The organism is Streptomyces sp. ITFR-21 (assembly GCF_031844685.1).
Taxonomy (GTDB): Bacteria; Actinomycetota; Actinomycetes; order Streptomycetales; family Streptomycetaceae; genus Actinacidiphila.
Genome location: NZ_CP134606.1, coordinates 112,949 through 325,215 on the forward strand (window position 1 = coordinate 112,949; position 212,267 = coordinate 325,215).

Genomic DNA, 212,267 nt, shown 5'->3' on the forward strand with positions numbered 1-212,267 from the left:
CGGGCGAGACTCGCCACGGACACCGCTCGTGCACTGGTCGCTCTCGACGCGCACGACGAAGCGTTCACGGCACTGCTCTCGATCGAGGCGGCCGCGCCCGAGGATGCGGGCCGACCGTCGGTGCGTGCTCTGACCAGCGAACTCCTCACGCGCCGACCAGCGTTGCCAGGGCTTCGTGACTTCGCCGTCCGGACGCACGCCGTCTCCGTGTGACAAGGAGGCACCTTTCATGACCGGCTGACGACCGGCGTGGTCCGGACGACACGCCGGCTCGCGCTGCCGGCCGCCGCAGGGGGCAGTTCGGTGACGATCTCACGGACCTTGCTGGAGGTGAGGACCGCGGTGATCAGCGCTGTGGCCGGCCAGAGCGCGAGACCAGCGGTCAGCGTTGCGGAAGCGGCGAGGCCTGCGTGGTTGGCGGCGAGCAGCAGGGCGGCGGTGTGGAGGGCGCCGGCGGTGGCGGCGAGGTCGGCGTGGGGGGCGGAGCGGTGCAGGACGTGCTGGACGGTCCGGCGTACTGCGGTGGAGCAGATGACGAGTGTGGGACCGCCCAGGACGGCGGTGGCCAGTGCGACCCACCACATTGACGGATGCTCGGCGAGGAGGCCGACGGATGTGCCGAGGGCGATCAGCAGCATGGTGAACAAGCCGGCTGTGGTGATGCGCAGTTCTCCCGCGCGGGCCTCCTGGGGGGCGCCGTGCGGGCGGAAGGCACTGAGGAGCAGGCCTGCGAGCATGCCCAGCGCGAGTGGCCACGGACCGGGCATCGGGGTGGTCCAGGCGAGCTCGCCGGCGATGGCCGCGCCGGTCACCGTGCCCGCCCACAGCGCGGTGACGCGTGAGCGCGCACCGCGGCGGGGAGCCGCGGGGGTGTCCAGAACGGTGGGCGCCGGCGGCACACGATGCGCAGCAACGGTCGGCAGGGCGGCGAGCTCGGTGCGCAGCCGGGAGAGCCGCTTCAAGGTCTCGGCGGCCGTCGGGCGGGCAGCCGGGTCCTTGTCCAGGAGCTCTAGGACCAGGCGGTCAAGTTCGTGGGGGACGCCGGGGCGCAGGGCGGACGGGCGGACGGGGGTGTCGTGGACGTGCTGGTGGAGTAGTTGCCAGCCGGAGCCGGTGAAGGGGGCTGCGCCGGTGAGGAGTTCGTGGATCAGGCAGCCCAACGAGTACATGTCGCTGGCTGCGCCCAGGTCTGTGTCGCCGCGGGCCTGCTCGGGGGACATGTACGCGGGCGTGCCGATGACGGCGCCGGCGACGGTCAGGGTGTGGTGGCTGGTGATGCGGGTGAGACGGGCGATGCCGAAATCGCACAGCATCGCGGAGCCGTGATTGATGAGGATGTTGGACGGCTTGACGTCGCGGTGGACGATCCCGGCCTGGTGGGCGGCGTGCAGGGCGTGGCTGATCTGAGCGGTCCAGGTCAGGGTGTCCGTGAGGGGAAGCGGGCCGGTGATGAGCGCGTTCAGGGGCGGGCCGTCGACGAGGTCCATGGCGAGGAAAAGGGCCCGCCGACCGCCGAGGTCGGCGGCGCCGTGGTCCCGGACGGCGACGACGTGCGGGTGGGAGAGGTGCGCGGCGACACCTGCCTCCCGACGGAAGGCGGCTTCGCGGACGGTGTCGCCTTCCCCCAGGATGATGATCTTGAGAGCGACGTCGTGGCCGTGGTGGAGGTCTTCGGCGCGCCACACCTCGCCCATGCCTCCGCTGCCGAGGGCTTCCTCCAGCCGGTAGCGGCTGGCGATGGTCGTGCCGCGCATCGCTCCTCCTGCCCTGCGTTCTCGTTCGGTGTCCCGGGCCGGGCGCCCGCGACACCGCATGGGCGCGGGCGCGCCCATGCGGTGTCGCGGAGCATACGTAAACGCTGCGCAGCCGCCCGGTCGCGCCGGCCAGCCGGCTGCCCTCCCCCGGCGTTCTGAGCTTCGTCGAGGCTCCGGGCATCGTGGCCCGGACGTGCTCGGTTTCCGTCGCGGAACCGACGCGGGACAATGCGGATGCCATCAGCACCAAGCACGAGGGACGGGTCCGGTGAGCCGACGACCGCGCAACGGCGTAGCGCAAGAGCCGGTGGTGAACGGACTGCAGGCGAAGATCACCGACGATGAGACGGCCGGCCCGGACAGGTTCGCGCTTGAGTGCCCGGAGTGCGGTGAGCTGAGCCGGCATCGCTTCGTGCTGCTCGCGAGGAGGGCGTTCGAGGAGCATGCCGACGAGGCGCATCCGGCCGTGGAGAGCCCGCTGGATCAGATCCGTACCCTCGTCGACCTGGCCGAGTCCGAGCCGGGGACCTGGGAGTGCGAACTCGGCCCGGACACCTACCTGGTGCGCCAGCGTGGTGAGGGCCGGTACGAGGTGGAGGTGGTCGGACGCCGTGCTGTGATTGATGCCGAACTCGTCACGCTGGACGATGTACGGATCGTCATTGGTGGTCGTGCTCGGCTGGTGAGCCCCGCTCTGGCGACTGCCGCCACCATTCAGCTGCGCCACGGCACCCCTGCCGTCGCCGTACCTCTGGAGTGACTCGTCCGCGGCGCCGGAAAACGATGATCAGACCAGGAGAAAGGCGAATGGGGCCCGGCTGGTGCCGGGCCCCATTCTTCTCGTAGCGGGGACAGGATTTGAACCTGCGACCTCTGGGTTATGAGCCCAGCGAGCTACCGAGCTGCTCCACCCCGCGTCGGTGGTGCCACTCTACACAGTGGCCCGCGGGGCGGTGCGCCATGTGGCTGTCAGCCGCGGACGATGTTCTCGGCCTGGGGACCCTTCTGGCCCTGGGTGACGTCGAAGGTGACCGGCTCGCCCTCGTTCAGCTCCCGGTATCCGTTGCCGGAGATGTTGGAGTAGTGGGCGAAGACGTCCGGTCCGCCGCCGTCCTGGGCGATGAATCCGAAGCCCTTTTCGGCGTTGAACCACTTCACGGTGCCGCTGGCCATGCTGCTGTCCTTCGATATCGCCGGGACGCCCCGGCTGGTCTGTGGGCAGTGCCATCCGTTGCGGGACGGCACCTGGCGTCCGTTCTACCCCGCCGACAGCGCGGTTATCCGACTTTCGCGCCGGCCGCAGCGTGCCGCGCTGTGCCGGAGTCCGGCCCGCGGCGTCTGCTGCGCGCGGAGCGGGCCGCTACTGGCCCTTGGCGGCTTCCTTCAGCTTCGAGCCGGCGGAGACCTTGACGCTGTAGCCCGCAGGGATCTCGAGCGGCTCGCCGGTCTGGGGGTTGCGTGCCGTACGGGCGGCGCGGTGAGTGCGCTCGAAGCTGAGTGCCTGTTTTCGATCCTCGGTCCCGCGGGCGGGTGCTTCTGGGAAGATGGGGTCATGACTCCGGAGGAAGCCCGTCAGGTGGCGCGTCGGTTGCAGGACGACGTTTTGGTCGCCGAGGCCGAGTCGGTCGCCGAGGGCTGGCAGTTCCTGACAGTCGACGGGCTCGCGGTCGAGGATCAGCCCGGCATGGACCTGTATGACCAGGTCATCGCCGTGTTCCGGGAGGTTGTTGGGACCGGACGTCAAGGACGCCACTTTGGGACGTCGTCCGGTCTGACCTTCGGCATTCGCGGGGTGGACGCCGAAGACTGCGTCCGGACGTTGCGCGAGCGCCTGGACGCTCTCAACCCGCCCAGCTTCCCGGGCGGGCGGCAGTGGACGTTGCGCGAAGGCATGCGGTAGGAGTTGGTGAAGGCGGTATGCGCCGCCTTCAGTCCCGGTCGGCCTCGCGGGATGCTGGCTGGCCGGACCTCTTGGACTGCCTGCGGGTGATTCTCCTGGTCATGAGGGTGATCGCAGCCCAGGTGATCAGCGACTCGGAGTGCTGGATGAGGCGTTCGTAGTCCCGGGCGTGCCGGCGGGCGTGCATGACCCAGGCGTGCGAGCGTTCGACGACCCAGCGGCGGGGCAGGACGACGAATCCGGGGATGTTCTTCGGGCGGCTGACGGTCTTGATCGTCAGGTTCAGATAGGCCTTCGCCCAGGTCACGAGCTGTCCCGCGTAGGCGGAGTCGGCCCAGACGATGGTGATCTCGGGGTGCATCAGCCGCAGCCTGAACAGCACTTCCTTGGCCGCGTTGCGGTCGGTCATGTCGGCCGGGGTGACCATCACGAACAGCGGCAGGCCCTTGGTGTCCACGACCAGGTGCCGTTTGCGGCCGTTGATTTTCTTGCCGGCGTCGTAGCCGCGGGAGTCCTTCCCCACGGTGTCGGCGGCCTTGACCGACTGGGAGTCGATGACCGTGGCCACCGCCCCGGGTGCCCGGCCCATCTCGCGGCGGATCCGCTTGCGGAGCTGGTCACGGATCTGCCCGACGACGCCGGCAGCCGCCCAGCGGGCCATAAACCCGTAACACGTGCGCCAGGGCGGGAAGTCCTTGGGCAGTGCCCGCCACTTGCAGCCGGTATCGACCACGTAGCGGATCGCATCGACGATCTCCCGGCGAGGGTGCTTCTCCGGCCGCCCGCCGGTTCGGGTTTCGCAGGCCGGCACCGGCAGCAGCGGTTCGATCAGCGCCCACTCGTCATCCCAGGTGTCCGAGGGGTAGCAGCGTCGCCGCGGCAACAGTCTCCCTCCCCCCGGCCAGGTGTCCGGACCGCCGGGCCCGGGGGGAGGCCGACGGTCCGAACCGGTCATGCGTCGGTGAAGTCGGCGATGACGTCCAACGTCGACTCGACCGAGTTGAGCTGGGTGTTCAAGTGCTTGATCCACCGGCCCTTGGGCTGCAGGGCGGCGTGCGGGGCCACGGTCCCGGTGATGAAGCGGCGGATCTCGGTGAGCTTGCCGCGGATGACGGCGATCTCGTAAGACTGAAGCGCGGCGGAGTCGGCGGTGAACTGGTAGCCGTCCTTCATCGTCCAGATCAGCGGCGGCCAGCCACGTTCGGCGATGGTGTCCCGCAGGCAGGCCAGGCCCGCACGGGCCTGGTGGGGCGACAGCTCGCTGGATCTGACCAGCTGGGCGAAGGTCAGACCGGCCGGACGGGCTTCGAAGAGCACGAACCGGACGGTGTCGGCGTGTCGCTGGGCGGCCGCCGATCGGCGCTCAGAGGCGCGCGGCACGACGGTTACTCGCCTTGCAGAAGCCGGGCCAGCTCGCCGTCGACATCGACCTTCCCGGTGTCGACGGCGGTCTCGATCCAGTCCAGCGTCGCCCGCACCCTGGCGACATTCTCGTGGACCAGGACGCGCTCGTCGTCACCGAGCTGCCGGTCGCGCAGCCCCGGGACGACCCGGCCGGCCGCCGCGACGAACGCTGATGGGGCTCCTTGAAAATCCCCACCCCCTGCTCGGGGGTGACCCCGCACCTGCTCAGTGGAGCTCCCCACCCACAGGCCATCTGACCTGCGAACGGGCGCCGCAAGGGAGGGGCCGCCCGATAGCCAGCCAGGTCCAGGGGCGGGTCGGACTGTCCAGGGTGGCCGAAGGCCAGCACGGAGCGCCGCCGCAGGCGCCCTTGACCGGCCGGCACGGCCCGCACACTCCACGAGCGGGCGGCCCCGGCCGACAACGCGCGCCACGCTCGCTGAAACTCCCCACTCAGTTGAACGCCGGAGCGAGTGGGGCGACGAGTAGCCCTGGCCGTTTTCAGAGAGCCTCATCAACGCATGGCAGGCGGTGACCAGGTCCAGGAACTCCACCGACCGGTCGATGTTCTTCACCGCAGGCGCGACGGGGCTGGTGTCCTCGAAGTGCTCGCGGGCCTGCCGGCCCCGCTCGACCTGGGCATGGTTGACCTGGTGCCGGGCGGTGTCGTCCGACATCGCCCGGAACGCGACGTCCGGGCGCCGCAGCAGACCGGTGGTCACCGTCGCCGCGACATGGTCGTCCCGGGTCAGCTCCTCCACGACCCGGACCTTGTCCTCCTGCCTGACCTGGGCCACCACCGCAGGACGCCGCAGCAGGTCGCTGGTGACGGTGGCGGCGACCTCTTCGTCCCTGGCCAGGGTGTGGATCGCGCTGATCTTCTCCTGGGGCGTGACCGGGTGCTCGACCTGCTGGCCGACCCTCCGCTTGGCGCCGTCCGAGGTCCACCGGCCCTTGTCGCCCGGCGGGTCGAGGACTGCGGCGTACCGCTCTTCGTCGTCCGCAATCCCCGCCAAGACCTTGTGGACGTGGAAGGACACGTCCCTCTGCCGGTGTTCCTTCGGCCAGCGCGATGCCGTCCAGCGGGCGTCCCGCACCGCCGAGTACGGAAGGCCGATGTCATCGGCCAGGCGCAGGAGCGACGCTCTGACCGAGAACAGGCCGTCGGCCTGCTCCTGGCCGCCGCGGTCGCGCATCGGCTCGATCTCCAGCGCGTAGTCGCCGGTCAGGAACTTGCCACGGGTCTGGTTCTCCACCACGTCACGCAGTTCGGCCACGATCTGTGCATAGCGGCTGGCACTGACGCTGCCGACCTTGTCGGTGTCCATGATCTCTTCGGGCATGGCATTCACCACCCACGCGGGCCGGGGCAGGGCCCCTCGGCCGTGACAAGACTCGGCCCGCATCCGGTTCCGAGAGTCAGACCGAAAATACGGAGATCACAATGAACGACCGCAATTGACCGGATTCTGATCGAAAGAGGGATTCGCATGCGTTCGCGTTACGGTCACTGTGACCGATCGCCGAACGTTTCCTTCCGTGCCCGCCAGGCCCTCGTGACGCACCGTCGAGAGCAGTAGACGGCGTTCGAGCGCCGGTCCACCCCCGCGATCCAGCTGGCGCCGCACCCCGGGCACTCAACCCGGCCGGCGCCGGTCAACTCCGCCGCCACCCGCTTGCGCAAACGGGCCTCACGACGCCACTGCCTGGAACGACAGGCCGCCGAGCAGAACACCGCACGTGGCCGAGCATCCGGCCGCAACCGTCCACCACAGCCCTCACAGACCCGCTCCGCAGCCCGCCCAACGTCCTCGAACACCCAGCCAGCTTAGATCCCAAGGCTACGCAAAACCCGGGATCGAAAACAGGCACTGAGGAAGCCGGGGATGGTCACCTTCTCGTCTCCCTTGGCGACGATCTCGCCGACCGTCTCCGCGAGGGCGGTCAGGACGGCGTCGGCGTCCTTGCGGGTCACCTCGGTGCGTTCCGCCAGCGCAGCGACCAGTTCAGTACGGTTCATGCGGTTTTTCTCCGTATCTTTCGATCGTCCCGACCGCGTCGCGTTCCGGGACAGGTCGGTCAATCCTGTCATCGAGCACTGACAGTGCTCGACGTGGGCCGTGGGGACCAGGCACACGGCCGGGCGATCCCAGGGTGCTGACGGCGCGCGGAGCGGCCGCGACTCGGCTGGCTGGGGCCTGGTCGAGGCCGACTCTCGACGATGGGGAGATAGTGCCGAAGGCATCGAGGTCGATGCCGGCGGGCGGCGTGGTCGACGAGAACCGAGGACGATGACCTCATGACCGACACACCTCTCCACGACGTCGTATGGGACGTTCAGACCAGGCGCGGCACCGTGTGGATCTCCGTGGCGAGCGGCAGGGCTCAGGCCGCCGACGGCGTCGCCCTCGCACTGGGTGCCTTTGCAGCCCACCTGATGACGGTGGACCACGACCGAGATCTGGACGACCGCCGCGTCTTGGTGCAGGAACCCGACGGCCTCTCCGTCCGCCTCCTTGCGCAGCTCACGGAGGATGACCTGGAGCGGCACCTCAGGGCAGCCGGCTACGACACCCGACGCGACGAGGCGCCGTTGGCTGCGTTCTTTCCGCAGGTCGTTCACGATGCTCTGCCCCCAGCGCTCCAATCCGAGCTTCGACGCGTGGGCCCCCCGCGCCCGACGTACTCCCCTGGAGAATTGGTGTGACGCAGAAGGACAACTGCTCAGCTTGGCCTACCTCCTAAGCATGGGTCTGAGGCGGTCCTTCGTAAGATCGTCGGGCCCAGGGGTCTGGGTATGGCTGTCGGCTTGTCGCCGTTGGATGGCTCAAGTGACGTGGCCGCCGGGAGCCCCGCGACGACTCGACCGCCGTAGATGAATACACCCGACCAGGAGGCACACTGTGAACGTTTCCCCCGACCCGATCACGAATCTGGAAGAAGCAGCGCTGGAGCGGGAAAAGCTACTCGACTACTTCGCACGCGGACTGTGCTGCGCACTAGTGCGTTGTCCACGAACGTTCGCCGGGTGGTGGTGACACGCCGGTCGGTGTTGGCGGTGTCGGGTCCGGAGGGTTCATCCTCATTGGCGACGTGATCGCTGTTGAGGGTGAGGACGCAGATGGCAGAGCCGGTCAGGGCACGTCGGTTGACTGATCAGGAGGGGCAGCGGCTGCAGCAGATCGTTCGGCGGGGGCGGCATGAGTCGGTGAGGGTGCGCCGGGCGTTGATCATCATGGCCTCGGCATCGGGTACGCCTGTGTCGGCGATCGCCCGGCTCGTTGCGGCGCACGAGGACACCGTGCGGGACGTGATCCACGCGTTCAACGACAGGGGGCTGGCCGCGCTGGACCCTCGGTGGGCGGGAGGCCGTCCCCGCCTGATCAGCGATGAGGACCGCGAGTTCATCATCGCGACGGCCACCACCCGCCCGGTTGCGCTGGGACGTCCCTTCACGCACTGGAGCCTGCGCAAGCTCACCGACTACCTGGCCCGCAACCGGGCCCGGACGGTGCGGATCGGCCGCGAGCGGTTGCGGCAGATCCTGCGCGAGCAGGGGATCTCCTTCCAGCGCACCCGCACCTGGAAGGAGTCCACCGATCCCGACAAGGACACCAAACTCGACCGTATCGAGCACGTGACCAGTCGCTTCCCGGACCGGTGCTTCGCCTTCGACCAGTTCGGCCCGCTGTCGATCCGCCCCTGCCACGGCACCGGCTGGGCCCGGGAGAACAAGCCCGACCGGCTGCCGGCCACCTACCACCGCACCCACGGCATCCGGTACTTCCACGGCTGCTACTCCCTCGGCGACGACCAGCTGTGGGGCGTCGCCCGCCGCCGCAAGGGAGGCGACCACAGCCTGGCGGCGATCAAGTCCATCCGGGCCGCCCGACCCGACGGCGCCCCCATCTACGTGATCATGGACAACCTCTCGGCGAACAAGACCCCGGCCGTCCGGGCCTGGGCAAAGAAGAACAAGGTCGAGCTGTGCCTGACACCGACCAGCGCATCGTGGGCCAATCCGATCGAGGCCCAGTTCGGACCCTTACGCAACTTCGTCATGGGCAACTCGAACCATCCCAACCACACCGTGCTCGCCCGCAGACTCCAGGACTACCTGCGGTGGCGCAACGCCAATGCCCGCCACCCCGACGTCCTGGCCGCTCAACGCCGCGAACGCGCCAAGATCCGCAGCGAACGCCAGCAACGCTGGGGCCGCCCACGACCCAAAGCTGCCTAACGAACCCCGGCAACGTTCGTGGACAACGCACTAGCCCACCGCGACGACCCGAGCGAGGAAGCACTCACGAAAGCCAAAGCAGTCGCCGATGACTACCTGTCCGCCTATGAAGAGTGGATGGTGCAGCTCGCCGCACACAACGCGAGCAAGGGTCCGACGCACTGATCTACTGACTGGCCTTGGGCTGAGCGTGGCGGGTCAGTCCAGCGGTGAGGACGGCGTCGAGGTGTTCTTGGGGTAGGTCGTCCCACCGTTTGCGGAGATTGTTGAGCCACTGGCCGATCTTGAACTCCTCGCCGTCGACGGTGACGGTGTCGCGTTGGCGGATGTGGATGTGGCCTTCGCGGGCGCGGAAGATTTCGACGGCGGCAAGGCCGTGGTCGAGCTGCCGCTGCTGGCGAGCAGCACGGCCAGTGAGCTGCGGCGTGGCAGGTTCGGCCGGATCGAAGGGCGTGATGCCGAGTTCGGCGACGAGGCGGGCCTGTTCAGGGTGGAGGGTGTGGAAGGTCTGGCTCTGGGTGCGTACCCATTCGCCGATGGGTTCGTCGTTGTCGTCGAGGAAGTCCGGGGGCAGGTCGTCGAGGGCGATGCTGGCCTCGGCGTAGATGCGGGCGGCGTAGTAGAGGCGCTGCCAGCTGATCGGCCAGGGCGGGTTCCACCAGGGGTCGATCTCTGCGAGAGCGGCATCGGTCGGGTCCGGTTCGAGCCCTTCGTCGGCACGGGCCCGGGCGGTGCGCCGGCGGTTGGTCAGCCACCGCCCGAAGGCGAAGTCGCCGATCATCGCTTCGGTGGGCGCGGCGAGATGGCCGCGGCGCTCGGCGTAGCCGCGGGCGTGGAGCAGGCCGCGTTCTGCCGCCTGGGATCTCAGGTTCCAGATCATGCCGATCTGCTGGAGCGCCTTGACCTGGCGTGGCTTGAGGGTCCCGGCCGCGTATGCCTTGCGCATGCGGTTGACCCAGCGGCCGAGGGCGAACCCGTTCTCGTCGTCGTGGAGTTGGGGGACATCGAGGTGCCCGACGGTCTCGTAGTAAGCGGTGGCCGCTTCCAGGCCGCGGCGGAAGGAGGCATCGCGCGGGTAGAGGACGCGCAGCCGGAACGCCTGGGCGATGGTGTCGGCGGGGAAGGGCCGGTCGAAGACGACGTCGACCGGGGGCGCGTTGTCTTCCTCTTCGTCCTCGGGTGTGAGGGCCGCGGGCTGCTGCGGGACGGCGAGACGGTCGGCGATGCGGTCGTCGTGTGCGCGCAGGGCCTGCAGGACGCGCCAGAGCGGCTTGTACAGGTTGGAGCCGAGCAGATCGTCGGCGTCCTCACCGGGAGCGACGTAAACCGGAATGATCAAGGTGGCCTTTTTGCCCTGGCCCGGGTGCTGGCGCAGCGCGCGGCCGACGGCCTGCACCGTGTCGACGATGCTCTCTTTGGGGTCGGCGAAGACGACGGTGTCGATGCTGGGGATGTTGACGCCCTCGCCGAGCAGGCGGGCGTTCGCGATCACCGTGCGGAGGGCCGGAGCGAGGTCGCCGAAGGGCCGGCCGTCGAACCGGTGGAGGAGGTGCTGGCGGTATTCGGGGTCCTGGGTGCCGTCGATGGCGGCCGACCAGAGCTCGCCGGGGTCGGGGCATCCGGTGCCGGTGGGGTCGAGTGCGTAGAGGCGTGCGGCTGCCTCGGGGAGGGTGGCGGCGAAGTCGTGGGCGTCGGCAACCCGGTGGTGGAAGCTCACGACGCGGCGCAGGTCGAGCTCGGCCATGGCGCGCAGGACGGCGATCTGGAGGGCGGCCTGGCGCAGTTCGGCTTCGGTGGCCCGGTCGGAGATTCCCAGGCGGGTGCGGATGGTTTCCTCGTGGACTTCCATGACGACGACGCGGTAGTCGGCAAGGAGGCCGAGATCGATACCCTCGGCGAGCGGGAGGCGGTGGCAGGTCTCGCCGTACAGGGCGGGATCGTCCATCGACGCGACGAGGCTGGGGTCTTCGTCCTCGTCGGGTTCGCCCGCCGACCAGATCCGCGGAGTGGCGGTGAGGTACATCCGCTTGTGGGCGGGCACGAGAGCGTCGTCGTGTACGGCCGCCCATCGTTTGCCCAGGTCACCGCTGGTTCGGTGGGCTTCGTCAACGGCGATGAGCGACCACGGCGGCAAGTCGTAGTCGTGGTGGGCCTGTTGAACGCGGACCAGTGAGTGGTAGGTGGCGAAAACGGTGAGGCCCGGATTCTGGCGGACCGCTGCGCTCAGGGCGTACGGGTCAGTGGTGAACGCGACGGGCTCGGTGGCGGTGTGGGGGCGTTTGGAGCACAGGGCGAGCACCGGTCCGGTCATGCCGGCGGTGCGCCAGTCGTCGATGGTCTGAGCGAGCAGCTCCAGGGTGGGCAGCAGCACCAGGCGGGTGCCCTGGGGGGCGACGCGGGCGGCGGTGCGCGCGGCGACGTACGTCTTGCCGGTGCCGCAGGCCATCACGATGCTGGTCCGGGCCGAGAGCCGCAGGGCGGTATGAGCGGCGTGGACTGCCTGGGACTGGTGCTTGCGCAGCCGCACCCGCGGAGGCGGAGCGGTGGTGGCGGGTGCGGCCACGGTGACGGTCAGCCTTTCAGATGGGGCGGAGATCAGCCGAGGCTGAAGCGGATGTGGTCGATGCCGGTGAGCTCGACGCTCTGGAGGCTCTGGGCACGGGTGCCGCCGTCGGTGAAGTAGTCGTCGCGCAGCCCGTCGGCGACGATCTGGGCGAGCTCGTCGTCGCTGGCTCCGGCCGCCTTGGCCTCGTACAGCGCCGCCGCAGTGGCGGCGTCCAGGCGGCGGGACAGGCGCCGGTAGCGCGGATCGTTCGTGGTGCCCTTGGGTGACTTGAAGCCGAACTTGCCGCGGACGTCGACCTTGATGCCCTGGTGACTGACGGCGTCTTGGAGGCGCCGGGCCCGGACGAGGGGCTGCCAGAGGTTCTTCACCTCATTTTCGATGAGGGCGGCGGTCTGGGGCTTGGCGCTCTTGATCTCGTTGTCGCGGTAGCGCTCGACGGTGCGCTGGCTCTTGCCGATCTTCTCGGCGACCGCGCGGGCCGCTTCGGCGCGGGTGCCCTTCTCCTGCTTGAGGAGGAAACGGACCCGCGCGCCGAGGGTTTTGGGGATCGGCTGGGAGAAGGCGGTGTCGGCCGCCTCTTCCAGGCGGTCTTCGATCAGTCCCACAGGTCAGGTCCTTCGTTCTCAGGCCGCCCGCACGAGGCTGTGTAGATTCGCGCCGCGGCTGTCATTCCGGACCGCGGTGACCTGCTGCTTGTGCTTCAGTCTCATCAGGTGTCCCACGGTTTCCGTCTCAGGTCGGGGGCATTTCCTCACACGGCTTCGTCCTGCTGGCCACCATCGGACTTCCATGTCTGGTCGAACCAGGTGATGAAGTTCTTCACGGTTCCGATGTGAGCGATTCTCTCGTGGATGGCTCGCTGATCGTGACCGGGGAGGAAGTCGCCGCGGCCGATCGGCTTGCCGCATCCGCAGCTGCATTCACGGTTGCCCAGCGGGGAGTCGAAGTAGGTGATGGGATTCTGCTGGGCGCCGTTCGGGGCCGGCTTGCCGACGTAGTGATCGTGGACGGGGTCCCCGGGGCCGAGGATGCGGCCTTCGAAGGCCCGGCGCCCACCAGGGACGTCGACAACCCGGTCGATCTCCAAAGCCTGGCGGATGATCCCGCCGCCATTGACGACCGCGAACCGCTCTCGTTCGACGCGCGATCCGGGCATCACCCAGACTCCGCGGGCGACCTCGTATAGCTGCTGGTCGGACAGCCCGTCGCTCCAACCGATCTGCGCGCGCTGGAGGGCATCGCTGTTCGGGTCGACATCCTTCTTCTTGCCGAGGGTGATCTGAATCATCGCGCCTCCCTGCGAGGCCGCCACGTGGTCGGAAGAGCCGAGGCGACCTGTTCAGAATATACCAGGCATCCCCGTTATAACGGGGTCTCGCAAGTTCCCTCTAGAGGCAATCGGCACCCCGGAGCGGAGCGCCCGGGCCCGGGGCGCCCGTGCAGGGGAGAGCGAAGGAAGAGCGTTGACGGCGTGACGGCTGAACAGCACGGAGTCCACGCAGCACTGACCATGGTGTGACCCCAGCTCCTGAACGAGCTGATGCAAAAACTCTCTCGCTCTGGTTGATCATGACTGAGGGACTGAGCGGCCTGCGCTCACGGACTCGAATGGGTGTGCACTGCCCACAGCGTGGGGGCGCCGGGATACCGATCACGCACGCGCCGCGTGGCGTAGTGCAGGGCATGGGCGTTCCGCTCGCCCCGGGGCGGGATCGTTTCGTTGTCGGTGAGATGGACGTAGAAGTCCATCGCCAGGACGAAACCGGTGAAACTTTCCTGGAGAGCGTTCCAGAGAGGCCCCGGGTGGCGGACACTCGCAGCTGACGGGCCCATGCCAGTCCCAAGTGCGCCCGGCTATCGGATACTTCGGAGGGGGACGCGTGTCAGCATCGGGATCCGGATCGGCATCGGCCGGTCAAGGACGGCAGGAAGAACCGGGGTTAGGAAGTACGGGGGGTGTGGGAGGCAGGCCGCCGGCAGTTCCGCCCGTACCGCCTCCGTCACCCACGCCTCCGCCCACGCCGCCTATGCCACCAACGCCGCCCGGTGCTGGGGCCCCCAGCAGCACACGACGCCGAGTCGTGGTCGGCGTCGCCGTCGGGGCGGTCGTTGCCCTCCTGGCGACCCTTCTCACCGTCCTGTGGCCCGGCGGCGCGCAGTCCGACGGCCGGGCGCGGAAGGAGGCTGCCGCGCGGGCCGCCGCCGAGGCGGCCGAAGACGTCACCGCCGCTTCCGTCAACCTTGCCGCGAGTGGCGTCGTCGTCTACGAGGGGAGCTACTCGGGTTCCCTGCTCGGTGGGTCGCATACACGGATGCAGGTGACGTCCGGCGGCACCGTGCTGTCCGAGACGACCCTCGACGGGGTGACGGTCAAGACGCTGGCCGTCGATGGCAAGACCTTCGTCAAGGCAGACTCCGCCTTCTGGCAGCGCTACGGCCTCTCCTCCGACAAGTACACGTCGATGTACAAGAACGCTTGGGTCAAGTCACCGGCCCTCGGCGGGTACGACACCAGCGCCTCCCTGCGGTCGCTCGCCCCCGGCACCATCGCCCATGAGCTCCAACGGGACGCCGACAAGCGTTTGGTGAGCCCTGGCGGGCTCTCGACCATCGGCGGCGTCAAGGTCCGCGAATACGCGACGCCCACGCGGATCCTGTACATCACGGCCCAACCTCCGCTGCGGATCGTACGAATGGCGCCGGCGGAGGTGTCACGGCCGTCGTCCGGAGCGCCATCAGGGGTGCCATCCTTGCCGACCGGCGTACCTTCACTGCCCACCGGGTATCCGTCGCTGCCCAGCGAAATGCCCTCGCTGCCAAGCGACTTGTCCTCGTTGCTCAGCGATCTTCCGGCGGTGTCCCCCGTCTCACCGGCCGGCTACCACCCCGAAACCGGAACCGGAAACGAAATCGGCGGCGCTGCCCGACCCGGCTCCGCTCAGGTTAGCTCTGCCCGTGCAGCCGCCCTCGGCGACGCCGGCGTCTCCTACTCCCTCGACCTGCCAGCGCTCAACGACACCCAGCGCAAAAGCCTCCAGGGTGACGTCGAGAAGGCCGTAAAGGAGTTGGAGAAGTCCGTCGACCTGGGTGTCAGCTTCTCGGTCTCCGGCAACATCACGCTCAGCCCGTGCAGCACCAGCGGTTGCGTGGCGAACGCGACGATCACCAACTCGATCGTCTCCGGGGACGACACACGGCCGGCCGGGCCCGTCTCCGCTCAGGTCACTATCAGCGTCACTCTCGATGGGCGGCCGGTGGGCCAGTGCTCACAGGCAGTGTCCATGCCGCCCAACGGAAGCGCCAGTGTGAGTTGCCCCGGCAACTTCTACATTCCGCCGTCTCGCAATCCGAAGACGCACCTCGTGCGCGCGGAAGCACAGGCCATGGCGCGCGCGATGGTGCAGAAAGAAGTCAAACGCGTACTGGAGAAGGTCACTCAGGACTGGAAACGTCACAGCCCCGACTACGGTGTACCCGGCCTGTCGTCACCCTTCAAAGGCAGCACCGACCAGCCGAACAAGTTCAAGTACCGCAACCCCGGCCTCGCCCGTGCCAACGAACCGAAACCGTCCGCCGCCGACCTTGAGGCGGCCCAGGACGTGAAGAATCCGGCATCCGGTACGCGTGACCACATGTACCAGACGTGGAGCAAGTACGTGGCGAAGCAGGACGCTGCGAACAAGCCGGTGAAGCCTTGGACCGAATGGCGCAACAACTACGTGGAGAACCAGGGGAACCCCTACAAGGGTGAAGCCTTCGAGGGCGAGTTCGCCGAGGTGAACAAGCTGAAGGCGGAGGACGGTTGGCGTTTCGGAGACTCCGCGCAGCAGCTCACGTCCCGGGAGATGATGAACAAAATCACCGGCGTGGACCGGATGCCCGACATCGTGAACTTCGACAAGCAGGTCATGTACGAGATGAAGTTCGGTGGTTCGAAGGTCAAGGCGGACCAGGTGGCCAAGGACAAGGAACTCATCGGCCAGGGCTGGCGCGTCATCTATATCTTTTCCAGGCAGCCGTCGCGCGCGTCGCGCCTGATGCTGGACGAGGCAGGCATCCCCTGGAAGGTCTGGAAGGCGGTGGGTACCGCGGTCCCCTGACCGTGACAATAGCCCTGTATGTGACCGTGACCGCGGAACCGCGTGGTCCAGGAGAAAAAACAGAGGTCAGAGGGTGACGAATGTGAGCGAATACGGCAACCACACCGAGGCATACCTGGCCGAAGACCGCGCGAACATGACCGAGCCCGCGCGTGCGTTCCTCGACGCGTGGCTGTCCTCGATGGACACCGAACTCGACCGCTGGAGAACGGTTTTCCTCCCCGCCGGATTTCCCTACGACTTCACCCTCGGCTCCCTGGACGCCCTCGAACCAGTCGCCCTCGAACGGCTCCCGGACCAGGCGGCCGTTGCCGCCGAGCACAACGCCGACTTCACCTCCGGCGCGGTGCGCTACATCGGTGAGGTAGCGCGCCGCTCCGTGCCGTCACGCTGGGGTTATCAGGATCGCGGAGAGGACCACCCGAGCCCCTACAACCGTGTTCCGGTCCTACGCTCCAACACTCCCCTCGACTTTATGAGGGCCGTAGCACCGGAATTCAGGCTGCGGTTGCTGGCCCGGGACAGGGAACCCGGCATCCTCCGGAAGATCGTCACCCCGCTTCTGAGAGCCGTCGAGGAGGCTCGGGATGCTGGCCTCTAGCCTCGATCGTTCATGAGTCCTCGTCGGTTCACTGACGGGGACTCTTGCTTGCGAGCTGCGGAATTTCGAGGGCTGGGGCAGGTTGGCGGCCCGGCTGTCGCGTCGGGTGGGCGTCGGGGTTCCACGGCTCCCGGGATGTTGCTGTGGCTCGTCGGGACGGTCGGAGTTGCTGGTCAGCCGGGGTTCGGCAGGGCTGCGAGTCGCTGGATCGCGCGGGTGATCACATCTGTCCAGGGCCATTGGGCGGTGAGGCGGAGCCAGCGGCGGCGGCCGGTGGTGACCAGTTGGGCGGCGGCGGAGAACAGCCGCAGGCGGAGCTTCTTGGGTTCCCAGCGGCGGGTTTTGCTGGTCAGGGCGAGCATGGGCATCCAGGCGAGGAGGCCGAGTGCGAGGGAGACGATCTCCAGCCAGATCTGGTTCTGCGCGGTGTCGTGCAGAGGCAGGTTGCGCAGGCCGGTGTCGCGGGCGTTTCGGATCCGGTCCTCGCAGCGGGCCCGCCGGCGGTGACGTAGTTCCAGGTCGGCGAGCTGGCCGCCCTTGGTGTTGGTCGCGAAGCAGGTCAGCCGTAGTCCGTCGAGGTCGGTGAAGCGCAACTGGGCGCCGGGGTGGGGCCGTTCCTTGCGGACGATCAGCCGCATGCCCCTGGGCCACGTGCTCAGGTCGGGCATGTCGGTGATCTCCGCGACCCAGGCGCCGGGCCGCTCGGTGCCGTCGGCATCGTAGGCCGGTGTCCATGCCTTCTTCGGGATCTTCAGGACGGCTTGGTGGATGACGTCGGTGATGGTCATGCCGACGGAATACGACAGCCACCGGCCCCGGCGGGTGAGCCAGTCGAGGAAGGCGTGGGTGCCGCCGGCGGAGTCGGTGCGGATCAGTGTCTGCCGGCCCCGCCGCAGATGTTTGGGGAGTTGGGCCAGGGCGAGTTGGGTGGTCTCGATGTGATCGCTCGCGGTGTTGGAGCCGGCGTTGCCGGGCCGCAGCAGCGCGGCGACCGGCTCTCCGGAACCGTCCTGGCCGTGGTCGACGAACGCGACGAGCGGGTGGTGGCCGTAGGTCTTCTTCCAGGTCGCGGTGGCGTCCTGCTTCTCGGAGTGCGCAAGCACCAGCACGCCGTCGATATCCACGATCACCGATCCGTCGGCAGCGGGACCGTTCACACCGGCCAACTCCCAGACTCTCGCCCGTATGTCGGCCCGCGCCGACCGGATCGCGGTGAGGGCCTTCGGGCCGGCCGCGGCGAGGGCGTCGATGAGCCGGGAGACCGTGGGGTCGGACGCCACCGGGCCGAACACGGCCGGTTCGGCCCGCAGCATGGCGACATCGGCGAGGCAATCCCCGCCCAGAGCCGTCGCGAGTGCGACATCCAGCAGGACCTTGCCCGGATCATGCACCGCCCGCGGTTTGCGCCACGGCGCCATTGCCGCCGATATCGCGGTGTCCAGGCCGGATTTGCGGACCGTCTCGACCAGGAGCACCGCCCCGGCCTGCGAGACCGCCCCGCTGCCACCGCCCTCGACGCGAACACGCGGGTACAACCCGATACGCTTACTCACCTGGAGGGTGCTTCTTTCTTTGCAGCTGACAGGACCCTAGATAAGTCCCATCGTTGCAGGTCAGAAGCGCTCTCCGCTTATTTGATCAAGCATCGGACGACCCGCCTCACGAAAGCCCGAGGCTAGCGCGGGCCCTGGGGCGGATGGTGCAGCAGTCACGGAGATCACCACGGGACCAACGGCGGCCTACCATGCGTAACTCCGCAGATCGAGCCTTCTAGGCGGGGCACTTGGGGCGTCTGGGCGAGCTTGTCCCCGGCTTGCCGCTGGGTGAACGCGCCTGAGCGCGTGGTGACCATGGCGGGCATGCCGGGGCGCATCCGTCAGAGCTTCACGATCGATCACCGGCGGCCGGGTCGGCGCTTGTCCGGCGGCCGGGCAGGTCATGGCGTCGGCCCAGGTAGCTGATCATTCCGAGTGAGAAGCCGGTCTCCTCGGCGAGCTCACGGCAGGTGCGTCCGGCGGCCCGTTGCTCGCGGAGCCAGTCGAGATCGATCTGGCGCCAGCGGGTCGCTTTGCCCTCGCGGGTCATGCCGTACTCGCGGACCATGACCTTGATGGCCTCCTCGTTCACGTCGACGTGCTTCGCGATCCACTTGAGCGGGCGGTACTCCTCGAGGTAGAGGCGGGCGAACGTGTCCCTGGGGAGCGCGGCGCGAGCCCGGCGGATGGTCGCTCCTCTCTCCCACATCGCGGATGGCTTGGGGGGTGCCGGCTGCTCCTGCAGGACGAAGCGGACAGCGTCATGGCTGACGCCCAGGCGGCGGGCTGCTCCGGCTGTCGTGAGGGATTCGTCCCGGATGAGGCGGTGCAGCGTGTCGAGGTCGATGTCCCCAGGGTCGCAGCCGGGCAGTTCGAGACCGTCGATGATGTCCGTCGGCGGCTGCCAGGTGAGGGGCTCGTCATGGATGCCCTGCCGGGCGAGGAACTCGCCTGCATGCTCTCCAAGTTGGCTTACCAGCGCGGGGGTGAGGTCCGTTTCGAAGGTTCGCAGCATGGTCCGCAGCTCCGGTGTGGCGGGTGCGTAGGCGGCGGGCGCGAGGGTGGCCGGGAGGCCGCTGATCCGTTCGAACAGCAGTGCTCGGGCGAATTGGTGCCGCCGCACCCCGCCGGGGTCGAATTCGATGTCCCGGCAGAGCTGTTGGAAGGTGTCCAGGGGCAGCAGATCGCGGTAGTCGACCGCGCGGCGGCGGTCGTAGTCGATCGGTGATCCCTCCTGGTCGAGGTAGTCCGCCAGCACGGACAGGCCGATGCTGATGGCCTTGAAGTGCCCCTGCTTCGTGAGCCGGTGCGCCATGTGGGGGCCGAGCCTGTCTTCTGCCGGGGATCGAAGGAGCCGGGTCGCTGTGGTGAAGTCCTCTCTCGCGCCGCCGATGAGCAGGAGGTAGCACGACAGGGCCGGGCGGATGGTGCGAGACAGGGCCCCACTCGAAGGGCTCAGCCGCGCGGACCACGCCGGCCAGAGCTGCGTCGGGATCCTGGGGGCCCGCGCGGCACCTTGGGCTGAGGCCGAAGGGCCGGGCCTGCGGGGAAACCGGTCTGCGGTGCGGTAGCGCAGCTGGTCGCTGTGCTTGAGCCGGGGGGCCAGCGTCGCAAGGTGGACCGCGTCGAAGACCGGGCTGGTGTGGCGCCAGCGGTGCGGGACCTTGAGTGGCATGCTGCCATCGGCGTCACTGATCAGGTGGCGAAGGGCGGCTCCGGCGGCATGAGCATCGTCGTGCCCGAGGATGTGCAGGGCCGCGCTGACGGCGAGGGCGGCGGTCGCGGCCCGCCGTGGGGCCAGCCGGCCCGGCAGAGTCTCCTCGGCGGGGTCGAAGGGCCGCGGTGCTTCGGGCACGGGGTGCTGATGCGCCGCAAGGATCTCGGGCGGGACGAAGTCCACCAGCCGTTCCGGGACGCGGCGAAGGAGGACGCAGGCCAGGGCCCGAAGGTCACCGAACAGCGCAAGGCTGGGCTGGGGCTTGTCCTGGTAGACGCCGAAGTCGGCCTGCCCGGAGGCGATCACGTTCTCGATGATCTTCTGGGCCGCGATCACCGGTCCCTGCGCGGTGAGCTCGATGGCGCCGGCTTCCTCGAGCGGCTGACCGCACCGCACCGCCCGCGAGGAGTCGTCCTGGGCCGGGCTGTGGCAGTGCCCCGGAGTAAGCGGGTGCCGTGTGGTCGCTGGGAAGTGCCGTGACGTACGGCTGCAGCGCGGGCAGGTGTCGACCAGCAGCAGGTGGTGGTCGAGGCAGGCGAAGGACCAGCCGAGTCTCCATTTGAGCAGCCATCGGCCGCCGTTGTCGGCCAGGCAGGCCGGGCAGTAGCGGGAACCGCGGGCCCGTCCCCAGACATGCCGCGCCGCGACCCGGCGCCGCCCAGGATCGATCACGTGGACCCGCCGGTCGTAGTGGGCCAGGGTCATCGCGTGTATCTGCGCCGGGGCGACGCCGGCCGACCAGGCGGCTGTCGCCGCCTGGTCCTGATCGAGGAGGGTGACGAGGTGGCCCAGGATGCCCGAGCTCACCGGCCTGGACGGGCTGCGCGGCAGCAGGCCCATGGAGGCTAGTGCTGCCCCGCAGAAGTTCATGGAGGGGAGCCGGGGGCTGGTGACCGGCCAGTGGGTTGGTTGGATGAAAACCCGATGCACGGTATCGGCCGGATGGCCAGACTCGCCCGTATGGCAGCCGAGATCACTCGAATCAATCCTGATGAGCTCCATCCGACCCCGGGTTATCACCACATCACGGTGGTGGAAGCCGGCCGAACGGCGTTCCTGGCTGGGCAGTGCCCTCTTGATCGTTCCGGTGAGCTGGTGGGGCCGGGTGACCTCGACGCGCAGATCGATCAGGTGGCATCCAACGCCCTTGCTGCCCTGAGCGCGGTCGGTGTCCGGCCGGATCACGTCGTCCGTTCGGTGATCTATGTGGTCAGCGACGATGTCACGGTCCTGGGTTCTGCCTGGCGAGGCCTTACCCGTTCGCCGATCGGACCTGCGTTCACCACCGCGAGCACGCTGGTTGGAGTCGCGCAGCTCGGTTTTCCCGGGCAGCTGATCGAGGTCGATCTCACGGCGGCGCTGCCCTTGTGACCAAGGGGCGGCGGGTCGGGGGGTGGGGGTCAGTTCGCCTTGAGGGGGCTCCCGTCGTAGGTCCAGCGGAACGGGCGGGCGTGTTCGTTCCGCTGGATCATCCAGGTGTCCATCTTTCCGATCAGGTCGTCCCGGCTGGTGAAGTCGCCATAGCGCAGGACCGCGCGGGTCAGCGCGGAGAAGACGAGTTCGGCCTGGTTGAGCCAGGAGGCGTGGGGCGGGGTCCAGTGGACGTGCCAGCGCGGGTGGGCGGCGAGCCACTCCTTGGTGTGTTTGGCGGTGTGCGAGGAGCCGTTGTCGAGGACGACGTGGACGTCCTTGTCACGGGGCAGGAGCCGGTCGAGCCGGTTCAGGAACGCGGTGAAGGTCGCGGCGTTGTTGCGCTGGATCGTCTCGATCAGGGTCTGCCCGGTGGTGACGTCGAGGGCGGCGACGATCGAGGCGGTGCCGTGGCGGCGGTATTCGAACTCGCGGCGGGCCGCCCGGCCCGGTGCCGGTGGCTGGGAGGGATAGCGGCGTTCGCGGGCTTGGATGGCGGTCTTCTCGTCGATGGACAGCACGATCACCCCGCTCGGCGGGTCGCGGTAGAGGCCGCAGATGTCTGTGACGCGTTCCCAGAAGTCGGGGGTGTCGCGGCGGGTGAGCCAGCCGGTGACCTTGTGCGGTTTGAGGTCCAGGTCAGCCAGGATCCGGCCGACCTGGGACGCGGAGATCGGCGCGAATACGGTGCCCGCGACCCGGTCGGCGATCGCCGCGTGGGTCCAGCTCGCGGCCGGGCCAGCGGGGGCGCTGGTGGCCGCGGCGACCACGGCGACGCGCACCAGGTCGTCGTAGATGCGGGGGCGACCCGAGCGGGCGGCGTCCTTCAGGCCGTCCAGGCCCCGCTCGGCGAACCGGCCACGCCACTTGCGGACGGTGTTCACACTCACCGTCAGGCGGCGGGCGATCACCGCGTTGCCCGTCCCGTTGCCGGCCGCCAGCACTATCCGTGCCCGAAGTACCTGCCTGACCTGGGACTTCGGAGAAGATACTGTCCACTGCAACACTCCGCGCGTCTGTTCATCGATCACCACGGTCACTGCTGCCGCACACCGCCCCGCGTCCTCCGCCATGATCCGTGATCATGGCGGAGGACCGGCAAGGGCGGCAGGATAGGGCTGTGCCGAAGAATCTGCCCGAGTCCATGCAGAACCACCTGCGCGAGCGGCTGAACATCCGCGCCGGTGAACGCTGGGCGCAGCTGGCCAAGGTCCACGTCCGCTTCCGGGCCGGATTCGCCTATGTGGATGGCGAGTTGAAAGACGGCGAACGTCTTCCGCTGTGCCGCCTGCGCTTCACCGGAGTCCTGCACACCTGGGGCTTCGCGCTCTACCTCGCCAGCCGAGACGGCTACCAGGACAACGTGCTGCCAAGCGGGCTTCCCGCAGCCAGCCCCGAAGAATGCCTGGACTGCGCGTGCGGCCTCTACCTCGGCCCTTCAACGGTCTGACCCCTCCACGAACTTCTGCAGGGCAGCACTAGGACGTCGCCGGTGGTGGTGCCGAGCCGGTGGGCGATCGCCTCCCACCATGAGTCGAGTGCCTCGCCCGGATGCGGGGCCAGGCGGATCGGCAGGGTCCGCGCGTGCGTCACCGGCGAACCGCCTTGCGAGCAGTCCGTCGTGACCGCTGGCCCTTGAGGAGATCGCGTACGTCGTCCTGGGCGAGGTGGGCCGCCTGGTCGATCTTGACGCGGCTGAGCAGGTCCTCGTCGAGACGCTCGGCGCCGGTGCGCACGGCCCGCTGGCAGCCGCGGTTGATGAGCGTCATCAGCGAGCCGATGTGGCCGCTGGAGCGGATGAAGAGGTAGTCGAACAGATCGTCGGCGAGCATTCCCCGGTACTTGCCGCTGAGCGCCAGGCGCTTCTCCAGGGCCAGCAGCAGCTGCCGCCACTCGGCGCGGCCCTGGTCGCTCTTGAGCTCGAAGGACCGCATGTCCAGGCGGGTCGTGCGCCGGCCCGTCTGGGCCAGGACCGCGTTGTCGTAGGACTCGCCCTCGGAGAACAGGCCACGCGCGGCCAGGCCGACGCCGACGAACAGCAAGGTGACCGGGAACTCGTTCGCGATGTACTTGAAGTGGTTACTCACCTCAATACCGCCGGTCGCCCTCCACCGCAGGAAGTGCAGATCGTCGACGATCAAGAGCTTCACATCGCAGGAGAGCACGCAGTCCAGGGCGCGCTGGGCGAACTGCGCGGTGGTGCCGGTGGTGCGGCCGGGGTGGCCGAAGAACTCCAGCATCGCCCGGTTGAAGTCCTTCATCCCGGTGTTGCCGGTCAGGCCCACCCGGCAGACCGGGAGCCGTTCGTGCCCGCCGGCCGTGAACGCGCCGCCCTCGGCGATCTCCCGGCGGTGGAAGTCCCGGGCGAAAGCCAGCACCGCGGTGGTCTTGCCGAGCCCGGGAAAGGCGTCCACCGCGACGGCGCCCTTGGCCTTGTCGCCGTCCTGGGCGTTGCTGTCGACGATGTCCCACAAGTCCTCGTGCAGCTCGGCTAGCTGCGGGGTGCGCAACGGCCCGAGGTTCGCGTGCCAGACCCGCCGGGCCTGGTCGTACTCAGCCCGAGCCCGCTCACCCAGCGCCAAATACGCGCTGCGGGGCAGCAGTTCGGGCTGGACGCGCGCCTGTGCGTCCGCGAACGCCGCCCAGCCCTCCTTCCGGGACAGCGTCAGCGCGTCCAGACGGTGGGCGTCTGACGGCGTCCAGGTGCTCTCGCTGTTCACGCGTCCTCCAGGGCGTCGGTGTAGAAGTCGCCGTCGTCTTCCAGCTCGACCAGCTCGGCGTCCTCGGGCACGTCGTCGTCGCCCGTCTCCTGCACGGCCTCCGCAGCGGGCCGCGGCTGTGCCGTGTCAGGGAGTTCCATCAGGCGCCTCACGCTCGGCAGTATGGCCACGTGCTCTTCGGCCTCGGGCAGGTCCAGGGCGGCCTGTTCCCGTGCGAGCCGCAGCGCCATGCGGCGCTCCACCAGCGTGGTGCCCAGACCGAGGTTCCACCGCTCGAACAGGTCACGGACCGCGGCCTTGTCGTCCGGGAACCGGTCGCGGGCCGCGGCCAGGCGGCGCGCGAACTGCAGCGCCTCCTCGCTCACCGGCATGTCCCGGCCCGGTGCGTGCTCCCAGCCCAGCGCGTGCCAGCGCCAGTCGGCGGGATCGCGGAAGTAGACCGTATTGATGTCGTCCGGGTTCACCGCGATCGGCCACTTGCCGTCCCGCTCACCGCTGAGCAGACCGCGGTAGGGGTCCAGGGCGGCGCCGTTGTAGCGGCGCGCGTCCAGGTCGATGCCGTAGTGCTGGATCCTGCGCCGCTGAACCCGCAGGAACTCAAACGCCAGGTCAGAATCGCGCGGGACCTCGATGTAGCCGGCCCTGTTCAGGCCGTGCTCGAACATCGCCGCGGGCGACATCCGCAGCCCCGGCACGCCCGGGTCGACCAGAGAAGTGTGCGGCCTCACGTGATACACGCAGGCCACCCACTCGCGGATGATCGCCTCAAGTTCGTGGAGGAAGAAGAACGCCTCCCCCTCCGGGCGCTCGCCGCGCGAGTGCAGATCGGGCCCCTTGTAGCCGGGCAGGCCCTGCAGCAGGTCCTCGCGCAGGGTCAGAAAAAATCTCTCCAGCGGGCCCTTGTCCCGGCCCGTCCGCAGCCGGGCCGGCTGCACCGAGATCCCCAACCGGCGGCAGACGCTGGTCAGATGCTCCGAGACGAACACCTTGCCGTGGTCGACCAGCACCGTCTCCGGCACCAGCGCGGGCGACGCCGCCGAGCGCATCGGCCCCTGAAGCGCCGTGGCCTCCACCAGGACCGACCTAGGTATGCCGTGCTCGGGCCAGACCGCGTGCGCCGGCCAGTCAGCTCCCGCGGGCCGGGGCCGAAACGCCTGGTAGAGGGCGACGCTGGCATCGACGGCCTTCGTCGACACCGGAGTGATCCTGATCCCGCAAATGCAGCGGGTGTACCAGTCCATCGCGACGGTCAGCTCCGCCTGCAGCCACTGCAGCGTGACCGGGTCCAGCGCGAACACGTCCAGACGGTTGGTGTCCATCAGCAGGTACTCGCCCGGCCGGGTCGGCCGCAGCTTCCCGTAGACCCCGCCGGGCCGGGCGGCGATGTCCCGGTTCCGCTTCGTGCTCAGCCGGAACGTCGGATGACGCCGCTCGACATCTTCCAGAAGGCGGTAGGCCGTCGCCCGGCTGGGCAGGTCCTCCTCGTCAAATCCCCGGGCCAGCAGCCGTGCCCGGGTCCGCTCGATGACCATCTTGCGCGACGGCTTGGACTGGCCCGTGTGCTCGACCATCACCTCCAGTGCCGCCTCCGACCACGCCTCCGCGTTCCGGTGCCCGGACCGCGGCCCGCTGCGGGCCGGCACCAGTCCCGCCTCGCCGTCCTGGCGGAAGGCCGCCGCCCACCGCTTGACCGTGCGCGCGGCCACCCCCAGCTCGGCCGCCTTCGCCGCGTACCGGCTCTCCATCGGCTCACCCGCCGCGTAGACGGCACGGGGCTCCCCCACGGCCGCCAACTCCTCGCTGCCGCTGCGGAACCCGGTGAGCACCTCCCTCACGTGCGCGGCCCGCTCCAGCACCATCTCCCGCTCCCCGGCGTCCAGACGGGCCAGCACCACCGCCGCCGTCTCGTGCGGATCGTCAGAGGCAGGACCTGGCCCGTCCGGGATGATGCGGGCCCGGTCGGACAGCAGCAGTTCCTTGACGGCCAGCCGCAGCAGCCGGCCCCGGCCGTCCTTGAGGACCACTTCGCCGCCCGCCTGCGTGCTGGCGAGCTCGACCACCTCGACGATCTCGCCGTCGTAGGAGAAGCGACTCCCCACCCCCACACGCACCGCGGCCCCGCTCACCACGCCGTCCTCAGCACACTGCGGGCGCTCAGGGGAACGCTCAGATCGGTCAGCCACTGCTGCTTCCACAGCAGATGCAAGACAGCCGCCCGCACCAGCGGCGCCGGACGCTCCGGCAGGCAGGCGAACGCCTCGCCCAGCGTGTCCCCGCCCACGACCCGGTCACGGACGCCGTCGAGGATGACCGGATCGAACAACCGATCCGGCGGTGGCTCCTCGCCCACCGCCTCGCCGTCCATCTCCTCCGTCAGGGCCGGCTCGAATATCTCCTCGGGCGGGTCAGGCTCGAACAGCCAGTCGCGGCGGTAGCCGGCGAGGAACCGGACGTTGGCCAGCTCGGCGTCCGGCGGTTCACTCCACACCTCGTAGCGCCAGCCGCGGGACTCAACTGCCTCGCGGGTCCAGGCGAAGGTCAACGCGTGCTCCGGCCTGGCCACGCGGTGGCGCGGCTTGACGTCGACGACCAACGGGCCCATGGTGGTGGCCATCAAGTAGTCGGGGATGTGCCGACGCAGTGCGCCGTCCACGTCGGCCCTCAGCAAGAAGGGCTGGGCCACGATCGCCGTCACGTCCCGGTCGAAGTCGGCGTACAGCAGCCGTGCCAGCTCCAGCCGCGACTCGTAGATCACGTGATCCGACTGCGTACATGACCAGTACGAACCCGAGTAGTGCTTCTGCCCCATGTACCAGCGGAAGATCCGCCACGGCTCGGCCGCGTACAGCATCTCCAACGGCGCCGACTCCCAGGCGAGGCCCTCGCATACCTCGTCCTCGGCGAGCCGAACGCACACCTCTACGTCCACCATCCGCCCCCAGTGCCCGTGTAACTGACCTTGATCGCAGGACAGTTACACGGGCACTGGAGTACGAAGGATCACACGCACTTTCGATCACCCGAAAGGATGATCATTCCGAGCTGGGTATTCTCAGCAGCGCGTCATAAGTGCTATTCAGAGGTCATCGCTTGCGAGAACATGACGCGGATTCTGAGTACCTACAGGCTGGCGTCCTTGATCTCGTTGGCGATGTTCACGCCATCGGTGAGCAGGTCCACGGCCCACTCCATGGTCTGGGAGCCCTGGTGCTTGACGGAGCCGGGATTGATGCCGATCCGGAAGCCTCCGCGTACGGGCTGTCCGTCGGGACCGAGCAGCACCGGGATCGGGGAGAGGCCGTCGCAGGGGTAGACGACGCAGTCGGTGTTGACGGCGAGCGGCCAGAGGTTCGCGGTGGTGGCGAGGTGCCACATCTTGCGGTGCATGTTGGTGCGGGCCTTGGAGAGGATCATCGCGCGGATGTCGGGGCGCCAGGTCTTGCGGGACAGGGCCGGCCACGGCTCGCCGAAGATGTAGTCGAGGCCGAGGTTGGGGCGCTGGCGCAGCTTGCCGATGCCGGACTTGGCGGTGGACTTGATCGCGTTCAGCAAGGTCACCAGGGCGGGGTCGCCGTCCTTGTGGGCGGCCATGGCAGCAAGGAACTCTTCGTCGCCGAGATCGGCGGTGACGCCAAGGCCGGCCATCGTCGTCAGGTACGCGGCGCGCAGCCGTTCGTACCAAGGCTGGAGGTAGGGGCTGTGCACCTCGCGGACCCAGGCTTCCAGCGGGCGGACGTGAGCGCCGAGTTCGACGGCGTACTCGACGGTGGGGGTGGCGTACCAGGCAGGGCCTTCGGGCCTGAGGCCGCTGGAGGTGAAGGGGTTGGGCATGCGGGGGTCGATCTCGACGTGCGAGAGGTCCAAGTACCACGAGCCGGGGAGATCGGGGTCGAAGTCGGGGTTGCGGGGGCGGTGGACGGCGGGACCGGTGCCGACGTGAAGGCGGCGGCAGGCTGCGAGGAAGGCCATGGTCACGTCCAGGGCGACGACGTGGGACCGGGCCCGCTCTTCGCCGGTGACCAGGTCGACGGGCCGGACCCAGATGCACGCCTCCTCGTCCAGTGCCTCGCCGGCGGGGCGGGTGCCCTCGTCGGGGTAGTCGGCGGCGACCAGCGGGTGCTCGTCGGGCGCCTCGCACGGGGCAGGTTCGACGACGGTGTGGAGCGTGCCGGGGACCTTCCCGGAGACGTACCTGTTCTCCTGCGCGTTCCACACGGCCTTGGTGGGCGGGCGCAGGGCGGTCATGAGTTCTTCGCCGCTGACGGCCACGGTGCCACGCGGGGTGATGACCAGGTCGGCGTAGGAGCCGAGGAGCCGGGCGAGCTGCTTGGCAGACAGGTGCTCGGTGTCTCCCCAGGCGCGGGTCTCCAGGGCGCGCCAGGGAACGACGGCGAGTTGGACGCAGTAGCGGCGGCCGTCGAGGCGCTTGAAGATCCGCGGCCAGGGGCCGAACCCGCTCTTGGTCAGTTCCCACCCGCCGCGCGTGAGCTGCTTGACGATCTTGTGGTCGGCGGGGAGGCGGAGCCCTTCCTGGTCCTCCAGGTGGGCGGGCAGGTCGAAGTAGGCCACTGCGGAGGCGGTGAGGATGAGCAGCGGGTCCTGGTCGAAGCCGTTGTCGTGGAGTTTGCCGGCGCCGAGCCGGATCCGATTCTTGTCCAGGGCCCACGTGGCCAGGGCCTGGATCGTCCTGGCCGGGCACGGTACAGCGCGGCCGTCGACCAGGTAGGCGGTCAGAGCGGCGTCCTGGATGTCCAGGACGGCGATCGGGCCGTCAGCGTGCTCGGGCGCCACCGTCTTGACGGCCGGCTTCTTGGCGGGCTTGCGGCGTGATGCCGCAGCCGGGGCTGCTGCCGGCCGGCGCGCGGGCGCTTCCGCCCGGGGCGACGCGGCGGCCGGTGCCTGCGGCTGGGGCACGGCCGGTTCAGAAGTGCTGTCCGGCTCCGGCGGTTCGGGGGCCGTTGCCGGCTCGGGCGGCGCAGCCTCACGGTCGTCCGGCTGTGAGGGCACGGGCAGGGCGGCGGCGGGTGCTTCGGGGACAGAAGCGGGTTGGGGGACGGGGCGGGTGCCGCAGCGCGGCGCGCCGGCGCGTGCCGCGGCTTCCAGATAGAGATGGCGGGGCAGTCCGTCAACGAGGTACGGGGTGCTGCCTCCGCAGCGGACGCACGGCCCGACGACTCCTTCGGGCAGTTCGTCCCATGAGCCGGGTACGTCGAATTCCGTCTCGGCGGCCGGCAGCGGGAGCGCTGCGGAAAGCGCGAGCGCGGCGCCCCCGGCATCCTCGTCCTGAGGAGCGGCATTCCCTTCCACGGGGACGGCACCGGAGACCGCGGGCGAAGGGGTGGCCAGGGCCGCCCGCACGGTGAGTTGGGCAGCGAAGTGGGCCAGCAGCCGGGCGTAGAGCTGTCCGGTCTTGCCGCGTGGGGAGCGGGGAGGCTCCTTCTCCCAGGTCCACACCGTTTCCCGGGCGACCCCCAGGGCCTCGCCGAGCTGGCTCTTGGTCCAGCCCCACTCCTCGCGCAGCCGCGCCCGTTCCGGCACGGGCGGAAGCGGCGGAACCGGGCCCTCGTCGGGGAGCTGCGTGAGCAGGGACTCCACAGCCTTGTCCACGATCGTCCTCCACTCGCTGAATCTAACGCGAATCTAACGTACAGCCGACCGACGTCCGGGTCAATCCTTAACTCAATAATCACGTGTACTGTAGACGTTGCGTATCTCGATAAACGATCGTAATGTCATTGCCGACGGGCTGATTGGCGGTCCGCGACGAGGAAGGATCCCCCGTGTCCACGAAGGACTTCATCGCCTCGGCAGGCCGCGCGGTCGGCGCCGACGCTCCTGTTGGTGCCCGGGCGCGCGCCGAGCTCGCACGCTTCCTGGCTCTGGCCGCTGAGGATGACGGGCATCTGCCGGAGGAGCCCGAGGCGCGGCGGTGCGCCGTGCGCATCGCCGACGCTCTGGAGCAGGACCGGGCCGAGGAAGAAGCGGGAACCGCGTGGTCACGCCTGAATGAGCTGCACCGGCGCCAGCGCGAGACTGCGGTCCAGGTGGCCTCGGACCTGGCTGGGGCGCTGCGCGCGATGTACCCGGCGGCCTACGCCCTGGTGCTGGCCGAGGACGACGGCGGCAGCTTCAGGCCCGCGCGGCTGATCTCGGCCGGCGGCCGCACCGTTCGCGATCTCGTGACAGACACCTCACCGCTTCCTCCGATGCCCGCCCGCCTCCGGGACCGCTGGCCTGCCGGTGCGCTCGAAGGAGTGAACGGCCTGGTCGAGGTCGTGAGCACGCTCGCAGCGTGCGGACTCGGCTTCGATGACCTGCCGTCCGAGGTCCGTGGCGAGAACGACTGCCACCACAGCCACATCCCCGCCCTCCTCCTCGACGAGGGCTGCGAGTACGGCTGCTGAGCACCCCAGCACAGACGGGGCGGCCGCACGACGGCGCGGCGCCCCCGTTCCCCCCCGCCCGCCGCGCACCTTCGGGAGCAACTCATGGCCTCACCCCACCCGCACCCCCCCGTCCTCCACCTCGCCCGACCGGCACTCCGCGCCCGCACCGGCCCGCACTCCGCACCCCAGCCGGACAGCCTCCGCCCCGCGCACGCCGCTGTGGCGCGATGACGAGGCGGACCCGGTGTTCCTCGTCATCACCCCCGACCGCGTCGAACTGCGCACCCTGGACTGGTTCAGTGAGCACTGGTCCCGCGAGGCCGGCCACAGCAGGTTCCGCAAGCGCACCCCTTTGTTCTTCCGGCTTCTGGCACCCGGCACGGTCGATCCCCAGGTCTTCTCCGTCCACGGCGAAGAGCACCACGGCTACGGCTACGCCGACGGGCGCCGGTTCCTGCGCTGCTCCGCCGTCATCACCACGGCGCCATACCACCCCGCCGATCCGCCGAAGAACTACCGCTTTCGCTACTGGGAGTACGACCCACTCCCCGATGAGCCTCCTATCACCGATGTCGAGACGTACACCCTGCCCGCCTGATGGCGATCGTCCGGCCCAGCGGGCCCGTCTCGCCTACCAGGAGATCCCTGGCACACCCCTTGGACCCCTCTCCTCATCAACCGTTTTGCTCGAATCCTCACGTACGAAGGTAGGTATCACCGTGGGAAATGCTTCAAGGCCTGGCAGCGTCGTCGTCGGGGAAATCGACCATGATCCATTCGAAGTAGAAGGAGAGCGGTACTTCGTCCGAGAACTGGTCTGGAACGGCATTGACGATCGTTCATACGAGCTGGTGAGCGTTCGTGACGAAGTGCTGACCGCTGAGTCGTTCGACCGGTACCCCACTCAGGCACAGATCGCTGCGGTGCTCGAAGAGCACGGCGTCGACGTCGAACTGGAGCGGTGCAAGGTGTGCGGGGGAGAAATCCTGCGAGCCACCGCGCACCGGCACGACAACGGGTGGGTGGGCTCCTGCTGCTGGGACGAACGGTTGCGGATGACCGCCTGAGAGCAGCGAGTAGGCAGAAGGTCCAGCCGTCCCCACACCCCCGCCGGGGAGCGATGCGCGGCCAGCCCGCCGAACGTCATCAGCTCAACACCCAAAGGAGATCGAAGATCATGACCTTTCGCACGCCCCGTCCCCACCTTCCCTCCGAGCCTGGTGAACCCGCCGCGCCCGGCTCCCTGATCACTGTGGAGAACGGCACCGATATCCTCATGCGACGCAGCCTGGAGGACTACGCCCCCTCGGCCCAGGTGAACGTGCTGGAGGCCGCCCAGGCGCTGGAGGACTTCCGGCTCGGCGGCGGCCCCGGCGCTCTGGCCAGGGCTGAGGAGAACGCCGACCGGGCCATCACCGCCTTCCAGATCCGCACCGGCGAGCGGGACGTGGCCGCCTGGCAGGTCGCCGTGACCTACATCGTCGAACTGCTGGCCACGCGGTACAGCGCGGAGCGCCTGTCGGCGTTCGACCCGGCTCCGCCCGTGCCTTCCCTGTTCACCCCGGTCAGCCCGATGCGGCTGGAGAAGATCAGCTACGACGCGCACACCGGCATCCTCACCGCCGCGCGGCTGCTGGAGCGGTCGCGCCGCGAAGTCGACGAGATGGACGTCGCCCGGAGCCAGCACTCGATCCACGAGGCGGCCCGGCTCCTCCAGGACGAACTGCCCGGACTGTCACTGCCGTTGTGGGTTCTCATCTGCCGCTTCTGCGCGGAGGCGCACGCCCATACCGTTCGCGGCCGCGCTACGACCGACCCGGCCGTCACGTCCTGACGCCCGGGTCGGCATGCTCATCCACCGGGGCAGCGGCCGCAAGGCCGCCGCCCGTTCCTGAAGGAAGAAGGAGTCATCAGTGAGCGACAGCTCTTCTCCCACCGGTACGACGGGGACAGACGGAGTCCGCGTGCGGCAGCTCTGGCAGGACATGGCACCGGACATGGTTGCCCGCGAGCGGATGCTGCGCGTGGCTGAGATCGGCGACACGCACGCCGACTGCGTGGTCGAGCACGACACCCAGGGGACCGCCGGCCGCACGGCCCGCATCGCGCTGCGCCGCTTCGCCGGCAGCGCCTTCCGCCTCGTCGAGGAGGCCGTCGACGACGCGGACCAGATCGCCCACGCGCAGTTCCTGAAGGCAATGGCCGAGGTGCAGGGCGCGAACCCCTTGCCGGCCGCCTACGCCGCCGCGGCCCTGAGGGTGCACAAGGATCTGCTCCGCGAGGCCAACAGCGAACCGAACTGACGACGCTCGCCGCCGTGTCGCCCGCCGGACGGACACAACGCATCGCACGGGCCCGGCTCCGGGAAGGAGCCGGGCCCGTGTCTGTCTCGGGCGCGCTGCCGGGCGCAGATCGTGGAAGCCGGCCGGGGCCGGCCCTGGTTCACCTGGTGTAGATGCCCTCGTGCTCCCAGGCACGCAGGGTTTCGTAGTCCCGGGTCAGTTCGGTGAGGCTGGGGGCGGCGAGGTAGGCGTAGCCCGGCGAGGTCAGCAGGTCGGTGGTCGGCTCCAGGACCGTGCCGGGGTCGGCGGCCCGGGCGGCGAATACGACGCTCGGCAGTTCCGCGATCTTGGTGAGGGCCTCGGCGCTGGCGCATCCCCGGTGGTGGTTGACGAACTGGACGCAGCGCAGCGGCCGACCGCCGGAGACGGCGGCGTGGCTGTGCAGCGACTGCGGATCGGTCAAGGCGGTGACCGCCAGCGTGGTCTGGGACAGGCCCAGGTAGGCGTCCACCACATCCGGCGCGGTAGCTCCGCCCAGGCGGGCGCCCGTCTCGATCAATACCGGGCCCCGGGAGGTGAGCATGACCTCGGTGTGCGCCGGTGTCTCGGTGATGCCGAGGGCATCGAGCACCTTCCCCACGAAGGCGGTGAGCAGCCGCCCTTCGGCGCTCGCGGGGGCGACGGGCTCCTCGAAGTCGTAGACGGGCGTGGCCGCCGGGCCCACCCGCTTGGTGTAGCGCCAGATCTCCGCCGTGTGGTGGACGCCGGCCGCCGAGACCGTGGTGATGTAGTACTCGGTTCCGTGCACGCGTTCTTGGACGAGCACGGCACGGTTGGGTTCGCCGAAGGCGTTGGGTGCGCTGAGGATCGCGTGGCCGGCTCGGGCGGCTTGTTCCGGCGAGGCGCAGAACGTCACCCCGTCGGTGCCCGCGCTGGCGAGGGGTTTGACGACGGCTTCCGTCAGGCCCGACGCTGCGAACCAGTCCGCTGCCGCGCGGGCGGTTGTCACCACGGTGCTGTGCGGAGCCGCCAGGCCCGCGGCGCTGACGGCCTCGGCCATCAGGGCCTTGTCCCGGCGCGCCGGCAACAGGTGGGGCACGTTCGTGGGCAGGCCCAGGGTGCGCGAGAGCGTCTCCGCCAGGAGGACGCCGGACTCCGTGCCGGCCACAACGCGCGCGAGGTGATGGCCGTTGAGCCGGTGCGCCAGAGTCGTCACGTCCTCGGTGAAGCCCAGATCGCGCACGTAGTCCTGCGGGCGGAACGTCCGCAGGAGGAAGGGCCGCACGTCCGGGCGGCTTCGCACGTGGACGCACTCGACGCCCGCTCCGGCAAGACGCCGGGCAAGGGCGGCACCGGTGGAGTACCCGTCGACGATCACGACCTGCATGGGGTTGTTCCTCTCGCAGTGGGGTGTCGGGCACGGCAGTGCGTCGCCGCGCGGTGCGTGCTCGGGGCTCGGGATGGCGGAATCAGGCTGAGATGCGCAGGGAGCGGGACAGCGGCAGGCACGCGAGGGCGGCGACGGCTGCGCTGGCCGCGAGCAGACCCGCGACCAGGGGACGGCCGCCGGTGTTGAGGGCAATGGCGATCCCGAGCGGGGTGAGTGAGGCGATGGCGCCCGCTCCGCTCAGTGCCGCCTGGTAGCGGCCGATCGCGCCGGGCGGGGCGGCCGTCGCGAGGTAGGCACCGATCGCGACGCAGTAGCAGACCTCTCCGGGGACCGTGGCCACGGCTGCAACGGAGTAGCCGAGCGTGGTGTGCTGAAGGGCCGCCAGACCCATGGCGGCCCCCAGGACCAGGCTCCCGGCCGCGAGCACCGGGGCTACGGCGAAGCGGACGCGGTCGTCCCGGCCGACGAGAACGCGGGTCAGAGGAGGGCTGATCACCAGCACGGCGACGGTGTTGGCGATCATGGCGGTGCCGTACGCGGACGGGGGGAGGCCGTCGGCGTTCATCACCAGCGGGAGCACGCTGACCAGGCCGTAGGCGCACACCATCGTGGCGATCGAGGCGGTGACCATCCACCGCAGGGAGACGTCGGCCAGCAATTTCCGGTAAGAGCGCACTTCTTGTCCGTCGCGGGCTGCGGGGCGGCCGCTCAGGACGCGGCGTGCGAACACGGCCGCCGCCACGCAGGCGACGGCGTTGGCGACGAACAGCGCCTGGTAGCCGTGCTCGTGGGCCAGATAGCCGCCCACGCCGCCGCTGAGGGAGACGCCCACGTTCGACACCCAGTACATCCAGCCCTGGGCACGGGTACGGGCGCCCTCGCTCGTCACCCGCTCGTTGATCTCCGCGGACAGGGCGGGCCGCGACACGTCCATCGTGCAGCCGAGGCAGAACGCGAGCAGCAGCAGCGCCCGCAGGGTGCCGGCGGCGGCCAGGCCGGCGCAGGCGGCCGCGGCGAGCAGCAGACCGATCGAGCAGGCCGTCCTGGCTCCCAGCCGGTCGGTGACCGCACCGCTGGCCAGCTGCCCGACGCACCAGCCGATGCCGAACACCGTCAGTGCGGCGCCGGCCGCCGTCGTGCCGTGGGCGTCACCGATGTAGTAGCCCAGGAAGTCGTAGGCGAACCCGCATGCCTTGATCAGGAGAGTGGTGGCCAGGAGCGCGGTGATGATCGTCCGGGCGGACGGCGCGGAGGAGGAAGAAAGTGTGGCCGCGGGTTGCGCGGCGGTGACCGTCATGTCGAGGTGCCTGCCTGGTGATGGTGGGCGGCGGCCACAGCACTTCTCACCGGGCTGGTGAGCAGCACGCCGTGACGCGGGAACCGGGCACGTGCCCGCGTTCGGGATCAACGGTGTTGGTGCAGACACAGATCTTCGCTGTGCCCGTGACCGCGCCACCAGGCGCGGATTTTTCCGTCACCGGAATTACCTGAATATGCCGTTCAGGCGGCAGGTCCCCGGGCACAAGTCCCCGGACCGGTCCGGCGGACGAGCCGGGGGGCGACAATGGCCGCCATGTCGTTCTCTCTGGCCTGCTGCGTGCAGGCCACCGCCCGGCTGCTGGATGCGTGCGGGCCCCTGGTGCCGCTGCAGTTGGGCCTGAGCGCGCGGGACGTGCAGGTCGAGATGGGCGGGCCCACCCCGGAGGCCCGGGAGAGCCTGGTCCGGCTCGCCGGCGTGCTGGGAGCCGAGCTGATTCAGTCGCCGCCGGACGCGGCGACGGTGTGCTCGCTCACGGCAGATCTCGCCGAGGGCCCCGTCCTGGTCGCCGCCGCCTCTGCCTCCCGAGGCGGCGGCGAGGACCGCGCGACGTCCACCCGGCAGACTGCGGACCTGCTGCGCGCCGTGCTGCCGTGGCTCCACGGGCTGGACGAGCAGATTCTGGGCGCACCGGAGCTGTGGGTGAGCGACCAGGGCAGCGCCCTCACGGTCAGACTGCTGCTCACGGCCGCCGAGGGCGACGACCTGGACGAGCTGGGCGCGGCGGCCGGCCGGGGGCTGGAGCGGCTCCGGCTGTGGCACTCGGACAGCGGAGTGGACGGCACGGCCCGGCTTCCCGGCGGCCGGACCGTCCGGATCGCGGTCGTCCGCTCGTACTAGGCAGAGTTCGCACCGCACGAGATGAACCCCTCAACCTTGCGTTGCATATCTCGATAATTGCTTGTAGTGTAGTTCTCACCGGGTGGGCCTCTCCCCCGGCATCCAGGGCCCCGCAGCGGTGCTGCACACGCATCGGGCCCCGGCACCTCATCACCGCCGCCCCAGGGAGCTTTCGCATGCGCGGAACCGACATGCCCGTCACCCCCGAAGCCATCCGCAGCCGCGTCCTCGCCCACCACGCCGCCTGGCTGATCCGGGCCGAAGCCGAACGGGGCTGCGACGACCCGGAGATCCGCGAACTGACGGTTCTCCTGATCCGGGTCGAACGGGGAGAGGGCAGCCCGGAAGTCCGGGTGCGCTGCTCCTCCGACAGCCGCAGCGGCCACATGAAGACCGCCGTCATCACCGCTGGGCTGCGCATCGACGGCGACCACCTCCCCGCCCACTCCCCCATCGCCTACGGGCCCACCCGCAGCCTCGACGGCCGGCTGAAGGCCCACGAGTGGATCAAACAGCGGATCTGGCGCAAGGACCCCGCGCGCTCCCGCCTGGTCGTCGACGAGAGCGTGCCCGTCCGCTGGGAGACCGCCCCCCGCCCGTAGCCCGCCCTCCTCCTGCTCCTTCTCCTCCCCTCCTTCGGAAAGGACATCGCGTCATGAGCGACCGCCTCGAATGGGCACACGCCACCAGCGGAGCCCAACTCCTCTTCCCCGGCGAAGACATCGACGGAGCCGTCGTCGAACCGGGCGAGATCGCTGTGGCCGTGTGGACCGGCAGCAACGGCATCGCCCTCCACGGCCCGAGAGAGCAGCTGCGCGACCGGCTGCTCCAACTCGCCCTCGCCGTCCACGAAGCCCCGCCGGTGCCCTTCGCCGACGCGTGCATCGCGGAACGGACCGACCCCCGGCGCTGGCGGCCGGAACCGCTCAGCACCCCGCTGGCCCCCACCGATCCCGCGCCGGCCCTGTGCGGAAGCGTCACCCAGCCCATCGCCACCGACCCCCGGCTGGCCACCTGTCCCGACTGCATCAACCAGTGGAACGAGAGCCAGCCCCACACCCGCCTGAGCCTGGCCCACCCCATCCCCGGCCCGGCCTGACACCCCCTCCCCACTCCCCCGCCCGGCCGGGCCCGCCCCGCGCGGGCCCGGCCCCGCCCCGAACACAAGGACGTCCCCATGACCACCAGCACGGCCGCGGCCGACGCGCTCCTGGAGGCGCTGCTCACCGAGGCATCCCAATGGGCCTGCGACGACGCCGAGGACCAGCAGGTCCTCGACGCGATCGACGCGGCCGAAAACCCCGGCGACAAACTGACGCTCCTGCAGAACTCCAACCTCGTTCCCTCCCGTCTGTGCGACGCGATCGTTGAGGCGCTGACCGTGCTGGACCCCGCCGCCTACACGTCCCCGCCGCCCAGTGCCGGGCAGGACGTGGCGTTCCTCGCCCTGGCCACGGTGATGGTGCGCGCCACCGGTCCCACCGTGCCCGAGGCCCGCGCCCGGGTGGAGGCAGCCACGGGTGGGGAGATCGACCCGGCCGGTCCGCGCCCGGCCGGCGTACGCGTCAGCGCGTTGACCATCGAGCCGGACACCGTCCGCCTGGACCAGATCGGCGACACGGCGGTCGACGACGCCACGGCCGACGCGGACGCGGTCGGCGCTCCCGCCGCGCTGCTGCCGCCGGTGATCCGCGCCAGCCTCACCGACCTCGTCTCCTACTGCTGGACCAGCGAGGAGCGGGACTTCGCCGAGCAGGACCCGGACGGGCGGAAACGGCACATCCTCACCGCGCTGCGCCGGCTGCGCACCTACCTGGGCGGGGCGGGCGCATAGCCGCCCCCGTCCTTCCGCCTCCTCGTTCCTCATCCGCCCTCCGGCAGAAAGGCCCCCTTGTGATGGCCCTCACCGACCACAACGACGTCTTCTTCGGCTCCACCGACAACGGCTGGACGTTCGCCCTCCTGAACCGACCGGTCGCCGCCGCCCCCGGCATCCTTACCTCGGCCGGCTTCGGCCCCCGCGAGCACCTGGGCCGCACCGTCTACCTCCTGCCCCCGGGCACCGGCGGCACGGCCGCGCGGACCGGCGACGCGATCGGCCAGCTCCTGCCCCACACCCTGGACATCGTCGAACTCGCCTGGACCGCCCGCCTGCCGCAGTCCGCAGCAGCGCGGGACGACGCGCACATCACGGTGCGCGGCAGCACGGTGTCCGCCACCGCGGCCGGGCAGCGGGCGCACGCCGTCCTCACCGGGCTCGGGTTCACCGCCTCCGGCGACGGGACTCTGCGCCTGGCCGACGACCTGGACGAGCCCGAGACGGTCGGCCGGATCGTGCGCGCCGAAGCCCACCTCCTCGTCGAGGGCCTGAAGGTCCGCGTCGACCTCGGCATCGCCACCCCGGACGACCTTCCTCCCGCCCCTCATTCCTAACCAGGGCCCTGCCCCTCCCCGCCCCCTCTGGAGCACGACGTGTCCGACCCCCACCTCTTCCGCGTCCGCGACGCCTCGATCACCGTCGTCGACGCCAGCCCCGAGGACAACACCCCCAGCGACGTCTACGAGTTCGCCGTCTTCGGCATCAGCGTCCTCATCCGCCGCCGCGCCCGCTGGGGCGACGCCACCGACGTGCCGTACGTCCACATCGAGGACCAGAACGACGGGCCCGGCCTGCTGCTGGTCGAAGTGGACAACGGCGGCGAACACGAGCACATCCACCCCCTGACCCACGGAGCTTCGGCATGACTCTGTCCCCTGCCTACACCGCCGCCCGCCAGGCGGTCGATCCGGACGCCGACTACGTCGTCCACGTGCGCACCGCATCCGGCTGGGCTGCACCCGGCGATCCCGGCCAGCGCGACCTGCCCGGCCTGGACGTCCTGCTGGCCGCCCGGCGGGTGCTGCGCGCCCAGCCCGCAGGCAGCGTGTGGTGCACGCCGTCCGAGACGCTGAACCTCCGCACCGCAGACGGCCGGCTGTGGCTGCGCTTCGTGCCGGGCGCTGTCGCCGAGACCGACCTGTGCGAAACGCCCGGCTGCGCGGAGTTCCTCTCCGACTCCGGCCACTGCGCGCGATGTGCCGCCGCGCCCGCCTCCGTCGGCCGCGCTCCTACCGGGTTGTGGAAGGTGCTCGGGCTGGCCGACTCCGCCGTCCTGCCCGTCACACGCGACGACCTGACCACAACGGACCTGGTGAGCCTGGCCCGCGCCTGCGACACCCTCGGCCACCGCCACCACCCAGCCCGCGCCGGTACGCCGCTGCCACCGGAGGCGGGGCCGCTGCGCGAGCGCCTGGCGCTCGCCCTGGACGACCTTGATGAGGGCCGTCCCCACGCCCGGGACCTCGATTCCGTCTTCACCCGAGGCGAGTTGCTCACCCTCGCCGACACCGCGCTGGCCCTCTTCCGCACCCACGGGGACCCCGACGATCTCCTGGACCGTGCGGCGGTGCTGCTGCTGGCCCACCTCGCCTACGCGGCACTGCCGCACTGAGACCCGCAGGAACCGGCCGGCCGCAGCCTCCGAGACCGCCGGCCGGCCGGTGCGCTGTCACCGGCCCGCCGGCGCGCCCGCGCAGACCGACCGCGCCATCGCGTACGCGTCCCGGGCCACGATAATCAGTGCCCTTTCCCGGACCAGGTCGTCGTGGACGCCGGGGTCACCGGGCGGCAGCAGCTCCAACGCCCGGTCGATGGTGGCCAGGGCCTCGCCGAAGCACCGCATCTCCCGCAGGACGCCGGCCTCCCGGAACAGCGCGACGGCGTCGGTACGCCCGCGAAACGGCGGACGCGACAGAATGCTCAGCATGTGCTGGTGGCGCTCGGGCAGGCCGTCGCCGAGCCACAGCCCGTGCAGCAGCGTGTGGAGCACCTTCACGTCGTCGCCGGCGTCGGCCAGGACGTCGTCCATCACCTGCAGTCCCTGCGGCTTGGACTGGCCGAGCAGCGCGAACGCCAGCAGCGCGCGGGTGAAGACGTCCCACGGTCCCCGGTGCGCGCGCAGCGCCTCCTCCAGCGCGGCCCGGCGGAAGTCGTACCGCAGCGCGAGCCCCAGAAGATGGATGCGGGTCCGGGCGGTCAGCGCATCGCTGGCGGAGGCAGCACCGCCGGGAATCTCCTCGGCCAGCCGGCGGCCGTCGCGCCGCGCCTGCCAGGCCACGTCGGCGAGGAACGCCGCCGACTCCTGCCAGGTGGTCTGGGCAACGCGCATCCAGTGCTCGGCCCGTGCCGTGAACACGGTGTCGGGGGCGTCGCAGACGTCGACCTGGGCCAGCGTCAGAACGCCCGGACGCAGTTGCCGAAGGTGTACGGCTTCTTCCAGCAGGGGCCGTACGCCCGGCTCGCCCAGCAGCCGGCGCGCCCGCGCGAGCCGGGCGGGCCGGGCCGCCGGCGGATGCCGGACGAAGGCGAGGACGTCCCCGGGCAGGGTGGGCGATGTGGGCACAACGACGGTCATCGAGACGCTCCTGGGACGGATCCGGCAACAGGCGAGGGGGCGTTCGCCCCTCGCCTGCTACAGGTGCCGATCTGGGCTGCGGTGTGACACCCACGGCCGGCTTCTTCGAATCACCGCCCCGCAGCGACGTCGCCGGTGTCCTCTGACGTCGAACCTGGATCGTTTGCCAGTGATGTTGGACAACCGCTACGTTCCTGCCACTGATCTTGGACCGATGGGGTTGGGGGCAGGGTGGGGGCGCCGGCTCTTGCGTACGGCGATGCCGCGCTGTCGGCTTTTGAGCTGGACTTCTTCGAGTCGGGGCGTCGTGAACGACGGCCGTTGGGGCAGGTCTGGGGTACCCCGTTCGAGGCCGTGGAACCCGTCCGTGGTTTCCGCTGGGCCAAGGGCATGGAGAGCTTCGCGGGCTGGTACTACTGCGTGACCGCTCGGGACCATGTCGGCTACGAGTCGTGGTTGGAGAGGGATCGGCTGATCCTGATGGACCGCGATCCGCAGGTGGCGGCCATCGCCTCGCAGCCGTTCTGGCTGCACTGGCACGATGGGGTCCGTTCGCGGCGGCACGCGCCCGATTACTTCGTTCGGCTCGCTGACGGCCGCGGCCGCGTCGTGGACGTGCGGGCCGATGACCAGGTCGACAAGGCAGCCGCGGAGTCCTTCGCGGCGACAGAGGATGCCTGCCGGGCGGCAGGATGGGAATTCGTTCGGGTCGGGGTGCCGGATCCGGTGTTCATGGCGAACGTGCGGTGGCTCGCGCGCTACCGGCGGCGCCGGTGTCTGCGGTGGTTGATCGCGGCACGGCTGCTGGAGGTGTTCGAGAAGCCGACGCGTTTGCTGGACGGGGTGCTGGAGGCGGGCGACCGGCTGGCGGTGTTGCCGGTGCTGTTCCACCTGATGTGGTCGGGTGTTTTGACCGCTGACCTGCAGGGAGAGCTGCTGCACGACGATAGCTGGGTCTGGAAGGGACGGGTCCGGTGAACGCGATGCGGCGGCCGGCGGGTATCGAGATCGGGGCCTGGATCCGGCTCGACGGACATGTCCGCGGGGTCACGGCGGTGACCGCGACCACGGTGACTCTGGCTGGCGCCCACGGGGCCGAGGTGGTCGTTGAACTGGACGAACTGCTGAAGCGGGACGGCTTCGCCGTCATTGACGTCCCCGTGCGCCAGCCGCTTCCGGCGGCCTCGTTGTTGGATACGTTCCCGAAGCAGGTGATGGCCAAGGCCCTGTGGTGGGAGGGGCACATCCTTGAAGTCCTGCACGGGCTGCCGCCTGGCGCCGCTGCCGGGACGCCACCGAGGCCCGAGTACGGGCCGGGCCGCTCGCTGACCGCCCGGCAGCGGGCCAAGGCCGCCGAATTGACCGCCGCTGGCCACGAGGTGGCTGCTCAGACGGTCGCCAACTACCGGCGCCGCTACCAGGCCGAGGGGGTCGTGGGCCTGGCCGACCGGCGTCCGGTCCGCAAGAAGCGCGAGTTCGGGTCCGTGGATGAGACCGTGGTCGCGGCCATGCGGCAGGCCATCGCCGAAGCGACAGACGCTTCGACCCGGCGGGGGACGTTCCTGCTCTGGCGGACCGGTGAGATCCTCAAGGAGACGCCTGCCGGCCAGCTCATCAAGCTGCCCTCCGAGCGGACCCTCTACCGGCTGCTGGACAAGCTCACCCGGAACACCCACACCTTCAGCTCAGCCACAACTCGCAGGTCCCGGGCTCACGGGGCCAGCGGCGAATTCGGGGAACTGCCGGTTTTCGCGCCGGGCGAGGTGATGCAGATCGACTCCACCCCGCTCGATGTCCTGGTCCTCCTCGACAACGGGGTGGTGGGCAAAGTCGAGCTCCTGGCCATGATCGACGTCGCGACCCAGACGCTGACCGCGGCGGTGCTGCGGCCCACCACCAAGTCGGTCGACGCCAGCGTGCTGCTGGCCCGCACCGTCACCCCGGAGCCCATGCGGCCCGGGTGGGTGGACGCGCTGAAGATGTCCCGGTCGGTGCTGCCGCACCGGCGACTGCTGACGCTGGACGAACGGCTCGAACACGCGGCGGCCCGCCCCGTGATCGTCCCCGAGACGATCGTCTGCGACCACGGCAAAGTCTTCATCTCGCGGAACTTCAAGTCGTCCTGCCGCTTCCTGGAGATCGACTTCCTGCCCACCCACAAGGGCTCCCCGTTCGAGAAGGGGCACATCGAGAGGGTGCTCGGCTCGGTGGCCTCGCTGTTCGTCCAGTTTCTGCCCACCTACACCGGCCGCAGCCCCGAACACCGCGGTCGGAATCTGGACCATGGACGGGCATGGTCCCTGCTGGAGCTCCAGGACCTCCTGGACGAGTGGATCGTCGCGAAGTGGCAGAACCGCCCGCACGACGGGCTGCGCGACCCGTCCCATCCGGGCCGGCTGTTCACCCCGAACGAGAAGTACGCCGCGCTCGTGGAGGCCTGCGGCTATGTTCCGGTCGCCCTGGGCGGCGACGACTACATCGAGTTGCTGCCGGCCGAATGGCGAGCGGTCAACGACTACGGCATCAAGATCAAGAACCGCACCTACAACAGCGCTGACCTCGGCCCGATGCGGCGCCAGCACTCCGGCATCACGGCCAAGAGGGGCCTTTGGGAGATTCACCGCGATCCCTACGACGTCTCCCGGATCTGGCTGCGCAACCACCGTGGCCAGGGCGAGTGGGTCCCGGTCTTCTGGAAGCACCTGAAGCGGGTGCCGGTGCCCTTCGGCGAACTGGCCTGGGACCACGAGGCCCGCAAACTGCCCGGCGCCACCGAAGCCGAGATCGCCGACGCCGTCACCGCCCTGCTGACCCGGGCCCACGCCGGACCCGGACGACCGCCCAAGGGCAAGACGACCAAGCAGGACCGCAGAGTCGCAGCCCGCACCCGGGCCGCCCGCTCCTCGACGCCTCTGCCTGCGCCGGCTGCGGCACCGGAACCGGTCGACGAGCCCGCAGCCGCGCAGCGGTCCGAGTCGGAGGAGCTCGCTGAGGTCATCCCGCTCGGCCTGTTCGATCCGCTGGAAAACCCGTGGAGACGCTCGTGACGGAGACCGTGGACACGGAAGCCGCCCGGCATCTGACCACGCGAGAGGGCTGGCGCGCGTTCACCTCACAGCCGCCTTCGTCACCCGCGCTGCTGAGCGAGGACGAGTACGCGGCTCTCTCCGACGCCGACCTGGACCACTACAACGAGGACCGCCTGGACCATCACGCCCGCCTGCTCGTGGTGGCCACCTCCACGGTCCGACACACTGTGACCAGCGGACGTCGCCTGATTCTGCTCAACCGGCATGCGGTCAGTGCCCGCCGCGGCCTGATCATCTCAGGGCCGGCGGGGACCGGGAAGACCATCGCGATCACCCAACTCGGCCTGGCCCACGAACTTCAAGACTGGGCACGGCACCCGGATGTCGATGACCGCATCCCGGTCGTCTACGTCACCGTTCCGCCGGCCGCGACCCCCCGCATGATCGCGGCCGAGTTCGCCCGGTTCCTCGGGCTGCCAACGACCGGCAAGTTCAACATCACCGACATCACCGACATCATCGACTCGGTCGTCGGCGTCTGCACCACGGCCCGCACCGGACTCGTGCTGGTCGACGAACTGCACAACATATCCCTGACCACCCGCCACGGCGCCGAGGTCGCCGACACCCTCAAGTACTTCTCCGAACGCATCGCCGCCACGTTCATCTACGCCGGCATCGACATCGAGCACAGCAGCCTGCTCTCCGGCACCCGCGGAGCCCAGATCGCCGGACGCTTCACTCTGATCCCCACCCACCCCTTCCCTTACAACCACGAGTGGAAAGGGCTGGTCAGCACCATGGAGAGAACGCTACTGCTGCACCGCCACACACCGGGAACGCTGGTCGAACTCGACCGCTACCTGCACAAACGCACCGGCGGGATGATCGGAGCCCTGTCCCACCAGATCCGCGGCGCCGCGATCGACGCGATCCTCACCGGCGCCGAGCGGATCACCCGGGAAACCCTGGAAGCGATCCCGCTGGACGTCGCCGCGGAATCCCCCGAGCTCGTCACCAGCGCGAGGGAGAGCTGGTGAACAGCACCCACCGCAGCACGGTCCCGGTCAGGCAGCTGCCCATCCAGCCCCGCCCACGAGAGGGCGAGGGACGCACAGCATTCATCGAACGTCTGGCCACCGCGAACTTCCTCAAGCCCAGCTACCTGCGCGACTACCTGCGCGAGCTCGACCTTCCAAAGGCCAAGCCGTCCTGGGAACGTCTGGCCACGGTCACCGGCCGCGATCCCGCTCTGCTGATGGAGATCCTGGAACGGAAGCACTGCGTCGAATGCGGCAAGCCCATGCCGATCAAGGACTACCTCACCCCACGTCGGCGATGTTCCCAGGCCTGCCGGCAGAAGAGCTACCGCAGGCGCCACCCCAAGAACCCCAGCAGACCGGCGAAACGAGGCACTACCTGTCCGCACTGCGGCGGACAGTTCGTCCAACCCTCCGATGGTGGCGGACCGCGCCGATACTGCTCGGAAGCCTGCCGGCTAGTGCGTTGTCCACGAACGTTGCCGGGGTTCGTTAGGCAGCTTTGGGTCGTGGGCGGCCCCAGCGTTGCTGGCGTTCGCTGCGGATCTTGGCGCGTTCGCGGCGTTGAGCGGCCAGGACGTCGGGGTGGCGGGCATTGGCGTTGCGCCACCGCAGGTAGTCCTGGAGTCTGCGGGCGAGCACGGTGTGGTTGGGATGGTTCGAGTTGCCCATGACGAAGTTGCGTAAGGGTCCGAACTGGGCCTCGATCGGATTGGCCCACGATGCGCTGGTCGGTGTCAGGCACAGCTCGACCTTGTTCTTCTTTGCCCAGGCCCGGACGGCCGGGGTCTTGTTCGCCGAGAGGTTGTCCATGATCACGTAGATGGGGGCGCCGTCGGGTCGGGCGGCCCGGATGGACTTGATCGCCGCCAGGCTGTGGTCGCCTCCCTTGCGGCGGCGGGCGACGCCCCACAGCTGGTCGTCGCCGAGGGAGTAGCAGCCGTGGAAGTACCGGATGCCGTGGGTGCGGTGGTAGGTGGCCGGCAGCCGGTCGGGCTTGTTCTCCCGGGCCCAGCCGGTGCCGTGGCAGGGGCGGATCGACAGCGGGCCGAACTGGTCGAAGGCGAAGCACCGGTCCGGGAAGCGACTGGTCACGTGCTCGATACGGTCGAGTTTGGTGTCCTTGTCGGGATCGGTGGACTCCTTCCAGGTGCGGGTGCGCTGGAAGGAGATCCCCTGCTCGCGCAGGATCTGCCGCAACCGCTCGCGGCCGATCCGCACCGTCCGGGCCCGGTTGCGGGCCAGGTAGTCGGTGAGCTTGCGCAGGCTCCAGTGCGTGAAGGGACGTCCCAGCGCAACCGGGCGGGTGGTGGCCGTCGCGATGATGAACTCGCGGTCCTCATCGCTGATCAGGCGGGGACGGCCTCCCGCCCACCGAGGGTCCAGCGCGGCCAGCCCCCTGTCGTTGAACGCGTGGATCACGTCCCGCACGGTGTCCTCGTGCGCCGCAACGAGCCGGGCGATCGCCGACACAGGCGTACCCGATGCCGAGGCCATGATGATCAACGCCCGGCGCACCCTCACCGACTCATGCCGCCCCCGCCGAACGATCTGCTGCAGCCGCTGCCCCTCCTGATCAGTCAACCGACGTGCCCTGACCGGCTCTGCCATCTGCGTCCTCACCCTCAACAGCGATCACGTCGCCAATGAGGATGAACCCTCCGGACCCGACACCGCCAACACCGACCGGCGTGTCACCACCACCCGGCGAACGTTCGTGGACAACGCACTAGCTGCCCAACGCACGCGACGGCATCATCAAGCCGCCCCTCCCCCACCCGCTGTCCGCACCTGCCGCACATGCGAAACGCCGATCCTCTCCGGTCCCGCTCACAAGCTCTACTGCTCGAAGGACTGCAGCTACCGGGCCTACATGAACCGACGGCACGACCGTGGCCTGCCGCGATCAATCGCCGTCGCCCCGCCCCTCCAGCAGCCTGAAAACTGCGCAGTCTGCGGCATACCGCTTCCAGCGAAGTCTCAAAGGCGCCTGACGTGCTCAGCTTCCTGCAGGATGAAGCGCTACCGGGCAAGGAGGAAAGAACGGCTCGGGATCGCCTGACCAGTCCAACTTCGATGTCAAAGCGTCCAACTTCCTTGTCAGAGGACAGCCGGTCCACGTTCCCGTACGGAGAAGAACGCCCGCCTCAGGGGCAGGAGGCCGCCGTCCGAGTCGCCGGGCTCCCGCGCACTGTGACTGCACCGCCGGGAGGTAGTCCAGGTCGCAGGCGGTGAAGGCCCTGATGCCTGCCCGGCGTCGAGGAGGCAGTCGCGGGCGGCGGGCTTCGGCCCAGGCGGACTGGTCGAGGCCGCCCTCGACCGACTCCCAGTTCGCCGCGATGATGTTCCCGAGGGAAGGGGTGAACGCCCGTCGGGTCCTGATCGGTGCGGACCGGGCCGGCCCGCACCGAGGATGGTCACCGCGAGTCGACCATCCGGTATTCGATGGTCAGGACCTTGGGCTTGGCCTTCTGGCTCATCTGTGCCAGGCCCTGGCCCTGGAACTCGTCCGTGATCACGGTCCGCTTGCTGCGGTTGTAGACGGCCTCTTCGTCGTTGGGGCCGATCTGGAAACTGCTCATGTACTGGGGCTTGAGCATCCGCTCCTGGGTGTGGGCAGTCGGGAACCCGGCGACCACTCCCCCACCCGCCAGCTTCAGCGCGTACACCGTGGGATGCGCCGGCTCCTGGGAGAAGAACTTCTTCGTCAGGTAGGTGGACAACTTGCCCTCATTGCGTTCCCGGTAGACCTTGGTCGAGTCCTTCGAGGCGTCGGTGGCCGCGAACGCCTTCGCCGCCTTCTTCGTCCCGCCCGACTCGAAGAAGTCCTCATAGAGGCTGCCGAGTTCGGACGGGGCGAGCGACCCGACCTTCTGGGACGGCTGGGCCACCTGCGCGAAGCCGTACCGGTCCACAGCGATCTTCGGGAAAGGCTCGCCCTTGGGGGTGTAGAACGCCATCGTCAGCTTGTACGTGCCGGCGGCCTTGTCGAAAATCAGCAAGGACTCCTGGTGCTCCCCGTAGCTCGACGCGGCCCTGACGGCGAACCAGTCGGCCGAGCCTGCACGCGGGATGTAGTAGGTGCGGGCCTGGTAGAAGAAGGCGCCGCCGTATTCCTTCTGGCGTGTGGCCGACCAGGTGGACCACCGGCGCCGCGGCTGCATAGGGGATAGGGACACCTGCGGAGAGTGGCCGAGTCTTCGGCTTCACGTAATCACCGGCGCCCAGGGCCTCCCCGCCACGGGCACCCAACCCCGCTTGCAGGCCGCCAGCTCACTGCGATCTTCGAATCGCGCCGAGAGAAGGGCCTAGAGGCATCAGGCAAGACCACCGAGGGCCACAATGGCCCCTCTCGCGGCCGTTCAGACCACCGCCGGGCAGTCGGAGCCAGTGACCCGAGATAGGCCGCCACAGCGGAAACATGCAGGTCAGAGGCCCTTTTTGGTGCGGCCGAAATACCCTCAAAAGGAATAATTAGGACTGGGCGAGAGGAGCACTAGGCCAATTGTGCATATTGACAGGCGCTTCGCTATTCCCGAAGGTCAGCACACATGTGAGCTAGTGGAGCCGCGCATTGGCCTGCCCCTTGGCACTACAATCCGATAGCTCCTAATCGCGCTATTGCGACTACAACACGGTTGCCTTAATGGATAACCAAACTGCTTACCGAGCTGATGCCTAGTTGTCGACCAAGGAGCCTTGCACGACTACAACGCACAAGCTCCTGCGCAGGGCCATCTTGAAGGTCAAACATGCGGCAACGCATCAGTGCCACCCAACTGCCAGCAAGCAGACGAACCTCACCGCCACGCATAAGGCGAACCAGCGCGAAACCCACCTTAACCGGCAGTCTGCTCAACAGCTGGTGCTGCACAAGGCTAAGCGTGAGGATCCATAAAGCGCACATCTGATAGGAAGACGGTGTGCGTCTCAAACGGACTCCATCTAGGCCGCCTAATGAGCAATAGAGAGAGTCACTTTTAAGCAACACTCGCTTGCGCGCACGCAAGCGATCGTAGAGCCCAATCAACTTACTCGAAACTGGGCTGGGCAAAAAGCTGAACTTCGAGCCTCGCCAATGGCTGTGCAAATCGCCGCAAGACTGGTCCACCCAACGCCCGACAATAAGCCTAGTTAGATTTCGCCTTCTAAGGCACGTCTGCGCGCCTTTCGTGTGGCAAGGACCAGTGTCAACGAAAAGGCACCACATGATGATTGAAAGGTGATTAACCCATTGGCCAACCAGTCCGCACCCAGCATGGCTAGGCTGCAAGCGAGATAGCTCGACTGTCATCGAGCACGCACAACGCTTAGCCATTGTGACGACCTTTAGGCTAACCATTGTGCAACTAAAGCGCGCCGAAGTAAGCCACCCTAGTTGCCCCACTCCAGTGCAGTCTGTGGGTCCAGCTGACTGCGTCACAAGGGTTTGACAAGAAGGCCGACCGACTGGACACAACTGGCGCACGCACCTAGCGCTCGCATGCGACTGGTCCGATTGCACGTCAGTCGACCACACGACGCGCCATCGAGACGTGGTGCATGAAGCCATCCCTACATGCACGCAAGATGTGACGCACCCTTGTGAACCCAGGAGCGAGACACCAGCTCTGCAAGTAGCTGTGCAAGTAGCTGTGCAAGTAGGTTCGACTGCTTGTTTCCGCAGGTGAGGACCCTTTGGTTCAACGGCAGTCAGCCACTGCGCTACGCACTCGTTTGAGGCACGCGGGCCACCCACAAGGACTCCCGCAGCGATGCTCACCGTCTGCCAAAGAGCTCGTCGCCCATGCGCGCCGACAAGCTCGACGAGAGAGGTTTCTGCGTGGCTGCCTGCACTGGCGATGATCGTTGTGGCAACATGTTCCGCGACAGCCGCACCGGTCTGCTTCACGCCTTGCATGCTGCCCGCCTTCCCATGCTCGATCTACGCCCTGACCTGCGAGGAGTCTAATGCCGACAGACGTGCTCCCCTACAGCTTCGCTCTAGCTGAGTATGACAAGGATGAGCCTCTGGACATCCCGTGGGAGGACCTCTGGCACGTCTACGTCTTCGCCAACGACAAGGGTGGCAGCGGCAAGACCAGCGTGACGGCGAACTTCGCTCTCATGCTGATGCGCTACCTGAAGAAGAACGGGCAGGACCCCCGCATACTGGCTCTCGACATCAACGGCCAGGGAAACTTGGCCATCCATGAGTTCGGCGTCGACAAGAAGTACCTCGACGAGGGCGAGGCCCTCGTCGAGGCTCTCCGTAAGGGGACTCCGCTCCAGCCTGTGCCGGTGCGCCCCGGCCTTGACTTGATCGTCGGCGGCCCGAAGATCGAAGAGTTCGTAACGGACGTCTACCCGAGGCTGCGGTCCAAGTTCACCAAGAACGCAGACCTGAGGCTGCTTCAGTGCCTTCTGCCGATCGCCGGCGACTACGACTTCATTCTGATCGACCTCCCGCCCGAGAACCCGGTGATGCAGAGGCAGGGCCTGGCATGTGGCCGGTGGGTGGTCATGTCGACTAAGACGGATCGCGGTTCGCTCGACGGCACCAAAACGATCAAGAAGCACTTCGATGAAGCGCGCAGAGTGAACCCCCTTCTCACCATGCTGGGGGTCATCCTCTTCGCTACCGGTCGAAACTCCACCCAGATTCACAAGAAGGCTTCCGACTACCTTCGAGGGATCCTCAAGGCCGGCTACCACCGCTTTGAGCGTGTCATCGGGCACAGCGAACTTGTAGCTAGCCTCTCGAGGGATGACGAGCATCCACTGGTTGAGCTCTTCGACCAGTACACCGGCGGCGCCAAACTGCCCGACACGATCCAATCCGTGTATGACGACTACGAGACGCTCTGCAGGCAGATCCTCCAGCGCACGCAGGAGGTCCGCCAGATCATGGAGCGCCCGATTGAAGAGGAAGCTGAAGCCCGATGAGTGACGACGCTAAGGCCACCGAGACAGGCGAAGACGACTACGACGTGCCGAACGTTGCTGTGCTCTCCGGCCGGCGCGGCACCACGCGAACAGCGGAGCGTCGCGTCGAGCGTCAGGATCTGTCGGACGAGGAGCTGGCGGGAGGCGGCGTTGTTCGTGCAACGCCGCGGCCACGTGTATCCGAACCGATCGACGAGGAGCCGGGGGAAGAGGACGCCGCTGGCGACAAGCCCGTCACCATCAACGTCAGCACCGGCGTGGATCGGCGCTTGAAGGCGTACCGGATCAAGAGCAGCCTTACCAACCTTGAGGTCGTCTGGGAGGCGGTAGAGGCCGCCAACTCGGCCGGCTGGGACAAGGTCGTCGCCGCTGCTGTCCCAGCATCCAACGGTCGACGCTTCGGGGTCCGTGCAAGTCAGATCCGCTACGCGGGGGTGGGGAGCAACTCCGTGTACACGCGGATGACGCCCGAGGAGCGGAGTGAACTCCGACGCCTCGTTCGAGTCGCTAAGGTTCCCGACCGCTCGAAGCTGATCGCCATCAGTCTGAATTGGCACCTGCCCGGCGCTGCGGACAAGCCCGTCTGATGTAGAGCGGCAGCGGTCAGGGCGGACTGGTGAGCCTTGGCACCTCGGCGCCGCACCCACCACGACCGCGGGGCCCCACGTTGCGTTGGCCCTGGTGGACGACGCGAGGGCGAGATTGCCGGGTCAGCGGCCCGATGCCTGGACGAAGGAAAGCACCGGAGGAACACCACGGCTGGAGGTTGAGTGGACTCCTCCGGTGCTCTTTTCATCTCGGCCTGGGTTGAGGATGTGCAGGGTGAATCGGTAAGCCAGCGGCCTTACGAACTGTTCGGGGCCGCATCGACACGGCTCTCACCCACGCGTCAGACCGGGGTGGTCATGCTGCGGTCCATCACCTACGCCCAGGCAGCGGCGCTTTGCGCTGGACTGTCGAAGATCGTCTACGTCAAGGCCAGGTAGCCGCTTCTCGCCCTTGCCGCGATCGCCGCTCCCGAGGGCGAGGCCCCGTCACCATCGCCCTCGGCCTCACACGCAGGCACGGCCAGCCACAGCGCCGCGTCCAGCTCGCTTTGAGCCCGACCGAGTAGGGTAGTCTACCCGTTACCCAACGTGATCTTTTCCTTTAACGTTCGGCCATCGCGGTTAAAGGTTAGAAGCTCCGAGCCTCCAGCGGGAACGTGGGTGGCGCCAAGATCAACAGGTGATCAAACGCGGGTGTCCAGCTCGGGCATCTCCCACTTCGTATATGTCAGTCGACGCTCCGCACCATTGATCAAGTCGAGTACGTCCGTACTCAAGTAGGCGCGCGCGCCCCGTTCGACTTCCTTGACCTGCACGATTCCTGCCTCGGCCAGCTGTTCGAGCGCGCCGGATGCTGAGACGAAAGAGATCCCGAGAAGGGACTGCGCTGCCCTTGCCGTGACGATCGGGACGCCGGGAAGTTGTTCCATCAGCCTTACGACAGCGGCCCCCTTCCGTGGTTGCCCTCGCTTCCCGAGCGCCGCCCTGTGGGATGCCAGCTTCCTGTCCCAGCTCTTCCGCATCTGAACGAGTTCGTCGGTGAAGCGCCGGGCCTCCGCGACAGCATCGCGGGTCGCCGCGAGGAACACGCGGATCCAGGTGTCCCTGCCCTCCTCGGCGGCGGAGCTGTTCAGCGCCCCTACGTAGCGGTAGGCGTTCAGGCCCGCAATGTACTCCCGGGCATGCGCAAGGAGAGACATGGAGATCGGCAGGACATGTCCGACGGCCAGGCCCTGCCTCGCCAGCACCGTGTGGATCAGCGCTCTGCCCGTCCGGCCGTTGCCATCGGTATATGGATGGATCGTCTCAAACTGGGCGTGAGCAAGAGCCGCTTGGACGAGGGGGAGAGGGTGCTCCTCCGAGATAAAGGCGGCTAGATCCACCATGAGCGCTTCGACTGCTTCGGGTGCCGGCGGCACGTACTCGGCCCCCTGGGGGCTGTATGCGTTACCGCCTACCCAGTTCTGCACTCGGCGAAGTTCACCGGAAAGCTCGCCCTGCTCGGTGTCGACCATCAACGCGGCCTGCAAGTCGTTGATGTCTTTCACCGAGACAGTCGGGGTCCCCGTGAGGGTGGAGACGGCCTTACGCAAGGCAAGGACGTTATTCACGACTTCGCGCGCCCCGTCGCTGATCCCGCGATGGGTGCGCGGATCATCACTCGTCTGGGTTGCGAGCATGAGCTCAAGATGGGCGATCGCGCGGGCCGAGGCGACGACCCCTTCGATACGGGATGAAGCAACGGCCTCCGACCGAAGTAGAAAGCGGGCCAGCGATTCGAGGTGAGGGCTCGTCGGGGCGGCGTCGTTGAACGCTCGGACGAGCTTGTCCACCGCAGCTACCTCGGCTCCAAGCTCCGCGGACAACGTGATGGAGCGCCCCTGGAGCTTGTCTGGCATGTACATATCAAAGGTTGGGGCCGCCTGATCCTCCGGATCGGGCGACGCGCCATGCTGCGGATGCCAGCGCTGCTCCGAATACCTTGCCACCAGACACGCTCCAAAGGTTCAACCCCAGGTTGATCCATTTAAGGATAGTGTGTTTCCCGTGATGTTTGGGGTGTCGGTTAAGGGCGCCGAGGCTGAAGCAGCCCCGGTGTGGGCCCTTGTAACCTCTGCGCCGAACCCACAGAACTCTCCGATCACTGGGGCACAGTCACGCTCCAGTAGCGCTAACGCCTCGCCCACAGCCATGGTCACCGAGTCGCGAGCCCGTGATCGAGAGAACGAAAAAGGCGACCCTCAGGTCGCCTCCCGGGCGGCTCAGCCAAGCCGCCCATCGCCCGGGGGGCCACCCCGAGCTCTTCACATGTTCACTTCATCAAGCCGACCTCGTCGGCCTTCAGTCGTTCCCTGCGGGGCCAACCGCCGGCAACGACAGGGGAGGGGTGCAACGGCTACCTGACCTGACCTGAGGCCGCTCTCGCGCGGCCGACGCTCTCACCCCCGCTGACCAGGCATCTTCGGAAAGATGGTCGAGCGGTCGGTTGCGTTTTGCCCTCATCCCTATGTTGTTCTGGAGCAGATCATAGCCGCCAGCCATAGGGCTAGTCTCGTATTGCCAAAAAGAGGCTCGCAGGAGTCGTCTTCGGACTACGCCCAAAACACCGCAAATCGCTATCTCGCTTGGCCGCGACGAGAAGAAGCCCTCCGCCAGCGGTCAGGCAGGTTGAGTTCGCCTTCGTCCCTCGGCCGTTCAACAGGCGACCCGCTGCTGTTGCTTCGACGTACGCGCGAGCGTCTCTCCAAGGCACTTGACGCACTGTTGTCAGACCGGTCCCTCCGGCCGCAGTCGGCCTCGGTCGCCCTCGCTGCGGTAGTCCTGCTGGCGAAATCTCCAGCAGGTAGGTCGCAACTCGAACTGCCTGCTGTTGAGTTGGCTCGATGGCTTGGCGTGTCCAAATCCTGGGTCGACCACCGCACCCTTCCCGCCCTGCGCATGAATGGTGCGGTAACTACCGATGTAGTGACGAAATCGGTCGAAGGGGTGCGCCGTGTGGCCGGTCTGTCCTGGGAGTTGCTGCCGCTGACGGCTGCTCAGGCGCGGCGTGTCGACCCGTTGGCGTTGGAGAAGCGGGATCTCGCGGTACTGCTGTCGTTGTGCGAGGCCGTTTTCGGTCCGGGGTGGGCGCCGGTGGGTAAGCCGGAGACGCCTCCTGGCCTGCTCGCGGCGCGTCGCGGCCGGGGGGCGGCGGCTGAGCGGCTCGGGCTGCTGCGGTTGGTGCTGGCGGCGCGGCCGGATGGCAGCGTGCGGCTGGTGGGCGGAGCGGTGGCTGCTGGGTTCGATCGTGCGGATGCGACGGTCGCGCGGTTGTTGGGGTGCTCTCTGGCGGAGGCGGCCCGGGTGGTGGACGGTCTGGTTGGGCAGGGGCTGCTCGACGTGCCGGGCCGGGGCCTGGCGGGCGTAAGGGTGAAGGTGGTGGTGCCCGCGGTGGCCGCCGCGCACGGACGTTTCGCGAGGGCTCTGCGGGTCGTGCCGGACGAGGCGCCGGCAGACGTAGAGCGCGGCGATGACGGCTCGGATGGCCGGGGCTTGGGGTGCGTGCACTGCGCGGATCCGGTGGAACCCGGGGAGCCTGGAAAGCCGGGGGAGGGGTGGGTGCAGCCGGGCTTCTTCGCGGTCCTGGAAGGCGGTCTGCTCGACGTGGATGGTGCACTCAGGGGTCAGATGGGAGTCGAGGCGCCGGTAGCTGAGCCTGACATCGCTTCTGACCTGGGCGAAAAGGCCGTTGACGAAGCCATCGATGCCGTCAATGGTGGGGCCGAATGTGCACCGCTCCACGCCGACCACGCGTCGGTGGTTACTCAAGGTGGTTCTAGTGCTGCTTCGTCTCGCTTTTCCGGCGAAGCCGTATCGGGGTCCTCGGCGTTGCGGGGACGCGCGTGCGAGCGCGAGGATCAGCCTGGTTCAGGCCCGGTGGATGGCTTCGGCGAGTCGCGGGGCCGCGGTAGCCCGCTTCGCGGGGAACAACAGCAGGATCTCGACGCCGGATGGAAGCGCGGAGGGGCTGCGGCGGCAGGCCGGTCGGTGGTCGTCGGGTGGTCGTTGCCTCGAGGGCTGACGCGGGTGCTGGCTCCGGCGCGTTGGGAGTGGGCGAGGATCGGGCATGCGGGTGGTCGGCACCGAGTGCGGGCCGCGGCGCAGGCTGAGCTGGTCCGGCTGAGCGGGATTGTGGGCCCGGAGCAAGCGCCAGTGGTGCTGGCGGAGCGGCTTGAGCGGCGGTTGGCCGCGCAGTGCGGGCAGCCGGTACGGGATCCAGTCGGGTGGCTGGTGCGACGGGGTCTGCCGCAACGGGCGGAGTGCTACGCCACGGGATGTGATGACCGGGTCCGGATGGAGACCGGGCTGGTGTGCCCGTCCTGCGAGCTGCTGATCGAGGACCGGCGTGCCCTGCGGCACCAGGTCGCGCGGGGCGTCACCGACGAGCTGCCCCGCCTGGAGCCGGAGGCGTTCCGCACGGAGGTGGAACAGCGGCTCGGCCAGGAGGTCGCCCGGCTGGCCGCCGAGGCCGCCGTCCGGCGGGAGCGGGCTGTGGTGGAGCGTGCCCGGCGCGAGGAGGCGTGGGCCCGGCGTCGTGAGGAACGCGCCGTGTCCGAGGCGGAGTTGGCCGCGCAGGCGTGCGAGGAGTGCGGGGTGCCGGAGGCCGGCGGGCTGTGCCTGACGTGCTCGCAGCAGCGCGCGGCGCGGCAGGCCCTGGAGCAGGCCGCGCAGTTCGCGGCGGTGGCCGTCGGCCCGGTGGACGATCCGGGCGCGTCGGGCCGGCTGGCCGAATGCCTCGCGCGGCTGGAGGCCGAGGCCGGGCAGACGGCGCGGCGGCTGCGCGCCGAGGGGCTGCCGGAGGCGGTGGTGGCCTGGCAGGTCAGGGAGCTGACCGAGCAGATCCGTGGCCGGGAGCGCGCGCGGGCGCTGGAGGTCCTGCTGGATGGTCCGGAGGCCCGCGTCGAGGGCGAGCGGGTGGCCGCGGTCGAGCGGTTGCGGCGGCGAGGCGAGGCGGAGGTTCGTGCCGCAGCCGGCGAGGCGGCCCGGCGGTGCGCCGACGCACTGCTGGCGGATCGGCTCGGCCAGGTCCGGGCCGCGGTCCAGGGGCCGGTCCGGGAGCGGTCGAGTGGCTGGCGGGAGCGGATGGCGCGGTGCGCGGACCTGCCGCTCGACGGTGACGCTCTGGTGCCCTCGTCGCGCGCGGCCGAGTGCTCTGAGGTGGTGAGCGCGGCATGAACGCCGGTTGCCAGCGCGTCTTCTGCTCGAACAGCAGTCGCCTGCCGCCCGTGGCGGGCAGCGCGGCGACGGAACGGGCGAGCATCGGCTCCACCGGAGCGGCGGGGACGACCAGGCGCACGGGCCGGGCCGGCGCTGTCGCCCGAAACCTCCGGCGTCCGGCCCGTGTTCCTGCCACGATCAGCACCAAGTCACGGGGACGAGGGGATGCGATGACGACGGTGGAGCGGCCCACGTCCGGGCAGCTGCGGGCGGTGCGGTGGAAGCCGGTCGACCAGGTGCTGCGACGGTACTCGACCACCTCGCTGCTGATCCTCCTGGACGCCGCGCTCGGCTCCCCAGACTGCGCCCGCCTCCACGACCACCTGCTCCTGCTGTGGACCCGGGTGCTGCGCCGTACGCCGCACCCGGGAGACGAGGCAGGAGCCCAGGACCTGCCGGTGCTGATCGACGCGGCCGTGCGGGCGGCACCGGGGCGGATGGCGGTGACCGAGGCCGAGCCGCGCGACCCGCGCGCCCTGGTGCGCTTCGAGGCCGCCGGCCGGCTGCTGCTGGTCCACCCCGGCCAGCTCGACCACCCCCTGATCGTGCTGCGGCAGACCCGCATGACTGCGCTCGCCGTCGACGACCAGCTCGCCGCGGCCCACGGATTCACCCTCACCGACGTGCTGGAGCTGGTGCTGCAGTACACCGACCACGCCGTCCAGGCCCTCGCCCCCGCCTGGCCCCGGACTGCCGCCGACGAGCTGGCGGACGGCTTCGCGTGCGGCGTCGTCCCCGCAGAGGTGGATGCCGCCCGGGTCCTCGCCGACCTGGGACCGCAGGTGCTGGCCGACCGGTGCCGGGATGCGCAGCGAGCCCGGCGGGCACTGGACTGGCTGACCGCGGACCTGGCGGCGATGCCGCTGCGCTACCACCCGGGCGCCCCGCTGCTCGGCCCGGTCCTCGCCGTCCGCGCGCACGGCCGCCGCCGGCTCGTCCCGGTCTCCGCCGCCCTGGACACCCTCGCCGCGGCCGTCGGCCGGCTGACCGCCGACCTGTCCGACCCGGGGGCCGCGCAGCAGGGGCTGCACAAGCTCACCGTTGACCGCGCCGCCGGGCTGCTCGGTCTGACCCACGCCCCGGTCCACCCCGAGCCGGTGGAAATGATCGGTTCGGACAGCCTGCGCTACGACACCGCGATCGTCTCCGCATTGGCAGGCGGCCTGCCGGCCCGGATCGAGGAGGCCCGAGCCGCCCTGCCCCCGCCAGGGGACGGCCGGGGACGGCTGGTCGTCTATGGCGGGCCGGCGGTCCTGGGACCCGAGGTGATCACCGACACCGCCTACCTGCACGTCGAGGAGCTCGCCGAGATCCAGGCCGACACCGAGGGCGATCCGTCGCTGCCGGCGCTGTTCACGGCGGAGCTCACCGGACACCCGGGCGTCGATGCGATTGCCTACCGTGAACCGCTCGACGCCTGGCAGGCGTGGCACCGCGAAGGAACCCTGCTGCTGCCCGGCCCGCACCGCCCCGAGGTCGCCGTCGTCCCGCCGGCCGGGTACGACATGTCGTGGCAGCGCGCCGCCGACTGGGCCCGGATCGACGACGTGCTGGCCGCCGCCGGGCTCCCGACGTCCCTCAACTGGCGCTTCGCACGGCTGGCCGAGCCCGATCCGGGCACGGCCAGCTGCTGGTGAGGCCACAAAGAGGGCTCAGATATGGTCGGCAACTGGCGCGGCAGGAAAAGGCAGGTGAGGAAGAGGTCCTGGTCGGTCGTATCCGGGAGATCCACACCGATTCACCCGGAGCCTACGGGGCCCTGCGGATCACCCGCAAACTTCGCGACCAGGGGCACGTGGTGAACCGCAAGCGGGTCGCGCGGATCATGCGCGAGCACGAGATCGCCGGGATCACGCGACGGAAGTCGAGGTCGCTGACGAAACAGGACCGCACGGCCCCTCCCGCGCCGGATCTGATCCAGCGGGACTTCACCGCGCCGATGCCGGGCCTGAAACTCGTCGGGGACATCACCTGCCTGCCGACCGCTGAGGGCTGGCTGTACCTGGCGACGGTGATCGACCTGTGCACGCGCGAAGTGGTGGGCTGGTCGCTAGCCGATCACATGCGCACCGAACTGGTCGTGGACGCGGTTCGGATGGCCCATACCGGCGGGCATACAGCCGGCAATGCGATCTTTCATTCGGACCGCGGATCGCAATACACGTCTCATCAATTCTGGGCGCTTTTGGTGGAGTTGGACATGCGGCACAGTACCGGCCGGACGGGCTCATGCTTCGACAACGCCGCCACAGAGAGCTTCTTCGCCGTCCTGAAAGCTGAGATCGGCACCACGGTCTGGGCGTCGAGATCGGAGGCTCGACAGGACGTTTTCCGGTGGATCGCGGATCATTACAACAGGGAGCTGATCCACTCGACGATCGGCTACATCACGCCGCACCAGGCGAGGACCCGCTGCCACCAACGGCTGGACCTCGCGGCATAAAACGAAAGTGTCGGGACCCGAGGGGTCACTTCACTGCATCTTCCTCGTTCTATGCGTCTGTGGCAGGGGCGGACAGCACAGGGACGAGAACGCACGGCTGTTCAAAACGGTCCATGAGACGTGCTGTCTGCGGGCCCACCGGGTCTCGGCCATGACGGTCGATCCAGTGCCCAGACCAGCCACCCCGAAGGACCTGGTCTCGGCATGGACCAGCCAGACGATGCTGCCAGCCATGGCCACCCCGACCAGGAGCCGCGGCAAGGAGAAAGGCGCCGCGCTGAGGGCCTGCGGGGCTGAACGGTAGGAGGCAGTTCCCACCCGAGCCGGTACGGGATTGCGAAAGCCCCCGTGCGGTACGACGAGACCAGTGCCGCGGTGTCACGGCGAACCTTCCACTGCGCGGTGGGATCGGTCAGGGAGACCGCCGCCCGTCGCGGACGGCGTCCCTGCCGCCAAGAGTCGTCCATTATGACGCCTACGCGGCGGAATCGAATTCCGCATTGGGCTTCTACGCCAGTAGAAAGGTTTAGCGCTGAGATCGACGAATCGAGATCGAAGAGCGGATCCGTCACAAGACAACATTATTGGCGACTCCGGGCGGAGAGCAGATCGCGCCGGGGAAGTAGGTCGGCCAATCCGGCGCAGCAGTCACGAGCTCGAGGGTCTCCTGTGCAGCATTCGCGAAAGGTTGGCCCTCCGGTTCCGTTCACTGGGGTCCTGCCCCGGCCCCGCGCGGAGCGGACTGGGGGCGGTCCCGCACGCAAAGAGGCCAACTACGCGATCGCGAGGCATGATTCCCGACCTCCTGTCCCATTGGCTACGCGGCGGACATCGTCGATGAGAAAAGGACACCGGATCTGGGAACCTACACCTCGCGCAGTCGGCGCCCCAGAGCGTGCAGGACACGGGTTCGGTCGTTCAGGAAGGCCACCGAAAGGCGGAAGACCACCAGGTCGTACAGGAGGGTGTCGTCCAGCGGGGCAGGGTCGTCGCGTTCGATGTCCAGACGCAGCCACCGCACCGACGCGTCGGGGTGGTCCTTGCGGGCCCGCGCGAGCGCGCTATCGGCCAGGTCGACGGCGTCCACCTCGTACCCGAGCGAGGCAAGGTAGACCGACATCTCGCCTGTTCCGCAGCCGACATCGAGCGCGCGGCCGCCCTCGGGCGCCGGTGCGTGCTCGACGAGCAGGGTCTTCTCCTCGTTCCCGAGCCGCCGGAAACCTCGCCCCTGGGTGTAGTGCTCGGACCAGTCGGCTGGGGTGATTCCCACAGATCGCTCCTTGTTCGTGAAGGGTGGTGTGGTGGTTCAGGGCAGTTCGACGGGGCCGTAGAGGGCGGCCGACTGCCGGGTCTGCAGCGCCCAGTACCGGTCGCCGACCGACCAGTGCCACCACTCCGTCGGGTAGTTGATCAAGCCTGCGGCGGACAGCGCGCCGCCCAATGTGGCCCGGTTCGTGCGAGCCCGGACACTGAGGCCCGGGGCGTCGGTGTAACAGGCGCCGTCGGATTCCTCCGGGGAGGCGTTGACGCGGGTGCCCATATCCAGCTCGCGGCCCTGGTGGTCGATCAGTGTCACGTCGACGGCCGCGCCGGCGGAGTGCGGCGCGATCTCCGGCGGTGAGACGAAGCGGCTGGCAGCCTCCCGGATCGCAGCGGCCTGCCAGTCCGGATGGGCGCGCGCGAGCTCGTCGGAGTACTCCTCGAAGTACCGGCGCTGCAGGGACGGGGGCCGGTAGCCCTCGACGAACAGCAACCGCACACCGCCGGGGAGCAGCGATTGCGCCTGCTGGAGCCGTGTGAGCACGCCCTGGCGGACGTGGGCCCAGGCGCCCGCAGCGTCCTGCTTGCGGTCGTCGACCATCAGGCCGTGCACCCGGGCGTCGAGGAGGACCTCGCCGCACTCCTGGACAGGGATCGCGGCGACTCGCCGGTCGGACATCAAGACGATGCCGCTGTTGGTCATGCGTTCCCCCAGGTGTCGACGTACGCGGCCACGCCGGTGCGGCGGGCCTCCTCCACGGCGCGTAGCCGTACGAAATCGCGGGCCGGCATCAACGCCTCCCACCCGGCCAGGGGCAGGACGCGGACCGCGTCGTGCTCGCGCGGATTGAGCTGGATGCCACGGATCTGCGCGTCGGTGAGGCGACCGCCGTCGAAGATCAGCTGCAGCGTGCTGTACGGACGCTGCTCCCGGGGCTGCCCGTACATGGCGGCCAGCAGCCGGGGCGGACCCGCAGCGGTCATGCCGGTCTCTTCCCGGCACTCGCGCACCACCGCCTCCCAGGGCCGCTCGCCCAGATCCATCGCGCCGCCGATCATGTGCCAGGGGTGGCCGGGGGAGTAGACGGAGTGCAGCTGGAGCGGCCGGTCGTCTTCGTCGGTGACGTAGAGGCAGACGAAGGCGACGGCCTTGGGCAGGGACTGGGCGTGCTGTTCCGGCGGCACCCACGAGGAGTCCGTTCTCGCGTCAGGAAGGGCGTCGGTGGATGTGCTGTGCCGGGTCATTCGCATGAGTGCCGGATCGCCGCTGAACCCGAACTCCCGGTACAGGGGCGCGGCCTCCGCACTGGTGTGCAGCTCGAACAGCGTGACGTTCTCGTCGGCCAGGTGGTCCAGGAGCGCGGAGACGACGGCCCGGGCATGGCCGCGGCGCCGGGCCTCGGGCCGGGTGGCGACCAGCTGCACGAGGGCGGCCAGGCCCCGGGGGTAGGACCGGGCCGGGAGCACGGGATGGATCAGGCCGAGGGCGCAGGTGGCTATCGCGCCGTCGGAGGCTTCGACGACGAAGGCCCGCGCGTCTCCCTCCGGCGCCAACCGTGGCGCCAGCTCGTCCGTGCACCGCTGGATCCACTCCTCGGTCATCGGTGCGGACAGGACGTACTGGGAGCGCATCCGGATGATGGCCTCGGCGTCAGCAGGGGTTGCCGCGCGGACCGGCGGTCGCAATGTCGGCACACCGGGGCGGTAGCGGTCGTACCCGGCGGCGGCCGCGGCGAACAGCTCCGCCTGGTCTCCGCACGGGTTCGGGACGGGGGCGTCGGGGTAGGTCATGCGGCGGGTCCTTCGTCGAGCGGGCGGAGGGTGGGAAGAGGCCAGGACAAGCGGCCGCACGCCGAGGCGGCCCGCTGGCCGCCGCCTGGATCGATGTGGAGGCGGTAGCGGCTGGGGCTGCCGGCCGCCCGCCACCGGGCCGCCAGGTCTTGAACCTCCTTCCAGATGTCGCGCGGCCCCCGCGTGGTGATGTTCCAGCGCCTGTCGCTCACCGGCTCCACGCGCAGCCACGAGCCGCAGCTGGGCGCGCCGATCACCAGGTGCTCGGCGCCGAAGTCCCTCACCAGCCCGCCGAGGAGATGGTCCGCGGCCAGCCACAGGCCCCGGTCGGCATCGGCCGGCGGCGCCAGCATGCTCCGCTGAGTCCAGTCGCCCGGCTCGGCGTTGATGCGCTGGCGGAACTCCTCGCTCAGCCAGATCCGCTCCATGCCGTGCCCGGCCCGGTGCGCGAACTCCACGGCCCGCAGCTCCGCCGCGATCCGCCCGCAGGCAGTGCGCTCCACGACGGCCAGGCCCGGCCACGACGGCGACGCGCTGGTGACGTGGACGAGGAGCCGGCCACCGGGGGCGAGCTGCTCGACGAGCGCCATCGGTACACGCTCCATCGCGTACGACACGAAGATGCGGTCGAACTCCGCCCCGGCCACTCCCTGTCCGCCCGAGCCGCACACGATCTGCGGCCGGAAGCCCAGGTCGGCCAGCCGGACCGCGGCCGCGTCCGTGAGATGCCGGTCCCGGTCGAGGGTGACCACTCCACCATCGCCGCAGATTCCGCACGCGACTGCGGCCGTCACCCCCGCGCCCGTCCCGACGTCCAACACCCTCTGCCCGGGGCGCAGTTCAAGCTCCTCCAGCAGAGAAGCGGTCAGGCCCATCACCGTCGACATCGACGTGATCGACGCTCCCGAGCGCGACCCGCCAGCCCGGCCCACGGCCCGCATTCCGGCGTTGCACGGCCCGATCACGTCCTTGTCCAGCCGGTCTCCGACGAACACGATCTCGCTCGCCGGTACCCCGGCCACCTCGATCACCCGCCGGTAGAACCGGTCGAACGGCTTGGCCACGGCGACCGTCGGATCGCTGGAGCAGACCAAGCGCATGCAGGCCAGATCTGCCACGGCTAGCGTCGCCCGGCGATACGCCGGGGGGCGGCAGGTGTTGCTGGCCAGCACCGTGATCCGGCCCGCTGCGTGCTGCGCGCGCACTGCATCGGCCGCTTCCGGGTCGACGGGATGGTCGCCGCACTCTCGCCAGATCTCGTCGAGCAGCGTCTTCATGGGAGGCAGGTGCATGCCGTGGCGGGTCGCAGTGGCGCGCACCAGGCGTTCGAGGGAATCGGGCAGGGATTCGCTGTAGTACCGCCACAGCGACGTATCGAAGCTGGCGGCGACATCGGGGGCCGTGTCGATGCCGAAACCGGCCAGGACGCGGCGGACCAGGGCACCGTCGGGGCGCCGCCGCTCGGTTGTGGTCAGCGTGCCCGCGAAGTCGAACGCGATCGCGCTGGGCGGTGACGGCCTCGGAGAAGAAGGGGGCACGGCCGCGCTCCTGTTCATCGTCAGTCAGTGGCTGGGGGGCAGATAGAGCGTGGTGCCGGCGGCCTGCGCTTTGAGCGCCATATGGATGCGGCGCTCCAGCGTGGGCAGCACGAAACGACCCAGGTCATTCGGTGCGACGAGGCGTTTGTCCTTCAGCTCCTCGGGCGGCAGGCGGATGTTGTCCCACTCCTGGTGGGTCAGCGGCTCGACCTGCCAGATGTAGTTCTCGCCCGCCGGTTTGCCGCGCGCCGGGTCGGCACGGACCGATTCGATCACCAGCAAGCGCAACGGCTCTCGGCGTAGCCCGGTCTCCTCCAGCAGTTCACGGCTCAGCGCGTGCTCGGGGTCCTCGTCCCGTTCCAGGGCTCCGCCCGGCAGGTACCAGCCCCGGGTGTTGTAGGTGGGCAAGAACAGGGCGATTTCGCCGCCAAGTTGCCACAGGGCGAGCGAGCCGGCTGCTCGGGGGTGCCATCGGGGCGCGTCTGCCTGCTGGCGCCGGTGACGGCGCACGAACGAGGTCACCGATCGGCTCATGAGGCCGCGCCTTGTGGATCGCGTGAAGTCAGCAACCCGGGGACCAGAGCGTCGTTCCTCTCCGGCGCTTGCGCTGTCCGGTCGAGGGTCAGCATGCGCGAAGCGATTCGTTGGGCTTCGTCTGCGTCGCGATGGCGCCCGGACAGCGCGGGCCCGCCGGCCACAGCCAGGTGCACGGTGGCCAGTCCGAGACGACGCTGCCAGGGACCCTGGCTCGTTTCGACGTTCTGCGTCTTGGAAGTGGGGCAGAGCGTTCTGACGTTGCGCAGGAAGAGGCCGTGCCACACGCTCACGAACTCGGAGCTGACGTTGCAGGACAGCACGTGGCTCCAAGGGGTGGCCCATCGGGCGCGGCGAGGGGCCGGCGTCTGAGTGTTCAGCAGCTGCACGGCGTCGGGCCCGTACAGATCGGCGGTCAGACGTTCGGCCTCGTCGAGGGTCGCCACGGGCACGAGGAGGAGGGGGTGGTGGTAGCCCGCGGTCGAGAGCAGGATCTGCACCCACCCGCGACGCCGCCACAGGAGAGGCTGGACCAGGGTGATGGCCTGAGTCCGCTGGTGGCGGTAGGTCTGGTGTCGCCGGTCGAGCAGGCCGTATTCGGCGCGGTAGCCGCCGGGGGCCGCGGTGAGGGTCCAGCCGTGGTAACGGGGCCAGCGCCCGTACGTCATCTTCCACACCGCGCCGGCCGATCCTGCCAAGGAGAGCAGGGCGAGCGGCTCGTGGAAGATCAGATAGGGAACCAGTCCACCGATCACCACGATCCCAACGCGGATCATGGTGTGGGCCTCCAGCAGGATCGACAGGGCGAGCCGGCGTGCGGGGACGACGAGCAGCGGCGGCTCGACCAGTTCGGGTTCAGCGACCGGTTCGTCCGAGGTGGACGCGTCGCCGGACATGCGCCGCAGCAGGGCGCTTCGGAGCGCTGAGGCGTCGGCCTCACTCAGATAGCTCAGCATCGCGCTCTGCCCCGAGACGGACAGGCGGAGGCTGCACACGCCGATCCACCGACCGAGGAGGGGACGGTGGATGTCGGCTGCCTGGAGGTGGTCGAGGACGAATCGGTGCCGCCGGTGGAAGAGGATGCCGGCGCGTACGTGCAGGGCGTCGTCGGTCAGCTGGTAGGAGGTCTTTCTCCAGGACAGGTAGCCGTAGCCGGCTCCGAACAGGGAGACGGCCGCGGCGGCGAGGGCGAGGACCCAGCGGGGCCAGGTCTCGGCGGACTTGATCCACGATTCGGCGTCCCGGAAGAAGAACAGGACGGCACCGGTGACCGTGGCCCATGCTCGGCGCCACGGTGTGATGGGGTGAAGTCGCCCTTCGAGGACGGCGGGCTCGGTCACAGGGCCACCTGCTGTTCATGGGCGGCGCGCAGCAGTTGGTCGCGGATCTCGTCCGCCGCGGTGACGTCCATGTTGTGCAGCCAGAAGCTGTGGAAGGAGCCGGTGGCCACGATGACCGACACCAACTGGTAGCGGCGCTGAAGCGGACCGGACTCGACCTCAACGGACTGGATGCGCCCGTACGGAAGCATGGCCAGCGTGCGGCGCCACAGCCCCGTTTGAATCCACAACTCTTGGTCCGCGAGGTGGTAGCCGGTCCGCGCCCAGCGAGCAGGCAGGCGCGTGAACCGCAGCAGGCCTATGGCTGCCGCCGCGCCCGCCGCGCACCACCCCGGCCAAGAGGGGACCGCCGCCCACAGGCGGGGAACGAGCAGAGCCCCGAGGCCGCCGACGACCAGGACCGCGGCAGCGGTGAACAACACCGTGGCCGCGCGCCACACGGTCAGGGCCCGGCGCGGAAGGCGGGTGAAGGCCTTCCCGTGAGTGTGAAAGATCGTCTCGGAGGCGGACTCCCGCGTGGGAGGTGCAGCGTGGGCCGGAAGGACGGCTTCCACCTTGTCGTCCGGGGCTTGGGGGCGCTGAGTGGGTACAGGCGGGTTCGTGGTCATCGCTGGTCCTGTGAAGTGCGGTGGATGACGAGAGGCGAAGGGGCAGTGCCGATCAGCGGCCAGGTGCCGCGGGCCGCCGACACCAGCACGGTGACCAGCACGCCCATCAAGATCACGGCGAGGCAGCCTCCGACGTCGCGAAGCGTCGACAGCAGCGGATCCTGCTGCCAGTTCCGCACACCTGCCTGGTCCGGCTCGCTCATCGCGGGCTCTGGAGGCTGGTCGAACATCGAGACGTGGTGGAGGAAGGAGTCGATGGCGGACGGCGCGTACCCGAAGTACCTGCCACGTTCCGCGTCGTCCCAGGGCTGCCGGGGACCCCAGTCGACGGTGTGGCAGGTGTCGCGGTGGACCGACAGGCCGAGCCGGATTCGCCGGAATCCTGGGTGGCCCCGGAGGGCCGCCCAGACGCGTACGGCATCGGCCACGCTGCCCACCGACAGGTAGCCGCCGCTGCGGTGCCCGCCGGCGGGCACCGCGAGGAGTACGGCGCCGCTCACTTTCACACCGACCGCGCGGTCGAGGAGGTCGGGGTCGGCGAGGCGTTCCCGGAACCAGGCGTAGTCCTCGGCGCACGTTTCGGGCGAGGGACGGCAGAGTGGTGCGGCGATGTGCGCGAGTGGGGTGCGGAGCATGTGGAGCGCGGGCCCTTTGTGGTTGCCACCGGTCATGCCGCCCGGGTGAGCGGGTGGTTGAGGATGTCGGTGAGCGTGTCCCGGTCCAGGCGCACCATGACCGTGTGGTGGTCGGAGAGTCCCTTCATGTCGATGACCTCGACCGCGCGGACAGCGGGCAGGAGTTCCTTGCTGGCGTAGATCCTGTCGATGCGCGAGTCCGGCCCGTGTGTGTCGTAGGCGTCGACCGTCGGCGCGACCGCGGCGGTGTTGCCTGCGGTGGTGGCGAGGTGACGGGCGACGTCCTGGAGCCCGGCGGTGCGCAGGGTGTCGTCCGGTCGGTCGTCCATCCTGCGCACGCCGTCCAGCCCGATGTAGGAGCGGTGCGCCCGGTGGGGTTCGTCGGGGATCTCCTCCAGGACGGGCAGGGCGGGGTCTCCCGGGGTGCCGGGGACCGGGTAGCTGTTGGTGTCGCCGCCGAGCAGCGCCGGGTAGTGGATGCGTCGCCCGTCGGCCGTGACCCACTGGTCGTTCCACTGGGTCAGCCGTTCGGCTTCCGACAGGCGTGTTGTGGGTGAGCCGTAGTTGAGGTGGTACGAGCCGACGATCAGCGGGGCCGCGCCGGGGACCGTGCCGGCGAGCTGCAGGCTGCGCACGGTCGGCGGGAGCACCCACATGGGGCCGGTCTTCGGGAACTCTCCGATCGGGGTGAAGAGGTCCGGGTCGTGGTAGAGGGCGGTGCAGCACTCCGGGCCGATCAGGCCGGCCATGCCGAGCACGGCTTCGGCCGCGTCCGCGAGCTCGTTGCCGTTGTCCTGTGCGTTCCACACCTCCTGCCGCAGGAGCAGATGCAGGTCGAGCGAGGCCAGCCGGTCGTGCATCCGCTGCCACAGTGCGCGGTTTCCGCCGCCGTTGTTCTCGAAGTTGCAGATCGCTGCGTTGATTTCCATGGTGCGTTCCCCCAGAGGTAGATGTGTCAGCGGGCGGGTGTGAGGACCTGTCGGAGGACGTCGAGGTCGAAGCGCGCGACCAGCAGGGCGTGGTCGGACACTTCGCGCACCTCGTCGGTGGCCAGGACGTCGAAGGCGAGGAGGGCCGGCGCGAGGTTGGGGGTGCAGTACATGCGGTCGATGCGCTGGGCGGGCCCTTGATCGGTGCGCTTCAGGCTCGCCGTCGCCGCGAGCGCGCCAGGCTGGCCGAGGACGGTGCCGGCGTGCAGGCCAAGGTCGGTGAAGACGGGGTCGCCGCCGGAGAGGATCTCGTCCGGCCGGGTGTCCGAGACGCGCCGGCCGTCGCGCTCGATGGTGCGGTGCTGGAAGTGGACGCGGTCCCCGACCTGGTCCCAGTCCGGGAGCGTCACGGACTCCAACGTTGTTTGGTGTGGGTAGCTGTTGGCGTCCATCCCAACCAAGGCGCTGCGGCCGCTGTCGGCGAGGGTGGTGATCCGCCTCGCTTCGGTCGCGCGCAGGTCCGGGTCATAGTGGCACAGGTGCGCCGAGGCAAGGTCGAGCGACTTGGGGCAGCCCTTGAGGCGGACGCGGGGGTTGCAGATCGGCTTCCACGGCAGGTCGTGCTCGAAGTAGCCGTCGACGAAGAACGTGTCGGGGTCGACCATCACGCCGACCGGGTTCTTGCTGCGCCCCTCCCGCGGCGCGGGCATGAACGAGACGAGGCCGCCGAGCCGGTTGGCCTCGGCGTACAGGTCGGCCTTCCCGCGGTCCCACGCGCCGGTCAGCTCCTGACGCAGCACGATGTGCGGCTCGATAGACGCGAGGATGTCGCGGGCCAAGTCGCGGTGGTCGTCGCCTCCACTCCGGCCGCGGCCGTTGTGCTCGACGTTCCAGCAGGCGATGCGCACTTCATTGGTCACAGACGGCATTCCCTGTTCGTGGTCTCGATGCTGGGGCGGACGCGGCGGCGGGGCTCACCGGGCGGGGGTGAGGACGCGGCGGAAGGCCTCGCGGTCGAAGGTGGCCAGGACCAGGGCGTGGTCGGAGACCTCGGCGACCGTGTCGTCGGCGAAGACCTCCAGGGACCGCAGGGCCAGCGCGAGGTCAGGCGTGCAGTACATGCGGTCGATGCGGCTGCGGTGGCCCTGGTCCTTGCGCCACAGGCTCGCGGTCGCGTCCAGTCCACCGGGCTGGCCGAGCTCGGTGGCGGCGTGGTGGCCGAGTTCGACGAACACCCGTCCGCCGCCCGGTTTGGTGCTGGCGAGGACTTCGTCGGGGATCGTGTCGGAGACCCGGCCAGCGGCGGTGCGGACCGTGCGGTGCTCGAAGTGCGCCGGGTCCTTGACCGTGGACCAGTCGGGCAGCGGCACGCGCTCGTCGGAGGGGCGGTGCGGGTAGGAGTTGCAGTCCCCGCCGAGGATCGCCGTGCGCTTCTGGCCGCCGAGGGTGACCAGGCGCTTGGCCTCGGTCTCGCGGGTGGCGGGGTCATAAGAGCACAGGTGGAACGAAGCCAGGGACAGCGGCCTCGTGGCTTCGGTGTCGCCACGCAGCGTGACCACAGGGTTGCAGATCGGGTGCCAGTCGTTCGTGACGTGCGTGTACTCCGCGTGTAAGGCGAACAACTGGGGGTCGAACAGCACACCGGTGGGGTTGGGGCTCTCGGGGGTGCCCGGAGCCATCACCGCGGCCAGGCCGAGCGCCTTGCCCTCCTGGTGCAGGGGCCGCTTCCCGTCGAGGTGGGCGAGCGTCAGCTCCTGGCGCAGCACGATGTGGGGCCGATGAGCACGCAGGACGTCATGTGCCAGGTGCCGGCGACGGTCGTCGCCGACCCCCGCGGTGTGGCCGGGCAGACCGTTGTGCTCGACGTTCCAGGAGGCGATGCGGATCACGTCGGCGTCGGTGGTGGACAGGTTCAAAGCGTCATCTCCTGGTGCGGGATAATGGACGGCGGTCGCCGTCGGAGGTCAGTGGGATGGAGGCGGCTGCGGGATGCGCCTGGGTCGTCACAGTGGGGTGCTTGTTCGGACGGCGGCGCCGGGGAGGGACCGGTTGCGGCTCATGACCTGGTCCCGGCCAGGACGAGGTCGTCTTCGTCGTCTTGGGCCGGTAACGAGCTGCTCTTTCCGGATAGGCGTTCGCGCAGCAATTGGAGTTGGTCGGCGTAGGGGAGCAGGCCGACCTGTGCGCGCCGGGCGTCGAGCTGTTCGCGGGTCTGGACCGGGTGCAGCTTCAGCTCGCCGTCGGGTTGGAAGTGATGCTGTGTGCCGTAGAGCTGTGGCTTTCCGTCGCGCGCCAGGCACCGGTCGTACAGGCGCGCCCACTGCCCGGGGGTCACGTCGTGTCGCTGGGCGGCTTCACGGACTGTACGAAGGAAGGAGTCCTGGGCGCGGGGGTCGTGCTCGGCGTGCAACGCGAGCGTCAGCGCCGCCCGCGCGGCTTCGTCCCCTACGAGACTGCGGCCGGGCCACCCGTGAGCGGAGACGATCCGTTCGAGTAGCTGGGTATTGGCACGGTCTGCGAGCAGCGCGGCGTCGAGCGCCGCCGACGCCTGCGGGGGCGTGGCCGTCGCGCGGGCTCCTCGCCAGTTCCCGCGTGCGGCGTTCGCGCGTTGGATCAGGTCCTGGGCGATGTCGGGCCGCTGCGGCTGGGAGGACGGCGTCGTCATCGCGTACCTCCGGAGACGGGCCGGTGCGGGCTCGTCGGAGGCGGCACGGCCGGTGTGCCCGACTCCGGGGTCGTGCGGGCGCCCAGGAGTGTCCACGCGTGGGCCAGGCCGATCAGATGGCTGGAGTTGACGGCGCTGGCCTTCTCGACCAGATCGCGGATGCGCGTTGTCACCAGCACCGGTGCGATGCCCGCGGCCGCGGCGATCTCGTCGTTCTCCGAACGGGTGGCGACAGCGTGCAGCAGTCGCAGCTCGTCCTCGGCGAAGTTTGGCACGCTGGCTGGCGCGTCGGGGGCGCAGGCCTGCCCGCTGGCCAGTGCGGCGTGCACCTTGGCCGGGCGGGAGGCGACACCGAACTTGTGGCCGATGCTCATCACGTGTCCGCCCAGCGTGCCGGTCTTCATGCCGAGCTCCGTGGCGGCCTGCTGGTTGCTGTGGCCGGCCGCGATCTTCTCGACGACGCGCTTCTGGGTGGGGGTCAGGGTGGTCAGTTCAGCTGCTGAGCGCAAGATGGCGGCCATGGCTCGTCCTTACTCGAGGGGCAGGCTTGGCGGTGGGGACGGTGGAACGGAGCTGGGCCGGTCCGCTGTTGGCGGCCGCGGCGCACCGAAGTGGTGCGCCGCGGCCAGGTGCCACGTGGTCTCGGCACCGAGCAGGAGGGGCACCAGAGGTTTCAGGCTTGGTTCGGCACCGGGGAGAGGACGACGTCCAGGCTCTGGAATCCGTTGGCGACGAACGACTCCTGGGGCAGGGGCGGCTGATCGGGGTGGGCGAGCGCCAGGTTGGGGAAGTTGTCGAACAGCGCGCGAAGGGCGATGTCGGCCTCCATGCGCGCCAGCGGTGCGCCGAGGCAGAAGTGCGGTCCGTGGCCGAAGGCCAGGTGCCCGCGTTTCCCGAGGCGGCCCCACTGACCGCCGAACGCCGGGGTCCTGCCCCAGCCGCGCACGCAGACGCTGACCGGGGTGATCCTGTACACAAAGAGGGGAACTACTCGCTCACGGGGCATGAATCCCATCCCCCTGTCCTATTGGCCACGCGGTGGACATCGCCGGTGGGAAAAGGACACGGGATCTGGGATCCCACATGCCGCCTCCGCGAGATCGAAGGCACGCTGCAAGCGCAATGCGGTGTCGATGAGCGGAACGTGGCTGAACGCCTGCGGGAAATTGCCGACTTGGCGCTTCAGCCGCGGGTCCCACTCCTCGGCGAGCAGTCCCAGGTCGTTGCGCAGGGCGAGCAGCTTCTCGAACAGGACGCGGGCCTCGTCCAGGCGGCCGATCATGGCGAGGTCGTCGGCCATCCAGAAGGAGCAGGCCAGGAAGGCACCCTCGTCACCAGGTAGCCCGTCCAGGCCAGCTCCCGGGCCGCCGGTGCGGTAACGAAGGATGAACCCGTCTTCGGTGGACAGCTCCCGCTGGATCGCCTCGATCGTGCCGATGACGCGCTTGTCGTCGGGCGGCAGGAAGCCGACCTGGAGGATGAGCAGCAGGGACGCATCCAGCTCGGAGGATCCGTAGGACTGTGTGAAGGTATTGCGCTCCCGGTCGAACCCCTTGGCGCACACGTCTCGATGAATGGCGTCGCGCAGCTCGCGCCACTGCTGAAGCGGGCCGACGGCGCGGCCGGATTCGATCAGCTTGACGGTGCGGTCGACGGCGACCCAGGCCATCACCTTTGAATGGACGAAGTGTCGACGCGGGCCGCGAACTTCCCAGATGCCCTCGTCCGGTTCGGTCCAGTGCTCTTGCAGATAGGCAATCATCTTGAGTTGCAGGGCAGCCGCGTGGTCATTGGGAGCCAGGCCGGCACGGTCGGCCAGATGCAGCGCTTCGACGGTCTCGCCGTAGACGTCCAGCTGGAGCTGGCCGGCGGCGCCGTTGCCGACACGGACCGGGGAAGATCCCTCGTATCCACCCAGCCAGTCCAGCTCCGCCTCGACGAGCTCGCGCTCGCCGGCGATGCCGTACATGATCTGCAAGTTCTCGGGGTCCCCAGCTACCGCGCGAAGCAGCCACTCGCGCCAGGCGTGCGCCTCCTGGCGGTAACCGGTCCGCAGCAGTGAGGAAAGGGTGATCGCCGCGTCCCTCAACCACGTGTAGCGGTAGTCCCAGTTGCGTACGCCGCCGATTTCCTCGGGCAGCGACGTAGTCGGAGCCGCGACGATCCCTCCCGTGGGGCCATAGGTGAGTGCCTTCAGCGTGATCAACGACCGGATCACCGCGTCCCGGTACGGACCGCGGTAGGTGCACTGCTCGACCCACTCGCGCCAGAACTCGGCGGTCGTCTCCAGGGCCGAGTACGGCTCCGGGAGCGGCGGCTCGCCGCGGTGAGACGGCTGCCAGCTGATGGTGAACGCGATCCGCTCGCCAGCCCGGACGGTGAAGTCCGCGTACGTCGTCCGGTCCTCGCCTCGCGTACTGGCCGCGGTGTCCAACCAGACCGAGTCGGGCCCGGCCACAGCCGCGGTGCGGTCACCGACCTTGTGGACCCACGGCACCACGCGTCCGTAGGAGAACCTCATCCGCAGCGCAGAACACATCTGCACCTGGCCGGTCAGGCCCTCCACGATCCGGACCAGCTGCGGCGCCCCGTCACGCGGCGGCATGAAGTCCGTGACGCGGACCGTGCCCTGGAGGGTGTCCCACTCCGAGCGCAGGATCAGGGAGTCGTCGGCGTAACTGCGCCGGTCGGCGGTGGGCGGATTTGCGCCGTCGGCGCATGCCGGTCCGATGCGCCAGAAGCCGTTCTCCTCGTCACCAAGCAGCCCAGCGAAGACCGCGGGGGAGTCGAAGCGGGGCAGGCACAGCCAGTCGATGCTGCCGTCACGGCAGACCAGGGCTGCGGTCTGCATGTCCCCAATGAGTGCGTAGTCCTCGATACGCCCAGCCATGGAATGTCCGTCTCGATAGGTGCGGGTGCTCCCGGGGTTTGCGGCACAGGGCGGGGAACACAGATGGGTACGGGAGTGATGCGCGTCTCGCCGGCCCTGCGGTGACGCGCGTGACCGCAGGGGCGCCAGGCTCGACGAGCGGGTCTGAACTCCAGTGGGGACGCATGCCAGCACGTTCGTCATCGGGCCACGACCGTCGTTCTGATGTCGCTAACGTTCACCGGACTGCAGCCCCGGAGCGAGAGCACCAGACGTGTCGCCAGGACCCAGCGGACAGCGGGATCGTCGTAGGAGACCTTGATGAGATCGTCACCCGGGAGCGGTAGCAAGGTCCTTTGGTCGTAGAGGATGCCCGCCACTCCCCAGGACATCGGACGTTCGACCCAGGCGGCCGCGTGCTTCAGCAGATGGGGGCAGTGCTTGACCGCGATGAGCGCGCACGGTGGGCAGACGGGAGCGGCGGTAGTCAGCTCTCCCTCGCCCACCGGCCGGCCGACGTCCTTGAGAACGAAGAGCTGCCGCTCCGGATCCTGCTCAAGAGTGTCGGCACCGCAGACCTGGCACAACAGCCTGCTCACCGCGCGCCGCTGACGCAGAGAGTGGACCGTTGGGAACAGGGCCCGGCCCGTTCCCGCGCCGATGGTCTGCCTGACCCACAACACCCCGTCGGCGTCGCGGTCGTAGGGCATCTCGTCCGAGAAGCCGATCCCCTTGCCGCTCGGATGCCGCACCACCGCAGGGATCCGGTGCCTTTCCGTACTCCACGCAGTGACGTATGGCACGGGGAGGCCACCTTGTTCGTACCGGGTCGTGCTCATGCGGCAGCACTCGTCACGGGGCTGGTCAGTCGACGGGGGGCGATGATCCTGCCGTCGGGAAGGATCTCGCCGGTGTCCTCGAAGAGCAGGACGCCGTTGCACAGCCGCGACCAGCCCTGGTCCGGGTGAGCCACGACCACGGTGGCGGCTTCGCGGTCCGTGGCCTCGGCGGACGGACAGGTGGGCTTGTGCTGGCACATGATGAGTCCTCGGAAGAAGCGGCGCTGCGGGGGGAGAGAGAAGGGGGCGTAGGGGACCGGCTGCCGCGGGGAAAGCCTCGCCACGGCAGCCGGGAGGCGGCAGCGCTCTACGGTGCCGCGCCTCGCTCCGCTGTCCCGGCGGCCGTGGCGACGAGGTGGCGCCGGGCCTTTCCGGAAGTCGACGCGGAGCCCGAGAGCGGGCGCCATCCGAGGGCGTTCACGGGAGTGTTCTGCCGTGCGGTGGCGTCCGCCCCGTTTTTGGTCCGGTCAGTCGGGACCGGTACTTCCGACTGGGCGGCAGACAGGAGGTGTTGAGCGGACTCTGCGAGGAGAATCAGGTGGATCCGCGAGCCCATGTGGTCGGTCGGGGCAGGGCCGGCGACGATGTTCGGCGGGTGCGGCTTGCCGACTTCCAAAGCCAAGGCCGGCAGCTGCGCACGGAGTCTGGCCACCATGTCGTCGATCTCGCTCTGGCAGTGGGGGAGTGGCCAGTCGGGGTCCACCAGGAGCTGGTGGGTCAGGGCGCCGACGACGTCGATTCCGCTGCGCAGAGGCTGCCTCGGACGGAGTTGGCCTGCCGGGCTGAACGGGCGGGCTGCGGCACCGGACAGGGCGCCGAAAATCAACGAGACGTATGCGAGCACGGCAACCTTTCCGTGGACGGCGGAGCGAAGGAACTGCGAATAGCGTTGCCGCTCCTCGGCGTGTTCCGATAGCGAATTCGGACCCCACTTCTCCCCACTTCGGCGACGTGGAGGGCGACGGAAACCTCCCTTCGGCTCTCGGGGAGGTGCAGACAATAGGGGTGAAGTCGGGCGCCTAGTCCGGCGTTGATGACCTTCCGCAGGCCGCCATCATTGAAGCTCGACTTCGCTACCCCACTTCGCCCCACTTCCACGGAAGTGCTTGACCGGAATTACGGTGACGTGCTAACAGCGATTTGGGACGTTGTTGCGATCGGCCGCGTGGTGTCCGCCCAGGTGGGACGGCGTCTAGCGCGCGGATCGACCTCTTGCTGCTGGGCGGGAGCATGGGGCCGAGCCCCCGTGCCGAGACATCCCGGCATGCGCAAAGCGTACGAATACCACCCCTTTGTTCTTGCTCCGGTTCTCTGGGTGCGTCTCTGTGCGCACCGGAAGGAGACTCGGCGTCGGTGAAGTGGGGAGAAGTGGGGACGGGTTTCGCTATCACCCGCGCTGCGACATGCGCCACGGTATTCAGCAGGACTTCCCGTCCCCGCCCCGGGCATTGCGAATGCAGCGAGGAGTGATCCCCGTGCTTGGTCCCACCAGCACTGTCTTGCCGTGCGTCCATGGACGCGACGGTCACGAGATGACGCACGCTGAGATCGACCTCTACGACCTCGAAGCCCCGCAGAGCGCCGCCCGGCGCATAGTCCGCACGACCCTCACAGGGATGGCCGACAGCGAATACACGGACGACGTGGTCCTGGTGGCTGATGAACTGGTGGGCAACGCCGTTGAGCACGCCGGAGCCGCGCTCGACATTGCCCTCGATGTGTACGACTGGGGAGTAGTGGTCCAGGTCCGGGACTGCGGTGAAGACATCACGACGGTGCCGGGGACGCCCCCGGCCGCCAATGAATACGACGAGGGCGGGAGAGGCCTGTTTCTGGTGGACATACTGGCGAGCGTCTGGGGAGTCCAGCGCGACAAGAAGGGGAAGCGGGTCATCGCGATCTTCCTCTACCGAGCGGAAGACGCTGACCGATGACCCTGAGCGATCTCGCGCCCCGCCGACTGGCCCTGGACCTGACGGTGCGACCGCTGGGCATCAGCAGCGGAACCTCCCGTTGGGCACCGGCCGCCCCTCGACCCCAGGACGCACGACTACTCGACGGGCTGCGGCGAGCTCTGGACGCTGGCGACAATGACGGAGTGCAGTTGCTGGACACGGCCGACAGCCACCGGTGCGGTCATGCCGAACGGCTGGTCGGCAGGGTCCTCAAGGAGCACCCGGGCCACAGGGTGCAGGTCGCGAGCAAGGTCGGCCGAGTGCAAGGCTCTGCTCCGCACCCCTACGCCGGCCCGCGGGTCCGCCACCAGCTTGAGCAGACCCTGGAGAACCTGTACCTGGACGAGTTGGCCCTCTACACCCTGGAGTCCTACGACTTCGGGCTTGGCGACCGATACCTTGACCCGGTCATCGAGCAGATGCAGGCCCTGCGCGATCTCGGACAGATCCGAGCTATCGGGCTGCGAGGCCCGGGATGTCGCGCCTCGGAACGCTCGACACGACGCTTCCTGGATCTGTTCGACCGGATCCGCCCCGATGTGCTCTGGACACAGGCGAGCGGGTTACTGCCGCTGGCCGATCTCGGGGACGGCGAAGATCTCGGCGCCTTCGCGGCGCGCCACGGCGTCGGCCTGGTGATCGCCTCGCCGCTGGCTCACGGCGTGCTCGCGGGGGGTCGTGTGGACCGTGCTGTGGCTGCGTGGCCGAGCTCGGCGGCCGACCGCGGGGCGGTGGCGTCAGCCATCACCCAGGGTCTCGCACAGCTGGCTGGCGAGTTCGGCTCGTCTCCGCAGGCTCTCGTCCGGGTGGCTTTGCGGTCCATCCTTCAACGTGTGCAGAACGCCGTACTGGTGATCGGCGTCGGCGACGAGCAGCAGCACCGGCACGACCATGGGCTCCTCGGCCGACCTCTGTCGGAGCAGGAACTTGCCGCAGCCGATGCGGTGTTCGCCCGCATACGGAGCGTGTTGCTCAAGCCGGAGGAGCGTGCCTCATCTGTGGAGGCCATCGTGTGACCCTCCGAGAGGCCGGCCTCGTTCAGAGAGCGACTCCGTTGCGGAGGTAGCGCGGAACTCCGTCCTCCAGGACCTGGAGGGCGTTGACGGCCCGGGCTCGCTGGCGCTCCGGCAACAGCGGCAGTGCTTCCGGGATCTCGAAGAAGCGATGCTCGGAGATCTCCTCATCGCTCGGCTTGAGGCCGGCAGCCTGCTCCGCTGACAGGACGCCGGCGTCGAAGACGAATCCGAGAAGGTCGTCCCATGGCCCGTGGGGTCCGACCCAGTCGACGCACAGGAACCGCAGATCGGCGACCGCGAGGTCGAGTTCTTCCCTGAGCTCGCGTCGAAGGGCGTCCTCAGGGGCCTCGTTGTCTTCGGCCATACCGCCGGGCAGATCCCAGCCCGACTTGTAGGTCGGGTTCACCAGAAGCAGCCTCCCGGCGGGATCCCGGATCAGCGCGTCCGCAGCGGCACGCTTGCGGGCCTGTCGGGCGTTGCCCTCGGCCAGGTATGCCTCGCGGCCGGGATCGCCTGGCATGGGTGCATCGTTCACTGCGGACCTTCCGGGAGCGCGAGACTGCCGAGCAGCAATCTACGGTGCTGCGCCGTGGCGGTCATCCGCGAGAGGAGCTCGCTGACCTCGGGAACCTGTCGGTAGGGGCCGAAATCTGCCTCCAGCGCGTCGAGTTGGTGACTGAGGCGCAGAGACGTTACCGACTGGCTGGCGTTCAGCAGCTCCATGCCGACCGAGCACGCCTCGTCCGGCTGCCCTTGCGCGAGAAGGACTCGCGCCAACGTAACCTGCCCGAACGCTCGGCTGCGGACCCGGCTCGCATCGCGAAGCGCCAAGGCGTGCTCCGCCTCCTTGGCTGCCGCCTTGAGCGCACCGAGTTCCAGGAGAACAAGGGCTGCCTCGCTGGCGAGCGCCGCTTCGTCGAACGGAGCCACCCATCTGGACGTCGGAGCCGTCCGCGCGAGAGCCAGGGCCTCGCGTGCCATCTCAAGCGCGCGATGTGCCTCGGGCTCGGCATTGAGCTGTGCCAGCGCCCGGGCCTCCATGGCATGGAGGCGGGCCGTGAGGGCCGGTACCCGCGGGCCGACCGCAAGGCGCGCGAGCCCGCTGCGCGCGAGATCGGCCGCGGTGTCGACCTGATCGGTCTGCAGGGCCAGGTGGCTCATGCCGGCCATCACGTTCGCGCCCGCCGTCACGTCGGTCAGGCTCTGCGACAGCCGACGAGCGCGATCGAAGTGGCCGGACGCCAGGTCGTCACGGCCAGCATCATGGGCCATCCAGGCCGCCATCTCGGTCAGGACGACCGCCGCGCCGAAGGTGGTCTCGCTGTCTTCACGGTTATCCGCTGCGCCGAAGAGAGCCGGAGCGACGACGGTGTTGAGGTAGTGCACTACAGACCGGTACACGTGCCCGCCGCCGAGCTGGCGGTCAGCGAGGCGGAACGACTCCATGGCGGCCAGGTGGGGAGACGTCACCTCGATTCCCATCGTGACAGCCGCAGGCGTAGCCTCCGGCTCCAGCAAGCCGAAGAGCTGCTCGGCTGGTTCGCCGAACAGGTGCTCCAGGACGCGGCACGTCGTCGGTCGCGGGAGGCCCTTGATATCTCCGGCCATCCAGCGGTCCCAAGTAGAGCGCGCGACGTATACGGAGGCGAGGGAGGCGTTGCCGTCGATTTGGGCGACCTCCCTCGCCGCCCGCTTGAAGTGGACCGTGAACGTCTCGAAGATGCGCATGCGGCGGGCCTCGACCACCTCCGGGAAGCGGATCGCCCTGCGCATTGTCACCTCCGCCTCAGATGCCCGTGCCGAAGCCGAGCAGGGGCACGTTGTACAAGTCCGCGCTGCGCCGGCGTGTCAGAGCCGGCGCGTCGGAGTCGCCGATGACCTCGACGATGGGGATCTCGCAGATGAACTGCACCGTCGCGCCGAGAAGGTGGGACACCCGTCCTTCGGCCGACTCCGCCTTGAGGCCGGCCGCGACGTGGATGTGCGGGGAGAGACGGTCCTCCTCGGGATCCCAGGCGAGCGTTCCGCCACCGAGCGCTTCAAGCGTCTCGACGTGGACTTCGTCCCACAAGGGGGCCTCGGGGTCGGCGAGGGGTCCGCATGTGCCCACCAGACGGGCCGAGCGGAAACCGCCGACGAAGGCCGGGACGTAGCCGGACCGGATGCCCTTGTCGGCGCAGAACCGCGCGAGGCCGTCCAGGAAGTCTTCCCCGTGGTCGAGGGCGAGTACGAACTGCCTGCCGGTGCGGACCTGGGCGAAGCGCATGTTGGATGTCCTTTGTGCTGGTCGGTGGCGGATCAGGAGCGGTCGAGGAACGCCTTGACGATCTCTGGTCGGGGCGTGTCGGCGGCCAGCAGGGCGGCGAGGAGCAGACGGGCCTTGTACGGGTCGAGGGTTCCCGCACCGATCAGGCCGCGGGCCAGCAGGTCGCTCTCGGAGCCGGCGAATCCGTACGTCGAGGTCAGGACGGGGCCGGCACCGATGCGGGAGGCGAGGACGACCGGCATGGCGACCGCCAGCGTCTCCAGTCGGTTGCACCAGCTCTCGGGGACATGTCCGACGCCGAAGGCGGCCACCACAAGACCGGAGACCTCGTTCTCCAGGCCCTTCAGCAGCGTCCCGCTGCTGCCCAGGGACGCGGTGACGATCTCCACCTGCGGAAGGGCACCAACTGGCAGTGCCAAGGGCCCGATCGTCCTCGGCACACGATGGAACCGCGCCCAGCCTTCCGCCACGCGGCCGAGCGGCCCGGTGTTCGGTGATCCGAATGCCCCGGGGCTGGTCGTGTGCAACTTCCGGACGTGGCGGGCGGCATGGATCTCGTCGCCCAGGACGACGAGGACGCCGGCACCCCGGGCTTCTGCGCTCCCCGCGGTCTGCACGGCGGCCAGGAGGTTCGCCGGACCGTCGGCTCCGGCCGACGCGGCAACGCGCATCGCCCCGGTGAAGACCACCGGCATCGCGCCCTGGTAGTAGAGGTCGGTGAGGTACGAGGTCTCCTCGAGAGTGTCGGTGCCCTGTGTCACCACCACCCCGTCGGCACCCTCTCGTTCGGCCCGGCCGAGCCGCTCTACGAGGGCGATGATGTCACCGGTCTGCAGGGAGGCCCCGGGCATCTGCCGGAAGTCCTCCACCTTGACCTCAGCGGCGCCTTGGAGGCCGGGAACCGCGGCCACCAGATCGGAGCCGGTCAGCGTCGGCGTGGCACCTGGCGCCGCAGCGGTGCGCGTCATGGCGATGGTGCCGCCGAGGGTGAGCACCAGAACGGTGCGGCTTGGGGCACTGTCTGCGGAGAGCACGGAGGGCCTTTCGGACGGGGTGGCTGCGCGGACGTCCGTCATCGGGGCGAGCCGAGTTTGCCGAGGAAGAGAAGGGTCTCATCCAGCGCTTCCACGGTGAGCAGACGACTGCGGGGCCGAACGAGGCCGGCCACTCCGTACTCGCCCAGAGCATGGCAGCGGGCGGTCAAACAGTTCCAGTCCAGGCCCAGGTAGTCCGCGAGGGACCGGAGTCGGCTTGCTGGATCCTCGCCTACGAGTACGTCGGCACCCCGTGCGTCGGCGAAGACGGCCGCGTAGGAACGGAGCTCTCCGCGGGACGACGTGCTGCCGGCCGCCCACAGCGCGCCGCCCGGCGCCCGCACCCAGTTGGCCACGACGGCCCGCTGACCGGGCACCAAAGCTACCCCGTCCACCTCTGAATACTCCGTCTTCGGCACCACCCTCACGCGGATCCCGCAGCGCTCCATCAGAGCGATGGCCAGCAGCAACAAGACCCGCTCGTACTTCTCCGAGCGCGCCACCTCGGACTCGGGCAGACAGAAGACCCGGACGGTCTGCGCTGTCGCGTCGTGGAATCGCTCAAGTGCTCTCAGGTACTCCAGTTTGTGCCTGAAGAACAGCCAGCAGGCCGCTTCTTCCCCGGTCTGCTCACGAGTCCAGAAGATCGGAACTTCCCTTGCGTCTACCAGCTCCTGCTGGATATGCCGGGCGCAAAACGCCGATCCCATCCAACTACTGCCGACGGTGGACAGGTTGACCATCAACTGGCTGGGGGCCGAGCGGGGCAGAGACAGGTAGGTGCTGAGCAGGTTCTGCTCGGCGTCGAGCGCTTGGTCGTCGGACAAGAGGCCGTCATCGAGCTGGGTGAGCGCCCAGAGAATGCCATAGGAGAGGTCGTCCAAGAGGTACGCCGAGGGGATCGACATGGGCCTGGCTGCGGGCGCTCCGGGAATGGCGGGCCTGCGAGCGACCGCGGCGTCGCGGACGTACACGTCGCCGTCGTCCCGACCTTCCTCGACACCAACAAGGAAGCCGCGCCGCGCCGGCCGTAAGAACCGCTCCAGGTCACGTAGTCCGTCTTGATCCAGCCCGTGCACGCTGACGTCCTCGCCTCGTCTGATGACGGGAAGAAGGTGGACGGCGGCGCTTGTGCCGTCCAGGCGCTGCTGTCCGGAGATTTCCCAGATCCCAGCAGGTCCGCCGGCAGGGAGCAGCATGGTGGACGTCGGCCAGCGTGAGGCGATCCGCGCAGCAACCGACTCCAACGCCGCCGTCGGCTTGCCCGCTTCGGGCGCCAGACTGAACAACTCCTTGACGGTGTGCCCGAGCATGCGCTCCAGGATCTGAGCAGCCTCGCCGCGAGGACGGCCGGCCCAGGTGCCCGACGACCACCGATCGAACGTGGTGCGCCCGACGCTGGCCGTGGCCAGCCGACGATTGCCGGACTCGTGTGCGAGCTCCCGCCCGGTCGCCGCGAAGTGGACGCAGAACGCCTCCCACCCGAGAAGGTCTCGGTCCTTCAGAAGGAGGCTGAACAGCGTCCGGCGCATCACAGAAGCTCCTCCCTGGGCATATACGGGCAGCGAGGCGCCTCCACGCGGGGCGACGGGCGCTGCACACTTCGTGACCCTGGCTAGGATGCTCCCTAGGACGAGCCCTTAGCAATATGGTCTAGCAAATTGCTCGACCATATTGCTTGTAGGTACCGTGGCGAGCCGTCAGACTGGCCACCATGCCAGAAGCGAAGACGCCGTGGTCGTTGACCCTCAGCGAAGTCGGCCTGCGCCTTGAGGAGTTGCGCGAACGTCGCAGCCTGACCCAAGGTGACGTCGCCAACCACGAAGTGCTGCGCAGCCGCAGCGTCAGGATCGACAAGAGCGGGCTGAGCAGGCTGGAGCGCGGACAGCGTCGCCGTGTCGCCCGCGACCTCGTCGAGGCCCTGCTTGAGGTTTACCAGGCCAATGCCACGGAACGCTCCGAGATCCTGGCCCTCCTGAGCGCGGATACCACCCCCGCCGGCCGCCCACGCCCGGCCCTCTGGCGGCGTAATGCTCACCTGTTGGGCCCCATGCAGTTCGAGGGCTTCTTGAAGATGGAGCGCAGGGCCACCGCGCTGTCGAACTACGAGCGCGACATCTGGCCGGGCCTCTTCCAGAACGAGGACTACGCCTCCAGTGTCATCGCCCAGATGAGACCGGATCTGCGCCCCTCCGAGGTCAAGGCGCTCGTCGACGTCCGCATGGACCGGCAGCAGCAGGTACGGGAAGGCGCACTCGCGGAATTCCGCGCCTTGGTTGACGAGCGAGTCCTACGCTCAGCCGTCGACGATCGAGCGGTCGCGCGACGCCAACTGGAGCGCAGCCTGGAGGAGTCCGAGAACTCCCGCAACACCATCCGCATCCTGCCGGAGGCAGTCGGACTACATCCGGGGGCCGCAGGCCCGTTCGTCACCATGGCCTTCCCCGAGGCCGCCCGCCAGGTCGTGTGGGTGGAGACGATGGTCAGTTCGCTGTACTTCGACGGGGAAGAAGATGTGCAGCGCTACGCAGCAGCTTTCACCATCCTGTGGGAGCGGGCGCTGGACCCCGACGAGACGCGCACGCGGCTCAAGAAAAAGATCAAGGAGCTAGAACAGTGACAGAAAAGCCGGACCCGTCCGCATTTGACCTCACATCGGTCGAATGGACGGTGTCCAAGTACAGCGGGGGCGGTGGGAACTGTGTGCGGCTCGCCGTCGTGGACGGGTACGTCCTGATCGGTGACTCGCAGAACCCCGATCGGCCGCCTCACGTCTACACCCCGACCGAGGCCAAGGCGTGGCTGCTCGGCGCGAAGGACACGGACTTCGACTTCCTGCTGGATCTCTGAGCTCGTCCCGATCGTCGAAGGCTAGCGGGCCGGCCCCATGGCAACTGGGGCCGGCCCGATCGTTTCTGCCCAGGGAGACCATCTGTCACACCGGCGTCCGGATCGGGGGCGGCCGGAGACATTGAACACACGTTGCATTCCGCTGGCCGGACCGGATGGGCGGCGTCTTAGACAGGAGTGGCCGTTGCTTCCTGATGTGCAGCGACGGCATGGAGGACCGCTGCCTGAGTCGTAGCCATGTGGTTCGTGCAGTCGCGGATCTGTGTGCCGCGTGGTGCGGTAGCTGGTCCGCCGGAACTGAACCAGTCGTTCAGCTCCGGAATCACCTCTGCTGTGCGTTCGAGGGCGAAGACGATTTTGCCGCCGGCCTGAGAGACTCTCCGAACGATCCTGAATTGCTGCTCCTCGTAGTACTTGGCGAGAGCGGGGGAGGTGCAGTCGCGGCGGACGCCGCTGATGTTTTCCCGGGCGGCGCGGTCGACGGCCCAGCTGGCGATGAGTGTTCCGAGCTTGCGGTGACGCTCGGCTGGGTCGGTCACGGTGGCGTTGAGGTAGAAGGCGGGCTCAGCGGCCTCTTTCGCTGTCCAGGCCCAGGGAGCGGCAGTCCTCAGGATCGTGGTGCAGCCGACGATCTTGTCGTCGTCCTCGGTGAGTACCCACATGTCGCCGTAGCAGCTGGCGCAGTTGGCCGCCAGCTCGTCGACGTGCTTTCCCCAGCTGCGCCAGTTCGCGAGCCTGTTGTCCTTCATCCAGTCCGACCGGGCCCGGATCATCGCTTCGAGGCCGCGGCGGTCCTCCGGTCTGGCTGGTCGCATCGCGAGCATGCGGTCCGCTCCTGAGTGCGCTCGTTCATGAGCGGGTCGGCAGTTGAGGGTGCTGGGCGGAACCTTAGGGGTCTACTGCCTGGTAGGTGGGTTGTTCCCCGTCCGGGCCGCCGAAACCCGGAGCGAGTCGTGCCGGGACGTGCTGGAATGCCCGGGAAGATCTTCTGCCAGCAGGGCGTCTGGCCGGACGGGTGCAGGTTCAGGCCGCGGACTGCAGAGGGCTGCGGAGTCCGCGGGCGAGGTTTCTGGCGAGCGTGGCGGCCTCGATGGCGCCGGTTGGTCCGGGATTGGCTTCGATGGTGCGGATGAAGGCGGAGCCGACGATGACGGCATCGGCGAAGGAGCCGGCGACCGCGGCTTGTTCTGGGGTGGAGACGCCGATTCCGACTCCGATGGGGAGCGGTGTGATGCCGCGCAAGCGGTCGACGAAGGTGTTAAGCCCGGGGTGGAGGGGGCCTTGCGTGCCGGTGACGCCTGCGGTTGCGGGCGCGTAGATCATGCCGCTGCCGGCGCCGCACAATCGGGCCAGGCGTTGATCGGTGACGTTGGGGGCGACGACGAATACGGTGTTCAGGCCGTGCTCGTGTGCGGCTCGCAGCCAGTCAGTGGCTTCCTCGACGGGCAGGTCCGGGATGATTGCCGCAGCTCCGCCCGCGGCGGCCAGGCGGCGGGCGAAGCGCTCGGGTCCGTACCGGTGGACGGGCTGCCAGTAGGTCATGACCAGGAGCGCGGCGGTGGAAATGGCGGCCAGCTCGCGGATCGTGGTGAACACGTCCTCGATGCGGAAGCCGGCCTGGAGCGCCTGTGCGTTCGCGTGCTGAATGGACGGTCCGTCCATCATCGGGTCCGAGAACGGCAGACCCACCTCGATCACGTCCGCGTAGGTGGCCAGCAGCCGGAAGGTGTCGAGGCTCTGGTCGAGCGTGGGGTAGCCGGCCGGAAGGTAGACAGCGAGGGCGGCCCGCGATTGAGCCCGGGTCGCGCCGAGGACCTCCTCGAGCCGGGATGTACGGATCTCGGAAGAGGTCATCACAGTCCTTCGACGGCGGGCGCGGCCCGGGGCTCGGTTGGCCCGGCAGACCGAGCACGGGACTGCGGGGTAGGCGTGGCTTGGAACTGGTGGCAAAGTGCTGACGTCGGCGGAGTGGCCCTGGCCGTCGGTGTTCCGGTCCGGCGGGAGGTTCCGTCGCCCAGGCCGCGGGTGGAGCCGCGGCGATCGGTTCGGTGATCCGCGCGAGGGGACGGGTGAGCGTCGCTCACGGCGGCCCGGGGTCCGCGAGAGGGGCCGGGCCGCCGTGGCGCCGTCCCGGGCTGTACGGGGTGACAGCCGGGAGTCCTGGGGTCGCGCGAGCGCGCCGACGGCGGGGCTGGGGCGTGTGCGCAGGCTCTGCCCGCGGCTACTGGCCGGCCGGGGATGGCCTGCGTGGGGCGGGTGCTCAGTCGAGTTGCATGGGGATGCTGATGTAGCTGCGGGAGACCCAGCCGGTTTCGCCCTTGTGTGCGCCGGAGGAAGGCTTGACGTAGCCCCAGTTGCCCTTGTAGCAGGCGTAGTAGATCCGGGTGTTCTTCGAGAGCTGGCCCTTGGCGGTGTAGCCCGTGCCGGGTCCGGTGCGGAACATGACGGTCGCGTCGACGTAGGTGTTGAGCTTCGCCGAGTGGGTGCAGGTCTTGGAGGTGGTGGCGGCGCTGGCGGTCGATGCCGTGGCGACGGCCCCGCCGAGGAGCAGTGCACCGGCGGTGTTGGCGGTGGCGATGCGGCGGGTGAGGGCGTTCATGTGTGCTCTTCCTGGTGTCGTCGTTGGCCGGCGGGCGCGCCGGTCGCGTGGGGCGTATGCCGGGACGGAGGACGGGGCGGGCGCGGGGAACTCAGGAGCACGGCACTTCATGCCTTGTTCCGGTGTCGATCTTTGTCGCGGGCGGCTGGGGTAGCCAGGTGCGGTTTCTTCCGTCAGTTGGCCTTCCGGAATCCGTTCACCAGGAAGCTCGCTTGCAGGAAAGTCGGTTTCCGGTTGGTGAGGTGACGGGGACTCCGGACTGTCAGGAGACGGCGGCAGTTCCGCTCAGGCCCCAAGCCTTCGATCCCTTGCCGTCGTCGGCGATATCGACGTAAGCGGTGGCGTCAGCGGTCCAGGATTTCTTCTTGGTCTTTACGTACGCCTCTCCGTATCCGCTGGCGCCGGTGGCGAAGGTCTTCGATCCGCTGTTGGAGTTGTTGACTTCACCGCTGATCGTGCGCTCCTCGCAGATCCCGTAGCTGCAGTTCTGGACTTTGGTCGATCCGTGCTCGGCGCGCATCAGGATGGAGAAGTCGTTGAAGCGTTTGCCCCCGGTGTAGAAGGAGTTGCCGGTCCAGGAGGCCTTGTTCACCACGCCTTGTAGTAGCGGTAGCCGCCACTGGATCCGGTGTACTTGATGCAGATGTTGACGCTGACCTTCACGTCCGGCTTGCCGGGCAGGTTGAAACTCTTCGTGCTGGTCTTGCAGTGGGTGGTGGTCGCGGCCTGCGCCGGCCAGGGCGAGACCGCCTGCGAGGATCGTGGAGGCGGTCAGAGCGGTCGCGGCGGCTGCGCGGGCGATCTTCACGTGGGTGCTCCTGGAGAAGGGGAGAAGGGGCGGTCCAGGAGGTCGCGGCGTCATAGGGCGGCGCGCACGGCCACTCCTGGCGGTCGGCAGGTCGAGGTAAGGGCCGCGATTCGGGCCCGTACCTCAGTGATCTCCGATACTTCTTCGGCTGACCTTGCGTGCGCCAGGATCAGGTTCTTCCTGAAGGCGAACCGCCTGAGAGACAAGTTCCTGATCGGTTTCTTCAGGAAGTTGCGTTTCCGGAATACCCGAAGCGACAGTCGGACGGCTCCGGGGCACCCGCTGCTTACCCGAGAATTCGGGAGCGCGCTTCGAAGGACTCGCGATGCATTGCGCTTGGGCCGCGCGTCAGGTGTAACCGCGCCCGGTGGAGCGGGGCACGTGGCAACTTGACCTGGTGCCCGTGTCCGGCTTCTGACACGGCGCACTTCGCGGTGCGCTCCTTCAGCCGTACGCGCGACAGGAAGCAGACATGTTCAACAGACGCTGCGGTACCCGTCCGTTGACGCCGGTCGTCCGGCCGCCGCGCGTGACCGAGACTCCCCGCGACGAGGATCCGGCCACCGTAGACCCGGCGGTCGTCTCCCGGGCTGCCCGCCTCCGGACGGACCTGTTTGAGGCGGGCATCGACCTCGAGCGGCCTTCCGGGCCGGCGCCCGCGTGGTTTACCTCGTTCGCCCGGCATCCGGCTTCCCGCGTTCTGACTCCCCAAGAACAGGGTGAGCTCAGCTCCCATCTGGCGGCCCTCCCGGCCGACGCCGTGCTCACCGACGCCGCGTGCGAGAGGGTCGTGCAGCGGATCCGTAGCCTCGCCGCCGTGCGGGAGCTGAAGCCGCAGGGCATCGACCCGTGTTCCCGGGGAGGGGGAGGGGGATCTCCTCGACATGCCCGCCGCCTCGCTGCGCCGGCTCGGCGACTACGTGCGACAGCACCTCGCCGGCATCGAGGCGCCGGACCGGCCTACGCCGGGGACCTGCATACCTGAGGCCGCCGACCACGACGGCCGCGTGCTGAGCGGATGCCGTCGCAGCTGTCAGGGCGCGAATGTCCGGAGGTGATCAGGAGATGAGTACGGACACGCCCAACGCCCCGACCAGCATGAACGGACCATAGGCGACCTGCTCGCGCCGGCCCCGCCCCGCCAGCAGCAGTCCCACGGCGGACACAGCGCCGACGGCGAAGCCCGCGGCGGTTCCCCACAAGACCGTCTGCCAGCTGCTCCAGCCTAGAAGCGCGCCGATGGCGGGAGCCAACTTCACATCTCCCAGGCCCATGCCCGCGAACAGCGACAGGAGAAGGAAGACCGCGGTGACGAGGGCTGCCGCGGCAACCGCGCGGCCGATCCCGCCGGGCTCGCCCGCCACAGCGGCTCCCGCGAGAAGCAGGAGCGTCCCGGCAGCAGCCGGAAGAGTCAGGACGTCGGGAAGGCGCCGCACGGCAAGGTCGATCATCGTGAGGGCGATTCCGCAGGCGGCGAGCCAGTACTGCGCGGCGGCCACCCACCCGCTCGCGCCGCCGACGGTGATCACCGCGAACGCCACGGCGCCCAGCAGCTCCACCGATCCCGCGGCCGGCCCGATCCGCTCTCCGCACGCCGGGCAGCGCCCCGACGGCGGCAGCGCGGGGAGCCGCCGCGGGCCGAGGAGCTCGCTGGTGCAATTCGGGCAGCCGCGGCGCGAGCGCGCGGGAGTGGGGACCGACCGGGCGAACACCAGCGGCCTGACTGCTGCGCCGACTATCGCCCCGATGAGACAGGAAGCAGCGACGCTGAGGAGGGACATCACGAACTCCTTGCACCCGGCCCGGGCCCCAACGGCCCGCTGCCGGTCGACATCGACCCTAGACGAGCAGGTCCCGACGGCATCGGTCAGCCGGCGCGGCATCGCGGGATGATCACGCGCCCGGCGGCCGTGGCGCCGGGGAGCGGTTACGCGTGGACGTCGGACGGCGTCATGTCCTCACGAATACGCAGGTAGCGCACCGGATGCCGGTACCGGCCCCCGTCGACGGCGGTGTCGCCGGCGAACTCGGCGACGAGCTCGGGCACGACGGGATGGAAGGCCAGCGGCTCGGAGGTTCCCCAGCCGGCGGAGAAGCGGAGGCCGCGCCAGGGGTGGCTGGGCCCAGCAGCGTGAAGTGCCGCGCCCAGCCGAGCCGAGGCGCTGCGCGACAAAGGAGTGGAGCGGGCGATCAGGCGCAGTCGGCCGGCGCCGTCCGGGTCGGGGGATCCGAGCAGGAGCGTCTGGGGCGCGCGCACCGCTCCGGTGACCGCCGCGATGATCCCTTCGGCTGTAGTCCGCGAGCGCGCCTTCAGCCAGCCGCGTTCACCCGGACGGTACCGACCTCCGGAGTCCTTGATCATCGCGCCTTCGACGCCCACCGCCCCCCAGGCCGGGTCCAGCCACGTCCGGGCGATGTCCTGGTCGGTGGTCTGGGGGGACAGAGCCCACGGAGCGGACAGCCGCCGGCTGGTGAACAGCTCCTCCAGCAGGGCCCGCCGCCGGACCAGGGGCTGGTCCATCAAGACGGTGCCGGACAGCTCAAGCAGGTCGAAGACGACGAGGTGTGCCGGGCTGGTGGCCGCGGCCCGCTCGGCCGACGGGCCCCGGCGCCGTGCCCGCTGCTGCAGGGCCGCGAAGTCGAGTCCCGAGCCTGCCCAGACCACGAGCTCGGCGTCCAGGACGGCCTCGACGCCGAGCTGGGAGGCGGCCCGCACGATCTCCGGGAACGCCGGTCCCAGATCCGCACCGCGGCGGGACTGGACGAAGGGTGCGGACCGCGCGAAGACCAGAGCCCGGAAGCCGTCGACCTTCTGCTCGTAGACCAGGCGTCCGGCCGCCCCGGGGCGGGGAAGGCTGTCCACGGGCCGGGCCAGCATCGGCTGGAGCGGGGGCGAGAGATGCACCCTTCCGTCCTACGCGATCCGGACGGGCTTCGCCCGCGCACGCTCAGGTGGCGGCCACCGCGGCCGCGGTGTCGGCACTGCCGTCCCCGGCGAGGAACTCGCGGGCGCCGCGGAGCCGGGTCCGCAGCCGCTCCTGCGTCGCGCGGCTGTCGAGGCGTACGACCAGGGGGCCGGGCAGGGAGGTGTCGGCTCGCCGTCCGGCCGGCAGCCGACCGGCGTCGAGCCCTTGGCTGTGAGCGATGAGCACGCCCAGGTCGTGGCGGCTCACGGCGTCCGGGCCGGCGAGATGGAACACCCCGGCCGCGTCGGACAGCGCGATCTCCCACAGGGCTGCGGCCAGGTCCGCGACATGTACCGGGCAGCGGATGTCGTCGCTGAACAGGACCCCCGCACGCCTCCCCGCCGCCAGGCCGTGCACCATGCGTTCGTGCTCGGACTGGCCCTGTCCGATGATCAGAGAGGTGCGGGCGACAGCAGCGCCCGGCGCCGCCAGCCGCACCGCCGTCTCGGCGGCGGCCTTCGCCGCGCCGTACGGGGTGAGCGGATCGGGCAGGCGGCTCTCGTCGTAGCGGTCGGCCGACCCGGAGAACACCGCGTCGCTGGAGACATGGATCAGCCGGCAGTCCCGCTCGGCTGCGGCCAGCGCCACCCTGGCAGCTCCGTCGGCGGTGACCGCCCAGTCGGACTTGCCGCTCGACGCGTTGACGACCACCGAGGGGGCCACGTCGGCCATCACCCGCGCGATGTGCACGGGCTCGCGCAGGTCGAGCTGGTGCCAGGCAGCGGCGGATGCCTCGTCGGGCCGGGAAGCGAAGGTCGCGGCCGTCTCCAGGCCCGCGGCGGCGGCCTGGCGCACCAGTTCGGAACCGAGGAATCCGCTGCCACCGATAATCAGCACGGTCATGGTCCGACACGGTAGCGAACACGCGTCGCCGACAGGCCGGAACTCCGCCGCGCCTGCCCCCAGTCCAGGCCGAGGCGATGTGAGGCGGCCCTGACCAGCGAAGAGACGCAAAAATCGAACATGTGATCCAATTATGGGTATGGGGCAGCTTCCCTTCCCCCACGACCTCCTCCAGGCCCAGATCGCCTGGCATCGCGCCTACGCCGCCCTGGCGGATGCCCCGGCGGGGCCGCACACCACGGCGCAGCGCCGCCGGCTGCTGCGTCTGTCCGTCCGCGTCTTCTGGCACCCGTACTGGTCCGACCCGCCCAGCCCGGCCCGGCGCGAGGAACTCCGGCGGCAGGCCAGGGCGCTGGAGCCGGACGCCGGGGCGTAGGCGGGAACGGTGAGCGAGCGCGTCGCGTCTCCGCACGCACGGATCATGCTGGTCCTTCCCGACGAGCAGACCGGGAGGTCCGCCTGTATGAGAAGGACAACCGCCCGCGGGCATCCGTGGAGGTGCCGCATCGGCGTGCCCTCATGGGTCGCCACGGAGGATGGCGTCGCGCGCGGCGGCGGTTGAGGTTCTCACCCCCGCGCTCGACCCGGGCCAAGGCAACCGATAGACAGGCCAGCGTGGTTGTGGGACAGAGGGACGCCGTTCAGCCTGACGGCTCCGCGTACGACGTGACGATGGCCAGGGTCTGGCCGCTGCCGATCTGCTCGATCACGCGTGCCGCGTCGCCGTGCGTGGCGGTGAAGTGGAAGACACGGCCCACAGCCCGCGCGGTGTCCCGCCACTGAGCTGAGGCGGGCAGGCAACCGTCGTACCAGAACAGGCTGTCGGGCTGCTGGACCGTGAAGGTGTCCCCGGTCAGGGTGGCCGACCACCCGGGTGACGGCTCTGCCCATCCGGCGAAGTCGTCTGTCGGGACCCAGCCGATGCGCAGGGCCTGCTTCAGGAGCACGTCGCCCTCGATCAGCGAGCCGTCGACGTCGACCTCTTGGATGATCAGGGCCGGCACGTAGACAACGGCGGCGACCTCGGGCCCCAACAGGTAGGCGTGCGCCGCCATGTCGAGCGGGGGAAGCCCCTCGGCAGTGGTGCTCACGAACTCCAGCACAGGAACACTCCTTCGGACGGGCCCTCGGCTCCGCGCCGCACGCGCGGGCTGTGCCAGGCACACCGCACCGTCATGCCCGAGCCGGTTCGTCGCCGACGTCGACGAGGAGGAAGGTACCGCCGGACGCCTCGTGGAGGGACATCGACGCCGACGACTTCCCGGGACCGCCGGCCTCGATGTCGGCCGGGCGGACGGCCGGTGCGGGTCGGCGGCTCGCCATGGCGCCCATGACGTCTGCGCAGTCGGCCAGCACCAGGTCGCGCGACCAGGGGCTCATGTCCTGCTCCATCGTGTGTCCTTCCTCGCTGTACGACGGCCAGAGGCAGTCACCGCTGCCCGGCAGTCTGCCACCACGAGCTGACAGCCGGGCCCGTCCAGGTGTCTCGGCAGGCTGTACCGCTCAGCAGCCGTACCGCGCGAGTACGGCCCGGGTCGCCTGGTCGAGCGGCCGAAGGGGTTGCGTGCCGTGGTCTTCTGCGGGCCCCAGGCGCAGCGTCGTCACACCACTGATCGGAGTGACCACCAGCGTGCGGTCGTTGACCTGTGACTGGATGGCGTCGGTGCGGTAGGGGCTGCCCGCCAGGCATCCATCGCCTGACCTCCGCTCGTACCGCTCGTACGGTCCCGCGAAGAAGTGGCCCGCCAAGGGGCCTTGCACCTGCCACACCACGATCGCGGCGAGCCCGGCGGCTATCCCCGGGAGCGCCGCGCTCCAGCCGGGACGCCGGAGCAGCTTCGGCACGGCCCGGTAGAGACAGAGGCCGCCGAGGCCCACCAGCAGCCCCGTCGCCGTGAACGCCCAGGTGAAGTACGAGAGGAGTCCGGCCGCGTTGGCGAAGGTCAGCGGAAGCGCTGCGCAGGCCAGCAGCAGCAGCGACAGCCCGCATACGGTGACCGCTTGGAAGGCGTTGAGCTTGGCCGGCCACGCCGGGCGGGGCGCGATCAGGGCCTTCTCGCGGCCGACCCACCGCCCGGCGCCGCGCAGGCGGCCGGTGCGGCTCTCGCTGCTCGTACCAGTCGGGTGGTGATGTGCGAGGAGAGCCAGAACAGCGTCGCCGAAGGCGAGGGCCCGCTCGTGCACCGCGAACTCGTCCGTTTTGAGCTGCCCGGCCTCGGAGTTCCGGGCGGGCTGGATCCGCAGGCCCGTGCCGCGGGCGGCGAAGGCGAGGTTCAGGGGGTGTCCGGGGTCGGGGAAACCGGGCAGCGTCGGAGCCGTGCGTCCGCCTCGTCCGACGGCCAGGTCCATGGGACTGCTCCCGGGTGTGGGGAGGAACCTCTCGTACATCTGCGGGTGCCGCCGGTGGCCGTGCAAGCTGGCCCGCAGGGCCTCGGCCTGCACGGCCACCCTGTCGAGCAGCGGATCGGACGGGGCGCTACGCATCCGCTGCAGCATGGCCTGGCCGGGGATCGCCCGCCACACTCCGCCGAGCCGGCCCAGGCAGCGCTCTTCCCAGACGTCGCGGGCGGGACGCGGCCACATGCGGGCGATGGGCAGACGCCGCGGCGGGCGCGCACCGTCGAGGTGGGCGCGCAGCAGGACGAGGGCGCTGCGAAGGTAGTCGGTCTCGGCTGCGTAGTGGACGGCGATCGCAGTTTTCCTGGCCCCGCGTGCCGCGTCGACGCCGAGGTCGTCGACGCGGTTGGCGGAGGCCCGGGCCGCGCCGCCTTGGGCCTGAAGATCGGCGATCGCCTGCTCCCAGCGGCCGCGGCTCATCATGCTCCCCCTGCGTGGGCGATGTCGTTTCGGCACGAGGCTACCGGTCGGCACCGACACCGGCGCAGAGCCCGCGGTCCGGCCGGTGCCCCGACTTGGTCAGCCGGACCGTCGCTCAGGCGGCCTGAGCGGTGTCAGCAGGCTGCACCGACCAGTCCAGGTCGAGGTAGCCGGCGCCCTCCTTCTCGATGATCGGTCCGTACTGTTTCTCCAGCCGCAGGTACTCGTTGTGTCCGGACCGCGGGTTCTTGTAGCGGGCCCACCGGCCCAGGTCCGCCTTGTCCAGCGCGAGGCCAGCCAGTTGGTGAGCGAGGTAGATGCGCTCGGCGAGCTGGCGCGGCTTCTCGTCCTTGGGAAGTGCGGAGAGGTCGATCTGCGCGCGCTGCCGCTCACGGACGTCGCCGTCACCCGCTCCGGGCGCCGGCCGGCCGTGCTCAGCTTGGATCTCGTCCTCGTAGCCGTCGCCCTCGTCGTCGGCCTCTCCGTCGTCGCCGGGCTCAGGATGGGAGCCGCCCCGGCCGCTGCGCCCGTCCGGCGGGGCCGCCTTCTCATCGCGTGCATCCGGCTCCTCATCCCGGATGTCCCCGCCTGCGGTCTGCGACTCCTCCTCTTCTGCCCGCGCGCCGGACTGCGGGTGTACGGGGGGCGGAGCGGCCGGCGCAGCCGCAGCGGGCACTGCCGCGGTGACGGGCTCGGGCCGCTGCGCTGCCGGGGCAGGCCGTTCGGCAGGAGGGGCCGGTGGCTTGAGCGGACCGGGCAAGGCGGGCTGCTGCGTCACGGGCACCGCAGCGCTGCCCTCGCCGGCCGCCGGCCGCCGGGTACCAGCATCCCGCGCGGCCAGGACGTCCGCCGTCCCGCCGCTCTGCCGTGCCGGGACGGCGGGCGGGTCCGGCAGATCTGCGGCCACCGGGGGGCCGGATGCGGGGACGGGGGCCGGCTCGTCGCCGGTGCTCGGCACCAGAACGTGCCGGGATCCGGTCACCCGCACGTTGTCGACGGTGGCGAGCAGCTCCTTGCGCCACGCCTTCCACATCCGCACGGGGGACCCGATGGGCCAGGGAAGCCACAACAGCAGGCTGTAGCCCCGCTCCTCATCACCCCTGCGCCGCTTCTGCCTGCCCATGATCACCTGTTCGATCTTGAACAGGAGCATCTCGAGCAGTACCGCGTACTCCAGCGGCGGCACCACGGCGAGGAACGCGCCGCTGAAGCCTGCCTCGGGCGCGTGCAGCAGATTCATCTGTGCCGAGGCCGCGACGAAGGCGAACAGCAGCAGCCTGGTGATCCCAGAAGAGCGGAGGGAGAGCGCTTCGAAGAACCGGATCAGGCTGAGGCTCAAGGCCCCGGCGTCGAGCAGCATCGCGAACAGGGTGGCCGCGTCCCAGTCGCCGCCGTTGTGCGCGTGGGCGTACTCGCGCTGAGCCCCGAAGCTCAGCCAGGCCGCGATGCCCGCCAGGACGAACATCATCAGGCAGCCGACGGCCAGGGACGTCACGGCCAGTCGGCGCTGCCAGGACTGGCGTCGCTGGAGGGCGAGTTGGTCGCGTTCCTCGGTGGTCGCGGTCTGCTCGCTGCTGCGGCGCCGGTGTCCGAGGACCATGCCGGTGGTGGCCACGGCGCCGATCCCGGCGATGGTGAGGCCGCCGGGCAGAGCCAACTGCGAAAGATCCATCACCGGCCTCCTCCTGAAGCGCGAACAACTCTGCCGGCGACCGCCCGTACGGCGGTGCCGGCGCGCGGGACGGCTGGGCGGTGCCGGCGGGGGATCATGCGCGTGTGCTCCTTTGTCGGATGATCGGCCGAGGAAGGCCCTCGCTCTCTACAGGTCCGTTCCAGCGGCCCGGTGTGACAGCGGGCCGGGGCGAATGCGGTGTGGCAGGTCATGAAGCGGCGGATCCGAGTGCTGTGGAGTGGGCGTGTTCGCCCTTCAGGAGCGTGCGCAGGAGGCCCACCGTCTCGGGCGAGGAGTCGCAGCCCTCTTCGGTGTTGATGCGGGCCAGCTGGTGGGCGGCGCGCTTGAGCCCGTCCTCGTCTCCCATCTCGTGGCAGATGGTGAACAGGTCGCGGTAGAGCAGTTCGGACTGCGCGTCGACCATGAGGCCCTTGGTGACGGCCTGGGCGGCGGCGCGGTAGTCGCGCAGGTGGCGGCGCCGTTCGGCCAACTCGTGGGCGACATCGACGATCGCGCTGATCATCTCCTGGATGTCGGCCTCGGCCCAGGTGTACTTGGCGGGGTCGACGTCGGCGAAGGGGCGGCCGCGGACCAAGGCCAGGGCCTGGGCGAGCGCGACGTCGGCATCCTGCCCGTCGTGGTGCATGCCCTGCTGGTACAGGTCCTGGAACTGGCCCCAGTCGGAGGTGACCTGGTCGCTGAAGCGGTACACGCCGCCCTTGATCGGGGGCAGGTAGGCGGCCTGCGCGTCCCCGGCCGGCAGCAGTGGATCGCGGCCCACCCACGCACGCAGTTTGCTGATTGCCGAGTTGCGGGAGTCGGCGAGCGTGCGCATGCCCGGCCAGATGGCGTCGTCGAGGTCCTGGCGGTGCAGTCCCGGATGGAGCACCAGCCAGGCCGCGATCTCTTTGAGCGCGTTGCGGCGGTTGCTCTCCACCCGGCCGAGCGTCCCCACCAGGTCCACCGGTCCGAGGACGTGGATCTGGGGCGCTGCCGGAGGTTCGGGCGGTGTGGCCAGGGCGGCCAGCACGGTGGAGGTCGCCGCGCTGGGCCGGGGCACGATGCGTCGCTCTGCCGGGGCGGCGGCAGGCCCTTGCGGCTGGCCGAGCGCGGCTGAGGACAGGCCCGACTCCGTGCTGTCCTCGTCGGCGTCGGCGTCATCCGCGGTCTGCGGGGCGACGTCGTCCTGTTCGGCCAGCACCTCGCTCAGCGCGGTGTCGAACTCGTCGGCGGACGCGGGCTTCCCCCAGACGGCGCCGTCCAGCGCGGAGCCCTCCTCCTCCGGCTCGTCCCCGTCCAGTGCGCTGTCGGCCACCATCGCCTCGGCGTCGTCGGGCTCGTCGGCGTAAGCGTCGTTCCAATCCTCCTGCGCCGGGCCGGTGTCGGCGTCGGCAAGGGCGTCGGCCGACAGGGCGCTGCCGGAGTCGTCCTGCTCGGGAAGGGAGGCTGCCGTGCTGTCGAGGGCGGGGGAGTAGGACGGTGCCAGGGAAGCGAAGCTCGGCAGCGCGCTCGCCAGGTCCCCGCCCCCTGCGGCCGGCCGGCTGGTGTCTGCGGTGGGGCGGGCGGTGGTCTCGGGGGCCAGCGCGGAGTCCTCGGAGGCCGTGACGACGGTGTGTCGCGGACCGTTGTGGTCCGCCGGGCCCGTGTGACGGGTCCACGGCGGCGGCGCCACGTCGTCGGTGCGGCTGGAGGTGACCAGCAGCTGGACGAGCCGGTCGTAGGCGGCATCGTCGAGGTATTGCAGCCGTACGGCCAGGTCCAGGCCGGGCAGTTCGACAGCGGTGCCGGGCTGCGCGGGAAAAGTCCACGCCCCGGGCAGGTCCAGTTGCGCACCGGCCGCGGTGACGACCGCGACCGAGGTGCGGGGACGGGAGGAGAGCAGGTCCTCGAGCACGGCGGTCGACGGGCCGGTCGGCGCGTCGGTGGCGACCAGGATGCGGGGGATCCAGGAGTCTCCCGAGGTCTCCTCGCTCAGCCGGGCTCCGCGCAGGTGATCGTGGCCGCCGTCGGTGAGGGCATCCCGCTGGAAGGCGTCGTGCGCCTGGAGCTCGGCGACGGCCTCGCCGAGCTCCGTGTGGTGGTCGATCTGGTCGGGATAGAGGGTCTGCAGGTCGCTTCCGGCGCCGGCGAGGACGACCTGGGTGGCGGGTGCGAGCTTGGAGGAAGCCAGTTCCACGGCGAGCGCGAGCGTGACCGCGCGGACGTCGGCCGGGCTGCCGTCCAGGCGCAGCAGGCCGATGGTTTCCAGGTCGACCAGGACCGGGTCGCCGTCCGCGGTCTCGCCCAGGCTGACCAGAGCCGGGTAGGGGGGAGTGATGTCGGCGGCCTGGTCCGCCTCCAGCAGGGCGGCGCCGCGGGCCGGGCACCACCACACCGTCGGGAGGTTCTCGCGTTCGGTGAACGGCTCGACAGGGGGAACGGCGGCGGCCAGGTGCAGTTCCACTCCTCGCGCGGTGATGCGCATGGCCTCGACCTCGGGCAACGGGCGTCCGCTCTGGCGGCAGTTGGCGGCCAGCGTGCGCAGGGCCCGGTCGGCGAGCAGGGTTCCGGTGATGTCGGAGGCCACGCGCAGCTGCTTCTCGAAGTCCGCGACCGCCCCGCTGGGCATGGGGATGCGCCGCTTCGCGCGACGCCGGCGCTGCTGCCGGGCCCGGCGGGTGGCGATGACGGCGAGGACGGCGGCCGCCAGGATGCTCCCGGCCGCTGCGACGGTCTTCACGCTCTGCTCGCCGGAGCCGGAGTCCTGTTGGGGGGCGGCTTCGGCCGGTGTGTGAGGCGCAGCCGGTGTCCGGTCGGACGGCTGTGCGGACTCGCGGGGCGCCGGCATCTGGGTGGCCGGCGCGTCCGGGCGGGCCGTCGGCTTGCCGCCTCCCTGATCGCCCTCCTTGTCCTGGCCGTGCTGTGCGGGTGCTTGCTCGTGCTGCCCGCTGCCCTGCTGCTCGCCACCGCTGCTGTGGTTGGGCGCGGGCTCTTCGCGCGGCGGGGTCGGCGGGTCCGTACGGTCGCCGGCGTCGCCATGGGTTGTGGGGATCTTCAGCTGCCAGCCGGGGTAGATCTTGTCCGGGTCGGTCAGGGTGCGGCCGTCGGGCTGGCGGACGTGGTCGTTGGCCTCGGCGATCGCGGGATAGTCGTGGGCGTCGCCGAGTTCGTCCTTGGCGATCGACGACAGCGTCTCGCCGGGCCGGACGGTGTGCTCGGTGTCGTGGGCGGCGGCGGTGCCGCCGGTCTGGGTCTGCACGCCGCTCTCGTCGGCCGAGGACGCGGGCTGGGCGTCGGAGGGCAGCCGCAGTGTCCACCCGGGCTGGAGGACGGTGGCGTCTTCGGTCAGGTGGGAGCCGTCGGCTTGTGTCACGCCCTGGTTGGCCTCGACGATCTCGCGCCACCGCAGACCGTCGCCCAAGCGCTGCTCGGCGATGTCCCACAGGGTGTCGCCTGCCCTGACGTGATGGACCGGGCCGGTGTGCGCGGCGGCCGGGGCGGCGTTCGTGTGCCCGGAGGCGGCCGTGGCGGCAGCCGGAGCGGCCGAGACGTGGCTGGCCGAGGCGGTAGCCACGTGGGGGGCGGCCGACGCGGGGGAGGCGAACGCACCACTGGTCGGCAGCAGGAGGATGATCCCGCCGACCAGGGTGCCGGCCAGCCGCTGCGTTCCGCTGAGCATCCGCAGCTTGGGCGCCTTGCGCTGGCGGACGATGAACACCGCTTCGAGCGCGACCGACACAGCGAACGACAGCCACCCGTACCAGCCGATCAGGGTGATCGCGCCGAGGAAGAGCTGACCGGTGTCCTGCTGGGTCAGTGCGCTGACGATCTCGTGGCCGGAGGGCATGTGATGGGGCAGGACCCCGATGTGGAACAGGACGTACGGGACGGCCGCCAGCAGGACCAGGAGGGCCGCCAGACTGACCAGGCCGCGGGCGAACGCGGCGGGTTTGCTGCGTGTGTTCATGTCTACCCCCGGTAGACCAGGTCGGCGTGGCCGGTGCCGGTCACGGACCAGTTGCCGCCCGGCAGGAAGACGGGGGAGTAGGTCTCGTTCACGGTCACGGTCAGGGACGCTCCGTCGTCGCTGACCTGCACGCTTCCGGTGGCGCCCGCGCGGGCGAGGTAGGAGCGGGCGGCTGCCACGGCCGCGTTGCGGTCGACGACGACGCCTTCGCCGGAGATGGCTTTGCCCGCGTCGATGGCTTGCCCGCCGGCTCGGGCGGCTTCGCCTGCCACGCCCTCGGCGTTGTTCAGGGCCCGTAGCTTGCCGCCGCCGTCGACGACCAGGGCGGCGACGGCGAACAGGCCGACGATCGTCACCAGGACGAAGAGCGACAGCGCGCCGTTGTCCCGCCGCCACCAGCGCGGGTGCGCGGCGGCCGGCGGGGACGCGGGGGTGGGGCGGGCGGCGGTCATGGGTTCCTGTTTCAGTCGCGCTGGCGGTAGGAGTCGATCGAGCTGGTGAAGCTGGAGGTCAGGGTTTTGGCGCCGGGCAGGCCCGGCAGCCCGATGTCGGACAGCCGTACGGTGCAGCGTACGGTGGCGGTCGTGGTGGCGGGTGTTCCCAGGGGTGCGTTGAACCCGTCGGTGGTGATGTCGACCGAGACCGCGGTGCACGACAGGCCCTGGTCGCGGAGACCTGCTCGCGCGTCGGCGGTTCCGGCGCTGCGCGCCGCGCCCGCGTCGCGTTCGAGGGACGCGGCCCGGGCGGCGTTGCGTGCGGCTGTGTCGACGGCGTTGCCGGAGGACTGGATGCGGCCGAAGGCGACGATCAGCAGCAGCACCATGATCAGTACCGGGAAAAGGATCATGGCTTCCAGTGACAGTGCCCCGTCGTCGCGGGCCAGTTGCCTGCGTAGGGCGGTGGTGATCACTACGGCTCCGTGATGCGTTCGGTCGCGGCCTGGGCGTGCTGGCTGATGGGCAGCGTCAGGCCGGGGATCAGAGTGTCGACGTGCCCGGTGACCGTGATCCGCACGGTCTGTCCCCGGGTGCCGCTGACGTGCGCGCCGGAGATGCTGCCTCCCGCACGGTTGAGGAAGTCCTGGGTCTCCCGGGTGCCGGCGCCCAGGGTCGAGTCGCGGCCGCGGGCCGCCTCGACCCCCTGCTGCGCTGCGGACAGCGCCACGTTGCGCGCGTGCCACCACAGGCCGGCGTGGACCGTCAGCATGATCAGGAGCAGCACGACGGGGAAGATGACCAGCAGCTCCAGGGACAGGGCGCCGCGGTCCCGGGCCGCGCTGCGGGCAGCGACGGCCCGGGCCCACCGGCGCACCCGCCGTCCGGAGTGCGTCACTTGATCTCGCCGGCCTTCTCGTTGACCTTCAGCAGCAGCACGCCGGCTGCGACGACGGCGATGCCCACGAGGGAGCCGACGATGATCATCGCTTCGATCGACAGGCCGCCGCGGTCCTGTTCCGTCAGGGCGCGCAGCTTGATGACTTCCGCGCGGGCGCGGGCGACGAGGAGGCTGAGGATGGGGTCGTTGAACTGCATGGTGCGTCCTTGTCGTTGTCAGGCGGACATGATCCGCGTAAGGGCGGGATAGCCGACGTAGATGGTCATGATCACGACGAGGGCGGAGACCGGCATGACCATCTTTTCCGAGGCGCTGTTGGCCTTGGCCTTGGCCGCGGTGACCAGGGCTCCGGACAGGGAGCGGGCCTGGGCGCCGAGGGTTTCGCCGACGGCCGCGCCCTCTTCGCCAGCGATCGAGATGATGTCTGCGGGGGCGCCGAGCTCGGGCACGTCGAGCTCCTCCGACAGACGGCGCAGCCCCTCCCAGGGGCTGATGCCTTCCAGTTCGGCCCGGGTGATCGCGTCGCGGATCTTCACGAACACCCAGCCATCGCCGACCTCCGCCGCTCTTTTCAGGGCCTGCGTGGGGGCCGCGTCGGCGGCCCGCTCGAGCTGGACCAGGCGCAGGTAGGTCTTGATGGCATGACGGAAGTCCGCGCGGGCCTCGACCGCTTGCTGCTTGACGTGGATGTCGGGAACGAACCAGAACAGCACGCCCAGCAGCAGGCCGGCGAGCGCCGGCACGGGGAAGGGCATCGGATACCCGGCGGCGGCAGCCGCGTAGACCAGCAGTGCGGGCAGCACCAGCCCGTACAGGCCGAGCATCACCTTGATGCCGATGTGCCGGGTGGGGCTGCGACCGATGAGCTCCAGCTCCTGGCGCGGTAGGCGCAGGGTGCCCTCGCCTGCCGAGCGCAGCAGCGCGGCGCCCAGCTTCTCCAGGCCGCCAGCCGGCGCGGTGGTGCGCACCGGCTGGAGGTTCTCCAGGCGGCCGGCGTCCATGCGGGAGATGACGTCCCCCACATCGGGGCGGCCGGGGGCCAGACCCCGGAAGGCGACAACCAGTCCGGCGCCGACGGCGGCGCCGCCCAGGACCGCGAACGGCGAGATCATGCCGCCTCCTTGAGGGTGGAGCCGCCGCCCGCACGGTCCTGTGCGGACAGGAACCGTGGAGTGGGCTCGATCATGGCCATCCGCCGCATCCAGATCTTCACCAGGACGAACGCGGCGCCCAGCAGGACCAGGACGAGCTGGCCGACGACGGTGGTGTAGGGCTCGGTGTAGGCACCCGACAGCATGGACAGCCCGAAGATCACGAGACAGAAGATCGTCACCCAGCGGTCGTTCGTACGCGGCTTCTGACGGTCGGCTTCGATCTCGCGTCGGCCGAGGACCTCGTGCGAGAGGCCGGAGGCGAGGTCGTTCAGCGCGCGGCTGAGCCCGGCACCGCGGTCTTCGATGTGCAGGATCATCAGGGCGACGACCTCGTCGGCCGTGGCGTCGTTGAGCTCGTCGGCGAAGACCCGGTAGGCGTCCTGGGGATGCCAGCCGGCCGACATGCGGGAGACCAGGCGGGTGACCTCGTCCTTGATGGCGGCCGGCACCGTCTGAAGGCTGCGCTGGATGCTCTGCTCCAGGCTGACACCCACGGTGTGAATGTCCGAGAGGCGGCGCACCCACTCCTCGACCGCTTCGAGGCGGGCGATCTCCCGGGTCGCGTTGGCGCCCGAGTTGAGAAGCCAGGGCAGGCCCACGACCACCACTGCCGCGACCAGCCCCCCCATGGGCCAGCCGGTGAACAGCCAGATCAGCAGTCCTGCGACGAGTGCCCCGGTGACACGGGTGCTGGCGCGCGCCCACCAGGCCACGGGGCCGGGATTCCCGCCCACGCCCAGCGCGGCACGCAGCCGCTGCCCGGCGCGGCTGCGGCGCCGGGCGGGACGCTCGGCCCAGCCCAGCAGGCCGGCCACGGCAACGAAGAGGCCGGCCACGGCCGCCACCGCGGCGAACGCGGCGAGCAGGGAGTCCAGATCGAGGTTCACAGCGGCATCACCGTCTCCAGGCGCCCGGTCCAGCTGCCCCACGCCCGCGTCAGTTCCTGGCGCGCGAACCCGGCGCGTTCGATGTCGGCGAGGTAGCGGGGACTGGGCATCTGTTGAGGGACGGCGCGGGGCTCGCGGGTGCCGCCCTCTTCGCGCGGAGCGAAGATCATCTGGTGGCTGGGGCGGTTGTTCTCGCCGATGCCGGTGATCTCCATGACGTGGCTGACGAAGCGGTGCTTGCGCCCGGGGCGCCCGCTTGCGTCGAGGAGTTCCGTCTCGTCGACGAGGCGGATGTAGACGACCAGGTCGATCGCCTGGGCGACCAGGCGGTAGGCCAGGGCCTCGGTCATGCCGATGCCGGCCTCCAGGCACAAGGTGACCAGCCGCTCCGAGGAGAGCTGTGCGGTCTCGGCGTGCAGGGTGCACATCGAGCCGCCCTCACCGGTGTTCATGGCGTGCAGCATCGGCACGACTTCCTTGGAGCGGACCTCGCCGACGATGATCCGGCGCAGCGACATGCGCAGCAGCTGCGGGAAGAGATCGGAGAGGGTGAGCTCGCCCAGCGGCTTGCCGTCCGGGCCCCGTTCGCCGTTGCTCTCCCGGCCCTCGTAGGCGACGACCTCCGGCCCGTCGGGATCCTCGTGGAGGTAGAGCTCGTACTCGCTCTCCAGGGTGCCGACCCGCTCGGTGCGGGGGATTTCCCGTGCCATGGCGCGCAGCAACGACGTCTTCCCGGCCCCCTGCGAGCCGACCAGGACGATGTTCTTGCGGGCCTTGACCGAGGCGCGCAGGAAGGCGGCGAGGGTGCTGTCGAGCGTTCCCCACTTCATGAGGTCGTCCAATCCCTGCCCGCGGGTGCGGTGGCGTCGGATCACGATCTGGGGCCGCGGGGTGATGAGGTAGCTGGCCGCGAGCCGGGATCCGTCGCCCAGGCGCATGTTCAGGTTCGGAGTCGCGGGCGTGAGCGCGCGCTCCCCCTGGCCCTGCATACGGGCGATGTGGTTGATGAGCCGCACGAGTTCACGGTCGTTCGGCGCGATCGGGTCCCACTGCTGGCTGGGCCGGTCGGCGAAGTCGACGCGGACCCTGTCACCGTTGATGAGGATGTTCTCGACGTTCGGATTGTCCAGCAGGGGCTGCAGACGGCCGGCGCGGAACAGCTCGTCGAACACCGCTTGGCGTAGCTGCGCCTCCTGGGCATCGGTCAGCGGCTGGACGGCGGTCGCTGCGTACCGGGTTGCCCACTCGCTGACCGTCTCACGGATGATCTTCAGGCCGAGCTGGCGCTGGTCCTGCGGGCTCATGGTGCCGTCAGCCGCGCTGGCCTGCCCGATCTTGGAGCTGGCCTGCTGGCGCAGATCGGAGATCACCTCGTAGCCCACCGGCAGCACGCCGAGGGCCTGGCCGCCGGCCGCGACCGGAGAGGCGGGAACAGCGGCGGGAGAGACCTGCGGCGGAAAGGCGGGCCCGTGGGTGTCCGGCGATCCGTTGCGCTGCCTCAACCGCTGCTCGAACAGCTCCTCGAGGGAGGCCACGGCAGGGGGGACCCGCTCGGGTCGTACGTCGGTCATGTCACTGCCCTCCTTCAGGCCGTGGCGCTGTAGTGCGCGGGGTAGAGCTGGATGCGCCGCCGGGTGACGACCTCCTGCAGACGGTCATGGGCCGTGCGGGCCGAGCGCAGCAGGCCCTTGGCGGTGCGGCGCAGCCGCGCCTGCCCGTGGGTGAACACGTCTGCGGTGTCCGGGTCCCAGTCCAGGGCGCAGACCACAGGGGTCTGCAGCCACTGCTGCACGTTGCTGGTGGAGGCGTTTCCTTCCTCGATCACCAGCAGTCCCAGTGCGTCGGCGCCGGTGCCGTTGCTGGCCAGGTCCTCTCTCAGGACCCGCACGGCCGGTGCCGCGGCGACCATCGAAGCCTGGGTCGAGCGCACGACGAGCAGCACGGCGTCTGCGGCGCGCAGCAGGGGCGCCGGGTAGGAGCGGCTGCTCAGCTGTGTCTCGGACTCGGTCACGATGCGTCCGGCGTCGATGATGACGTCGAAGCCCTGCCCGTCCAGGACCGCCAGCAGTTCGGCGACGCTGTCCCAGGTACGGGCCATGGAGGGGGCCTGCGTCGGAGCGGTGAGGCCGGGCAGCAGCATGCGGTTGCCCGAGTGCTCCTTGTCCAGGGAGATCCAGTGGTGGCGGAACTCCCGGGCCAGGGTGCCCTGCCGGTCGGCGGAGGCCAGCCGGTGCAGGCCGACCTGCGCCGTTCCTTCTCCGCCGAGATACCCGGCCCGCACGGTACCGCCCGCCGGGTCTGCCTCCACCAGGAGCGTGGGCCGCGGCGAGGACAGCGCGAGGGCGAGTGCCGAGCATGTGACTCCGCTGGACTTGCCGGAGGCCAGCGCGATGATGGCCATCAGCTGTCCGCCTTCAGCACGATCGCGACGTCGCCGCCGGCGGCCCAGGCGGCGAGGGAGGTGCTGTTGACCTCGGCCGCGGCAACATCGACGACGACGGCGCCGTTGGCATCAGGCGCCCCGACGCGGGAGACCACCGCGGGCAGGCTGTCCGGGGTCGAGCCGGGCTTGCTGGACGAGGCCGAGTCGCTGCCGTCACCGGGGGTGTGGACGATGGTGACCGTGTCCCCGGTGTGGAGCTTTTGGACCGGGAGTTGGCCGGGCTTGGCCAGGATGCCGACCACGGACTTGCCCTTGGTGACGCTCGATCCGGCGCTCACCGAGTCCTCGGTGACCAGGACGCCGGCCGGAAGGTCGGAGGTGGCCTGCTTGCCGACGATCTCGGAAGAGCGGGAGACGGGGACGGTGCGCAGCCCCGAGTCGTGGGAGATCTCCGCCGTCATCAGGTCGGAGGTTTCGACGGTGTCGCCGGCCGCTATGGCGTGTCGGGTGGCGACGACGGCGACCTTGTCGCCCGCTTCGTTGACCAGCCACACCGACACCAGCGCGCCGACGGCCGCCAGGGCCAGGCCAGCGCCGACGACGACCGGGCGGCGCCGGCTGCGCGGGGCGTCGTGGGTGATCGGCAGCGGCGCCTGCGCGGGGCCTCGTTCGGGGGCCGCCTGCTCCTTGGTAAGGGCCATCGTGTTCATTTTCCTCGTGCTAGTTGACGACCTGCAGCTCGCCGACGCGCGCTGTGGTGTTGGACGTGCGGATCTCGTCGGGGAGCGTTCCGTTCTCGCCGGTCGAGGCCTGCCAGGTGATCTCCCACGTGCTCGTCGCGGTGACGGTGAACTTGCCGCCCGACTGGTTCGTGGAGACCTTCGTGTAGCGGTAGCCGCAGTCCGGGGAGGGCTTTCCGCCGTAGGACTTCTTGTACGGCGTTCCCGCCGTGTTGCACGTGACCGAGCCGCCGTCGCCCATCGAGTAGGTGATCTTGGTGACGCGCGCCGTGGCGGTCACGGAAAGGCCCGGCACGGCTGCCGTGGCGGTGTTGGGTCCCCAGGTGGTCTGGCTCTTGTTGTTCCACAGCCACACGGGCATGCCGACCAGGCCGGGCTTGTTCGGGCCGGGCGTGGAGCCGATGCGGGCACCGAGCAGCGTCATCTTGTCCCGCGCCTGGCGGGCCAGTTCGGCGGGGTCGGGCAGGACGGTGGCCGGGGGCGTGGTCAGCCAGACGGTGCCGCCGACGTCGTTGACGATGCAGTCCTTCTGGTAGAACGCGCCGGGGCCGGTGGTGTCGGCCCCGTTCATGTCGGTGTAGCCCGGACCGTGCGGCGGCTGGGGGTCCATCAGCTCGTAGAAGCAGCGATCCTTGGGGTTGTACCCAGGCAGGCAGGGAATCTCGGTGTCGTCGACGAGCTTGCACATCCCGTCGCCCTTGCCCCCCTTCCCGCCGCCCCCGCCGGTGCCGCCGCTGCCGCTGTGGCCCGGGTTGCCGGGAGTTCCGACGTCGACGCAGACGTCGACGTCGGAGCAGCCGTGGGCGCCGCCGTCGGCGTAGGCCAGACCCGCGGGCGCCAGGGCGAGGAGAACCGCGAGGGCGCCCGTCACGCGGGCCCCGCGTATCAGCAGCCCTTTGTTCGATCTGCCGTGATCTTCGTGATAAGCCATGTGTCGCCCTCCAGCGTGGCTTGGGACGTGACCGGGTACTTCAGGCGCTGCTTGGCGAGTTCGACGGCCTTACCGGAGCTCGTGTAGACGGGCTTCCAGCCGGTCGCGTCGAAGCAGTCGCTGAGCGTGGCCGCCTTGTTCTTGGTGTCGACGGAAGTGACCTTGGGGTTCATCTCGGGCCTGCCGGTGAACTTGATGCCCAGCGACCTGTTCCTCAGGACGGACTTCTTGAGGTCGGCCGAGGCGTCGCCCTTCGCGTACTTGGCCAGGTCCTGGGTGTGCAGGTCGCCGTCGGCGCCCATCTTGATCTGGATCTCGCGCATGTTGGTGTACGCGGAGAGCACGTCGTCCTTGGCCGCCTGGTCCGGGTCGCTGGTAGGCGACTTGGACGCCGGCGCGTTCGTGGAGGGCGAGGACGGGGTGCTCTTCGGGTCGCTGGAGCCGCAGCCGGCCAGAGCGCCGGCAACCACTACGCAGGTGAGTACGGGTCCGGCGAGACGCAGGACGCGGGAACGGGTCTTGGCGGGCGATGCCATCGGCGGAAATCCCTTTCAGGTGTCGGGTACGGCACTGGCGCACGGGCCATGCGGACGAGACCGCGGAGAGGAGGTTCCTCTACCGCGTCTCGACAGTCATGGACACGCACGTCAGGCCAGGACCCGGCGAGCCTACGACCACGCTCGGAAGGCAGGCGCTGCGTTCCGGCCGGTCGTGGCGAAGGATGTCCGTCGGTGAGGCCAGACGCCCAAGGCCGGCGACGCGGGCCCTCGGCGACGCCTCCCATGGGGCGGAGGCGGCCGTTCCCGCTCGTGCCGGCCGCCGGGCACTCGGCCGGGACCGAGTCGGCGCCCAGCCGGTTCCCGCCGGTGCGGAAGCAGTTCTCGTGTGGATCAACGCGAAAATCCCCCTCGCAGTCAGGGACGCCGCGTCTCCCACAACGCGATCAGTCCGTGGCTGATTCTGGTTGGACCAATTCGGAGGAGCCAGGACCGGTTTTTTCCGGTAGACGCGTTTCAGGTATATGCCGCTGTCTTGGGCCAGTTGGCGGGCTTACCGGCCGGGGCGTCAGGGCCGCACGGACAGCGCCGGGCCCGAGGGGCGCAGCGCTTCGGCGGCCGCGGCCCCGTCCGGACCGGTGACGGCCTGGAGCCGCTGCTCGACCAGGTGACCGGCCGGATGGCCAGGGCCGTAGACCGACGTCAGCAGCGCCAGGAGCAGGTGCCCGGTTCGCGCTGCTTCGGCCGCGTCGTCCACGGTGAACCAGGAGGCGACGGCATTGCGGACCTGACGGCGGACCTGGCGGTCGTCTCCCGGCAGCGAGCGCAGCCATCCGGTCGCGGCCTGGATCCCAGCGTCGGTGGCGGTGACCGGTCGGCCGGCGAGCTGGGCGCAGAAGGCGACGAGTTCGACGGCGTGCAGGGTGTGCGCGTGAGCCGGGCCGTGGCTGTCGGAGAGCTCCGCGGCCAGGCCCTGGGCCATCGCCAGCGCCTCCGCAGGCGTACCGGCCCGTGCCGCGTCGCCGATGCAGTTCACGCGGGGGGCGAGAAATTCCGGCACGGGAGCCGGACAGGCCGGGCTGGAAGGCATGGCTCTCCCTGGGGCATGGCTGGAGACAGGTGCGAGCGGGTGCCGCCGCCGGGGGGGGGCCGGCGGCGGCATCCGGAATCGAGTCCAGCATCAGCGTGCTGCTCGACCGCGCACGTCAACGGGCGTGGGAGGGCCCTCGGTGCCTGGGCGGCGCTCCCCCGTGCGTGCACGGCGCGCCGACACCCGTACTTCACCGTCCGGACGTGGGGGAGGCAAGCTCGATCGGCCCAAGTTCATTTCATATTTCAACCGTTGAAATGCTCCGCGGCCCGGCGTTTCACCAGCCGGAACGAGCGGAGCTCAACGGTGCGGCGGCGGAGTCAGCGCGCTGGCTCGGCCACCGACGCCCTGTCCCACGCGATGCGGGCCGCGTGCTCCATCAGCTCGAGCAGGTCGGGCGCGGCCGTGTCTCCATCAAGGTGGCGGTACTCCGTGCTGAGGGTGATCGCGAGCCGCTCCGGCAGACCCAGGCCGGCGTAGCGGTCCTCCGCCACGAGGATGCGTGCCGCCTCGACGGCGCTCTTGCCCTGGCCGTGCATGAGGTAGGCCTGGTCGGACAGGTCGTCCAGGTAGGTGACGTACGTCCGGAGCTCGTCGGGCGTCATGAGAGGGCCGTGGCCCGGCACGATCCACTCAGGATCGAGGCCCAGGATCTGCTCGCAGGCGACGGACACTCGCTCCAGAGGCCCGGCCCAGTGTGACGGGTGGTCGCCGGAGAAGACGATGTCGCCGGCGAACACCGTCCGCTGCGCGGGCAGATGGACGATCAGGTCGCCGACGGTGTGCGCCGGTCCCACCTCGTGCAGCTCCACGGGTATTTCGCCGACCACCAGGTCGCGGTGGCCGGCGAAAGTATCGGTGGGCGGAAGTACCTGTATGTCAGAGAAGTCGAATTTGCCGAAGTGGTGGCGGAAGTACCAGCCGAGCGGCTGGCCGGGATCAGTGTCGTTGACGAGGGTGTAGAGCTGCTGCGGAGTCGGTTCCAGGCACTGATGGTCCAAGGCGGCGCGGGTGGCGAGGACTTCGGCGCCGGGAAGCTGCTGCAAGCCCCAGGTGTGGTCGCCGTTGGCGTGCGTGACGGCGACGCGGTCCAGCGCCGCGTGCGGGCCGGCGGCCGCGCGGGCGGCGGCGAGGAAGGTGTCCGTCAGACCGGGGGTGTACGGAGTGTCGACCAGCAGAGCCTGGCCCTGGGACGTGATCAGTCCACAGTTGGCAAGTCCCCACGTCGCCGCCTGTCTGGGCTGCCACGCGAAGACTCCGGGGGCGATCTGAGTCAGAAGAGATTCGAGGGTCATGGGCATGCATTGTGCGGGCGGGCGCGCCCCGGCGGAAATCGTTCCGCCGGGACGAGTGCCTTCGCTGCTAACTCTTGGGCTCGAACACCAGGAAGAAGAACCGGGCACCCGGGCTCCCGAACGGCTGCGCCGCGCACATCGTGACGTTGCCCAGCTGGGAGGGCGCGTGCTGCTCGCAGCACCGGTCCCTGAGATCCACGCAGCCCTGCGGGGCCGTGTAGCCGGCGTGCCGCATGACGCGGGTGTCCCCGTCAGGGTGGACGTAGGCGATGTTGTGATTGCGGTAGATCGGGCCGACGACCGGGTCCTCGTTGACATCCTTGTCGAGCTGCTTCAGGTCCACGTTTTCGGGATGGGCGGCCACCGCGGTCCGCAGCTGGGCCGCGACGGGCTCGGCCCACCGCTTCTCCCAGTCGACGAGGTGGTGCTCGCGGGCGTCTTCCCGCAGCAGCATCCACCGGATGAGGTTCTGCTCGGGCAGTCTGGGCGTCGTGCCCGGGTCCTGCGGGAACATGCGTATGAAGTCATCGTTCGCGGCCAGGACGTTCCAGGCCACGTCGTTGATGTAACAGGGCTGCCCAGAGACGCGGTTGACGGCCTGCTGCCAGGCCGGCGCGACGTTCGTCCCGGCCGTCGGGTCCATGGGAATGGGCGGTTCGTAGCCCAGGGAGTAGACGTAGAGCGCGGTGCGCTCCCGTTCCTCCATCCGCAGCACCTTGGCCACGTTGTCGAGGAATTCGGTGCTCGGTGTTGCCATGTCGCCGCGCTCGAGGTCGGCGTACGTCCGCTCGGTCACGAACAGGGCCTGCGCCACCTGCGCCTGCGACAGCCCGGTCGAGCGCCGCCCCCGCCCGGTCCGCTTCGGCCAGCCCAGCTCGACCGGATTGATCTGTCCCCGCTTCCATCGCAGCAGCTGCTGCAACGCCTCCTTGTTGTTCAACCTAGCCTCCGCGTTTCGTTTGCAGTGGTGTCCGAATCTTGAGCGGGAACGCGAAAGTGCCTTCCGAGCTGGGATGATGAGGCTTGTCTAGGGCTTCTGTCATCACAGCGAGAAGGCACTTTCTGCGTGCAGACTACCGGGTCACGCCCCGCGCTGGTCGTGTCGGCCGACGGTCGCGGAGTGGTCAGTCACGCCGGGTCGCGTCTGCTGGCCGACCTCGCCGACGCCACCGGCCTTACGGGGGCCTTCACCGACACGCTGCGCCGGCTGCGGCCACGGGGCACCGGGCACGACCCCGGCCGGGTCGCTGTCGATGTGGCAGTGATGCTCGCCGACGGCGGCCAGGCCATCTCCGACTTGGCCCTGTTGCGCGACCAGCCCGGCGTGTTCGGCCCGGTCGCTTCCACTCCGACCGCCTGGCGTCTGCTGGCCGGCATCGACCCGGCCGCACTCGCCGGGCTGCGCTCGGCCAGGGCCGCCGCCCGTGACGTCGCCTGGCTGCAGGCCGCCGAGACCAAAGGCGGCATAGCAGCGGCCCGCGCAGGTGGCCGGGACCTGCCCGGCCTGGTCCTGGACATCGATGCCACCCTGGTGACCTGCCACTCCGACAAGGAACAGGCGGCACCCACCTACAAACGCGGCTTCGGCTACCACCCGCTGCTGTGCTTCCTGGACAACACCGGCGAGGCCCTGGCCGGACTGCTGCGGCCGGGCAACGCCGGCGCGAACACCGCCAGCGACCACATCACCGTTCTCGACCGGGCCCTGGCCCAGATCCCCGACGCCCACCGCCACGGCACCCCGATCCTGGTCCGCGCCGACAGCACCGGAGGCGCGAAAACCTTCCTCGCCCACCTGCGCTCCCTGCGGGACCGGGGCATCCGCACGTCCTTCTCCGTGGGATACGCGGTCACCGAACCCGTCCGCCGGGCGGTCCGGGCCCTGCCCGACCGGTTCTGGCACCCGGCTCTGGAGCAGGACGGCACCCTGCGGGCCGGCGCGCAGGTCGCCGAGCCGACCGGCATGGTCGACCTGACCGGCCACCCCGACGGCACACGCCTCATCGTCCGGCGCGAACGCCCGCACCCCGGAGCGCAGTTGTCGCTGTTCGACCTCGACGAGGGCATGCGCCACCAGGCGTTCCTCACCGACACTCCCGTCGGCGAAGGCTCGCTGCAGTTTCTGGAGGTCCGCCACCGCGGACATGCCCGCGTCGAGGACCGCATCCGCTGCGGCAAGACCACCGGCTTCGGCCGCTTCCCCTCCCGCCACTTCGCCATCAACACCGCGTGGCTGGAGCTGGCCCTGACCGCCATCGACCTGCTCGCCTGGACCCAGACCCTCCTGCTGGACGGCGAACTGGCCACCGCCGAGCCGAAGAAACTCCGCTACCGCCTGCTGCACGCAGCAGCCCGCCTCACCCGCGGAGGACGACGCCCCCACCTGCGGATCGCCGCTACCTGGCCCTGGCGAAATGAGCTGACCAAGGCATTCACGCACCTCGCGGCACTGCCCAGACCAGCCACCTGACCCATGGCCCAGCCCTGTTCACCTACGACCCGAGGAACCCTGGAGCACCCGACCCAGCGTCGGGCCAAAGCCATACCCACCCCACACAAACCGCGACGACCACCGAAAAGAGACGTCAGCCCAGCTCAGCAAAGCCCAACCGAAACAGGGAGGCTAGGACCCCTCCCCGGTGGTTCCGTATGTGCGGCCCGCTCCGGCGATATACCGGAAGTCGCGGCTCCTGAAATTCGCGGGCCGGAAAATTCAGAGCCTGGTGACGCAGATGGCGGCCGGGAAAGATCGGCCACCGGATCGAATGCGCGTTGTGGGAGACGCGACGGTCCCCGATCGCGAGGGGGAGTTCGCGTTGCTGCACCCTGTTGGCGTCCCGTCGGACCGCACCGGCGGAAGCGTGGCACGCACCATGGCGGTGCTCAGGGCGTTGATCCGCCTCGGTCCGCAGGAGCAGCCGCTGGCCGCGATCGCCGAGTCGTGCGGCCTGCCTTCGCCGACCGTCCACCGGTACTTGCAGGCGCTCGTACGCGAAGGCGCTGTCGAGCAACGAGGGCCACGCGCTCGGTACGCGCTGGTCGACGCGCTGCACAACACCCCTCGATCTCTCGCATCCGCTCAGCCGTCTCCGGCCGGCCAGCCCTCGCCTGCTGTGAGGGCTGAGCTCGTCACACTACAGTCGAGAACAGGCCAGATCGCACTCGTTTATCGACCGCATCTGATCGGTATACCGATGAGAATCTGTGCAGAACGGGCATACGGTGCGCACGGCGAAGAAGTGCTCGCAGCGTCGGAAGTTGTACAGCGCAACCTTGAGGCCGCCCCCTTGGACGCGGACGCCGCTGGTCTCGCGATCCTGGCCTGCCTCGGGCCCGAAACTGGCTCCAAGATCGACATAACCTGCATCCGTGAGGAAGGTCACATAGTCGGCGCCGCGCCGATTCCGAACCGCAGCATGATCGCCGCACCGGTGTGGTTCGGCTCGGCGGTCGCGGGTTGCGTGGCTCTCCTCGCGGCCGACTCCCAGATGAAACGCCCGTCCACCCGGTCCCGCTACGTCGACGCGGTGATGGACAGCGCGGCCGCGATGAGCGGCCTGTTGACGCGTTCAGGCAGCCGCCGGGCGGGCTGATTGACTACAGGACCACCGCAAAGCACAGCAGAAAGGCACTCCGTGTCCCGTTCAGTCCTGATCACCGGCGGCAATCGCGGCATAGGCCTGGCCATCGCCCGCCACCTCGCGGCCGCGGGTGACCGCGTCGCTGTCACCTACCGCTCGGGCGAGCCGCCGGAGGGGCTCCTGGCCGTCCACTGCGACATCACCGACACCGAGCAGGTGGACGTCGCCTTCAAACAGGTCGAGGAGCAGCACGGCCCCGTCGAGGTCCTGATCGCCAACGCCGGCGTCACCAAGGACCAGCTCCTGATGCGCATGACCGAGGACGACTTCACCTCGGTCATCGACACCAACCTGACCGGGGCGTTCCGCATCACCAAGCGCGCCACCCGCGGGATGCTGCGTGCGAAGAAGGGCCGCGTCGTCCTCATCTCCTCCGCCGTCGCGCTACGCGGGGAGAGCGGCCAGGCCAACTACGCCGCGTCCAAGGCCGGCCTCGTCGGCTTCGCGCGTTCCATGGCCCGCGAACTGGGCTCGCGCAACATCACCTTCAACGTCGTCGCGCCGGGCCTGACCGAGACCTCCATGAGCGAGAAGCTCAGCGACGAGCAGCGTGAGCACCTCAAGAGCCAGATCCCGCTCGGCCGGTTGGCCCGGCCGGAGGAGATCGCAGCGACCGTCGCCTTCCTTGCCTCCGAGGAGGCCGCCTACATCACCGGTGCCGTTGTCCCGGTCGACGGCGGAGCCGGCATGGGGCACTGAACCCCATGAACACCCACCCCAGGAGTCCGATGCGCGAATTGACCTGACAGAGGGAGCAGTCCCCCGGGGCCGCCCCACGGCCAAGAGGCATCAGGTGTGTCCAGCACCTCGGCCTCGGCCGCCGCATCCCTGCCACCACCGCGCGAGTGTCCAGCTCGCCCGGTGAAGAACCCGGTCAATGACCGGGCAACACCGCCCCTGCCAGGGCGGATCACTTGGTTCCCGAAGAACCCGGCCCCACCGAGGCGGGGCCGTCGCATGCCCGAAAGGAGGGCGTGCCCTGCCCATGATGCAGCATGCCCGCGCACCGGTCCAAGAAGTCGCCGCACCACCGTGCCCTGCACCAGGACAACCCCGAATGCCCGAGAACAGGCAATTCGCCCTCATTCGCGACCATGCGGATCAGGAGGTCGGCACGACCGCGTCCCGCCGTACGCGCCGATCCGAGTTCCTGCGCGCGTGCACCTGGGCCGTCGAGGCCGGGCTGCACCCCCGGGCCAGCCCCACGACACTGCGCGTCGCCCACGACCTCGCGCACCGCCTGAACACCGACGGTCACGTCGCCTACAGCCGCGAGCCGATGTGGAGACGCCTACGCATCAGCCGCAGGACCTTGGAACGCCACGTCGCCGTACTGCGCGAAATCGGCCTCCTCGTCTGGGCCGAACACGGCTCACGCACCAACACCCGCCCCGCCGGCAGCGGTGAATGGGCAGGCACCGCAACCATCTACGCAGTCGTCGTACCCCGCGCCTGGGACGACGCGGTCGGGCATCGCATCCGTGGGCGCGGCTATCAGGCCCGGCATGTCGGGTTCACCGAGCGTGGCCGCGAACTGGCCATCGCCGACGCCCGGCGTCGCGCCCGCCTGCACCGACGCCGTGACGCCCCTTCCCGTAGGACTAACCACCAACGACGTACAGCTCAGGTAGAGGGGAAGAACAACAACACCGCACGTCGGTCCGGGCGCCAGCGCCCGCGCCAACCCGTGCACGTCCCCGAGCCCTTCCGCGCAAACCCACAGCAGGCCGCATGCGCGGTGTCCATCGCCGCCCGGATACGTCCACTGGTGCCCTGGACCCAGGCCGAGCAACTGCGGCGCCTGGCCTTCGCCCTGCGGCCCTGGATCAGCGCCGGCCGGTCCGCGGAGGACATCGCCGCCGAGCTGATGGCGTGGTGGGTGCCCGGCCGGCCCGCGTCCCCCGCTGCGCTGATCCTGGCGCGCTCCCGTGAATCCGCCAGCACTGACGGCCCTGGTGAAGACCACGGTCTCGACGACGCGTCCCCGGCCATCACCGGGGTGCCGCCCAACCTGGCCTTCCGCAAGGCCGTGGAGCAACTGCGCGAGTCCCTGCCCCGTCCCGCCGAACCCTCCGGGCCCGAGGTGCCCGGCTTCGTCATCCGCGACCGGATCCTTGCCTCTCTCCAGCAGGCCGAACGAGCCTGGCGCGGGCGGAGCGCCCAGGACTGCGCCACGTTCGCCGAGTGGGAGACGATCTGCGACACCAGGGAGGGGACACCGTGGTGACATCGACCGCGCACAGGCCGTACGCGCCGGTGGCCGGCTCTCGGACGACCCGTCACGTTCGGCCTATCGGACCGGGTGCCCCGCCTGCATCGGATGCGGCGGTGCGAGATGGGAGATCGCTCCCGCCCCGGCGTCCCCGGCCGGATCGCCGAGTGCCCAGGACAGCGCGGAACCCCCGCCACAGTGCACCGGTCACCCGCCACAGGGCAACTCCGCCGCACCCCATCGCTCCGAGACTCGCAACCAGGCGCACCGCCGGCTCGACGAGCCACACCGCAAGGTGCAGGTGGTTCACCGTCAGCGCCGTCCCGATCAGGCTCAGGCTCAGCACCATGAGCACGGCGCTGTGCCCGATCACCGCGTACGAGCGTTTCAGAACCGCGAAGGCGTCCGGATGGGCCTCGCTCCACCGTTCGGGCCGCCTGCTCGCCGCGTCACTGCGCACTTCTCTCCTCCGCGCAGCGGAAGAAGGGGGCCGCCTCACGCCGGACCTGCTCCCGCGTTGTTCGCTGCCGTCGAAGGGGGCCGGCTCCCGGATGCTCATCGCGCCCCCTTGGCGTCCAGGCCGGACGCGGGGCAGGACTCCAACGCCTGCCCGAGCGCCTGCTTCTCCGCCCGGGACACCGACAGCCGGTACTTCGCCTTGACGCGTACCTGCGCCGATGCGTACCAGCAGCGCGCGTCGTTGCGTGGGGGCAGCCACTGGGAGGCGTCCTTGGCGCCTTTGGCGGCGTTCGTCGGGCCGTCGGTCGCGATCAAATTGTCCGGGTCGTTGGCCAGGTTCAGGCGCTGGGATGCAGTGAGATTCCGGGCGCCGGACTGCCAGGCAAGGCCGAGGGGCACGATGTGGTCGATCTGGACCGCGAGCGAGGTGCTTCGACCGCGGTGGAACGAGATGGACTTGCCCGTGTACCGGTCGTGGAGAACGCCGGAGACGACGGTGCAGCCGTCCTTCTCGCGGACGGTGTTCGAGAGGTCGCGGAACAAGATGTCGTCGCGCGTCGGGCAGTGATTCTGTGCCAGCTCGACGGTCCCCTCGTCGCTCCAGGCCGGCCCGAACTCCGCGCGGGAGTAGCCGGCAAGGGAGGAGTGAGCCTGCACGGGCAGGGCGTCGAGCTGAGCCGTCGCGGCCTGGCCGGCGGGGCCGGCGGCCGCGCGTGCCGGGACGGAGTCACCCGTAGTCGAGACCGCCAGCGGGTCACAGGCGGCGGAGGCCAGGGCGCCGGCCAGTACGAGGCCGGCCGCAACGAGGCGGTGGGGTCGGTGAGCCATGTCGTGTTCCCGTTCATATCGTTCGTGAAGAGCTCCGTCACCTCCTACAGGTGCCGAGGGCAACGTCCGTGTGACACCGCGCCGCAGATTGCCGGGACGAATCCCGTTCAGCTCAGCCGAGCCGGCCCTCGAAGGGCACGCGGGCTCCGTCCGTGCCGACGGCCTCGATGGTCACAAGGCCTCCGACGGCGGACTGCGGGATGCGAAAGGCGACGGTCTGGGTGGCAGTGCGGTGAGGGGCGATGGCGGCGTCGGGGTAGCCGTACACCGGGTGGATCGTGGCAGCCAGGTGCAGGTCCTGGCCGGTGAAGACGCGCAGGGTGGTGCCGAAGCCGGTCATCGGGTCGGCACCGCGGTTCGCCACGCTCAAGTCGAGTTCGGCGGTTCGCATGGTGCCGCTGCCGGTCACGGATACCGTCGAGAGGCGGAGCGAGCCGGCGTGCCACTGGCCCAGCGGCGTACTGCCCGTTCTCAACGGCCCGGCCGCCTGCGGCGTCTCGGAAGCGGCGACCGTGGCGCGACCGGGCAGGGCGCCTTCGAAGAACAGCAACTCCGGTTCGGCCAGCCCCTCCGGCGTGGTCTCCGCGGTCACGGTGACCCGCTGGCCGCCGGCCTCGGCCGGGAAGGCGAACGCGATCTGCGTGGTGACCGAGCCGTTCGGGCGCACGCGCACCGGTTCGTCGTCTCCCGGCTGCCTCGTTGTGGCGTCCTCGGGCTTGGCCTGACGGCCGAGCGCGCCGAAGCGGGCGGTCAGTTCGGTACGCGGAGCGGTGGCGATCTGGGAACGCTGGTTCGTCACGGTCAGCCGGGCCGCGTAGAGGCTCCAGCCGGCCGGAGCCTGCGAAGCCGCCGCGCCGGCGGGCAGCCGCTCGAAGCCCTGCACCTTCAGCGCCCACGCGCCTGCGGCGACCGGATGCTCGGCCCCCATCGGGCTGATCCCGTCCGGTAGTTGCGCTGAGGAGGACCGTGGCCCGGCCGCGCGGCTGCTCGGGCGACCGTCTCCCGGTGCGTGGTCCGAGGCGGAGCAGCCGGAGATGAGACCGCAGACGGCGAGCGCGGCGGCGGCGAGCACGGCCGGCAGCGGCCGGCGGACGAGCGTGATGGACATGATTCCCCCTGGGAACGGGTGTCGAATTCTCGGTCGACGGGGATCATGCCAAAACGGCTTCGGAGCGAGGCCCGACCACAGTTCCGGGCTGGTCAGACCTGTGGTCGGCGCCTGCTCTGATCTCTCGTCTACAGCGTGAGCGGAATGGGGACGAGGAAGTACTCCTGATCGCCCCTGCGGATCCGCAAGGGGTGGCCAGGCGGGAGGTTGAACAGCCGTTCGAGGACGACCTCGGGCGCGTCATCGGCCGAAAGGGCGGGCTGGAGGGCGGTGCGAACCGCCGCTCGGGAAGTGTCCGACAGAGGTGCGCGATCCGCCGCCGTCGCGCACTGGTCGAGTTGGGCGTTCGTCAGGTCGGGACCCAGGCCCTTGCGTAGGGCTTCGAGTGCGACCGTCGGGGCCAGGACGGCCCGGTTGTGGGCACGGCAGACGTGGCCGGGCGTGCCGTGGGGCTGGAAGTGGCGGGCGGTGCCGATGGACGTCATGACTTCTCCGGGAGCGCTGGAAGGGGAAGGCCGCCCGGTGACGGGCAGCCTTCCGGTGTGATCATCGTGGCGGGCGGCACTGACAGTCCGTGCGTCAGCGACCGACGAGGGGAACCATCAGGACACCGGCCGGAAGATCCATCTCGGCCAGCATCCGGGCGGCCGCCGCGCTGACCGGACCCTCGGCGGCATCAAGCCGCACGCAGCCGAGAGACGGTCCGGGGGCCGGATAGAGGTAAGCGAAGGTGTCGGGCGCGTTGCGCTCCCAGACGCTGACGGTCGCGTAGGCGCAGTGCAAGCCCTCGGGGAACTGCTCAGCCACGACGAGCGTGAACATCGCGACGAGTTCAGGGCTCGCCGTCCGCACCGACGGTGGCAGCACCACGCGGCGGCGGCGCTGTCGGGAGCGGATCGCAAGGAAGGCGACGGTCACGCCGAGGGCAAAGCCGATGAAAAGTGAGTCGAGGCTGAACACAGAGTCCCCCGGAGGTAGGTAGAAGCCGGTTGGAGCGGAAGCGGAGCGGCGGTCACCCGCCGTCGGGAGCGGCCACGAACGCGTGCACGAGCTGCACGAGCGCGTCGCGCTGCGCCTTGCCGCTCAGCCCCGCCGTCAGAGCCGATCGCTGTTGAGCACCGGCGGAGGAGACGAGCATCACCACGAGGTGGTGAACGAGAGCCGTACGGGCGGACGCCGACGGCATAGGCCGACTGACGGCCGAGGCCAGCGCACGGGTGACAGGCCGGGTGACGGACTTGAACGCCTGGACGAAACGCGGATCGACTTCGGCCGCCACAGCCGTGACGATTCGGAGGACCGTCTTGTGCTCGCTCCAGCAGTCCAACACGGAGACGACGAGCTGCTCGGCTCCCGGCAGGCCCTTCGTGGCCCACGTGCCGTCCGCGAACTCGCTGAGTGCCATGGCCGTCGCCTGGGCGACGTTCTCCACGGCGTCGAGAACGATCTCGTCGACACCCGCGAAGTACTGGTAAAGGGTGGCAGGTGAAGTGCCCGCAGCTCGGGCGATCTCCACGGCGGTGACGTCGCGGTAGGACTGCTCGCCCAGAAGCCCGAGCGCTGTGCTCACGATGTGCTTCCGGGTCCGGAGGCCCCGTGCGCCGGGCACACGGGCGTCGTTTGAGCGGGTCAGGACAGAGGAGGGCACGGTCTTCTCCTGGATCGGGGTGGTTGGGGAGGGCGGCGGCCGGGTCAGCGCCGGGCTTCGCCGCCCTAACTAGTAATCAGACTACACGTCATTTTCGAGATATGCAACGCAACGGCTAGGGCTCTTCGACCACGGACGTGCTCCGCGGCCTCCGGCTCCGGGCCCGGAGCACCTGGTCGGACCACGGAGCCCCTGCGGGCCCCACGGGGTGCTCGGGGATGGTGATCTCGTCGTGGGTGCAGCCGCCCTCGGCCAGGCGCTCGGCGTGCTTGCGCGGGTTGGGGCACTGCTGACGCTCGTGCTCGCCCCGCCAGTACCGCACCTTCAGCTTGTACCCGGACCCCCCTTCGCTGCGGCGCTGCGCCCGGTAGCGTTCACCGGCGTCCGGGTCCACCCACACCGTGGTGACGTGCCCCGAATCGGTGATCCCACGGCGGCGGTCGGAACGCTGGTCGCGCGGCTTGGCCGTATGAACCTCTTCGGCCAGGACGTGCACCGAGGATCGCTTGTGCTGCGTCAGCAGCTCCCAGAGGCTGCGCACATGCCGGATCAGCAGCTCCTCGCGCGCCAGCCGCCCTGTTCCCGCGCGATGCCGGTCGGGGTGCTCCGGATCGCGCAGCCGGGCCGCCGGCTCCAGGACGTCTCCGGGGCGCAGCAGCAGCGTGCTGTAGGGCGAGAAGGGAAGCGACAGCAGCGACTGGTCGCACGTCAGGGGAGTCACCCAGGTCCATGGCGTTCCGCCCTGCGGGATCGCCAGCGGCTTCAGATCCCGGCCGGCCCCCAGGCGCCCCCACCCCTCCTCCAGTGCGGGAGCCCACGGTCCCCACACGTAACCGACGATGCGTTGGCCAGTGGGCAGCGGCAGCGTGAAGGGGGTGTCGAGGAACAGCATCCCCCGGCCGCCCGAGGGGAGATGGCGCGGGTCGAACGGAGTCGTCTGCCGGCCGGCGCGTCGCTCGACCCGCCGCAGCGCCAGCTGGGCCACCGAGTCGGTGATCTGCACCAGCCGGGCGGACGCGGCCCGGTCCGCCTCCTGCCGGAGCTGGGTGACGACAGCCGCTTCCAGGCCCCCCGGGTGCCAGTAGGGAGCCAGCGGCTCGCGCCCCTTGCGGTACACCGTGGCCTTCGTCATGGCCCAGTCGATGTTCGCGGTGTGCGCGGCCACATAGCGGCGCCGCCAGGTCTGGATCCGGTGCCAGTCGAGCGGGCCCCAGGCCGAATGCTCAGCGCTGGCGAGGCAGGCGCCTGTGGGCGTGCCCGAGTCGGCGTCGAGATGAAGGAGGGTGCGGAACCGGCGCACCTCCTCCTGGACATCGGTGACGACACCGTCGGTGGTGTCCATGGTCATGATCTGGTGTGCGTCGTCCGGGTCGACTGCCCACTCCATGCCGGCGATCTGCGACAGGGTCGCGCGCACGGTCTCGTCGTCCGCGATCTCAAGGAAATCGGCGATGTACCGCTGCGCACTGCGGGCCGGAACGTCGGCAGCGGCGAAGCGAAGCAGGCGCTTGAGCAGCGATCCGCCCGGTCCGTGCTGCACGCCCGACATCGCGAGCAGCCGGTCGTTCACCCGTCCGTCGGCCAGAGCCGCGTTCGCCAGATGGCTGTATGCCTGCCACAGAACGCTGAAGGTCTCGGAGTGGCCGGTGATCTCCTTCATCACCGCCGACAGCCGCGCGAGGTCCGAGGACTGCGTATCCGGACGGGCCGGCGGACGGACCAGCTTGCCCGCCGCGGCGTGGAGCTCCTTGTAGAGGCGGAACTGCAGTTCGGTGAGGATGCTGAGCTCACCGGAGGCCGCGCCCGGCATCTTGGCGGCGGCGGTCGCACTCGCCGGCGGCTCGGATTCGGGTACATCGGGCAGATGCGAAAACATGGTAATCCCGCCTGGGAGTCAGGAGTCTGGAGGAGTCGCAGCCGTTGCTGTCCGGGGCGACATATTGAAAGTACACCCAATCATAGAGATATGCAACGCCCCGGAGGGGTCGTCCAGTGATTCACAGGCGAGAGCCCGGGAACGCACCCGCTGGTGCGTCCCCGGGCCGCGCCGGATCAGTCCAGGTAGTCCGACACGAGGACCGCGAAGGCATCCGGAGAGAGGACTTCCACCCCCAGTTCCGCGGCCTTGACGGCCTTCGAACTGGGCTTGCCGCCTGCGGCCGGCGCCGCGACCAGAAGGGAGGTCTTGGCGCTGACACTGCTGCCGGGACGGCCGCCGGCCTTCTCGATCAGCGCGTTCATCGCGTCACGTCCCCAGCCTTCCAGCGGGCCGGTCATCTTGCCGGTCACCACCACGATCTTCCCGGACAGCGGACCCCCGCCGGGCGCTTGGGAGGCTTCCTGCGGCTCGATCATGTTCACCCCGGCACCGACGAGCTTGTCGATGACCGGGGCCAGGGCGGCGACCTGCTCGACGATCACCGGCGCCTTCTCCGGACCGATGCCTTCCACCTCCTGTAGAGCCGTGGCGTCGGCCTGCCGGATGTTCTCCATCGTCCCGAAGTGCCCGGCGATCCGGCGGGACATGCTGCGACCGGTGCCCAGCACGCCTAGGGCGCAGAAGACGCGGCTGAGCGGCCGTTCCTTCGCCGACTCGATCTGCTCGGCGAGCTTGGCGGCCCGCTTGGCGCTGCTGGTCGCCGCCGTGAGCTGGTCGAGGGAGAGCGCGAACAGGTCGGCAACGTCCGTGACGACACCGGACTCGACCAGGGCCTTCACGTACGTCTTGCCCAGGCCGTCGAGGTCGAGCATCTCCCGCCCGGCGGCGTACTCGATCAGCGCCGGAAGCGCGCACGCCGTGCCCTTCGCGCACCGCCACCGCTCCTGCCGCCGGTCGATCGGTCCACCGCAGTTGGGGCACTCCGCAGGAAGGGGTACCTCCTTGGCGTCCGCCGGGCGGAGCGGGACGACCGCGCCCTGGACGCGCGGGATGATGTCCCCGGCCTTGTAGACGGTGACCGTGTCGCCGAGGTGGAGATCGCGCCGCCGGATGTCCGCGGGGTTGTGCAGCGTCGCCCGTGTCACGGTGGAGCCGTCGATCTCGACGGGAACGAGCACCGCGGTCGGGGCGAGCACGCCGGTGCGCCCGACCTCCCACACCACGTCCTTCAGCACGGTCTGCCGTTCGACCGCGGGCAGCTTGACGGCGATCGCCCAGTGCGGGAACCGGCTGCCGATCCCTGCGGCCTGCTGCTCGCCCGCGTCGTTGACCTTGATCACCACGCCGTCGATACCGAACGGCAGTTCCGCACGGAGGGCGGCGATCTCGTCAACCCTCTGCTGCGCTTCGGCGAGGTCGGCGACGATGTGGAGCCCTGCCGCTGTGGCCGCGGTCGTCTGCACCCCGGCTTCGGACACGGCCGCCAGGATCTCGGCGTGTGTGGCCCCGGAGGGCAGGAACGGCTCCCCGGCCAGCCCGACCGCACCGTAGGCCCAGAACGTCAACTGGAGGCGGTAGGGCCGGTCCTTCGCGCGCAGAGTCCCGGCGGCGCCGTTGCGCGGGTTGGCGAAGACCTGCGCGCCGTGGGCGGTCCGTACGGCGTTGGCCGTCTCGAACTGCTCCTGGGTGAAGACGACTTCGCCCCGGACCTCCACCGTGGCCGGTACCGGAAGGTGCTCGGGAAGGCCGTCGATCTGGCCGATGACGTGGCTGATGTCCTCGCCGTGGCTCCCGTCGCCGCGGGTGATGATCCGTGTCAGGCGGCCGGCCTGGTAGCGGGCGGCGATGGCAGCACCGTCGATCTTCGGCTCGACGGTGAAACCGCCGACAGGGGCGCGGCCCAGGCGCCGCTGGAGGGATGTCCCCCAGGTGACCAGGCCCTCGGCGTCGAAGACGTTGTCCAGGCTCAACAGTCGGATGGTGTGCGCGACATCGCCGACCGGCGCCGCACCGTCGGCGACCAGGCCGGACGGCGATTCGGCTGCGTCCTCGGGGTGCTGCGCCTCCCAGGCCAGGACGGCCAGCCTGAGCTGGTCGTACGTGACATCGTCCAGCGGGCTGTCGCCGGCGGCGTAGTACGCCTGCGATGCCTCGCTCAGGCGCTGGAGCGCGGCCTCGTACGCGGCGCGGCTGGTCACCGCCTCAACGGCGGGAAGGGTCGTCATGAGGGTGATCCTCTCGTGGGGGACTGACAATGTCGGGCGCCGGTGGAAGCCGCGAGGCGGGATGCCGAGTGCTGGGCCGCCGCCACCTGGCGCCGTGTTCTTGGTGAGGGTGCTGCCGCTGGCGCGGCAGCACCCCTTGCCCGGGACGGGCCGCGCACCTACCAGTCGGGATGGAGCCGCCGGTACACGGTCCCGATGTGGGTCTCGTAGTAGGTGTTGCCCAGCGGGCCGGTGACTTCCCGGGCCGCGAGGCTGTACGGGTAGACCCTGGCCTTCGCGCCGAAGTGGCGGGCGATCTTCACTGTCACGTCCAGAAGGGCGGTTTCGTTGTCGCTGTCCCAGGCGGTGTCCGGACGGCAGATGAAGTAGGCCCATGCCCGGTCCTGGCCGAACGGCCAGCCCTGGCAACGGTGTTCGCCGGAGGGCACAAACCCCCAGGTCCGTTCGAACTCCCTCCAGTAGGCATCCACCGCCGCCAGGGGGTGGGTGGCGTAGTCCTCCCGGACGATGACGGCGTGCGGCACCTGGCGCATGGCGGTGATGCCGTGCGCCGCGTTGCCGAGTCCGCAGCCGTCGAAGTCGTCAACGGGCGCGGTGACGGTCCATACCTCGTCCTCCGTCCAGGGACCTCCGTCCTTGGAAGCGCCCTCGGCGTGAAGCCCGGGGACGACGACGGTCTGCGTGCCGTCGGCGTTGTCCCGGAGGAAGGTGGTGTTGGTCGGGCCGTCGTTGTTCAGCGCGTGAAACCCCGGGCCGGGAGTCCAGGTCGGGGCGCCCGCGAAGGCGTCCCGGGGAAAGAGGAGCGCCACTCCGACGGTCCCTCGGTCGAACCGATGACCCCTGGTCCAGGTCCTGTTGACGGCGGACTCGATGTGGCGACGCAGACTGCGCTTCACGGTTCGGCTCCTGATGGAAGGGGGGAGGGGCGCGGGGACGATGCCGACGCGGACTGACGAGAACTACAGTACAAGAGAATATAGAGATATGCAACGCCTGGATGTCGTGACCCCTCAGATGGAACTGCCCCTACTTGTCGGCGTCCCAGGGCAAGGCGATCCGGCGCTCGGGTTCGACGCTCCAGGTCAGTGACGGGAAGAGGCGGCGAACTTGCGCCTGGGCCCAGGGCCAGACCTCGCTCCATGCCTCCTGGGTGGGCTCGTTCGCCGAGACGTGCCACCCCTCCGCGCAGTGGGCGCCCTGCGCGCCGAGCAGTTCCATCACGGTGTGGGCCGGGACCTCGTCCGGGAGCGCGTCACCGTTCTCCGGCCGGTGGCAGTAGGCGTCGAACAGCCTCATTGCCAGGGTCTCGCCGTCGAGGTGATGGGCGTAGACGACCTGAAGGACGGTGCCGCGGCCCTGCGGGTCCGGGACCTCCGTGCAGACGGCCGGCGGGGGCGTCGAGTTGATGGTCATGTGTGCTCCGTTCACGGGAAGGGATCGGGTCGGCGGGTTCGGATGACGGTGCTCGGGCTGCCGGCCGCCACTTGCCGAAGCGGCGGCCGGCCCGCTCAGTACGGCCAGTAGGGGGAGCGGGATTCCGTCGGGTACAGCACGGGGCGACGCCTCTGCTCGGCCCTCGCCTTCTCGCTCCGTGAGTGTGCTGACACCTCCAGCACCCCGGGCTCTCGAAGGGAGTCGGCGCAGGAGACCGTCACCTGAGGGCCGAGCCTCAACAGTCGGGCGTTGACCGCGCAGCACGCCATCGTTGAGCTCGTCGAGATCGTTGAGCCACCACCGGTAGCTGCCCGGGTCCATGCCGTAGACCCGCATGGCGGCGGCAGCGGCCCGGGCCATGGTGCCGGTGCCGGTGCCGGTGCCGGTGCCGGGTTCCAGGAGGAGGGCGCCGGGTTCCAGGCCGGTGGCAAGGGTGATCTCGCCGACGTTGTCGGCGGCGATCGGGGGTGTGAAGAATTCGCCGGTGCTCTGCCGTTCCGTGTAGCTGCGCATCCGCGTGATCATCAGACCGAGAATGTCGTCTGACTCGGCGCGGGCGGCGTCGCTGCAGTACTCAAGGAGCCCGGCACGGATGAGGACGCGGGCGTAGTCCGCCAGCCCGCGGACGTCTTCGTCGCTGGGCTCACGGAGCCATGCGTGGAGAGGTCGGGCGGCTTCGGTGAGGTCGGGGTCGAAGGTCCAGAACGTGTTCCAGCTCGCCCTGAGCGCCTCGACGATGCCGTCGTCTCCGAGCGGGATCAGCAAGGGGCCGTAGTCGGGGCCGTCGGGCACGCTGGGGGCGCACAGGGCCAGTCCCGCCATCACGCCGACCGTGACGGCTCTGTCACCGGCTCCGCCGCGGTTCTCCCCCCACCAGGCGTGAGCTGTTTCAACGATAACTCGGGCGTGGTCCCGACCGCTCTCAGGAGCAAGGAAGCGGCGCATCCCGGCGGGGGGAATGCCGTACAACGTCATCTCGCCTGCCCGGCGAGACGGTTGAGTTCGGCGGCTGCCGGGCTGGGTACGGCGCGCCGACGGCCGCCCCGCGCCGAGCCGAAAGGCCGTTCCGCGTCGGGAGCGCCGGAGGGGTGGAAACTCGTGTCGATGATCCAGTGCGTCTCCGCGGGCAGCCGGGAGAGCCGGAATGCCCCCCGGTTCATCAGGCCGCTGAGATCGAACAGCATCAGTTCGGCGTACTGGCCGGTGACGGAACCGGCGCTGCGCTCTGCGATGACCGGGACGATCCCGGCGTGCTCGACCGGCTCGCCCTGAACCTCCAGGGCGACGGAGAACGTCGCAGCGCCGACGAGCGGGCGCAGGATCGCCTCTGTTGCCTGCCGTACGTCGGGGCGGGAGACTCCCAGGTCGCGGACGACCAAGTAGGCAAGTCCGAGGGGGTCGTGCGTGACGGAACTGGGGATGTCGAGGAGGGCCAGTTGCCGGAGCAGCGCCTCGCGGCCGAGGGTGGCCAGGTACCAGACGTGCTGATCTTCGGTGCTGAGCTTGGTGGTGTCCACGCGGGTTCACTCCAGTGTGCGTTGGGGTGGGAGGGACGATCGGTCCTGGCTCGACCGTCGTGTCGAGCCGAGGGTGCGGCTCGGTCCGTGGGCAGCCGGGCAAGGTGGGCGGGAGGCCTTCACCTCGACCGCTGCAACTACCTTACACGCAATTATCGAGTTATGAAACGTCCTTGAGTCGCGCAGGGCGCCGGTCGGCCTCCCACTTGGGGTACGGCAGCGCGGGCATCCCGAAGACTGTCCTGGCTCGCTCGGTCCTGGTGCGGCCGGCAGCCAGCAGATAGCGCAAATTCCCCGGGTGGCGAGCCGACCGGGCGCCCATCAAGGTGAGCACCTCGGTGAGCCAGAGGCCGGGATCCTCGTCCTCGCGCGGGAGCCGTGCTCCAAGAAGGTGGAGCCGGCGGATCACCCCCTGCTGCCGACCTCCCTGCTGGTGACCTTGGACTTCGACCTGGCGGTGAGAACGGACCCATCTGGCAGAAGGCACAGCGTTCGTGCCGTGCCCCTGCCGGAAAACCGGGCCCCGAGCGCTTGGTAGACGATCCCGAGGTGTGAGGGGCCTCGCATTTTCCGGACAGTGATCTGACAGTTTATTTCACGCGGCTATACGAAACTCCATGTATTCGGCGTGAACTTCTCGCGGTGGGCGGTATCCGACAGCCGAGTGGAGGCGTTTGTGATTGTACCAGAGTTCGATGTATCGGGTGATGTCCTGTCGGGCGTCCTCTCGGGTCGGGTACGTCACGCGGGAAACCCGCTCGTTCTTCAGAGCGCCGAAGAATGATTCCGCCATCGCGTTATCCCAGCAGACGCCGGTACGTCCGGATGACCGGCGGAGTCCGAACTGTTTCAGCGTCGCCGCGAGCTCGGCGGACATGTAGTTCGATCCGCGATCGGAGTGGAATATTGCACCGTCGGCGAGTTTCCTGTTCCGCGCCGCGTTGCGGATGGCCTGGGATATGAGAGGAGTTTGGTAGTGGTCGTCCATCGCGTAGCCGATGACTTCCTTCGTGCAGCAGTCGATGACGGTCGCGAGATAAAGCCATCCTTCTCCGGTTTTTACGTAGGTTATGTCGCCGACGAGTTTTTCGCCGGGCGCGTCGGCGGTGAAGTTCCGGCTGACAAGGTCCGGCACGTCGCTGGCTGCGGCCTGGGTGAGCGACCACCGCTTCGGCTTGGGCTGGCAGGGCACCAGACCCAGCTCACGCATCAGCAGGCGGACCAGCTCCAGGCCGGCGGGGCGGCCCCAGCGGACGAGCTGGGCGTGGACGCGCCGGTATCCGTAGGTGCTGTCCGACATGTCGAATGCCTTCTTGATGAGCAGTTTCAATTCCTCGCGCCGCTGGGCTGTGGCAGAATCCGGGCGGTTCCGCCATTCGTAGTAGCCGGACTTGGACACGTCGAGCCGTTCACACATGAACTCGACGGGATGCGCGTACTCCGTGGTGTCGAGCCGCATCGTTTCGATGAACCCGTACCTGCTCGCTACCGGGGATCCTTCGCGAAGTACGCCGCGCATTTTTTCAGGAAGACGTTCTCCATCTCCAGTTCACGGATACGCCGGTCCTGTTCCTTCAGGCGTGCCCGCTCATCCAGCGTCAACGGCGAACCTGCCGCTGGCTCGTTCTGCTTCTGGTACTTCTTCACCCAGCCCCGGAGCGTCTCCGGGTTCAATTCGAGCTCGCGGGCCGTCTCAGAGATGGTCCTACTGGACTGGAGTGCGACCCGGACAGCTTCCTCACGGAACTCCGGGGTGTACTTACTGGGTGGCGCCACTTCGTGCTTCCTCGTTTCCTTGACAGGACAACCCTATTGGGTCCCTGTCCGGAAGCTTCGGGGCACCTCAGTGGCCGGGGGAACCGATGACCACGCCCTTCCCGGTCGTCCGCCGTCGCGGCACTGGGTCGGCGAACGACACCAGTCCCCGTATTCCGCTTTCAGCGGCCAGCCGCATGGCCCGGGCAACGAAGAACGTCTCACCGTTGGCAGGCACGGACGCCCCCACCACCAGCCGCGCCAGTTCTGCACTCTCGGCATAGGGGACCTTCTGCGCACCGCTGGGAGCCGAGTCCCCAGGTAGTGGCGGGCGCGACCAGTGGGCCGATCCATTGACCGGCAGGGTTTCTGTCTTGTCGTCTCGTGCGGGCGACCGGCCCTGCCATGTCAGCTCAGAGTTCCCTGGCTTCGCCCAGGGGGCGGAGTATCTGGTCGGGGGGCGGCTCGTTCATCAGTCATGAACATGAGTGCTTCCACCTTGCCGCCCGTCCCGGTCCCCGCTGAGGGTGCGCCTAAGTAGCTGTTGTCGTTCCGATCGTGAGGGGTGGGCGTCGAACGGGAGTCTCGTTCGGGTGACCGTGGCCGGCTGTGGGCATGAAGGCAGGGCCTCTTGGTAGCTCGGGGTTGCGAAGCCAACCGAGATCCAGGAGACCCTGTTGCCGCAGTTGTACGTGCTCGCGCCGGTGGAGTTCAACTCGGCTGCTCTGTCGTGTGATTGTGTCGCTCACCGGTTCGGGAATGCGGCCGACCATCCGGAGCGTGTTCGGCGGTATCCCTCGGACATGACGGGCGCGGGGTGGTCGGTGGTCCGGCCGCTGCTGCCGGTGCCGGGCTGGCTGCGAGGTCGGGGCGGGCAGCCGGAGGTGTACTGCCACCGGGCGATACTGGATGCGATCCGCTATCTGGTCGACAACGGGATCAAGTGGCGGGCGATGCCGGCCGGCTTCCCGCCGTGGGACCGGGTCTATGCGTTCTTCCGCCGCTGGCGCGACCACGCGCTGATCAGAGAGTTCCACGACCGGCTGCGCGGACGGGTCCGCGAGGAAGCGGGCCGGGATGCGGAACCGACGGCCGGCGTGATCGACTCGCAGTCCGTCAAGGCGGACGCCGCCGTCGGCGCCGACAGTCGCGGCTTCGACGGCGGCAAGCTGGTCAACGGCCGCAAGCGGCACGTGGTGGTCGACACCCTCGGTCTGCTGCTGGGCGTGATGGTCACCGCGGCGGACATCGGCGACCGCGCCGCCGCGAAGGTGCTGCTTGAGCGGGTGACCGACGCTCACCACCGGCTGGAACTCGTCTGGGCCGACGGCGGCTACACCGGCAGCCTCGTCAAGCACTGCCTGACCGCCCTCGCGCTGGTCCTGGCGATCGTCAAGCGGAGCGACGACATGCGCGGCTTCGTGGTGCTGCCCAAGCGGTGGATCGTCGAGCGGCTCTTCGCCCACCTGATGCGAAGCCGCCGTCTGGTGCGTGACTTCGAACGATCCACCAGCAGCGCCGAGGCGATGATCTACTGGTCGATGACCATGATCATGACCCGCCGCCTGGCCCGCTCACGCTCCGCGCGAGGGTGAACCGGCCCGGTGCCGGCTCGGCCAGCCAGCCCCGCGCGACCAGGCGTTTCGCCTTCGACCGCAGCCCCTCCACCTTGGCCGGCATCACATCCATGCCGAACGCAGTGGCCATCTCCTGACAGGTCAGCGGCCCTTGACCGAGACGGCCCCGATCCTCGAGCGCGGCCAGGATGCGCTGGTAGTCCACCGACAGTGCCGTCCAGTCCAGCCCCTCGCGCCACATCGGAACCTGCGACCTCGCCTTCACCACCAGAGGCGCAGACGCCTCCACCTCGGCTTCCGTCACGGCACCCTCCGGCACGTCGGTGGTGACCACGCCGGCTGAGTCACCGCCCGGCGCGGACAGCACCGCACCGACACGCTCGCGGGCGATCGTCCACTCCGACCACTCCTGCTCGGCCACCGCGAGCTCGGCCTGGATACGGTCGGCTTCCTCACGCAGCCCGTCCACACGACGACGAGCGGCAAGCTCGTGCTGTTCCAGCAGTCCGACAACCGACGGCATCCGCGACCTCCACGAGAGCGACGAAACGACACCCCATCACTCCCACACCGACGCCGCCCCTACCCCTGACCAGCGAAAGCACAGTCGTCAGACTCGGAAAGACAACAGCGTCTAAGGAAAAGCGGCCCAGTCATGAGGAGAAGGCGGCACTCGCCGAAGTGCGCGCGGCTGGCGCGCGGGCCGCGGCCTGGTTGCGGTCCCTGTGCTTCAAGCAGAAGCGGGACGGACTGCTGAAGCTGGCTGCTGCTGTAGAGGAGGCCGTGACCAGCCTGGACCTGAACGACCACGACACGGCAGACGGCTATGGCGACGGCGGCGTACCGGACGAACTGCGCGACCGGCTCGATCCATCGTGGATGCTGCACGACGACGACCATCTGACTCCGGCCCAGCGCGTCGCCATCCTCGCGGTGACAGCCTGCATTTGTAACGCGGCACACCTGATCTCCATCAATCGCTTGGAGGCGAAGGACCTGCGGAGGGCGTGCGAGGTCGTTGACCATGCGATCGATGCGGCTAGCGCTTAGACGGAGGCCCCTCCGCAGCGTTGGAGGGGCCGCACCTGGTCATTCGGTCAGATCTGTGCCGGACTCCGTCCGCCGGGCTTGAGGCGGTCAGGGTGTCGGTCTGAAGTCGTCGGCGGCAGGATTCTCAAGAGCCGGGCGGCTTGCGGACGGCTGCGGCTGTCCCGGCAGGTCTTCGATCTGGGTCTTCTGGCCCTGGGCGTCAGAGCTGGTGACTAACGTGAAGGCGTAATAGCCCGTGCGTTGAGAGGACTTTCCGGTGCCGGAGACCGTTCTGCCCATCCCTGCACGGCTGGACCCGGTGCGTGATGACCACGCTTGGCCGTTTGCGCTCGTCAGCGGGGCCCTGTCGCATGTGCGGCTGCGTGTGTGGCCGACGAAGGACAGAGGTCCATTGGTGATCGCCACGGACCTGATGCTCGGCGCCGGTCTGGTCAACGACGCTGAGGCCCTGTGCCGGGCCGTGATCCGCGAGTTCGGCAATGATGCGGTCGTGGTGCGGCACTTCCCGGCCTGGTCGATGCTCGCCATGGACGGGGAGGACAAGTTCGAGAAGCTGACGCTCGACGAGAAGGGTACGGCGCACAGTCACAGCTGCACCGGCGAGGTCCTGGACGCGCTCGGGCCGTCGGTGCTCGGCTTTCCCGGAGACACGCCGCCCACGGCTTCCGAGGTCGGCGCGGCAGTGGTGCCGACGCAGAGCGTGCATGTGGCCCGAATCCTGGCCGCGCTGCTGCGGCTGACCGACACCCGCGTGATCGAGCGGCGGCCGGACGGCTATCCGACCCGCCACGCGCCGGTCACCGAAGCGGACCTGCGGCCGCTCAGCCACGTCAAGCTCGGCGCAACGGCGCTGCAGGGTTTGGCGCACTTCCTCGGCGGGGCGAACGTGAACGAGTTCGAGACCGCGGCTGGGGCGAAGCGCGACAAGAAGCTCGCAAAGATCGTGGAGAGGCTCCAGGAACAAGCGTGGGAACTGGCAGTCCTCGGCGACGAGATGGCTGCCGAGCACCGCGAGCGAGACTGACCGGCCGGTTCCGACATAGGGGGACGCCCGGATTCCGATCGTGCCCCCGCCAAGATCGCTCCCCGGTCGTATCCGCAACGTGGTCTTGCGCGCTAGCGTGAGCCGTCGGCCACCATCCGTAGTCATCCGAGAATAGGGAGCTCGAATGAGCGAGCAAGCCGTCACATACGTACGGCGGCTGAGCATTGCCGACCAGAGGGCCAAGCAGGTGCTTGTGCTGCTGGCCGAGCGCACCGAGATCAGGAGTGCTCTGCGGGACGCCGAGATCCCCGAGATCATGGGCCTCGAACTCACCCCTGCCGACATCCCTGGACTCGCGGCTCGGGTCGGACTCGACCCTGAAGGGTTTCGCGCACAGCTTCGGGGACTGAAGCAGCATGTTCGGATGGATGTCCTGGAGCACAGTGACGGCGTCTGGGAGATCGTCTACGGGCCCTCGTACACCGACCGTCAACTCTCCGCTCCGAGGCCCTCGGTCGTCACCGAAGGGAACGTAGGCGGACTGCACGCCTTCTGGCTGCCGGGCTGGGATCGCTACAGCACCTGGGGCTACGAGGAAGGTCTCGACCACTACTACGCCCGGATCATCCACAACAGCGACGACCGCGACGCCGAGCCTCGGATCTGGATCACACCGCCCGGGTACGTGACGCGGACGATCGACGAGCTGGCCCAGGCCGTTGCCGAGGCACTCGCGCCGTACGAGCCGATTCCGATGCCGGCCTCCATCATCAAGATGTACATGACCAAACCGCCCGCCTCGCGATGAGCCCGGCAGCCCGGCCTGACAGCAGCGAACAGCCGGAGGCCACCCGACTTTCAACAACTGCCCTGGCCAGCGTGGTTCGGCGGAAACTGCCTGCAAGCGTGCCATGCAGGTCGATACCGTCGTGGAATGGAATCACCGATCACGTTCGAGCGCCTGTTATCCGGCGCCAGAGACTTCGCGCACCTGGCCATGGGGGCCCACGCGGAGGGGCAGACCGAGGTCTTCCTGCTGGACGCGGGAGTCAGTGTCGAGAGGCTAGCCAAGGCCGCGCTGGTACGGGTACACCCGACGCTGCTCTCGGAGGTCAAGGGCAACGACGATATGTTGCTGCACTTCGCTGGAGCGATCACCACCCCGCCTCAGAGGTTCCACACCATCGGGGCGGCTGCGGCCATCGCCCGGTTGAGAAAGATCGGCGTTCTGCCCAGGTCGGCGGAACTGGACGCGCTGATCGAGCTGAGGAACGGCGTTGCTCACCTCGGAGCGAGCAGCGCCGACGACTACCTCGCTCCCTTCGTGGAGACGATCTGCACGCTCATCGACCACACCTGCGAGGACCGCGCCGACTTCTGGGGATCATGGTCCGGCAGCATCCAGGTGACCCTCGACGATCGGTTCAACCGGGTCCAGAAGGCTGTCCATCTCCGCGTGGATCAGGCCCGGTTCAGGATGAAGACGCGCTTCGGGAAGCTCCCCGACGGGACGGTCGAAAGTGTTGCCAGGACCATCGGCGAGACGGGACTCGTGGTCATCGACCGGAACCCGACCGGTGTCCTGTTCCGAACGCTCAGCAGGTGCCCAGCCTGCGGCACCGAAGCCGCCACGCTGTTCCTGAGGGCACCGAACACGACGCTGCTGTACGAGATGAAACTCACCGCGGAACAGCTGGTATGCGGGCTTTGCGGCCTCCGTCTCGCAGGCGAGGAGGAGATCGAGATCGCCGGCCTGCCGACCACCATGAGCTGCAAGGTCGAAGACCTCAAGGCGGTGGTCGACGATGGACCCATCCCCGGTAGTCATTTCGGACGCCCGGAACTCGGACCGTTCCCCGAGTCGCGGGAGGACAGCTGGTAGCCGCTGCCGTCCTCGGCCAGCGATGATCCGCTGCCGAGCAGCCGGGTGTTCTCCACCATCAGTCGCTGGGTGACGTTGCGCAGGGCCAGAAGGTCCGCTTCCCCGCGCCGGGCGGCTGCCAGTGCGTCGTCCCGTTCCTTGCGCAACGCATCGAGCTCCGCGTCCCGGACCGCCGTCGGCGCGACCTCCCCCAGTGCGCCGGCCGCCAGGTCCCGCACGCGAAAGACACGAAGCTCGGCGCGCGCCGTCTCCAGGTCCCGGCGCAGCGCCACGTTCTGTTCGAGCAGCATGAGGTTCTCCACCTCCAGCACCGCCTCCTTGCGGGCTGCGGTGGCCGCCGCCGCTCGGGGCCGGCTGTCGGCGAGGTGCGCCCGCACGGTCTCCGCCTCGGCCTTGAGGTCCCGGTGCCGTTGCAGGTACTGGGGGTTGACCCCGGCGCGGCGGGTGATCTCCGCGTCCGACAGAGGCTTGCGGCTCCGGCGCATGCCGGTGATGACGTCCATCACCCGTCGCCGGCATGCTTCGCTGTCCGCGCGCCGCCGCGCCGCGGCGGCCTGCCGCCCCGCGTCGAGCACGGCGGCGCGTGAGGAGCCTTGGAGGTGCTGCGTCGGGATCCGACGGCTGCGGTGGCCGGTCATCGCGCTTCCCCGGTCAGCAGGATCGGGTCGATGGTCGGCTGGTCCAGGCGCTGGCGTCCGGCCAGGACGGCCGCCACCGGGATCACCGTCAGGAACCGGTCCCGGCTGTGCAGCCAGGAATCCACCGTCGCCCTGTCGTCCTCGGTCAGCGAGCCGAGATCCGTCTCGCACTTGCCGATCAGCTCGTCGATCTGGGCGATCTCCTGGCGCAGGAGCTCCACGTTCGCACGGCTCAACGAACTTGCGGCGAGCACACTGTCATAGGCCGCTTCCAGCCGGGCCATCTGCTCAGCCTTGCCGTCACGCAGCTGGCGCAGTTCAGGCAGCTGGGTGAAGTCAGTGGTGAAGAACTTGCAGGACAGGCAGCGGTAGTACACCGGGCAGCCGCGTCCGTCGGCGCGGACGTTGTTCATCTCGTGGCAGGTGCCGCCGGGGACCGGAACCGAGCCCACGCCGGCCCGGGTGCGGGCGGCGACGTCGTCTCCTGGGCTGAGGGGCCGCAGCCGACCGCCGGTGACGTCGAACTGGTACTTGGCCGCGATGGCGCGCACCGCCTCCACCCTGCGCGGGTGCGAGACCCGGTAGTAGACCTGGGTCGTGGAAGGTTCCAGGTGCGCCATCAGGGCCTGCAGCACCTCCAGCGGAACGCCTGCGTCGGCGCGCAGCTGGGCGTAGGTGTGGCGGAAAGCGTAGGGGAAGACGCGGGACCGGTCGAAGCTGTGGCCGTGCTCGTCGACCAGCACGGTGATCCCCTTCATCCACACCTCCAGCCAGTACCGGCTGGAGCTGCTGTCGTAGGGGCGCTCGCCGAGCCCATTGGCGCGCGAGAGCCGCGGGGTGGGAAACAGCAGCGTCCTCGGGGATAGGGGCCTGCCGTCGGCATCGAACCACTGGGGGAACTCCCGGCGCAGATGCTCCTGCTGCCGGGTGACCACGGCGACGTCGGTCGGGTGAAGCGGCAGCTTGTGGCGGCGGCGGACCTTCTGCATCCAGTAGACGAGGAACGGGTAGCGGCGCCGCTCCACGTTCCCGCCCGGTGCCTCGATCTCGATGTCGTGCCACTCGACGCAGTCGAACTCCAGGTGCCGGATCTCCCACGGGCGCCGACCAACTCGCAGGGAGAGTTCGACGAAGCTGCGCGGGGTGCCGTCGGGGAGAAGGCCGAGGTTCTCCTCGTCCATGAGCTGCAAGAAAACCGTCTCCGGCAGTGCGTCCTGAGAGCGGCCCTCCAACTCGCTGTCCGAATCGTCTGGCTCCGGGTACGGCGGCACGTCCCTGGCCAGCAGGTGCACGTCCGCCGCGCCGTGCTCAGCCAGCCAGGAGCGGCCCTGGTCGAGGATGTCGCGCAGGGTGCGGACCAGGTCGTAGTGGCGCTGCGGGGTCACCAGCAGCGGGCCGGCGCCCGCCAGCGACGGAAGCAGGCGTTCGCCGACCACGGCACGGACGGGGTCGGCGAGCGCCAGGGCCTCGTAGTCAGCGGTGTCGCGTGCCCGCTGGGCCAGCCACCTCAGGTACATCGTCATGCCCGCCCGTCCGACCGTCGCCGGCTGGCGTCCCTGGCCGGGCAGCGTGCGCAGGAACATCGCGAACCACCGCGCCGCGTGGCCGACGGACTTCAGCCGCTGCGCGGACCGCCCGGAGGCAGCCATCTCCAGCAGGTACTGCTGGCCCAGGTGCAGCAGCCAGGGAGCGTGCACGTCGCTGAAGTCCACCCGTCCCCCGGAATAGCGGGAGTTGAGCACGTTGAGCCGGACCACGCGGCGGGTGTGCTCCGATTCGCGGTCAGCGTCCCGGACCGACAAGGACCGCTGCCACAGGCGCAGACAGGTCGTGGTCTGGCCCCTGGCGGGCAGATCGGCCACGAGCAGGTCGGTGACCGAGCGGTCCGACAGCCAGCGGATCGCCGACTTGACCTGCGAGGGGCTGATGCGGCCGCCCTGCCGCAGTTGGGTCTCGTAGCCGAGGAGGACCTGCCGCACCAGCACCGCGCCCAGGTCTCCCAGCGGCACGATGCCGATTGTGGTGTAGACCGCCGGCGCGGCCGGCGCCCAGCGCGCCAGGTCGGGTTTGCCCGCGTCGGACCACTGCCGCTGGTGCGGCGGGCACAGCCGTGTGGACTTCTGAAACGCCCAGCGCGAGCAGACGCGCACCACGCACTCGCCCAGGCCGGGGCGCGGGCTGGGACCGGTGGCCAGGTACTCCTCAACCGTCAGTCCCACAGCGGCCCGGGCGCCGGCGCAGCTCTTGCACAGGCCGCTCGCTTCCGCAGGTCGTGGGCAACCGACCGAGCAGCGGGTCTCACCGTAGGCGCGGCGGGCCGGCGGAGCCGGGGAGCGGGCGCACCAGGCTCGTACGTCGTCGGGAGCACCGCCCGCCCGCCACGACGCGTAGCAGCGGTGGCACAGCCAGGGCGAGCTGTCCGAGGGCCGGTGGCAGCCCGGGTGGGTGCAGGACCGCAGGGTGTGCCAGTCGGCGTCGAGCGGGAAGTGGAGATGGAGCGTGGCGCGGTCCAGGCCGTGCTCGACCAGGTACTGCCAGTCGGGTTCGGCCGCCGGGGTACCGATCGTCGAGGCTGGGGCCGGGGAGGTCATGACTCTCCGAAGAGTCGATCGCCCACGGCGTGGGCCGCGAGCGCGATCTTGGCCTCGGCGACCGTGCGGTAGACATCCTGGCTGGTGATATCGCTGTGGCCGAGCAGGCGCTGGAGGACATCGCGGGCGACGTCGAGGTCCGCGGCCGTCTCTCCGAAGGTGTGGCGGAGCATGTGCGGGTGCAGGTGGCGCAGCCCGGCTCCTGCCGCGAGGTCGGCGAGGAGGTCCTGCACCCGGCGCGGGCTGAGCGCCTCTCCGCCAGGATTCCCTGTGGGACCGGGGAAGGTGACGAAGGCCCAGGGGCTGCCGCCGGCGGGGCGGATGCCGATGCGCTCACGCATCCAGTCGGCGTACAGCATCTCCACCGGGCTGGGGATCGGGAGGATGACGGCGTCGCGGTTCTAGTTGGCGGCGCCCTTCGGGTGGCCTCCCCGCTTCCGGAGGTGAAGGTGCGGCCCCTGGAGGTAGGAGCATCCGGGCAGGGTCCGTCCAGCCGGCACGAAGTGGATGTCCTCGCGTTTGAGCGACACCAACTGCCCCACGCGCAGCGCGCAGCAGGCCATGATCGCCACCATGCACCGGTCGCGCGCTGTGTCCGCTGCCTGGAGGACCCTGGTGAACTCCTCGTGTGTTGCTGCAGGCGGGCGTGCCGAGGCGCGGCTGGGCCGCCCATCGACTCGGATGCGCGGTCTGACCAGCACGGTCCCGTGACCGGTCTCGGCCGGAACGGTTGTGAACAACGCCGTGATGGCTGCCGCCTCGACGTGCCCGAGATCCGCCAGGTAGAGATAGAACCCGTGGATGGCGGCCAGCGCTGGAACGAGGGTCGCCTCCTCCGGGCAACATCCCTGCCCGCGGCCGCTGGTCTCCCGCGGACTGGTCCGCACGTGCATCACGTACGTCGCCAGCTGGAACGCGGCATCAGTCCACGTAAGTCCGCGCCCCTCGCGCCAGACGAGAAACCGTTTCAGGTGGCCGGCGTAGGTCTTGGTGGTGGACTCCTCACAGGCCCGCCCGAAACGCAGGTGACGAAGGTGAGCGTCGATGTCGTCGACAACGGACAAGGTGGGACCGGCGAGTACCGTCCAATACGCCAGCTCGTCGCTCACCGGGACACGCACGACCTCCGCATGCAGTGGGGCCAGACCTACAGCGAGCACGTGAGAAACCTCGCCAGCTTTCCTTTTGCAGCGATCGTTGACCGGTCCAACTGAAGATCGACAAACGCTCTGTGCCATCGAAGTTGAACCGCCACGACAGCCGCGCGGTTACGAGATCAGGCAGCGGGCGGCGATGCCGCGCAGCGTGCCAGTGGCTTTCGCGGTGACCATGGCCTCGGTGGTGGGCTCGCCGTGCAGCGGCCCGCACAGGATGACCGGGCGCTGACCCTCGACCGTCGACCACAGACGGTCATCCAGAGGGATGCCATCTCCCAACTCGAACAGCTCGACTTGAACAGCGTTCTGCCCGTCATTGAGGCGGACGATCCGCATGAGGCGTCGTGTCGCGCTGTCGATGGAGACGACCCACCGGGGGTCGCGCTCCAAAGTGTCCGTCCAGATCGGCCAGCCAAGCCCAGATAGGTCGTCAAGTTCTCCGGCCCGGGTGCGCGGCTCCAGGCTCACTTTTAGTAGCCAGCCAACTGGCTCGATGTGACTGCGAGACAGGGTGAAGCCAAACGGGGCTTCCAGGTTGGTGGTGCCAGTTGTGCTGCTGCGGTCGATGGCCATGTGAACAGAATCTCAACCCTGCAGCCGTGATACCCCGGCCCCTACACGAATTGATGAACTAGCCGCAAACTGCTTGCATCACCTCCACCGACTCTCCGGCATGAGGTGCTGGATCCCGTATGAACAAGGCCCGACGCTCAACCCTCGACCAACGGGTCAAGCCCCGCTTCACCGAGTCGACCCACTGAGCTACCAGCTCACAAGCGGTACGAGTGAGTCGAAGCGAAGCGGCGGTGCGCAGAAGGGACCAGCCGCGGAAAGCAGCGGGTGAGGACCTTCTCATTCATGGGTGAGGCGAGCACTGTCACGCCGACGAGGGCCAGGCCACCGACGGTCAGATCGCCGGGCCGTGGCTCTGCGAGGGAATCCAGCAGGCCAAAGCGGTGGATGGCTGCCGGCCAGCCCGACAGGTAGTGGTGGTCCGTGACGTACCGCCGGGCAGTCTCCTCGTCGATCGGAACGACCTCGTAGCGCTCCCTGCGGAACCCCCCTTCAGAGACGTGCCGCCAACTCGGCACGCCGAAGGTCCATCGCTGGGCATAGCCCTTGGGATTCCCGGAGACGATGGCGCGCAGTTCGCTTGCCGTGGGCACGACCTGGTTCTCGCTCATACCCGGTCCCGGGCGTCGGCGAGGCGGTCGAGCAGTTCACCACGCCACCACATGGCGTGATCGAGGCAGTTGGACTCGCTCTTGTGGGTTCCGCAGGTGCGCTCGTACCGGCCGCCCTTCGACCAGGCCATGCTGTCGGCCGACGCCACGTGCGGCCACGAAGCGGGCAGCCCGCTCTTTTTGTACCCGAAGGCATGGAGCTTGAGGCCCGCGGCGTGGAGGTCCTCCAGAATCCAGCCGGCGACGTGGGTGCTCGGCCGTCGGCAGATGCTGCCGACACCGACCAGCGGCTCCTGGGTCAAGTCGACGCCGGCGGCCATGAACTTCTCGACGCAGCGCATGTAGTGCGGCCGGAGCCAGCCCTGCACAACCGGGATGATCCTGAGTTCGGGCGCCAGGCCCCGCAGCGTCAGGAAGTTGCGCACGGTGAGGTCTTGGTGCTGTTCAATGGTGAGCCCGGTCATGCGCAGGGCCTTCTCCTCGCACATGAAGTCCTGCTGGCTGGCCCAGGCCAAACCGCCGACCTCGTCGTGGTACCGCCGGATCAGCTTCACGTACTGCTCCGGGCTGGTGCGCCACTCGCCGTACGTAGTGATTTCGGTGAACCCGCCGCTGTCCAGGGCCCAGGACCCCACGGCCCTCGGCAACGACTTCAGGCGCGCCATCTGCCGGTTGGAGACGAACATCGGAACATCGGCCCGGGCCAGCCAGCTGGGCCGGTGGACGCCGAGCCAGAAGGTGGGGAGCGGCGGTGACGGCTTCGAGTTCCCGAAAGGAGCGGGACCGTCCAGGGTGAGCATGTGGTGACTCCAGTTGTGGGCGGAGGCCAAGTGCGGTGGGGCCGTCGGCCGGGCGGCTGCGGCGAGGACCTCGCGGCGTTCGTGGGAAGGCGAACTGCGGAGCGGCGGCGACGCGCGCCGACCGCCGCTGGTGACCGGTGGGCGGCAAGGCCCGACCCAGAGATCGGCACACTACAAGCTAAAATCGAGTTATGCAATCGCTTCGGCATCCGCGACTCGTCGGCGCACCGAGGGGGCGGAGGGCGCGAACAGCCGGCGGCCGAGCCGGACGCTACCTGCGCCGGCGCCCACCCTCGCGGCGCAGCGGTCGGCCGCGCCACCGCCCTCTCCGGCGTGTGGGCGGTCGGCGGCTCCCTCCCGGGCGGGCGCTGCCCGCTTCCCGCGGCCGTCACCACTCGAAGCTGCCTTCCCGGGCCCGCTGGCGCTCCCTTTCGCGGATCTCCTGCTCCTTGGCGCGTCCCAGGTTCGCCAGCCGGACGTCACGGTGGTTGGCCGGGTCCTTGCGCTGCGGATTCACGGGGATTACGCCCGTGCCCGGCTCCTGGCCCTCCTTCAGCAGCTCCCACTTCGTCCAGTACGGGTCCACCCACCGCAGCGACTCCAGCGACCTTCTCGGCCCGTGGCGGACCACCTTGTAGTGGCCCGCGCGGTGCTGCGGGCCGTACTCCACGCCGGACGGCACCGACACCCCGTCACGCGTGGCCGCCTGCTGCGCCCGCACCCGGGCCGCGTGCAGCGCGGGCCCGACATGCCAGCCCACTCGCACGTAGAACGGGTCGCGCGGAGGCGCCTGCCGCTTCTTCTTGCCCTTGGCCGCCGGTGCGGGCGGCGGCTCCTCCACGTCCCGGTTGTCGCAGCACAGGTAGGTCATCACCGACATGAACCCCGGCAGGATCTGGCGGAGCAGTCTCCTCTCGTTGCCGTCCGTCCTCGTGCCCTGCCAGGCGTTCGTCTGCTCGATGACGTCATCCAGGCTGAACGGGTCCTCGGCGGACGGCAGTCGGAACAGCGGCGTGACGACGTCGCCGTACTCGTCCTGGCGGGCGTCGTTCCACTCGATCCAGGGCATGACCACGAGCCCCTCCGACCGTTCATCCGTGGTCCGGCAGAACCCTTGGCCGATGTGCCCGGTCAGGAAGTACGCACGGATCAGCCCCTCGCGCTTGTTCGGCGCGCGGAACGGCCACGGCCGGGGGAGCGGCACCATCGGGCTGATGTGGGGCAGTCGCCGGAACAGCCCGCCGGGCAACTTCCCCTTCATGTCGGCCCGGTACAGGGCAGCCGCCATCTCTGGGTTGATGTCGTAGGCGATCCGGCCTTGCTTCCGCCAGAGGTCCACCACGGCGTTCCGCGCGATGTGGTCCGTGACCGACACCAGGTCGGCCGGGCGGATCTGCTCCCGGACGGCCGGGGACCACCACGCGGACTCGCCGCGCCGCAGCCGCCGGACGTTCTCCTGGGCGCCGGGGATCGGGCCGAGGTCCGACCACAGCTTGTCCGTGCTCGCCAGGATGCGCTCGACCGCACCGTTCGTCTCCTGCGCCCGCCGGAGACGAGGAGACGGCTTCGTGCTCTTGTGCGGCTTCCTGGTCATCGACGTCTCCATCTGCGGATATCGGGCCTGGGACCGGTCGGGCCGCCACGGCGGTCCTCCAGGACCGCGCGGGGCGGGCGCCGCCGAGGGCGGATGCCGTGGCGGACATCGGCGAGGTTCTCGGGCGGCCTTGCAACCGGGCGACTGACAGTCACACTACGACCTAATATCGAGATATGCAACGCTCGCTTCGGGCTTGCCCCCGCCTGGGGCTCATCTGGGGGCGGGAGGGTGTACGTCCCCCATCCAGACGGTCGCACCTTCTTTGTGGAGTTCACGCTCCCTCTGGCGGGCTCCGGGCTCGGCGCGTTCGAAGGCGCGCCAGAACTCATGGCCGTGGGCGCGTCCGCCGGGCCGCGCCGCGTGCACGAGTTCGTGGGTGAGGACGTGGCGTACCAGCGCAGGGCGGAGTTGGAAGGTCTGCCAGGCGATGCGGATGGTGTCGTCGGCCGGGTTCGGCTTGTGATGGTGGACGCCCCAGCGGCTGCGGCCGATGTCGGCGGCCCGCACGGCCGGCAGGGGGCGGCGCCCGCCCGCTATCCGCGCCCACAGTGGCCCTGCTTGGGCGTCGAGCCAGGCGCTGCCTTCTTGGATGTACCAGCTGATGAGTGGCGCGCCGCCCAGGCGGACGACGGAGCGGTCGAGTTCGAGCCACCGCCCGCGCCAGGTGCCGCGCTCGGTGGTGGTGCCGTGGTCGTCGACGTGGCGTACGGCTTCGGCCGCGTCGTCGACGAGGCGTAGGCGGTTGTTCTGCCCCAGCCACAGGAAGCTGGCGCCGTTGACCAGTTCCTTGACCGGGATGGCCGGGACGGTCCGCCTGGCCTTGTGCAGCATGGAGGCGATCCGGTGGCGGTTCTCGGCGAGCGTGGCCACGACATCGGCAGGTGTGTGGGCGGCTGGAACGTGCAAGGTGATGCCGCTGTCACCGGGCCGGATGCTCATGCCCAGACTCTTGCGACGGGTGCTGATCTTGATGGTGGCGATGTGACGACCCAGATCGGGGTGCAGGTCAAGGGCGGCACGGACGGAGCGAATGGTGGCGGTCATTGAGGAAGGTCTCCATGTGGGTTCCCGGGCTCAGCCGGGGGATCGGTGAACTGGGGCGCGCGAAAGCCGCTGGCGGCCGTGAGGGAGGGGACCTCCAGGGTTCGAGTACAAGACACGGGATTGCCGAGTTATGCAATACAGGGCCATGGTGCGAGGAGCGAGAGGTCTCCAGCACGCTCCCGGGCGTCATCGCGTTGCCGGGCATCGCGCGCACGGTCGGCGTGCCAGCGGTCCGCTGTGTGTCCGCTGGGCCGCTGGCAGCGTCTGCCGACGATTGCCCCGCATCGGAGGCACGGCAGGCTTCCTGGGCAGGTCAGGGTGTCAACGAGGCCGTCGCAGGTCGCGCAGGGGGCTCCGCTGACCGGTCTGCCGGCACGGTCCACCAGGCTGCCCTCGGCCAGGAGATGCCGGTACTCGGCGAGGTACGTGGGAGCGGGCATCGCCTGCACCGCGTCGGCTCGCCGCGCGCGATTGCTCACTGGCTTCCTCTGGCCTGAGGGAAGGCGCCGGCCAGGATGTTCTCCGCGATGGTCGACGGCGGGGCGGTGTACGCGAGCAAGTCCTCGCCTGCCGCCGACTCCGTCACGGCGAAGCCCTCGTGCCGGGCGGACATCGAGCGCAGGGCGCGCAGAAGTCCGCGGGCGTCGGTGAGCAGGAGACGGCCGGGGCCGACGGAATCCGAGGCGAGCCTGGAGACCGTGATGGTGCCGGGACCTGGGCCGGCCAGCCTGGCTGCGTAGTCCAGGCTCGCGTAGGCGAGGATGGCCGCCGGGCAGGACTGGCCCGCCGCGCGGTCAAGGGTCACCGTGTGGGTGCGGTCGCCGAAGTCGTTCGGGGCCGGGCCGCTGGTGAGCATGTGCAGGGAGCGGAAGGGATTGAACAGGGCGTCCTCGACGCGCTCCCGCGGCTGGTCCGGGGCGCTGGGTGCGTACATGCTGACCAGGCAGGTGATGTCGCTGGTCACCACGGACTGCGCTGGCGTCTTCCAGCCGGCCCGGTGGGCGGCGCGGGTGATCTCCGCGTGCAGCAGCTTGCGGCTGTTGCTTCGCAGCCCTGAGTGTCCGAAGAGGTAGCGCCAGCTGGGCACATGACACGGCGCGGCGCTGAGCAGCCACCAGTGCAGCAGATACAGGCTTGCCGGTTCTTCGAGGAACGGGTCGGCTCCGTGCTCGTCATCCAGGAGCCACCGCCCCCGGGCGGTCGGTACGAGACCGCGAGCGGGCGACGGGCTGGCCAGGCCGAACGCCTGGCTCCAGAACCGCATGGCCGGGATCATGCTGGAGCCCACGCCGAGGATCACGGTGGCGTCGGGCCGTCGCAGGGTTCCCGGATCGTCCTGGAGGGCGAGGTGGACCTTTCTTAGCCAGCCGTAGCGGGGCGGGTAGCCGTGATGCCGGCCGAACGCCGGGAGGCAGTCGGTCAGCGGTTCCTGAGTTCCCATACGGCAACTCCTCCTCGGATCAGATGCGGGGTGTCAGTGCAGAGAAAGCGGGCTGTGGTCGGAAAGGATCAGACGGCCGACGAGCTGCGCGAGCTCCTCCGGCCACCGGGATGTCGCCGAGCGGATGAGGAAGTGCGTCTCCCAGGTGATGCCGTCCCCGAATCGCGGGGTGCTGGTGAGCCCGACCTCGCGCAGCGGCAACGTGTCGGTCGCGACGACGAGCTCGTAACTGCGTGACTCCGTATCGACGGTCCAGAACAGCTGCCCGTCGGCGTCCGGGCAGCCGCAGGTGAGCGTGTACACGCGGGTGCGGCTGGGGACGGGCAGAGCGGCGCGTAGCGCGGCGGCGACGGCGCCGGTCTCGGTGTGCTGGTGGGGATCTTGCATCGTGTGACTCCGTGGTCGGGGGCCCTGCCGCCGGCGGCAAGGCGGTGTTACCTGCGGGTGGTGAGCTCGCGCAGAAGCTGATCAGCGGTGTGGGTGGCGAGCGCGAAGCCGGTCAGCTCGCTGAGCCAGTCCCGGTGGCCGAAGAGTTCCCGCCGGCGGGCGAAGGCGTCCTGCTCCAGATCAGCGCGCGCGAGGACGTCTCCGCTGCCGACGACAGCACGCGGACCCAGATCCCAGACGATCGCGTTGACCGCGGCTCCGGCTGCGGACAACTGGTCGAGTTCGAGCATCATCCAGCCGTATTCGGCAGGACTCCGGCCCTCGCGGCGCAGACTCTGCGCGGTGGAGCGGAACAGCCCGCCGGTTCCGGCGGTGGGCTCGATGAACCATTCCCCCTGCGGTGTGGCCACGGCGCTGATGTCAGCCTGGAGCATGGCCGCCATCAAGTCGCTGATGTCCGGGGGCGTGTGGTACTCGCCCATGCTGCGCCGGGACTGGTGGTGACGGAGATTCGTGATCACCCAGGACATCAGGTCGATTCGGGACCGGGCGAAGTGGTCGACATCTCCGGTGTGGTGGAGGACCCCGTGGCGCAGCGCTGCCCGTGTCACGGCCTGGACACCGTCGAGCTGGGTCGCGTTGAGTTCCTCCTCCGTCCAGGCGAACAGCGGCCAGGCGACGTCCATCAGGTCAGGTCGCAGATTCCAGTGCGATGCGAAGCAGTCCGCGAAACCCCGGACCAGGACACGCGACGGCTGGGCCGCGATGTACGAGGCCAGGGAAGCGGCGTGCTCGGCCACAGGGCCAAGGCCGCGACGATCCCTGCGGGGATGTCCAGCCGGCTGCCTCCGGACCGGTACCAGGCTTCGGCCACCGCCTCACCGAACACGGCTCCGGAGCTGCGGTCCGTGGGAAAGGGAGGGCACTGGCGTGTCCCGGCGTGCTGGGCGCACCCCGGATCGCTACAGGCGGCGGCGCGGGGCGAGACCGCCCGGGCGGCCGTTTCACTGACGAGCCTGGTGGTGGAGGGCATGACGAGCTCCTGGGAGGAAGCCGCCGCGGGACCGCGGCGGAGGAAACGGGGTGCCGCGCTCCGGCTCCCGCGGGGGTCTGCACCGCGGGAGCCGGAGCGCGGTCAGCGGGGCTGCCGCCACCGCGAGTGTTCAGGGGGCCGGTTCGCTGTCCGCGGGCGCCGCGTAGTTGGTGCACGCGGGCATGTCCTCGCGAAGATCGGGACCACGCAGTCCGCGGGTGCCACGGGGGAGGAGGCCGCATTTCAGGCGGTCCTGGCCGTTGCCGAGCTTCTTGAGGAAGCGGTGCGCGCACCCTCCGCAGACCGCGGACGGGTTGGTGAGGTCGGTGTCGAGCAGCGGGGCCCGGGTGGCCGGGTGCACGCCGCCGTCGAGGAACTGGCGTATCGAGCCGCGGCCCGACCGGGCCGGTGCGGGGGTGAGAGTGCGGGTCATGAAAGGGGGCTCCTTCCGAGCACGGCAGTGAAGTGGCTGCATGAAGCGGGGACTTCGGCTCGGGCGGAGCCGGAGGCAGCGCCGCCCGAGGGACGGGGGTGGTTACTCGGCCTTGCGGCGCTCGACCCGGTCGGCCGACCGGGCCGCGCGGGTGATCTCGGTGAAGTCGAACCCGATCGACTCGGCGTAGGTGCGCAGATCGGCCAGCAAAGCGGTCAGTGCCGCGGAGAAGGTGAGGTGTGTGTCCTGCGCCGTGTGAACGCGGACCGCTTCGGCTGCGTCACTGGCGTGCACGTACACGTCGAAGGCGTGGTCGGCGGACTCTGTGTCGTCGGTATTGGCGACGGGGCGTACGGACGGGGCGAGGCGGGGCATGGCGCTCAGCACCCGTTCGTCCAGCCGCGCACCGGTGTCGCCGGACAGGCATCGGTCGATGTCGGTGTGCATGTAGCGGGCCAGGTGCGCCAGGTCGCACGTGAGGTCAATCAGGGTCAGCCAGACGTCATTTGAGCGCTTGCGGTAGGAGATCAGGGCGGCGGCGACGTCGGAATACGCGGGAGCTGCTGGCATGACGGGACTCCTGGAAGAGGGGGCGGGCGAGATTCACCGCCGTTCGATGTGACTACAGTACATGTGATTATCGAGATATGCAACATCGAGTTGAGGTGAGTGCCGCCCGCGGGATCGCGAACCGCCCTCCGGGTGGCACTCACGGTGGGCGGTGGAGTGGCGGCGGGGGCAGGGCCGCGCCCCGCTCCCGGACCTATCCGCCGGGGCACCGTGCCGGAACTACTCGGGATCGCCGGACGAGCTCTTCTGGGGGTGGCGCTCCACGGCTGCCGTCCCGCGACGCGGCATCGTGAGCGTGAAGGCCAGCAAGGCCGCCACGGCCAGACCGGCCGCGGCGAGCGCAGCCCCCACGCTGCTCGGCTCGTACAGCCACACGCTGGCGAGCGCGACTGCGGCGCTGGGTAGGCCGAAGAGGAGTGCCCACCGCCTCCAGGCGCGGGCGCTGGGGTCGCGTGGGCCGTCCACCTGCATCATGTCTCCAGTCCTTTCCGCCGGCGTTCGCCGGCGCTGTGTGCGCTCCGGGCGGCGCCCCTGTCGGCGCCGCCGGTGGTCGTTCGAGGTCAGGGCCGGAAAAGCAAGGTGCGTCCGTCGAAGCGCGCGCCCCTCGGAACGCCGCTGTCCGGCAGGATGCCCGAGACGACCGGCGACGCCAAGCCGGGTACGTCGGTGAGCGCCGTATACCTGTCCAGGGGACGGGCGGCCACCTTGGTGTCGCCCCACTGCTGTCCGATCATGTAACCGGCTCCGAGGTGCACGTTCAGGGTGTCCATCGTGGTGAACCCCAGCCTCCGGTAGTACCTCTCCAGTGAGGGGACGCAGTTGAGCGTCACCAGTCCGTACCCGGCCCGCGTGAAGCGCCGAACGGCGTGTCGTACGAGTTCCGCTCCCACCCCTTGGCCCCGGTGGTCAGGGTGCACCCCTACTGCGGTGACGATGCCGATTCGTGCGACGAGAAGGTCCAGCAACGCCGGGTGGCCGATCCCCTCGTGTTCGAAGAGCCAGACGGGAGCGCCGCCGAGGAGGGCACCCACCGGCTCGCCCGAGCTGTCCTGGGCAAGGACAACGAGGGCTCTGAAGTGGGAGAGGGGGCCGATCGGGGGCAAGTCCAGCGTGGGCCGGGCGCTCTCGAATGCGTCGGGGTCCTCGGGGTTTGCTGCGGCGACGAGCCGCAGCACGGCGTCGGCATCCGGCCTTCCGGCGTCGCGGATGGTGATGCCGGGCAGACGGGTGCGCGTGGTGTTCACGATGGGGCTCCCAGTGGGTCCCGGAGGCGGCGCCTCGGTCACGGGTAAGAGGATTCAGGGAGAGGGGAGTTGGCCCCGCCTCTCGACAATCACAGTACCCGCATTTTTCGAGATATGCAACGACGTGGCTTCAGTTCGCCTCCTCGTCGGCCCGGGCGCGGGTGAAGCCGCCCTCGCCGTCGGGCCACGTCGTGGCGGTGTCGTACCGGGCGCACAGGTCCGCCAGGTCGGGGCGCGGGGCGGAAGGCAGGAGCATCACGCGGTGAGGGGTGGGGTTGAAGAAGCGCCGCATGTCGAGCAGTTCGCCGAAGGCGGCCAGCATGTGCGTGCGGGCGACGCTCCCTGCGCAGGCGACGAGTTCGTTGGTGGTGCGGTCGAGGAGGTCCACGGGGAGGGGGAGGAGTTCGTGGGCGGGTGTGACGGTGTAGCGGCGGACGTCGTGTCCGGCCTGCATCAGGTGCGCGCTGTAGTCCCTCAGCAGCCGTTCAGCCGTCGACTCGATGGAAGTGAGGTTGCGTCCGTGTGCGTCACCTGGGCGGGGGCGGAAGGGGATGGCGAGATCGCGCTCGCGGACGATGGTGTCGGAGGTGACGGGCTCGACCGTGGGGACGCCGGTGGGCGCGGGGGTTCCCGTCTCGGGGAGCAGTCTGAAGACGTAGCCGGTGCGGAACGGGTGGGTGGGGTCGCCGATCACCGGCAACGAAACCTGCACGTAGGGGAGGCCGGGGTCGACGCGGTAGGCGCCGAGGTAGCGCACGACCGTTCCGGAGGCCGTTGCGAAGAGGCGCAGCGTTCGCTTCGACAGGGCGTGCTCTGCGAGCACTCGGTTTCCGCCCTTGATCACCTGCTCGCGATCTCCCTGTCCCTCGCCCTGGAAATGGAAGTGCTCACCTGTCCATCCGTCGTGCTGGCTCTCATGCGCTCCGGGTCGGGTGAACAGGCAGATGGCCGGGGAGGTCTTGCTCGGGCTGATACGGCCGTTCGGGCGGCCGCCGATGAGCGCGTGGAGGTCGGGGCGGGCGATGGTCTCGCCCGGCTGCATGGGGAAAGGCATGTGGAGTCCTGGGGTGTGAAAGCGTGATTGCCGAACTCGGACGGGAGACTGAGCGGCGACCTGATCTCGACGCCGATCCGGAACGGGATGGCGGCGGCCGGGGGCCGAAGCGCTCAGGGAGTCGCACACTACGCGCGATTATCGAGCTGTGCAACGTGCGCTCGGAGTCCGGCCTCGAAACGTTCGCGCGCCAGCCTGCCGTCGACCGCGGCCTCGATAGCGCGCCACACGAACCCGCGCGCTGGATCCTCCGGAACCCTGGGCTCCCCGCGATTCCCGCGGATGACCGTGATGGTGTCCCCCACAGGCCGGCGCGCCCGATGAGCGAGGATGCAGGTCGGCGTGCCGTGCCCAGGGATGTAGACGCCCGAAGTGTCGATGATCCAGCGGGTGTCGAAGCGCGGCAGAAACTCCTCCACGTAGCGCCGGCCGAACTCACGCTTCATGAACGAGTTGGCGGTCAGCTGGGCGACGAACCCTCCAGGAGCGGCCAGGTGCTCGAGCATCAGGGCCGTGAAGGGAAGGGCCAGGGAGTACTTGCCGCTTGCGACCTGCGGGTACGCCGCACGGACGCGGTCGCGGACGATGGCGTCCTTCGGTGTGATGTACGGGGGGTTGGCTACGCACGCGTGGTAGGCGCCGGCGCGCAGCAGCGGCTGGTCGAGGTCCTGCAGGGAGTCGGCCGCGGCCACGCTGACGGGCCAGGAGGCCGGGACGCGGTCCAGCCGGGTGCGGAGGGCAGCGGCGGAACTCGCCAGGAGCCGGTAGGCGGTCAGGGCTGCGGCGTAGGGATCCAGGTCGACGCCCGTCACGGTGCGCAGCGCGCGCTCCACGGCCTGGTCCTCGCGGCCGGCCGAGCCCTTCTGCCGCCCGCGGACCGGTGGGACCCGGGCCATATGGAACGCCGCCAGGACGATGTGCCCGGTCCCGCAGGCGGGGTCGATCATCAGGGTGTTGTCCGGTCCCCACTCTTCCATCGCCGGCTCCAGAGACAGCCGCAGCAGCAGGCGGGCGATCCAGGGAGGGGTCTGACACAGAGCGCGGCCCTTGCGTGCCTCCTCGCTGAGTAGTTGGTAAGCGTCGCCGAGGGCGTAACCGTCGACGCGGTGGCCATCCTCAAGACCAGGATGGGCGGCCCAGAACTGCTCGATGCCGGACCAGGCCGCCGCGCCGAGCGGCTGCGACCACACGGGCAGCACCGCTGGATCGGTGAACGGCGCCAGGGCGGGGTGGCAGGACGCAAGGACTTCCAGGGCCTTGCGCAGTCCGTCCGGACCTGGAGGAGGAGAGCTGAGAGGCAGGAGGCCGTGGTCGTGGGCGTGACGTACGAGCCCTGCGGCATGGATCCACAGAGCGGCGGTACGGCGCTGGCCGGTGTCCCGGGCGACCGCGGCGGTGAGCCTGTCGTACGCGGCGGCCGGCAGGGTGCGGTTGCTCATGACGCGTCGCCGGGGGAGAAGCGCGACTGCTCCCCGCTGGTCATCTCGGCCCAGACGGCGGCGAAGCCGTCGCGGGCCTTGTCCCGGACGCCGGCCGGGGCGATCGCGTAGAAGTCCTCGACCGAGCCGTACGTCTTGCCGTCAGGACGGGTCCGGTTGCGGACGCGGTCGATGCCGAGGCCGTGGGCGTCCGCAGAATGCTCCACAGGTCGGTTCAGGGCCACCGAAGCGTTGCGGAGGAAGGCCCCGGCCTCGGCGCGCGTCCCAGTCCGTACGGTCTTCACCGATCGGTAAACCGTCCCCTTGATGCTGTTGTCCCGGCACGCCGGCTTGGTGCAGCGGTCACCGTGCGCTTCGCGGCACTGGGGCCGGCGCCCTGCGGTGTAGGCGCGCTGCACCCGGTAGACGGACCAGTCCTCCTCGTCGAGACGCGCCTCGAACTGGCCGAGCGCTTCGGTGTTCTGGTCGTCGGTGACCCGTCTGAACAGGGTGTCGTCCTTGTAGAGCGAGCTGTTCTGGTTCAGAGCCATGGAGACGTACTCCAGGCGAAGCACGCGGGCGGCCAGGTCGGGGTACTTCCGCAGTCGCTTGAGGTGATCGGGCTGAGGCGAGCACACACCCGAGAACGGACATACCGGGCAGTAGGACTTGGCCATCGTCAGACCGGTGCGTTCCTTGACGTAGCCCTCCACCGCCGCGCGGTCCCAGCCGAGACGGATCAACGGGTAGTCCAGGGCGAAGGTCGCGTGCCCGGCCTTCTTGTCCTTGCGGACCTGGTGCTTGTTGGCCTTGGCCGCCCGCTTGTACTCGTCCGCGTTGTAGCCGAAGAGCTTTCCGACGGTCTGGCCGCCGGCCTGCATCTGATCGAAGGTGTCGAGCGTGAAGCCTTTGAACTTCTGGCTGCATTTGTGGCCACCGGCGTACTGGGGGACCGTCCCGTTGGCCTCCAGCTCGTCCATGAGCGTCCATCTGCCGCGGCGGAATTGCTTCCAGGGCAGCCTGGTGTCGGAGAGCACCTGAACGCCGGCTTCCTCCAGGTGCCCCGCCCGGGCCACCTGCGCATGCCGAACCCGCTTGGCGCGCAGCAGCGGCAGGATGTGCTCCTGGACGTGGGCGATCGTGTCCGGAAACTCGAAGCCGGTCAGAGCAGTGATCACGGAAAAATCAGAAAAATCGGCGGCGATGCCGAAGCGGACGGGATCGTCGAGGATCGCCAGGAGCAGCGCCGTCGAGTCGACGCCGAGACCGTAGGCCAGTGACTTGCGCGGCGTCGAGCGGAACTTCTCGAACGCGTCAGCAGAGGCCACCGCTACCGGGGCGCCCGAGGGCACCGGCGCGGGGACGTGGACGTCGACGGCAGGGGTGTCGAAAAGGGTCAGAGAGGTCATGGCCATGAGGCACGCCTAAGGAATCGGGCGGGTGTGAGCCCCACGGGCCCACACCCGCCGGGGGAGGGTGGTCAGGTCGGTGATGGCGCGGCACCCGCTGCGGCGGTGCCTGCCTCGGTGAGAAAAGGGCGGTGGCTGGGGCCGGTGCGGCCGTCGTCGCCGTCGGTGGGATGGACCCGGCCGCCAGCGTCCCGGTATTCCACGAGCCCGAGACGGGCCAGCGCTGCGACGGTCGGCCATCCGACCTTCGGGCTCAGTGCACCGTCGCCGTCGGCGGTGTCGAGGGCAGCACATTGCGACGCGTTGAGGATTGCTCGGCGCCCTGCGCCGGTGATGATGTACGGGCCGCCGCCCTTGTCGCCCTGTGCGAGGTCCTGAGGGAGGCGGTAGCCGTCGGCGTCAGCGCGGTAGACCAGGCCGTCGTCCAGGTAGATCTGGAGCGTCGTACGGCTGGGACGGGAAGTGAGATGACCGTGGGGGTCCGCGCACGCGGCACGAAGGTGCTGGGGCGCGGGAGGGTAGGTCCCGCTCACCGTGGTCCCTCCAGTGCCAGGGCGGTCCCCGACTCCGACGGCGCGGAACGGCAGGCACCGGGGCCCTCGCAACACGCCGCGGCGCGCGGGTTGGGCCACTGGCACTTGGGGCAGCGCCACATCAGCCCGGACGAGATCGCAGCCGCGTAGATCACGGCCTGCTGCCCGGTGTCGGCGCCGGCCAGCAGTTCCTCCATCACCGTGGGGTGCGGGGCGAGGACGTCGCTGTCATCACGCAGCACGGTGTCCTCGACCACGACGGTCAGCGGCACGGTGCCGTCCGGCCGGACGGCACGTTCGTCGGCGTTGTCCACGTGCACCGAGATCCGTACGACACCGTCCCGTGCGTCCACGTAGGCGAAGGTGAGGACCCCGAGGACCTCGATGCACTGCGGGCCGTCGTCATCGGCCGTGTGGAAGACCGCGCCGCGGTTGGCGGCCTCCGCGGCGGCAGCGTCGGGGAAGGCGAAGTCGAGCGGAATGAACCGGGAGCGCCGGGAGCGGACGATTTCCGCGGCGAGCAGCGAGTAGCTCTCGTCCGGTCGCGCGTTGCGGTCAGGGCCGTAGTACAGCTCAACAGCCTCCGCGTTGTCCGCCGGCGGGCGCTCGGGCATGCCCTCGTGGCAGCACACGTTGTCCCAGCTGCCGCGTACGTGGTCGGCCAGGTCGGCCAGGGCGGTGGATTCGAGGTCGTAGACGGTGGTGACCTGCTCGTGGCGGTCCGTACGGTGCAGTACCCAGACCTGCTCGCCCGGCCGGGGGCCCAGAAGGGCAGCGACGGGCGGGGCCGGGATGCCGGCGGCCTCCGCCAGCATGGCTGTGCGGGCGCGGTCGGCCAGTTCCCGGTAGGGCTTGGACAGTTCGGCGGCGGCCGGTGAGCCGGCGAGGGTGCCGGTGATCCGGGCCAGGAGTTCGAGCTCGGTCGGAGTGAAGGTTTCAGCGATCATGGTGTCCTCGATGGGGTCAGAGGCTGGGAGAGGTGGTGCTCACCGGCCGAGGTCCGCAAGCGCGGCGATCATCCGCAGCGCGCTCTCGCGCTCGGGGGACACGAGGATCCGGCGGATACGCAGCGGCGCCAGGTCGAGGGAGATCCCCAGGATCTTTCGGCCGTCGCGGCGAAGCTGGTAAGCGTCCAGCGGCAGCATCCAGGCGTCCCAGTCGGGTGCGGCGCTGGCCGTCCGCTCCGGACCTCGCTGCCCGAATCCGGCTGCGCAGCGTCGGCAGTCGGGGTCGGCGCATGTCCGAAGCGCCGGGTGGGACCGGGACACCCCGCCCTCGCGATAGGTTTCGGCCGTTCCGTTGAGCATCGGGCAGGCCTGTTCGGAGTATTGAATTATCTTGGGGGCCATCTACCTCTTAAGGCACATGAGTTATGTCATCTTATCTCTACGTGCCTTAAGGCTATCCAAGGAGTTTTAGTGACGTCTGTTGCGACCGTTCCACCGGCTCTCAGATTCAAGGCCGAGAGGGCCGTATCGCCGAGGAACGGAACGACCTTCTGGGTGGTGGTTGACAACCGCTACGAGCTGCACTCTGCCGCCAGTGCGTTCATCGCGTCCTTCAGGGATGAAGGCGACTCAGTGAACACCCAACGCACCTACGCGATCCGGGTCGCCCAATACCTCACGTGGTGCGCGATGTTCGGGGTCGACTGGGGTGATCCGACGTTCCGCCAGCTCAGCTCGTTCAAGTCGTGGCTGGTCGAGGAGCCCCTTCCGTCGCGGGGGCGGAAGCCGCCGACCGAGCGGCGGTACCGGAGCAAGGGCACGGCGAACGCCATCTTGACGACCGTGTTCGGGTTTCTTCGCTTCTGCGGGCTCCAGGACTACGCTCCGGCAAGCGTTGTCTCGAAGCTGACGGAGCCGAAGCAGCTGACCTTCGCTCCGCCCGCCCACGACCCAGGCGAGAACGGGCAGTTCCGCTCGATCAGCGCCCGCAAGCTCAAGTTCAAAGTCGCCGTCCCCGGATACGAGTGGCTCACTCGTGCGCAGGTGGACGCCATCATCGCCTCCGCGCTGCACGCACGGGACAGGTTCCTGGTGCACCTGATGGCCGCCACGGGCGTGCGAATCGGTGAAGCCCTGGGCATGCGGCGCGAGGACATGCACCTGCTGCCGGACTCGCGGACCGTCGGATGCTCCGTGGTGGGCCCACACATCCATGTTGTGCGGCGTGAAGACAACGCGAACGGCGCGGTAGCGAAAGCGCGGCAGCCGCGTTGGATCCCGGTGGACGAGGAGTTCGCCGGCGCCTATGCCGCCTACCAGCACGAGCGTGACGAGGTAACGGAGGCTGAGGGGTCGGATTTCGTCTTCGTCAATCTCTTTCGCGCACCGCTCGGGGCTGCGATGAAGTACCCCTCGACCTACGAGCTGTTCAAGCGTCTCGCCAAGCAGGCCGGGTTCGAGGCGAATCCGCACATGTGTCGCCACTACGCAGCCACCGAGTGGATCCGCGCAGGGGTGGGGCGGGACGTTGTGCAGGGCTTCATGGGTCACGTCTCGCCGGTCTCGATGAACCCCTACGTCCACGCCAGCGACGAAGAGAAGCGGAAGGCCGTCGATATGGTCGCCGCACGCCGGGAGGCCGTTAAGTGACCACCGTCGTCGCGCCCTCCAGGCTCATCGAGGCCCGCCAGCGCAGCCTCGCAGACCGCGTGGATGAGTGGACGGCGTGGCTCTGCGAGCGCGTCGATCGCGACTGGCGCCGCGGCGAGTGGCAGCACGAGCTGATGCTGTTCCGGGGAGACCCAACCAATCCCCTAACCGCGGTACGCAAATGCACCGTCGCGGCCTGCCCCACTCTCACCGTTGGCCGGACCTTCTGCACCGACTGCTCGCGGGATTTCGAGCGCCTGGGGAAGCCCGACCTGACCGAGTTCCAGACCAGCCATCAACCGAACCGCAACCGGATGTACGGGTTCGCCGCGATCTGCTGGGCTGCGAACGGCGACTGCGGCCGCGACAGCGCCACGCATGGGCTCTGCGCTGCCCACTACGCCCGTTGGAGGAACCGTTCGGGCCGCAGCCCCGAGCTGGAGCTCACTTCCTGGGCAGAGACCGAGGAGCCCTTCGCCGCGCTTCCGTCGTGCGCGGTCGGCGGATGCCTCTACCAGAGAACCGCGATCAACGAACTGTGCCCGGATCACCGCAGACAGTGGCGGGACCACCGCAAGGCCACAGGGGCGGCCGACAGCGAGACCGGAAGGAAAGCGTGGGCGGGGACCATGGCTCCCTACCTCCAAGCCCCGGACTTCTCGCTCGCCCCGCTGAGCGAGCTGGCTCGGTTGGAGCTTCTGTATGTCTTGCAGCGGGGCGGCCTGCGCGGCAAGAAGCTCGAACCAGCGCCGATCCGGTTCGCGGTCAGGCACCTGGCGGACCTGCCGAGCATCGCGCTGGCGGGTGAGTCCTTCCTCATGCCGAAGACCGGTGAGAGGAACTACGGCGGCAACCGCGGTGCCCTCCTGCGTGAGATCCAGAATCAACTGCGCTTCGCCCTGGAGGAGTTCCAGGGCATCAAGCCGACCGACCACCTCGTCTGGGACCTGACCGCCGTCGGGGTCGTGCGCCGGGACTCCAACCGCAAGAAGAGCCGTCGCAACCCCGGCACGATGGACTTTGGGAAGATCGAGGTGCTGTGGCTGCGTGACCTGCTCATGCAATGGGCCACCGATACGCATCCGGTCAGCCGAGACCTCTGGTTCCACTACCGGGTCTGCGTCCTGGCGTCCCAGACGCTGGCCCAGCGTCCCGGCGGGGGCAGCGATCCGGCCACGCTGAAGTTCACCGACATGGCTGCCGTGATCAAGTCCGTCGAAGCGATGACCAAAGCCGATGGCACGCCGCTGAAGTCGAAGAGCAAGGCGATCTACGCGACGAAGTTCTTCGACTTCCTTGAGTGGGGGCGCAACCACGACCTTCTGGAGGACCTGTCGCAGAAGTTCGGACGCCACAGGGACCACAACATTTCCTACCGGGACGAGGAGAACGAGGAGCAGATCGGGAAGAACATCCCGGAGTCGGTGATCCGGCAACTGGACGCGCACGTCGACCAGCTCGGCGAGGGGATGCCCTATGGCGCCATGGCCACCGAGGATGTGAAGGCCATGGCCAGAACCTTCTACTTCCTCCTGCGCGATACCGGCCGACGGCCCTACGAGATCGGCAGTCTGTTTCTGGACTGCCTTGAGAAGGACGGCGGGGACTGGCAACTCATCTGGGACAACCACAAGGCCGGCCGCTACCGGCGGCGCCTGCCAATCACGCAGTCGACGGTGGACATCATCCTGGCCTGGAAGAAGCTCCGGCTGGCCATGAACGTCCCTGAGGGAAGCCGTGAGTACCTCTTCCCGGCCCGCACCGCGGAGGGCGAATACGACCACCCTGTCACCACCGACATCTGGCAGTTCATCAGGAACTGGGCCGATGTCATTCCCGTCCTGGACTCCGAGATATCCGGCCCCGACGGCACCCCTGAGCCCTTCGAGCGGAAGCGCGTGATCCCTTACGCCTTCCGGCACTCGTACTGCCAGCGCCACGCCGACGCGGATGTTCCCCAAGACGTCCTTCAGTCCCTCATGGATCATGTCAGCCCGACCACGACGTCCGGGTACTACAAGGTGTCGCTCAAGCGGAAGCGGGAGGCGATCAAGGCCGTGCGAGCGCATGTCACCGACCGTCTGGGCAACCCGGCGCCCATGACCTCCAACCTTGCCTACGAACAGCGGTCGGTGGCCGTGGCCTGGGGCAACTGCATCGAGCCGAACAACGTGAAGGCGGGCGGCGCTGCCTGCCCGATCCGTCATCAGTGCGCCGGCTGCCCGTCCTACCGGCCTGATCCGTCCTATCTGCCGGCCATCGAGGACCATATCCGGGCGCTCAAGGCCGATCGCGAGGCTGCCCTGGATGCCGGGGTCGCCCAATTCGTGGTCAACAACTTCGACGATCAGATCGAGGCATACCAGGGCGTGAGGGAGAACCAGAAGCGCAGGCTGGAGGCCATGACACCCCAGGAGCGGCAGGAGGTGGAGGAGGCCGCAGCGGTTCTGCGCAAGGTCCGCGCTGGATCCAAGGCTCGAACCGTCACACTGGGGCTTCCGACCCTGGGGCCGCCGAAGGAGACAGCCGAGTGAGCGCCGAAGCCAAGCGCAGGCCAGCCGACGTCCTGCGCGAAGCGCGCCGCAAGGACAGCCAGGAAAAGCGGGCCCGCGTCCTTGCCCGCGTCGATGAGATGAAGGCTGCCGGCCAGGCCATCACTTGCGCCACCGTCGCAAGGGCGGCCGAGGTATCCGTCTGGCTCGTCTATCAGCCGGAAATCAAGCAGTACATCGACAAGGCCCGGGGCCAGCAGGAGCTCGCTGGCGACCGAGGTACTGAGACCGGCACGGCGGTGAGCCAAGGCAGTCTCGCGGTCGATCTCCAACTCGCGAGAGCCGAGCTGAAAGCCGTCGTCAAGGAACGAGATGAGCTCAGGGATGCGCTTCGGCGCAAGCTCGGGCAGCAGGTGGAGTCGGCGGCATCTGAAGACGTCGCTGCCCGCGTCAGGGTGCTGGAGGAAGACGCTCGTAGTCGCAACCGAGAACTTGCCGCCCTGAGTGAGGAACGAGACCGCCTTCAAGAGGAGCTGGCCGAAGCCCAGGACGACCTCATCGCCTCCAGGGAGGCACGGAGGCGCCTGATGCAAGAGGTCAATCGCAAGGATCCTGGCGAGTGACGAAGCGACGGATCTCGTGTCGGCACGGGGCGCCCTGCCGAACCGCCCCCACCTCCGGCAGCAGCCTCGCACCCAACCCTGGCGGGTCAGCCGGCATGACTGTCCCCCGCACTCAATGGACTTTGAGCAGCCAGCTCCTTGGAGTCAGAGGACGGGGCATCACCCGCACTGATTGATCCGAAGCGGAACTCCAAAAGCGCCACCTGGCTCTTAGACGGGATGTCGGGTCGCGACCATTGGTGACCAACACAAACTGGCGGCGGCCCCGCTTGGCGTCACGTTCAGGAATTCACACTGACAGCCGAATTCCCGTGCGGCCAGACTTTGCCTGCCCGGAGGCCACCAACCAGGCGTTCAGGATGCCAAGGCGCCACTTCCAAGTTCCTTCTGCCCAGTTAGCCACGCCGAACCGGGCTACTATCGCTTGCTGGTTTTCGATACTCACAGGCCCCTCCGCTGCCTCACTCAACAGGGCGGAAACATTTTGCTTGCTCAAACAGAGCATGGCTACGCTTTTCTCGGTCAGCTCATCTGGATTGCCGACGATTGCCCGCCCTTGCGCCGAAAGCACAAGCCCATCCGGCTGGCCATCAATCAGGCCAAGCGCCTGGGAGTCCCGGATGAGTGATGCACTTGACTTGCTTCCAAACTTTGAGCGAATATCTTCCCCGCTCTTTGCGCCATCGTGAAGGTAGATAAGCAGTGACTTCACCATGCTGGGCCGAACCGACGGAAGGAAAGTCCCGGCGGAGAAGGTTCCCCGCGTGAACGCTCGGTGCAACAAGAGTTCGTCCGATACTGACTCCTTTGAGCGAACTCTGTCACCCTCAACATCCAGCAGGCCCGCATATCTCACCCAGTTGACCATGACGCTCGCATAAGTCGACCAAGTGCTTGTGCTAGCGGTGATGTGAGGCAACTCTCGCTGAAGTAGTTCCGAGATGTCATCAAAGGTAACCGAATCCTCATTGGCGATGAGATCCAAAAGCCTGCCGACGAGGGAGTTACTGCGTAGTGCTCTTCTCAGGTAATCCCCGAGGCTATCCGATTCCAGAGCCGCTGCGGCCTCGGGGGACAAGGCAACCCGACCCGGCTGGGGGTCCAGGAGTCCCAAAAGTCGAAGCTCTCTTAGTTTGTTGTAAGTAGCAGTGGCATTTCCTCCAACTCGAGTAGTGAAACTGCCCATGTCCATTGGGCCATCTTCGGCGATCCTGGAAAGCAACGCGAAAGCAGGTCCAGGAGTGACGCGGAATACGAAGCGCGTCTGGAAGGGGATTCGATCGGTGAGAAGATATGCTTTGAATACGTCATTGTAGGTGTCGTATACATCACCAGAAAGGCGCAGGAGCTTTTTGCCCAAGAAATCATTGAGATTCTGAGTTAGGCGCTGAATAGAAACCTCTCCCTCCAGACGCCGAGAGAGCTCGCCTGCCGTATTTGGCATGTTTGCCGCGAGGGTCTTCAAGAGTGCCTTGTCTCCCTCTTCGAGACCCGCAAGATCCTCGTTGAAGAGATCTTCAGCACGCAATCCTCCCCGGCTCAGATTCGCTTGGCTAACCCCTTCCCGTGACATGCTGATCACGTGAGCGCAGACGCGCTTGAGAAGCCATGGGAAACCAGCAGAGAAGGTCAAGAGCGCCTCTGCCAGGGGCTGGGACACTGGAGCACCAAGCTCACTCGCCAGGCGGTTAAGGAGCGCACGCTCCTCAGGCGGGCTGAAATCGTCGAGGCGGATAGGCCTGCTGAGCTGGTTCATCTGTAGTAGATCAATGGCAGCACCCTCGTCGTATGTTGCCGCCAGGTCGTTTTTGCGAGCCATAATCCAAACAATAGGCAAATTGAGGCTAGTGCAAGCAATGAGAAGATCCAGGATTGCCTGGAACACTGCCGGCCGCGCCAGCAGAGCTTCGAACTGGTCGACCTGCAGGAGTGCTAGCTGATTTTGTGATTCAAGGTGCCTTCCGACGGATGCGAAGGCCTCCCCAATGTCATCCTGTCTGGCTGGGATCGAGATTTCCGACCCCGCAGAATAATTTACGAGCTCGACCAGTTCCGCAGCAATCAGACGCAAGTCTGCCGGAACGCGGAGGTTTCGCCCATCGACAGTTACAGCCGCGATACCTCGGCCGGACGCAGCGACCTTGAGAAGGAGCGAACTTTTTCCGACACCCGAACGACTTAGTACTTGTGCCGCGCGCAATGTCGTCGATCCACCGCTGATCTCAGCAAGAAATTTGTCGATCTCGATCAATGCAGCCTCGCGACCGATAAAACATTCTGGCGGGCTGGGAAACTTGTAATCAAACCAGCCGGATCCAGCCACCACGGCGGGAAGCGTCTGGGCCTCATTATCAGTCCTGACCTGAGGCGCCTGTGGTGCGAGAAGCCTAAGCTCCTTAAGATCAGAAACCTGATTCGACAATCTGGTGGCTTCCGTATCGCTAATAGCGATCCAGTCGCCCGCGAGCGAGAATACAGAGAACGCAGTGGCAGTCGACATCACATTTTGGCCCAAGCTCAAAACGAAGAAGTCGCCACGCTCTGCGACAACGATCCAGGCATCAAAAGCTTGCAATCCGGTTTCGCGTTGGACCTTGTCGCGAAGATGTGATTCGGGAATCCCGATCCCCCTTTCGGCCAGAAATCTGGGGATTTCATCACCAGCCAACGTCCGCAAGGTAATCCCAGCGACAGTAGCACCGGAGCTTTTTAGGCTCTCCAAATAATCGTTGGCTTCAGGAGTGAAGGGTGATGTCGAGATAAAGAGCCCATCCACTCCGCCAGCGCTCAGGGATAGCGGCAGGAGCTTGCCAACAAATGCGGACGCTTCCTTGCCCGACATGGACGCTTCATGCGCCTTGGCCTCACCAAATAGTTTGCGACTATGGAGTGATGAAGTCGCTTCAATGTCGTACTCGAGACTCGACCTCTTGGCACGCAGCTGCACATCTCGGTACCCAGACATCTCCACAAGCCTGGCCGTAAACCGTTCAAACAAGGTCCCCTTCTTGTTGCTCGTAAGCTCATTTGAGTCAGCATCAAAGAAGGCGATTTGCACGATCGTCCCGATCTGAGAGGTCAGATATGCCAGCGTTGCAGGTGAGTTGATGTTGGCACGAGTGCCCTGTGCTCGTCAGGGTTTTGACCCGGAACGTCCAGACCACGGGCCTGCTCCCCCGGTGGAGCGGCGTCTCCTGGCGAGGGCGGCAAGGCGTCCAGCGCGGTGCCACGCCAGTCACGAGCCTGCCGCTCATGCTCCACTCGGTCCTGCCTGCAAGGCGGCGTAGTCGTCGGCCTAGGCGCTCGACAGCGATGCCCACACGTACAACGTAACTCATGTGCCAGAAGAGCTCTTTGCCCATTGGCCAGCACCTTCGCTTGACAACACTAGATAACGATGGGGCACGGGGGGTGCAGACCGGGCTCGGGGGCGTAACCGAAGCCCACGTCCTGAGGGCGTACGACGACGTAGAACCGTCTCTCCAGCGGGTTTTCGCAGATCTGACACAGGCGGTGCTCGAAGCAGCGATCGCGTTTGATGGGGTCGGCGGTACCGAAGGCGACGGCGTCGTTGTGCTCGAAGGACAGGTACGGGACGACGAGACCGCCGCGGCGGGGGCGGTGGGCGCACGCCGCCGGGATCGGGGTCGCGCTCACCGCCCGCCACCTGCCGGCATGTCGACCTGGGCGGCCCCGGGTGCGCGCAGCCGGTTGAGCAGTCTGCGGATCCTGTCGGAGCGCCCGTACTCGTCTCCCGGGAGGGTGGTCGCGAACAGGTCCTGAGCCAGGCCGATGTCCACTGTGTCGGCGTCGACGCCGAAGGACGGCAGCGCCTGGCGGATCACCTGGTCGCGCTCCTCATCGGTGCGCCGGATTTTCTCCGCCCAGTCCCAGTAGGACATCACGGCCTTGCCCCGGACGAAGGGTTCGCCCATGGCGGCCGGATTCCATACGAGGTGGCCGGTGTCGTCCGCCAAGGCGAGTGCCGCCTTGAGGGTCCAGTCGCCGTTGTGCGAGCGGAACATGACGGCCGCGAGCCACAGCTGATGCTCGGGCAGATCCCTGGTCGGCACCCACCCCCACAACGCGGTGTTCGCGTATTCGGTGGGGGTGCGGTGGGGGAAGCGGCAAAGGGTATCGGGGTCGAGTGCCGCGGCGTACTTCTGGGCGTAGTCGGTCATGGATGAACTCCCGGGGCGAAAGCGGAGGATCGGCCGGCCGGGGCGCGAGGGCATCCCGGCGAGGCGACAGGTGAGTTGGGGGAGCGAGGCGGCGCACGGCCCGTAGGCGGCGGCCTCACTCGATTTCTTTATAATACACGACTTTCTAGAGTTATGCAACGGTCAGGATTCGGCTACTCCCGCACTTCCAGGGATTGACAAGCGCCCGCGGTGACGCGGAACGAAGGCGCCAGCAGCGCCTGGCACAGCTCTTGGATGCCGCCGCTCTCCCACAGCCGGAGAGTCCCGGGCAGGGAGGCCGGCCACCACTGCACTGCCACTGCCTCCCCCACGACATCGGCCGCGACGCCGTATCCCTCGTCCCGGCTCCAGTCGGCCATCGTCACGTGAGGGGTCAGGGCCCGTACGACCTGTTCGTGAAGGCGGATCGCGCGTTCCTTGGCGCTTCGGGCCGCCATCCGCACCTGCGCGGCCTCGTCCGCGGGCACTGGTCGGTAGACGGTACTGAGGCCGTCGGCCCCGGAGATGACGAGGGTCCCGCGCTGCGTCCGGAGTACGGATTCCCGGCCGGCGGCCACGGCGAGCTCGAGCAGTTGCGGGGCGGTGACGGTGGTGTCGCATCCCTGGCCGGGCACCTTCGATGCCCGGTAGTGCTCGTGCTGGACCAGATCCACGGCGTGGCGGACATCCAGCATGGTGCGGGCCAGCTCGCTCGCTCCCGGTTGGCCGTGGGCGGTGTAGCGGACAAGCCGACTGTGGATCCGGGAGGCCTGCCCATCGTCGAGACGGCCGAACTCGCTTCCGGTCGCTTCGCGGATGATGAAGTCGATCACCTCCGGCAGGTAGCCGGCGGCGAAGGTGGCGCGGCGCAAGAGCCGAAGTTGCAACTGGCTGTCGGCGCCGCGGGTGGGGTTGTCGTGCATGAAGGGCCTCTACGCGTATGGGGAGTTGCGGTTAGGGGGTGTGGGGGAAGGGTGCGCGGAGGTAGTCCATCCAGGCGTCGTGCTCGGCTGCCGTGAGTACGGGGGTCGGGGTGATGGGAGCTCTTCCGAAGCACTTGTCGCACTGGTTGAGTCCGGAGACGTCGACGATGGCTTCTGCCGCCGAGGTCTGAACCGGACTGCCGCACAAGGCCGCGCCTTCTGCGGCGGGCGGCGCCAGCACCAGGTGCAGGTCTGTGCCGGCGACGACGGGAAGGATGCTTACCTCCTCGGCTGTGTCGGGTCCGGGAGGACCGAAGTGGCGGGACAGGAGTTGTACGACGAGGCCGTATGCCGCCTCCCGTCGAGCACTCAGGGTCCTGACGTCGCGAGGAGGCTCCTCGACAGCGCGGAGGGCGGGGCGCAGTTCCGAGGCCAGGCGCTCGGTGAGGGCTTCGGCCTCCGAATGGAACTCGGTGGTCTCTCCACGGGGGTCTGGGCTGCGTAGCCTGGCCCAGACCCAGGAAGACGGCAGGAACGCGGCGAGGCTGTTGAGCAGTTCATAGGAACTGCTGACGGCTGCGGTGACGTAGCGCGAACACCCGGGGTGGTTGCAGGTTCCGGCCGGCGCCTGGCACATGCGCAGTTCGAAACGGATGCCCAGTGCCGTGGCCTGGGGCCGGACGATGCCGATCTCTGCCTCGTCCTTGTCCGGCCAGGTCCTGAGCCACCAGGCGGGTTCACCGCCCAGCATCGGGCCGGCTTCACTGGGTCCGGCACCCTGCGGCCCCGCTGCCCGGGCGCTCGGCAGTGTGTCGTGGGCCGAGACGACTCGGCCGTCCTCGATCAAGAGATAGGTCATGGCGCTGGCGGCTTCCTCCTGTGGCCGGGCGCGGAGGGCGCCCGGCCGTCGGCGTTCTGGCGTGCGGGCGCCGTGGCGCCCGGCGGGAGGGATCAGGACGAGACCTTCTTCTTCGCGCCCGTGGCCGCGCCGCTCAGGCTGCCCTTGGGCGCCTTCTTCACGGAGACCCCGCCGCCCTTGGGCAGCTTCTTCGACCCGTTGACGAGGTCTTTGAACCCCTGGCCAGGGCGGAAGCGGGGGACAGCGGTCTTCTTGACCCGGACCCGCTCGCCGGTCTGGGGGTTGCGTGCGTATCGGGCGGGACGGCTGACCTTCTCGAAGGAGCCGAAGCCGGTGACCGAGACCCGCTCCCCCGCGACGACAGCGCGGACCATCGCGTCCAGGACCGCGTCCACCGCGTCGGAAGCCTGCTGGCGTCCGCCGAGCTTGCCGGCAACCACCTCAACGAGCTGTGCCTTGTTCATGTCGGAACTCCTTGTGCTGGAAGGGAGAAGGGTGCGCGAGGGCGCCCTCCTGGGCGGTTTGGGGATCGGGTGCCGGAGTGGGCCGCACGGCGCACAACGGCCGAGAGGGCTCGGGACGGTGGCCGGTCAGTGGCTTGTCGGCCAACGAGAACTAAGTTACACGTCATTATCGAGTTAGGCAACATATATCGTCGTATTGACTTGATCCCTGGTGTTGTGTCAGGCTGACATAATGACAGCGGGTTGCAGTGCCCGGCGACTTCACGCCGCGCTCCCCGCACAGCGCTTGCCTACCGCCTCCTTTCGCACCATCACCCGGGAGTAACCGTGATGAAGACGACGTCCGTAGCCTCGGCCACCGACGACCCGCAGACCGCCGCATTCCTCGGCACCCGTCCCCTCGACTTCCAGGCCGCCGACCGAGCTGCCGGGGTCCTCGTCGGCGCCGCGTGCGGCGATGCGCTCGGTGTCCCGTACGAGTTCAAGGCCCGGCTGACCGACGACATGCGGCCCGCCATGATCGGCGGTGGCCTGGGGCCCTACGAGCCGGGCGAGTACTCCGACGACACGCAGATGCATGTCTGCATCGCCGCCGTCGCCAGCACCGGCGCTGACCTGACCAGCCCCTCAGCCCTCGACCAGATCGCCCGGAACTTCCAGGCGTGGCGCGCGGGTGGGGCGACCGACATCGGAAGCCAGACTGCTGCTGTGCTGCTCGCGGCGAAGAACAGCGAGATCGGCTCGCCGTGGGAGGTCATGACGGCGGCAGCCGATGCGTACACCGCCCGCACCCGATACAGCGCGGGCAACGGCTCGCTCATGCGGACCGGGATCGTGGCGCTCGCCTACCTGGACGACCCCCAGGGCATGGTCAACGCAGTCACTCTGATCAGCTCGTTGACGCACAGCGACCCCGAGTGCGTCGAGGCGTGCATTCTGTGGTGCTCCGGCATCCGGACCGCCGTGCTTGAGGGCACGTTCGACGGTGTCCGGCAGGGCATTCAGCTGCTCCCGGCCGACCGGCAGGAGCTGTGGGCCGCGCGGCTGGACGAGGCCGAGAACAACCCGCCGCACCACTGGCCGTCGAACGGCTACGTCGTCACCGCGCTCCAGGCGGCATGGTCGGCCATCACCCGCACACCCGTCCCCGAACTCGCGCCGGAGCGGCGTTCGTTCCCCGCTCAGCACTTTCAGCTTGCCACCCAGGCGGCCGTACGCGCGGGCAACGACACCGACACCGTGGCGGCGATCGCGGGCACGCTGCTGGGCGCGCGGTGGGGCCTATCGGCCATCCCGCTCGCCTGGCAGCAGGCGGTGAACGGCTGGCCGTCCCTGGCCGGGCCCGACCTCGTACGCCTGGCCGTCCTGACGGCCCGAAAGGGCTTCGATGACGCCGACGGCTGGCCGACGACCCCGCGCGTACCCATCCCCGCATACGCCGGGCAGGGGTTCGTCGCGCCTCATCCGGAGGACCCCGGTGTGCTGCTGGGCAACCTCCCGCTGACCGAGTACCGGGGCAGCGCGCCGGTTGACGCGGTGGTGTCCCTGTGCCGCGTCGGGCAGGAGCCGATTCTCTCCGGCACCGACGTCGAGCACGTCCGGGTCTGGCTGATCGACAAGCAGGGCGCGAACGCGAACCTTCACTACGTGCTCAACCAGGCTGCCCATGAGATCGTGCGACTGCGCAAGGAGGGGAAGCGGGTGCTCTTGCACTGCGTGGCGGGCCGCTCGCGCACTCCCGCCGTCGCCGCTGTCTACAGCACGCTGCTCGGCACCCATCCGCAGAAGGCGCTGGCCGAGATCTACCGGGCCCTGGGCCAGCGTTGGACGCTGCTGGCGCACTGGCAGCTCCACGACGCCGTCTATGAGCTGTCCGGACTCCAGCCCTACCGGCCCAAGCCCCGTCCGCTCCCCTCCGCCGCAGCGTTCAACGGCAGGTAGCGTTCAGCGCTTCGTCGCCCGTGCATGTGTGAAGCCCGGCCCCTGGAATCCGCCTCGGGGGCCGGGCTTCACACATGCACGGGTTCTATCTGGGGCCGAACCGGCCCGGCCCGGGCCGATGGAGGATGTGGTCGTACACGGTCTGGCGGTACCAGTGATACGCGAAGACCCGGGGCTTGCCCCCGTCGTCCGGCTTCCGATCGGCGAAGGGGATCTGCCCCCTGTTGTGGTACGCGACCATCGTGTCGTGGCCCACGGGCGTGCCGCGGGTCGCGTTCCCCAGGATCTCGCCGAAGTCGTCGATGTCCAGCAGGTCCCTGGGGTCGCCGGCGGGAAGGGGGTTGACCAGTACCGGACCAGTGCCGGCGAAGGCCGCCCACACGTGGGGCCGGTGCACTTCCACCCAGGCGTCGATCTGAGTCTGGTCCCACTCGCGCTTCGGCCGTGTGGTGACCGGGGTCGGGAACGGCTTACGGACGACCTTGCCGCCCTCCGTCTTCTCCTTCACCTTGGTCCAGCTGGCCACGGTGGGCTCCGGAACACTGAACCGCCTCGCGATGCCCGCCGTGTCGAGCGCCACCGACTCGGCCGTGCGAGGGCGCTTCGTTCCATCTGCAGGGCGCCGAGCGGCCACCTTGGCCGGCTTCGACTTCACTGCCGGCTGCTGAGCCGCGGCCCACGACCTCGGTCGGTAGCTGCGGACCCAGTTGTCCACCGCGGCCGCGGCGTAGGTGCCGAGGCCGTTCGGGCCCGGGAATCCTTCGGCTTGCGTCCAGGCCCGGGCCGTCCGGCCGGTGACCCGGTACTTGCCGGCGATCGCGTCGGCATCGAGCCGCTGAGCTCCGGCCGGGCTCATGACCATGCTCGCAACGTGCAGCCAGGCGTCCTCGAGCAGCGCCGGCTCATCGCTCGCCGCCCTGCACCTGACGACGCATACGCTGCCGCGGGCGGTTGAGCCACTGCGACGCGGTCTTCCAGTGCCACATCCGTTCGGTGACCTCCGGGTGCTTGCCGTCTCCGGGGGTCCGGTCGGCTGCCGGCATCGTGCGCTTGGAGATGTAGCCGCGCAGGGTGGCGATGGGGACGGGCATGTCGCGTCCGAGGATCTTCGCCTCGAGCTCGGCGATTGTCTTGAGGGTCACGAGGGTCTTCGGGCCCATGACGGGCAGGTCATACGGATTATCCGATTCCTGCCCCTTGGCCCAGTGCACCGGGAAGTTGACGTGCAGCCAGTCGTCGACGGCCTCGGACTCGCGCACGAGCATGCCGCCGACGACTCCGACCGTCCGCCCCTGCGGGAATCCGTCCATGCGAGTCCAGTTGTGTACCTGGCTCAGCGGGACACCGTATGTCTCCGCGATCTCCTCTGCGGTCAGTACCGCCTCTTCGGCATCGGCTGGGATCACCGGTCTCACTCCTTCTCGGGCCGGCGGTGGTGGCGCTGGCCGGTTCGGCGGCCCCGCAGCCGGAGCGGGCGCTGGTCGTGTCGGACGTCTGGTTGTCGAGGGTGCTGCCGGCATCGCCGGCTCCTTTCCGAGCCGGCCCCGGATCGTGCAGGGGGCGCGGCGTGCTCAAAGTACCGGCTTTTATCGAGGTATGCAACAACGAGGCGGGTGGGCCGGCTGCCTCGCGGTGCGCCCTGGCGGAATCTCCGGGTAACCGTGTGGGGCCGGACGCATCACGTCCGGCCCCACACGGTTACCCGAGGATCCAGTCAGTGGACTGTCTCAAGTACCTTCTCGGAACGCATCTTCTTCGCCGCGATCTTCTCGTCCCGAGCGCGCTGCAAACTGCCGAATGTCTCGCTCCCTTGGCGCTTGAGTTTTCCGGCTGTCGAATCGACTGTTCGTGATGTTCGTAGAGGGCCGTGACCTGGGACATCCCGACCTCGTCTGCCGACCGGCGTCGTGATGTTCGCGATGTCAGCGGAGTCGGCATGGAGGACACGTGGCACAGAGACTGGCAATGGGTCGGCTCAGGGTGCAGAAGGTGCGGCACCGGGATGGAAGCCGTTCGTACACCATCTTCGACTCGATGAGCGGGCTGCATCCGGCGGCGGAGCGTTACGACGTCCGGGAAGACGTCGGCGTGCCTTTCGTGCGCGAGATCGATCAGGTGGTCTTCGCGCCCGCCGAGGCTGTAGCACCACAGGAAATTGTCTGGGGCGTCCTGTTTCACGAGCTTCTGGAAGCCGGAATTCCCTCCTTTCGCAATTGTGAGTTCTGAGTGAGAAGCCATTTTCGCGGGCTCCGCTTCGTCGGGCTGGTCACATCGCCGTCAACGTTGTTCATTTCTTCGCCTTCGTGAGGTCGGGGGTCGAGGGGAGGCCGGGGCAGCCGGCGTGGGAGCGGGTGCACGCGTGGATGCCGAGCGCGGTCACGCCCCCGTCGGCCATCGCGAGAACTGCAAGGCCCTTGGCGATCGCGGTCCGTGCCGTGCCCTGGTGGCGGCCGCCGAACTGGGCGTCGTCGCCGTGGCTGGCGATCGCGTCGCAGCATTCGGAGCGGATGCGGTCGATTTCCGCGTCGGACAGGTTCCACATCTCGGCCAGGCAGAGGGGGACCATGAACTGCAACCAGTCCGTCCAGAGCTCCGGGACGGAGGTGTTGCTCTCGGGGTCGCGGACCACCAGCCCCAGCGGGCCGTGAGAGTCGGGAGCTGATCGTTGAGAGGGAGAAGGCACGGAAACGTCTCTCTGCTGATGGGCGCGCCGGTGGAAGCCGGCTCACCCGGTCGGTCAGGAGGTGGAGGCAGGCGCCGGGGGCTGCGCGCTGTCGCGATGGGCGACCAGATGACCGGCGCCCGGGCACGGCTCGATCGCCGGCGGGACACGGTGCAGCGCGGCCAGGGCGCCGATCCGCAAGAGGGTGAGATGGCCGCAGTGCGAGCACCGTCCGGTGGGCCGTTTGCGGTCGGGGGCGAGCCAGACCGTCATCGGCCCCCGGACGGAGCGCATGTAGCGGTTGATGGCGATCTGCCGGACGCCGTCGGAGCGCCAGTGGTCGGCCGTGGTCTGGAGGACGTGGACCTCGTGAACGCTGCGGTCCTCGCAACTGGTGGTGTTCTCGTAAAGGCAGTCGTCGGCGAGATCGTCGGGGTCCAGCTCGTCGGCGAGGTACTGCCGGATGGCTCGCGGGCTGTGGGCTATCTCGACCGGTATCTCGAAGTCGCGATCGACCTGGTAGGTGACCAGTTCGGAGAAGGCGACGCGCACCCTGATCTCGGTGAACTCGTCGGATTCGTCGGTCTGGTGGACGGTTGCGGTCACGGAAGGGGCCCTTTCATGCAGGGCGCCCCCGGCTCGGGTGAGCCGGGGGCGCCAGTGGGGGTGTGGAGTCGGATCAGTCGCCGCGTGCGCGGCAGCCGACGGCGTGTGCGGGGGAGAGACGGAACCTGGGGGAGCCGCCGAGAGCGTCGCGGGACCGGAGGAGGTAGTCGCCCAGGTCCTCAGCGCGACCGATCTCTTCGGTGGGCACCGGCTCGTGGCAGTACGGGCACGTGTCCACGACGTCGAAGACGAGACGGCGCCGGTCGTTGTATGTGGCCAGGAATCGGAGGGACCATCCCTGGTGGGACAGGAGCAGAGCCACGGCCGGGTAGTGGATGCCTCCGGGCAGGAGCATGTGGCGCTCGTCGCTGTGGCCACTGATCACTGCCGGATGGTTCGCCAGGCCGAGGCGGTGGCGAAGCAGCCGCGCCAGGCCGGTCTGCTCGTCCGGCGCGGTGTGGACGGATGGTTCGGGTGCCAGGTGGACCGCCTGCCTGGTGCGTGCGCGGTTGATGGCCGCATCGACGGCGGCCGACTCGATGGGGGACAAGGGCGGCGTGGTACTGGAGCGCGGCATGTCATCTCCGAGGGTCGGTGGGGCGGCGGTGCCGGTGGTTGGTCCTGGCCGGCAAGGCCTGTGCCGGACTCAAAGGCCGTGCGGGGACGGCCATGCGCGGTTCTGGAGGGTTCGCCCCCCATCCGCATGCAACTATAGTACCCGCCATTATCGAGTTATGCAACAATTCGGGTGGAGGGAACCGTCCCCCGCGCGGTACGCCGTGGAGTGTGCGACGCGGGGCGCCGGGGGTTCTGCGGCGGAGGTCGGTCTACGCGCTGACGGCCAGTTGCCCGACCTGGTCGAGAAGGAGCTGGGCGCGCTCGAAGGCCGCCTCTTTGTGACCGTACGAGGGGACGACCAGGTGCATGGTCTCGTGTGCCAGAGCGCGGTCGGCTTCCTCACGGGTCGCGACGAGGGCGAGGTTCACCGCCATCAGCGGCACGCTCAACCGGGCCGTCTCGGGGCCCCGGTAGACCTGGGCGGCGTAGTGTGGGTAGAAGTCCATCCCGGTGACCGAGGCGTACGCCTTCAGGTCTACGACCAGGTGAAAGGGCCGCTGGGCGATGTGCGCGAACATCTTGGCGCGCCAGCGCAACCAGGCCAGGTCGACGGGGAGGGCACGCTCGTGCTCGGGCAGCGGGCAACGCAGAGCTGCGTGCCGGGCGTCCGTCAGCGGGTGTCCCCGGTGCACGGTCATGAGTTCCTCCTCTCGCTCCGGTTCTGGATCTCGCGGGCCAGGTCAAGCAGAGCCTCAGAAGCCACGCCGAAGTGGGCAGCGAGGCCGTTCAGTACGGCTCCTTCAAGAACAGGCGCCGGTTCGCCGGCCGCTTGTACGGCCACTGCGTGAGCCTGGACGACGACGTCGGTGTCGACCTCCCACGAAGTCGCCAGCCTGGACGCCACCTCGGACTTCAGACTGCGGGTGTGCCCGTTCTCGAGCATGGCGTACCCGCTGCGCGTAAGCCCCGCCGTCGCGGCGGCGCCGGCCTGGTCCTGGCCGGCGCCGCACCGGAGGTCCTCCATCGTGGTGGCATGCCCGGGGCGCAGCTCTTCGACCGTGCTCGAGAGGCCTGCTGCGAGCACGAGGAGGGTTCTCCACTCCGGGGTCCGCCGGCCGTCCTCGTAGGCGCAGATGAGGGAGGGGGCGATCGCCGTGGCACGTCCAAGGTCCTCCTCGGACATGCGTCGGCTCGTGCGGATGGACCGGAGCACGGCTCCATCAAAGCCGCGAACGCCGCGACGTCGTGCTGCCACGCTGCTCACCTCCTTTCCCCTTCAGCGTTGGGCCGGCCCACAGGCCGGACGCCGCCTCGCGATCTGCGGGGCCGGGAGACCATCATGCCAATACGCCTGCCGACGCCCCGGGCGCCGGCCCGTCAGGCATAGCGGCCCTGCCAGGAGTCCGCGTCCAGGCGCCGCAGCGCCGCATCTTCCTCTGGGGTGAGCCGGCTGGTGAAGTCCTCCCACCGGGTCAGCTCTGCCATGTCGGTCTCGTCCGCCGGTTCGACGCGGGCCCGCTGGCCGGTGGCGAGGTCTATCTCGACCACGTCGTCGACGAGGCGGGCGCTCTCCCACTGCAGGGAGCGGCGCCGTGTCATGCCGAGGTTGAACAGGTAGCCGTCCGGCGTGTCCTGGCCGCCGGTCAAGGGCCTGATCCACACGATCTGGTCGTCGACGAAGCGGTGGTGTCGGGCGAGGGCGGCCCGGAAGACTTCGCTGCCGTCGGGGTCGAAGACGACCAGGCGCGCGCCGGCGTCGACGGCGTCGCCGGTGGTGCTGTGATTGCCGGCGAGGAGGTCTGAGAACCGCTGCTGCCACTGATTGTCCGTTGTCATCGTTCAGCTCCTCGTATCAGCTGTAGTAGTCGTCCAGGCACAAGACATCCTCGACCGGCTTGCCGCCGAGTTCGGTGATGCCCCGAGAGGCGAACGAGGCCAGGATCGTCTGGCGCTCGCCGGCGGACGCGCACACGATCCGGCTGGGTGCCTCAGCCCCGAGCAGATCAATCCCGTTCCCGAACATCACCTCGTTGCCGTCGCTGCTGAACTTGGCAATCTTCATCGGGTTCCGGGTGATCGCGTTCTTGCTGTAGTTGTGGTGCTCGGGGTTGATGGCGCCGTAGTGGTCGCCGTTGTAGCCGTAGTAGTCGCTCCGACGCATCAGAACGCTGGGGTCGTCCCAGATCAGCGTTCCTCCGCCCAGGTGAGAGCCGCTGTGCTGAACCCGCAGGAACACGCTGTTGGCGCCGCCGGTCATCTTGTCGCTCTCCTCGCTCATGCCCACGCCGCTGCCGATGCCCATGACGGCCCGCTTCTCGGCGCTGGCCAGCACACCGGTGCCCAACAGGCTGGCGAGGTTCCCGCTGTGGATCTTGTGCATCAGCGACCTCCCCTTGAAGGCGGATTTGATCTCCTCCTGCTTGCCGGTGACGTCGAAACGGGACCACGACAGCCACTTCCCGGTCGTCGCAGGTGTCGGCTCGTACCCGGGGCTCGCTGCCAGCTCGGCGCCGCTCGCGAACCCGGAGGCCTTGGCCACGGCATCCCGCACCACCTCGACCTTCATCGGCAGCACCTTGTGGGCCGCCTCCAGGTGGATCCGCTTCATCTGGGTCTGCAGGGACTCGGTGTCGAGCCCCATCAGCGTCTCCATCCGCTGGTGCACGATCTCCTGGACCTGGAGGTCCTGGAGCCCCTGGGCCGTTTCCATGGCAGCCTTCATGCCGGCCGCGTTGCCCAGCCCCTGGGCTTTGACGTTGTTCGACAGGTACGTCCACTCGCCCTCGGCGGCTGTCATGGGTTTGTTCATCAGGTGCAGCTGCTCCAGCCGCTCCACGAGTTCCTTCCCATGGCCGGCACCGGCCGGTGCGTGGACCTCGAGCTGTCCACGCAGCGAGTACTCCGTGGAGGCCGGATCGTTGTCCTTGTACGGCCGGTAGACCGCCTTCCAGCCGTCCCCCATGTCGATCTCGTACTCGGTGCCGTTCGCGGTGCTGCGGGTGGTCCCGTCCCAGGAGCTCTGACCGGTCTCGGTGTCCAGAGTCGCCTTGATCCGGCTGGCTTTGCGCACGGTCGCCGGGAGGGTTCCCGGCTCCGGCTCGCCGTCCGGCACCGGGACCTGCTTGGTGACCGTCTTGGTCTGGGTAACCTCGTACGGGGCCATCCAGGGCAGCGGGGACCCGCCGTTGTCGATCTTGTCCTTGACCAGGTTCAGCTGGTGCAGGTAGTGCAGGGCCATGGTCTTCTCGTCGTCGCTGATCGACGGATCGTGGAGCACGTCAGAGACGGCGTCGACGGCCGCTTGGTGCTTGGCGATCGACGCGTCCGACATCGGCAGGTCGTGCTTCAGCTTGTGCTGCACCGAGCTGACCGCCGTTGAGGTCAGCTCGCCCAGCTTCTTGTCCTTGTCGAGGCCGAGGCGGCCCTTGACCTTCTCCTCGACTTCGACCTCTTCCATGTGCGTGCCCGGGATGCTCAGAGCGTCGAGCAGCTTCTCCTCTGCTTCCTCCGAGACGTGGGTAAGGAGGACCTCCCGCGGACCGTCCGCCGAGTCGTACGCCACCAGAGCGGCCTCGGAGTTGATGAAGTCGTCCCCGCCGACCAGGATCGGCGTGCCCGTGGGCTGTCCGACCGGGAGAGCTGCCGGCACCGGCGTCAGCGGAGGGTCCGTCTCTTCCTCGGCCTCGGACTCGGCCTCCTCGGCGAGCAGCAGATCCGCGTCGCCGGCTGCTGGCTCGTCGCCGGTCTGCTCGTCCGCATCTGGTGCGGTGCTCTCCGGTTCGTCTTCATCGGGTGCGGCCTGGATGTCCTCCTCATCAGGAGGTGCGCTGGATGGGAGTCCCTGGCCGGGCACGGCCTCCTCATCGAGTTCGTCCACGACCGGGTCCGGGACGACGTTTCCGGCGTCGGCGTCGGCCGGCTCCGCAGGGGCGTCCGGCTCGAGAAGGAGCTCCTCGACCTCCGGGATCTCGGCCACCGTGCCCCCTGCTGCTCCCGCGAGAGAGACACCCTCGTTCACGGCCGGCGCACCGTCGAGCTCCACCGGGGCGGCCGGGCTCTCCGCGAGCGCGGTCGGGCTGACGGCGTAGCTCTGGTGACTGGACTTCGATCCGGTGCCCATCAGCTACCCCCGTGCTTGAGGGAAGCGCCGGAAGGCAGCTTGAGTTGCTTGACGAAGAAATCGGCGAAGTTCTGACGCAAGGAGTTCTTCCTCTCAACTGCGTGGTCCAGGAACGCGTTGGCGATCTGCTCGTGCGTGACCTGGGACTGGGGGATCTTCAGGGCCTTGGCGGCCCGGCTGCGCATCTGGGGCACCCACGCCACGCCCGCCTTGGCTCCCTCGTGGGCGGTGGAGTGCAGAACGGAGCGCAGCTGTGCGTCCGGGATCGACTCGAGCTTCTTGATCACCGGATGGGCGGCGGCCGGATTGAGTTTCACGCCCTTGGCGAGGCTCCCGCCGAGCGCGGCCTGGTAGAGGCTCTGGTGGACGGGGGTGAACCCGCCTCCGCCACTGGGGGCGTAGTCGATCGAGAGCTTGTCGGCGCCGAAGTGCTTGAACGCCTGGCCGCGGTCGATCTGAACCAGACCTCCGGAGGGGGTCTGCAGCCAGTTGTTCTTGTGACCGTCGTGTTCGCCGATGAACCACGAGCCGACGTGGGACCGGACGACTGCGTCAACCTGGGACTGCGTCCACTGGCTCGGGCTGGACCCGAACTGCTCCGCGCCCTTGAGCATGGGCTGGATGGAGCCGGCTGTCCCGTCGGGCTGCTTGTGGTGGTAGACGGGCACCGACGGGACTCCGCCCAGCGCCAGGATGTGTGAGGCAGCCGCTTCGGTGTGCCCGAGGGCTCCGCCGTGGTTGTGGTCGGCCTTGAACAGCCACTGGGAACCATCCGGAGCAGCGTGGACGGTCTTGGCGTACGTCCCGCCCAGGTTCGACGCCGTGGTGCCGGGGCCGAAGGTCCAGCCGGCGACTTCCTTGGCGTCGACGCGTGCCGGCACGTCCTGGCTGGTCGCCTTCGCGTGCTGTACCTCGGCCATCAGCGCCTGGATTTTCGCGTTGAAGGATCCGGGCTTCGGTACCTTCGCCGGCTTCGGAGCGCTAGGCGTGGCCGGCTTGGCTACGGAGTTCGCTCCGTTCGTATGCAGCTTGCTCGCCAGGGCCTGGACCGCCTCGTCGGAGGCCAAGCCGTGGTCGGGCTTCGCCGCAGGCGCCGCGGCGGCCGCCGCTTTGGCAGCCTCCTTCTTCGCGACGTCCGAGGTGACCTTGTCCTTGATGGTCTGCTGGTCGTACTTCTTGTTGAAGCTCGCGGCGATGTAGTTCTGGACCTGAGCCCGTGTTGCCTTGGCGTTGTTGTCCATCCCCAGCTCGGCGGCGACGGTGCGCAGGTCAGCGAGCTTCTGCTCCTTGGCCCACGCCTTGAAGTCGCTCGTGAGGTCGCCGGGATGGATGTACTTCCCCGGCCCGAGGGCCGGGTGCTCGGCGTACATGTTCTCGCCGAGCAGGTGCTGGGTGGTGTGATACCAGCCGTTCACGCTCGTCTGCATGTCCCGGACGTCGCCGGCGTTCTTCGCCCATGCCGCGATGACCTGCTCCGCCCCCGGGTCGCCCGCAGCGGGGAGGTTGAGCGGCTGCCCGGCGCCGGGAGCCATCGCGACGTGCGCGGCGTAGCCGGCGTCGAGGTTCGCCAACTGCTCCTGCCGCTTGCCCGCCAGAGCCTTCAGGGACTCCGCTTCGATCTCGGGTGTGGTCGGCCGCATCAGCGTCACGACCTGGCGGCTGCTGAGGTGCATCGCCTCGGTCTCGGTCAGCTGACCCGAGGCGAGCCCCTCTTGCACCAGAGGCCCGACGTCCTTCGGATTGAGGTACGTGGAGTTGAGCGCCTGGTCGACGGCCGCCTTGGCCTGAGCCTTGGCCTTGTCGAGATCCTCGCCCATCTCGGGGCAGTTGGCCGAGGCCAGCTTCTGCTCGGCCGCGAGCATCGCCTGCAAGGCCTCGCCCTTTTCAGACTGAGGCCCGTAGGTCTTCTTCACCGCGATCCAGGCGTCGACCGATTCGGTGACCGCCTGTGCTGACTCGTTGACCTCCCCGGGCGTGGCCGTCCACGAGCCGTCGCTGACGGGCGGTTCCGTGCCTTCGAGTTGGTGCAGGTCGGCAAGTGTCATCCCGCCGACCGTCCCGCCGGCGAGCAGCTCGTTGTACCGGTCGAGCGCGGCCGCCTGGATCTTCTGCTTGGACGGGATGTCACCGGGGTAGGCCGGGTCGAGCCAGTGCACCAAGGGGTGCTGGCCCTTGCCCGACAGGCCGACCAGCGCGGGATGCTCGAATCCCTTGGCCTTGGCGATCTCACGCAGCTCTTCCTCGTCCAGGGAATTGAGGAAGGCGACCGTCTGGGCCTTCAGTGCTTTGGTGTGGGCCTCGATCTCCTCCTCGGAGGCCCCGGCCTCCTTCAACTTCTCGATGGCCGCCTGGGCATCCACGACCTGGCCGACGAACAGGTCGTAACGCTCGACCGGGTCAGCGGGGACCGCGTCCTCGGGGTCGATCGCAAACGGCGGATCGGCGATCTCCTCCATGAGGTTCGTGGCCACCAGCAGGTCGGCCTTGGCCTGGATCTCCTCGTCGGACATGGGTTGTGCCGGTGCCTCGGCGACGGGTTCCTCCGTGCCCTCCGACGTGGCCGTCGGCCCCACCGCATAGGAGGCGTGGCTGGACTTGCTGCCCGTACCCATCAGGCATCCCCCCGCGCTGGGAGAGCGGGGATGACCTCGGCAAGCAGTTCGTCGAGAACGAGGTCGGCCGCGTGGGACAGGTCGAGCGCGCCCTCGGGAATGGTGGCGGGTTCGAGAGCGCAGGTCCCGGACTGCGCGAGCCAGAGCTCGACGTCCTCGGGCCGGGTGTTCTCGCCCAGGCGCTCACGCCAGGGGTCGGCGGGGTCGTAGACCAGTGGCACCCAGCGAACAACGCGATCTGCCGGCTGATGACCGGTGTCGAGGGCCAGCACGGCGACAGGGTCGACGGGGAGGCCCAGGGCCGGGTGCCAGACAAGCAAGATCCACAGCCGCCAGGCGGAAGTGTCCGGCGACGTCGTGGACGCGCCGGCCGTCCGGTCGGGCTTGTCGGGGTCGGTCGTCATGAAGGCTCCTCCCATCAGGGGTTTCACCTGCTACAGGTGCGGGAGGAGCCGCCGGTGTGACAGTACGGGCGAAGAAGTTTCAGCGGGACGGCAGAAGCGACGCCATGTACTGGACTGTCGCGGCGAAGGCGTCCTCGGGGCGGGCGTGGACGTCCTCGCGACCGTTCGCGGTCATGACGGCGCCGTGCAGGGCGTACTGGTGCGGGTTCTGGGAGATCAGGGTCAGCCGGGAGCCGAACAGCTCGACCATCTCCGCGATCCGGTTGGTCCGGGACAAGCCGGTGAGGATGACGGGCATGTCCTCCGGGAGGTTCGCGGCCAGCAGGTGCAGGCCCGGCCGCTCCCAGGTGTCCCAGGTCGAGTTGTCACGGACGGTCTGCACGTTGATGGCGATCGCCGGCGGAGGCGCGTCCTCGATCCAGGCCAGGTAGCGCTCCAGATCCTCCAGCCGGAACCAGTAGACATTCGGAACGACAGGCACGCCGGCCTCGGCGAACTCCTGCGCCAAGAGCAGGCACCGTCGCATGTTGAGCAGGTGCTCGGTCCTCGGCCAGTCCCCGTAGATCGAGAAATTGCAGGGGAGCACCAGGTCCCACTGCTGCTCCGCGATCCGCTCCACGAGGTTGTCCCGCTGGCGCCTTGTCCAGAACGCCTCCACAAGCGGATCCTCGCCGTAGCCGACGAGTACGGCCTTCTGGTGCGGCTTCAGGGAGAGGGCCTGGCGGGCCGACTGTTCGGTGAAACGGGGGTAGAGGGTGTGGGTGTCAGGGGAGAAGACCCGCCTGAGGCCGACTCCGTAGGCCGGCCAGTTCAGGCTGGCGTCGAGCTTGGTGACGGCGGAGCCGTCGGTCATGGGGATCAGGGACGGCAAGCCGTCGGGCAGGGTGCCGTCGATGCTGATGTCATCGAAGCCCAGCGTGCCGCCCACATCGGCCATCCACTGGGCGATGTCGGTCCGGCTGCCGCAGCGGATCGGGCACTTCCTTGTGACGCAGGCGTTCGCGGGGGCGTCCGCTTCCGTCGCAGCGCAGCCGCAGAACCGGCAGTCGGAGTTCGTGCCCGAGCACAGCGGCTCGACGGTGGCGGGGCCACCCCGGCCGTCGGGTCCAGCGTAGAACGCGCAGGCGTTGCAGTCGCAGCCCCGGCCGGGGAGGGGAACGCCGACGGTTGGAATGGGCAGGGAAACACTGGTCATGCTGCTTCGGTCCCTTCATCATGGGTGCCGCGGCCTGACGGGGCGGGCGCGGCTTCGTCTTCGAGGTGGGCGCTCAGCTCGCGCAGCGCGATCCGCAGGGAGCCGCGGTCGTAACGGGAGATTTCCTTGCCGGCTCGGACTTCGACCAGCAGGCTCCGGACCCCGTCCAGCGCGGTCCGGATGACGTCCGTCTCCACGGCCGGTCTCGGCGGGCCGGGAGGCTCAGACTCCGCGGTCTGCGGCGGGAGCGTGCCGTCCCCCGGCGCCGAGGGGTCGGTGTCCTCTACGGGGTCGGGCCCGGCGGTGAAGCCGTCGCTGTCGTCGAGTTCGTCCTCCGCCTGGGTGGGGACGCGGGTGAGCTTCGCACGCCGGTCGGCGTTGGCCGCGTCCTGCCGCTCCTCCGCCTCCGCGATGATTTCCTCCGGCCCGAGTCCGGGCTCCTCCAGCCCCACGTTCACGGCAGTGGGCAGCAGGTGGAGCCGCTTCGACGTCTTGAGCGCTGCCCAGATACCCGCGGCCGCCTCCGCCCGCCCGTTGCGCAACTCGGCATAACGGATCCTGGTGTTCAGTCGGATCGCTGCCTCGTCCATCTCCTCCGTGAGGTCTCGCGGCAGCGCGCGGAAGGCACGCACCAGCTCGCCGGCCTTGCGCTCGTTGAGCTGGAGCCCGAGCCGGTTCAGCACCTCGCTCCACGGCGCGGCACAACTGTGGTCGCTGCCGCGGATCTTCTCCAGTGCCTGGAAGCGCTCCGCCGGGTCGGGGATCGCGTAGACCTCCTGCGACACGGGCTTGCCGGCCTTGAGTAGCTTGCCGACGAGGATCGCACATCGCTGGTACAGAAGGGCAGCGGCCTGCTCGCCCGGCTTGAGAGGCTCCCTGGCGAAATTCTCCACGAAACGCCACATGTGACGTTCCTCGTCGGACAGCGGCCCGGGGCAGACCACGGCGGGCAGAGCCGCGAAGTGCGGGTTGTCCGGCCGGTTGGTAGCCCCCCATCGCATCGCGCGCAGGCGGCGTTCTCCGGTGACCAGCCGGATCGTCGGCGCCTTTCCGCCGACAGCGATCTCCTCGGCCAGGACCGGCTCCAGCAGTCCGACGACGGACATCGAGGAGATGAGGTCCGCGAGTTCGGACGGCGGGAGGGAGTCGGACGGGTTCCGCGCTTGGGCCTCTGTGAAGGGGGCGCCCGGCCCGCGCAGCGGCAGCATCTCGAATCGACGCTGCCGCAGCTTGGCACTGCGGTGCAGGATCTCGGTGAGCCGGATCATGCTCCCGCCCTCGGCCGGAGCCTCGACTGAGGTACTAGTCATCGCGCTGCTTCCTTCTCGACCGGTCGGACGCCGGCTACTTCGTGGAGAGGTAAAGGTCGGTGGGTGACGGCCGCGCCGAGGGGGTCCCGCGCAGCAGGGGAGTGAAGATCGGTGCGCAGGGGCCCTGCTCCTGGAGCTGCCGGAGGGTCGTCACCCCGATCGCCATGTCGCCCTTGAGCCGGCTGAGTCGGATGTCTGCGGCGGTCCGGGTGTAGAGGTCCTCCGCCCGCGCCGCGAGCCGCTGCGGCCGCCGGTCGGGCTGGCCGGCCCGGGGCGGCGCCGCGTCGAGGATCACCAGCACGCGGGGGAAGACCGGGTAGCTGTACATCCAGGCCGGCCGTGTGGCGTTCGGCAGCCGGCGGGCTCGGTCCGGGCTCTGGGGGACGTACTCGTACAGTCGCCCGTAGGCGGCCAGCTTCGCCGCCAGCCGTGCGGACGTCATCGTGGCCCGGTCGACCTCGATGAAGAAGCTCAGCATGGTGCGCTGGCCCCGAGTGATGTGCACGTAGTTCAGGACGGCGTCGCTGATGACGTGGTCGTCCTCGAAACGCCGCTGACCGTCCCTGATGCGGTTGGCGACTTCCGGCGTCCAGTCCAGAGGGCCGCACTCGTGCCCCAGGCGGCGGGCATGCTCTACGAAGGCGGCACCCACGTCGCTGACCGCGAGCGTGTGCGCCTGCCGGGCACCGGCCACCGAGTCCGGCGTCACCCGGTAGGGGCGAACAGGCAGCTCGCCCGCCTCTTCGACGGACTCGGCACCGGCCTCCGTGAGGAACCACAGGTAGGGAAGGTTCCGGACCCGCCCGGGGCCGCCACTTCCATGAGCCCGCACCCGACTCACCAGCCCCGACTGCCGGAGCTCACCGAGCTGCTGGCGCAGGTAGACGGGACGTTCCGGTCGGCTCTCCGGCTCGGTGAGAAGGATGTGCAGCTGCTGCGTGGACAGCACCCGGTGCTGGTACAGCAGTTCCAAGGCGCGGCGTCCCAGCGCATGGAAGCTGCGGCCGCTGTGCGGCGTGATGAGCGGCGGTTCCTCGGTGTGCAGGGTCATCATCCGAGCCTCGACTGGTTGGGGTTGAGCGGGAGGACGTTGCTGGGAGCCTCAGCCGCGGCGTCGGGTTGTTCGCCCCCGATGACGGTGCCCTCGCTGTCGTGGACGCGCGTCTTGACGCCGGACCGGCCGTCGGGAGAGCCGTTCGCGTCGGCGCCGTTGCCGTCCGGGTTCGGCTCGTCCGGCGGAGGAGCGGATGCCTCGGGGCCGTCGTCATCGTCCGGCGGCACCTCAAGGGTGACGATGAACCGGCGCAGCCTCATATCGAGTCGGCGCAGGTCGGTGAGGATGTCGCGGACGGGGCGGCGGGTGAGGTTCTCGTCGATCGCCCGGCTGAGACGGTCCTCGTTCTGGGGCCGGTAGTACTCGGCGTAGAGGTCCTCGACCGAAGCGCCGCGGACACGGAACGGGTCGGACTGACCGCCGTCCAGGGTCACCGACATCACGTAGTGGTACCGGTTGAGCTGGGTGATCGTGTCCGGGGAGACCTTCTTGCCCCAGCGGCGCGTCACCAGCGTGGCCTCGTCGACGTCGGACGCCGTCGTGGACAGGACGGAGATGTTCTGCAGCAGTCCCTGCCGCGTGGTGGCGCTGAGCCGCTGCGCCATCTGCGTCATCGCCAGCAGTCGTACGTTGAACTTGCGCAACTGCTCCGCGATCTGCGCCAGCGTGCCCTTCGATGCGCCGTCCACGCTCGTCAGCTCGTCGATGAACGAGAAGAAGTCGCGGCGCTTCGCGACGGGGGTGTCCCTGCGGGAGAGGCCGGCCCGGAACAGGTCGTAGATCAGCAGGCTGCTGATGATGCGGTCGACGTCGCCGGTTCCGGCCGGGCAGACGAAGACGATCTTGCCAGTGTCCATGGCGTGCCGGATGTCGTACGTACTGCGGCTCGAACCCAGAAACGCCTTGATCGCGTTGGACGACGAGAGCCGCTCGATGATGTTCGTGACTACCGGGACGGCCTCCTTGGAGTACGAGGGGAAGACGTTCTCCCAGAAGTCCCGCACGTCCTTGGGCAGGTATTTCAGGACCGTGGTCCGCCAGACGGCGTCGGTGAGGATCGTGCGGATCTGGAAGATCGTGGGCGCCAGCTCAGGCCTACCGGCGCGGCAGACGTGCCAGGAGAGGTACACCAGGGACTCGACCGCCCTGGTGAGGATGGTCTTGGCGCGGCCGGCGGAGTCGCTCCAGTTCAGCGCGGCGGAGAACCCGGTGACGATGTACTGGACGATGTCGGGGATCTCGGACTCGCGACGTCGCTCCATCGACAGCGGGTTCCAGGAGCCGACCATCTTGTCCAGCTCGGGGGAGGTCAGGTCGATCTCCCAGATCCGGTCCGCGAGTTCGCGGTGGGCGAGGTAGGGCCGTGCCCGTGCCCAGCCGTCACCGTGGGGATCGAGGAAGAGCAGCCCGTGGCCGTTATGGGCCAAGGCGATCGCCTGGACCAGGGACATCTCCGTCTTGCCGTAGCCGGCCTTGCCGAGGAACAGCGCGAACAGCAGGTATTTCAGCGGAAGTCCGGCGAGCCGTTCGCCGCCACCGGGCTTGGCGACCCATCCGAGCGGCAGCAGGCCCCGCTGCCCGTTCCAGGACGGCAGTGCGGCCGGCGGGGGCGGGACGACGCCGCCCGAGCGACTGAGGTTGGCCGCGCCGTTGTTCTTCGTCGGGGGTTTGAGCAGCCCGGCTATCTCCTGAGCCGTGACCCAGTTGTTCCGCCGCTGCTTGAAGGCGCCCGTCTCGAAACGGCGGTCGAAGGCGCGCCGGTAGAGCCAGGAGTCGGCGCGGACGCGAGTGATGCCGAGATTCAGACCGACGGGCCGCAAGTGGTTGTCACCCGACCACGGCTCCAGGGCGGCGAGGACCTGGTCGAGCAGCATCCGGGCCCGCGCGGGGTCAGGAGCGCAGGTGCGGACCATCATCTGCAGGGAGAAGACCGGCTCGGCGCCCGGAGCGAGCTTGCCCAGGGCTGCCTTCATGTCGGTCATACGGTGTGTGCGGTGCGGGCTGGGACGATGCGGTCGCTGGCTCCGCCCCTGGTTGCCCTTCATCTCAGAGGCGACCTCCGCCAGCACCGACGACAGATCGAAGCCGAAGCGGCTGTTGTGCTGAGGCATGCCAGGTATGGCTGGCGCGTCCGTCGGGTTGCGGCGCGCCTGCGCGAGGAGGCGCCTACGCCGGCTGCCGACGCGCGACGGCGCGACAGGGACGAGGTCGAGGACGACGTCGGCGCTTTCCCCGAGGTCCTCACGGACGTCGGCGACCGCCGTCGCCAGCGCCTCGAGCGGGTCGGGAGCGAGAGGGACTTCGCGCAGGGCGAGGTGGTCGGGCAGGGCCAGGGCGAGCTCGGTCCGGGCGTAATGCATCCGTGGACGGGAGCCTTTGTTGCCGGCCGGCTCGTCCTTGGCCAGGTTGACGGGGGCGTCGGCGTCCCGTTCGGGTGCGGAGGTCATGAGATTCCTGTTCTGCGTCGTCACGCGGCGGCGGGCCGCGGGCTTGCCTGGGACTGGGCGCCAAGCTGGATCTGCGGGCGCTCACGAACGGGGAGGCCGTCCTCTACGAGCTGCATCTCGCACTGGGCGTACCCCTGGTGGCGCAGGACGGACAGCGCCTTCGACGGGCCCTCCACCCGCATCGTCAACGGCCCTCCCGAGCAGTTGAAGCGGATGCGGATCGCGGTGCCTCGGGCAGGGGTGAGGTTCCAGCGGGAGATGCTCTTGTGGGCACGCGTGAGCTGGTGAGCGAAGCGGATGACTTCCTCCACCTTGGGGTCGAAGCCCGTCGTGGGCAGCAGCTCCAGCGCGCCTCGGTCGGCCAGCGGACGCCTGGCAGCGAGGAGCCGGCCTGCGCCGACGGCGCCGAACACGGCGAGCACGAGCAGGGCGATCCACCAGGCGTTGCCCAGCGTCCACTGGGCAAGCCGGTCGGCATGCGCGGGAAGATCCTGCAGCACGCCGATGGCTCCGTCGATGAGGTCGTTCGTGGTCATCGGCCACCGTCCGGCACCGGGCGACGGGACGGTCGCTTTGTCGCGGCGACGGTGAAGGGGAACTGCGGGAGCACGGCGGCACCTCCGAAGAGCAGACGGGTCATTCGTCTGCTACAGGTGCCGAATCCGAGCCCGGTGTGACAGCCGGCCGAGAATTTCCTCCGTCTGCTTCTGTTTCCCCGCCTGGATCGGCGTGCGGGCCGCAGCGCAGCTCCGGTGATGGTCGTTTCGCTAGGGTCGTCGTGCCGCGCCCGGTACGGCACGGCGTCGACGACGAGGAGGACCGGTGCCCGACGCTCACCCCGCTCACAGTGGGCTGCCGTCGCTCTACCTGGCCGAGGTCGGAGTGTTCCGCGGCCGGTGGACGATGTCCGTCATCGGCCCGGACCAGGGCGTGGCCGCGGGTCCGAACCTCGACCTGGGCCCCGCGAAGGCATTCACCCAGGCACACCCCGACGATCCAGGCCGCTATCTGATCGCAATGACTGGCCGGGTGCCGGTCCTTCCCCGGGACAAGGCTGTTCGGATGCTGGCAGAGCACGGCTTCGTGGTCGCCGGCGCCGCCCGCGAGGAGGCGCGGACCGACTGCGGCTGGACTCAGGTCGCCGGCTCCGAGTGGACCGCACCCTGCCAGCCCGTCGCAGCGCCCTGAGCACGAGACGCCGGCAGCGTGGCGGCGCGCGAAGGGCGCAGGGCTGGCTCAGCCGACCCGCCTCATCCGCAGGATCTGCGGCTCCCAGTAGGACAGCGGCTTGATCCGCACCTTCAGGCCCGTCCGCGGCGCGTCGATGACCTGGTTGTTGCCGATGTACATGGTCACGTGCTCCGGACTGGCGGCGCTGCCGACGGCAAAGATCAGGTCCCCCGGCTTCAGGTCTTTCACCGACTTCACTTCTGTCCCTACGTTGACCTGGTCGTAGGTGGTGCGCGGAAGGTTCACCCCCACCGTGCTCCAGGCGTACTTGACCAGGCTCGAGCAGTCGCACCGGTTGGCCCCTTCGAAGGGCGGCCGGCAGTTGCCACCCCACAGGTACGGCGTGTTGAGCGCGCTCTCCGCAGCCTCGATGACCTTGCCGACCTTGCCGTTGACGGACCCGCTGCCTTCCACGGGAGCGGTCCACTTCTCGGCCAGGGCACGGATGTTGTGCACGTAGTCCTGGGTCTCCTTGTACGGGGGGATGCCGTTGTACTTCTCCACGTTGTAGGCGCCGGCGTTGTACGCGGCGAGCATGTTGTCGGTGTCGTCGCCGGGCACTTTGCGGACCGCATCGGCGAGTTCGCAGTCGTACTTGACCTGTGAGGGGATAGCGTCGTCGGGGTCCAGAGGGTCTCGCTTGCCGTCCCCGTTGCCGTCGATGCCGTGCGTCTGCCAGGTGCCGGGGATGAACTGCGCGATGCCCAGGGCGCCCGCGCCTCCGTCCGGCGGGTTCTTTCGGAACCCGGACTCCTGGAACAGCTGCGCGGCGATCAGCGACGGCGTGGTCTCGGGGCAGCCGTACGTCTCGACGGCCTTGGTGATGATCGGGCGCACCCAGTCGGGGATCTCGTCGGTGACGGCGAGCCCGCCACCGAAGCCGGCGTTCTCCATGGAGTTGCTGGTGTTGTCATCGCCGATGGCGGAGGTGAGGGCCAGGACCGCGGCGAGAATCAGGCCGAAGCCGAGGAGCGGCAGACCGAGGAGAGCCATCACCAGGCGCCTGCCGACCTTCGACTGTTCCTGCTGCTCAGGCATCGGGCAGCCCCGTCACGTACCAGTGCCCGTCGTCGGTGCGGCGGAGCTTGAGCGCGACGTGCTGGACCGACACGGAAGACGGACCGCTCACCGGCTTTTCCGTCACGCGGTAGGCGACTCTGGCGAATCCCGCGTCGGGTGTGGGGGCGGGCGCTCCGTCGGGGAGCGACACGCCGATCACTGAGGCGGTCACCTGAACGCTCCGGGCTGTCCACCGCAGCCACTGCTGGGCCGCGGCGGTGCCGCTCTTGTGCGTACGAAGGTCGGCGGCAAGGTCGCCCACGGCGTAGGCGGCAGCGCGCCGAGACGCGTCGTCGTAGGAAGTGTCGCGGCCGGGGCGCGCATCGTGGCTGGCCCACGCGATCGTGAAGTCTCGTGCGGCCTTCTGCATCGGAGCCGGCAGGGAGGAAGGCGCCGGGGACGCCTCGGCGGTCTCAGCGGTGTGCGCAGAGCCTGTCCTGGGCGGCGTGGGAGAACTGGGGGAGACGGTGCCCGCTTCCTGCGGAACGGAGCCGGCAGCTGCCCGCGGCCCGGCGCGCTCGGCGCCGCCGTGGCCGGTGAACAGCAGTCCCAGTCCCAAAGCCGCCAGGGCGGCAGCCGCGGCGAACAGGGCTATGGTGCCGCGCCGGGCGCGCTTGTCATCGGTTTCAGGCATGGGAGTCCCCCGTCGGGTGGTTCAGCTGTCCAGGTCTGGGCGGCCGGGGCTGGAGGCCCCGGCCGCTCGCGATTACGGCCGCGGCTTCGGTGGCCCGGCGGGGCGGGTGGCCCGTCGGATGGCCCGAGGCGTTCCCGCGGATTTGGCCGTGCTCTTCGCGGCGGGCGGTGCCGGCGGTGCAGGGGTGGGCGGGGTCGGCATCATCGGCACCGAAGTCGGCGTTGCAGCTGGGGGCTTGGACACGCTCGGCGTCGCGGTGCCGGGCACCGCCGGCGCGATCGCCCCGGCCCGGGGTCCGGGCGGGCCCGACGACTTGGCGTTCGGCTGGATCGGTGCGAGGCCCAGATTCACCTGGGCCTTGGTGCCGGTCTGGGCGACGAACTTGCCGGCCGCGGCGACGTTGCGCTTGTACTCGGCGCTGAAGTCCTTGGCCTCCTGGACCTTCTTGTCGACCGCGCGTGCCTTGACCGCGGTGAGCTGGCCGCGCACCTGGTCGGCCCGCGCCTTGGCAGCGGCTGCGCCCCGCTTGGTCGCGGCGACTCCGCGCGGGACGCCCACCGGCGCGCCGACCGTGGCCATGAAGGCGAACTTCCCTGCCTTAGCGCCGTACTTCGCGGTGGCTGCGGCCGCCTTACCGGTGGCCATGGTGGCCCGGCCGCCTCGTGTCTGGGACATCTTGTTGGCGGCCGCCGTGGCCAGGCGCTTCTTCAGGGTGGCCTTCGCCGCCTGCTGGGCTGCGACCTTCGTCGCCGCGCTGGCTCCGCTGGTGCCGACGGCCGCGGCCGCGTTGGTGGCCAGCCGGGCGGCTGTCCGAAGGCGGCTGGCCTTGCGGTTAGCCTGCGGCGATCCGACCCAGGCGCTGCGGGCGGACTTCAGCCCCTTGCTCATCGGCTGGCTCACCCGGCGGGCCTCGCCGCGGGCCTCGCCCCACATCTGCTTGAGGCCGGGAGCGGTCTCGGCGTAACGGCCCGGGCTGTTGAACACCGACCGGCGCGAGCCGCCGACCCGGGCGTTGACCAGCTTGCGGTTCAGGTTGACCGCGATGCTCTGCGCTGTCTGCTTGATCCGCTTGTGGCCGGCCAGTCCGGCCACGGCCGTGACGTCGATGACGATGAACTTCACGGCCAGGACGTCGCCGGTATCCGCGTCGATGAGGGCCAGGACGATCAGGATGAAAATGGCCAGGAAGAGGATGGCCAGGACGATTCCGAGAACCGCTTTGGTGATCGCGGAGAACCACCGCCAGAGCGTGGCCCGGCCCCCGCCCGGCAGGATGCCGGCGCACAGGGCCCAGTGACCGCGGATCGCCTCAAATGCCAGCCAGCCCTGCGCCGTGAGGAATCCGCCGGTGACCAGCACCATGAGGACGGCGACGATGATGGCCGCGATCGCGACGAACAGGGCGCTGAAGGCGAGGTCTGCGGAGGCGCGTTTGGCCTTGGGCTTCTGGTCGCCGCACTGTCCCTCGAACTTCTTCGAAGCGTCGTTGAGCCCCTTGATGAAGTTCGTGTCGTAGATCGAGTCCATCATCGCGGCGTCCCAGTAGTCCATGCCGCTCTGGTCCAGGTCGTACTCGGCCAGCTTGAACTCGCGGAACGCCTCGTCGCAGGCGCCGTCGAAGGTGTTCCCGTAGACCATCAGCTCGTTGGGCTTGACGACGAACGCATCCACCAGGGCGTCGGTGATGGGCTTGGCGACGTTGTTGGGGTCGGAGCTGCCCTGGGCGTGCTCGGGGTCTTCGGACAGCACGATGCTCGCGACTTCGAGGGTGAAGTCTTTCGCTTTTCCCAGCAGGCCGTCGTTGGAGAGCAGCATCGTCGAGCCCTGCGGCTGGGGCTGGTCATGCTGGCCGAGCAGCACCTGGGCGGGCGAGACCAGCACGGTCGTGGCAACCGCGGCGACGACGAGGGAGACTCCGATCTCGGCGAAGCCGCGCGAGCGTGCCCGAAAGAGGATCTGCCAGCCGGCGTAGAAGCCGGCGAACAGCAGGAAGAGACCGGGCAGGCCCATCCGGTCGATGACCTGGTTCTTGATGGTGGTGGATATGTGGTCGACCGGTCCGATGAGGACGTCGGCCAGTCCGAAATTCAGCGCCCACTTGATCAGCCAGCACGTGAAGCCGATGACCCACTTCGCGACGCCGAACAGCAGCTGCGCGATGATGTTCCAGATCTTGAGGTCGATGTCCTTCCATCCGCCTGTGTCCGTTTTGACGGTGTAGGCGGAGATCGGCACGCCGTCTTTGTCGGTGACGTTGAAGGGCTGGAGGATGCCGTCACTGGCGTCCTTCTTCTTGAGCAGGTCGTCTGTCTTCGAGTTGCCGGTGCCGTCAGCGGGCTGGCCCGGTGTAGGGGACGCCGAAGACCCGGAGGTAGGGGTGGGCGACGGGTCGGCGACGGCGGCCGGGGCCAGCACGGCGGTGAACAGGATCAGCAGCAGGGCGACCAGGCCGAGGCGGCGGGCGGTCGGCCGCCGGCTGGCGCGGCTCATACCAGCGCTCCGTCCGCTGGTGCGGCGAGCTCTGCCACCTCGTCGACTTCGTCGTCGCTCTGGCCGGGGGTGGTGTAGATCGCCGCGGCTACGTCCTCGTCCGCCGGTACGAGGACCTTGAGACCGGCGATCCGCTTGCGGAGATCTCGGTAGAGGCACTCGCCGGCCCGCAGGCCGCGCTCTGCGTCGCTGACGTTGAGCGGGCTGAGGTTCTCGGTGATGACCTTGAGCATTTCGCTGTCGGCGGGGTCGAGGTCCAAGAACTCCAAGCAGCGGGCCGCGAGTGCCCGGCCCCGGTGCCGGAAGACGAAGATATGGGACAGCAACGCCCTGATCTTGTCCCCGAGTTCGTTCTTCGGGCCGATGTCGTACGGGTCGTGGCTGCCCGCGAAAGCTCCGGCGTTGTGCTTGCGGCCGTCGGCGATCATCTCCAGCAGGAGGCTGGAGCCCTCGGCTGACGAGGTGAGCCACCAGCACTCGTCGAGGAAGACGCCGGCGAACTCGCTCGGGTCGGCGAACGCGATCTCCCTGCAGAGCGCCGTCATCAGGTACATCAGCCGCCAGCCGAACCGCTTCTCCACCTCGAGCGAGCCGAGCCGGTGCTCGGACAGTTCCTCCTTGGTGGGCAGGCCCAGCCGGTCGACGGCGAAGACGATGGAGTCGGCCGCCGTGATCCTTACGACGGGCAGCGAGGCATCGAAGATGACGCGGCCGAGGTCCTTCTTCGCCAGCGAGCGCAGCTTGCGGACGAGTTCGGAGGCGGCGGCCCGCACCGCAGCGTCGTTCGGCTCGTCGGGATCCGGGGTCTGGGCCCGTGTGGCGAGGGTGCTGATGAGTGACGTCATGCTGGGCTTGGGCCCCAGGCGGGTTCCCTCGATCGCTTCGGCGAGCGTGATGCCCTCGACGCTCATGGAGCTGATGTCGAGGAGCGGGGTGAGGAAGGACTCGGTGTAGCGGGCGGCGCGCGGGCCGCGGAAGACGCGCAGGGGGTCCAGGCTGACGCCGGCGTTCTCGTCGACGTTGATGATCTGCGTGGTGCCCGGGCAGGCGCTCGCGAACCGCGACCACTCCTGCTGTGGGGTCCGGTCGATGACCAGGGCACGGCCGCGGGAGTTCCTCTGTCCGGTCCGGTGGCCTGTGGTGAGGATGGAGTACATCGCGCACTTCATCGCCACCGACTTGCCGGAGCCGAGCTCGCCGACGAACGCGGCGCTCGCGCTGGCGTTGACCCGCGGTCCGTGGGAGAAGTCGACGAGAACGGGGCGGACGCCGCCGCCGTTGAGCTGGAGGCCGAAGAGGCTGCCGGCGTCGTCGCCGAGACCGGCGCCGCAGAAGGGCATGCTCATCGCGAAGTCCCTGGCCAGGAGGAACTGCGTGTAGTCGAGCATCGGCTTGGGCGTCTTGGTGCCCGGGAGCATGCCGTGGAAGAGCGCGACCTGGTCGCCGGTGGGCCGCACCAGGGTGTAGTCGTTGCCACCGAAGTGGTTGGCCAGGGAGGTGGCCTTCTCGTCGGCCTCCTCGGCGGTGGTGCTCCAGACGCAGGTGGCGACGGTGGCCCGGATCTCTACCTCGGTCGAGGAGGCGGTGAGGCGGTCGCGGTACTCGTCCAGGGCGAAGCTCGCCTTGTCGAGGGAGGCCGGCACGCCGGAGGTCTCGCCGTCGTACTCGCCTCTTTGGTGGGCGAGCTCGCGCTGCTGGCGCCGGCTCTTGGGTTCGGCCTTGGAACCGGACTCGACGTGCAGGCGGACGGCCCAGTCGACGGGGAAGTTGAAGTCGTCGAGCGCAGCGAGGTACTCACTGCCCGGGAACCGGAAGGCCTCCGGCATCTCGGAGAGTACGCAGAAGGCCTGGTAGCTGTCGCCGAACTCGGAGGTGGCGCGCAGGTAGCGGCGCTTGAAGGGATTGGTCGGGCCCTTGGAGGGACGGTTGCCGCGGCCGCCCTCGTCGAGGATGACCTGGGTGTGGGCGGTCACGGTGTGGCCGCGTCCGCGCAGCGCTCGCGGTGCGCCGTCCTCGGGGAGCAGGGGTTCGCTCAGGCCGCGGCGGGCGCTGTGCCCGTAGATCCACAGGATCTCGGCCTCGGTGGCGGGCCGCATCTTGATGCCGGAGGGCCAGCCGGCGGCCAGGCGGGTGGCCTGCTCCAGTCGCTGGTGCTCCTCCGCCACGGATATCGGTCCGACCGGCAGGCCCAGCGTCCCCATCACCTCGGCCTGCAGGGAGGTGACGACGGCGCGGGCGCTCTGCTTGAAGTCGAGGTGGGCCAGGGGGACGGCCAGGAAGTCCACACGGCCGGTCAGCTCGAGGTCCTGGAGCTGGTCGAGGATCTTCAGCGACAGGTCGACGTACTCGGGAGACTGGTCGAGGTCGACGCCGGCGGTCATGCGGGTCACGACCGACGCGGCGTCGACGCTCGGGCACAGGCTGAGCAGGAGCGCCTCGCCTCGCAGCGACTTGAAGAGCGCTTCCAGCGAGTCCAGGCGTTCCCGCTTCGTCGACTTGCTGGCGTGCGTGTAGTTCTCGGTGTCGACGCGCCAGACCGCCCACACGCTGGCGGCGGTGGTCCAGATCAGGTGGCCGCTGATGTGCCGGACGGGCAGACGCATGTCGTTTCTGCTTTCTGTGCTGGTGCGATGGAGCGACGAGAGCCGCGTAGCGGCGATCAGTGCTCGTCGAGTGACGCGAGGAGGGCCTGGAGGCCGGTCTTCGGCTGCTGCGCGCGACCGGTCTGGGGAGCGGGCGGAGTCGTGGCCGGTGCCGGGGCGACCGACCGGGCCCGCTTCGCCGGGAGCCGCTTCGCTTCCGGCGTCGGCGCAGTCTCGATGGCGGACCGGGCGCTGCTGCGGATGCGGACCGTGCAGGTGGCGGATGCGAGCCGGGGGCGGGCGGCCCGCATCGGTTTGCCGGCGAGTCGCCCCTGCGCCGGGGTGGAGGAGTAGATGAACAGGCTCCGGACCGCCCGGGCCGGGTCGCGTCCGTCGAGCCGTGCGTAGCGCAGCACCCAGGCCAGCCCCCAGGGGAGCAGGACCATCAGCAGGAAGTTCATGACGCCGAAGTGCGCCCACAGGTCCTTGGTCATCACGAGGAGACCGAAGGTCAGCACCATCGTCATGACCTGGGTGATCGTGTACGGCCCTCCCGGGAGCCGGCCGGCTCCCGGGAGCTTGCCGATGACCAGCGGGTGCCGGCGGGCCCGCGTGTACGAGTGCCCGATCAGCTCTTCCTCCGAGGCGCTCACGACAGCCGCCAGCCCTCACCCGTCAGCGCGGGGGAGTCGCTCGCGACCTGCACCACGGAGACGGAGGCCGCACTGTCGTCGATCTCGGATCCGACCTTGGTCTTGAGGATCGCGAGGTTGCTGATGCCCCACAGCACGAGAGCGGCCAGGACGAAGGCGACGAGGGTGCCGACCCAGGACCGGGTCTTCCACCACGCGGTCAGCACAGCGATGATCGCCATGACGCCGGCCGCAGTGAGCACCAGGGTGCGGACCTGTCCCAGCTTGAGGTTGGCCCAGTCCATGAGGTCGCCGGCGAGGACGACGTGGTCCGGGTTGGAGAGCGTGTGCATGAACGATTCCTCTTTCTTAGGAGCTCGAAGCCGTGGGCGTGTCCGCCGCAGCGTCGGGATCAGCGGTGGTGTGAGGCGCTGCGGGGGGGCGCACTGCTCGCGCTGATGGCCGGGGCGTCGTCGACGGAGGCGACCTCCCACCGGCCGGCGCGGGACTTGAGGGTGAGCGCGTAGCTCAGCGAGGCGGTGTTGCCCGCCTGGTCCGTGGCGTCGACGTCCACCAACTGGTGGAGCTCCGTCCCGTCAGCGGGAACCTTCTGCTGCTCGGAGCTGGTGGAGTCGTCCTGAACGCCGGTGAGCTTGACCGCTGAGTACGGGGCGGGACTGATGGCCTGCAGACGCACGCCGGGGGAGGTGTACCGATCGAGCTCGACCGACCCGGTGAGGTAGGCGGACAGGAATCCCTCCGCCGTCTCGACCGCCGGATCGGCGCTGCTCGTTCCGCGGTCGGACTCGTACACCAAGGTTCCCGGCTTGAGCGATGCCGGAGCGGCCACCTGCGCCGGCAAGGACGTCGCCGCGTAACCAGCCGGCGCCGCCGCGGACTTCGAGGCGCCGCCGGCCGCCGCAGGACCCGCCGCCTGGACGCCGACGCGGAAGTACTGCACACCCAGCTGGCGGGCCTTGCCGTCGGCGTCCTTCGCAGTGACGTCGGCAGCCACGGTGATCGACCAGTAGCCGGGCTGGATCTCGCGGGAGGCGATCACCGTGGACCGGGTCGCTTCCCGTGAGCCGGGCTTGGCCGACAGCACGATCGACCCCGAGTAGTAGGGCGCCAAGTCCCGCTCGGTGCCCTGTCCGGCCTCCAGGTAGGCGGCGACGAACAGGCTGGCGAAACCGGCCGGGCCGGTCGCCGACGCCGGGGTCGAGGCGGCGGCCGGCTTCGCGACCCCCTGCGCCGGAGAGGAGGAACCGAGAAGGGCCACGGCACCGAAGACCGGACCCGAGACGATCAGCGCCCACACACCGACGCGGGTCAGGCGCGCGACTCCCGACATCTGCGCGGTGCTCGTCTTCCAGCCGGTTTCATCAGGCTCGGCAGGCGGGGCCTGCTGCGGCTCCTGGACGTCCTCGGCCCACTCCTCCGCCTCGGTGAGCTGCTGCTTGTCCGCCTTACGCTGGCGGCGCCCGCGCTTCACGAAGCCCTCCGTACGGCCTGGGCGGTCAGCACCGTCGAGATCCGCTCCTTGAGCTCGTCGGGCGTGCGCGCAAGCAGGACGTCCCACGACGCGAGGGCAGGCTCCGACTCCTTGTCGAGGAAGGTCCGCATCCGGGCGTGCAGCTCGCGGTCCATGGGCCGGCTCACCAAAGCGGCGGCGATCTGGGTCAGGTGGAGCGAGGCACGCGCCACCCGCGCCTCGTCGGCATCGAGGAACTGCCGGCCGGTGTCGGCTGGGGACGAAGTCGTGGTCACGTCGGTTCTCCCGGGATCGAGATCGGAGATGGGGGGCTGCGGTGGGTCTGCTGGGTTCTCGGTTGCTACAGGTGTCGGGGCGCGGCGCGGTGTGACACTTCGGCGCAGGTTTTTTCGAGCGGCTCATCTGCGGATGCCGGGCGGTGGCTCAGGCCGCGGCGAGGTACTGGGCGAGATCGGTGCTCGTACGCAGAGTCCGGACGGCGCGGCTGGCGTGCTGCCGCAGCAGTGCGCCCTGGGGGCCCATGGCCCGCGTGGTCATGTGCTCCTGGTCGGGGCGGGCGGAGGCGGAGAGGTAGTAGCGGGCGATGCGCTGGGCTTCGACGGCCTTCAACGCCCCGATCTCCACCGCCCACAGCAGAAGTTCGAGCACCTCGGTGCGGGCCTCGTGGCGGGCCAGGGCGGGTTCGTCGGCATCGACGAGCTCCAGCTGCGCCGCCCGCAGCAGCAGGTCGGCGAGCTCAACCGTGTCGTGCGGGGTGTCCGGGTCCTCGCTCGCCACCACGTGGGCGAAGCGGGTGTACTCCTCGGCTTCGGCGAGCGGCGCGACGCCTGCCGCCAGCTCCTGTACCTCTTCCACCGGGTCGATGTAGGCGGCGAGGGTGCGGCGGGCCAGCGCGAGAGTGTCCAGGGCCAGGTTGTTGAAGATGCGGTGCGGGCGCCGGTCCAGGGGGTAGGTCCGCACCACCTCGAACGCGGCGCCGAACACTGCCGCGCACACGTCGTCCCACGGCAGCCCGGTCCGCCTCTGGGTCTTGGCCATCAAGATCGCCTTGGGCAGGAGGATCCGGACGGCTATCCGCCATGCGAGGTCCCCGTCGAAGCCGCCGGCGGCCGCGCGCTCGACGAGGAGGCGCATCACGCCGTCGTGGCTGTCGGTGTCACCTCGGCGGTGGTGGTCGGCGATGGTGGCGACCACGTCCTGAGGGCAGGTGGCGCCGGCGAGTTCCGGGTGCTGCTCCGCCCACTGCCCGACATGGTCGGCGGCGCGCAGTTCCGCGCAGAGCACGTCCCAGTCGCGGTTCATCGAGCTGATCGTGGTGTAGCGGAGCACGGACTCGGAGGAGTCGAGCACCGGGGTGATCTGAGTGGTGGCCACGTCCGTGTCCGTCCTTTCGCGTCATCCGGTCTGGATGGCGCTCACACTCCTGACACCCCCCTTGTCCGCGGTCTGGCGGCGATGGCCACGGCGGGCGGTCCAGGGGAAACCGCTGAGTGCCGGCCGTCCGCCAGCGCGGACAAGGGGTCGGTGGTCAAGGGGTGAGAGAGGCGGACAAGGACCCGGACAAGGGGGCCTTGCCGGATGAACGTCATCGCCTGGCCGGTGAATGTCATCGGCTGCATCACCCGGTGCGATGAACGCCGGGGGCGCAGGGCGGGCTGCATCGCATCGGCCAGGTACGCCGCGGCGGCGGCGGAGCGGCGGACCGTGCATTCATCGCATCGGGTCGCGACATCCGGTGAGTCCGCGGATGAATCTGACCCGATGGACGCACCCCGGTGAGCGGCCATCGCTGGTCTTCTTCATCGGGACCTGGCCGAAGGTGCGCGAGCGCGCGCTGGTGAACCTCGACTCCCTACGGAGGGGGACCTCACCTGGATTCCGAGAGACGGGCTGCGGCCGCCCGGCCGGCTTCAGTCGTCGCTCCGTTCGGCTGAAGCCTGGGGCGAAGCTGGCTGGCCGCCCACCCGGCGGCCGCCCTCTCCGTGTCGTCGGCGTTTCCCCTGGACCTCGGGCGCGGTCCAGGGGAAACGCCCTGGTCTCGCGCCCTGGTCAAGGGGTAGGCGCCGAGGGTGGACCAGGGGTACCGGCCCGGGCAGGCGCCCTTGGTCAAGGGGTAGGCAGGATCGGCGGACACGCCAGCGTTGCCGGGCGGAAACCGGTCCGAACGGGGAGACGCTCGCAGGGCTCCCGACCGCAGGAGGCGCTCGGCGGCCCGTGCGATGAGCCGCACTGTCCCGGTCACGCACCGCCCCGTCAGTGGGGCTCATCGCTTCCGTTCATCGGGGGAGTGAAGGACGACGCCTTCACGGAGCCGTTCATCGCGCTGGTGCGCGGATGCGGTTCATTGCGATGCAGTGCAGCGTTGCGCGATGAAGTTCATCGGACTTTCGCGCACAGATCTCGTCGGCCTCCATCGTGAATCCACATCGAGTGAGTCGGCTGAGGCGATCACCGGCGAACTCGATGTAGTTCACTTCCCGCGCGATGCAGCTCACTGGCCGCAGGACGTTGCCGAGGACGGACAGCGGGGATGAGCGGGTGAGCGGTTCGGCGCGGCGTGAGCCGGAGCGGCCTCCAGCAAGCGGCGACCTGTGCCCAGGCGGCGCCCGTGGTCGCGACCGAGAACTGGTCAAGGCCCCCGGGGGATTCCGGGAGCGGCCCCTGGTCCAGGGGGAGCGGCTCTGTCCCGGGAATTGGTCAAGGGGTTCGTGGGAGGAGCGCCCGGAGAAGCCTCTGGGGTGAGGGACAGGCTCGAACGGGGCGGCTCAGCTGAGGAACCCGCCGGAGATGCGTCCCGCCCACCGGATCGGCGGTGCGAGGCATCGCGCACGATGAACGGGGATGGGCCCCGTGAACACCGAGCCCGTATCGGCGACGCCAGCCACCGCGTCACGATGCGACGCACTGCAACCGGCGGGTCCGGCACCGCACGCACAGGCCGGCTGTCCCGAGTGCCGGGCGCGAACACCCGGCCCCGTTCCATCCGGCGCACGCTTCGACGTGCGCCGGTGCGGTTCGGATGAGCGCGAGTACACCGGCATCCTCGGTCCGGCACAGCGGGCACAACCCGTCATCGAGCGCCCGTTTCACGTGCAGGATGCGGCATCCGCACCCGCGGCAGTGGCTGCGAGGAACCGGCGGAGCGACCGGTGACCGCGGTGGCTCGACGAGCGGCTCGGCACGCCGGGACTGGTCCGGTGCGCTGTCGCGACGACGGTCCTGAACGATCTCTTCGCACACCGAGCAGCGGCGCCCGCTGCTCCACAGCACGCCGGCTTCGCAGTCGAAGATTCCGCAGCCCCAGGCGGGAAGAGCGACCCCCAACAGCCACCGGCCGGGGTCGCGGATGTCATCGGCCATGGTGCGGGCGTAGCGCTCGACGAGGCGTTGGCGCAGGCGGTCGTCGGCGATGCCGGCGCGCAGCTGGCGACCGACCTCGCGGGCGATGCGCCGCTGCATGTAGACGTTGGCGCGCTGGTAGAGCCAGCGCACCGGCTCGAGCACCGCGTGCACCCGGGTGCTGATGGTGAGCGGTGGGCCGGAGTACGTCCGGGGTCGGTGGGAGGAGGGGTGGTTTTCATCCGCGCGAAGCGCGAGCCGCCCTGGTGCTCGGGGCTCCTGAGGCTGTTCGTCGGCGTTTTCCACAGCTTCACCCACCTGTACTTCGCCTACGGCGGGTGAGGAGAGTGCGCGCTCGTCATCAGGTCGGTCAGTCTTAGGTTCTTCCTTGTACGCGAGCGATCCCGCATCAGCTGCGGAACCCGATCCCTCACCAGCACCAGAGGTCGTCGGGTCCTCGTCGTGCTGTCCACCGGAGGCTGGCCGGACGTCCGGGAGGATGTCGTGGGCGGTGAAGTGGTGGCGTCCGCGGGTTCCCGCCCTGCGGTCGACGGTGATCCACCGTGCGACTTCAAGAGCGTCGACGATCTCTCCGGCGGCCGCGGTCGTCAGCGGCTGGCCGGCCCTGCGCCCGCTGTGGTGGTGCAGTGCTCCCGCGATCTCCGATTCGGTCAGCGGGATTCCCTGGGCCTGGGCGTACGCGATCAGTGCATAGACCCGCAGTTGCCTCGGTGTGAGGTCCTCGGCGGCAGCCACCGGGATCCAGACGAAGCCCTCTGTTGCGGTGACGGGCCGGGTACGGCGCACTGCTGATGTCCCGCATCCGCCGGGCCGGGTACGGCGCACCGAGGAGAGTTCGACGACGCCGTCGGGACCGGGCCGGGTCAGCTGGGTCATGCCGCGTTCGACGGAGGCCTTGGACAGGCCCAGGTAGTCCGCGATCGTCGCGGTGGCGGCCGTGCAGCCCTGCGGGCGGGAGGCCAAGGCGCCGATCTTCACGTACACGCTCACCGCGACGTCGGCGTACTGCGATGTGGTGATCAGGCGCAAGGGCACCTTCACCCGCTGGCGCCGGGGAGGGCGCGCGGCCGCGCCCGCCGGCGGCGGGTCGGTGGATCGGGGTACGGCTGTTGTGCTGGGCACGCTGCTCCTGGCGCACCGGCGCCGCTGGGCGGCGGTCACGGTGCGCTGGGTCTCGGCGGCGCCCCGGGTACGGGGGGCCGTGTCTGGGGTCTGACTGGCCGGTGGCCTCGGACGGAAGCGAAGGATCAGGTCCTTCGGTTCCTACGGGTGTCGAAAATCCCGGCGGTGTGACAGTTGGGCCGGGGAAATCGCCGACGAGTCTGTGACCAGCAGGTCAAGGGGGCGGCGGACGCCCGGACAGACCCCTTGACCGCGAGCGGACGTGCCCGCCTCGCGCGGTCTGCGGATCACCGCGGCGGTGCCTGGAGGCACCGTGCCCTGCGCGGGCCGCGGCTCGCCTTGCCTCCAGCCGCTTCGGCCGGGCACGCAGAAGCCCACGCGCAGTGGCGGGAAGATCACGGACGAGCGAAAGATGGCCGTGAACACCGGGTTGCGGAAGCGTCCGAGCTGACAAAGAGCATGGGTGTACTGCAAGATGGACCCCGTTCTCCCGGGTTGCCTCGGGAAACGACGAACCCCCGATGGGGGGATTGCTGCTGGAGGGCAGTGATTGCCGGACCAACTGGTCTGGCCTTCGCTCGGACGAGTTGCTACCTCGTCGGAGCGGTGACGGTCGGCAGAGGAGCGGCTAACTCCGAAGCCGGCGGGGAGGGCGAGGAGCGACCTTTGCTAGAGGCGCCCGCCCGGGATTTCTACGACATGATCGAGTCCCCCCTCCGGGGGCAGACCGGCACCCACGACAGGGCCGCGCACGCCGCGCGGAGACGGCTTGGTGTCGGCCGTGGCAAGCGGGTGCACATCATGGGAGAACCGCCTTCTCGGTTCATCGGGTCCTGGCCCGCCGCTATCGGCTGAGGTCCCGAGGGTGAGGCGTAGTGGATCAAGCGGATGCCACCCTATCCCTTGGACAGGACGGTGCACACGCATTGTGCGAGCCGTCGCGAGGGCTTCTGCGACCGCTTGAACAACCGTCATAAAGGCGATTAGTTGGGCGCTAGTCGAATCAAATAGTGTTCTATGTAAGGATTGTCACTCTATCCGCCCGAACTACCGTCACAAGATACGAGTTCGGTCGTTCGTCAATGAATCCGACTCTTCGGACTTCAAGGACCGTTGCGCTGCGCCCGGCTCGGAGGAGTTCGCCCTCCTCGGGGCTCGCCGGCCGCCCAGACCATTGGCTGGCGTGTCCCGTCTCGTGCGCCTCGGCGCCCGCGGGGAACGGGGCTCCGGCGACGCCCTGGCCGCGAGGTGCCGTGGCCGGCTTCGCGGTGAGCAGCGTCTGCAGCGCCCACGGCGCGCCCGCATGCAGCAGCACCGCCTTCCGGGCGAAGAGGGGGGTGTGCGGTGCGAGGCTGAGCGCCTCGGAAGCTCGGGGGTCGACCCTGCGGCCCTGGACCTGGAGGAACTCGTAGGCCGCGCCCTCCGGCTGCGCGGGTGCGAGGAGGCCGTCCCCCGCCAGCCGGGCTTCCATGAGCGGCGCCGGCTGCAGGACCCGGGCTCGCCGCCGCGGCGCCATCTCCACGAGCCCTTCGGACTCAAGCACCTTTAGGGCCTGGCCCATCGTGTTCTGCGCGACGTCGTACTTCTCCGCCAGCTCCCGCTGTCCCGGCAGCCTCTCCCCGGCGGCGAAGGTGCCGTTCAGGATGTCGGCGCGCAGCGCCGCCGCAGCCTGCTCGTGCGGGTGATGGGACGTCATGCCCACATCTTGCCGCACCAGCCAGAGCTCTCCGTCCAAGATGATCCACCTCTTCCTTGACGTGATCCGTTTCGGCACGCATTATCTGACTCAACTGACGCAAGTTAGTTAAGTCAGATGGGCCGTGTAAATGCAAGCGGTCTCCAGGGCTGGTTCCCCCGGAGACCGCAGCGCCCCATCCCATCCCGTCACAGGAGGACAGAACGCATGAACGCCATGATGACAGCTCACCCGCCGGCCCGGGCCCAGCTCCCTGACCAGGGTGAAACCGACATCGCCCAGTACGTCGCCAGCGCCGAAACGATCGATGCACTCGCCGCCGGCGGCTACCTCGTCGGCCGCGACGGCCACCTCATCGTCCGCGAGCTGCGCGCCCCGCAACTGCGGCGAGCGCTCATGCACTCGGTCTGCTACGCGATCCAGCCCGATGTCGACGACTTCTACCAGGAGGACGGCGAGCCGGCGGCCGACTGGCGCCGGCGCCGGACCAGGACGGTCCGCAGCCACTGCTCCGTGTGCCCGGTCCGCGCCGCGTGCGCGGAGCTCGCCCTCTGCGACGGGGACACCCAGGGCGTCCGCGGTGGCTTGGCACCCGAGAAGCTCCAGCGCCGGTTGCTGAAGGAGGCACCGCGCCTGGAGCAGGCCCGCGCCCGGGACCAGAGCGCCGCACTGCGACGGCAGAAGCGCATCGAGGCGGCCGCGGAGGTACAGCGGCTCGCGCGCCAGTACCTCGCCGGGTCGGTACGAGCGGACAAGCGAGAGAAGAACCGCGAGGCGATCGGGGAGGCAGTGCGTCGCCGCGACCAGCTGGTCGCCGAGCACCGCCTCGCCGCCGGTTGGACGGAGGCGGCATGAGCTTTCGCACCCTCGCCGCGCGCCTCACCCGGACGCTGCGACGTTCCGCAACTACGGACGCTCCAGGGCCTCGGCACCTTGCCGGCCGGCATCGTGCCGCCGACTGCGCCTGCGACCTCAACCGTGCCCTGATCAGCCATCTCGCGCGTCGCGACGAGGCCGTCTTACTGCCCGTCCTCGTCCAGGCCGACGGAAACCTCCCACCCGTCCACCCGCTCACCGTGCTGCTCCTGGCCCGACTCCGCCAGGTCACCGCCGAGCGCGACGCCTACCGGGCCTGGGTCACCGAGGATCCGGTGCCGCCCACCGATCAGCAGCTGCGCGCCACCGCCGCCGAGGCGGCCGGCTTTGTCGCCAGGAGGGATTCTCCGTGACGCTCGACCTCGTCCCCCGCGGCTCAGCCGCTCTCGAACTGCTCGGCAGCTGGCAGTTCGTCGCGGGCGCCCTGGTCCTCACCCTCGGTCCCGCGATCGCCCTTCACCGGCGCCGCCTCGCTCTGGTCACGATGACCGACGCCGAGCGGACGGCTGCCGCCGACTCCCGCGGCCGTCGGATCGAGGACCTGCTGGCGGTCGTCGTCGCCGCCGCCCTGTCGGCAACCGGCCTGCGTCGCGTCGGCCAGTACCAGATGGGCCTGCAGGATCCCTTCGACCTCCTGCCGTTCGTCGCCCTCGACGTCGCCGCCATGGTCTGGGGCCGCCGAGCGCGCCGCCGAGCCCGCTCGGGGCACGGGCCCGGTCTGTCCGGCGCCCTGTTCTGGGTGCTCGCCGGCGTCAGCTCCGTCTTCTCCGCCGCGGAGGCGGACTCGCTGCTCGGTTCCGCAGTCCGTGCGGTATGGCCGGTCCTCGCGGCCGTCCTGTGGGAGATCGGCTCGCTCGAGGAGCGGCGCGCCGCCCGCAGCCCGGGCGGACGCCCGGACCGCCTGGCTGGCCATCTCGGTGTGAAAGAGCAGTCCCTGAAAAACCAGCGGCAGCGGGGCAGTAAGCGACGCGCTGAAGAGACTCCTTGACGGATTGCCGTAGGCATGACAAGTATTGAAGTTTTCCCCTCCTTCTGAAGCGGTGCCTGTGTGTGCGGATTGGATGACGCGTCGGCGCGGTGGCCACCGCCCGCGCTCGCAGTGACCCCCACCCCAAGCCAGTAGCGGACACCCTGGTGGATGGCGGAGACGCTCCGAATGTCTACATGTCATGACCTTGATAAATCGGAGGTTCCCGCACCCCCCGGGGGTGTTGCCTGCGTCCGCGCCACGTAGAGCCACCCGACGCCCCCTTGGCTGCGCCCGTGCCGGCACCCCCGGCGTCCCGCCGGCTGCTCGGCCTGCTGGCGTGCGGGTCGGATGGAGAGAGCGTCAAGGGGCGAGCCGGCTGCCTGTCGCTGCCTGTCGGTGGTGGCCTTATGTCCGATTTCGTCCTGTCGGCCGACCGTGTCGGAGCCTGTCCCACCCTGTCGGCCGAGCCGTCGGCCGACAGGGTGGGTTGACAGGCTTTTATGCGCCCTGACCTGCAATGACAGGCCAGACAGGCATTTTTCGTACCCCCCTAGAGGTCCGAAAATCGCGGGATTCGGGCGGTTGGTCGCCCGTTGGCCGCGGTGATGTGACGCACGCCACAATCAAACGTACTTGGTACTCGTACCAAGTACGTTATGGTGATGGCACAGCACACCACGAACCACCGATGGGGAGACAGGCCATGGATGCGTTGCAGCGGCTCAGCGATGAGATCAGCGACCTGGTGATGGACATCCGGGTTTTGCGTGCACACACCCAATTGGACCTGTACGAGACCGCTCTCAACTTCATGCCGCGGATCGCTCCGGCCACCCCCTACGTGCTGGAGACCGAGGAAGAACGGGTGATGCGCGAGAAAGGTGAGCAGTTGCTCGCTGACGCGCTGGCCGCCGAAAGCGACGCCAGGTGGCTCGCCGACCGCGCGGCGGATGCCGCCGCGAACGCCTACACCATGACCCGCGCGGAGTTGGGAGCGGAGTACGCGGCGCACGTGGAACGGCTCGTCCGCACAGTCCGCGCGTACGTGCTCACGCACCGGCCGGAGCATGTAGTTGCGGCCGGCGAAGCACTTGAAAGGGCGGAGTCTGCTCGACGTACCGCAGACGTTCAGGGGGCGGAGCACGTCGGCGCCACCATGCCCAAGATCTCCGCGGTGGTCAGCGTGGCACCGGACGCGGCCCCCTCAGACCCGGGTGCGGCGAACACCTGGGAGGGGGAAGGCGGCGCCGTTCCAAGTGTTGACACCCCCCGCGGCCCCGAGGCCGGCCCGACTGCCGCCCAGCTCGGCCCGGTACCCGGCCCGGGGGACGCTCCCGCGAACCGGGCGAAGCCTGCCGGGCGCGGTGACTGCGCGGCGGCAAACGCGTGTGGCGGGTTCGGGGTGCTGCTGTGGGACGTGCCCGGCTGTGCTCCGCGCTGTGCCGAGTGTGCCGCAAAGGTCATGGGGTGCTCTCCGGCAGCGCTGCGGGCGCTCACCCTGCCTGGGGATGTCGTGGAGGCGGAGGAAGAAGCCGACGCGGCGGACATCGTCATCCGGCACACCCACGAGGACGGGACCACCGTTGAGGGGTCCTCCAAGGGTGACGGGGTGTGGGAAGCGCTGAAGCCGTTGGGCTGGGCCTACCGGCGTGACCCGGGGATCTTCATCCGCGGTAGCCGCTACAAGGGCGCCGACCGGTGGAAGATCAACCGGGCCGCGGACGCGGTGCGCGCACTGGGCCTGTCGTGCGCCGTGGTGATCGAAGAGACCATGTCGTTCGCGGAGCGGGAGGCCGCCCGCGTGGACGCGGCCGAGGCGCGCGCGGAGCGGTTCACGGACCGGGCCGGACGTGCGGCGGCCGAGTCCGACCGGCTGTGGGACGCCCACAACTCCATCGGGGAACGCTTCGTCATGGGTCAGCCGATCCTGATCGGGCACCACTCCGAGCAGCGGGCCCGCCGTGACCAGGAGCGCATGTGGTCCATGGCGCGCAAGAGCGTCGGCGAGCAGCGGCGGGCGGGCTACTGGGCCAACCGCGCGGCGGCGTCCGAGGCGTACGAGCGGTACCGGACCAACCCGGGGCGCACCCTGCGCCGTATCGAGAAGCTGGAGGCAGAACGCCGCGGCGTGCTGCGGGAGCGCGACGGAGTTGACGACACGGGCCGCAAGGCCGATGTGTGGCGCCGTGAGCCGTCCGAGGCGCGCCGGGAAGAGCTCACACGTCGTCTGGCCGAGTACGACGAAGAGCTGACGTACTGGGCGGAGACGATCAAGGAGGCGGAGCGGCGCGGCTTCAAGGTGTGGGGCAAGCCGGACTTTGTCCGTGGTGACTTCGCGCGGTGCCGGGGGACCTGGTACGAGGTGACCCGGGTCAACGCCAAAACGGTGACGGTGCCGCACATCCACGCCGCATTTGACGGCGGCGCCGTAGGCGCGGTCGACGGCTCCCGTGTGGTCACCCGCGCGGCAACGGAGCAGACCCGGCACAAGGGCAGCACGTACACGCTCCCCTACAACGAGGTGAGCGGGCGCATGTCGGCCGAGCAGATGCGGGCCGCCCTGGCAGGTGAGCCGATCCCCACCGACCCGCGCGACGTCACCTCCGAGCCCGCCCCGGAAGCCGCCGAGGCGGAGCAGCCGGCCGACGCGCACGACAGCGCCGCCGACCTGGCGCAAGGACCCGCCGCACCGGGCGGCGGCGCGTCGGCCCCTGCGGACGTGGCGACCGTGGCGGAGCCCGCGGAGGTATGGGAAGGGGAAGGCGGCGCCGTGCCGGGCGTCGGCACCCCCCACGGCCCCGGAACCGGGCCGACGGCCGCGGAACTTGGCCCGGTGCCCGGACCGGGCGGCGCCGGCATGGTCACCGCAGCGGGCGCACCCGCGGCCGACGCTGCCCCGGAGGGAAAAGGGGACTCTCTTGAATTGTCAGGGGCGCGCCAAGAAGAACAGCCCCGGGCCGCCGCGCCGGACGTGACGACCGAGACGGACCCTGCAGAGGTGTGGGAGGGGGAGGGGGCGCCGTGCCGGGCGTCGAGACGCCGACCGCGGCTGCGGGTGACGTCGACCAGACGGCTCCCGAGCCGGTGGCGGTGTTCATCGCGTCGAAGAACAGCATTCCGGCGCGTACGCGGGTGTTGTGGTGGATGCCGCGTTCCGATGCGGTGCGCCTGTGCTCGGACCCGCGCACGTTGTGGGCGTCCTCTGCGCTGCACTGGACGGCGGGGGTCGACCCCGATGCGCAAGGTACTGACTGGGAGTTCACCGAGGATCGGTGGCCGCAAGAGACGGCCGCACTGTTCGCGGAACTGTTCGTCCGGCCGCTGTCGTGGGAGGAGGTCCAGGAGCGGAAGCCCGGCACGTGTCACCCCGATCGCTGGTGCAACGACGCGTGGCCGTGCGGACGGGACTTTGCGACGTGGCAGGCGAAGCAGCCCAAGAACAAGGGCCAGCTCCGCCGGGAGCAGCAGGAAGCCGCACGGGTCAGCAAGGCTGCACCGGCCGTGATGCAGTCGGAACAGCCCGAGGGCGACGCGCAGGTGCACACCGCGCCCCCGACCGTCACCGGTGCCGAGCCTGCCCACCCCGCCGCACAAGACGAAGTCGTGCCCATAGATGTGGCGGAGGAGCCCGACCACCCCGCCCCCGAGGAGGTCGTCCTGACTCTGTTCTGACGAGATCACCCCCTGCCTGATCGAGACTGACCGCCCTGCCCGGGGCCGGTTCCTGCACCGGCCCCGGGCACGTTGACTGCGCGACCGACCCGCCACACTAGGAAGGCCCCTGCCATGACCGCGCCCCGCACCCGAAGCACCGACCCGGCCCGCACTACAGCTTCCCGGCCCGCCGGCACCCGCACCTACCGGGGCCGCACCCTGGTCGGCGTCGCGCCCGGCCCCTGCGGCGTCCCCGTCGTCATCGTCGGGGAACATGCCCCTGGCACGCCGGCGGCCGAGCAGCGCAACACGACCATCCTCGGCACCTACGGTCAGCAGCTCGCCGAACTGCTCGACCGGGTCCGCGCCGCGCTCGATGCGCTCGATGCTGCACCGCTCGACGCTCTCCGGGCGCAGCGTCAGCCCTGGTGGTACGACCCCGCCACGATCGAGACGTGCCCGCGCTCGGCCAGGCTCGCCCATCCCGGCCCGCGCGGACACCTCGACCTGCACGCCCGCCGCAAGGGTGAGAACTGCACCGACCCGGACTGTGTCACCTACCGCCGCAAGTCCGAGCGCCGCAAGGCCACTTCGTACGGCATCACCGGCCGGTCGGTCTCCGCGCTGCTCGGCGCGGCCGGGTACGAGGCCCGCACCGACCGCAGCCCCGGCGGCTACGCCGCCGAAGGCGACACGAAAGCCCGGTGCGTGTGGCTGCACCCCGGCCGCCAGGACGCCGAGGGCCTGGCCGCCGTCCTCACCGGCCGCGGCCTGGTGCCGCCAGAAGAACCACCCCGGTGTGCACATCGACGACCTCGCCGATGACCTCGGTCACCGACCCCGCCTCCCTGCCCACCTGGTCCCCGACCTCACCCCGCAGCCGACCCCTCGCAACGCACCGCCCACCACCCGCTGACACCCCGTGTTCGGCCCGGCCCCGGGGGCCCCGTGCCGGTCCCGGTCGGGCGGTCAGTGCCGGCCGGATGCAGGGGAGTGGCGAGACCCCTCCCCTCCCCCGGCCCGCGAGGCCGACGGTCGCCTACTGCCTACCTACCGCCCTACCTCTGAACCGGGCGCCCGCGAACGACGCGCCGGCCGGATCCGGCGCCCATGCCGCCCGTGCGACGTTGCTTAACTCGATAAATACTTGTACTGTGAGGATCGCCGGAAGAAATTCCGAGGTCCCTGTCACACGCAGCTCGCGCAGCGCACCTGTAGCAGACGAGCGCACCCACACATCTCAGGAGCCCCGCCGTGTCCCACGCCCGCACCATGCTGATCGCCACCGCCGCCGCGACGGCCGCCCTCCTTCTCACCGGCTGCGCTGACCAGCCTGTCAAGCACGGCGAGATCATCGGCAAGCACGAACACCCCGAGGGGTGGGTGCCGGTCTACAAGGACATCTACCGCGAAACGAACTGCCGCTTCATCACTACCAGCGCCTTCAACATGTCGCTCTCCCGCACCACAAGCGGGACCAGTGGCGGCAAGACGCTCACGTCCGGCGGAAGGTCCGGCACGTCGTCCACCTCATCCGGCAGCACAGGCAAGGCGCCCATCTCAGGCGGCTCGACCGGCGGGAAGTCCCCGACCTCAGGCGGCTCGACCGGCGGGGCGAACCCGGGTACGTCCGGCACTACTTCGGGCGGATCCCACCCGTCGACGCGCTGCGACAAGAAACTCGTGGGCCGGAAGAAGACCGGCCAGCGGTGGCAGCCCGGCAAGTGGGAACTCAAGCTCCGCGACGGCGACCGCACGGGCTGGATCGAGGTCACACACACCAAGTACCTCACGGTCGACCTCCACGACCACATCTGAGTCCGGCACCTGAATCACGAAGGAAGCCCAAGACCGTGGACCACCAGCCAGCCACCAACCCCTACGAGTACATCACCAAGGCCCAGCTCGACCCCGACCCGGAATCACTGTGGATCGGCCAGACCGTCCACGGTCCCCATCGCACCCGGTACGTCGTTCAGCGCGTCTACCGAACCCCTTTCGGTGCCGACGTCGCACTGTGCCTCGAAGAGCATTACAAGGCACTCCGGCTGGAAGCCACCGACATGCTCTCCACGCCCCAGCGTCCCGCCGTCCGACGCACGGCCTATCTCCGCAACTACCGGCGCCTGCTCGACCTCCACGGACTCGTCGGCGAAGGGAAGGCCACACCACGGACTCATCGCGCCATCGCGCGCCGCTCCGCCTTCTGGGAGCAGTTCCTCTATGCCCGTATCTACGTCGAGGCTGCCCTCCTGGAGCAGGTGAACAACGGCGACCGACTCGTCACCTCCAACGGCGTACAGATGACCGTGCTCGACGCCGACGCCGCGCGTTGTCCGCTCAAGGGATGGCGCACCCACATGCGCGTCGAGATCGCCCCCGAACGCCGTGACCTGGCCGACCGCTGGAACTGGGACCAAGGACAGACGAACTACTTCATCCCGCACGAAGGGTGGGGACTGCTCCCCACCCTCGACCTGGTCTGACGCCACAGGAGCCCCGTTGAACCGCGCCCCAGCACGCTACCCCCGACATGCCGGCGACCCGCTACCCAGGGACCAGTTACTCCACCCCGAACACCCACAACGAAGAACCGGACATGAGGCCGCGCTCACCCCTGAGCGCGGCCTCTCCCCTCTGCCGAGGAACCTCCATCGCTGCCCGCAGGGAGCCAAGGCCGGCACACCACGCGACAGCGAAGCCGACGCGACTCCTCGGCGGCCATAACCCGGTCGGCGAACCGCACGCACCTGCGGCTCCCCACCACCCGCAAGGCCCAGCACCTTTGAGGTGCCCCGAAGCTTCCGGACAGGGACCCAATAGGGTTGTCCTGTCAAGGAAACGAGGAAGCACGAAGTGGCGCCACCCAGTAAGTACACCCCGGAGTTCCGTGAGGAAGCTGTCCGGGTCGCACTCCAGTCCAGTAGGACCATCTCTGAGACGGCCCGCGAGCTCGAATTGAACCCGGAGACGCTCCGGGGCTGGGTGAAGAAGTACCAGAAGCAGAACGAGCCAGCGGCAGGTTCGCCGTTGACGCTGGATGAGCGGGCACGCCTGAAGGAACAGGACCGGCGTATCCGTGAACTGGAGATGGAGAACGTTTTCCTGAAAAAATGCGCGGCGTACTTCGCGAAGGATCCCCGGTAGTGAGCAGGTACGAGTTCATCGAAACGATGCGGCCCGACACCACGGAGTACGCGCATCCCGTCGAGTTCATGTGTGAACGGCTCGACGTGTCCAAGTCCGGCTACTACGAATGGCGGAACCGCCCGGATTCTGCCACAGCCCAGCGGCGCGAGGAATTGAAACTGCTCATCAAGAAGGCATTCGACATGTCGGACAGCACCTACGGATACCGGCGCGTCCACGCCCAGCTCGTCCGCTGGGGCCGCCCCGCCGGCCTGGAGCTGGTCCGCCTGCTGATGCGTGAGCTGGGTCTGGTGCCCTGCCAGCCCAAGCCGAAGCGGTGGTCGCTCACCCAGGCCGCAGCCAGCGACGTGCCGGACCTTGTCAGCCGGAACTTCACCGCCGACGCGCCCGGCGAAAAACTCGTCGGCGACATAACCTACGTAAAAACCGGAGAAGGATGGCTTTATCTCGCGACCGTCATCGACTGCTGCACGAAGGAAGTCATCGGCTACGCGATGGACGACCACTACCAAACTCCTCTCATATCCCAGGCCATCCGCAACGCGGCGCGGAACAGGAAACTCGCCGACGGTGCAATATTCCACTCCGATCGCGGATCGAACTACATGTCCGCCGAGTTCGCGGCGACGCTGAAACAGTTCGGACTCCGCCGGTCATCCGGACGTACCGGCGTCTGCTGGGATAACGCGATGGCGGAATCATTCTTCGGCGCTCTGAAGAACGAGCGGGTTTCCCGCGTGACGTACCCGACCCGAGAGGACGCCCGACAGGACATCACCCGATACATCGAACTCTGGTACAATCACAAACGCCTCCACTCGGCTGTCGGATACCGCCCACCGCGAGAAGTTCACGCCGAATACATGGAGTTTCGTATAGCCGCGTGAAATAAACTGTCAGATCACTGTCCGGAAAATGCGAGGCCCCTCACACCCATCGAGCACCGAGATTCCGCACTGCGTCGACCCGTCGCTCGGGAGTGATCCGCCCTTCTTTGTGGGCTCAGCCGAAAGCCACCGCGGGCCGCCAGATCCTGAGCCGCGCAGTTGGGCCGCACCTGCAGGGCGCGTTAGCCGCAGAGGCCGCGGCCCAAGCGACGCGCCGGCGGCCCCGTGTTCGGATGCCCCGGCCTGCGCGGCGAGGCCGCCGCCAGGCTCCGTCAATCCGCCGGCGAGAGGGAGACTTCTCCCCCCGGAGCCTTCCGGAGGAGAAATCTCCCTTCTACCCATTCGCGCAGCGAACCCGGCTCCCGAGGGGAGATTTCTCCCCCTTGGGGTGGGGAGAAATCTCTCCCCCGGAGTCTCCGGAGTCTGGCCCCCTGAGGTACGGAGATTTCTCCCTCACCCCCGAACTGCCCCGGGGTGGGGGGAGAAATCTCTCCCCCCACCCCGGGAGCTACTTGCCCTACAACTTGCCCTACAACTTGCCGTTCAACTTGCTGTTCAACTGGCCTATCAACTTGCTCTACAACTTGCCTCACCCGCCCCGACGAGGTCGGAGAACCGGCACGTCAAAGGCGCGGACAAGGGGCGCCCAGCACGCCGACTACTTCTCTACGAGACCCCCAAGGGAAGTGAGGACATCAGCGAAGAGCAACGGGTGAGGAGATGAGGGAAGGAAGAGACGGGCAGGAGTCGGGCGGAGATCGGTAACGGCAAGTGCGGTGAGAGGAAGAGAGGAGACGAGCGGAGGAAGTGCAGACGAGCGGAGGAAGCGCAGACGAAGGAAGAAGAGCCGAACAACAGAAGGACCGAGCGAACAGAACAGCACGTAGGCGGAGAACAGGCAGAGGTGTCGAGGACGGATGCGGATCGGAAAGCCGGTCGCAGCGCTGCGACGCATGCGCGGAGCGGTCACCGTGGCGCTGCGGCGAAGGCCCGGGGCCAGCCTCCCGCGCCGGGGCGGGAGCGACCCGACACGGGGGCGCTGCATAACTCGATAAATCGGGCGGCCCCGCTCAGCGAGAGGCTGAGCGGGGCGGAGGGGGCGGGCGGCGGTCCTACTCGGCACGCCGGATCATCCGCAACGCGGCGGCCCGGCTGTTCGCGCTCAAGTGCTCCCGGGCGTGGATGCGTGCGGCCCGGACCCTCCGGAATTCGGCGGCGGCGGCCGTGTCCCCTTTCGCCGCGCGGGCGAGCAGAGCCACAAGTGGATCGGTGTTCACAGCATGTCCCTTCTGCGGGCGGGGGTTCAGATCTGCGGGTTGTCCTCGGTGGTCAGCGCCAAATCCGTTCCCGAGGACGAGAGACGAAGCCCGGCCATTTCCAGGGTAGCGACAACCTGCGCCCGCACGCCCCCTTCTTCCCACGGGGTGGAAGAAGCCTCTCGCTCCTCTTCGGTGGAGTACCACCACCACACGCCCACCTCGCTACCGGCAGTGTGGACGTAGACGCCGCTCCCCATCGGCTGCATCCACCGGGCCATCTGGACATCAGCGGCCCGGAGTACCTCCGCCACGGCCTTTCCGAGCCGCTCGTTGCCGTCGATCCGGGCGCGGTTCTCCGCCATGATTTCCTTCACGTCCGCTGCGGTGGCGGGCCGGTAGTGGCTGGTTCGGCCTGTCCGCTCGTACGTGATCGTGAGCGACCCGTCCGCGTGCCGCTCGGTCGGGTTGTGGTCGGCCTGAGCCTGGACGACGTGCGCTTCGCTGATGCCGCGTCCACCCGTTGACCCGTTCCACTGGTACCAGGCCACGGCGGAGGCGGGGGAGTGCGTCATGAGAAAGCCTTTCGGTGCAGAGCAGGGAGGGAGAAGGGCGGGCGCACCGTGGGCGCCCGCCCGATGGAGCTGGTGACTACCACCAAAGCGGGGCCGGACTGGCGAACGGTTCGATGCCCGGCTGGCAGCCGTACGCGCTCGGCGCGAGGTTCCGCAGTGCGGCGAGTTCGCCGTGCGACCCGCACTCGACGCACGTTCCGCCCCGCTGATCGCCGTTGGCGTCCAGGTCACAGACGCGGGCCGTGGTGGGCGCGGGCGGCCCCTGGGGGGGGTTGGGGGCCGCCCGGCCCGGGTCGGGGTGCTTACGCGGCCTTGTAGCCGTTCAGCTTCTCCGTCAGCTCCGCCCGCGCGAGCTGGAGCGCCTTGATCTGCGAGTCGATCTTGTCGATCTCCGGCTGGATCGCCTCGGCCCGCTGGCCGTTGAGGAAGGCCGCGTACTGCGCCTCGCGCTTGGCCGTGGCCTTGTCGGCGCGGTACTCCGTGACCAGGGCGGTCACGAGGTCGCGGACCTTCTCGAACGTGGCGGTGCTCGCACGCCCGGAGGGGGCGTTGGTCGGGAAGTGCGCGCCGAGCACGGTCCGGTGGAACGTGATCTTCGGGTTGGGGTCGCTCTTCTCGTCCTCCGGGTTGACGTCCAGATCGGCCGGGTTGACGAGCTGGTGACCGACCACGTAGATCAGGTCGCCGTCGCCCAGCATGGGCACGTCCACCCGCTCGTGACGGTCGGTGCTGCCCTTGCCGAACTGGATGTTCAGCAGACCGGGGACGGCCGGGTTCAGGTTGTAGTCCGGGTGGACCACGATCGAACCGATCGGCATCGCGCCCTCCTGGAAGACGCGGGAGAGGTCGTAGACCGCCTCGCCGTTCTCGCCCGTCTCGACGGAGTACGAGTAGGTGGAACCGGCCTGGGTGGTGAAGGACTTGGTACCGGACATGAAGATCCCCTCCAGAGGGTCAGTGGTGAGTCGGTTTCTCGGCCGGTTCTTCGTTCCCCCGACCTCGTGATAACTACAGTACATGGGTTCATCGAGTTATGCAACACCCGAACGGGACACCCCTACAACGCTTCACCGAACCAGGCCCCTACTAGGAACTTCGCCCACCCAGCCCCCCACCCCGGCCCGCAACCCGCGCACCCCCGACCGACCACCACCCACCCCGGGGCCGACCGGCACCCGCCGCCCGATCCCCGCCACCGAATCAGGAACGCGAATCTAACACCATCGGGAAAGCCGCCCCGCCATCCCGGGCGCGAATCTAACGCGCCGCCCCCGCACCTCCGTTGGAGCGGCCCGGATCTAACGCCACCGGAAACCGGCGAATCTAACGCCCCGCCAACTCGGGCGCGCGAATCTAACGCCACCTCCGGAAAGCCCAGAAAGGCCCCTCACGCCCCCGCCCGGTTACCGCCCTCTCTCACCTTCCCTCCGCCGCCCCGGACGCTGTAGGCTCCCACCAGAGCAGTACAGAGGGGCGCACGACACCGGCCCGGGGCCACCCCGGGCGACCGGCCCCGATGCCCCATCAATTCCCGTTGCATAACCTGAAAAAGGCGGCCCCGGCCCCCTATACTGGTTCCACACAGCAGGACATCGGACCCGGACGAGAAACACCCCGGAAACCCAGAGAAAAACCGCCGAGAAACCGCCGAAAGGCCAGCATGAAAACCGGGGACGCCCCCACCACCTAGCCAGCCAATCGGTAACCGCAACACCCGCAAACAGAAAGCCTGATAACCACCGCGACCACCCACCGGCCCCCGGCCCGCCCCGCGGGCCGGCTCCCGGCCGGCCCCGCGGGCCGGCCGGTCAGCGCTCCGCGCTGACGGTCTGTCAGAGGGCGCCCCGCGCCCTCTGTACCCGCTCCGCGGG

The 212,267-nt window shown here is 69.2% G+C and carries 199 protein-coding genes, 1 tRNA gene and 4 pseudogenes (1 of these 204 cut by a window edge); 58 read left to right on the forward strand and 146 right to left on the reverse strand.

The genetic code is table 11. The annotated features are described in order from the left end of the window. Positions 1–213: the 3' portion of a transcriptional regulator gene (locus tag RLT57_RS31215; RefSeq protein WP_311301031.1), read on the forward strand. 504 nt of this gene lie to the left of the window's left edge; the window shows 213 of its 717 coding nt (coding positions 505–717); its start codon lies off the left edge, out of view; the stop codon is at positions 211–213. A gap of 14 nt (positions 214–227) precedes the next feature. Here the strand turns inward: RLT57_RS31215 and RLT57_RS31220 are convergent, their stop codons facing one another. After that, entirely contained in the window at positions 228–1,754 is a 1,527-nt protein-coding gene (locus RLT57_RS31220; protein ID WP_311301032.1) for a serine/threonine-protein kinase, read from the reverse strand. A gap of 310 nt (positions 1,755–2,064) precedes the next feature. Between RLT57_RS31220 and RLT57_RS31225 the strand changes: the two genes are divergently transcribed. Then, positions 2,065–2,514, forward strand: a complete 450-nt coding sequence (locus tag RLT57_RS31225; RefSeq protein ID WP_311301033.1) for a hypothetical protein — start codon at positions 2,065–2,067, stop codon at positions 2,512–2,514. Positions 2,515–2,597: 83 nt separating this feature from the next. Here the strand turns inward: RLT57_RS31225 and RLT57_RS31230 are convergent. The 7 genes and pseudogenes from RLT57_RS31230 to RLT57_RS31265 form a co-directional block, all read right to left on the reverse strand. Next, a tRNA-Met gene (locus RLT57_RS31230) sits at positions 2,598–2,671 on the reverse strand. A 52-nt stretch (positions 2,672–2,723) separates the two neighbouring features. Further along, positions 2,724–2,927 (reverse strand): cold-shock protein, encoded by a 204-nt coding sequence (locus tag RLT57_RS31235; protein WP_311301034.1) that lies wholly within the window; start codon positions 2,925–2,927, stop codon positions 2,724–2,726. A 187-nt stretch (positions 2,928–3,114) separates the two neighbouring features. Further along, positions 3,115–3,252: pseudogene (locus tag RLT57_RS31240) on the reverse strand (HU family DNA-binding protein); the annotation flags it as partial. Positions 3,253–3,682: 430 nt separating this feature from the next. Continuing rightward, positions 3,683–4,537: an IS5 family transposase gene (locus tag RLT57_RS31245; protein WP_311301035.1), complete on the reverse strand. Its 855-nt coding sequence runs from the start codon at positions 4,535–4,537 to the stop codon at positions 3,683–3,685. 68 nt (positions 4,538–4,605) lie between these two features. Next, entirely contained in the window at positions 4,606–5,034 is a 429-nt protein-coding gene (locus RLT57_RS31250) for a RacP protein (RefSeq protein WP_311301036.1), read from the reverse strand. A gap of 5 nt (positions 5,035–5,039) precedes the next feature. Further along, entirely contained in the window at positions 5,040–6,401 is a 1,362-nt protein-coding gene (locus RLT57_RS33645; protein WP_399130033.1) for a DUF6192 family protein, read from the reverse strand. Between the two features lie 485 nt (positions 6,402–6,886). Beyond that, on the reverse strand, positions 6,887–7,078 hold the full coding sequence (locus RLT57_RS31265) for an HU family DNA-binding protein (RefSeq protein WP_311301037.1): 192 nt from the start codon (positions 7,076–7,078) through the stop codon (positions 6,887–6,889). A 279-nt stretch (positions 7,079–7,357) separates the two neighbouring features. On the opposite strand from RLT57_RS31265, the gene RLT57_RS31270 reads away from it, so the two are divergent. Further along, positions 7,358–7,765, forward strand: a complete 408-nt coding sequence (locus RLT57_RS31270; RefSeq protein ID WP_311301038.1) for a hypothetical protein — start codon at positions 7,358–7,360, stop codon at positions 7,763–7,765. Between the two features lie 414 nt (positions 7,766–8,179). Beyond that, positions 8,180–9,298, forward strand: a complete 1,119-nt coding sequence (locus RLT57_RS31275; RefSeq protein ID WP_311301039.1) for an IS630 family transposase — start codon at positions 8,180–8,182, stop codon at positions 9,296–9,298. A 166-nt stretch (positions 9,299–9,464) separates the two neighbouring features. Here RLT57_RS31275 and RLT57_RS31280 read toward each other — a convergent pair whose 3' ends face one another. From RLT57_RS31280 to RLT57_RS31290, 3 genes are all read right to left on the reverse strand, one after another. Continuing rightward, positions 9,465–11,861 carry a DEAD/DEAH box helicase gene (locus RLT57_RS31280; RefSeq protein WP_311301040.1) on the reverse strand — a complete coding sequence of 799 codons (2,397 nt, stop codon included), beginning with the start codon at positions 11,859–11,861 and terminating at the stop codon, positions 9,465–9,467. Between the two features lie 32 nt (positions 11,862–11,893). Continuing rightward, a complete protein-coding gene (tpg, locus tag RLT57_RS31285; RefSeq protein ID WP_311301041.1) occupies positions 11,894–12,469 on the reverse strand; it encodes a telomere-protecting terminal protein Tpg in 576 nt (191 codons plus the stop codon). A 146-nt stretch (positions 12,470–12,615) separates the two neighbouring features. Then, the gene (locus RLT57_RS31290) at positions 12,616–13,152 is read right to left on the reverse strand and encodes a hypothetical protein (RefSeq protein ID WP_311301042.1); all 537 of its coding nucleotides are present in this window, start codon (positions 13,150–13,152) and stop codon (positions 12,616–12,618) included. 793 nt (positions 13,153–13,945) lie between these two features. Between RLT57_RS31290 and RLT57_RS31295 the strand changes: the two genes are divergently transcribed. Next, positions 13,946–15,964, forward strand: coding sequence for a hypothetical protein (locus RLT57_RS31295; RefSeq protein WP_311301043.1), 2,019 nt, complete (start codon positions 13,946–13,948; stop codon positions 15,962–15,964). 82 nt (positions 15,965–16,046) lie between these two features. After that, entirely contained in the window at positions 16,047–16,565 is a 519-nt protein-coding gene (locus tag RLT57_RS31300; RefSeq protein WP_311301044.1) for a hypothetical protein, read from the forward strand. A gap of 173 nt (positions 16,566–16,738) precedes the next feature. On the opposite strand, the gene RLT57_RS31305 is transcribed toward RLT57_RS31300, so the two are convergent. Together RLT57_RS31305 and RLT57_RS31310 are read right to left on the reverse strand one after the other, a co-directional pair. Next, positions 16,739–18,118, reverse strand: a complete 1,380-nt coding sequence (locus RLT57_RS31305) for an IS1380 family transposase (RefSeq protein WP_311301045.1) — start codon at positions 18,116–18,118, stop codon at positions 16,739–16,741. A 331-nt stretch (positions 18,119–18,449) separates the two neighbouring features. Further along, on the reverse strand, positions 18,450–20,687 hold the full coding sequence (locus RLT57_RS31310) for a TniQ family protein (RefSeq protein ID WP_311301046.1): 2,238 nt from the start codon (positions 20,685–20,687) through the stop codon (positions 18,450–18,452). Positions 20,688–20,777: 90 nt separating this feature from the next. Between RLT57_RS31310 and RLT57_RS31315 the strand changes: the two genes are divergently transcribed. Continuing rightward, positions 20,778–21,188, forward strand: coding sequence for a RidA family protein (locus RLT57_RS31315; RefSeq protein WP_311301047.1), 411 nt, complete (start codon positions 20,778–20,780; stop codon positions 21,186–21,188). Positions 21,189–21,217: 29 nt separating this feature from the next. Here RLT57_RS31315 and RLT57_RS31320 read toward each other — a convergent pair whose 3' ends face one another. Then, the gene (locus tag RLT57_RS31320) at positions 21,218–22,261 is read right to left on the reverse strand and encodes an IS630 family transposase (RefSeq protein WP_311301048.1); all 1,044 of its coding nucleotides are present in this window, start codon (positions 22,259–22,261) and stop codon (positions 21,218–21,220) included. Positions 22,262–22,347: 86 nt separating this feature from the next. Here RLT57_RS31320 and RLT57_RS31325 point away from each other — a divergent pair, with 86 nt between their 5' ends. Beyond that, positions 22,348–22,677: a hypothetical protein gene (locus tag RLT57_RS31325; protein WP_311301049.1), complete on the forward strand. Its 330-nt coding sequence runs from the start codon at positions 22,348–22,350 to the stop codon at positions 22,675–22,677. A gap of 139 nt (positions 22,678–22,816) precedes the next feature. Here RLT57_RS31325 and RLT57_RS31330 read toward each other — a convergent pair whose 3' ends face one another. The 4 genes from RLT57_RS31330 to tap all read right to left on the reverse strand — a co-directional run bounded on the left by RLT57_RS31330 (position 22,817) and on the right by tap (position 29,554). After that, positions 22,817–23,947 carry an AAA family ATPase gene (locus tag RLT57_RS31330; protein ID WP_311301050.1) on the reverse strand — a complete coding sequence of 377 codons (1,131 nt, stop codon included), beginning with the start codon at positions 23,945–23,947 and terminating at the stop codon, positions 22,817–22,819. Continuing rightward, positions 23,944–26,073, reverse strand: coding sequence for a helix-turn-helix domain-containing protein (locus RLT57_RS31335; protein ID WP_311301051.1), 2,130 nt, complete (start codon positions 26,071–26,073; stop codon positions 23,944–23,946). The genes RLT57_RS31330 and RLT57_RS31335 overlap by 4 nt, the downstream gene beginning before the upstream one ends. Then, positions 26,070–26,879: a TnsA-like heteromeric transposase endonuclease subunit gene (locus RLT57_RS31340; protein WP_311301052.1), complete on the reverse strand. Its 810-nt coding sequence runs from the start codon at positions 26,877–26,879 to the stop codon at positions 26,070–26,072. The genes RLT57_RS31335 and RLT57_RS31340 overlap by 4 nt, the downstream gene beginning before the upstream one ends. Before the next feature lie 188 nt (positions 26,880–27,067). Then, positions 27,068–29,554 (reverse strand): telomere-associated protein Tap, encoded by a 2,487-nt coding sequence (gene tap / locus RLT57_RS31345; protein ID WP_311301053.1) that lies wholly within the window; start codon positions 29,552–29,554, stop codon positions 27,068–27,070. 173 nt (positions 29,555–29,727) lie between these two features. Between tap and RLT57_RS31350 the strand changes: the two genes are divergently transcribed. The 5 genes from RLT57_RS31350 to RLT57_RS31370 all read left to right on the forward strand — a co-directional run bounded on the left by RLT57_RS31350 (position 29,728) and on the right by RLT57_RS31370 (position 32,636). Further along, positions 29,728–30,351, forward strand: a complete 624-nt coding sequence (locus RLT57_RS31350; RefSeq protein ID WP_311301054.1) for a hypothetical protein — start codon at positions 29,728–29,730, stop codon at positions 30,349–30,351. 226 nt (positions 30,352–30,577) lie between these two features. Further along, the gene (locus tag RLT57_RS31355) at positions 30,578–30,931 is read left to right on the forward strand and encodes a hypothetical protein (RefSeq protein ID WP_311301055.1); all 354 of its coding nucleotides are present in this window, start codon (positions 30,578–30,580) and stop codon (positions 30,929–30,931) included. A gap of 253 nt (positions 30,932–31,184) precedes the next feature. Next, a complete protein-coding gene (locus RLT57_RS31360) occupies positions 31,185–31,400 on the forward strand; it encodes a hypothetical protein (protein ID WP_311301056.1) in 216 nt (71 codons plus the stop codon). 110 nt (positions 31,401–31,510) lie between these two features. After that, a complete protein-coding gene (locus RLT57_RS31365; protein ID WP_311301057.1) occupies positions 31,511–32,167 on the forward strand; it encodes a hypothetical protein in 657 nt (218 codons plus the stop codon). A gap of 79 nt (positions 32,168–32,246) precedes the next feature. Further along, entirely contained in the window at positions 32,247–32,636 is a 390-nt protein-coding gene (locus RLT57_RS31370) for a DUF6354 family protein (protein WP_311301058.1), read from the forward strand. A 139-nt stretch (positions 32,637–32,775) separates the two neighbouring features. Here RLT57_RS31370 and RLT57_RS31375 read toward each other — a convergent pair whose 3' ends face one another. Together RLT57_RS31375 and RLT57_RS31380 are read right to left on the reverse strand one after the other, a co-directional pair. After that, positions 32,776–34,002, reverse strand: coding sequence for an ATP-grasp domain-containing protein (locus RLT57_RS31375; RefSeq protein WP_311301059.1), 1,227 nt, complete (start codon positions 34,000–34,002; stop codon positions 32,776–32,778). Positions 34,003–34,084: 82 nt separating this feature from the next. After that, positions 34,085–35,302 (reverse strand): MFS transporter, encoded by a 1,218-nt coding sequence (locus RLT57_RS31380; protein WP_311301060.1) that lies wholly within the window; start codon positions 35,300–35,302, stop codon positions 34,085–34,087. A gap of 276 nt (positions 35,303–35,578) precedes the next feature. Between RLT57_RS31380 and RLT57_RS31385 the strand changes: the two genes are divergently transcribed. From RLT57_RS31385 to RLT57_RS31415, 7 genes are all read left to right on the forward strand, one after another. Continuing rightward, complete coding sequence (locus tag RLT57_RS31385) at positions 35,579–36,163, forward strand: hypothetical protein (protein WP_311301061.1); 585 nt, start codon at positions 35,579–35,581, stop codon at positions 36,161–36,163. A 176-nt stretch (positions 36,164–36,339) separates the two neighbouring features. Beyond that, positions 36,340–36,765, forward strand: a complete 426-nt coding sequence (locus RLT57_RS31390) for a hypothetical protein (protein ID WP_311301062.1) — start codon at positions 36,340–36,342, stop codon at positions 36,763–36,765. Positions 36,766–36,818: 53 nt separating this feature from the next. Continuing rightward, the gene (locus RLT57_RS31395; RefSeq protein ID WP_311301063.1) at positions 36,819–37,262 is read left to right on the forward strand and encodes a hypothetical protein; all 444 of its coding nucleotides are present in this window, start codon (positions 36,819–36,821) and stop codon (positions 37,260–37,262) included. Between the two features lie 78 nt (positions 37,263–37,340). After that, positions 37,341–37,997 carry a hypothetical protein gene (locus tag RLT57_RS31400; protein WP_311301064.1) on the forward strand — a complete coding sequence of 219 codons (657 nt, stop codon included), beginning with the start codon at positions 37,341–37,343 and terminating at the stop codon, positions 37,995–37,997. A 62-nt stretch (positions 37,998–38,059) separates the two neighbouring features. Next, positions 38,060–38,596, forward strand: coding sequence for a hypothetical protein (locus RLT57_RS31405; RefSeq protein WP_311301065.1), 537 nt, complete (start codon positions 38,060–38,062; stop codon positions 38,594–38,596). A 39-nt stretch (positions 38,597–38,635) separates the two neighbouring features. Then, positions 38,636–38,908 (forward strand): hypothetical protein, encoded by a 273-nt coding sequence (locus tag RLT57_RS31410; RefSeq protein WP_311301066.1) that lies wholly within the window; start codon positions 38,636–38,638, stop codon positions 38,906–38,908. Then, positions 38,905–39,654, forward strand: a complete 750-nt coding sequence (locus RLT57_RS31415) for a hypothetical protein (RefSeq protein WP_311301067.1) — start codon at positions 38,905–38,907, stop codon at positions 39,652–39,654. Before RLT57_RS31410 ends, RLT57_RS31415 begins: the two co-directional genes overlap by 4 nt. Before the next feature lie 57 nt (positions 39,655–39,711). Here the strand turns inward: RLT57_RS31415 and RLT57_RS31420 are convergent, their stop codons facing one another. After that, the gene (locus RLT57_RS31420; protein ID WP_311301068.1) at positions 39,712–40,617 is read right to left on the reverse strand and encodes a hypothetical protein; all 906 of its coding nucleotides are present in this window, start codon (positions 40,615–40,617) and stop codon (positions 39,712–39,714) included. A 231-nt stretch (positions 40,618–40,848) separates the two neighbouring features. Between RLT57_RS31420 and RLT57_RS31425 the strand changes: the two genes are divergently transcribed. From RLT57_RS31425 to RLT57_RS31435, 3 genes are read left to right on the forward strand one after another with little or no spacing between them, the layout of a single operon-like run. Beyond that, positions 40,849–41,595, forward strand: coding sequence for a TnsA-like heteromeric transposase endonuclease subunit (locus RLT57_RS31425; protein ID WP_311301069.1), 747 nt, complete (start codon positions 40,849–40,851; stop codon positions 41,593–41,595). Beyond that, positions 41,592–43,664, forward strand: coding sequence for a Mu transposase C-terminal domain-containing protein (locus tag RLT57_RS31430; RefSeq protein ID WP_311301070.1), 2,073 nt, complete (start codon positions 41,592–41,594; stop codon positions 43,662–43,664). The genes RLT57_RS31425 and RLT57_RS31430 overlap by 4 nt, the downstream gene beginning before the upstream one ends. Further along, positions 43,661–44,686: an ATP-binding protein gene (locus tag RLT57_RS31435; protein ID WP_311301071.1), complete on the forward strand. Its 1,026-nt coding sequence runs from the start codon at positions 43,661–43,663 to the stop codon at positions 44,684–44,686. Before RLT57_RS31430 ends, RLT57_RS31435 begins: the two co-directional genes overlap by 4 nt. 492 nt (positions 44,687–45,178) lie before the next feature. Here RLT57_RS31435 and RLT57_RS31440 read toward each other — a convergent pair whose 3' ends face one another. Continuing rightward, positions 45,179–46,297 (reverse strand): IS630 family transposase, encoded by a 1,119-nt coding sequence (locus RLT57_RS31440; RefSeq protein WP_311301039.1) that lies wholly within the window; start codon positions 46,295–46,297, stop codon positions 45,179–45,181. Positions 46,298–47,103: 806 nt separating this feature from the next. Then, the gene (locus tag RLT57_RS31445) at positions 47,104–47,865 is read right to left on the reverse strand and encodes a hypothetical protein (RefSeq protein ID WP_311301072.1); all 762 of its coding nucleotides are present in this window, start codon (positions 47,863–47,865) and stop codon (positions 47,104–47,106) included. Between the two features lie 1,771 nt (positions 47,866–49,636). On the opposite strand from RLT57_RS31445, the gene RLT57_RS31450 reads away from it, so the two are divergent. After that, complete coding sequence (locus RLT57_RS31450) at positions 49,637–50,611, forward strand: ParA family protein (protein ID WP_311301073.1); 975 nt, start codon at positions 49,637–49,639, stop codon at positions 50,609–50,611. Continuing rightward, positions 50,608–51,198 carry a hypothetical protein gene (locus RLT57_RS31455; protein ID WP_311301074.1) on the forward strand — a complete coding sequence of 197 codons (591 nt, stop codon included), beginning with the start codon at positions 50,608–50,610 and terminating at the stop codon, positions 51,196–51,198. Before RLT57_RS31450 ends, RLT57_RS31455 begins: the two co-directional genes overlap by 4 nt. A gap of 644 nt (positions 51,199–51,842) precedes the next feature. Here RLT57_RS31455 and RLT57_RS31460 read toward each other — a convergent pair. Further along, complete coding sequence (locus RLT57_RS31460; protein WP_311301075.1) at positions 51,843–53,057, reverse strand: Fic family protein; 1,215 nt, start codon at positions 53,055–53,057, stop codon at positions 51,843–51,845. Positions 53,058–53,925: 868 nt separating this feature from the next. Continuing rightward, the gene (locus RLT57_RS31465; RefSeq protein ID WP_311301076.1) at positions 53,926–54,948 is read right to left on the reverse strand and encodes a hypothetical protein; all 1,023 of its coding nucleotides are present in this window, start codon (positions 54,946–54,948) and stop codon (positions 53,926–53,928) included. A gap of 543 nt (positions 54,949–55,491) precedes the next feature. Here RLT57_RS31465 and RLT57_RS31470 point away from each other — a divergent pair. The 4 genes from RLT57_RS31470 to RLT57_RS31485 all read left to right on the forward strand — a co-directional run bounded on the left by RLT57_RS31470 (position 55,492) and on the right by RLT57_RS31485 (position 59,162). Further along, a complete protein-coding gene (locus RLT57_RS31470) occupies positions 55,492–56,373 on the forward strand; it encodes a hypothetical protein (protein ID WP_311301077.1) in 882 nt (293 codons plus the stop codon). Positions 56,374–56,585: 212 nt separating this feature from the next. Then, on the forward strand, positions 56,586–58,052 hold the full coding sequence (locus RLT57_RS31475) for a hypothetical protein (protein ID WP_311301078.1): 1,467 nt from the start codon (positions 56,586–56,588) through the stop codon (positions 58,050–58,052). Next, positions 58,049–58,858, forward strand: a complete 810-nt coding sequence (locus tag RLT57_RS31480) for an IS3 family transposase (RefSeq protein WP_311301079.1) — start codon at positions 58,049–58,051, stop codon at positions 58,856–58,858. The genes RLT57_RS31475 and RLT57_RS31480 overlap by 4 nt, the downstream gene beginning before the upstream one ends. Before the next feature lie 166 nt (positions 58,859–59,024). Further along, on the forward strand, positions 59,025–59,162 hold the full coding sequence (locus tag RLT57_RS31485) for a hypothetical protein (protein WP_311301080.1): 138 nt from the start codon (positions 59,025–59,027) through the stop codon (positions 59,160–59,162). 561 nt (positions 59,163–59,723) lie between these two features. Here the strand turns inward: RLT57_RS31485 and RLT57_RS31490 are convergent. The 18 genes from RLT57_RS31490 to RLT57_RS31575 form a co-directional block, all read right to left on the reverse strand. Further along, positions 59,724–60,128, reverse strand: a complete 405-nt coding sequence (locus RLT57_RS31490; RefSeq protein ID WP_311301081.1) for a class I SAM-dependent methyltransferase — start codon at positions 60,126–60,128, stop codon at positions 59,724–59,726. A gap of 36 nt (positions 60,129–60,164) precedes the next feature. After that, positions 60,165–60,821, reverse strand: coding sequence for a M15 family metallopeptidase (locus RLT57_RS31495; protein WP_311301082.1), 657 nt, complete (start codon positions 60,819–60,821; stop codon positions 60,165–60,167). Next, entirely contained in the window at positions 60,818–61,909 is a 1,092-nt protein-coding gene (locus tag RLT57_RS31500) for a bifunctional GNAT family N-acetyltransferase/NUDIX hydrolase (protein WP_311301083.1), read from the reverse strand. The genes RLT57_RS31495 and RLT57_RS31500 overlap by 4 nt, the downstream gene beginning before the upstream one ends. After that, on the reverse strand, positions 61,906–63,447 hold the full coding sequence (locus tag RLT57_RS31505; RefSeq protein ID WP_311301084.1) for an HAD family hydrolase: 1,542 nt from the start codon (positions 63,445–63,447) through the stop codon (positions 61,906–61,908). Before RLT57_RS31505 ends, RLT57_RS31500 begins: the two co-directional genes overlap by 4 nt. A 24-nt stretch (positions 63,448–63,471) precedes the next feature. After that, positions 63,472–63,969 carry an NUDIX domain-containing protein gene (locus RLT57_RS31510; RefSeq protein ID WP_311301085.1) on the reverse strand — a complete coding sequence of 166 codons (498 nt, stop codon included), beginning with the start codon at positions 63,967–63,969 and terminating at the stop codon, positions 63,472–63,474. 8 nt (positions 63,970–63,977) lie between these two features. Then, positions 63,978–65,321 (reverse strand): PH domain-containing protein, encoded by a 1,344-nt coding sequence (locus RLT57_RS31515; RefSeq protein WP_311301086.1) that lies wholly within the window; start codon positions 65,319–65,321, stop codon positions 63,978–63,980. After that, positions 65,318–65,743: a PH domain-containing protein gene (locus RLT57_RS31520; RefSeq protein ID WP_311301087.1), complete on the reverse strand. Its 426-nt coding sequence runs from the start codon at positions 65,741–65,743 to the stop codon at positions 65,318–65,320. Before RLT57_RS31520 ends, RLT57_RS31515 begins: the two co-directional genes overlap by 4 nt. Positions 65,744–65,925: 182 nt before the next feature. Next, the gene (locus tag RLT57_RS31525) at positions 65,926–66,600 is read right to left on the reverse strand and encodes a DUF6302 family protein (RefSeq protein WP_311301088.1); all 675 of its coding nucleotides are present in this window, start codon (positions 66,598–66,600) and stop codon (positions 65,926–65,928) included. Further along, entirely contained in the window at positions 66,597–67,493 is an 897-nt protein-coding gene (locus tag RLT57_RS31530; protein WP_311301089.1) for an endonuclease/exonuclease/phosphatase family protein, read from the reverse strand. Before RLT57_RS31530 ends, RLT57_RS31525 begins: the two co-directional genes overlap by 4 nt. Positions 67,494–67,519: 26 nt before the next feature. Further along, positions 67,520–68,413 (reverse strand): endonuclease/exonuclease/phosphatase family protein, encoded by an 894-nt coding sequence (locus RLT57_RS31535; protein WP_311301090.1) that lies wholly within the window; start codon positions 68,411–68,413, stop codon positions 67,520–67,522. Positions 68,414–68,467: 54 nt separating this feature from the next. Next, positions 68,468–69,409 carry an endonuclease/exonuclease/phosphatase family protein gene (locus RLT57_RS31540; RefSeq protein WP_311301091.1) on the reverse strand — a complete coding sequence of 314 codons (942 nt, stop codon included), beginning with the start codon at positions 69,407–69,409 and terminating at the stop codon, positions 68,468–68,470. 140 nt (positions 69,410–69,549) lie between these two features. Next, entirely contained in the window at positions 69,550–70,158 is a 609-nt protein-coding gene (locus RLT57_RS31545; protein WP_311301092.1) for a DUF6624 domain-containing protein, read from the reverse strand. Next, on the reverse strand, positions 70,155–70,679 hold the full coding sequence (locus RLT57_RS31550) for a LuxR C-terminal-related transcriptional regulator (RefSeq protein ID WP_311301093.1): 525 nt from the start codon (positions 70,677–70,679) through the stop codon (positions 70,155–70,157). Before RLT57_RS31550 ends, RLT57_RS31545 begins: the two co-directional genes overlap by 4 nt. A 152-nt stretch (positions 70,680–70,831) precedes the next feature. After that, a complete protein-coding gene (locus RLT57_RS31555; protein ID WP_311301094.1) occupies positions 70,832–71,134 on the reverse strand; it encodes a cytochrome P450 in 303 nt (100 codons plus the stop codon). A gap of 48 nt (positions 71,135–71,182) precedes the next feature. After that, positions 71,183–73,048, reverse strand: a complete 1,866-nt coding sequence (locus RLT57_RS31560) for a glycoside hydrolase family 15 protein (RefSeq protein ID WP_311301095.1) — start codon at positions 73,046–73,048, stop codon at positions 71,183–71,185. 179 nt (positions 73,049–73,227) lie between these two features. Beyond that, positions 73,228–73,830: a hypothetical protein gene (locus RLT57_RS31565; RefSeq protein ID WP_311301096.1), complete on the reverse strand. Its 603-nt coding sequence runs from the start codon at positions 73,828–73,830 to the stop codon at positions 73,228–73,230. A 32-nt stretch (positions 73,831–73,862) separates the two neighbouring features. Next, entirely contained in the window at positions 73,863–74,066 is a 204-nt protein-coding gene (locus RLT57_RS31570) for a DUF5999 family protein (RefSeq protein WP_311301097.1), read from the reverse strand. A 107-nt stretch (positions 74,067–74,173) separates the two neighbouring features. Continuing rightward, on the reverse strand, positions 74,174–74,710 hold the full coding sequence (locus RLT57_RS31575) for a hypothetical protein (RefSeq protein ID WP_311301098.1): 537 nt from the start codon (positions 74,708–74,710) through the stop codon (positions 74,174–74,176). A gap of 688 nt (positions 74,711–75,398) precedes the next feature. On the opposite strand from RLT57_RS31575, the gene RLT57_RS31580 reads away from it, so the two are divergent. Both RLT57_RS31580 and RLT57_RS31585 read left to right on the forward strand, forming a co-directional pair. After that, a complete protein-coding gene (locus RLT57_RS31580; RefSeq protein WP_311301099.1) occupies positions 75,399–75,800 on the forward strand; it encodes an ATP-binding protein in 402 nt (133 codons plus the stop codon). Continuing rightward, complete coding sequence (locus RLT57_RS31585; RefSeq protein ID WP_311301100.1) at positions 75,797–76,837, forward strand: aldo/keto reductase; 1,041 nt, start codon at positions 75,797–75,799, stop codon at positions 76,835–76,837. The genes RLT57_RS31580 and RLT57_RS31585 overlap by 4 nt, the downstream gene beginning before the upstream one ends. Before the next feature lie 22 nt (positions 76,838–76,859). Here RLT57_RS31585 and RLT57_RS31590 read toward each other — a convergent pair whose 3' ends face one another. The 5 genes from RLT57_RS31590 to RLT57_RS31610 are packed head-to-tail and all read right to left on the reverse strand — an operon-like array spanning position 76,860 to position 81,669. Beyond that, positions 76,860–77,357 (reverse strand): NUDIX hydrolase, encoded by a 498-nt coding sequence (locus RLT57_RS31590; RefSeq protein WP_311301101.1) that lies wholly within the window; start codon positions 77,355–77,357, stop codon positions 76,860–76,862. 11 nt (positions 77,358–77,368) lie between these two features. Beyond that, positions 77,369–78,610 (reverse strand): hypothetical protein, encoded by a 1,242-nt coding sequence (locus RLT57_RS31595; protein ID WP_311301102.1) that lies wholly within the window; start codon positions 78,608–78,610, stop codon positions 77,369–77,371. Between the two features lie 13 nt (positions 78,611–78,623). Further along, positions 78,624–79,103: a PPC domain-containing DNA-binding protein gene (locus RLT57_RS31600; protein ID WP_311301103.1), complete on the reverse strand. Its 480-nt coding sequence runs from the start codon at positions 79,101–79,103 to the stop codon at positions 78,624–78,626. Between the two features lie 32 nt (positions 79,104–79,135). Then, entirely contained in the window at positions 79,136–80,137 is a 1,002-nt protein-coding gene (locus RLT57_RS31605; RefSeq protein ID WP_399130098.1) for an asparaginase, read from the reverse strand. 38 nt (positions 80,138–80,175) lie between these two features. Continuing rightward, positions 80,176–81,669 (reverse strand): hypothetical protein, encoded by a 1,494-nt coding sequence (locus tag RLT57_RS31610; RefSeq protein WP_311301105.1) that lies wholly within the window; start codon positions 81,667–81,669, stop codon positions 80,176–80,178. Positions 81,670–81,851: 182 nt separating this feature from the next. Between RLT57_RS31610 and RLT57_RS31615 the strand changes: the two genes are divergently transcribed. Both RLT57_RS31615 and RLT57_RS31620 read left to right on the forward strand, forming a co-directional pair. After that, positions 81,852–82,757 (forward strand): helix-turn-helix domain-containing protein, encoded by a 906-nt coding sequence (locus RLT57_RS31615; protein WP_311301106.1) that lies wholly within the window; start codon positions 81,852–81,854, stop codon positions 82,755–82,757. Continuing rightward, on the forward strand, positions 82,754–82,987 hold the full coding sequence (locus RLT57_RS31620) for a DUF397 domain-containing protein (protein WP_311301107.1): 234 nt from the start codon (positions 82,754–82,756) through the stop codon (positions 82,985–82,987). Before RLT57_RS31615 ends, RLT57_RS31620 begins: the two co-directional genes overlap by 4 nt. Before the next feature lie 167 nt (positions 82,988–83,154). On the opposite strand, the gene RLT57_RS31625 is transcribed toward RLT57_RS31620, so the two are convergent. The 7 genes from RLT57_RS31625 to RLT57_RS31655 all read right to left on the reverse strand — a co-directional run bounded on the left by RLT57_RS31625 (position 83,155) and on the right by RLT57_RS31655 (position 90,203). Next, a complete protein-coding gene (locus RLT57_RS31625) occupies positions 83,155–83,811 on the reverse strand; it encodes a GNAT family N-acetyltransferase (protein WP_311301108.1) in 657 nt (218 codons plus the stop codon). 199 nt (positions 83,812–84,010) lie between these two features. Continuing rightward, positions 84,011–84,841, reverse strand: a complete 831-nt coding sequence (gene trpA, locus RLT57_RS31630; RefSeq protein WP_311301109.1) for a tryptophan synthase subunit alpha — start codon at positions 84,839–84,841, stop codon at positions 84,011–84,013. A 406-nt stretch (positions 84,842–85,247) separates the two neighbouring features. Continuing rightward, positions 85,248–85,586: an SH3 domain-containing protein gene (locus RLT57_RS31635; RefSeq protein WP_311301110.1), complete on the reverse strand. Its 339-nt coding sequence runs from the start codon at positions 85,584–85,586 to the stop codon at positions 85,248–85,250. A 262-nt stretch (positions 85,587–85,848) separates the two neighbouring features. Beyond that, on the reverse strand, positions 85,849–86,394 hold the full coding sequence (locus RLT57_RS31640) for a hypothetical protein (protein ID WP_311301111.1): 546 nt from the start codon (positions 86,392–86,394) through the stop codon (positions 85,849–85,851). Positions 86,395–87,452: 1,058 nt separating this feature from the next. Then, the gene (locus RLT57_RS31645; protein WP_311301112.1) at positions 87,453–88,175 is read right to left on the reverse strand and encodes an A24 family peptidase; all 723 of its coding nucleotides are present in this window, start codon (positions 88,173–88,175) and stop codon (positions 87,453–87,455) included. Between the two features lie 146 nt (positions 88,176–88,321). Further along, positions 88,322–89,299: an ATP-dependent DNA ligase gene (locus RLT57_RS31650; RefSeq protein ID WP_311301113.1), complete on the reverse strand. Its 978-nt coding sequence runs from the start codon at positions 89,297–89,299 to the stop codon at positions 88,322–88,324. 43 nt (positions 89,300–89,342) lie between these two features. After that, complete coding sequence (locus tag RLT57_RS31655; protein WP_311301114.1) at positions 89,343–90,203, reverse strand: SDR family oxidoreductase; 861 nt, start codon at positions 90,201–90,203, stop codon at positions 89,343–89,345. 139 nt (positions 90,204–90,342) lie between these two features. On the opposite strand from RLT57_RS31655, the gene RLT57_RS31660 reads away from it, so the two are divergent. After that, the gene (locus tag RLT57_RS31660; RefSeq protein WP_311301115.1) at positions 90,343–90,579 is read left to right on the forward strand and encodes a hypothetical protein; all 237 of its coding nucleotides are present in this window, start codon (positions 90,343–90,345) and stop codon (positions 90,577–90,579) included. 265 nt (positions 90,580–90,844) lie between these two features. On the opposite strand, the gene RLT57_RS31665 is transcribed toward RLT57_RS31660, so the two are convergent. The 19 genes from RLT57_RS31665 to RLT57_RS31755 all read right to left on the reverse strand — a co-directional run bounded on the left by RLT57_RS31665 (position 90,845) and on the right by RLT57_RS31755 (position 109,890). After that, positions 90,845–91,306 carry a hypothetical protein gene (locus tag RLT57_RS31665; protein WP_311301116.1) on the reverse strand — a complete coding sequence of 154 codons (462 nt, stop codon included), beginning with the start codon at positions 91,304–91,306 and terminating at the stop codon, positions 90,845–90,847. A gap of 70 nt (positions 91,307–91,376) precedes the next feature. After that, the gene (locus RLT57_RS31670; RefSeq protein WP_311301117.1) at positions 91,377–91,595 is read right to left on the reverse strand and encodes a hypothetical protein; all 219 of its coding nucleotides are present in this window, start codon (positions 91,593–91,595) and stop codon (positions 91,377–91,379) included. A gap of 111 nt (positions 91,596–91,706) precedes the next feature. Beyond that, positions 91,707–93,023, reverse strand: coding sequence for a hypothetical protein (locus RLT57_RS31675; protein WP_311301118.1), 1,317 nt, complete (start codon positions 93,021–93,023; stop codon positions 91,707–91,709). A 112-nt stretch (positions 93,024–93,135) separates the two neighbouring features. Next, positions 93,136–94,692, reverse strand: a complete 1,557-nt coding sequence (locus RLT57_RS31680) for a DUF2637 domain-containing protein (protein WP_311301119.1) — start codon at positions 94,690–94,692, stop codon at positions 93,136–93,138. A gap of 208 nt (positions 94,693–94,900) precedes the next feature. Further along, positions 94,901–98,638, reverse strand: coding sequence for a LysM peptidoglycan-binding domain-containing protein (locus tag RLT57_RS31685; RefSeq protein ID WP_311301120.1), 3,738 nt, complete (start codon positions 98,636–98,638; stop codon positions 94,901–94,903). A 2-nt stretch (positions 98,639–98,640) separates the two neighbouring features. After that, entirely contained in the window at positions 98,641–99,090 is a 450-nt protein-coding gene (locus tag RLT57_RS31690; RefSeq protein ID WP_311301121.1) for a hypothetical protein, read from the reverse strand. 11 nt (positions 99,091–99,101) lie between these two features. Beyond that, complete coding sequence (locus RLT57_RS31695) at positions 99,102–99,548, reverse strand: TadE/TadG family type IV pilus assembly protein (protein WP_311301122.1); 447 nt, start codon at positions 99,546–99,548, stop codon at positions 99,102–99,104. Then, entirely contained in the window at positions 99,548–99,970 is a 423-nt protein-coding gene (locus RLT57_RS31700) for a TadE family protein (RefSeq protein WP_311301123.1), read from the reverse strand. Before RLT57_RS31700 ends, RLT57_RS31695 begins: the two co-directional genes overlap by 1 nt. Then, positions 99,967–100,170: a hypothetical protein gene (locus tag RLT57_RS31705; protein ID WP_311301124.1), complete on the reverse strand. Its 204-nt coding sequence runs from the start codon at positions 100,168–100,170 to the stop codon at positions 99,967–99,969. The genes RLT57_RS31700 and RLT57_RS31705 overlap by 4 nt, the downstream gene beginning before the upstream one ends. An 18-nt stretch (positions 100,171–100,188) precedes the next feature. Then, positions 100,189–101,085: a type II secretion system F family protein gene (locus tag RLT57_RS31710; protein ID WP_311301125.1), complete on the reverse strand. Its 897-nt coding sequence runs from the start codon at positions 101,083–101,085 to the stop codon at positions 100,189–100,191. Next, the gene (locus tag RLT57_RS31715) at positions 101,082–102,014 is read right to left on the reverse strand and encodes a type II secretion system F family protein (RefSeq protein ID WP_311301126.1); all 933 of its coding nucleotides are present in this window, start codon (positions 102,012–102,014) and stop codon (positions 101,082–101,084) included. Before RLT57_RS31715 ends, RLT57_RS31710 begins: the two co-directional genes overlap by 4 nt. After that, a complete protein-coding gene (locus RLT57_RS31720) occupies positions 102,011–103,585 on the reverse strand; it encodes a CpaF family protein (RefSeq protein ID WP_311301127.1) in 1,575 nt (524 codons plus the stop codon). The genes RLT57_RS31715 and RLT57_RS31720 overlap by 4 nt, the downstream gene beginning before the upstream one ends. Positions 103,586–103,599: 14 nt before the next feature. Further along, a complete protein-coding gene (locus tag RLT57_RS31725; RefSeq protein WP_311301128.1) occupies positions 103,600–104,415 on the reverse strand; it encodes a hypothetical protein in 816 nt (271 codons plus the stop codon). Next, a complete protein-coding gene (locus RLT57_RS31730; RefSeq protein ID WP_311301129.1) occupies positions 104,415–105,098 on the reverse strand; it encodes a flagella basal body P-ring formation protein FlgA in 684 nt (227 codons plus the stop codon). The genes RLT57_RS31725 and RLT57_RS31730 overlap by 1 nt, the downstream gene beginning before the upstream one ends. Before the next feature lie 19 nt (positions 105,099–105,117). Then, the gene (locus RLT57_RS31735; protein ID WP_311301130.1) at positions 105,118–106,068 is read right to left on the reverse strand and encodes an ATP/GTP-binding protein; all 951 of its coding nucleotides are present in this window, start codon (positions 106,066–106,068) and stop codon (positions 105,118–105,120) included. Further along, entirely contained in the window at positions 106,023–106,604 is a 582-nt protein-coding gene (locus tag RLT57_RS31740; protein ID WP_311301131.1) for a hypothetical protein, read from the reverse strand. The genes RLT57_RS31735 and RLT57_RS31740 overlap by 46 nt, the downstream gene beginning before the upstream one ends. Positions 106,605–107,133: 529 nt before the next feature. Beyond that, on the reverse strand, positions 107,134–107,655 hold the full coding sequence (locus RLT57_RS31745; protein WP_311301132.1) for a hypothetical protein: 522 nt from the start codon (positions 107,653–107,655) through the stop codon (positions 107,134–107,136). 320 nt (positions 107,656–107,975) lie between these two features. After that, on the reverse strand, positions 107,976–108,950 hold the full coding sequence (locus tag RLT57_RS31750; RefSeq protein WP_311301133.1) for an MBL fold metallo-hydrolase: 975 nt from the start codon (positions 108,948–108,950) through the stop codon (positions 107,976–107,978). Between the two features lie 67 nt (positions 108,951–109,017). Beyond that, complete coding sequence (locus RLT57_RS31755; RefSeq protein WP_311301134.1) at positions 109,018–109,890, reverse strand: helix-turn-helix domain-containing protein; 873 nt, start codon at positions 109,888–109,890, stop codon at positions 109,018–109,020. Positions 109,891–110,016: 126 nt separating this feature from the next. Between RLT57_RS31755 and RLT57_RS31760 the strand changes: the two genes are divergently transcribed. The 4 genes from RLT57_RS31760 to RLT57_RS31775 all read left to right on the forward strand — a co-directional run bounded on the left by RLT57_RS31760 (position 110,017) and on the right by RLT57_RS31775 (position 114,818). Continuing rightward, entirely contained in the window at positions 110,017–111,420 is a 1,404-nt protein-coding gene (locus RLT57_RS31760) for an IS1380 family transposase (RefSeq protein WP_311301135.1), read from the forward strand. A 262-nt stretch (positions 111,421–111,682) separates the two neighbouring features. Further along, entirely contained in the window at positions 111,683–112,543 is an 861-nt protein-coding gene (locus RLT57_RS31765) for a helix-turn-helix domain-containing protein (RefSeq protein WP_311301223.1), read from the forward strand. A gap of 42 nt (positions 112,544–112,585) precedes the next feature. Then, the gene (locus tag RLT57_RS31770) at positions 112,586–113,290 is read left to right on the forward strand and encodes a beta-ketoacyl-ACP reductase (RefSeq protein ID WP_311301136.1); all 705 of its coding nucleotides are present in this window, start codon (positions 112,586–112,588) and stop codon (positions 113,288–113,290) included. 358 nt (positions 113,291–113,648) lie between these two features. Continuing rightward, positions 113,649–114,818, forward strand: a complete 1,170-nt coding sequence (locus RLT57_RS31775; RefSeq protein ID WP_311301137.1) for a hypothetical protein — start codon at positions 113,649–113,651, stop codon at positions 114,816–114,818. Between the two features lie 540 nt (positions 114,819–115,358). On the opposite strand, the gene RLT57_RS31780 is transcribed toward RLT57_RS31775, so the two are convergent. The 12 genes from RLT57_RS31780 to RLT57_RS33650 all read right to left on the reverse strand — a co-directional run bounded on the left by RLT57_RS31780 (position 115,359) and on the right by RLT57_RS33650 (position 127,677). Next, positions 115,359–116,090: an HNH endonuclease family protein gene (locus RLT57_RS31780; protein WP_311301138.1), complete on the reverse strand. Its 732-nt coding sequence runs from the start codon at positions 116,088–116,090 to the stop codon at positions 115,359–115,361. A gap of 112 nt (positions 116,091–116,202) precedes the next feature. Then, positions 116,203–117,198: a hypothetical protein gene (locus tag RLT57_RS31785; protein ID WP_311301139.1), complete on the reverse strand. Its 996-nt coding sequence runs from the start codon at positions 117,196–117,198 to the stop codon at positions 116,203–116,205. Between the two features lie 128 nt (positions 117,199–117,326). Next, positions 117,327–117,683 carry a hypothetical protein gene (locus tag RLT57_RS31790; protein WP_311301140.1) on the reverse strand — a complete coding sequence of 119 codons (357 nt, stop codon included), beginning with the start codon at positions 117,681–117,683 and terminating at the stop codon, positions 117,327–117,329. Between the two features lie 94 nt (positions 117,684–117,777). Further along, positions 117,778–118,158 carry a hypothetical protein gene (locus tag RLT57_RS31795; protein ID WP_311301141.1) on the reverse strand — a complete coding sequence of 127 codons (381 nt, stop codon included), beginning with the start codon at positions 118,156–118,158 and terminating at the stop codon, positions 117,778–117,780. Between the two features lie 52 nt (positions 118,159–118,210). Beyond that, a complete protein-coding gene (locus RLT57_RS31800; protein WP_311301142.1) occupies positions 118,211–118,768 on the reverse strand; it encodes a TetR family transcriptional regulator in 558 nt (185 codons plus the stop codon). Positions 118,769–118,961: 193 nt separating this feature from the next. Then, entirely contained in the window at positions 118,962–120,722 is a 1,761-nt protein-coding gene (locus tag RLT57_RS31805) for a hypothetical protein (protein ID WP_311301143.1), read from the reverse strand. A gap of 176 nt (positions 120,723–120,898) precedes the next feature. Beyond that, entirely contained in the window at positions 120,899–122,950 is a 2,052-nt protein-coding gene (ligA, locus tag RLT57_RS31810; RefSeq protein ID WP_311301144.1) for an NAD-dependent DNA ligase LigA, read from the reverse strand. A gap of 158 nt (positions 122,951–123,108) precedes the next feature. Continuing rightward, positions 123,109–123,846, reverse strand: coding sequence for a hypothetical protein (locus RLT57_RS31815; protein WP_311301145.1), 738 nt, complete (start codon positions 123,844–123,846; stop codon positions 123,109–123,111). Positions 123,847–123,976: 130 nt separating this feature from the next. Next, positions 123,977–125,206 (reverse strand): hypothetical protein, encoded by a 1,230-nt coding sequence (locus tag RLT57_RS31820; RefSeq protein ID WP_311301146.1) that lies wholly within the window; start codon positions 125,204–125,206, stop codon positions 123,977–123,979. Between the two features lie 149 nt (positions 125,207–125,355). Beyond that, on the reverse strand, positions 125,356–125,901 hold the full coding sequence (locus RLT57_RS31825) for a hypothetical protein (RefSeq protein WP_311301147.1): 546 nt from the start codon (positions 125,899–125,901) through the stop codon (positions 125,356–125,358). Between the two features lie 595 nt (positions 125,902–126,496). Continuing rightward, entirely contained in the window at positions 126,497–127,360 is an 864-nt protein-coding gene (locus RLT57_RS31830) for an IS3 family transposase (RefSeq protein WP_399130068.1), read from the reverse strand. A gap of 26 nt (positions 127,361–127,386) precedes the next feature. Beyond that, positions 127,387–127,677: a transposase gene (locus tag RLT57_RS33650; protein ID WP_399130070.1), complete on the reverse strand. Its 291-nt coding sequence runs from the start codon at positions 127,675–127,677 to the stop codon at positions 127,387–127,389. A 782-nt stretch (positions 127,678–128,459) separates the two neighbouring features. Here RLT57_RS33650 and RLT57_RS31835 point away from each other — a divergent pair. Beyond that, on the forward strand, positions 128,460–129,251 hold the full coding sequence (locus RLT57_RS31835) for an IS5 family transposase (protein ID WP_311301149.1): 792 nt from the start codon (positions 128,460–128,462) through the stop codon (positions 129,249–129,251). Here RLT57_RS31835 and RLT57_RS31840 read toward each other — a convergent pair. Then, the gene (locus RLT57_RS31840) at positions 129,208–129,756 is read right to left on the reverse strand and encodes a hypothetical protein (protein ID WP_311301150.1); all 549 of its coding nucleotides are present in this window, start codon (positions 129,754–129,756) and stop codon (positions 129,208–129,210) included. The two genes, RLT57_RS31835 and RLT57_RS31840, sit on opposite strands and share 44 nt — an antisense overlap. Positions 129,757–130,016: 260 nt before the next feature. Here RLT57_RS31840 and RLT57_RS31845 point away from each other — a divergent pair, with 260 nt between their 5' ends. The 4 genes from RLT57_RS31845 to RLT57_RS31860 all read left to right on the forward strand — a co-directional run bounded on the left by RLT57_RS31845 (position 130,017) and on the right by RLT57_RS31860 (position 133,150). After that, the gene (locus RLT57_RS31845) at positions 130,017–130,283 is read left to right on the forward strand and encodes a hypothetical protein (protein WP_311301151.1); all 267 of its coding nucleotides are present in this window, start codon (positions 130,017–130,019) and stop codon (positions 130,281–130,283) included. A 256-nt stretch (positions 130,284–130,539) separates the two neighbouring features. Beyond that, a complete protein-coding gene (locus RLT57_RS31850; protein WP_311301152.1) occupies positions 130,540–131,307 on the forward strand; it encodes a hypothetical protein in 768 nt (255 codons plus the stop codon). Between the two features lie 145 nt (positions 131,308–131,452). After that, positions 131,453–132,076: a hypothetical protein gene (locus tag RLT57_RS31855; protein WP_311301153.1), complete on the forward strand. Its 624-nt coding sequence runs from the start codon at positions 131,453–131,455 to the stop codon at positions 132,074–132,076. Positions 132,077–132,202: 126 nt separating this feature from the next. Continuing rightward, complete coding sequence (locus RLT57_RS31860; RefSeq protein WP_311301154.1) at positions 132,203–133,150, forward strand: hypothetical protein; 948 nt, start codon at positions 132,203–132,205, stop codon at positions 133,148–133,150. Here RLT57_RS31860 and RLT57_RS31865 read toward each other — a convergent pair. The 22 genes from RLT57_RS31865 to RLT57_RS31970 form a co-directional block, all read right to left on the reverse strand. After that, complete coding sequence (locus RLT57_RS31865; protein ID WP_311301155.1) at positions 133,093–133,788, reverse strand: hypothetical protein; 696 nt, start codon at positions 133,786–133,788, stop codon at positions 133,093–133,095. The two genes, RLT57_RS31860 and RLT57_RS31865, sit on opposite strands and share 58 nt — an antisense overlap. Continuing rightward, positions 133,785–136,379, reverse strand: a complete 2,595-nt coding sequence (locus RLT57_RS31870; RefSeq protein WP_311301156.1) for a tyrosine-type recombinase/integrase — start codon at positions 136,377–136,379, stop codon at positions 133,785–133,787. The genes RLT57_RS31865 and RLT57_RS31870 overlap by 4 nt, the downstream gene beginning before the upstream one ends. Further along, positions 136,376–136,744 (reverse strand): tyrosine-type recombinase/integrase, encoded by a 369-nt coding sequence (locus RLT57_RS31875; protein WP_399130075.1) that lies wholly within the window; start codon positions 136,742–136,744, stop codon positions 136,376–136,378. Before RLT57_RS31875 ends, RLT57_RS31870 begins: the two co-directional genes overlap by 4 nt. Before the next feature lie 36 nt (positions 136,745–136,780). Beyond that, the gene (locus RLT57_RS31880; protein WP_311301157.1) at positions 136,781–137,539 is read right to left on the reverse strand and encodes a hypothetical protein; all 759 of its coding nucleotides are present in this window, start codon (positions 137,537–137,539) and stop codon (positions 136,781–136,783) included. A gap of 108 nt (positions 137,540–137,647) precedes the next feature. Then, a complete protein-coding gene (locus RLT57_RS31885) occupies positions 137,648–138,109 on the reverse strand; it encodes a hypothetical protein (protein ID WP_311301158.1) in 462 nt (153 codons plus the stop codon). 197 nt (positions 138,110–138,306) lie between these two features. After that, on the reverse strand, positions 138,307–138,720 hold the full coding sequence (locus tag RLT57_RS31890) for a hypothetical protein (protein ID WP_311301159.1): 414 nt from the start codon (positions 138,718–138,720) through the stop codon (positions 138,307–138,309). Then, positions 138,717–139,520: a DUF7221 family queuine tRNA-ribosyltransferase-like protein gene (locus tag RLT57_RS31895; protein ID WP_311301160.1), complete on the reverse strand. Its 804-nt coding sequence runs from the start codon at positions 139,518–139,520 to the stop codon at positions 138,717–138,719. The genes RLT57_RS31890 and RLT57_RS31895 overlap by 4 nt, the downstream gene beginning before the upstream one ends. Before the next feature lie 388 nt (positions 139,521–139,908). After that, positions 139,909–141,114: a hypothetical protein gene (locus RLT57_RS31900; protein ID WP_311301161.1), complete on the reverse strand. Its 1,206-nt coding sequence runs from the start codon at positions 141,112–141,114 to the stop codon at positions 139,909–139,911. A gap of 213 nt (positions 141,115–141,327) precedes the next feature. Beyond that, positions 141,328–142,161: a YgjP-like metallopeptidase domain-containing protein gene (locus RLT57_RS31905; RefSeq protein WP_311301162.1), complete on the reverse strand. Its 834-nt coding sequence runs from the start codon at positions 142,159–142,161 to the stop codon at positions 141,328–141,330. Positions 142,162–142,636: 475 nt separating this feature from the next. Then, positions 142,637–143,602 carry a DUF4007 family protein gene (locus tag RLT57_RS31910; RefSeq protein WP_311301163.1) on the reverse strand — a complete coding sequence of 322 codons (966 nt, stop codon included), beginning with the start codon at positions 143,600–143,602 and terminating at the stop codon, positions 142,637–142,639. Positions 143,603–143,635: 33 nt separating this feature from the next. Further along, positions 143,636–143,989 carry a hypothetical protein gene (locus tag RLT57_RS31915; RefSeq protein ID WP_311301164.1) on the reverse strand — a complete coding sequence of 118 codons (354 nt, stop codon included), beginning with the start codon at positions 143,987–143,989 and terminating at the stop codon, positions 143,636–143,638. 47 nt (positions 143,990–144,036) lie between these two features. Beyond that, complete coding sequence (locus RLT57_RS31920; RefSeq protein ID WP_311301165.1) at positions 144,037–144,789, reverse strand: N-6 DNA methylase; 753 nt, start codon at positions 144,787–144,789, stop codon at positions 144,037–144,039. Positions 144,790–145,152: 363 nt separating this feature from the next. Then, the gene (locus RLT57_RS31925) at positions 145,153–145,455 is read right to left on the reverse strand and encodes a hypothetical protein (protein WP_311301166.1); all 303 of its coding nucleotides are present in this window, start codon (positions 145,453–145,455) and stop codon (positions 145,153–145,155) included. Positions 145,456–145,557: 102 nt separating this feature from the next. After that, complete coding sequence (locus RLT57_RS31930; RefSeq protein WP_311301167.1) at positions 145,558–146,025, reverse strand: hypothetical protein; 468 nt, start codon at positions 146,023–146,025, stop codon at positions 145,558–145,560. 219 nt (positions 146,026–146,244) lie between these two features. Continuing rightward, positions 146,245–146,499 (reverse strand): hypothetical protein, encoded by a 255-nt coding sequence (locus RLT57_RS31935; RefSeq protein WP_311301168.1) that lies wholly within the window; start codon positions 146,497–146,499, stop codon positions 146,245–146,247. A gap of 86 nt (positions 146,500–146,585) precedes the next feature. Next, positions 146,586–147,269 (reverse strand): GNAT family N-acetyltransferase, encoded by a 684-nt coding sequence (locus RLT57_RS31940; RefSeq protein ID WP_311301169.1) that lies wholly within the window; start codon positions 147,267–147,269, stop codon positions 146,586–146,588. Positions 147,270–147,399: 130 nt separating this feature from the next. Next, on the reverse strand, positions 147,400–148,323 hold the full coding sequence (locus RLT57_RS31945) for a hypothetical protein (protein ID WP_311301170.1): 924 nt from the start codon (positions 148,321–148,323) through the stop codon (positions 147,400–147,402). Positions 148,324–148,451: 128 nt separating this feature from the next. Beyond that, positions 148,452–149,762 carry an Eco57I restriction-modification methylase domain-containing protein gene (locus RLT57_RS31950; RefSeq protein ID WP_311301171.1) on the reverse strand — a complete coding sequence of 437 codons (1,311 nt, stop codon included), beginning with the start codon at positions 149,760–149,762 and terminating at the stop codon, positions 148,452–148,454. Continuing rightward, positions 149,759–151,156, reverse strand: coding sequence for a hypothetical protein (locus tag RLT57_RS31955; RefSeq protein ID WP_311301172.1), 1,398 nt, complete (start codon positions 151,154–151,156; stop codon positions 149,759–149,761). Before RLT57_RS31955 ends, RLT57_RS31950 begins: the two co-directional genes overlap by 4 nt. A 65-nt stretch (positions 151,157–151,221) precedes the next feature. Next, the gene (locus tag RLT57_RS31960; protein ID WP_311301173.1) at positions 151,222–151,683 is read right to left on the reverse strand and encodes a hypothetical protein; all 462 of its coding nucleotides are present in this window, start codon (positions 151,681–151,683) and stop codon (positions 151,222–151,224) included. After that, positions 151,680–152,630, reverse strand: a complete 951-nt coding sequence (locus tag RLT57_RS31965; RefSeq protein WP_311301174.1) for a hypothetical protein — start codon at positions 152,628–152,630, stop codon at positions 151,680–151,682. Before RLT57_RS31965 ends, RLT57_RS31960 begins: the two co-directional genes overlap by 4 nt. Positions 152,631–152,669: 39 nt before the next feature. Beyond that, on the reverse strand, positions 152,670–153,032 hold the full coding sequence (locus tag RLT57_RS31970) for a hypothetical protein (RefSeq protein ID WP_311301175.1): 363 nt from the start codon (positions 153,030–153,032) through the stop codon (positions 152,670–152,672). A 153-nt stretch (positions 153,033–153,185) separates the two neighbouring features. Here RLT57_RS31970 and RLT57_RS31975 point away from each other — a divergent pair, with 153 nt between their 5' ends. The 3 genes from RLT57_RS31975 to RLT57_RS31985 are packed head-to-tail and all read left to right on the forward strand — an operon-like array spanning position 153,186 to position 157,395. Further along, on the forward strand, positions 153,186–154,280 hold the full coding sequence (locus RLT57_RS31975) for a tyrosine-type recombinase/integrase (RefSeq protein ID WP_311298158.1): 1,095 nt from the start codon (positions 153,186–153,188) through the stop codon (positions 154,278–154,280). Then, positions 154,277–156,814 (forward strand): tyrosine-type recombinase/integrase, encoded by a 2,538-nt coding sequence (locus RLT57_RS31980; RefSeq protein ID WP_311298157.1) that lies wholly within the window; start codon positions 154,277–154,279, stop codon positions 156,812–156,814. Before RLT57_RS31975 ends, RLT57_RS31980 begins: the two co-directional genes overlap by 4 nt. After that, positions 156,811–157,395 (forward strand): DUF6262 family protein, encoded by a 585-nt coding sequence (locus tag RLT57_RS31985; protein ID WP_311298156.1) that lies wholly within the window; start codon positions 156,811–156,813, stop codon positions 157,393–157,395. The genes RLT57_RS31980 and RLT57_RS31985 overlap by 4 nt, the downstream gene beginning before the upstream one ends. Before the next feature lie 289 nt (positions 157,396–157,684). On the opposite strand, the gene RLT57_RS31990 is transcribed toward RLT57_RS31985, so the two are convergent. The 6 genes and pseudogenes from RLT57_RS31990 to RLT57_RS32015 form a co-directional block, all read right to left on the reverse strand. Further along, positions 157,685–160,453 (reverse strand): restriction endonuclease, encoded by a 2,769-nt coding sequence (locus RLT57_RS31990; RefSeq protein ID WP_311298155.1) that lies wholly within the window; start codon positions 160,451–160,453, stop codon positions 157,685–157,687. A 329-nt stretch (positions 160,454–160,782) separates the two neighbouring features. Further along, positions 160,783–161,052 carry a hypothetical protein gene (locus tag RLT57_RS31995; RefSeq protein ID WP_311301176.1) on the reverse strand — a complete coding sequence of 90 codons (270 nt, stop codon included), beginning with the start codon at positions 161,050–161,052 and terminating at the stop codon, positions 160,783–160,785. Then, positions 161,049–161,576: a hypothetical protein gene (locus RLT57_RS32000; RefSeq protein WP_311301177.1), complete on the reverse strand. Its 528-nt coding sequence runs from the start codon at positions 161,574–161,576 to the stop codon at positions 161,049–161,051. The genes RLT57_RS31995 and RLT57_RS32000 overlap by 4 nt, the downstream gene beginning before the upstream one ends. A gap of 173 nt (positions 161,577–161,749) precedes the next feature. Further along, positions 161,750–162,499, reverse strand: a complete 750-nt coding sequence (locus tag RLT57_RS32005) for a hypothetical protein (RefSeq protein WP_311301178.1) — start codon at positions 162,497–162,499, stop codon at positions 161,750–161,752. A 31-nt stretch (positions 162,500–162,530) separates the two neighbouring features. Then, on the reverse strand, positions 162,531–163,358 hold the full coding sequence (locus tag RLT57_RS32010) for a hypothetical protein (RefSeq protein WP_311301179.1): 828 nt from the start codon (positions 163,356–163,358) through the stop codon (positions 162,531–162,533). Between the two features lie 95 nt (positions 163,359–163,453). Continuing rightward, positions 163,454–163,822, reverse strand: a pseudogene (locus RLT57_RS32015) (HU family DNA-binding protein); the annotation flags it as partial. A gap of 330 nt (positions 163,823–164,152) precedes the next feature. On the opposite strand from RLT57_RS32015, the gene RLT57_RS32020 reads away from it, so the two are divergent. After that, a complete protein-coding gene (locus tag RLT57_RS32020; protein ID WP_311301180.1) occupies positions 164,153–165,763 on the forward strand; it encodes an ADP-ribosylglycohydrolase family protein in 1,611 nt (536 codons plus the stop codon). Positions 165,764–165,848: 85 nt separating this feature from the next. Here the strand turns inward: RLT57_RS32020 and RLT57_RS32025 are convergent, their stop codons facing one another. The 18 genes and pseudogenes from RLT57_RS32025 to RLT57_RS32105 all read right to left on the reverse strand — a co-directional run bounded on the left by RLT57_RS32025 (position 165,849) and on the right by RLT57_RS32105 (position 183,267). Next, entirely contained in the window at positions 165,849–166,625 is a 777-nt protein-coding gene (locus RLT57_RS32025) for a hypothetical protein (protein WP_311301181.1), read from the reverse strand. Between the two features lie 40 nt (positions 166,626–166,665). Beyond that, positions 166,666–167,169 carry a hypothetical protein gene (locus RLT57_RS32030; protein WP_311301182.1) on the reverse strand — a complete coding sequence of 168 codons (504 nt, stop codon included), beginning with the start codon at positions 167,167–167,169 and terminating at the stop codon, positions 166,666–166,668. 308 nt (positions 167,170–167,477) lie between these two features. Further along, positions 167,478–167,585: pseudogene (locus tag RLT57_RS33760) on the reverse strand (GP88 family protein); the annotation flags it as partial. Between the two features lie 212 nt (positions 167,586–167,797). Next, positions 167,798–167,959, reverse strand: a pseudogene (locus RLT57_RS33765) (GP88 family protein); the annotation flags it as partial. Positions 167,960–168,050: 91 nt separating this feature from the next. Next, positions 168,051–168,446, reverse strand: a complete 396-nt coding sequence (locus RLT57_RS32040) for a hypothetical protein (RefSeq protein ID WP_311301184.1) — start codon at positions 168,444–168,446, stop codon at positions 168,051–168,053. A gap of 54 nt (positions 168,447–168,500) precedes the next feature. Further along, on the reverse strand, positions 168,501–169,031 hold the full coding sequence (locus tag RLT57_RS32045; protein ID WP_311301185.1) for a hypothetical protein: 531 nt from the start codon (positions 169,029–169,031) through the stop codon (positions 168,501–168,503). A gap of 73 nt (positions 169,032–169,104) precedes the next feature. Next, positions 169,105–169,581 carry a hypothetical protein gene (locus tag RLT57_RS32050; protein WP_311301186.1) on the reverse strand — a complete coding sequence of 159 codons (477 nt, stop codon included), beginning with the start codon at positions 169,579–169,581 and terminating at the stop codon, positions 169,105–169,107. Between the two features lie 277 nt (positions 169,582–169,858). Beyond that, positions 169,859–170,287 carry a hypothetical protein gene (locus tag RLT57_RS32055; protein ID WP_311301187.1) on the reverse strand — a complete coding sequence of 143 codons (429 nt, stop codon included), beginning with the start codon at positions 170,285–170,287 and terminating at the stop codon, positions 169,859–169,861. Beyond that, the gene (locus RLT57_RS32060; RefSeq protein WP_399130085.1) at positions 170,284–170,772 is read right to left on the reverse strand and encodes a hypothetical protein; all 489 of its coding nucleotides are present in this window, start codon (positions 170,770–170,772) and stop codon (positions 170,284–170,286) included. The genes RLT57_RS32055 and RLT57_RS32060 overlap by 4 nt, the downstream gene beginning before the upstream one ends. Before the next feature lie 194 nt (positions 170,773–170,966). Further along, positions 170,967–171,425, reverse strand: a complete 459-nt coding sequence (locus RLT57_RS32065; RefSeq protein ID WP_311301189.1) for a hypothetical protein — start codon at positions 171,423–171,425, stop codon at positions 170,967–170,969. Positions 171,426–171,441: 16 nt separating this feature from the next. Then, on the reverse strand, positions 171,442–173,709 hold the full coding sequence (locus RLT57_RS32070) for a hypothetical protein (RefSeq protein WP_311301190.1): 2,268 nt from the start codon (positions 173,707–173,709) through the stop codon (positions 171,442–171,444). After that, a complete protein-coding gene (locus tag RLT57_RS32075) occupies positions 173,709–176,321 on the reverse strand; it encodes a hypothetical protein (RefSeq protein WP_311301191.1) in 2,613 nt (870 codons plus the stop codon). The genes RLT57_RS32070 and RLT57_RS32075 overlap by 1 nt, the downstream gene beginning before the upstream one ends. After that, positions 176,321–176,725, reverse strand: coding sequence for a hypothetical protein (locus tag RLT57_RS32080; protein WP_311301192.1), 405 nt, complete (start codon positions 176,723–176,725; stop codon positions 176,321–176,323). The genes RLT57_RS32075 and RLT57_RS32080 overlap by 1 nt, the downstream gene beginning before the upstream one ends. A gap of 79 nt (positions 176,726–176,804) precedes the next feature. Next, positions 176,805–177,920: a DUF4417 domain-containing protein gene (locus RLT57_RS32085; RefSeq protein ID WP_311301193.1), complete on the reverse strand. Its 1,116-nt coding sequence runs from the start codon at positions 177,918–177,920 to the stop codon at positions 176,805–176,807. After that, positions 177,917–179,230, reverse strand: coding sequence for a ParB N-terminal domain-containing protein (locus RLT57_RS32090; protein WP_311301194.1), 1,314 nt, complete (start codon positions 179,228–179,230; stop codon positions 177,917–177,919). The genes RLT57_RS32085 and RLT57_RS32090 overlap by 4 nt, the downstream gene beginning before the upstream one ends. A gap of 34 nt (positions 179,231–179,264) precedes the next feature. Continuing rightward, positions 179,265–180,281 carry a replication-relaxation family protein gene (locus RLT57_RS32095; protein WP_311301195.1) on the reverse strand — a complete coding sequence of 339 codons (1,017 nt, stop codon included), beginning with the start codon at positions 180,279–180,281 and terminating at the stop codon, positions 179,265–179,267. Then, a complete protein-coding gene (locus RLT57_RS32100; protein ID WP_311301196.1) occupies positions 180,281–182,731 on the reverse strand; it encodes an ATP/GTP-binding protein in 2,451 nt (816 codons plus the stop codon). Before RLT57_RS32100 ends, RLT57_RS32095 begins: the two co-directional genes overlap by 1 nt. A gap of 20 nt (positions 182,732–182,751) precedes the next feature. Further along, on the reverse strand, positions 182,752–183,267 hold the full coding sequence (locus RLT57_RS32105) for a hypothetical protein (protein WP_311301197.1): 516 nt from the start codon (positions 183,265–183,267) through the stop codon (positions 182,752–182,754). Between the two features lie 286 nt (positions 183,268–183,553). Here RLT57_RS32105 and RLT57_RS32110 point away from each other — a divergent pair, with 286 nt between their 5' ends. Next, positions 183,554–183,919, forward strand: a complete 366-nt coding sequence (locus RLT57_RS32110) for a hypothetical protein (RefSeq protein ID WP_311301198.1) — start codon at positions 183,554–183,556, stop codon at positions 183,917–183,919. 48 nt (positions 183,920–183,967) lie between these two features. Here RLT57_RS32110 and RLT57_RS32115 read toward each other — a convergent pair whose 3' ends face one another. The 9 genes from RLT57_RS32115 to RLT57_RS32155 all read right to left on the reverse strand — a co-directional run bounded on the left by RLT57_RS32115 (position 183,968) and on the right by RLT57_RS32155 (position 194,224). After that, a complete protein-coding gene (locus RLT57_RS32115) occupies positions 183,968–184,999 on the reverse strand; it encodes a bifunctional lytic transglycosylase/C40 family peptidase (protein ID WP_311301199.1) in 1,032 nt (343 codons plus the stop codon). Beyond that, positions 184,992–185,654, reverse strand: coding sequence for a hypothetical protein (locus tag RLT57_RS32120; RefSeq protein WP_311301200.1), 663 nt, complete (start codon positions 185,652–185,654; stop codon positions 184,992–184,994). The genes RLT57_RS32115 and RLT57_RS32120 overlap by 8 nt, the downstream gene beginning before the upstream one ends. 72 nt (positions 185,655–185,726) lie before the next feature. Further along, on the reverse strand, positions 185,727–188,144 hold the full coding sequence (locus RLT57_RS32125) for a hypothetical protein (protein ID WP_311301201.1): 2,418 nt from the start codon (positions 188,142–188,144) through the stop codon (positions 185,727–185,729). Further along, positions 188,141–190,747 carry an ATP-binding protein gene (locus RLT57_RS32130; protein ID WP_311301202.1) on the reverse strand — a complete coding sequence of 869 codons (2,607 nt, stop codon included), beginning with the start codon at positions 190,745–190,747 and terminating at the stop codon, positions 188,141–188,143. Before RLT57_RS32130 ends, RLT57_RS32125 begins: the two co-directional genes overlap by 4 nt. Positions 190,748–190,803: 56 nt before the next feature. Next, positions 190,804–191,379 carry a hypothetical protein gene (locus tag RLT57_RS32135; protein ID WP_311301203.1) on the reverse strand — a complete coding sequence of 192 codons (576 nt, stop codon included), beginning with the start codon at positions 191,377–191,379 and terminating at the stop codon, positions 190,804–190,806. Then, positions 191,376–191,711, reverse strand: a complete 336-nt coding sequence (locus RLT57_RS32140; protein ID WP_311301204.1) for a hypothetical protein — start codon at positions 191,709–191,711, stop codon at positions 191,376–191,378. The genes RLT57_RS32135 and RLT57_RS32140 overlap by 4 nt, the downstream gene beginning before the upstream one ends. A gap of 59 nt (positions 191,712–191,770) precedes the next feature. Then, entirely contained in the window at positions 191,771–192,850 is a 1,080-nt protein-coding gene (locus RLT57_RS32145; RefSeq protein ID WP_311301205.1) for a conjugal transfer protein, read from the reverse strand. Beyond that, positions 192,847–193,125: a hypothetical protein gene (locus RLT57_RS32150; RefSeq protein WP_311301206.1), complete on the reverse strand. Its 279-nt coding sequence runs from the start codon at positions 193,123–193,125 to the stop codon at positions 192,847–192,849. The genes RLT57_RS32145 and RLT57_RS32150 overlap by 4 nt, the downstream gene beginning before the upstream one ends. Before the next feature lie 148 nt (positions 193,126–193,273). Next, positions 193,274–194,224: a hypothetical protein gene (locus RLT57_RS32155; protein WP_311301207.1), complete on the reverse strand. Its 951-nt coding sequence runs from the start codon at positions 194,222–194,224 to the stop codon at positions 193,274–193,276. A 995-nt stretch (positions 194,225–195,219) separates the two neighbouring features. Between RLT57_RS32155 and RLT57_RS32160 the strand changes: the two genes are divergently transcribed. Continuing rightward, positions 195,220–195,384 (forward strand): hypothetical protein, encoded by a 165-nt coding sequence (locus RLT57_RS32160; RefSeq protein ID WP_311301208.1) that lies wholly within the window; start codon positions 195,220–195,222, stop codon positions 195,382–195,384. 355 nt (positions 195,385–195,739) lie between these two features. Here RLT57_RS32160 and RLT57_RS32165 read toward each other — a convergent pair whose 3' ends face one another. Together RLT57_RS32165 and RLT57_RS32170 are read right to left on the reverse strand one after the other, a co-directional pair. Further along, positions 195,740–197,245 (reverse strand): hypothetical protein, encoded by a 1,506-nt coding sequence (locus RLT57_RS32165; RefSeq protein WP_311301225.1) that lies wholly within the window; start codon positions 197,243–197,245, stop codon positions 195,740–195,742. 1,102 nt (positions 197,246–198,347) lie between these two features. Then, positions 198,348–199,028, reverse strand: a complete 681-nt coding sequence (locus RLT57_RS32170) for a GntR family transcriptional regulator (protein WP_311301209.1) — start codon at positions 199,026–199,028, stop codon at positions 198,348–198,350. A gap of 207 nt (positions 199,029–199,235) precedes the next feature. Here RLT57_RS32170 and RLT57_RS32175 point away from each other — a divergent pair, with 207 nt between their 5' ends. The 9 genes from RLT57_RS32175 (at position 199,236) to RLT57_RS32215 (ending at position 208,565) form a co-directional block, all read left to right on the forward strand. Further along, a complete protein-coding gene (locus tag RLT57_RS32175) occupies positions 199,236–199,883 on the forward strand; it encodes a WhiB family transcriptional regulator (protein WP_311301210.1) in 648 nt (215 codons plus the stop codon). Beyond that, positions 199,880–200,257 carry a hypothetical protein gene (locus RLT57_RS32180; RefSeq protein WP_311301211.1) on the forward strand — a complete coding sequence of 126 codons (378 nt, stop codon included), beginning with the start codon at positions 199,880–199,882 and terminating at the stop codon, positions 200,255–200,257. The genes RLT57_RS32175 and RLT57_RS32180 overlap by 4 nt, the downstream gene beginning before the upstream one ends. Further along, positions 200,254–200,892: a DUF2637 domain-containing protein gene (locus RLT57_RS32185; RefSeq protein ID WP_311301212.1), complete on the forward strand. Its 639-nt coding sequence runs from the start codon at positions 200,254–200,256 to the stop codon at positions 200,890–200,892. The genes RLT57_RS32180 and RLT57_RS32185 overlap by 4 nt, the downstream gene beginning before the upstream one ends. Positions 200,893–201,577: 685 nt before the next feature. Further along, positions 201,578–204,379, forward strand: a complete 2,802-nt coding sequence (locus RLT57_RS32190) for a DUF3560 domain-containing protein (RefSeq protein WP_311301213.1) — start codon at positions 201,578–201,580, stop codon at positions 204,377–204,379. Continuing rightward, positions 204,379–204,546 (forward strand): hypothetical protein, encoded by a 168-nt coding sequence (locus RLT57_RS32195; protein ID WP_311301214.1) that lies wholly within the window; start codon positions 204,379–204,381, stop codon positions 204,544–204,546. Before RLT57_RS32190 ends, RLT57_RS32195 begins: the two co-directional genes overlap by 1 nt. Positions 204,547–204,660: 114 nt before the next feature. Then, positions 204,661–205,353 (forward strand): hypothetical protein, encoded by a 693-nt coding sequence (locus RLT57_RS32200; protein WP_311301215.1) that lies wholly within the window; start codon positions 204,661–204,663, stop codon positions 205,351–205,353. Between the two features lie 429 nt (positions 205,354–205,782). Continuing rightward, positions 205,783–206,346 carry a hypothetical protein gene (locus tag RLT57_RS32205; RefSeq protein ID WP_311301216.1) on the forward strand — a complete coding sequence of 188 codons (564 nt, stop codon included), beginning with the start codon at positions 205,783–205,785 and terminating at the stop codon, positions 206,344–206,346. Positions 206,347–206,381: 35 nt separating this feature from the next. Further along, positions 206,382–207,014 (forward strand): hypothetical protein, encoded by a 633-nt coding sequence (locus RLT57_RS32210; RefSeq protein ID WP_311301217.1) that lies wholly within the window; start codon positions 206,382–206,384, stop codon positions 207,012–207,014. A 370-nt stretch (positions 207,015–207,384) separates the two neighbouring features. Beyond that, positions 207,385–208,565 (forward strand): IS3 family transposase gene (locus RLT57_RS32215; protein WP_311301218.1). Its coding sequence is split into 2 segments (ribosomal slippage): positions 207,385–207,649 and positions 207,649–208,565, totalling 1,182 coding nucleotides; the frame shifts between segments, so codons are not numbered across the junction. Between the two features lie 1,303 nt (positions 208,566–209,868). On the opposite strand, the gene RLT57_RS32220 is transcribed toward RLT57_RS32215, so the two are convergent. Beyond that, positions 209,869–210,396 (reverse strand): hypothetical protein, encoded by a 528-nt coding sequence (locus tag RLT57_RS32220; RefSeq protein WP_311301219.1) that lies wholly within the window; start codon positions 210,394–210,396, stop codon positions 209,869–209,871. Positions 210,397–210,698: 302 nt separating this feature from the next. Continuing rightward, entirely contained in the window at positions 210,699–211,331 is a 633-nt protein-coding gene (locus tag RLT57_RS32225) for a hypothetical protein (protein ID WP_311300932.1), read from the reverse strand. Positions 211,332–212,267: the final 936 nt, after the last annotated feature.

What these genes read in the sequence shown, in the direction of transcription:
- RLT57_RS31315 (WP_311301047.1), top strand. Translation starts at nt 20,778, where the DNA reads ATGGCAGCCGAGATCACTCGAATCAATCCTGATGAGCTCCATCCGACC.
- RLT57_RS31340 (WP_311301052.1), bottom strand. Translation starts at nt 26,879, where the DNA reads ATGGTGGACGTAGAGGTGTGCGTTCGGCTCGCCGAGGACGAGGTATGC.
- RLT57_RS32020 (WP_311301180.1), top strand. Translation starts at nt 164,153, where the DNA reads ATGAAGACGACGTCCGTAGCCTCGGCCACCGACGACCCGCAGACCGCC.
- RLT57_RS31655 (WP_311301114.1), bottom strand. Translation starts at nt 90,203, where the DNA reads ATGACCGTGCTGATTATCGGTGGCAGCGGATTCCTCGGTTCCGAACTG.
- RLT57_RS32005 (WP_311301178.1), bottom strand. Translation starts at nt 162,499, where the DNA reads ATGCACGACAACCCCACCCGCGGCGCCGACAGCCAGTTGCAACTTCGG.
- RLT57_RS31420 (WP_311301068.1), bottom strand. Translation starts at nt 40,617, where the DNA reads ATGACCGTCGTTGTGCCCACATCGCCCACCCTGCCCGGGGACGTCCTC.
- RLT57_RS31395 (WP_311301063.1), top strand. Translation starts at nt 36,819, where the DNA reads ATGAGCGACCGCCTCGAATGGGCACACGCCACCAGCGGAGCCCAACTC.
- RLT57_RS31900 (WP_311301161.1), bottom strand. Translation starts at nt 141,114, where the DNA reads ATGACCAGGAAGCCGCACAAGAGCACGAAGCCGTCTCCTCGTCTCCGG.
- RLT57_RS31930 (WP_311301167.1), bottom strand. Translation starts at nt 146,025, where the DNA reads ATGCCAGCAGCTCCCGCGTATTCCGACGTCGCCGCCGCCCTGATCTCC.
- RLT57_RS31645 (WP_311301112.1), bottom strand. Translation starts at nt 88,175, where the DNA reads ATGTCCCTCCTCAGCGTCGCTGCTTCCTGTCTCATCGGGGCGATAGTC.
- RLT57_RS31705 (WP_311301124.1), bottom strand. Translation starts at nt 100,170, where the DNA reads ATGCAGTTCAACGACCCCATCCTCAGCCTCCTCGTCGCCCGCGCCCGC.
- RLT57_RS31470 (WP_311301077.1), top strand. Translation starts at nt 55,492, where the DNA reads ATGGAGACCGGGCTGGTGTGCCCGTCCTGCGAGCTGCTGATCGAGGAC.
- RLT57_RS32160 (WP_311301208.1), top strand. Translation starts at nt 195,220, where the DNA reads ATGAAGTTCATCGGACTTTCGCGCACAGATCTCGTCGGCCTCCATCGT.
- RLT57_RS31475 (WP_311301078.1), top strand. Translation starts at nt 56,586, where the DNA reads ATGACGACGGTGGAGCGGCCCACGTCCGGGCAGCTGCGGGCGGTGCGG.
- RLT57_RS31600 (WP_311301103.1), bottom strand. Translation starts at nt 79,103, where the DNA reads ATGCGCTTCGCCCAGGTCCGCACCGGCAGGCAGTTCGTACTCGCCCTC.
- RLT57_RS31625 (WP_311301108.1), bottom strand. Translation starts at nt 83,811, where the DNA reads ATGCTCGCGATGCGACCAGCCAGACCGGAGGACCGCCGCGGCCTCGAA.
- RLT57_RS31595 (WP_311301102.1), bottom strand. Translation starts at nt 78,610, where the DNA reads ATGCGCAGGGCGATCCGCTTCCCGGAGGTGGTCGAGGCCCGCCGCATG.
- RLT57_RS31890 (WP_311301159.1), bottom strand. Translation starts at nt 138,720, where the DNA reads ATGAGCGAGAACCAGGTCGTGCCCACGGCAAGCGAACTGCGCGCCATC.
- RLT57_RS32075 (WP_311301191.1), bottom strand. Translation starts at nt 176,321, where the DNA reads ATGGGTACGGGCAGCAAGTCCAGCCACGCCTCCTATGCGGTGGGGCCG.
- RLT57_RS32200 (WP_311301215.1), top strand. Translation starts at nt 204,661, where the DNA reads ATGACCGCGCCCCGCACCCGAAGCACCGACCCGGCCCGCACTACAGCT.
- RLT57_RS32130 (WP_311301202.1), bottom strand. Translation starts at nt 190,747, where the DNA reads ATGCGTCTGCCCGTCCGGCACATCAGCGGCCACCTGATCTGGACCACC.
- RLT57_RS32190 (WP_311301213.1), top strand. Translation starts at nt 201,578, where the DNA reads ATGGATGCGTTGCAGCGGCTCAGCGATGAGATCAGCGACCTGGTGATG.
- RLT57_RS31495 (WP_311301082.1), bottom strand. Translation starts at nt 60,821, where the DNA reads ATGACCAACAGCGGCATCGTCTTGATGTCCGACCGGCGAGTCGCCGCG.
- RLT57_RS32065 (WP_311301189.1), bottom strand. Translation starts at nt 171,425, where the DNA reads ATGACAACGGACAATCAGTGGCAGCAGCGGTTCTCAGACCTCCTCGCC.
- RLT57_RS31745 (WP_311301132.1), bottom strand. Translation starts at nt 107,655, where the DNA reads ATGCCTTCCAGCCCGGCCTGTCCGGCTCCCGTGCCGGAATTTCTCGCC.
- RLT57_RS32225 (WP_311300932.1), bottom strand. Translation starts at nt 211,331, where the DNA reads ATGTCCGGTACCAAGTCCTTCACCACCCAGGCCGGTTCCACCTACTCG.
- RLT57_RS31955 (WP_311301172.1), bottom strand. Translation starts at nt 151,156, where the DNA reads ATGGCCATGACCTCTCTGACCCTTTTCGACACCCCTGCCGTCGACGTC.
- RLT57_RS32000 (WP_311301177.1), bottom strand. Translation starts at nt 161,576, where the DNA reads ATGACCGACTACGCCCAGAAGTACGCCGCGGCACTCGACCCCGATACC.
- RLT57_RS31610 (WP_311301105.1), bottom strand. Translation starts at nt 81,669, where the DNA reads ATGCGCCGGACGCTGTTCAGCCTCCTTCTGAAGGACCGAGACCTTCTC.
- RLT57_RS32070 (WP_311301190.1), bottom strand. Translation starts at nt 173,709, where the DNA reads ATGGGCACCGGATCGAAGTCCAGTCACCAGAGCTACGCCGTCAGCCCG.
- RLT57_RS31945 (WP_311301170.1), bottom strand. Translation starts at nt 148,323, where the DNA reads ATGCCTTTCCCCATGCAGCCGGGCGAGACCATCGCCCGCCCCGACCTC.
- RLT57_RS31460 (WP_311301075.1), bottom strand. Translation starts at nt 53,057, where the DNA reads ATGCCAGACAAGCTCCAGGGGCGCTCCATCACGTTGTCCGCGGAGCTT.
- RLT57_RS31530 (WP_311301089.1), bottom strand. Translation starts at nt 67,493, where the DNA reads ATGGAAATCAACGCAGCGATCTGCAACTTCGAGAACAACGGCGGCGGA.
- RLT57_RS31835 (WP_311301149.1), top strand. Translation starts at nt 128,460, where the DNA reads ATGACGGGCGCGGGGTGGTCGGTGGTCCGGCCGCTGCTGCCGGTGCCG.
- RLT57_RS33645 (WP_399130033.1), bottom strand. Translation starts at nt 6,401, where the DNA reads ATGCCCGAAGAGATCATGGACACCGACAAGGTCGGCAGCGTCAGTGCC.
- RLT57_RS32140 (WP_311301204.1), bottom strand. Translation starts at nt 191,711, where the DNA reads ATGCACACGCTCTCCAACCCGGACCACGTCGTCCTCGCCGGCGACCTC.
- RLT57_RS31365 (WP_311301057.1), top strand. Translation starts at nt 31,511, where the DNA reads ATGACCTTTCGCACGCCCCGTCCCCACCTTCCCTCCGAGCCTGGTGAA.
- RLT57_RS32220 (WP_311301219.1), bottom strand. Translation starts at nt 210,396, where the DNA reads ATGACGCACTCCCCCGCCTCCGCCGTGGCCTGGTACCAGTGGAACGGG.
- RLT57_RS31820 (WP_311301146.1), bottom strand. Translation starts at nt 125,206, where the DNA reads ATGGCGGGACTGGCCCTGTGCGCCCCCAGCGTGCCCGACGGCCCCGAC.
- RLT57_RS32060 (WP_399130085.1), bottom strand. Translation starts at nt 170,772, where the DNA reads ATGTCCGAGGAGGACCTTGGACGTGCCACGGCGATCGCCCCCTCCCTC.
- RLT57_RS31675 (WP_311301118.1), bottom strand. Translation starts at nt 93,023, where the DNA reads ATGATGAGCCGCGGCCGCTGGGAGCAGGCGATCGCCGATCTTCAGGCC.
- RLT57_RS32100 (WP_311301196.1), bottom strand. Translation starts at nt 182,731, where the DNA reads ATGACCTCCGCACCCGAACGGGACGCCGACGCCCCCGTCAACCTGGCC.
- RLT57_RS31680 (WP_311301119.1), bottom strand. Translation starts at nt 94,692, where the DNA reads ATGGATCTTTCGCAGTTGGCTCTGCCCGGCGGCCTCACCATCGCCGGG.
- RLT57_RS31585 (WP_311301100.1), top strand. Translation starts at nt 75,797, where the DNA reads ATGACCCTGAGCGATCTCGCGCCCCGCCGACTGGCCCTGGACCTGACG.
- RLT57_RS31740 (WP_311301131.1), bottom strand. Translation starts at nt 106,604, where the DNA reads ATGGCATCGCCCGCCAAGACCCGTTCCCGCGTCCTGCGTCTCGCCGGA.
- RLT57_RS31765 (WP_311301223.1), top strand. Translation starts at nt 111,683, where the DNA reads ATGGCGGCCGGGAAAGATCGGCCACCGGATCGAATGCGCGTTGTGGGA.
- RLT57_RS31290 (WP_311301042.1), bottom strand. Translation starts at nt 13,152, where the DNA reads ATGATTCAGATCACCCTCGGCAAGAAGAAGGATGTCGACCCGAACAGC.
- RLT57_RS32080 (WP_311301192.1), bottom strand. Translation starts at nt 176,725, where the DNA reads ATGACGACCGACCCCGACAAGCCCGACCGGACGGCCGGCGCGTCCACG.
- RLT57_RS31970 (WP_311301175.1), bottom strand. Translation starts at nt 153,032, where the DNA reads ATGGCCCCCAAGATAATTCAATACTCCGAACAGGCCTGCCCGATGCTC.
- RLT57_RS31860 (WP_311301154.1), top strand. Translation starts at nt 132,203, where the DNA reads ATGGAATCACCGATCACGTTCGAGCGCCTGTTATCCGGCGCCAGAGAC.
- RLT57_RS32085 (WP_311301193.1), bottom strand. Translation starts at nt 177,920, where the DNA reads ATGACCAGTGTTTCCCTGCCCATTCCAACCGTCGGCGTTCCCCTCCCC.
- RLT57_RS31935 (WP_311301168.1), bottom strand. Translation starts at nt 146,499, where the DNA reads ATGATGCAGGTGGACGGCCCACGCGACCCCAGCGCCCGCGCCTGGAGG.
- RLT57_RS31275 (WP_311301039.1), top strand. Translation starts at nt 8,180, where the DNA reads ATGGCAGAGCCGGTCAGGGCACGTCGGTTGACTGATCAGGAGGGGCAG.
- RLT57_RS31270 (WP_311301038.1), top strand. Translation starts at nt 7,358, where the DNA reads ATGACCGACACACCTCTCCACGACGTCGTATGGGACGTTCAGACCAGG.
- RLT57_RS31635 (WP_311301110.1), bottom strand. Translation starts at nt 85,586, where the DNA reads ATGAACGCCCTCACCCGCCGCATCGCCACCGCCAACACCGCCGGTGCA.
- RLT57_RS32180 (WP_311301211.1), top strand. Translation starts at nt 199,880, where the DNA reads ATGAGCTTTCGCACCCTCGCCGCGCGCCTCACCCGGACGCTGCGACGT.
- RLT57_RS31910 (WP_311301163.1), bottom strand. Translation starts at nt 143,602, where the DNA reads ATGGGAACTCAGGAACCGCTGACCGACTGCCTCCCGGCGTTCGGCCGG.
- RLT57_RS31265 (WP_311301037.1), bottom strand. Translation starts at nt 7,078, where the DNA reads ATGAACCGTACTGAACTGGTCGCTGCGCTGGCGGAACGCACCGAGGTG.
- RLT57_RS31400 (WP_311301064.1), top strand. Translation starts at nt 37,341, where the DNA reads ATGACCACCAGCACGGCCGCGGCCGACGCGCTCCTGGAGGCGCTGCTC.
- RLT57_RS32105 (WP_311301197.1), bottom strand. Translation starts at nt 183,267, where the DNA reads ATGACCACGAACGACCTCATCGACGGAGCCATCGGCGTGCTGCAGGAT.
- RLT57_RS31380 (WP_311301060.1), bottom strand. Translation starts at nt 35,302, where the DNA reads ATGACGGTCACCGCCGCGCAACCCGCGGCCACACTTTCTTCCTCCTCC.
- RLT57_RS31660 (WP_311301115.1), top strand. Translation starts at nt 90,343, where the DNA reads ATGGGGCAGCTTCCCTTCCCCCACGACCTCCTCCAGGCCCAGATCGCC.
- RLT57_RS31375 (WP_311301059.1), bottom strand. Translation starts at nt 34,002, where the DNA reads ATGCAGGTCGTGATCGTCGACGGGTACTCCACCGGTGCCGCCCTTGCC.
- RLT57_RS31450 (WP_311301073.1), top strand. Translation starts at nt 49,637, where the DNA reads ATGCCGACAGACGTGCTCCCCTACAGCTTCGCTCTAGCTGAGTATGAC.
- RLT57_RS31570 (WP_311301097.1), bottom strand. Translation starts at nt 74,066, where the DNA reads ATGTGCCAGCACAAGCCCACCTGTCCGTCCGCCGAGGCCACGGACCGC.
- RLT57_RS32090 (WP_311301194.1), bottom strand. Translation starts at nt 179,230, where the DNA reads ATGACTAGTACCTCAGTCGAGGCTCCGGCCGAGGGCGGGAGCATGATC.
- RLT57_RS31725 (WP_311301128.1), bottom strand. Translation starts at nt 104,415, where the DNA reads ATGGCCATCATCGCGCTGGCCTCCGGCAAGTCCAGCGGAGTCACATGC.
- trpA (WP_311301109.1), bottom strand. Translation starts at nt 84,841, where the DNA reads ATGACCTCTTCCGAGATCCGTACATCCCGGCTCGAGGAGGTCCTCGGC.
- RLT57_RS31830 (WP_399130068.1), bottom strand. Translation starts at nt 127,360, where the DNA reads ATGCGGCTCGACACCACGGAGTACGCGCATCCCGTCGAGTTCATGTGT.
- RLT57_RS31840 (WP_311301150.1), bottom strand. Translation starts at nt 129,756, where the DNA reads ATGCCGTCGGTTGTCGGACTGCTGGAACAGCACGAGCTTGCCGCTCGT.
- RLT57_RS32125 (WP_311301201.1), bottom strand. Translation starts at nt 188,144, where the DNA reads ATGAGCCGCGCCAGCCGGCGGCCGACCGCCCGCCGCCTCGGCCTGGTC.
- RLT57_RS32120 (WP_311301200.1), bottom strand. Translation starts at nt 185,654, where the DNA reads ATGCCTGAAACCGATGACAAGCGCGCCCGGCGCGGCACCATAGCCCTG.
- RLT57_RS31405 (WP_311301065.1), top strand. Translation starts at nt 38,060, where the DNA reads ATGGCCCTCACCGACCACAACGACGTCTTCTTCGGCTCCACCGACAAC.
- RLT57_RS31750 (WP_311301133.1), bottom strand. Translation starts at nt 108,950, where the DNA reads ATGACCCTCGAATCTCTTCTGACTCAGATCGCCCCCGGAGTCTTCGCG.
- RLT57_RS31580 (WP_311301099.1), top strand. Translation starts at nt 75,399, where the DNA reads ATGACGCACGCTGAGATCGACCTCTACGACCTCGAAGCCCCGCAGAGC.
- RLT57_RS31905 (WP_311301162.1), bottom strand. Translation starts at nt 142,161, where the DNA reads ATGACCGCCACCATTCGCTCCGTCCGTGCCGCCCTTGACCTGCACCCC.
- RLT57_RS31310 (WP_311301046.1), bottom strand. Translation starts at nt 20,687, where the DNA reads ATGAACTTCTGCGGGGCAGCACTAGCCTCCATGGGCCTGCTGCCGCGC.
- RLT57_RS31785 (WP_311301139.1), bottom strand. Translation starts at nt 117,198, where the DNA reads ATGTCCATCACGCTCGTCCGCCGGCCGCTGCCGGCCGTGCTCGCCGCC.
- RLT57_RS32195 (WP_311301214.1), top strand. Translation starts at nt 204,379, where the DNA reads ATGCAGTCGGAACAGCCCGAGGGCGACGCGCAGGTGCACACCGCGCCC.
- RLT57_RS32175 (WP_311301210.1), top strand. Translation starts at nt 199,236, where the DNA reads ATGAACGCCATGATGACAGCTCACCCGCCGGCCCGGGCCCAGCTCCCT.
- RLT57_RS31925 (WP_311301166.1), bottom strand. Translation starts at nt 145,455, where the DNA reads ATGACCCGCACTCTCACCCCCGCACCGGCCCGGTCGGGCCGCGGCTCG.
- RLT57_RS31805 (WP_311301143.1), bottom strand. Translation starts at nt 120,722, where the DNA reads ATGTTTTCGCATCTGCCCGATGTACCCGAATCCGAGCCGCCGGCGAGT.
- RLT57_RS31710 (WP_311301125.1), bottom strand. Translation starts at nt 101,085, where the DNA reads ATGATCTCGCCGTTCGCGGTCCTGGGCGGCGCCGCCGTCGGCGCCGGA.
- RLT57_RS32055 (WP_311301187.1), bottom strand. Translation starts at nt 170,287, where the DNA reads ATGACCGTGCACCGGGGACACCCGCTGACGGACGCCCGGCACGCAGCT.
- RLT57_RS31690 (WP_311301121.1), bottom strand. Translation starts at nt 99,090, where the DNA reads ATGACCGCCGCCCGCCCCACCCCCGCGTCCCCGCCGGCCGCCGCGCAC.
- RLT57_RS32025 (WP_311301181.1), bottom strand. Translation starts at nt 166,625, where the DNA reads ATGGTCATGAGCCCGGCCGGAGCTCAGCGGCTCGATGCCGACGCGATC.
- RLT57_RS31415 (WP_311301067.1), top strand. Translation starts at nt 38,905, where the DNA reads ATGACTCTGTCCCCTGCCTACACCGCCGCCCGCCAGGCGGTCGATCCG.
- RLT57_RS31780 (WP_311301138.1), bottom strand. Translation starts at nt 116,090, where the DNA reads ATGGCTCACCGACCCCACCGCCTCGTTGCGGCCGGCCTCGTACTGGCC.
- RLT57_RS31915 (WP_311301164.1), bottom strand. Translation starts at nt 143,989, where the DNA reads ATGCAAGATCCCCACCAGCACACCGAGACCGGCGCCGTCGCCGCCGCG.
- RLT57_RS31525 (WP_311301088.1), bottom strand. Translation starts at nt 66,600, where the DNA reads ATGACCGGTGGCAACCACAAAGGGCCCGCGCTCCACATGCTCCGCACC.
- RLT57_RS31730 (WP_311301129.1), bottom strand. Translation starts at nt 105,098, where the DNA reads ATGGCCCTTACCAAGGAGCAGGCGGCCCCCGAACGAGGCCCCGCGCAG.
- RLT57_RS31670 (WP_311301117.1), bottom strand. Translation starts at nt 91,595, where the DNA reads ATGGAGCAGGACATGAGCCCCTGGTCGCGCGACCTGGTGCTGGCCGAC.
- RLT57_RS31870 (WP_311301156.1), bottom strand. Translation starts at nt 136,379, where the DNA reads ATGACCTCCCCGGCCCCAGCCTCGACGATCGGTACCCCGGCGGCCGAA.
- RLT57_RS31220 (WP_311301032.1), bottom strand. Translation starts at nt 1,754, where the DNA reads ATGCGCGGCACGACCATCGCCAGCCGCTACCGGCTGGAGGAAGCCCTC.
- RLT57_RS31390 (WP_311301062.1), top strand. Translation starts at nt 36,340, where the DNA reads ATGCGCGGAACCGACATGCCCGTCACCCCCGAAGCCATCCGCAGCCGC.
- RLT57_RS31865 (WP_311301155.1), bottom strand. Translation starts at nt 133,788, where the DNA reads ATGACCGGCCACCGCAGCCGTCGGATCCCGACGCAGCACCTCCAAGGC.
- RLT57_RS31775 (WP_311301137.1), top strand. Translation starts at nt 113,649, where the DNA reads ATGCCCGAGAACAGGCAATTCGCCCTCATTCGCGACCATGCGGATCAG.
- RLT57_RS31385 (WP_311301061.1), top strand. Translation starts at nt 35,579, where the DNA reads ATGTCGTTCTCTCTGGCCTGCTGCGTGCAGGCCACCGCCCGGCTGCTG.
- RLT57_RS31735 (WP_311301130.1), bottom strand. Translation starts at nt 106,068, where the DNA reads ATGGCTTATCACGAAGATCACGGCAGATCGAACAAAGGGCTGCTGATA.
- RLT57_RS31965 (WP_311301174.1), bottom strand. Translation starts at nt 152,630, where the DNA reads ATGATCGCTGAAACCTTCACTCCGACCGAGCTCGAACTCCTGGCCCGG.
- RLT57_RS31615 (WP_311301106.1), top strand. Translation starts at nt 81,852, where the DNA reads ATGCCAGAAGCGAAGACGCCGTGGTCGTTGACCCTCAGCGAAGTCGGC.
- RLT57_RS31590 (WP_311301101.1), bottom strand. Translation starts at nt 77,357, where the DNA reads ATGCCAGGCGATCCCGGCCGCGAGGCATACCTGGCCGAGGGCAACGCC.
- RLT57_RS31560 (WP_311301095.1), bottom strand. Translation starts at nt 73,048, where the DNA reads ATGGCTGGGCGTATCGAGGACTACGCACTCATTGGGGACATGCAGACC.
- RLT57_RS32115 (WP_311301199.1), bottom strand. Translation starts at nt 184,999, where the DNA reads ATGCCTGAGCAGCAGGAACAGTCGAAGGTCGGCAGGCGCCTGGTGATG.
- RLT57_RS32010 (WP_311301179.1), bottom strand. Translation starts at nt 163,358, where the DNA reads ATGACCTATCTCTTGATCGAGGACGGCCGAGTCGTCTCGGCCCACGAC.
- RLT57_RS32170 (WP_311301209.1), bottom strand. Translation starts at nt 199,028, where the DNA reads ATGACGTCCCATCACCCGCACGAGCAGGCTGCGGCGGCGCTGCGCGCC.
- RLT57_RS31855 (WP_311301153.1), top strand. Translation starts at nt 131,453, where the DNA reads ATGAGCGAGCAAGCCGTCACATACGTACGGCGGCTGAGCATTGCCGAC.
- RLT57_RS31885 (WP_311301158.1), bottom strand. Translation starts at nt 138,109, where the DNA reads ATGGCCATCGACCGCAGCAGCACAACTGGCACCACCAACCTGGAAGCC.
- RLT57_RS31685 (WP_311301120.1), bottom strand. Translation starts at nt 98,638, where the DNA reads ATGAACACACGCAGCAAACCCGCCGCGTTCGCCCGCGGCCTGGTCAGT.
- RLT57_RS31720 (WP_311301127.1), bottom strand. Translation starts at nt 103,585, where the DNA reads ATGACCGACGTACGACCCGAGCGGGTCCCCCCTGCCGTGGCCTCCCTC.
- RLT57_RS32095 (WP_311301195.1), bottom strand. Translation starts at nt 180,281, where the DNA reads ATGACCCTGCACACCGAGGAACCGCCGCTCATCACGCCGCACAGCGGC.
- RLT57_RS31455 (WP_311301074.1), top strand. Translation starts at nt 50,608, where the DNA reads ATGAGTGACGACGCTAAGGCCACCGAGACAGGCGAAGACGACTACGAC.
- ligA (WP_311301144.1), bottom strand. Translation starts at nt 122,950, where the DNA reads ATGACGACCCTTCCCGCCGTTGAGGCGGTGACCAGCCGCGCCGCGTAC.
- RLT57_RS31895 (WP_311301160.1), bottom strand. Translation starts at nt 139,520, where the DNA reads ATGCTCACCCTGGACGGTCCCGCTCCTTTCGGGAACTCGAAGCCGTCA.
- RLT57_RS31790 (WP_311301140.1), bottom strand. Translation starts at nt 117,683, where the DNA reads ATGACGTCCATCGGCACCGCCCGCCACTTCCAGCCCCACGGCACGCCC.
- RLT57_RS31440 (WP_311301039.1), bottom strand. Translation starts at nt 46,297, where the DNA reads ATGGCAGAGCCGGTCAGGGCACGTCGGTTGACTGATCAGGAGGGGCAG.
- RLT57_RS31550 (WP_311301093.1), bottom strand. Translation starts at nt 70,679, where the DNA reads ATGGCCGCCATCTTGCGCTCAGCAGCTGAACTGACCACCCTGACCCCC.
- RLT57_RS31950 (WP_311301171.1), bottom strand. Translation starts at nt 149,762, where the DNA reads ATGAGCAACCGCACCCTGCCGGCCGCCGCGTACGACAGGCTCACCGCC.
- RLT57_RS31235 (WP_311301034.1), bottom strand. Translation starts at nt 2,927, where the DNA reads ATGGCCAGCGGCACCGTGAAGTGGTTCAACGCCGAAAAGGGCTTCGGA.
- RLT57_RS31545 (WP_311301092.1), bottom strand. Translation starts at nt 70,158, where the DNA reads ATGACGACGCCGTCCTCCCAGCCGCAGCGGCCCGACATCGCCCAGGAC.
- RLT57_RS31500 (WP_311301083.1), bottom strand. Translation starts at nt 61,909, where the DNA reads ATGACCTACCCCGACGCCCCCGTCCCGAACCCGTGCGGAGACCAGGCG.